This is a genomic window from Clostridium sp. MCC353 (assembly GCF_018785315.1).
Taxonomy (GTDB): domain Bacteria; phylum Bacillota; class Clostridia; order Lachnospirales; family Lachnospiraceae; genus CHH4-2.
On record NZ_WQPN01000066.1, the window covers coordinates 1 to 171,129 of the forward strand.

Annotated in this window: 149 protein-coding genes, 2 pseudogenes and 1 riboswitch; of the genes and pseudogenes, 31 read left to right on the forward strand and 120 right to left on the reverse strand. The window is 46.2% G+C overall.

Going from position 1 to position 171,129, the window contains the following annotated elements:
• The first annotated feature begins 229 nt into the window (after nt 1-229).
• Entirely contained in the window at nt 230-1,012 is a 783-nt protein-coding gene (locus GPL15_RS12740) for a transposase (protein WP_215699058.1), read from the forward strand.
• A gap of 85 nt (nt 1,013-1,097) precedes the next feature.
• Here GPL15_RS12740 and GPL15_RS12745 read toward each other — a convergent pair whose 3' ends face one another.
• Together GPL15_RS12745 and GPL15_RS28010 are read right to left on the reverse strand one after the other, a co-directional pair.
• Nucleotides 1,098-3,215, reverse strand: coding sequence for a glutamine synthetase III (locus tag GPL15_RS12745; RefSeq protein WP_215699059.1), 2,118 nt, complete (start codon nt 3,213-3,215; stop codon nt 1,098-1,100).
• Entirely contained in the window at nt 3,212-3,361 is a 150-nt protein-coding gene (locus GPL15_RS28010; protein WP_346344972.1) for a DUF6783 domain-containing protein, read from the reverse strand. The genes GPL15_RS12745 and GPL15_RS28010 overlap by 4 nt, the downstream gene beginning before the upstream one ends.
• Here GPL15_RS28010 and GPL15_RS28015 point away from each other — a divergent pair.
• A pseudogene (locus GPL15_RS28015) lies at nt 3,326-3,433 on the forward strand (DUF6783 domain-containing protein); the annotation flags it as partial. The gene GPL15_RS28010 and the pseudogene GPL15_RS28015 sit on opposite strands and share 36 nt — an antisense overlap.
• A gap of 132 nt (nt 3,434-3,565) precedes the next feature.
• Here GPL15_RS28015 and fba read toward each other — a convergent pair.
• On the reverse strand, nt 3,566-4,429 hold the full coding sequence (fba, locus tag GPL15_RS12750) for a class II fructose-1,6-bisphosphate aldolase (protein WP_215699060.1): 864 nt from the start codon (nt 4,427-4,429) through the stop codon (nt 3,566-3,568).
• Nucleotides 4,430-4,669: 240 nt separating this feature from the next.
• On the reverse strand, nt 4,670-6,157 hold the full coding sequence (gene thrC / locus GPL15_RS12755) for a threonine synthase (protein WP_215699061.1): 1,488 nt from the start codon (nt 6,155-6,157) through the stop codon (nt 4,670-4,672).
• Nucleotides 6,158-6,395: 238 nt separating this feature from the next.
• On the opposite strand from thrC, the gene GPL15_RS12760 reads away from it, so the two are divergent.
• Both GPL15_RS12760 and GPL15_RS12765 read left to right on the forward strand, forming a co-directional pair.
• Complete coding sequence (locus GPL15_RS12760; protein WP_215699062.1) at nt 6,396-6,650, forward strand: FeoA family protein; 255 nt, start codon at nt 6,396-6,398, stop codon at nt 6,648-6,650.
• A gap of 171 nt (nt 6,651-6,821) precedes the next feature.
• Nucleotides 6,822-6,953: a FeoB small GTPase domain-containing protein gene (locus GPL15_RS12765; protein WP_252198376.1), complete on the forward strand. Its 132-nt coding sequence runs from the start codon at nt 6,822-6,824 to the stop codon at nt 6,951-6,953.
• Here the strand turns inward: GPL15_RS12765 and GPL15_RS12770 are convergent.
• Together GPL15_RS12770 and GPL15_RS12775 are read right to left on the reverse strand one after the other, a co-directional pair.
• Nucleotides 6,943-7,140, reverse strand: coding sequence for a helix-turn-helix transcriptional regulator (locus tag GPL15_RS12770; protein WP_215699063.1), 198 nt, complete (start codon nt 7,138-7,140; stop codon nt 6,943-6,945). The two genes, GPL15_RS12765 and GPL15_RS12770, sit on opposite strands and share 11 nt — an antisense overlap.
• 165 nt (nt 7,141-7,305) lie before the next feature.
• The gene (locus GPL15_RS12775) at nt 7,306-7,446 is read right to left on the reverse strand and encodes a hypothetical protein (protein WP_215699064.1); all 141 of its coding nucleotides are present in this window, start codon (nt 7,444-7,446) and stop codon (nt 7,306-7,308) included.
• A 245-nt stretch (nt 7,447-7,691) separates the two neighbouring features.
• Here GPL15_RS12775 and GPL15_RS12780 point away from each other — a divergent pair, with 245 nt between their 5' ends.
• From GPL15_RS12780 to GPL15_RS12790, 4 genes and pseudogenes are all read left to right on the forward strand, one after another.
• The gene (locus GPL15_RS12780; protein ID WP_215699065.1) at nt 7,692-9,083 is read left to right on the forward strand and encodes a recombinase family protein; all 1,392 of its coding nucleotides are present in this window, start codon (nt 7,692-7,694) and stop codon (nt 9,081-9,083) included.
• Between the two features lie 32 nt (nt 9,084-9,115).
• Nucleotides 9,116-9,502: pseudogene (locus tag GPL15_RS27475) on the forward strand (FeoB small GTPase domain-containing protein); the annotation flags it as partial.
• Nucleotides 9,503-9,871: 369 nt separating this feature from the next.
• Nucleotides 9,872-10,852 (forward strand): nucleoside recognition domain-containing protein, encoded by a 981-nt coding sequence (locus tag GPL15_RS27480; protein ID WP_346344973.1) that lies wholly within the window; start codon nt 9,872-9,874, stop codon nt 10,850-10,852.
• A gap of 199 nt (nt 10,853-11,051) precedes the next feature.
• On the forward strand, nt 11,052-11,585 hold the full coding sequence (locus GPL15_RS12790; protein ID WP_215699066.1) for a hypothetical protein: 534 nt from the start codon (nt 11,052-11,054) through the stop codon (nt 11,583-11,585).
• A 4-nt stretch (nt 11,586-11,589) separates the two neighbouring features.
• On the opposite strand, the gene GPL15_RS12795 is transcribed toward GPL15_RS12790, so the two are convergent.
• The 7 genes from GPL15_RS12795 to GPL15_RS12825 form a co-directional block, all read right to left on the reverse strand.
• Complete coding sequence (locus GPL15_RS12795; RefSeq protein ID WP_215699067.1) at nt 11,590-12,081, reverse strand: PTS glucose transporter subunit IIA; 492 nt, start codon at nt 12,079-12,081, stop codon at nt 11,590-11,592.
• 73 nt (nt 12,082-12,154) lie between these two features.
• On the reverse strand, nt 12,155-12,640 hold the full coding sequence (locus GPL15_RS12800; RefSeq protein ID WP_215699068.1) for a DNA-deoxyinosine glycosylase: 486 nt from the start codon (nt 12,638-12,640) through the stop codon (nt 12,155-12,157).
• A gap of 242 nt (nt 12,641-12,882) precedes the next feature.
• Nucleotides 12,883-13,266 (reverse strand): hypothetical protein, encoded by a 384-nt coding sequence (locus tag GPL15_RS12805; protein ID WP_215699069.1) that lies wholly within the window; start codon nt 13,264-13,266, stop codon nt 12,883-12,885.
• A 210-nt stretch (nt 13,267-13,476) separates the two neighbouring features.
• Entirely contained in the window at nt 13,477-14,421 is a 945-nt protein-coding gene (locus GPL15_RS12810) for a hypothetical protein (RefSeq protein WP_215699070.1), read from the reverse strand.
• Entirely contained in the window at nt 14,418-22,730 is an 8,313-nt protein-coding gene (locus GPL15_RS12815) for a SpaA isopeptide-forming pilin-related protein (protein WP_215699071.1), read from the reverse strand. The genes GPL15_RS12810 and GPL15_RS12815 overlap by 4 nt, the downstream gene beginning before the upstream one ends.
• 1,054 nt (nt 22,731-23,784) lie before the next feature.
• A complete protein-coding gene (locus tag GPL15_RS12820; protein ID WP_215699072.1) occupies nt 23,785-24,795 on the reverse strand; it encodes a transglutaminase domain-containing protein in 1,011 nt (336 codons plus the stop codon).
• A gap of 1,257 nt (nt 24,796-26,052) precedes the next feature.
• On the reverse strand, nt 26,053-26,493 hold the full coding sequence (locus GPL15_RS12825; protein ID WP_215699073.1) for a hypothetical protein: 441 nt from the start codon (nt 26,491-26,493) through the stop codon (nt 26,053-26,055).
• A 911-nt stretch (nt 26,494-27,404) separates the two neighbouring features.
• Between GPL15_RS12825 and GPL15_RS12830 the strand changes: the two genes are divergently transcribed.
• Nucleotides 27,405-28,241 carry an RNA-guided endonuclease TnpB family protein gene (locus GPL15_RS12830; protein ID WP_215699074.1) on the forward strand — a complete coding sequence of 279 codons (837 nt, stop codon included), beginning with the start codon at nt 27,405-27,407 and terminating at the stop codon, nt 28,239-28,241.
• A 758-nt stretch (nt 28,242-28,999) separates the two neighbouring features.
• Here the strand turns inward: GPL15_RS12830 and GPL15_RS12835 are convergent.
• Together GPL15_RS12835 and GPL15_RS12840 are read right to left on the reverse strand one after the other, a co-directional pair.
• Nucleotides 29,000-30,181 carry a polysaccharide deacetylase family protein gene (locus GPL15_RS12835; protein WP_215699075.1) on the reverse strand — a complete coding sequence of 394 codons (1,182 nt, stop codon included), beginning with the start codon at nt 30,179-30,181 and terminating at the stop codon, nt 29,000-29,002.
• 12 nt (nt 30,182-30,193) lie between these two features.
• On the reverse strand, nt 30,194-30,745 hold the full coding sequence (locus GPL15_RS12840; RefSeq protein ID WP_215699076.1) for an HD domain-containing protein: 552 nt from the start codon (nt 30,743-30,745) through the stop codon (nt 30,194-30,196).
• Nucleotides 30,746-30,891: 146 nt separating this feature from the next.
• Between GPL15_RS12840 and GPL15_RS12845 the strand changes: the two genes are divergently transcribed.
• Entirely contained in the window at nt 30,892-31,617 is a 726-nt protein-coding gene (locus GPL15_RS12845) for a hypothetical protein (protein ID WP_215699077.1), read from the forward strand.
• A gap of 133 nt (nt 31,618-31,750) precedes the next feature.
• On the opposite strand, the gene GPL15_RS12850 is transcribed toward GPL15_RS12845, so the two are convergent.
• The 8 genes from GPL15_RS12850 to GPL15_RS12885 all read right to left on the reverse strand — a co-directional run bounded on the left by GPL15_RS12850 (nt 31,751) and on the right by GPL15_RS12885 (nt 40,889).
• A complete protein-coding gene (locus GPL15_RS12850; RefSeq protein WP_252198377.1) occupies nt 31,751-32,020 on the reverse strand; it encodes a DUF4176 domain-containing protein in 270 nt (89 codons plus the stop codon).
• A gap of 47 nt (nt 32,021-32,067) precedes the next feature.
• The gene (locus tag GPL15_RS12855) at nt 32,068-33,225 is read right to left on the reverse strand and encodes a hypothetical protein (protein ID WP_215699078.1); all 1,158 of its coding nucleotides are present in this window, start codon (nt 33,223-33,225) and stop codon (nt 32,068-32,070) included.
• Nucleotides 33,226-33,285: 60 nt separating this feature from the next.
• Entirely contained in the window at nt 33,286-34,041 is a 756-nt protein-coding gene (locus GPL15_RS12860) for a 5-oxoprolinase subunit PxpA (protein ID WP_215699079.1), read from the reverse strand.
• Between the two features lie 147 nt (nt 34,042-34,188).
• Nucleotides 34,189-35,154, reverse strand: coding sequence for a biotin-dependent carboxyltransferase family protein (locus GPL15_RS12865; protein ID WP_215699080.1), 966 nt, complete (start codon nt 35,152-35,154; stop codon nt 34,189-34,191).
• Entirely contained in the window at nt 35,154-35,900 is a 747-nt protein-coding gene (pxpB, locus tag GPL15_RS12870; protein WP_215699081.1) for a 5-oxoprolinase subunit PxpB, read from the reverse strand. The genes GPL15_RS12865 and pxpB overlap by 1 nt, the downstream gene beginning before the upstream one ends.
• Before the next feature lie 131 nt (nt 35,901-36,031).
• On the reverse strand, nt 36,032-36,958 hold the full coding sequence (locus GPL15_RS12875; RefSeq protein WP_215699082.1) for a mechanosensitive ion channel domain-containing protein: 927 nt from the start codon (nt 36,956-36,958) through the stop codon (nt 36,032-36,034).
• Nucleotides 36,955-39,255, reverse strand: a complete 2,301-nt coding sequence (glgB, locus tag GPL15_RS12880) for a 1,4-alpha-glucan branching protein GlgB (protein WP_215699083.1) — start codon at nt 39,253-39,255, stop codon at nt 36,955-36,957. Before glgB ends, GPL15_RS12875 begins: the two co-directional genes overlap by 4 nt.
• Nucleotides 39,256-39,812: 557 nt before the next feature.
• Nucleotides 39,813-40,889: a DUF3810 domain-containing protein gene (locus GPL15_RS12885; protein WP_215699084.1), complete on the reverse strand. Its 1,077-nt coding sequence runs from the start codon at nt 40,887-40,889 to the stop codon at nt 39,813-39,815.
• A 179-nt stretch (nt 40,890-41,068) separates the two neighbouring features.
• Between GPL15_RS12885 and lepB the strand changes: the two genes are divergently transcribed.
• Nucleotides 41,069-41,641 carry a signal peptidase I gene (gene lepB, locus GPL15_RS12890; protein ID WP_215699085.1) on the forward strand — a complete coding sequence of 191 codons (573 nt, stop codon included), beginning with the start codon at nt 41,069-41,071 and terminating at the stop codon, nt 41,639-41,641.
• 27 nt (nt 41,642-41,668) lie between these two features.
• On the opposite strand, the gene GPL15_RS12895 is transcribed toward lepB, so the two are convergent.
• From GPL15_RS12895 to GPL15_RS12960, 14 genes are all read right to left on the reverse strand, one after another.
• Nucleotides 41,669-43,072 (reverse strand): M56 family metallopeptidase, encoded by a 1,404-nt coding sequence (locus tag GPL15_RS12895; RefSeq protein ID WP_215699086.1) that lies wholly within the window; start codon nt 43,070-43,072, stop codon nt 41,669-41,671.
• Nucleotides 43,069-43,452 carry a BlaI/MecI/CopY family transcriptional regulator gene (locus tag GPL15_RS12900; protein WP_252198379.1) on the reverse strand — a complete coding sequence of 128 codons (384 nt, stop codon included), beginning with the start codon at nt 43,450-43,452 and terminating at the stop codon, nt 43,069-43,071. Before GPL15_RS12900 ends, GPL15_RS12895 begins: the two co-directional genes overlap by 4 nt.
• A 167-nt stretch (nt 43,453-43,619) precedes the next feature.
• Nucleotides 43,620-44,732 carry a UxaA family hydrolase gene (locus GPL15_RS12905; protein ID WP_215699087.1) on the reverse strand — a complete coding sequence of 371 codons (1,113 nt, stop codon included), beginning with the start codon at nt 44,730-44,732 and terminating at the stop codon, nt 43,620-43,622.
• Nucleotides 44,716-45,894 (reverse strand): UxaA family hydrolase, encoded by a 1,179-nt coding sequence (locus GPL15_RS12910; RefSeq protein WP_215699088.1) that lies wholly within the window; start codon nt 45,892-45,894, stop codon nt 44,716-44,718. The genes GPL15_RS12905 and GPL15_RS12910 overlap by 17 nt, the downstream gene beginning before the upstream one ends.
• Before the next feature lie 89 nt (nt 45,895-45,983).
• Complete coding sequence (locus tag GPL15_RS12915; RefSeq protein ID WP_215699089.1) at nt 45,984-46,319, reverse strand: UxaA family hydrolase; 336 nt, start codon at nt 46,317-46,319, stop codon at nt 45,984-45,986.
• A 56-nt stretch (nt 46,320-46,375) separates the two neighbouring features.
• Nucleotides 46,376-47,113: an SDR family oxidoreductase gene (locus tag GPL15_RS12920; protein ID WP_215699090.1), complete on the reverse strand. Its 738-nt coding sequence runs from the start codon at nt 47,111-47,113 to the stop codon at nt 46,376-46,378.
• 12 nt (nt 47,114-47,125) lie between these two features.
• Nucleotides 47,126-48,334, reverse strand: a complete 1,209-nt coding sequence (locus tag GPL15_RS12925) for a uroporphyrinogen decarboxylase family protein (protein WP_215699091.1) — start codon at nt 48,332-48,334, stop codon at nt 47,126-47,128.
• The gene (locus GPL15_RS12930) at nt 48,331-49,533 is read right to left on the reverse strand and encodes a GntR family transcriptional regulator (RefSeq protein WP_215699092.1); all 1,203 of its coding nucleotides are present in this window, start codon (nt 49,531-49,533) and stop codon (nt 48,331-48,333) included. The genes GPL15_RS12925 and GPL15_RS12930 overlap by 4 nt, the downstream gene beginning before the upstream one ends.
• A 52-nt stretch (nt 49,534-49,585) precedes the next feature.
• The gene (locus tag GPL15_RS12935; protein ID WP_215699093.1) at nt 49,586-50,884 is read right to left on the reverse strand and encodes a lactate racemase domain-containing protein; all 1,299 of its coding nucleotides are present in this window, start codon (nt 50,882-50,884) and stop codon (nt 49,586-49,588) included.
• Nucleotides 50,875-51,327 carry an HIT family protein gene (locus tag GPL15_RS12940; RefSeq protein WP_215699094.1) on the reverse strand — a complete coding sequence of 151 codons (453 nt, stop codon included), beginning with the start codon at nt 51,325-51,327 and terminating at the stop codon, nt 50,875-50,877. The genes GPL15_RS12935 and GPL15_RS12940 overlap by 10 nt, the downstream gene beginning before the upstream one ends.
• Nucleotides 51,328-51,410: 83 nt before the next feature.
• Complete coding sequence (locus GPL15_RS12945) at nt 51,411-52,583, reverse strand: sugar ABC transporter substrate-binding protein (RefSeq protein WP_215699095.1); 1,173 nt, start codon at nt 52,581-52,583, stop codon at nt 51,411-51,413.
• A 75-nt stretch (nt 52,584-52,658) separates the two neighbouring features.
• Nucleotides 52,659-53,639, reverse strand: a complete 981-nt coding sequence (locus GPL15_RS12950) for an ABC transporter permease (RefSeq protein WP_215699096.1) — start codon at nt 53,637-53,639, stop codon at nt 52,659-52,661.
• A complete protein-coding gene (locus GPL15_RS12955; RefSeq protein ID WP_215699097.1) occupies nt 53,636-54,649 on the reverse strand; it encodes an ABC transporter permease in 1,014 nt (337 codons plus the stop codon). Before GPL15_RS12955 ends, GPL15_RS12950 begins: the two co-directional genes overlap by 4 nt.
• Complete coding sequence (locus GPL15_RS12960) at nt 54,630-56,147, reverse strand: sugar ABC transporter ATP-binding protein (protein WP_215699098.1); 1,518 nt, start codon at nt 56,145-56,147, stop codon at nt 54,630-54,632. Before GPL15_RS12960 ends, GPL15_RS12955 begins: the two co-directional genes overlap by 20 nt.
• A 430-nt stretch (nt 56,148-56,577) precedes the next feature.
• Between GPL15_RS12960 and GPL15_RS12965 the strand changes: the two genes are divergently transcribed.
• From GPL15_RS12965 to GPL15_RS12975, 3 genes are read left to right on the forward strand one after another with little or no spacing between them, the layout of a single operon-like run.
• Complete coding sequence (locus tag GPL15_RS12965) at nt 56,578-58,164, forward strand: altronate dehydratase family protein (RefSeq protein ID WP_215699099.1); 1,587 nt, start codon at nt 56,578-56,580, stop codon at nt 58,162-58,164.
• A gap of 11 nt (nt 58,165-58,175) precedes the next feature.
• Complete coding sequence (locus GPL15_RS12970) at nt 58,176-59,126, forward strand: sugar kinase (protein WP_215699100.1); 951 nt, start codon at nt 58,176-58,178, stop codon at nt 59,124-59,126.
• A 12-nt stretch (nt 59,127-59,138) separates the two neighbouring features.
• Nucleotides 59,139-59,783: a bifunctional 4-hydroxy-2-oxoglutarate aldolase/2-dehydro-3-deoxy-phosphogluconate aldolase gene (locus tag GPL15_RS12975; RefSeq protein WP_252198381.1), complete on the forward strand. Its 645-nt coding sequence runs from the start codon at nt 59,139-59,141 to the stop codon at nt 59,781-59,783.
• Nucleotides 59,784-60,377: 594 nt separating this feature from the next.
• On the opposite strand, the gene GPL15_RS12980 is transcribed toward GPL15_RS12975, so the two are convergent.
• From GPL15_RS12980 to GPL15_RS13065, 18 genes are all read right to left on the reverse strand, one after another.
• Nucleotides 60,378-62,051 carry an ATP-binding protein gene (locus tag GPL15_RS12980; RefSeq protein WP_215699101.1) on the reverse strand — a complete coding sequence of 558 codons (1,674 nt, stop codon included), beginning with the start codon at nt 62,049-62,051 and terminating at the stop codon, nt 60,378-60,380.
• Entirely contained in the window at nt 62,051-62,722 is a 672-nt protein-coding gene (locus GPL15_RS12985) for a response regulator transcription factor (protein ID WP_215699102.1), read from the reverse strand. Before GPL15_RS12985 ends, GPL15_RS12980 begins: the two co-directional genes overlap by 1 nt.
• Nucleotides 62,723-62,725: 3 nt before the next feature.
• Nucleotides 62,726-63,370, reverse strand: coding sequence for a phosphate signaling complex protein PhoU (gene phoU, locus GPL15_RS12990; RefSeq protein ID WP_215699103.1), 645 nt, complete (start codon nt 63,368-63,370; stop codon nt 62,726-62,728).
• 1 nt (nt 63,371) lies between these two features.
• Nucleotides 63,372-64,121, reverse strand: a complete 750-nt coding sequence (gene pstB, locus GPL15_RS12995; protein ID WP_215699104.1) for a phosphate ABC transporter ATP-binding protein PstB — start codon at nt 64,119-64,121, stop codon at nt 63,372-63,374.
• An 11-nt stretch (nt 64,122-64,132) separates the two neighbouring features.
• Nucleotides 64,133-64,999 carry a phosphate ABC transporter permease PstA gene (pstA, locus tag GPL15_RS13000; protein WP_215699200.1) on the reverse strand — a complete coding sequence of 289 codons (867 nt, stop codon included), beginning with the start codon at nt 64,997-64,999 and terminating at the stop codon, nt 64,133-64,135.
• Complete coding sequence (gene pstC / locus GPL15_RS13005; protein WP_215699105.1) at nt 64,999-65,847, reverse strand: phosphate ABC transporter permease subunit PstC; 849 nt, start codon at nt 65,845-65,847, stop codon at nt 64,999-65,001. The genes pstA and pstC overlap by 1 nt, the downstream gene beginning before the upstream one ends.
• 131 nt (nt 65,848-65,978) lie before the next feature.
• Nucleotides 65,979-66,959: a substrate-binding domain-containing protein gene (locus tag GPL15_RS13010; RefSeq protein ID WP_215699106.1), complete on the reverse strand. Its 981-nt coding sequence runs from the start codon at nt 66,957-66,959 to the stop codon at nt 65,979-65,981.
• A gap of 332 nt (nt 66,960-67,291) precedes the next feature.
• Nucleotides 67,292-67,603 carry a thioredoxin gene (gene trxA, locus GPL15_RS13015; protein WP_215699107.1) on the reverse strand — a complete coding sequence of 104 codons (312 nt, stop codon included), beginning with the start codon at nt 67,601-67,603 and terminating at the stop codon, nt 67,292-67,294.
• Between the two features lie 3 nt (nt 67,604-67,606).
• Entirely contained in the window at nt 67,607-68,044 is a 438-nt protein-coding gene (locus tag GPL15_RS13020; protein ID WP_215699108.1) for an Rrf2 family transcriptional regulator, read from the reverse strand.
• 219 nt (nt 68,045-68,263) lie between these two features.
• The gene (locus GPL15_RS13025) at nt 68,264-69,634 is read right to left on the reverse strand and encodes a cytochrome c biogenesis protein CcdA (RefSeq protein WP_215699109.1); all 1,371 of its coding nucleotides are present in this window, start codon (nt 69,632-69,634) and stop codon (nt 68,264-68,266) included.
• An 18-nt stretch (nt 69,635-69,652) separates the two neighbouring features.
• Complete coding sequence (locus GPL15_RS13030) at nt 69,653-71,026, reverse strand: FAD-dependent oxidoreductase (RefSeq protein WP_215699110.1); 1,374 nt, start codon at nt 71,024-71,026, stop codon at nt 69,653-69,655.
• A gap of 194 nt (nt 71,027-71,220) precedes the next feature.
• A complete protein-coding gene (locus tag GPL15_RS13035; RefSeq protein ID WP_346344974.1) occupies nt 71,221-72,120 on the reverse strand; it encodes an NAD(P)-dependent oxidoreductase in 900 nt (299 codons plus the stop codon).
• A gap of 22 nt (nt 72,121-72,142) precedes the next feature.
• Entirely contained in the window at nt 72,143-73,108 is a 966-nt protein-coding gene (locus tag GPL15_RS13040) for a D-2-hydroxyacid dehydrogenase (protein WP_215699112.1), read from the reverse strand.
• The gene (gene rpiB / locus GPL15_RS13045) at nt 73,105-73,545 is read right to left on the reverse strand and encodes a ribose 5-phosphate isomerase B (RefSeq protein ID WP_215699113.1); all 441 of its coding nucleotides are present in this window, start codon (nt 73,543-73,545) and stop codon (nt 73,105-73,107) included. The genes GPL15_RS13040 and rpiB overlap by 4 nt, the downstream gene beginning before the upstream one ends.
• A 123-nt stretch (nt 73,546-73,668) precedes the next feature.
• Nucleotides 73,669-74,478 carry a MerR family transcriptional regulator gene (locus GPL15_RS13050; RefSeq protein ID WP_215699114.1) on the reverse strand — a complete coding sequence of 270 codons (810 nt, stop codon included), beginning with the start codon at nt 74,476-74,478 and terminating at the stop codon, nt 73,669-73,671.
• A 30-nt stretch (nt 74,479-74,508) separates the two neighbouring features.
• Entirely contained in the window at nt 74,509-75,834 is a 1,326-nt protein-coding gene (locus GPL15_RS13055) for an MATE family efflux transporter (RefSeq protein WP_215699115.1), read from the reverse strand.
• Nucleotides 75,835-75,858: 24 nt separating this feature from the next.
• Nucleotides 75,859-77,298 carry a cell wall-binding protein gene (locus GPL15_RS13060; protein WP_215699116.1) on the reverse strand — a complete coding sequence of 480 codons (1,440 nt, stop codon included), beginning with the start codon at nt 77,296-77,298 and terminating at the stop codon, nt 75,859-75,861.
• Nucleotides 77,299-77,656: 358 nt separating this feature from the next.
• A complete protein-coding gene (locus GPL15_RS13065) occupies nt 77,657-78,181 on the reverse strand; it encodes an AAA family ATPase (protein ID WP_215699117.1) in 525 nt (174 codons plus the stop codon).
• Nucleotides 78,182-78,373: 192 nt separating this feature from the next.
• Between GPL15_RS13065 and GPL15_RS13070 the strand changes: the two genes are divergently transcribed.
• Nucleotides 78,374-79,387, forward strand: a complete 1,014-nt coding sequence (locus tag GPL15_RS13070; protein WP_215699118.1) for a nucleoid-associated protein — start codon at nt 78,374-78,376, stop codon at nt 79,385-79,387.
• A 74-nt stretch (nt 79,388-79,461) separates the two neighbouring features.
• Here the strand turns inward: GPL15_RS13070 and GPL15_RS13075 are convergent, their stop codons facing one another.
• The 7 genes from GPL15_RS13075 to GPL15_RS13105 all read right to left on the reverse strand — a co-directional run bounded on the left by GPL15_RS13075 (nt 79,462) and on the right by GPL15_RS13105 (nt 87,379).
• A complete protein-coding gene (locus GPL15_RS13075) occupies nt 79,462-80,802 on the reverse strand; it encodes a sugar ABC transporter substrate-binding protein (protein ID WP_215699119.1) in 1,341 nt (446 codons plus the stop codon).
• 35 nt (nt 80,803-80,837) lie between these two features.
• Complete coding sequence (locus GPL15_RS13080) at nt 80,838-81,674, reverse strand: carbohydrate ABC transporter permease (protein WP_215699120.1); 837 nt, start codon at nt 81,672-81,674, stop codon at nt 80,838-80,840.
• Entirely contained in the window at nt 81,658-82,554 is an 897-nt protein-coding gene (locus GPL15_RS13085; RefSeq protein WP_215699121.1) for a sugar ABC transporter permease, read from the reverse strand. The genes GPL15_RS13080 and GPL15_RS13085 overlap by 17 nt, the downstream gene beginning before the upstream one ends.
• A 12-nt stretch (nt 82,555-82,566) precedes the next feature.
• Nucleotides 82,567-83,871, reverse strand: coding sequence for an FAD-dependent oxidoreductase (locus GPL15_RS13090; RefSeq protein ID WP_215699122.1), 1,305 nt, complete (start codon nt 83,869-83,871; stop codon nt 82,567-82,569).
• A gap of 69 nt (nt 83,872-83,940) precedes the next feature.
• Nucleotides 83,941-84,972 (reverse strand): LacI family DNA-binding transcriptional regulator, encoded by a 1,032-nt coding sequence (locus GPL15_RS13095; RefSeq protein ID WP_215699123.1) that lies wholly within the window; start codon nt 84,970-84,972, stop codon nt 83,941-83,943.
• 259 nt (nt 84,973-85,231) lie between these two features.
• Nucleotides 85,232-86,311, reverse strand: coding sequence for a chorismate synthase (gene aroC, locus GPL15_RS13100; protein WP_215699124.1), 1,080 nt, complete (start codon nt 86,309-86,311; stop codon nt 85,232-85,234).
• 3 nt (nt 86,312-86,314) lie between these two features.
• Nucleotides 86,315-87,379 (reverse strand): beta-propeller fold lactonase family protein, encoded by a 1,065-nt coding sequence (locus GPL15_RS13105; protein WP_215699125.1) that lies wholly within the window; start codon nt 87,377-87,379, stop codon nt 86,315-86,317.
• 177 nt (nt 87,380-87,556) lie between these two features.
• On the opposite strand from GPL15_RS13105, the gene GPL15_RS13110 reads away from it, so the two are divergent.
• The 6 genes from GPL15_RS13110 to GPL15_RS13135 are packed head-to-tail and all read left to right on the forward strand — an operon-like array spanning nt 87,557 to nt 92,982.
• Nucleotides 87,557-88,090, forward strand: a complete 534-nt coding sequence (locus GPL15_RS13110) for a cupin domain-containing protein (protein ID WP_215699126.1) — start codon at nt 87,557-87,559, stop codon at nt 88,088-88,090.
• Nucleotides 88,091-88,114: 24 nt separating this feature from the next.
• Complete coding sequence (locus tag GPL15_RS13115; protein ID WP_215699127.1) at nt 88,115-89,191, forward strand: ABC transporter ATP-binding protein; 1,077 nt, start codon at nt 88,115-88,117, stop codon at nt 89,189-89,191.
• Nucleotides 89,184-89,996, forward strand: coding sequence for an ABC transporter permease (locus GPL15_RS13120; protein WP_215699128.1), 813 nt, complete (start codon nt 89,184-89,186; stop codon nt 89,994-89,996). The genes GPL15_RS13115 and GPL15_RS13120 overlap by 8 nt, the downstream gene beginning before the upstream one ends.
• Nucleotides 89,996-90,796, forward strand: coding sequence for an ABC transporter permease (locus GPL15_RS13125; RefSeq protein ID WP_215699129.1), 801 nt, complete (start codon nt 89,996-89,998; stop codon nt 90,794-90,796). Before GPL15_RS13120 ends, GPL15_RS13125 begins: the two co-directional genes overlap by 1 nt.
• A gap of 28 nt (nt 90,797-90,824) precedes the next feature.
• Nucleotides 90,825-91,838, forward strand: a complete 1,014-nt coding sequence (locus GPL15_RS13130) for a hypothetical protein (RefSeq protein WP_215699130.1) — start codon at nt 90,825-90,827, stop codon at nt 91,836-91,838.
• A 31-nt stretch (nt 91,839-91,869) separates the two neighbouring features.
• A complete protein-coding gene (locus GPL15_RS13135) occupies nt 91,870-92,982 on the forward strand; it encodes an ABC transporter substrate-binding protein (RefSeq protein WP_215699131.1) in 1,113 nt (370 codons plus the stop codon).
• A gap of 44 nt (nt 92,983-93,026) precedes the next feature.
• Here GPL15_RS13135 and GPL15_RS13140 read toward each other — a convergent pair whose 3' ends face one another.
• The 12 genes from GPL15_RS13140 to GPL15_RS13190 all read right to left on the reverse strand — a co-directional run bounded on the left by GPL15_RS13140 (nt 93,027) and on the right by GPL15_RS13190 (nt 103,591).
• Nucleotides 93,027-93,722: a LytTR family DNA-binding domain-containing protein gene (locus tag GPL15_RS13140; RefSeq protein ID WP_215699132.1), complete on the reverse strand. Its 696-nt coding sequence runs from the start codon at nt 93,720-93,722 to the stop codon at nt 93,027-93,029.
• Nucleotides 93,723-94,222: 500 nt separating this feature from the next.
• Nucleotides 94,223-94,714 carry a tRNA (cytidine(34)-2'-O)-methyltransferase gene (locus GPL15_RS13145; RefSeq protein WP_215699133.1) on the reverse strand — a complete coding sequence of 164 codons (492 nt, stop codon included), beginning with the start codon at nt 94,712-94,714 and terminating at the stop codon, nt 94,223-94,225.
• A 15-nt stretch (nt 94,715-94,729) separates the two neighbouring features.
• Nucleotides 94,730-95,899, reverse strand: a complete 1,170-nt coding sequence (locus tag GPL15_RS13150) for an aminotransferase class I/II-fold pyridoxal phosphate-dependent enzyme (RefSeq protein ID WP_215699134.1) — start codon at nt 95,897-95,899, stop codon at nt 94,730-94,732.
• Nucleotides 95,896-96,378, reverse strand: a complete 483-nt coding sequence (locus GPL15_RS13155) for an Lrp/AsnC family transcriptional regulator (protein WP_215699135.1) — start codon at nt 96,376-96,378, stop codon at nt 95,896-95,898. The genes GPL15_RS13150 and GPL15_RS13155 overlap by 4 nt, the downstream gene beginning before the upstream one ends.
• A gap of 15 nt (nt 96,379-96,393) precedes the next feature.
• Nucleotides 96,394-96,966, reverse strand: coding sequence for an AIR synthase-related protein (locus GPL15_RS13160; RefSeq protein WP_215699136.1), 573 nt, complete (start codon nt 96,964-96,966; stop codon nt 96,394-96,396).
• Nucleotides 96,963-98,471 (reverse strand): VanW family protein, encoded by a 1,509-nt coding sequence (locus tag GPL15_RS13165; RefSeq protein WP_215699137.1) that lies wholly within the window; start codon nt 98,469-98,471, stop codon nt 96,963-96,965. Before GPL15_RS13165 ends, GPL15_RS13160 begins: the two co-directional genes overlap by 4 nt.
• Nucleotides 98,472-98,493: 22 nt before the next feature.
• On the reverse strand, nt 98,494-98,607 hold the full coding sequence (locus GPL15_RS28020; RefSeq protein ID WP_346344965.1) for a synaptobrevin-B: 114 nt from the start codon (nt 98,605-98,607) through the stop codon (nt 98,494-98,496).
• Complete coding sequence (locus GPL15_RS13170) at nt 98,600-99,328, reverse strand: 3'-5' exonuclease (RefSeq protein WP_215699138.1); 729 nt, start codon at nt 99,326-99,328, stop codon at nt 98,600-98,602. The genes GPL15_RS28020 and GPL15_RS13170 overlap by 8 nt, the downstream gene beginning before the upstream one ends.
• A 1-nt stretch (nt 99,329) precedes the next feature.
• On the reverse strand, nt 99,330-99,995 hold the full coding sequence (gene nth / locus GPL15_RS13175; protein ID WP_215699139.1) for an endonuclease III: 666 nt from the start codon (nt 99,993-99,995) through the stop codon (nt 99,330-99,332).
• A 10-nt stretch (nt 99,996-100,005) separates the two neighbouring features.
• Entirely contained in the window at nt 100,006-101,760 is a 1,755-nt protein-coding gene (locus GPL15_RS13180) for a B12-binding domain-containing radical SAM protein (protein WP_252198384.1), read from the reverse strand.
• Nucleotides 101,750-102,244, reverse strand: coding sequence for a dCMP deaminase family protein (locus tag GPL15_RS13185; RefSeq protein ID WP_215699140.1), 495 nt, complete (start codon nt 102,242-102,244; stop codon nt 101,750-101,752). Before GPL15_RS13185 ends, GPL15_RS13180 begins: the two co-directional genes overlap by 11 nt.
• 288 nt (nt 102,245-102,532) lie before the next feature.
• Nucleotides 102,533-103,591 carry an L-threonylcarbamoyladenylate synthase gene (locus tag GPL15_RS13190; RefSeq protein WP_215699141.1) on the reverse strand — a complete coding sequence of 353 codons (1,059 nt, stop codon included), beginning with the start codon at nt 103,589-103,591 and terminating at the stop codon, nt 102,533-102,535.
• A 373-nt stretch (nt 103,592-103,964) separates the two neighbouring features.
• On the opposite strand from GPL15_RS13190, the gene asnA reads away from it, so the two are divergent.
• Nucleotides 103,965-104,972: an aspartate--ammonia ligase gene (asnA, locus tag GPL15_RS13195; RefSeq protein ID WP_215699142.1), complete on the forward strand. Its 1,008-nt coding sequence runs from the start codon at nt 103,965-103,967 to the stop codon at nt 104,970-104,972.
• A gap of 72 nt (nt 104,973-105,044) precedes the next feature.
• Here asnA and GPL15_RS13200 read toward each other — a convergent pair whose 3' ends face one another.
• Together GPL15_RS13200 and GPL15_RS13205 are read right to left on the reverse strand one after the other, a co-directional pair.
• Nucleotides 105,045-105,692 carry an ECF transporter S component gene (locus tag GPL15_RS13200; protein ID WP_215699143.1) on the reverse strand — a complete coding sequence of 216 codons (648 nt, stop codon included), beginning with the start codon at nt 105,690-105,692 and terminating at the stop codon, nt 105,045-105,047.
• A gap of 165 nt (nt 105,693-105,857) precedes the next feature.
• A riboswitch (FMN riboswitch) is annotated at nt 105,858-105,977 on the reverse strand.
• Between the two features lie 139 nt (nt 105,978-106,116).
• Nucleotides 106,117-106,443: a hypothetical protein gene (locus tag GPL15_RS13205; RefSeq protein WP_215699144.1), complete on the reverse strand. Its 327-nt coding sequence runs from the start codon at nt 106,441-106,443 to the stop codon at nt 106,117-106,119.
• 238 nt (nt 106,444-106,681) lie between these two features.
• Here GPL15_RS13205 and GPL15_RS13210 point away from each other — a divergent pair, with 238 nt between their 5' ends.
• Nucleotides 106,682-107,083, forward strand: coding sequence for a DUF554 family protein (locus tag GPL15_RS13210; RefSeq protein WP_215699145.1), 402 nt, complete (start codon nt 106,682-106,684; stop codon nt 107,081-107,083).
• A gap of 579 nt (nt 107,084-107,662) precedes the next feature.
• Here GPL15_RS13210 and GPL15_RS13220 read toward each other — a convergent pair.
• The 10 genes from GPL15_RS13220 to GPL15_RS13265 all read right to left on the reverse strand — a co-directional run bounded on the left by GPL15_RS13220 (nt 107,663) and on the right by GPL15_RS13265 (nt 120,114).
• On the reverse strand, nt 107,663-108,187 hold the full coding sequence (locus GPL15_RS13220) for a hypothetical protein (RefSeq protein ID WP_215699146.1): 525 nt from the start codon (nt 108,185-108,187) through the stop codon (nt 107,663-107,665).
• 535 nt (nt 108,188-108,722) lie between these two features.
• Complete coding sequence (locus GPL15_RS13225; protein WP_215699147.1) at nt 108,723-110,399, reverse strand: extracellular solute-binding protein; 1,677 nt, start codon at nt 110,397-110,399, stop codon at nt 108,723-108,725.
• Nucleotides 110,400-110,496: 97 nt separating this feature from the next.
• Nucleotides 110,497-112,776: a helix-turn-helix domain-containing protein gene (locus tag GPL15_RS13230; protein WP_215699148.1), complete on the reverse strand. Its 2,280-nt coding sequence runs from the start codon at nt 112,774-112,776 to the stop codon at nt 110,497-110,499.
• A 121-nt stretch (nt 112,777-112,897) separates the two neighbouring features.
• On the reverse strand, nt 112,898-114,277 hold the full coding sequence (locus GPL15_RS13235; RefSeq protein WP_215699149.1) for a sulfatase-like hydrolase/transferase: 1,380 nt from the start codon (nt 114,275-114,277) through the stop codon (nt 112,898-112,900).
• Nucleotides 114,278-114,323: 46 nt separating this feature from the next.
• On the reverse strand, nt 114,324-116,042 hold the full coding sequence (locus tag GPL15_RS13240; protein WP_215699150.1) for a glycoside hydrolase family 3 protein: 1,719 nt from the start codon (nt 116,040-116,042) through the stop codon (nt 114,324-114,326).
• 14 nt (nt 116,043-116,056) lie between these two features.
• Nucleotides 116,057-117,523: a sulfatase gene (locus GPL15_RS13245; protein ID WP_215699151.1), complete on the reverse strand. Its 1,467-nt coding sequence runs from the start codon at nt 117,521-117,523 to the stop codon at nt 116,057-116,059.
• Nucleotides 117,524-117,534: 11 nt separating this feature from the next.
• Nucleotides 117,535-118,416 carry a carbohydrate ABC transporter permease gene (locus tag GPL15_RS13250; protein ID WP_215699152.1) on the reverse strand — a complete coding sequence of 294 codons (882 nt, stop codon included), beginning with the start codon at nt 118,414-118,416 and terminating at the stop codon, nt 117,535-117,537.
• Nucleotides 118,417-118,429: 13 nt separating this feature from the next.
• A complete protein-coding gene (locus tag GPL15_RS13255) occupies nt 118,430-119,347 on the reverse strand; it encodes an ABC transporter permease subunit (RefSeq protein ID WP_215699153.1) in 918 nt (305 codons plus the stop codon).
• 337 nt (nt 119,348-119,684) lie between these two features.
• Nucleotides 119,685-119,987 carry a diguanylate cyclase gene (locus tag GPL15_RS27485; protein ID WP_215699203.1) on the reverse strand — a complete coding sequence of 101 codons (303 nt, stop codon included), beginning with the start codon at nt 119,985-119,987 and terminating at the stop codon, nt 119,685-119,687.
• Nucleotides 119,926-120,114, reverse strand: coding sequence for a hypothetical protein (locus GPL15_RS13265; protein WP_215699154.1), 189 nt, complete (start codon nt 120,112-120,114; stop codon nt 119,926-119,928). Before GPL15_RS13265 ends, GPL15_RS27485 begins: the two co-directional genes overlap by 62 nt.
• 204 nt (nt 120,115-120,318) lie before the next feature.
• Here GPL15_RS13265 and GPL15_RS13270 point away from each other — a divergent pair, with 204 nt between their 5' ends.
• Nucleotides 120,319-120,579 carry a hypothetical protein gene (locus GPL15_RS13270; protein ID WP_215699155.1) on the forward strand — a complete coding sequence of 87 codons (261 nt, stop codon included), beginning with the start codon at nt 120,319-120,321 and terminating at the stop codon, nt 120,577-120,579.
• Nucleotides 120,580-120,685: 106 nt separating this feature from the next.
• On the opposite strand, the gene GPL15_RS13275 is transcribed toward GPL15_RS13270, so the two are convergent.
• The 4 genes from GPL15_RS13275 to GPL15_RS13290 all read right to left on the reverse strand — a co-directional run bounded on the left by GPL15_RS13275 (nt 120,686) and on the right by GPL15_RS13290 (nt 125,524).
• Nucleotides 120,686-121,555 carry a carbohydrate ABC transporter permease gene (locus GPL15_RS13275; protein ID WP_215699156.1) on the reverse strand — a complete coding sequence of 290 codons (870 nt, stop codon included), beginning with the start codon at nt 121,553-121,555 and terminating at the stop codon, nt 120,686-120,688.
• 10 nt (nt 121,556-121,565) lie between these two features.
• Nucleotides 121,566-122,543 carry a sugar ABC transporter permease gene (locus tag GPL15_RS13280; protein ID WP_215699157.1) on the reverse strand — a complete coding sequence of 326 codons (978 nt, stop codon included), beginning with the start codon at nt 122,541-122,543 and terminating at the stop codon, nt 121,566-121,568.
• A gap of 20 nt (nt 122,544-122,563) precedes the next feature.
• On the reverse strand, nt 122,564-123,916 hold the full coding sequence (locus GPL15_RS13285; RefSeq protein ID WP_215699158.1) for an FAD-dependent oxidoreductase: 1,353 nt from the start codon (nt 123,914-123,916) through the stop codon (nt 122,564-122,566).
• 183 nt (nt 123,917-124,099) lie between these two features.
• Nucleotides 124,100-125,524, reverse strand: a complete 1,425-nt coding sequence (locus tag GPL15_RS13290; protein WP_215699159.1) for an extracellular solute-binding protein — start codon at nt 125,522-125,524, stop codon at nt 124,100-124,102.
• A 195-nt stretch (nt 125,525-125,719) separates the two neighbouring features.
• Here GPL15_RS13290 and GPL15_RS13295 point away from each other — a divergent pair, with 195 nt between their 5' ends.
• On the forward strand, nt 125,720-127,273 hold the full coding sequence (locus GPL15_RS13295; protein ID WP_215699160.1) for an ATP-binding protein: 1,554 nt from the start codon (nt 125,720-125,722) through the stop codon (nt 127,271-127,273).
• Nucleotides 127,274-127,286: 13 nt separating this feature from the next.
• On the forward strand, nt 127,287-127,982 hold the full coding sequence (locus GPL15_RS13300; RefSeq protein ID WP_215699161.1) for a response regulator transcription factor: 696 nt from the start codon (nt 127,287-127,289) through the stop codon (nt 127,980-127,982).
• Between the two features lie 175 nt (nt 127,983-128,157).
• On the opposite strand, the gene GPL15_RS13305 is transcribed toward GPL15_RS13300, so the two are convergent.
• The 22 genes from GPL15_RS13305 to GPL15_RS13410 all read right to left on the reverse strand — a co-directional run bounded on the left by GPL15_RS13305 (nt 128,158) and on the right by GPL15_RS13410 (nt 155,811).
• Complete coding sequence (locus GPL15_RS13305) at nt 128,158-129,105, reverse strand: NAD(P)-dependent oxidoreductase (RefSeq protein WP_215699162.1); 948 nt, start codon at nt 129,103-129,105, stop codon at nt 128,158-128,160.
• Nucleotides 129,106-129,216: 111 nt separating this feature from the next.
• Nucleotides 129,217-130,761 (reverse strand): DUF5605 domain-containing protein, encoded by a 1,545-nt coding sequence (locus tag GPL15_RS13310; RefSeq protein WP_215699163.1) that lies wholly within the window; start codon nt 130,759-130,761, stop codon nt 129,217-129,219.
• A 29-nt stretch (nt 130,762-130,790) separates the two neighbouring features.
• Nucleotides 130,791-131,630 (reverse strand): carbohydrate ABC transporter permease, encoded by an 840-nt coding sequence (locus tag GPL15_RS13315; protein ID WP_215699164.1) that lies wholly within the window; start codon nt 131,628-131,630, stop codon nt 130,791-130,793.
• Between the two features lie 21 nt (nt 131,631-131,651).
• Nucleotides 131,652-132,533: a sugar ABC transporter permease gene (locus tag GPL15_RS13320; RefSeq protein WP_215699165.1), complete on the reverse strand. Its 882-nt coding sequence runs from the start codon at nt 132,531-132,533 to the stop codon at nt 131,652-131,654.
• Nucleotides 132,534-132,601: 68 nt separating this feature from the next.
• Nucleotides 132,602-133,954 (reverse strand): extracellular solute-binding protein, encoded by a 1,353-nt coding sequence (locus GPL15_RS13325; protein WP_215699166.1) that lies wholly within the window; start codon nt 133,952-133,954, stop codon nt 132,602-132,604.
• Nucleotides 133,955-134,098: 144 nt separating this feature from the next.
• The gene (locus GPL15_RS13330; RefSeq protein WP_215699167.1) at nt 134,099-135,580 is read right to left on the reverse strand and encodes a glycerol kinase; all 1,482 of its coding nucleotides are present in this window, start codon (nt 135,578-135,580) and stop codon (nt 134,099-134,101) included.
• The gene (locus GPL15_RS13335; protein ID WP_215699168.1) at nt 135,562-136,503 is read right to left on the reverse strand and encodes a transketolase C-terminal domain-containing protein; all 942 of its coding nucleotides are present in this window, start codon (nt 136,501-136,503) and stop codon (nt 135,562-135,564) included. The genes GPL15_RS13330 and GPL15_RS13335 overlap by 19 nt, the downstream gene beginning before the upstream one ends.
• On the reverse strand, nt 136,503-137,327 hold the full coding sequence (locus GPL15_RS13340) for a transketolase (RefSeq protein WP_215699169.1): 825 nt from the start codon (nt 137,325-137,327) through the stop codon (nt 136,503-136,505). Before GPL15_RS13340 ends, GPL15_RS13335 begins: the two co-directional genes overlap by 1 nt.
• Nucleotides 137,328-137,358: 31 nt before the next feature.
• Entirely contained in the window at nt 137,359-138,759 is a 1,401-nt protein-coding gene (locus GPL15_RS13345) for an L-fucose/L-arabinose isomerase family protein (RefSeq protein ID WP_215699170.1), read from the reverse strand.
• Nucleotides 138,760-139,020: 261 nt separating this feature from the next.
• Nucleotides 139,021-140,025 (reverse strand): LacI family DNA-binding transcriptional regulator, encoded by a 1,005-nt coding sequence (locus tag GPL15_RS13350; RefSeq protein ID WP_215699171.1) that lies wholly within the window; start codon nt 140,023-140,025, stop codon nt 139,021-139,023.
• Between the two features lie 412 nt (nt 140,026-140,437).
• Nucleotides 140,438-141,439, reverse strand: a complete 1,002-nt coding sequence (locus tag GPL15_RS13355; protein WP_215699172.1) for a LacI family DNA-binding transcriptional regulator — start codon at nt 141,437-141,439, stop codon at nt 140,438-140,440.
• A 203-nt stretch (nt 141,440-141,642) separates the two neighbouring features.
• Entirely contained in the window at nt 141,643-142,365 is a 723-nt protein-coding gene (locus GPL15_RS13360; protein WP_215699173.1) for a hypothetical protein, read from the reverse strand.
• A gap of 392 nt (nt 142,366-142,757) precedes the next feature.
• The gene (locus tag GPL15_RS13365; protein WP_215699174.1) at nt 142,758-143,606 is read right to left on the reverse strand and encodes a 3-isopropylmalate dehydrogenase; all 849 of its coding nucleotides are present in this window, start codon (nt 143,604-143,606) and stop codon (nt 142,758-142,760) included.
• A 378-nt stretch (nt 143,607-143,984) separates the two neighbouring features.
• Nucleotides 143,985-145,367 (reverse strand): AbgT family transporter, encoded by a 1,383-nt coding sequence (locus GPL15_RS13370; RefSeq protein ID WP_215699175.1) that lies wholly within the window; start codon nt 145,365-145,367, stop codon nt 143,985-143,987.
• Between the two features lie 35 nt (nt 145,368-145,402).
• On the reverse strand, nt 145,403-146,665 hold the full coding sequence (locus GPL15_RS13375; protein ID WP_215699176.1) for an MFS transporter: 1,263 nt from the start codon (nt 146,663-146,665) through the stop codon (nt 145,403-145,405).
• 2 nt (nt 146,666-146,667) lie between these two features.
• Nucleotides 146,668-147,978 carry a hypothetical protein gene (locus GPL15_RS13380; protein WP_215699177.1) on the reverse strand — a complete coding sequence of 437 codons (1,311 nt, stop codon included), beginning with the start codon at nt 147,976-147,978 and terminating at the stop codon, nt 146,668-146,670.
• 536 nt (nt 147,979-148,514) lie between these two features.
• Nucleotides 148,515-149,405, reverse strand: coding sequence for a LysR family transcriptional regulator (locus GPL15_RS13385; protein ID WP_215699178.1), 891 nt, complete (start codon nt 149,403-149,405; stop codon nt 148,515-148,517).
• A gap of 106 nt (nt 149,406-149,511) precedes the next feature.
• Entirely contained in the window at nt 149,512-150,375 is an 864-nt protein-coding gene (locus GPL15_RS13390) for a 3-isopropylmalate dehydrogenase (RefSeq protein WP_215699179.1), read from the reverse strand.
• 437 nt (nt 150,376-150,812) lie between these two features.
• Complete coding sequence (locus tag GPL15_RS13395; protein WP_215699180.1) at nt 150,813-152,093, reverse strand: SLC13 family permease; 1,281 nt, start codon at nt 152,091-152,093, stop codon at nt 150,813-150,815.
• Nucleotides 152,094-152,150: 57 nt separating this feature from the next.
• Entirely contained in the window at nt 152,151-153,710 is a 1,560-nt protein-coding gene (locus tag GPL15_RS13400; protein ID WP_215699181.1) for a serine hydrolase, read from the reverse strand.
• 38 nt (nt 153,711-153,748) lie between these two features.
• Nucleotides 153,749-154,561, reverse strand: a complete 813-nt coding sequence (locus GPL15_RS13405; RefSeq protein ID WP_215699182.1) for an MBL fold metallo-hydrolase — start codon at nt 154,559-154,561, stop codon at nt 153,749-153,751.
• Nucleotides 154,562-154,578: 17 nt separating this feature from the next.
• Entirely contained in the window at nt 154,579-155,811 is a 1,233-nt protein-coding gene (locus tag GPL15_RS13410) for an MFS transporter (protein WP_215699183.1), read from the reverse strand.
• 334 nt (nt 155,812-156,145) lie between these two features.
• On the opposite strand from GPL15_RS13410, the gene GPL15_RS13415 reads away from it, so the two are divergent.
• From GPL15_RS13415 to GPL15_RS13430, 4 genes are all read left to right on the forward strand, one after another.
• Nucleotides 156,146-156,853: a GntR family transcriptional regulator gene (locus tag GPL15_RS13415; protein ID WP_215699184.1), complete on the forward strand. Its 708-nt coding sequence runs from the start codon at nt 156,146-156,148 to the stop codon at nt 156,851-156,853.
• A 157-nt stretch (nt 156,854-157,010) separates the two neighbouring features.
• On the forward strand, nt 157,011-158,168 hold the full coding sequence (locus tag GPL15_RS13420; RefSeq protein ID WP_215699185.1) for a zinc-ribbon domain-containing protein: 1,158 nt from the start codon (nt 157,011-157,013) through the stop codon (nt 158,166-158,168).
• 15 nt (nt 158,169-158,183) lie between these two features.
• Nucleotides 158,184-158,420: a zinc ribbon domain-containing protein gene (locus tag GPL15_RS13425; protein WP_215699186.1), complete on the forward strand. Its 237-nt coding sequence runs from the start codon at nt 158,184-158,186 to the stop codon at nt 158,418-158,420.
• A 27-nt stretch (nt 158,421-158,447) separates the two neighbouring features.
• Entirely contained in the window at nt 158,448-158,948 is a 501-nt protein-coding gene (locus GPL15_RS13430) for a hypothetical protein (protein ID WP_215699187.1), read from the forward strand.
• A 155-nt stretch (nt 158,949-159,103) separates the two neighbouring features.
• Here the strand turns inward: GPL15_RS13430 and GPL15_RS13435 are convergent, their stop codons facing one another.
• The 8 genes from GPL15_RS13435 to GPL15_RS13470 form a co-directional block, all read right to left on the reverse strand.
• The gene (locus GPL15_RS13435; protein ID WP_252198386.1) at nt 159,104-160,540 is read right to left on the reverse strand and encodes a sulfatase-like hydrolase/transferase; all 1,437 of its coding nucleotides are present in this window, start codon (nt 160,538-160,540) and stop codon (nt 159,104-159,106) included.
• Nucleotides 160,541-160,549: 9 nt separating this feature from the next.
• Nucleotides 160,550-161,824 (reverse strand): glycoside hydrolase family 28 protein, encoded by a 1,275-nt coding sequence (locus GPL15_RS13440; protein ID WP_215699189.1) that lies wholly within the window; start codon nt 161,822-161,824, stop codon nt 160,550-160,552.
• Nucleotides 161,825-162,015: 191 nt separating this feature from the next.
• Nucleotides 162,016-163,500, reverse strand: a complete 1,485-nt coding sequence (locus GPL15_RS13445; protein ID WP_215699190.1) for an extracellular solute-binding protein — start codon at nt 163,498-163,500, stop codon at nt 162,016-162,018.
• 14 nt (nt 163,501-163,514) lie between these two features.
• Entirely contained in the window at nt 163,515-164,396 is an 882-nt protein-coding gene (locus GPL15_RS13450) for a carbohydrate ABC transporter permease (RefSeq protein ID WP_215699191.1), read from the reverse strand.
• Nucleotides 164,393-165,325 carry an ABC transporter permease subunit gene (locus GPL15_RS13455; RefSeq protein WP_215699192.1) on the reverse strand — a complete coding sequence of 311 codons (933 nt, stop codon included), beginning with the start codon at nt 165,323-165,325 and terminating at the stop codon, nt 164,393-164,395. The genes GPL15_RS13450 and GPL15_RS13455 overlap by 4 nt, the downstream gene beginning before the upstream one ends.
• Nucleotides 165,326-165,492: 167 nt before the next feature.
• Nucleotides 165,493-167,712: an AraC family transcriptional regulator gene (locus tag GPL15_RS28025; RefSeq protein ID WP_215699193.1), complete on the reverse strand. Its 2,220-nt coding sequence runs from the start codon at nt 167,710-167,712 to the stop codon at nt 165,493-165,495.
• Between the two features lie 45 nt (nt 167,713-167,757).
• Nucleotides 167,758-168,519, reverse strand: coding sequence for an MBL fold metallo-hydrolase (locus GPL15_RS13465; protein WP_215699194.1), 762 nt, complete (start codon nt 168,517-168,519; stop codon nt 167,758-167,760).
• A 24-nt stretch (nt 168,520-168,543) separates the two neighbouring features.
• On the reverse strand, nt 168,544-169,095 hold the full coding sequence (locus GPL15_RS13470; RefSeq protein ID WP_215699195.1) for a hypothetical protein: 552 nt from the start codon (nt 169,093-169,095) through the stop codon (nt 168,544-168,546).
• 240 nt (nt 169,096-169,335) lie between these two features.
• On the opposite strand from GPL15_RS13470, the gene GPL15_RS13475 reads away from it, so the two are divergent.
• A complete protein-coding gene (locus tag GPL15_RS13475; RefSeq protein ID WP_215699196.1) occupies nt 169,336-171,003 on the forward strand; it encodes a hypothetical protein in 1,668 nt (555 codons plus the stop codon).
• The last annotated feature ends 126 nt before the right edge of the window (nt 171,004-171,129 follow it).

Consider the following 171,129-nt stretch of genomic DNA (forward strand, 5'->3'; position numbering starts at 1 on the left):
ATTAATTATACCAAAAAATCGCTGAAGTCGTAAGACTTCAGCGATTTTTCTTTAGGACTGTTTTTTTACAGCCCCTTTTTTGAAAATCCCTTGACATTTCATGTAAAATTTACTATATTCAAAGAGATGAAATTACATCTTTCAGTTATTTTGCTTTATGGCTGTTTCATCTGTAATTTTTCACATCTAGTCATTCAAATCTAATATCCTATCACAAGGAGGTTCTCTCATGAACGGAGGCAAACGCATCGAGTCTCAATTTCAAATCTATCACATTTTCAATCGCGGTATCGACCAACGTTCCATATTCGAAGATTCCCAAAACAAGTACTTCTTTTTAAAGTGTATCAGGAAAAGTCTGTCCATTTATGCGGTAGATATTTATGCTTATTGTCTGATGGACAACCATTTCCACCTTCTGATACACGGTGAGCTTTCAGAAATCGCACATTTTATGAGGCATATTGAAGGACGGTTCGGTGCCGCTTACAATTCTCATCATCAGCGGTTAGGAAGGGTTTTTCAAAGTGCTTATAAAAGCCGGGCGGTTAACAGCAAGCGCTATTTATTAGGCGTGCTCCGTTATATACATAAAAATCCTGAAAATGCCGGTATGAATATTTCCATCTATTCCTCTCCCTTTGTAAGTCTCCATGAATACCTGAATCCTCAATCTAAAAATCTTATTATCAGCAAAAATGCTTTTGAATTATTTTCAAAGGATTTTACATCCCCGGAGGAATTTATCAAATTTCATAAATTCCAGGATGTTATTCTATACGATGATATCGAGGAGGACTGCTGTTCCCAAATATCTGCCGTGGAACAGATTGCCTTGTCATCAATTCAAAAACAGTTTTCGATTAACAGCTGGGATGAAGCAAAAATGAATGTATTATTCAGAAAGCCTATGATTTTATTGCTCTTTCATGAATTTAATTTCACACAGAGCCATATTTCACGGCTTTTAGGGGTTAGTTTCTATCAGATCAGACAGGTTTTACACGAGTGACCTGGTCATTAACAGTAAAGGGTGAAGCCATTTCGAGAAATGGCTTCACCCTTTACTGTTAATGACCAGGTCACCCTATAAAAATCTAAACCTCAAAAATCAAATCACCATAGCTTGGGAACGGCCAGAGTTCTTTATCAACGATCATTTCCAGCCGGTCCGCCGGAGCGCGGAGCGCTTCCATGGCGGGCACCACCTGGTCGTGATAAGCGCGGGCCTGTTCTTCGTTATTCTCGATCACACCGCATTTCTCATTGACATCGATCAGGGCTGCCAATGCTAATTTCATATCGGAAAGCAGTGCGGATGTCTCGATCAGCAGTTCTGTCTGCACGCTTGCATCCGCTTCCGGACATGCGGTTTTCACTGCATTTAAGGAACCTGCCAGCTGTGTCGTATACTTGATGACAGCCGGAATAATCTGCTTGCTGGCCATATCGATCATAGTTCTCGCCTCGATGTTGATCGCCTTGGAATATGCTTCATATTCAACTTCTGCCCGTGATTCCAGCTCCGCCTTTGTAAATACGCCGAATGTTTCAAACAGTTTTACAGCTTTGTCGGTGGTCAGGGCCGGGATCGCATCAACCATTGATTTGATGTTTGGAAGGCCGCGTCGTTCGGCTTCTTCCACCCAGGCGTCTGAATAGCCGTTTCCATTAAAGATCACTCTTCTGTGATCTGCCAGAAGCTGCTTGATTAAATCATGAACCGCAGTATCAAAGTCATCGGCCTGATCCAGAATATCGGCTGCTTCCTTGAAGGTTTCCGCTACAATTGTGTTGAGAACGACATTGGGGGAGGCAACGGAATCAGAGGAGCCTACCATACGGAATTCAAATTTATTGCCGGTAAATGCAAATGGTGATGTTCTGTTTCTGTCAGTCGCATCTTTATCCAGATCCGGAAGTGTGGCAACGCCGGTCATCAATTTTCCACCTTTTTTGGAGTGGGTTGCTTCGCCTGTGCTGCAGAGCTGATCGATCACGTCTTCCAACTGTTCGCCCAGGAATACGGAAATAATTGCGGGCGGCGCTTCATTTGCGCCCAAACGGTGGTCATTGCCCACATCTGCAGCCGATTCGCGGAGCAGATCCGCATGTCTGTCCACAGCCTTTAAGATACATCCGAGCACAAGAAGGAACTGGATGTTCTCATGCGGGGTTTCGCCCGGATTCAGAAGATTGATGCCGTCGTCTGACGTCAGGGACCAGTTGTTATGTTTACCGGAACCATTGACGCCGGCAAATGGCTTTTCGTGGAGAAGGCAGGTTAATCCATGGCGTCCTGCCACCTTTTTCAGTGTCTCCATCACCATCTGGTTATGATCTACAGCCAGGTTTCCCTGATCGTAAATCGGCGCCAGTTCATGCTGGGCCGGTGCCACTTCATTATGCTGGGTTTTAGCGGTTACACCCAATTTCCACAGTTCCTGGTTCACTTCGTTCATATAAGAACCGATGCGCTCTCGGATAGCTCCGAAATAGTGATCTTCCAGTTCCTGGCCTTTAGGAGGCATTGCGCCGAACAATGTGCGTCCCGCATAGATCAAGTCTTTTCTCTGTAAATATTTTTCTCTGTCTACGATGAAGTATTCCTGTTCCGGTCCGACGGACGGGACTACTCTTTTAGCTGTGGTATTACCAAATAATCTTAAAATTCTGAGCGCCTGCTGGTCGATGGCCTGCATGGAACGGAGTAATGGGGTCTTCTGATCCAGGGCCTCTCCTGTATAGGAACAAAATGCGGTAGGAATGCAAAGAGTTACGCCAATGGCGTCTTCTCTCAAAAATGCAGGTGATGTACAATCCCATGCTGTATATCCTCTTGCTTCAAATGTTGCGCGAAGGCCGCCTGATGGAAATGAGGAAGCATCCGGCTCGCCTTTAATCAATTCTTTTCCGGAAAACTCCATAATGACTTTTCCATCCGGGCTGGGAGCGGAAATAAAGGAATCGTGCTTTTCGGCGGTTACTCCGGTCAACGGCTGGAACCAATGTGTATAATGGGTTGCCCCTCTCTCAATGGCCCAGTCTTTCATCGCATGAGCAACAACATCTGCTATGGACGGATCCAGCTCTGCTCCATCTTCAATGGTCTTTTTCAGCTTTTTAAATACACTTTTAGGCAGCCGTTCCCTCATAACGGTTTCATTGAACACATTTTTGCCGAATACTTCGGCTACATTCACAAGCTCACTCATAAATTTTTCCTTCCTCTCATTCGCATTCCATATTCCTGGATGTGTCTGTAAATTGCTTCCGCCAGCTGTGCGTCACACTTTGTGGAAGATTTGGTCCCGATGAGGGAAGCGCAGCGGGCTGCGTTGACCGAATTGGTACCAAATATGCCGGGAAGCGGGACGTGCAGATGGCGGGAACGAATTCTCAAACGCACCCTGGCTTAAAAACGAAAGCTTAACTGTCATATAATAGAAATGGCGTTCTCCCTGTTTTAGGAAGAACGCCTTCGTTCTTTATTAAAATAAACCATTTCATGCAAAAATGCAAGCGGTTTTTTCATTTTTTTTATTTTTGTATATAGTATACAAAATTATGCTTTTCCAACAGAACCGAATAATTCCATTTTTTCTTTTACAGTTGCTTTAATCGCTTCTGTACCAGGGGCTAACAGCTTACGTGGATCGAAACCTTTTCCCTGCTGGTCTTTGCCTGCTTCGATATACTCGCGGGTTGCTGCCGCGAATGAAAGCTGGCATTCCGTGTTAACATTGATTTTTGCAACGCCCAGGCTGATTGCTTTTTTAATCATATCGGCAGGGATACCAGTACCGCCGTGAAGAACTAAAGGCATGTCCCCAACTTTTTCCTTAACCGCCGCTAATGTCTCAAAGCTTAAACCTGCCCAGTTTTCCGGATATTTTCCGTGGATATTGCCGATGCCTGCCGCCAGGAAGTCAATGCCAAGATCCGCAATAGCCTTACATTCATCAGGATCCGCACATTCTCCGGCTCCGACTACGCCGTCCTCTTCTCCGCCGATAGAACCAACTTCCGCTTCCAAGGAAAGTCCTTTTTCCTTACAGATTTTAACCAGTTCTGTGGTTTTTGCGACATTTTCCTCGATGGGATAATGAGAACCATCGAACATTACGGAGGAGAAACCTGCATCAATGCATTTTAAACAGCCGTCAAAGCTGCCGTGGTCTAAATGAAGAGCTACGGGAACGGTTATTTTCATCTCTTCCATCATTCCGTTTACCATACCTACAACAGTCTTATAGCCTGTCATATATTTTCCCGCGCCTTCAGAAACCCCTAAGATAACAGGGGAATTTAATTCCTGCGCTGTTGCTAAAACTGCTTTTGTCCATTCAAGATTGTTGATGTTAAACTGGCCTACCGCATATTTGCCATCCCTTGCTTTCTCAAGCATATCCTTTGCCGAAACTAACATTTCACAAACCTCCATTTTCTTGAAATTTACTTTCACTTCTTAATTATATACCAATTTGGCTCTTTTGTGAATCTTTTTTATATTAACCTTTTTTTACATCAAGTGTGAAGGCATTTTCAAAAATGCCTTCACACTTGATGTAACACACTTGATGTAACACGCTTGATGTATCATGCTTAATGTAACACACTAGATGTAAAAAAGGCTCATATACGCCGTCATATGTGAAGTCCCCCAACACTACAGCCCAAGAATCCCCGCCACAGTATCTTCCATCTGGTCAACATCACATTCTTTTGTATGTAAAACCTTGGCATTGCGAATCTCTTCCACAGCTTTGGGAATCGGCACACCGGATGCCCTGCTGAGTTCATCAATTAAAGAGAACTCATCCTGCCCGCTCTGGTCGCCGAATATTGCATCCATCACGCTGCGTGAAAACTTGTATGGGCTCGCCGTGGAGGCGATCACAGTTTTAGCCCGGTCCGCTGTCTCTTTACGGTATTTGTCATAAACGGCCGCCGCTACGCCTGTATGGGTATCGATCATATAATCGGTGTCATTATACAGCTTTTTAATGGTCGAAGCATTCTCCTGCTGTGTGGCATAGTTGCCCCAGAAGTCCGTCAGCTTCTCTTTCATGGATTCTGTGATCGTATAGCTTCCGGTTGAGCTGAGTTCTCCCATCAATTCCGCCGTTTTGGCTCCGTCACAGCCGGTGCTTAAATAAATCAGGCGCTCTAAGTTGCTGGAAATCAGAATATCCATGGACGGTGAATTGGTGAGTATGAATTCCCGCTTTTTATCGTAGGTTCCGGTCGTAAAGAAGTCATACAATACTTTATTGTCATTAGAAGCGCAGATCAGAGTCTTCACCGGAATCCCCATCTGCTTTGCAAAATACGCGGCCAGAATGTTGCCGAAGTTGCCGGTAGGAACCACAATGTTAATCCTCTCGCCATTTTTAATCTCCGCATTGGCAACCATCTGCGCATATGCATATACATAATAAACGATCTGGGGCACCAGTCTTCCTATGTTGATCGAATTGGCGGAAGAAAGCTGAAAGCCCTTTGCCGCTAATTTCTCCCCAAATGCCTGATCGCCAAAAATCTTTTTAACGCCTGTCTGGGCATCGTCAAAATTGCCGTGAATGGCCACAACGCTGGTGTTTACGCCCTTCTGGGTTACCATCTGAAGTTCCTGTACCCTGCTGACTCCGTCTTTCGGGTAAAATACAATGATTCTGGTTCCTTCTACATCTGCGAATCCTGCCATAGCCGCTTTACCGGTATCACCTGAAGTAGCCGTCAGAATAACGATTTCATTATCCACATGATTCTTTTTTGCCGCTGTTGTCATCAAGTATGGCAGAATTGAAAGAGCCATATCCTTAAATGCAATCGTGCTTCCATGGAATAATTCCAGGAAATACGCGCCGTCCGCTTTCACCAGCGGAGCGATTGCTTCCGTATCAAATTTACTGTCATAGGCATGTGTAATGCAGTATTTCAGCTCTTCTTCCGTAAAATCAGTCAGAAAAAGCTTCATCACTTCATAAGCTACTTCCTGGTATGTCATTCCAGCAAGTTTATTAACCGGTACATCCAGCTGCGGGATTGATTCCGGCATATATAAGCCCCCATCTCTGGCCAGGCCATTTAAAATTGCCTGGGATGCCGTTACGTTATTTTCACCCCCGCGAGTGCTCTTATATAACAGGTTCATATTGTAGGTTCCTTTCTTTTGAAATCATTGTTTAATGGGAAAATTGTAGCACACTTTGGATTCCGGCGCAACCGTTGAAAATGCTTACAGATCATATTGTAATCCAAAATTTGTCTGAATTACGGCTAAAAAATTGTGGATTTTCTCAAAAATACCCGGATTGCCAACGCACATGATGCACCATCGCGGTGCTGACGCATATAGTATAATAAAGCTGAACTTATTGATGTGAACAAGAATGGTTATCCCATTAACTCAGATAGATGTAGGTGAACATGCCCGTGTTGTCTGGATTGCCAGCGAAGACAGTATGGCGACGCGGTTAAATGATCTCGGTTTTATTCCCGAAGGGGAAATTGAATGCGTCCTGAAAGGCGGTTCCAAAGGAATGCGGGCTTATCTGGTCCGCAACGCCGTTATCGGACTGCGCCTGGAAAATATTCAGGAAATATTTGTTAAAAGATTGGAATGCGGGGAATGTTCCCCGATTTGACTTATTTTTGATTGAGCAAAGCCGCTGACCGGTTCTTAGATGACCGGCAGCGGCTTTATGCGTCCGCGCCATGCTGCTTTTCACATTTATCCCGGGATTTTACGGTCTGGCAGGCACTACTGGCGTCTTCCTTTCATATGTAACTATTAGGTTATAAATTGGAGGAATTATATGGAAGACAATCGCGTGGTAATAGCCTTGGCTGGAAACCCTAATGTGGGGAAAAGCACCATATTTAATGGTTTAACCGGGTTGAGACAGCATACGGGAAGGTGTTATTTAGAGGGAAAACTCATTCAATAATCTCAAAAATATCATCCACCTGGCAGTCCAGAATGGCGCACAGCTTATCAACCGTGCGGGTAGAAATATGTTCGCCATGCTTTATTCTGGATAGTTGTCCCGGGCTGAAATTATAGTAACGGATTAAACGGTACTGATTGATACCTTTTTCTTCAAGAGTACGCCATAAAGGTTCATAGGATACCAAACGATCACCTCCATCATTTGTAGAAATCTTTTGTAATAATCCTTTGTAAAATTGTTTACAGGATGCTGCTTAGTTACATTATAGTATAATGATCGTAATTTTACAAATTATTTTGTTATAAGGCCGGGAGCCGCTCCAGGATTGCCGAGGTCCCCGCCCTCCCCCTCAATCGCTGTCATCTGCCTCTTTCTTCTTTATTTCCCTTACCGCTATATCCACATTTTCCCTCTCTCCAATTATCACCGCTATTGTCTGAAAAACTTTTTCTATATCCAATGTGCCGTGTATGGTAATTTTATCATTCATACATCTGGTCCCTTTTTGATAAATTGTATGCGGAAGGGGTTGTACCTGTTGTTTTCTTTTTTATCCGTATTTTTTATATCCGCATCTACATACAATCAAAGAGGAGAGGATCGTGTAATAAATAATCCTGACGGCTTATTTTTACACCCAAATTTATGCCGGAGCCACAAATTTGAATCGCAGCTGAGAATCTGAAATTCTCAGCGCGTGCCTACGAAAAAAGCGCTCCGGCATGGAGGATTAGAATGCCCAAAAAAGAAAATTCAAAACTCATCCGGGTAGCCGCCTACAGCCGGGTGTCTTCAGACGAGCAGGCAAAACACGGGGATTCCATGCGGGATCAGGGGGAACGGACCCTGGAATACATAAACAGCCACTCCAATATGATCCTGGCGGGAGTTTTTACTGATGACGGAATTTCAGGCCAAAAATTGGACCGGGATGATTTTCAGCGCCTCATGGACGCAGTGAAAGCGGATGAAATCGATCTGATCATCTTTACCAAACTGGAGCGGTGGTTCCGCAGCCTGAGGCATTATCTGAATACCCAGGCCATTTTAGAGGAACACAATGTGTGCTGGACTGCCATAGACCAGCCTTATTTCGACACCAGCACCCCCCACGGCCGCGCCTTTGTGGCCCAATCCATGATGTGGGCGGAGCTGGAAGCCCAAAACGACGGCATCCGCATCACAGACGTATTTAAAAACAAAGTGAAGTACGGGGAGGTGATTACCGGTAAAGTGCCGCGTGGCTACCGGATCGAAAATAAGCACCTGGTCTTTTCTGAAGAGGCGCCTGCCATTTATGACAGCATCTTATATTTTTTGAAAACCCAGTCCCTGAGCGGTACAATCAAATATATGCGCAGCCAGTACGGCATAACCATGACCCTCGCCAACTTCAAGGAAAGCATTCTGCGCAATCCCAAATACACAGGGCGGTACAGGGACAATGAATCCTACTGTCCGCGCCTGATCTCCGATGATATTTGGGATGAAATCCAGAAAATTCTAAATGCCAACAGAAACATCAAGAGGAACCAGAGGTATCCGTACATTTTTTCAGGGCTTCTCGTCTGCGGTGAATGCGGCTGTAAAATGAGCGGCTGTAAAATTAACGTATGCATAAAACGGAATAGCGGAAAAGAATACCGTTATAAATATCCGGCCTACGAATGCAAGCAATACCGCACTTGCAGGGAATGCCCCAACGGAGGGGAAATAAGGGAAAAAGCAATTGAAGCGTATTTATTGGAATATATGGGGGCACAAATGGAGACTTTCACCGCGGCCTATACGAACCGGAGCAAAAATACCTTAGACAACCGGGGAAGGAAAGCCGCCATCCGCAAAAAGATGGACCGTTTAAAAGATCTTTATATTGACGGATTAATTTCTTTAGAGGAATACAAATATGACCGGGAAACCTATTCGGCGGAGCTGGAAGGCCTTCCCGATTTTGTAGAATCTCCTGTCGACTTCACAAAGATCAGCAGTCTTTTAAACAGTTGTTTCGAGACCATTTATGCTTCTTTTGACAACGAAGAAAAACGCCGTTTCTGGCGGTCTGTTGTGAAGGAAGTCAGCATTTCCAAAAGTAATAACAGGCAGAGAGAATATAAGATATTCTTATGATTTTGTTTTTCCTCTAATTACGGCAGCATACGGGAAACTGGCCGGGTAAAACGGTAGCCTCCGCAAGGGGCACATTTGATTATGAGGGCCAAAGTTTTCTTCTGGTAGATCTGCCAGGTACTTATTCGTTGTCAGCACATTCAGAGGAAGAAGAAATCACCAGAGATTATTTGAGTTCAGGGGATGCGGACATGACGGTAGTCGTTTGCGACGCCACTTGTCTGGAACGGGGGCTTCACCTGCTGAAACAGATTATTTCACTGGATGAGTTGAAAGATACGGGCAAGCCGGTGATTTTATGTGTGAATCTTTGTGATGAAGCGGGTAAAAAGGGGATCGAAATAGATTTTGACCTGCTGCGGGACGTAATACAAATCCCTGTGGTTTCCTGCTGCGCCCGCTGTCAAAATTCATTGGTGGGATTGAAACAAGCGCTGGTAGACGCGGAGGAGCAGACCTTTCATTATGAATGTCTGGATTTTTCGCCCAAACGGCTGGCAGAAGAAGTGGTGGAATATACAAAAGCCGATTACCGCCGGAGGGAGGAACTCTTAGACCGGATCGTGACGGGTAAAGTCAGCGGATTAATTCTCATGGTGGCTCTGCTTTTGGGCGTATTCTGGCTGACCATGACCGGGGCCAATTATCCCGGGGAGGTTCTGTGGAGCTGTCTGTTCTATGTGGAAGCCCGTTTAGCAGAATGGATGATCTCTATCCACGCTCCCGGCTGGATGATCGGGGCGCTGGTGTATGGAGTTTACAGGGTCCTGGCCTGGGTAGTTGCGGTAATGCTGCCGCCTATGGCTATCTTCTTCCCGCTGTTCACACTGCTGGAAGATCTGGGATATCTGCCAAGGGTGGCATTTAACATGGATCATGCGTTTCAAAAATGCAAGGCCTGCGGAAAACAGTGCCTGACTATGGCCATGGGGCTGGGCTGCAATGCTGCCGGAGTTGTGGGCTGCCGCATCATCGATTCGCCCAGAGAGCGTTTAATCGCGATTCTGACCAACGCCATGGTTCCCTGCAACGGGAGATTTCCGACAATTTTTACCCTGATTACGCTGTTCTTTGTGGCGGGAATCCATGACTCTTTTGCCGCGTCACTGGGATCCGCGGCCATTTTAACACTGGCGATCGTAGGCGGAGTTATGGCCACTCTCGGCTGTTCCTGGCTTCTGTCGCACACGCTTTTAAAGGGCGTTCCTTCCTCATTTACATTGGAACTGCCCCCTTACCGGAGACCGCAGATCGGAAAAGTAATTGTGCGCTCCATTTTTGACAGGACGCTGTTCGTTCTGGGCAGAGCTGTGGCTGTGGCGGCCCCTGCCGGGCTGGTCATATGGATTCTGGCCAATACGTATGTGGATGGGCAGAGCCTGCTGATCATTTTGACGGGATTTTTCGATCCTCTCGCCAGGCTCATGGGCTTGGACGGCGTTATTCTGGCCGCCTTTATCCTGGGATTTCCGGCAAATGAAATCGTCCTGCCGATCATTCTGATGGCCTACTTACAAACCGGAACACTGGTGGAAATGACGGACATTGCCGCCCTGAAAGACCTGCTGGTCAGCCACGGATGGACCTGGGTCACTGCCGTCTGCATGCTCATATTCTGCCTGTTCCACTGGCCTTGTTCCACAACCTGCCTGACCATCCGCAAAGAAACCGGCTCCTGGAAATGGACCGCAGCAGCCGTATTGCTCCCAACTCTTTTAGGATTCGTACTCTGCGTGATCGTCGCTTCGGTTGCCCGGCTTTTCAACTAGGTGTATAATAGATAGGAAACTGTTCAGACAGGTCTGCGCCTCTACTGCGCAGACTATACGAAAACATAGCGCCTGCAGGCATCCGGCTCCCCGCCCCAGGCGAATTCAATGTGCCGTTCTGTACAGTTACAACAGATACAAAAATACCACAGAGGAACAATGCCCTCTGAATATCTATCAATTGGAGGCTGCGATACCAATGATCAGTCAGATTACAAAGTTAAAATGCATGAATTTTACAGAGCAGGTGCTTCATGTCCCGGGAAATTATTCCGGAGGCATTTTAGAAATGGCAATCGTCTTTGACAGTTCTTTAGACCGCCAGACCGTAACTGCTTTGACCGGCGATTTGATAAAGGCCTTAAAAGCACACAGTCCTGTCTTTAGAAATGTGCGGTTAAATACCATCATATGGAAAAGCGGAAATGAATTGATTAAAGAAGTAACTCCAATGCCGGTTTTACAGTTGGGACGTTTCTTTGACAATTGGGAAACAGCGGGTCAGACAAAATCATTTGACGAACTGGCCCGCCAGCTCCGGCTGTTTTATGCCCGCTCGAAACTGATTTTTGTGTTGACCACTGGGGATTTTTATATGGAAGATGTGGATCAGACAATTTCATATATGAAACCGTTTTTGGAAAAAAAGCTGATTTTCCTTACAACAGACAGGGATGAAACAGCTCTGAAGCTTACACGGCGGACCATATTGGTTCGGAATCATGTGGAGTGAGGGGTTACCTTTCGCTCCACTCCCCAATCACCGTCTGTCCTGCAGCCGCATCCATCCCTGTCATATACACGGGCGGTTCCATTCCTTTCAAATCTGTTATAACAAAAATCACAAGGTCGGAATACCCTCTCTCCTCAATCATTTTCCGGTCAAATTTGAGCAAAATATCTCCGCATTTCACCTTAGTCCCGGTTTTGACACAAAGCGTAAACCCTTCGCCATTCAACGCAACCGTATCTAAACCAACATGAATTAAAACTTCCATGCCATTCGACAGCGTCAGTCCTATAACATGTTTGGAATCCTCCATTACCACGCTGACCACTCCGTCTGCCGGCGCTGTAATCTGTCCCTCGGACGGATAAACTGCGACTCCGTCACCCAGCCTCTTAGAGGAAAACACCGGATCAGGCACTTCCTCCATTGGAATTACTTTCCCGGACACAAATGCGGTCAAATGACCGGGCCGGCTCTTTTTCTTCATGAATCCAAGCATCGCTTCTTCTCCTTTTCTCAGAACACACAATGGTTTTCAGTAATAATACGTCCATACTCCTGTTCTAATGATTTCAAATAATGATACATCCATACTCCTGTTTTAGCTGCTCATAGGGCATCCTGCAATTGGCTGGACTGGTGGAAGGCAGCATGACGGATGGAATTCCGGTTTTGGGGTAGCAGTACTTCTTATATAAGGCAGTCGCTTTGCTGCCGGTAGTATAGATCTTTTCTATACTGGCCTGTTTCAGTATAATATTCATGTCATTGGGAACCGGATTTTTAATACTGGCATCATCCGCTCCCCGGATTTCGCAGCTTGCAAGGACATCCCACAGCGCTATATGGTGTTTTTTTACTAAAATAATCTTTTCTTCTATTGTTTGGGGCATCTGCTCATTCAAAATATCTGACAGAACTTTCCAAAAACGGTTTCTGGGATGGCCGTAGTAAAATCCCTGTTCTCTTGACTTTGGCGACGGGATTGTTCCCAATATTAAAATTTTCGATTCGGTGTCATAGATTGGCGAAAATTGATGATGTACGATTTCTGACATATTATCCCTCCATGCCGAAGCGTTTTTCATGTTAACCTCTATTTTGTTAAAAGCTGTTGTTATCATTATATTTCATAGATCTGCAAGTCCACTATTTTCTCTATCATACCTCAAATCCCGGATTTTTACATCACTTGCCCAGAATAAAGTTACGAAAAGTGAAAAAAGCAGCCTCAGGCACTTTTTAATCTGTGCCTTTAGCTGCCTTTTCCTTATGTAAGCCATTGAAGGCCGTTTCTCAATTACTGAGCTGCGCTTGTGCTCTCTGCTTCTTCTGTTGTTTCTTCTACAGCTTCTGCATCAGCTTCTTCTGCCTTCTCTGATTCTGCAGCTTCTGCATCAGCTTCTTCTAAAGATTCTGCTTCAGTTGATTCAGCATCGCTTGAATCTTCTGCGCTTGCGTCTTCTGCGTTGGATTCTGCTGCGCTTGAATCTTCTGCGCTTGTCTCGTCTGCAACAGTTGTTTCTTCTGTTGTAACTTCTTCCGCAGTTGTTTCAACGGTTGTCTCAACTGTTGTCTCTGCATTTGTGGATTCTGCTTTTTCACCGCCGCAAGCTGTCACGGATACAGCCAGCATACCAGCTAAAGCTACTGCACATACACCTTTTTTTAATGTTTTTTTCATAATTTTTTCTCCCTTTTGCCGCCTTATTATAGTTGCTCCAGCGACGTAATGAATTATAGCAAATTGTAGCGGAAAAGCAATTATATTCATAAAATAGTAAGATTTTTTCTTTTTTTCTTAATTCTTTTAATTATGTTTTCATACTTTTCGAGGTTTTGTACCAATATATTACATTTATTTTGAAACTCCTTCCAGCCGTTTTTCCACATCTTACCTCCTCTTATCATGAGTAATATTGTGTTTCTTTTTCTCTTTTAAAAGCCGGACCAGATAGATTAAACATGCTGCTAAAATCAGCAATACTCCTATTGAAACGGTAATGATCACCGTTGTCCTTATCCAGTTTTTCCAATTGGCCGGGGGGATCATTTCTTTTGTTTCCATTGTCTCCGGCTCCGTTTGAACAATTGATTCTTCAAATGTTTCCGCAGGCTGGTCAAGGGTACGGTATACAGCCTCCCACTGGATTCCTCCCTGCTTTGTCAAAACTGCTTTCCCCCCATATCTGACCTGATAATCACATAAGCGTTTTTCTCCTGATGCAGCCGCATCACGGCACCATTGGCCCGATTCGTCCTGATAGGGTTCTCCTCTCCATTCAATTCCGGTTAAATGGTAATCACTTTCCGGCAGTTCCGCCATAGCCAGCAGTACGCCTTCATACCCCTCTAATTTGGGCCTGTCTTCATCCGGCATGATAAGATAATCTCCCAAATAATAGGCATCTGAATGGTAATCGTGGTAAGTTATGGGGAGTTCCATGCCTGTTTCCCAGCGTTCCGCCAAACAAATCACTTCCTGGACCGGATAATCGGAAGTTATCTTCTCTCTGTTATATTCATTATAAATGGTGATCTCGGAAGTCGGTGGAATACGGTCTGTGTATTCCATCCCCTCATAAATCACCTCATTTTCTACGATCTTCTCAGCCTTTTTATCCGGCAGTTCTATCGTTCGCCAGGAATCCAGGCTGTAGACTACTCCATTTTCATCCACATATTGCTGATCTGGCGGATTGAATTCCGGATTTTCCGAAGAAAATATCTCGCTGGTTATTGTTATTTCTTCTGCCTGAGGCCCTTGTGCGGATACTTCAAAATGATAACAGCTCGTAAACAGGAGGGCAGAGAATATTAAATATAATAACTTCTTCATCTTTTTCTCCTTCTACATAAATATGCGATCACGATTAACGAAAAAAATACTAAAAACAGCCTGCCGGCTATTCCTGCTGCCTCATCGCCAAGTTTAGGCAGGCGCAACAGCGGTTCTGTCAGCCAGCTCCCAAAATGAGGTCTGCTGGATGGAGCGTATTTGACAGTTATTAAGCCTATTTTCCAGGGATCCGGCATGTCCGGTTTTTTAATATCGGGAAAATGTTCATTTCCACCTGACCGGATTTTGAAATTTCTGTATTGGAAATTTTGAACTTCAAAAGCTGAGGTAATGTGTATCTTTAATGGAGATCCCTTTTTATATCCGGAAGGGGCCTCCAGTTCACTAATCATATAGTCCCCTTCTTCAAGCCCATAGATCATATGGGGAATATCGGAAGTTATCCATTGGTCAATTACAGTACCATCTGTTTTTGACAAGCTCAACCTGGCTCCGGCAAGGGTAAGACCGGACGTTCCGTCTATTTTTTCTACAGAGACCTTAGTCGGCTCATCATACATGGTCAGATATTGGATTTCAGTCATATTGTGTTCCACCGTAAACTCGATTGTTTCTGCCAATGCATACCCTGTCCCCGGTGATCTGATCTCTATTAGAAAATATGTACCCTCTCCAATTCCGTTAATATAATGTGGCTGTTCGGCACTGATCCAATGATCTGCAATATTTTTTGTATATTTCCCCACTACCAGTAATTCCGCGCCCGGCAGTTCTTCCTGCGTTGTCAGATTCTTTTTGCTGATCCGGACCTGGTTTTTATCATCTGAAACCATGTACTGATAATAGACAGTTGGAGTCCTCTCATCAACGTATAGGAATTGAAATTCGTGGGGAACCGGGTTCAGCATATAGTCCATCGGGGCGTCCACTTCTTGAATTTCATAGGTGAAAGGTTCGAATTTTCCCTGTTCATTCATGCGGCCGATTGGCACCGCATTGGATGCGGTGGCGCAGCCCGTCTCGTCTGTAATCAGCGTTTCCACAACTTCACCGGTGTCCTTATTAGTTAAGGTAAATACAGCCCCTGCCAGACGCTCGTCCGGGGCTTCGGAATCAGTCTTTTCGATGACTAAAATCCCTTTCGGAATTTCATCAATCATCTCCGTATACTGGATTTCTCCGGTGTCCATTACGGTAAAGGGGATATTTACAGATTGCAGAAACCCGTATGGAGTTGTGGTTTCAATCAGAACATAGTCCCCTGCAGGCAGGTATTCAATCCGATGAGGCTTTAAATCTCCTGTTTCAAATCCAGCCGGGATCAGGCCTGCTTCTCTGTCGGCTTCACTATATCTGCCATCCCGGCCCGAAATCCAGGTATCAAACGGCTGTGTTTCCATGATTCCATATTCATCTGTCTGGTGTATTTCAAGCCATGCGCCGTTTACTTCTTTACCGCCAGTCATATGAACCTTACTAAAATCCATAGTCAGAGGCTGGTCTTCCATAACAAATTCCTGTATCGTTTCGGCATGACCAATATCTTCCACAGTAATGAGCAAAGGATCAGCGGTTGCATAGCCTTCCGGAGTAGATTCTTCTAATAAGACATAGAAGCCGACCGGAAGGTATTCAAACCGTGTACTGCCGTTTTCCGTTATGTAGTACCGGGCCTGGCGGATGTCCTCGCTCATATCCGTGTAATGGATTTCGTAATCGTATACCGTCCGGGTTACTCCGTATTCATCTGTGACCTCTCTGCCGGTATCTAAAACTGCCTGTCCATCACTGGTTTCCCAGGTGGCAGCCAGGCCATTTTCCTCCCATAAAGGAATCTGCCGGCCCGGGTTCATTTTGGTAGTCTTGATGACCGGCCGGCCGGATTCGTCCAGGCGTGCGCGATATAGGGAAAGGGTGGCTTTGTGCTCTTCATCCAGTGGCTCCCCGGTTTTCGAATCCGTCTTTTTGATCTCAAGAGCGGTGTAATCGTCTTCCATAACAAAGGTCTGCACATCTCCTGTTTCTTTTACCAGGATTTCCACCGGCGGGCTTTGCACATAGCCCCATTCGTAGGGAACCAGGGTTTCTTCCAGAATGTAGTAACCTGCCGGAATGTGGTCAATCCAGTGGGGAGTAGAGGCGGCCGCCATTTCGCCCGGACGGACAAACCGGGGATTTCCGTTGTCATCATACTGGTAGCCGGAGATCCATTCGGCATAAACTTCACCTTTCACCAGATGGTATCCCTTTTCACCATCTTCCTTTTTGATGGCATAATCTTCACTGGAATTCTCTTTACTGACGTTCTCTTTACTGACATTCTCTTTACTGGCGTTCTCTTTACTGACACTTTCTTTACTGACACTCTTTTTGGTAATATTTCCTTCATCGTCATACTCTTGGATAGCCTTTTCTTCATCGGCATTCTCTACTCTCTCCGCCCGGTACAGGGTCAGTTTGGCATCCTGAATCTCTGACTTGGTATCAATATCCAGTTTGGCAATATTCACTTTAGTAAATTTATTCTGTAGGAAAAAATCCTGGATTTCCTTACTCTCCCGGAAAATGATGCCCAGGTATTCGGACTGTACATAGCCCTGCTCGAACGGGACGTCGGTTTCTTCCAGGATATAAGCCCCAAATGGAAGCCGGGTGATGGTATGGGTTCCGTCTTCCGAAGTAGTCCAGACTTCGTCCTGCCAGGTGACATGTCCATCTTTGTAATAGATCGGAAGGCCGTTTTCATCCTCTAAGGCATCCAGGTCTGTATAAATGGTTTCCGAATATCCATCAGAATGAATCTGGATGGACTGGACTAACTGCTTTTGGCCTTCTTCATCTACCGGGTATACAATTAGTTTTCCATAATCATCATATACATAAGCCATACCGGTAATGGAATCGGCATAACAAATCCGGTTTCCCCGGTCATCTAAAACATACAATTCCCCGGTTAGTGGATCCGGCTCCGTCTTAGTTGTTTCCAGGTCATAGAAATACACATCAACCGACTGATTCTTAATCTCTTCCGTATCCCAGATATCCAGATGGGCCGGGCCGGAATCTTTTTCGTTGGTGGTAATATCTAAGTGGTTTCCGGTTTCCGCGGCAGTAACCCGGATGATTTTTCCGGTTTCTTCATCCGTTTTGGCGGAAACGCCCAGGTATTGGTTTTTGCCGGTTCTCTTCACTTCCAGGCCCTTATACAAGGCCAGGCCAGCCCCTTCTACCGGGATACGGAACAGGATCCCTTTTCCGGAAAAGCTGCCGTCCAGCTCATAAAGAACCTTTACATCGGGCCGGGCCAGCAGTTCGGCTTCTGTTCCGCTTATGATCACCTCAGACCATTCCTGGAAGGTCTTTGTTACGGTTCCGTAATACTCCTTGGCATCCGGATCCCAGGTGATGGTTTCTACATCCCCTCTGGCTTCCAGGTACTCCTTTCGGCCCCGTACCTGGTATGTGAGAAGATCCCCTTTGTCATTGACACCAGAAAGATCATCCAGGGCATTGGTATCCCCGACCTTAGAATCGCCATCCTCCACCTTATGGATGACCATTTGAGACGGATAATCTTTTACTTTGATCTGGTTTACATCGTAGGTATGGTATTTATTCTCTTCTCCCATGACCGGGATTGCATACTGGTATTTTTCCGCAGTTACGGACTGATTGGGATTTCCTTCTTCGTAGTAATCCACCTTGTCGCTGTAAACCTCAAAGGCAATCGGTTTACTTTTTAAATAACCTTCCGGAGCTTGGACTTCCACCAGGACGTAGACACCAGCTCCAAGAGGCTGGTAGGTTTCGATATAGCCCACCGGGATCTTTTCGATTTTTCCGCTTTCCGTTACCACCTCTTTGATGGTGGAATACGCCTTAAAGATCCCCACCTCATTGCCTTCCGTGTCCTGCATGAGGATCTGTTCGGATTCATCATAGTCCGGCATTGTTACGGTTCCTTCGTAGGTGCTGCCGTTCCAGTGGATGCCGTCTGCATCCCCTCTGGATTCCAGCTCTGCCCTGGTGCCGGTTATGGTAAATGTTTTATAAAGGACTTTTCCTGTTCCGGTCACTCCGGTAGCTCCTACTCCGGTGAGATCACGTTTGGCTGCATAGATCTTAAATAAGGCACCGTCATGAATGATGTTTTCCCCGGTCACAGAATCCAATTTCTCAATCCGGATTTTGGAACTGTAGAAGCGGTTCTCCATATCCGCAGACGCATGGGCAACATAGTTGAAGTTTCCTGTTTCATCCAGGCCAGGTTCCCGGTTTCCGATATCCCCGTTGTCATTGATGATCCCTCCGGTGACCGGGTTCTGGATCGACCATGGAACCAGTGCAGGAGCGAACTTCCGGTCCACCATGGTGGTGATTCCGGTCATGGTTTTTACACCGTCCTGGGTGATTCCGTAATCGGTGATGTGGCCGTTCCGGTCATAGTAGGTTTCATAGTAAACGCCGTCCTGGGCACCAGCATTTTCACTTTGTCCGTAATGATAGTAAGACTGGACGGTTTCATTGCCGCAGTCCTGCCAGGAATCCGGTTCCAGGCCATATTTAAAGATCTTAAAGTCTCCGTCATTGTTATGGGCTTCAATCACATGGGTTTCTTCGTGAAAACGAATGAAGTATTTTTCCCGCATCTTTTCCGGCGTCATTTCGCTGTCATACAGATAGTCGCTGGAATCCACGCCCTCATGTACCGTACCGTCCGGGTCAATTTCCGGAACACGGGGAAGGGTAATCTCCTGGGGTTTATCGATCTCATAATGTTTATTTGGGATCGTGGTTGGCTGCTGTTCGACCAGGACATAGGTGCCATATGGCAGCATGGCCGAGGCAGCGTAATAGTCATCCACTCCGCTTCCCTTGTCGGCATGGATCGTGGTCAGGTCATGATCCTTATCCTGGTCCGGAAGATCCCATTCAACGGCCAGGTCTTTGATGTATTCCGGGTGTTCCTTGAAAAAGAGTTCATAGTCGTATTCCAGATCCCCTTTGTCAAGCGGCACCAGCTGGCCGGTATCCACCAAATCCTGTTTCCGGTATAAACGGAAGTAAAAGTCCTTTAGGGTCTTTGTTCCCTTTTTGCCGTTGTAGCCTCCAAACAGGACGGTGAATGGATCACGATGGATTTTATAGGTATTCACATTGTCATAGGAGGTCTGGGCAATGTCTTTTGTTACCTTAATGGCCTGTTTGATTACTCTCTGAAGGACAATCACCGGAACCTTTCGGGTGTTGCCGTCCTGATAGATCACGGTCTGTCCCGGATAGGCCAGGTTCTGAAACTTGATGTAGCTGCCCTGATCCAGGGCATTTTTGATGGTAAAGGCGCTGACACCGGCACCCTTGATCTGAGCCAGGTAGTCTGAGTAAAACCATTCTTCCCCGTCTATAACAATCTCTTTTTCCTTTGTTACGGCCCGGTAGGTAACGGTCTGGGGATCTGTCTCAGTGTCCCAATTGACGGTATTGGGGACATGGATGGTATAGCTTCCGCTGGCGGCGTCATAGGATGCGGTAACCGGAACCAGGCTGTAATCTACGGTAGTCTGGTCAAGGTTGTCGTAAATAAACTGTGTCTCATAAATTGGGATACGGTTCCCGTTTAAGTCCAGGCGGTAATCACCGGCACAATACGTTTCATAAAGCGGCTGGTACTGTTCCTGTAAAAACGGTTCCTGATCTTCTAAGAACGGAATCTCTCCGGTAATGGTTTTGGACGGAAAGACGGATACATAAAACCCGTTCCTGGTAAAGTTTCCGGCTGGATAGGATAAGAATAAATGACTGTCTGCGGCTCCACCGGTTACGGTAAGGTCTTTCCGGATGTAAACCGCCTGGGACAGAGGATCATACACAGCCTTCCATTTGGCCGCTTTGTAGTCATAAAAGACTTCTGCTTTGTAAATTTCCTCTTCCTCAAAGATCCGATGAACCGCAGCACTGTCCCAGAAGGAATTGGACGCATACCAGTCCAGGATTTCTTCCCCGATTTCCCGGTTGGTCTGGCCTTCCAGTTCCAGGATTGTCCAGGGTGCGCCGCCGCCGTCTGTATCATCCAGGACTTTGTATCCGGTCTGATGCAGCATGTCATTGAGCTCATCTTTTAAGTAATCCGGATCCACGTCTGTTTCATCCAGCCACTTTTCCCCATCGGAAGGGCTGGCGGTTCCGGATGGATAGGTGCTGACCCGGTTATAAAGGTAATAAGATTCTGCAACGGGCTTATCCGTGTCATAGACCGGCTGGCCGGAAGCGTCCAGGACCGGGATATAGTTCCCGGTGGAATCCAGCTTCTTTTCGCCATCTTCCGCTTTTTCATATTCGCCGGTTGCTACCTGTTTGGTTCCGATGACCACCTGTTCTTTTTTGGTGGTGGGGATGCGTTCAGACTGGTAGAAGGTAGTGCCTTTGGGGTAACCGCTTACGATAATGTCGTACCCATTGGTTGTTTTATAGCTGGTAACATCAAATTCATTCCAGGAGCCGTCATGTTCATCAATCGGATGGTAAAGCCTTCCAGATGAGACGGATCCGGCTTCGGTAATGGTCGTGGTGCCGGTTGCATTCCGGTTGGAATCGGTCAGGTTGATGCCGTAAACCGATAGTTCATAGCCTTCGGAGCGGGATATCTCCCGGATGTAATAGCTGCCTAAGATCAGGGGGTGGCCGATCCAGCGGTGGTCATTGTTGAAAACCGATTTGGAAGTATCGCTCTCTTCCGTATAGGCCAGGAAGGAGGCATCTCCGTTGATATCTGTAGTGGCCATGGCAACCAGGTCATTGGCCTTATAGACAGTTCCGGTTTTGCCGTCCGGGTGAACGATGTTTTCCGCTGCATATAATCCGTAAACCGCGCCTTCTAATGTGGCGTCGCCCTGTACCTGGCCGTAGCTTTTCTCTTTGTCCTTGTTGTACAGTTCCAGATCCCGTTTGTTGATATGGATCTCCCCTTCGGTACGGCGGTCGTAAACTTTAAAGAGGTAAGCGGACCGGTCCGGGGTTCCAGACGGGGTAATGTCGGAAACGTGGTCACTTATCGGGGATGGAAGGGAAACGCCGGTGTCAAAATCACCCCATCCGCCGTCTTCCTCATCATCAAAGGAAAGTGATATGGCTAAGTTTTTAGCTGGCTGAATGGCTTCAAACCTCCGATCTATAAGGGTGTAGAGGTAGGGAGCTTCCCCGGGTGAATCCTCTGCTGTTTCTTCCGATTCAGCCAGGTCATTAATTAACTCTGTATCCAGATCAAGAAGATCTTCTTCCTCAGCATCGGAAGGGCTGGCTGTTGGATCCGCATTGGATGCGGTTGATATTGGCAGCGTTGCTTCGGCATCGGAGGAAGTCGCAATTGTTTCTTCCAAGTTTAAGGCCGGTATTTTTAGTTCGGCTTCTGTTTCCGTAATGAACCGGAACTCTTCTAAGGAGGCTGGGGCCGTATAGGGAAGCGGTAGGCTCCGGGTTCCCGGGTTCCATTCCAGACGGGATTTTGTTATAGTGCCAAAATCGGTCTTTTCTCCTATGGATCGGATTCCTTCGGGCTGGTTCCACGCAGTTACCTGGCAGTCGGATCCGGCCTCAGAAGAATTGATCCGAATGGAGGGAATACTTTCATCATCGTTGTGTTTACCATGGAGGATGTAGCCGTACCGGGCATTGATTTCCCGGATGGTGTAGCCATATTCCAGGTGGATGAAGGTATCGTAGGTTCGCTCCCGGTCTTCAAGCATTTCTTCCAGGGCATCCCCGGAATCCATGCCGTGATAGTGGGTTCCGTCTTCTGCTTTCTCTTCACAGAGAGCGATCAGTTCTTCCCATTGTGCTTCCAGTAGGGCGTTCAGTTCTTCGGCTGCTTCAATTTCATCTTCATTTGTGACCTCTCCGGTTAATTCATCCTCTTCTGGTTCGGGGACTTCCACATACTCCGGCTCCGGGTGGCCGTCACAGTAGGTACGTTCATATTCGTAGCGCCGGGTATCGGTGTGGTTTGCAGTCCCGTCCGGACCAGTGCGGATGCTGCCGCAGACCCGCCAGTCGTCCCAGGTGACAGGAGATGGCCACATGGAACTCTTTGAAACCGATCCATACAGGCCGTTGCCCAGTTGGGAGCCGTCAAAGGATTCCAGGACTTCAAAGGTGGAACCTTCCAGGCCCTTGCTGGTTTCAGCACAGTATTTGGAAAGGTCGAATAAGTAGTGGGACAGGAAGGTTTCTTTGTGGCGGTAGATATCTACGTGGGGCGGCTCTGGTTCGTCAAATGTGGGGGTGTCAGGGACGGTCACGCCGCCGATGTTGATGTAGATATTATTATCAATTTGTAAACCAGCACCAATCATAGCCTGGTCTCTCGAGCGTTCTGGTATGTATATAGTTAACGTTTGACTATTTTTTAAAATGGTTTGTAAAGAAGCAGGTAAATTTCCTTTAATCATTGTTGTAGGCATGTTTGAGCCATCGTAAGTAAATGTTAAAGTTGTACCAGAGATAGATTTTGACCATCCATCTGATAATTCCCAGTTAACTTTGGCTAAATCGGGGGTTGATGAAAAATCTAGGTTTAGTTTATAAACTCCATTTTCCAAAGACATTACTTGTGCTGGGGCATTCTCTTTGGAAGTAGAACACCAATCTGGTAAGACTTCAGCTCCTTGATATGTCGTATCAATCCAATTTTGCAAATCAGACCAAGCAGAGGATGTACCAGAGACGTGACTATTTACTTTTGAAATATAATCATCTGCTTCATCCCAATTACCAGTTACAACAGCCCATATGGCAGCTTGAGCAGCGGCATAACGACCGTTAGAGGACATGATAGACCCCTTTTTGTCATACCAATCACAGATTAATGCCAGCAGTTTAAAATCTTCTTCACTGGAAATGTATGGGATATCATCATCCGTGATTTTATAATGAACTCCCATAGCCCGTACATCCGATCCCATATGGTTTCCCGGATCAATACAAAATGCATTCTGATGACTGTCATCCCATCGAAATAAATAATGACGTTCCTGGCCAAACATGATTTCAGAAGAACCAAACCAAATATCAGTTCCAGAGAATTTCATAGAAGTGTCTGCATAAACCATGAGTGGGGAACATAGTTGAATAAAAAGCGTTACCCATATAAGAAATATGGATAAAAAGCGTTTCACTAGTTGTTTCATAATAATTTTCCTCGTTTTCTAAAGTCATGGTTTTAACAATGCTGATCTCCCTGTGAAATATTATTTAGATACATGTATATTCTTTTTTTTAAAACAGTTTGTTTGGCTGTAGTAGTGAAATTCATTTGAAACATAAAATCTCCTTTCTCATAATTTTTAAATAAAAAGACTATGAAACATATTTCTATGTCCATAGTCTTTTTTATCTCTATTTAGTTATTTAAAATAACGGTTCGGATAGAATATTTGGATCAAACTGAAGGGATGTTCCATTTAAACTCCAAATATTTTGATCTGCATCATCCGCTAGGGTAGTCAAATATTTTGTCAATTCTGAGTTGAAAGTTACATCATTATCATCATAGTAATGGTAGGATTGTACAAGATCAGATGTATCTATTACAAAATAAACATCATTGGTTTTTATATAATTCCAGGCATGATTAAGTGTACTTACGTAAAAACTTCTAACTCCTACCGCTCTAGTTAACAAATGAAAACTTTGAGCAAAACCATCACAGGCAGACACCCCTTTTACCAAACAAGAGTATGAAGAATTATAAAGAAGTGCATCATCATCAATAATATCATAGTGGCTCCGCTCTGCGATAAAACGAACAGCCTGTTCTGCTTTTTCATAGTCTGTAGCATTCTGCCAGTCAAAACTATTTAAGAACTCCATTACCTTTTCGACAACAGCCTGTTCATATTCTGTAAGTTCATTATTATATAACCCTGCAAGATAAAGCAAAACATTGGCATCCCTCATTCGAATCTCACGATTGGATTTAAAGATGTTGCTTTGTGCATATTCAAGGTTATTTGTAAAAAGAACGGGTGAACCATCAATTGAAAGCGAATAAGGAATCTTTCCTAATAATGGATATTGTGAAACATCCTTGCTAGAAAGATCAGGTGCAGTAACAGATGCAAAAGCAGCATTTCTGGCTTCATACTCAGCTCGCATACTTTCTTTAACCCATACACCATCAGCACCAATCCAAGTACCGTCTGGTGTATAGCCATTCGTAAGCATATAACCTTCGGAATCTAAGTAGTAACAAGTACCGTCATCATCACCTACCCAGCCGTCTGTACGCCAGCTTCCATCCTCTAATTGATACTTCCACCCTCTTTCATCTTGCACCCAGCCCTCCGCTGCATAAGCAGTAATTGGCATAAGAGCCATAATACCGGAAAGTGCTGCAATTAATAGTCTTCTTTTTTTCATAACTCATTCCCCTTTCTACGAGTGAAATGTGCTACTGGTAGCACATTTTTATGTTGATGCTGCTTCTTCTCCTATAAGTGGAATGTGCTACCAGTAGCACATTTATATAATTTGACATTTTTTTACGAAAATGCTATAGTAAAAGTACAAAAAGGAATAACCGCCACACAAAGGTGGTTGGCCTCATGCTGAATAGAAAATCCACCCAGGACTCGCCAAAGTACACAGGGTGGTTTTTCTATTCCTAACAACAAGGAACAAAAACTAATGATTTATTACTTACAGATATATAACTATAAAGATAAGTAATGCTAGAATGAACATTCCAAACGCCATAAGGTCTTTAAAATCGAACATTCACATCACCTCCCATCTTATGTAAAGGGAGGCCAATCACCCTGTATCACGGTTATTCCATAGCAATTAGTATAACATATATTTCGCAAAAATGCGACGATGATTTAAAATTGTTACCAAATTCTCATTTCATCGGTTCGCTAATTTATTCTTAAAATATTTGAAAATTTACCAGTGCATTCTTGTGATTTTAATCGCAAGTTAACCGGCAAGGTTTGTTCCTGACTCGCTTTTACAGCGTGTAAATCTGTTCCTCTGGAGCTGGCATAAGCCCCATTAATAGAAAGGCAATCGGCACTGAGACAGAAAGCTCATGTATTTATATATTGAGCAAGTTCACAATATAGCAGAATGAGAGGATCATTGTCGTTGTATAGAGGAAAGTAGGGCTGCTGCTTTTAGCCGGATAGTCCAAACCTTGCTTAAAACGAAGAAAAAATTATATCGCTTTCAGTAAACAATTAATGCAGAATATGTAATGATCCTGCATATCTTTTTTAATTTTCCATATCTTAAAAACTTCCTGTTATATATCGGAAAGAACTGCAATTGAAGGCCCCCATTCATCATTATTGTTCGAAAATTTACTACCAGCAGCACATTTTATATAATCCTACATCTTTTATAAAAATACATAGTATTAATTACATACAGGAGTAACCGCCGCACACCAAAACAATCACGAATGGTCCAATAGCCATAAGGTCTATAAATTCATATAACATTATCTCTCACCTTATGTATGGAAATCCAATCACCTTACATTACATCTATTCCATAACATTTAGTATAACCACCATCCTAAAAGTTCGATAAAATATTTAAGCTCCATATATTTTTATTTACAAAAAATACAACTGCAATCATCGAAAATCTTAATACCTTTCAGTTAATATTCCTTTACCTTTCTGTGTGTTCTCCTCCTCCCCTTAACGAAAAACAGTCTCCATAATACGGCTTATCTTCCGGACGTATCGTTCCGTCCCCTTTTTCTCCCACCAGCAGGCAGTATCCAAACTTAAATCTTTGAAGCTTATCCCCGGTTTTCAGGTACAGGGCATTGTAGTTTCCACAGTTTTTGCAGCATTTTTCAACGGATTCCGGCTTTTGCTTACACAGCCTGTAAATTGCAAACCTTAACCCCCTCTTTGCGAAAGGCTGAAGCTTGCCCAAAATCTCCGGAAGAAAGTACATACTTTCCGGGGTTGAATTTTCTTCATTGCTGATAAACACATCCTCATATTTCCAATCATCATACCACCAAATATTAAACAATTCATTTGCAGTCAAATGTTCCTTATATAATAAATAATCTTCTCCCGCAGATTCACTTTGCACCATAATAAAACCTCCTATTTTTAATGAACCGATAAGCGTATTGATCCGCTCCTCCGTCGGTTCTTACATTCATCCGTACTTTCATTAAAATTATTCTATATTCCAAATCCCCGTTATAAATACAAACGTTCAATTATCTAATTCACCATTTTAACCAATCTCCGCAAGCTGCATTGACCTCAAACCAGCAGGAATAATACCAGTTGCTATAATAAACTTATTTAACTCCTCCATTGCAAAAAGCCGAAAAATACCCGACTATTTTTTCATTTTCTGCCTGCATAAAAATAAAATCATTTCTATTCAATAGCTATATTTTTAACTATGGATTTTCCATATTCAATTTTCAATGTGCAATTCTTTTCCTTTTTTGGGGAAATACATGGTTAAGAACTAACCAAGTTTCTAACGATTATTTAATCGTAAAAATAAGATTATGAAGTCATTATACACAAAAACCTTCTCCTTAGCAAGGACTTTTAATAGTTTTCTGCAACATTTAAGATTCTGGTAGATTCTGATTTTGAAACCGGTAAAATTGAAAAAACTGCTGGTGCATTCTCGTGACTTCAGTCGTGAGTTAACCAGCAAGATTTGTTTACAGAATAGCTGTATGTGCCTATCGGCACTGCATTTTTAATAGTTTTGTCAGTTCCCTTACTGTAAAATAATTTAGTTTTTCATTCTAGTGGGTAAAGAATCATGCCTATTTCTATGTCAAAAATTAGAACACATGTTCGAAAAAATATTGCGTGATTCGTATTTGTATGATATAATTAAACTCTGAAAAAGCAGTTACGGGGAGAGCAACTTTGGAACCCGCCATACTGTGCAGTGGCCGTCAATGACCGGAGCTATGAACAGGTGAAGCATTACATGAACTCTCGAAAGGAAACATAATGAGGAGGCAGAGGATGAACAAGGCTTATAAGTACCGGATCTATCCCACCGTCGAACAGGAAAAACAACTGGCTGATACGTTTGGAAGCTGCCGGTTTGTTTATAACCATTATCTTGCCCTGCAGTCCGGAAACCATGAGCAGGGGAAAAAGCACCTGGGCAGGACCGCCTGTAATAACGACTGCAACCGGAACCTGAAACAGGAGTATCCCTGGCTCAGGCAGGTGGATAAGTTTGCGCTGACCAATGCGATCTATGCGTTGGAAGCCGCGTATCAGAGATTTTACAGGAAACAGGGCGGATATCCCAAGTTCAAGGGCAGGCGCCGAAGCCGTATGTCCTACACTACGAATTTTACGAATGGAAACATTGCAGTGCTGGATGGAGAGGTGAAACTGCCAAAACTTGGAAAAGTCAAGGCAGTCATCCACAGAGCCATGCCGGAAGGCTGGAATCTGAAACAGGCCACGGTATTAAAAGAACGTGATGGAAGTTATTATGTTTCGGTTCTGTATGAGTATCAGACAGAGATTACGCCGCAGGAAGTCCGCCCTGAGCGGATTATCGGCCTGGATTATAAATCAGATGGATTATATATGGATTCATCCGGCGTATGCTGCAATATGCCGCACTTTTTTAGAAAGAGCCAGAAAAAACTGGCGAAGGCCCAGAGAAAGCTGAAACAGAAACAGCTGCATTCGGCGAATTACCGGAAACAGCAGAAAAAGATTGCCAGGACAGCAAGTAAGACGGCAGACCAGAGAAAGGACTTCCTGCATAAAAAGTCGGTTGAGATAGCCAATCAGTACGACCTGGTATGTGTGGAAGACCTGGATATGAGATATATCTAAACGCAGTATAGCTGCAGGAATCAACTGTAGGGCCGGGACGGTCCGAACAGTATAATCTACGCCTGTGGAGCTGGCATAAGACCTGCTAACAGAGAGGCAATCGGCATTGAGACAGGAAGCTCGTGACTTTAGTCGTGAGAGCAAGTTCACCCGTTCGTACCAACTGTTTATTTAGAAGATGGCGATCCATTAAAGGAATACGGAATCGATGCGTCTGTCATCCGTTTATACGGCCATACAAAAGGGTCTATCGTTATTGATGTGGCAGAACACAGCATTATTGCCGGCGACGCCTTGATGAATATGTTTTATCCGGCCGTTTCCATGCTCTATAATGATAAAAATGCCTTGTTAAGAGCGCCCGAAAAGTCAGCGCGCTGGGAGAATGGAAAATTTATTTTGGCCACGGCAAACCCGCAGACAACCGAAAATGGATAAAGCTCAACTCCTCTGTTACTCAATTCCCGGTTCTTTCTCATAGAAGGGTATGTAAAATGATCAAGCTATAAAAAGACATCCGTAAAACCTTAAAATATAAGACTTTCCAGATGTCTTTTTATAGCTGTGATGTGTTGATACCCTACTATAAGAAAGAACCCAATTCTCCCCCTTTACTGCATAAAAATAGGGCTGCTGCAAAAGCAGATATTATCCAATCTACTTTTGCAGCACCCCCAATTCCGCTCTCAAAATAGGCGTCCCTGGCATCCGTCTTCGCCACTCTGCCACATGCACCTGTCTCCCGCTTCCGCCTTCGACTATCTCCTAAAACTGTTATAAACATGCCCCGGCGCCATACCGCCCCTATAAGCGGCCAGTTCACTAACCGTCACAAGCTGATATCCCCGGGCCGTCAATTCCGGAATAATGATTTCCGCCGCATCGGCAGTTGCTGTATACAGATCATGCATCAGCACAATATCCCCGTCTCTCACATTGTTGAGGACCGCGTTGATTGTGCTCTGGGCATTTCTCGTTTTCCAGTCTCTTGTGTCGATCGACCACATAATGGCCGGTATTCCCATATTTCCCAGCGTATTCAGAGACGCCGCATTATAATATCCGCCGCAGGGGCGCATGAGCACAGGCGTTACGCCGGATGCATTGGCGATTACCTGATTGGTTGAGCCCACTTGGGAAATAATTCCGTCCGCGCTTAAACTGGTCAGATATTTATGGTCATATGTATGGTTCGCGACTTCACAGCCCTGTGCCGCCATCTGCTGGACATATGCAGCATGTCCCGGGACACGGCTGCCTACCATGAAGAAGGTTGCACGCCCTCCGTTAGCCGATAAGGAAGCCAGAATCCTGTTTGTCACTCCGTTCTGGGGTCCATCGTCAAATGTCAGCGCTACCATTGGGCGGTTAGGGTCAATCGCTCCGAATAAACTCTCTTCCGGCTCTCCCCCGCCCTTAACTACCGCGGAAATGCGGATGCCGTCTATCTTCAGGCCCACTCCACTGGCTCCGGCCTCGGCCCCGTTCATGGCCCACTCCGTCCATGCCCCATTCTGCAGAACTTTATAATAAATATCATAGTTTTCTTCCAACTGCCCTGTCAGTTTCACGCTGATAGCTTCCAGCGGCATATCGGTATCCGTCTGGTTGCTGTCCGCTGTGTTTTCCACCCAGTCCAGCCAGCCTGAACCGCTTAAATTCACCTTATAGGCGATGGTTCCCGACATCCCCTCAGGCTGATTTTCCAATGAAGCTCTCATGCCGATGATGTAGGTGCCGGCAGCAGGAAGACAGGGCATATTGTCCCTCACATAAGGGTTCCATCCCTGTCCAAATTGATAAGTGCTGTAGACCGCTTTCAGCGGTTCCGGCGCTGCAGTCTCGTCCGCCATGGCAGTGACCGGACTGCTTCCGGCGCATATTCCCAAACAGGCCATGCCCGCCAAGAATTTTACCATTAATTTCTTAATCTTAATCATTTTAAAAGTCTCCTAATCTATAGTTTCATCCATATCTCCGAATACCAATCTGCAAAGATTTAAATATTCCTTATAACAGGGGTAAACAGCCAGATCGCTCAGTTCCCTGGCTACATTTTCATAATACCACTTGTGGTGCGGCTTGCGCTTTTCATTAAAACGGTTCCATATGGCATCGCCAATGGCCAGATAATCCCTTGCCGTACATCTCATGTTGCTCAGCTTGTCCCCTAATGTGACAATCTTTACATCCAGGCTGGCATGGTGAAGGTGGTCAATCGTCGCCGCTTTCCTTTCATGCCAGGATTTCGTCTTGTCCTCGGTTTCTTCCCAAACCAGCGAAGCAACCCTGTAACCAAATTCCTTTTCCAGCATTTCCCAGGTGACTCCCGCGTCTTCCATCACGTCATGAAGCAGTGCGGCAGCTATGATCTCCTCATCGCTCGTTATCATGGACACGATGACGGCCGCCTCCAAAGGATGGGTGATATATGGTATAAGAGTTCCCTTTCTGACAGCACCACTATGTGCTTTCGTTGCGAAAGCTACAGCTTTTTGTATCATGAGATTCCCTTTCTGTAAACATTATGGCATTTCTTACATCATAACACAGAAACTTACAATTTAGAAGATAAACTTGTAAGAGAAGCTATTTTCTGATATGCTATTGTAGCAGGCATTATTATACCAAACAGGAGGTTTCTTTTTACATGAGAGATTACACATACAGCAATACGCACAGGCGCAATCACGCGGGAAGATCGGGGCACTCTGTTTCCTCCGGGCAGGAATGGCTACATAACCTGCTGTTTTATATTCTTCCCTTTATCGTTATCAACGGCTTGATTTTTTTCCTTGTAACCACAAAACCCAAGTGTGAACTGGTAATTGGAGAAGACCACGATTATCTGAGCACTGAAATTAAATTGGATATTAAATCATTTCTTCCGACCAAAGACCTGACCGTAACCCTGGATTCCGAACCCCTGGAACTGGAACAGGTTAAGAAGAACAGCTATAAAGCCGTCATTACAAAAAATGGGGCTCTCGACATCTCCGTCAAGAGCGCGAACGGAATGACAGCTTCCATTTACGAGTATGTGGGCATTCTGGACGACAACCCTCCGTCGCTGAATAATTCCGTGGTGGAAGACGGTATCCTGACCTTTACCATAGAGGACAGCCAGTCCGGAGTTAATTTCGACGCCATTTATGCAACGGACTCCATGGGAATTACCATTTATCCCACATCCATTGACAAGGCGACGGGAACCATTACATTCCCTATCGATTCAGACGGCCTGACCATATATACCAGCGATCTTTCCGGCAACCAGGGACAGACCACAGTGACGCCGCAGTCCGCGTCCGACGGCAGTTCGGAGAATTCCGGCGGTTCTGATTCCGGTTCTGAAACAACGCTTCAAACCAACTAATATGAAAAGAGATTTTAAGCCTTTGCAGAATGGCCCCGGCCTTCTTCATAAGCGTTAAAATCTCTTTTTATTTTACATCCAGCTTTGCTGTTAACAGCGTTCCCCATTTTGGGCCATACTATACGGCATCTCTCTATTCGTTGTATGCCTTGGCTATTTCCCGGATAAATGTTTCCCGTTCCTCTGTCTGATATCCCTCAAAATACACCTTCTCAATATCTTCATGGTTAAATAAAAACTGATAATCCGGCCCCATATTGCCCTCGGGATAAAATACTCCGATATAATCATACTCCACTTCCGGATTCTTGCTGTCCAACTGTTTAATTCCATATATCATCAGTTTTTTCTTCGCATTTTTAAGCAAAATAACCGAACCAATCGGCAATAAATCTTTGATCATTCCCATCTCTCCTCTATCCTTTCCTACAGCGCGTAAAATAAACCCGGTCAGCCAAAGGACCATTTCCACTTAGGCAGTATATTCCCTATGCTTCTGACCGCTCCTGTAAATGTATCCTTTACCGCATTTCCGATGCCGGACACCACTTTTTGGGCGCCGCTAACCACGGCTTCTCCCACATCCAAAATGGTATCTGAGACAAGTTCCGTCACCCCTTTTCCGGTAAACTGTTTGCAGGCGAAATCCAGAACCGCAGATGCCGCTACCGCAACTCCGCCCACCACAACGGCCGGAGCCGCAATACCCAGGGCCGCCGCCCCGGCTGCCACACCGGCGGCCAGCAGCGCGCCTTTTCCTATATCAATTCCCGTTTCCAGCACAGTCTCTGCAACTGCCCGCTCTCCGGTTATTTCCCCTTTTGAAAACTCTTCATAATTGCTGAACCCATTGGCCACCAAGGCCAGCGTCCATCCGGCTATCTTAGTCCCCTTAATAACATTGCCGGCGGCATCCCCTGTGACTTCGTAATTCAAAGCGCTCTCAAATGTATCCTTTGCCGACTGCAGCCTGCCCATCCAGCCGGCGGTCTGGCTGATAGAGACCGCTTTATAACCGTTCAGCCCCAGCGCCTCGATCCAGTCCCACGGCTCACCCGCCAATTCAGAAGCGCCCATAATGGTCTTCCCCAGACTTTTAATGACTGCGCCTGCGTCTTTATAGGTAAAACCGTCATGATCCATCAGAATTTTAATTATGGAATTGATAACAGCCGTGGAGCCGCCCAGATCGCCGGCTTCTTCAATGACATCCAGGATCAGATTTACCGTTTCCCTGGGAAGGTCCGCATACCACGGCTGATCTCCGCCTCCCCCGCCAGTTCTGCCTGTTCCGGGAGACGGGGCTTCCATCCCTCCTATGGCCGTGCCCTGGGCTCTGCCGGTGATGCTGTTTTCACAATCTATGTACTGTTTACTGATGCTCTGCAGGGAAACATACATGGTTCCCATCTTCCGCTTTTCTTCTTCCAAATCCTCTGCCAGAGACTTGATTCTCTGCTGGATGGAAGAGTAGGAAGATGTGCTGATCCCCTTTGCGTTCCTCACGCTGCCGACTTCTGACTTAAACTCCTCCAACCGGCCGGAATACCCGTTTAACTCTTCCGCCAAAGCCGATACCTTATCCGGTTTAATATGAAAACCTGACACTCATCTGCCCCCTTTATCTGCATAAAACCGTAATTTTTTCAAATTATAACAATCTGCTTATTAAAACGCAGCCACTTCCACCCCTGCGGCCTCCAACGCTTTTCTTATCCTGACCACAAAATCCAATGCTTTAAGGCTGTCGCCATGAACGCAGACCGAATCCGGCTTTATGGATATCTCTTTTCCCGTATAAGCCTCGGTCTTGCCTTCCTTAACCATGCGGATCACCCGCCTTACCGCCAGTTCCTCATCCTCAATTACAGCGCCCGGCTTTCTTCTGTCGGCCAGAGAACCGTCCTCCTCATAAGCCCGGTCGGCAAATACCTCCTGGGCGCAGAAAAGGCCCGTATCCCAAGCTGCCTTAACCATCTGGCTGCCTGCCAGCGCCAACAGCTTTAATTCAGGATCAAACGCATAAACCGCCTCACAGACAGCCTTTGCCAGCCGGTAATCCCGGCCCGCCATATTATAAAGCGCTCCATGGGGCTTTACATGAACCATGGGCGCTCCTGCAGAACGGCAGAATCCGTACAGCGCCCCCAATTGGTAGGTCATATAAGCCTTTACTTCCTCCGGAGTAACGTCCATTTCCCTTCTCCCAAATCCCATCAGATCCGGAAATCCCGGATGGGCCCCAATGCCTGCGCCGTACTTTTTAGCCAGTTTCACCGTCCGCTCCATGACCTGGGGATCAGACGCATGGAATCCACAGGCGATATTGACAGAAGATACAAAAGGAATCACCTCTTCGTCCAACCCGAGGCTGTATCTTCCAAAGCTCTCCCCCAGATCGCAGTTTAAATCTATCTTGTTCATGATATTCCTCCATGCCGGAGCGTTTTTTGCGAAAGCATGCGCTGAGAATTTCAGATTCTCAGCTGTGATTCAAATTTGTGGCTCCGGCACAAATTTGAGTGTGACAAATAAGCCATCAGGATTATTTGTCACGCTATCTCCATGGCCTTACCCAAACCGTTCGTTCTTAATCCGCTCAAATTCCTCCTGCCGCGCCCGATACAGCCTCTGCGCCACCTCCACTGAACACGCGGTGAATCTCACCTTTTCATTGGTGCGAAGCTGCACCAACCTGGGGATGTCCACGGATATCACATTTGCTATTTTGGCATATCCTCCCGTAGTCTGCCTGTCGGCCAGCATAATGATGGGCATGCCATCCGGCGTGATCTGCACAGCTCCAAATGCGATTCCATCGGAGATAATATCCACGCCCTGTACCGCCTCTACCGGTTCCCCCTCCAAACGGTAACCCATGCGGTCAGAATCCACATGAATTTTATACTCCGTATTCAAAAATGTCTTGATTCCCTCTTTTGTATAATAATCCTCCTGGGGACCCATGATCACCCGCAGCAGTTCCGAAGACGGCTTCACCGGTTCTTCCTTATAAATATCCTTCCAATCGGATAAATCCCTTTTATTCATTCTCCGCAATCGTTTCCTGGGATTTCTCAATCGGATCAGCGCCCCCGCTTCCAGCCTTCCTCCCCGGAATCCTCCCAAAAGGGATTTCGTATGGGTGGAACGGCTTCCCATCACGGGCTGGACATCAAGCCCTCCCGCAAATGCGATATAAGCATATCTTCCCGACTTAGGATAACCGAATTTCAAAACATCCCCGCGCTTTACCTGTAACGCCCGGTTCATGGATACCGGCCTGTCATTGATCTGCGGTTCCACAGGCGCGCCGGTAACAGCAATCACCTCATCTTCCCCAAATTCAATGGACGGCCCCAGCATCATGATCTCTAAAACCGCCTCATCCGCTTCATTGTCCACAAGCAGATTGGCTGCGCGGTAGGAACTGGTATCCATGACTCCGGCCTGGGAAAACCCTGAACTCTGATAGCCTCTCCGTCCTGCATCCTGAACCGTTGTAAACATGCCTGGTGTCAATATTTTTATTCCCATCAAAGCACCTCCACTTCCGATATTCTGCATTTATACATCCCGATGGACAAATCCCTCTTTATCTGCTCATATTCGCCCCTGCTCACCGGAATAAAGCGGATATAATCGCCGGTTTGGTAAAGAAGGGGACTTTTTCTTCTGAGACGGAACGGGCGGACCGGGGTTTTTCCGATGAGACGCCATCCTCCCGGAGAATCCAAAGGGTAAATTCCCGTCTGCTTTCCGCCGATGCCGACGCTGCCCGATGGGATTTTCGGCCTCGGCGACGAGAGCCTGGGAACCTCCAGCCTGGGGTCCAGCCCCCCTAAATAAGCGAATCCCGGTAAGAATCCCATCATATAGATCAGATAATCCCTGCCCGAATGAAGTTTTATCACTTCTTCCTCCGTAATCCCCGCATATTCCGCAACGTCTTTTAAATCCGGACCCAGTTCTCCGCCGTAACATACGGGAATTTCAACCAGACGCCTGGTTCCCCCGGCAATGACGGACAAATCCCGGTCCAAAAGACTGCGAAGGCAGGCCTCCAGTTCTTCATACCAGATCACTTCCGGGTCATAACAGATCATCAGGGAGCAAAACGCAGGAATCGTCTCCACAATGCCCTTCAGGCGTCCGGCATTCACCTCCTCCCCGATTATTTTCTGAAAACCGCTTACTTTGTTATTCACCTCAACACTGATCTCATTGCCAAACTCCACACACACTGCCGAATCTCCATTCAATAAAATTCGGGGATAGCCCATACCAGATCACCTCACTTTTTTTAAAATCAAGGCGCAATATCACAAGATATTACGCCTTTGCCCTGCAGTTCCAAATATTCACAACAGTTCAGACGGCTCATCCCCCGCCATCCCAACTGTTATATATAGTTTCACTTCATATGAACGTCCAGCTGGTTAAATGGAATCTCAATTCCCTGCTCATCAAAAGTCAGCTTCACCTGCTCCAGGATATCCCATTTGACCGTCCAGTAGTCTTCTGTGGCCGCCCAGCCCCTGCCGCCTATCACAACGGAACTTTCCGCCAGTTCGTCCACAAACACAACCACATCCTCGTCTTTTAAAACCAGCGGATGGTTCTCATAAATGCTCTCTATAATCTTCTTCGCCTTTTTTAAATCCGATGAATATCCGATTCCAACCCTGATATCCACCCGGCGTTTTTCCTGCGCCGTCACATTGGTTAAAGAATCGTCGGAAAGCGTGCCGTTTGGTATCACGATCAGCTTGTTATCCACGGTCTTTAATGTGGTATACACAAGCCCGATCACGGAAACCGTGCCTTCGCCTTCTTTGCTGATGATATAATCGCCAACCTTAAACGGCCGCATCAGAAGAATCAATACCCCTCCGGCAAAATTAGCTAAACTTCCCTGAAGGGCAAGGCCGAGAGCGATACCAGCAGAACCTAAGATTGCCACAATTGAAGCGGAATTAAAACCGATTTTTTCAATAGCCATAAACACCAGAATGGCGTACAAACTGGCATTAATCAAAGACAGGAGAAATTTCCTTAAACTGATCTCCATCTCCATTCTCTGAAATGACCGGTCCATAATCCGGCGGATCAACCGGATAATCCTGCTCCCGACTGCAAAAATCAGTACAGCGATCAGCAGCTTATATCCGAATGCCAACAGGCCGGGAAGCCATCCCCTGATCGTTTCCAGCATCACATTAGGCTTTAGCTGGGCTAAATCAGACTGAACTTCTTCCGCAATCGGCAGTGTTTCTGCCACAGTCTCCGCCAATGTTTCCGCCGCAGTTCCGGCCAGCGTTTCTACCGTGTTCCAAATCATGATTTACGTCTCCTGGCTGCTGTTTTTTTCTTGGGAGCCGCTGCTGGAGCCGGCTTTTCCTGTCCCGGCGTACAACTGAATACATGAATGCCGAGAGGCGCAAGCTGAATGGTGATAGAATCTTCCCTGGCATCGCATTCATCCTTTTTGGAAGACTTCGCACGGCTGTTTATCACGCCGCTTCCGCCAAATTCTGCCGAATCGCTGCAGAAAATCTCCTTATATTTCCCTGCAAACGGCACTCCCACCTTAAATTTCTTGTGAACGACCGGGGCAAAATTGCAGACAAAGAGCAGTGTTTCCTCTTTTTTCCTGGTCTTCCTTAAAAATACTACGATATTGTCCTCAGCCGCAGTGCTGTTGATCCATTCGAATCCCTCCGGATGATAATCCATCTCCGATAACGCAGGATATGCGGCATATAATTGATTCAAACCCTTTACGTATTCCTTCATCTGCTGATGGATCGGATACTCCAGAAGATTCCACTCCAGGCTCTCATTCTCATTCCACTCGGCAATCTGGCCAAAATCCTGTCCCATGAACAACAGTTTCTTTCCCGGATGCCCCATCATAAAACCATAAGCGGCGCGGAGATTGGCGAACTTGTCCTCCATGGTATTTCCCGGCATCTTTCCGACCATGGACCCTTTTCCGTGCACCACTTCATCATGGGAAAATACCAGTATGAAGTCTTCGCTATAGGCATACAGAAGGCTGAAGGTCAATTCTCCATAGTGATGGCAGCGGAAAAATGGATCATAATGCATATATCCGGTAAAATCATTCATCCAGCCCATATTCCATTTATAATCAAAGCCCAGCGCGCCGTCCTTTACATTGCCTGTAATCTGAGGCCATGCTGTGGATTCCTCCGCGATCAGGACCGCGCCGTCTTTTCTCTTCTTAAAAACAGAATTCAAATGTTTTAAAAATTCCACAGCCTCCAGGTTCTCATGTCCGCCATAGATATTCGGAATCCATTCACCCGGATTCTTGCCGTAATCCAGATAAAGCATGGATGCCACCGCGTCCATACGGATACCGTCCGCATGGTACTTGTCCGCCCAGAACAAGGCGTTGGCAATCAGGAAATTGCTGACCTGGGGCCGGCCGTAATTGTAGATCAGGGTACCCCAGTGCGGGTGGCTTCCCTGTCTCGGATCTTTATGCTCATAAACACAGGTGCCGTCAAAACAGGCCAGTCCATGCAGATCCCTCGGAAAATGAGCCGGAACCCAGTCTAACAGCACACCGATTCCCTGCCCATGCATATAATCCATGAAATACATGAAATCATCCGGCGTACCATAACGGCTGGTAGGCGCATAATACCCTGTCACCTGATATCCCCAGGACGCATCCAGAGGATGTTCCATAACCGGCATGATTTCCACATGGGTATATCCCATCTCCTTAACATACGCGGCCAGTTTTTCCGCGATCTCCCTGTAATTATAGAATTCAGAGCCAATGATCTCATTGCCCTCTTCATCCGTTTCCACTTCTTTTCTCATCCAGGAACCGAGATGCACTTCATAAATGGACATGGGCTTGTCTTTCGTGTCATTTTTCGCCCTGCGCTCCATCCACCCTTCATCATTCCACTGATATCCGCCGATATCCCACACCACAGACGCGGTATTGGGGCGCAGTTCACAGTAATTTCCATATGGATCCGCCTTTAAAACAGGATCTCCGTTAGGGCACTTCACTTCATACTTATAAATGGTTCCGGTTTCCAATCCCGGAATAAATAATTCAAAAATTCCCGAATCGCCCAGCTTCTCCATCTGATGACGGCGGCCGTCCCATAGGTTGAAATCACCCACAACGCTGACTCTCATGGCGCAGGGGGCCCAGACAGCGAACAAAACTCCGGTCACATCACCGATCTTCCACGGATGAGCGCCCATCTTCTCATAAACCTTATAATAAACACCTGCTTCAAACTGCCTCTGTTCCTTCTCAGTGATCACCGGACCATATGCATACGGATCGCAGATCTCTTCCTGGGTTCCATTATCATAAGTTACCATAAGAGTATATTCAGCCACACTCTTTCTGGGTATCAGCGCCGCAAAGAATCCGGCTTCATCCGCCAGCTCCATCTCATATGTTTTACCTGTGGTTTTCAGCTTCACCGAAATATCAACTGCAGTTGGAATAAATGCCTGGATCAGCAGGCCATCTTTCGTGACATGAGGTCCAAGCAGCCCGCGGGGATTGCCGGCTTCTGAATACACCAATTCTTCAATACCAGCCCAGTCCATCAAATCGTATAAAATCTTGTCCATAATAATCCTCCATGCCGGAGCGTTTTTTTTTTGCGTAAATATTGTGCTGCGTAAGTATTGCGCTGTGTAAATATTGCGTTGTGTAAATATTGCGTTGTGCAGACATTGTGTTACACAGATATTGTGTTACACAAGCATTGTATTGCGCAGACATTGTGCTACACAGACATTACATTGCGCAGATATTGTGTAACACAGGCATTGCGTTACACAGATATTGCGTTACACAGACATTTCGTCGCATAGACATTGCGTTACACAGATATTGCGTTGCACAGATATTGCGTTGCACAGATATTGCGTTGCACAGATAATGAGTTACGCATTCAATAAGTTACGCATATAATGAGTTACACATATAATGCGTTATGCAGGCACGCGCTGGGAATTCCATATTCTTAGCCGCGAATCAAATTTGTGGCTCCGGCACAAATTTGAGTGTAAAAATAAGCCGTCAAGATCATTTTTCACACTGCCTGCTCCATCCGCATGTTTTAATATTTCTATTTTAGCATTCTATATTTGTTTTTACAACGAAATTGTAACACAACTTATCTTCATTTTTCTTCCATTTTCTCCTCCCGGTAATATGCCAGCATCAAATCCACCACCCGGCCATAGCTCTGAACGCCGTCTGCCTGGCTGTTGGCCTTTAAGTAGGTATCGTTCACTTTGGTGGCCGTTTCCGCCACTTTTCCCTCATACCGGTCCCAAAACAGGTTATTCGCATTTAAATCGGCAAGCACCTGAGGATCCAGGCTTCCGACCAGTTCCCGGTAAGTCCCCATGTCCGTTCGGGCCAGCGCATTTCCCGCGTAAATCCACCCGGCCAGATAACCGCTGTAGCGGAATTCCTTCATTTCCGAGTTAATACAGGCCAGATATCCGATGAAATTCGCTTCGTCCTCCCTCATATATCCCCGCAAATGAGACAATTCATGGCAGATCGTATGGGGAATATTATAGGCTGTCATATCCTTATTATAATTCGCTTCAATGGTAAACGGCGCATAAATGCCGCTCAACTGCTGGTAAGACAAAATCTGTGAAAACAAAAGACCTTTGGGCTTTGGATAAAACCCCGCCAGCCCGGGATAAATATCCCCCAGCGCCTTCATGGATCTGACTCCTTCCTTATTAAGGACAGACGCTTCCGGGAAACTGCTCTGACCCGCGTCCGCTTCCCCCTGGGGAACCGCATCCGGAATATTTTCATTGACACGTTCCGTCAGATACCGGCACAATTCGATCAATTCCTCCTTTGTGGAAGGCTGCATTTTAAAATCCAGGGACGCTGAAAACGGCTGCCGGTAATAATTAATACCACAATTAATTGTATAGGAAAAAAATAAAGCCCCTGTCAGTAAAAATGTCCCGCCAAGCAGTTTCTTAGGTTTCCTTATATTCCGACCCCCATAAAATATGCAGAAAATAACCAGTGCGTAAAGCCCCAGCTCCACCACGGAAAACGGAAACAAGCCGGTCAGCCGCCCCAGGCTTCCCGTCAGCAGCGGATAAACCGTCACCGCATACCACTGGCCGAATCCCCCGATTTTGCGGGCCGTCAATTGCAGGATTAACGCTGCGCCAAAGAGGATTCCCCCAGTTACCAATACCTTCTTCTCTCTCGTCATATGATCCTCTCACCCCAATAAAATGATATAGTATTATTGTAAATGACTAATATGAAGTTTTTATTACCATTTTGTGAAAACCCTTGCGGAAAGTAAAATTCTCATATAAACTCTTCTATAGCAATCGTGGATGTAAAAGCGATTAAAAATATTAGAAAATTCAAGAAGGTAAATCAGATATGAATCAGGAAGATAAAAATAGAGAACTTCATTCAGAAGAAAAACAGCCCTTCGACTGGAAACAGGAGGCCTGGGACTGGATTAAGATCATCATTACCGCAGCCATCATCGCATTTGTGCTCAACAAATTCATCATCGCAAACAGCCGGGTTCCCAGCGGTTCCATGGAAAATACCATCATGACTGGCGACAGGGTGATCGGCTCACGTCTTTCCTATAAATTCCAGGACCCGGAGCGGGGCGACATCGTGATCTTCCGCTGGCCGGATGACGAATCCATCTATTTCGTAAAGAGAATTATCGGCCTTCCCGGCGATATTGTGGATATTAAGAACGGGAAAGTCTATATCAATAATTCGGAGACGCCTCTGGACGAGCCTTACATCCGGGAGGAAATGGACTTAGAGCCCCCTCTCCACTTTGAAGTGCCGGAAGACTGCTATTTTATGATGGGAGATAACCGGAATGATTCTCTGGACGCACGGGGATGGAAAAACACCTATGTTCATGAGGATAAAATTATCGCTAAGGTGCTGTTCCGGTATTTTCCACGGATCAGTAAGATTGAATAGGCGGGGAATTTTGGTTTAATTCCCCGGTTAATCCAAATTCGTCTTTTCAGGCTGCGCAAAAGATAAGGTGCCCACAATAGAAATTTCCCCGCTGTCAAAAAAGCCTGTGCAGTTATAAGCCCATCTGCCCTCTGATAAATGGACAGTCTTCGTCTCGTCACTGCCGCCAAATGTGATGCGCTGCTCCTCATTGGACGGAGAGAATAAAAACAAATCCACAGCGCCTTTGATGGAAGATGTAATTTCCAGGGTCAGAATCTGGCCGGATTCTGCCTCAAAACTTGAGGACTGCGTGATACTCGTCCGCCCATTGCTGCTCAAATCGATTACCACAGTACCTTTCACATCCGAAGCTGCGTGGGTTTCGGATGTTGCGTAGGTTCCAGAAGCTGCGTAAGTATCCGAAGCCGCGTAAGCGCCCATAAATGTGGCTCCAAAACTTAACACAACTGCCAGAACAAACGAAACTGCCGCCGTGAAACGGCTGGTCTTCTTAAATTTCATTATAGCGTCTAACCTCTCTTTCAATCGTTCTTTACTTTCACTCAGTGTCACAGAAGCGAGAGAAGCCTTATAACTTCCTCCGGCTCCCAATGCATTTAACAATGTGTCCCCATAGGCCCGCCGCTCTTCCGGATTTAACGGCTTTATGACGTTCTCATCGCAGGAGAGCTCACAAGCCCGGCTGATTTCCCGGCTCATCAGGTAAACCAGCGGATTAAACCAATGGGCGCATACGGCTGACTGTACCAGCCATTTATAAAACATATCCCCTCGTTTAAAATGCGTCAGTTCATGCAGGACCGTATATTCAAAATCAGCAGAAGACAAGTCGGCAGACGGAAGCACGATGCAGGGATGGAAGAATCCGAGGAGCAGGGGCGAGGAGATGAGGCTGTTCGTATAAAGTTCCACACCAGCTTTCACCTTACTTTTCTCCACCAGTTTTCCAAACTGTTCCAACAGGCTAATATCCCCCACTTCCATACTTCCTGCCCGAATATAGGTCACAAAATCCTGGTAAACCGTGATTTTCCGAATGAACAGGAGGAACATCGTCACGAACCAGACCAGCCACAAATTTCCCCATATCGTCACTAATGCGGTTCGAGCCCTGACGGAGGCTTTCACAGGCTCCATCCGTTCGTTTTCCGCTCTGTTCTGCCCATATATTGGGCTGCCTATGAACGGGATATCATCACTGTCGTTCTGCTGCCCTGACATCACAGTGAATTTCTCCTGCAATGTGCCGATTAAACTTGGTTCCGAAGTAAAAGGCAGCATCAGACGGGCGATGACTATCAGCCAAATATAGTATTGCCACTGCCTGCTCAGCCTCTCTTTCAACACCGGCCGGAGCAGAAAAAGAATAATCATCAGCAGGGAGCCGGAAAAAGAAAGCGACAAGATGACTTTTAATATCTCATTCATTTGCCATCCCCACCGCCCTTCCAGTACGTTTTTAAATCTTCTATATCTTCAGAAGAAAGCAAGTCCTTTTCAATCAACGCGGACACAAGTCCTTTTGCGTTGCCCTCATAGACTTTTTCTAAAAAAGTCTCAGCCTGCGCCGTCTGGTATGCGGCTTCGGAGATGATGGCGATATACTCATTCCGATGGCCAATCTTATCCGCTTTCAGGAATCCTTTGTTTATCAGGCGAGAGGATAGCGTGATTATCGTATTTTTCGTCCAGGGCGTCCCCTTCTCCTCCAGAGCCTTCGCAATATCCGCATATAGGGCCCTGCCGCCGTTTGCCCACACAATTTTCATTAATTCCAATTCGTATTCCGAGATTTGCTGCAAGATCATTCACCTCCTCACCTAAGATTACAAATTGTAATCTATGCTCATGATAACATCCTGTACTTTATATGTCAAGCCCTGGCTTTTTTTGTTTAATCATAATACGGCCGTGTCTCACCACATTCTGGTAAGGCGCGGCCGCAAATTTATTTGGCAGATTAGTTAAACTTTTTTTACATTTCCTGCGCATTCTGAAACAACAGGGCTCCAAACTGCCCATTCTGTTCCGATGCGGTCAGTGAACCATTCATCGTCCGGCAGATCCGCTCTAATATTTTCGCCTGCATCTCCTGCTCAGGATCTATCAGAATATCCACATCTCCCCCCATTTTTTCCTGGGTATCCCTATTTGCCGTTATAATGAGAGCAGGCGTCACCGCACATCCTGCGGGCGTTCCCTTTCCAGTGACCATCAGGTTTAAAACTGCGCCGTTTCCTGCATACTGCATCAGTTCGCCTATGATTCCGCCGTTCATCGGGCCTCTCATGGTTCCGTAATCCTGGAGAGAATCGGAAAACCATATGCCGGGAGCATTTGGAACCTGGGACAGTTTCACACAGCCGGCGGCATGTTTTTGGATATAAGCCTTTAAAAGTGTTCTTTTTTCTTCCGATACATCTAATTTATCCCATAAGCGGCGGCAGCGCTCTGCTTTTTTTCGCAGATTTTCCAATTCCGGCATTTTTATGACAGAATTACCTGATATATCATCAGGATATAAGGCATACAAATAGCGCTCTGCCAGAACAACGGCTGCTCCATGGTCTATTAAATATGAAAGAACACCTTCCATGGAAGACAGGCAGAGGGAAACGGTATCATCCCAGGCCGGTACAGACAGACCGATCACCATGCCGGACAGGCTGCATTCTTCTGCCTGAGTTTTTCCAAATCCGCGGTATAAATTCAGCCCTGTTTCCACTCCTTTTTCAATGGCGGTCCGGGTTCCAAGCTGCTGGCCGAATAGGGTTTTGGCGGCCCGGTCATGGCTTTTGGCAAAGTTGGCTAGTTTTTCCGCCTGAATGAATTCACAGCCGTGGCCGATTATTAAAACAGCTCCCACATTAGGATGTATGGAAAGGCGGAGGAGCTGGTTCACCATGGTCTGATTGTCATAGCAGCTTTCATTTCCAGCCACATCTACATCCAGCCCGGCAAGGCGCAGACGTTCCCCGATTGACCGGGCAATAAATGCGCTGCAGTTTACCGTATACAGAATCAGCAGTTTATTCCTTATTCCAAAGCTCCCGCTGCCCCTTGGATATCCTTTAATACTGTACTTCATAATTCAATCCCCCTTCTCCATGTCCATTCATTTCCCCTCTGCATCTCTTTCCCCCCGCCGTATCAAAAACCAGTTCCAAAAACTCATCGAAAACTTCCGTCCTGCTTTTTTCACCAGTCAATAACACCCCTGCGTTAAAGTCAATATCTTCCTGCAGACGCCCGTATGTATCGGGATTTCCTGTCAGTTTTATTACCGGCCCTATGGGATTGCTGACCACATGGCCGCGTCCTGTGGTCAAAATGGTTAAATGGGCTCCGCTGAGCAAAAACAACAAGGTGCTGGAGGCATCGTTGGATACGGAAAAGCCGCAGCCTTCTTCCGTATCCGTCATGCAGTCCAGATACCATAGGCCTGGATGGGGAGGCCGCTGGGTTATTTTTAAAACGCCTTCGATGCTGGCAGTTCCGGTTTTCGCAACAGCGCCCATGCTCTTTTCCTCGATGGTGGTCAATCCGCCCCGGATATTGCCAGGAGAAATGGAAAACTGGCCCGATTCCACAGCATGACGGAAATATTTATCATAGGTCCCGGAAATCTGCTGTCTGGCATTTGAGGAACCGCATCTGCTCATCAGAAGTTCTTTCAAGCCGATGGCTTCATACATCTCTTCAAAAAGCACAGTTCCACCCAGTCCGGTGACATAATCCGTAAATTTTCCCACCAATGGATTGGCCGCCAATCCGCTGGTGAAGTCGGAACCCCCGCATTCTATGCCGAAAACCAGCTCAGACAGGCAGACCCGGCCTGTGGGCGTATGCTCCAGTTCCTGTAAAAAACGGCTCACCATCGATTGACCCAGCATTTTTGCCCTTCCGGTTCCCAATTCCTGGATCAGAATACTTTCAGCCGGCCGGCCGCTCTCTTTTGCCGCTTTTATGATCTTAGCCCCATCCAGTTCCTCACATCCATTCTGCACCACCAGAACGGCTCCTACATTGGGATGTAAGGCAAATGTTTTCATTTTCTCCGCCATCAGCTCATTCGTTCGGCAGCCCTCGCTTCCAATTACGTCGATTTCTTCCTGGCGTTCAAAACAGGAGCGTATTGCATAGGCAGTGGGGGCGGCGCAGCTGACCGTGTACAGGATCAGAACTTTATTTCTGATTCCTTTTCTGCCGTCATTTCTTAAATATCCGGTGATTTCGTAATTATTTTTCATATTTATTTACCTTTAAAGTGAAACGTGAAGGCATTTTCAAAAATGCCTTCACGCTCGATGTCACACGCTCGATGTAATAACGCTCGATGTCACTTCAAACAATATTCCATATCTTCAGGCACCCCGCTCTTTACATCAAATCCGCCGCTCCTGAAGTCATACAGGCTGGCCAGGTTATGGCTGTGCACCAGCGTCCCCTTTTGTATCCCGCATTTAGCGTTTCCGATACAGACGCCGTATTTGTAAATCTTCCCGCCCTCTTCGATGTCCTGCAAAGCAATTTTATAGCCGCACCGTATCATTTCTTTCACCATAATTTCCATGGAACACGCCCCGAACACCGTACCGGTTCCGCATTCCATGTCCCCGAGGGCAGTTGCCGTATTATCGTTTTTATCCACTGTGTAAAACCCGTTTTTAATCATGGAATTTACTCTTTCTTCTATAATTAATATACCAATCCCCGCCATCTGAACGGTTTCTATTTAATAATATTCCACCCAATATTGGTAGGGGAAATGTTGATTTCATGGATTGAGATATTAGACGCGGATTCAGCCACATATAAAGCGGCGTCTGCGATATCCTGGGCCTGAATCCATTCAGGGTGCTGCCCCACCGCATCCGGCCGGAATTTTGTATCCGTATTGCCCGGATTCAGCAGTGTCACCCGGATATCATAATCCATCAGTTCAAATGCCATACAGCGGTGAAGGCCCATAAGCGCCCATTTCGATGCAAAATATAACGCGCTGTTGTTGGCTGCATCCTTTACTGCTGCCATGGAACCGATGCTGATGATCTGCCCCTGCCGCTGTTCTTTCATCTTGACTGCCGCTTTCTGTGTCATCAGAAATAATGCCCTGATATTTAAATCCATGGTGGTATTGTATTCCTCCACGGAATATTCCCCGAAGGGACGGAAAATGCCAAGGCCCGCACAGTTCACCAAAATATCAATTCTGTCAAAGGCTGCAAACGCAAAACCGGCCGCCGCCTCTATCTCTTCCGGATTAATCAGGTCAGCCGCATAGTAAACCGCTTTTACGCCTTCCTGTTCCAGCTCTCTGCAAAGTTCTTTCAGCCGGTCTTCACTTCTGGCTATCAGACACAGATCAGCCCCTTCTTTTGCGTAAGTCCTGGCGATGGCTTCTCCCATCCCGCTGCTCGCCCCGGTAATCACCACTTTTTTATTTAATAATTTACCCGTTTCATTCATGTTTTTGTTCCTCTATCTTTTATATTTTTTTGCGGTTTCATAGATTGCAATCACTTTTTCCGGCGGCACGTCATATTGGATGTTGTGGATCTGAGTGAATACAAAGCCTCCGCCCTGGAAAAATATTTGGATCAGACTGTCCACATGTTCCCGCACCGCATCCAGATCATCGGTTTTCTGCACAAAATCCTGCATATCCGCGCCGCCGCCCCAGAATATCATCCTGTCTCCATATGTATTTTTCAGTTTCTGCAGTTCCATTCCTGCTGCGCTTATCTGTACCGGATTTAGAATATCCACCCCGGCCTCTATCAGAGAGGGGATCAGATCAAATATTCCGCCACAGCAGTGGAGAAGCACCTTCACCCCGGGGCATGTTTTATGGATATAAGCGTACATTTTCTTATGATACGGCATGATCATTTCCCGGTAGGTGTCTATGGAAATCTGAAGGCCGGTTTGGGCGCCCAAATCGTCAAAAAACTGGACCGCCTGGATTTTGTCCCCGATGGCAGGAAGGAGACGCTGTAAATTTTCCAGATACGCATCCGTCAGCCTTCTGAAATATTCATGCATCAATTCTTTATTGATCAGCAGGTTACAGTAGAAATTCTCATAATTGAAATCCCTCTGCCCCTGCTCAAACACGCTTCCTCCAAGACGGAACACAATGGCTTTATCCGTATTTTCATAGAGCTCGTCCACCTCTGTTTGAATAAACTCTATTTCATCCTCTTCCATCACCGGAAGGGGAAATCCGTCCAGATCGGAAAGGTCCTCCGCATCTTCCAGCAGATGGGCGGTTTGGTCGAAATAAAGGCCCTTGGCCGGCATACAGGCATAGGGCATGCCGTTTACAAGGATAAATTGATTTCCCTTTTCATCCGTCACCGGATTCAGCTCCGACGGCACAAGGCAGGGGGTGCCATCAGTCATGGTCCATTCCTTCCACTGTTTTGAACTGATGCCAAAACGCAGGCGCATGGGCAGGGCCTGGACAAAATCACCTCCCAGCGCCTCGATCACATCCAAATCCGGCTGGGCGGTCTGCTGGAAAATGTCATTGATCTTTATCATCCGCTTGGGAAGGCCCAGGGCTTCAACCAGCTTCGCATAGGCAACGGCGCTGATTCCGCTGGACGACATTCCGCCAAAATCAATCGCTATACCGTCTGTCTTCTCCCGGTTAAACAGTCTCCTCACCTTTTCTCTTGAATTCATTCCATCCTCCGTTCTGTTTTTTCCGGCTCTTCCTTTTTTTGTTCCAGCTGTTTTACCGTACCCCGGATCACCAATTTCACGGGCATTACGATTTTCACTCCCATGTGGTTTTGTACCAGGGCATTTTTATAGGCCAGCTCTGTGATCACCTTAGCAAAATGAGAGGTGTTTCCATCGATTGTGGTCAAATCCGGTTCTAAAAACTGAAGCTGTTCCATGTTGTTCATTCCAATAACGCTCACATCCCCGGGAATGGAGAATCCCAGATCCCGCAGCGCGTGAATCGCTCCAATGGCCATCACGTCGTTACAGGCAAAAACTGCGGTGGGCAGCTTGGGACAGCTTGTAAACAGCTCTTTTATCCTGTTATAGCCGCTCTGCATGGTCCAGTCGCCTTCCACGATCCAGTCCCTGTACATCTTGAGTTTGAGGCGGATGATGGAATCATAGATTCCTGCCAGTTCGTCCCTGGTTGCCAGGTATCCGTCCGGCCCCCTCAGAACAGCGATCCTGCGGTGGCCGTTTTCATAGAGATACTGCATGGCTGTGGTGGCGCAGGAGAAATAATCATGCTGGATGGTGGAGAAATTTTCATAGAGTTCATTTACCAGAAGAACCGGTATCCTGCAGGCGGCGGCCCGGCGGATCATATTCTTGGGGACCTTGGTGACAAAAACAGCGGTCAGGAAATTATTTCTTCTGATAATATCCTCAATATTGGTGTGTTCGTGAATGGGGTAAGAAACCAGCTGCAGCCCTCTTTCATAGCATTCCTGAGCCAGATAATAAAACAGGTCGGAATAATATGGTTCCGTAAGCCGCTTGTCGCTTCCACTTTTTTCCACCATGAAAATGCCGATGGAGTCCCCGCCTGTGCTGACGATTCTGGCCTCCTCCTGATTCTTGCTGTAAATGACCTTGCTGCCCATTCCCGGATACTTCTCAACCATCCTGTCCTTTACCAGAAAATCCAGGGCCCTTCTGACCGTCGTCCGCTCCACGGCAAACCTCTGGCACAATTCCCGTTCCGTAGGCAGAAAACAGCCTGATTCATAAGTTCCGCTCATTATTTCCTGTTTTAAACTGTTGTAAATATTCTGATACAAATACTTATATTCCATATTGCCTCTCGGTTCTGCTATTTTATTCACGCCCCATCTGATTTCAATCACATATGCACGGCAAATCACATTTTTCACTCACATACGCCACCCCAGATTCTGTCTTTTAAACACCTGCGTAACCACATGTTTAAATCAGGTTTCCATCCGGGTCAAATTCCATTTCATAGGGACCGCGGATCAATTGGATATCTTCTCTGCCTTCAATGGAATAGAACAATTCTTCAGATACTTCAATCTCATGAAGCCGGGAGGTGTTTTTGATGCGGGCCATCCGCACCCTGGAAAAATCAATGCCGTTGCAGCATCTTATGGCCAGCAGCACTGCCTCCCTGTCGCTGTTGGCGTACATGGGCATTTTACAGCCCTGAATCTCTGTGGAAGTGATCAGATTGGTCCATACCTGGGCCCAGTCGATCCCTCTCATACAGCGCAGGGTTGTGACATCTGCCTCTGCAATGCCGGAACCGTTGTGGCGGCTCTCTTCGGTCACTCCCAAAATCACCATTTTTTTCAAATCCAGAATGTGTTTAAAGGATTCGTCCGATCCGTTGGCTCTTCCTGTCACATTGGGGTCCTGGCCGTAGCCGCTGATATTTTTACCGATTTCATCGATGACAAGCACATCCAGACTGTTGAATTTAAAGACTGCCAGCCGGTCTTTTGCCAATTTAAGCAGCTTTTTGTCCATTTCCATGATGTCTTCCGGTTTGGCGGCTTCAATGGCGCAGATCTGGTCATAAGCGTTTTGTACCAGGCCGATTCCAAACGCTACGGGAGCTTTCTTTAAGAACAGTTCCGCCGCCTCCGGAACCCTTTTGGAAAACTCAGGAAATCCCTGCATGTGAAACGCTGAAGCGCCGATATGCTTTGCCAGGCCGATTGCGATCATCTTAGCCAGACCGCTTTCATGATCTCCCCTGAAATCCGTATGGGGTTTTACTTTATTCAGGATCACGATGCCGTCGGATTCAAAGGCGGCTTTATCGCAGTATAGCGGGGTTCCATTGGACAATTCCCCGTATTTCACCACTTCCATGGATGACGTGACCGGCACGCCCATGGCGGATTCGGTGATGCCGTATCCAGCCAGAATCTCCGTCTGGCCTTGGGCGGTTCCCCCTCCATGGCTTCCCATGGCGGGGATCAGAAACGGCTTGGCCCCCCACTCCTTTAAACGGCTGCAAATGGTTTTGACAATCACGTCCAGGTGTGGAATTCCTCTGCTTCCCACCGCAACGCAGATCCGTCTTCCTGCAAACTGGCTGTGGTCTTTCAACTCCTGCTCCATGATCCTGACAATGTGTCCCGGTATGTCTTCTATCTCGGATTTATCATAATTCTGGCGGATTGTGACCATCCTGGGAATCCTGATCTGATCCATTCCCTCAACGATTACGCCGCTCACCTTAGGAAACTCTATAAACACCTGCTGTCACCTCGGATCTTTCCGGCTTTTTCCTGCTTCTCTGCTTCATTTTTAATCATTCGGATCATGTCTTCATATTCCTCACCGGAGAGCAGCTCCGGGGGCTGGGGATCCATTATAAAAATCCCGCCCCAGTCAGGCCCGTCCGGATATTTGGGCGTGATGTGGCAGTGCAGATGGCTCATTTTATCCGCATACATGCCGATGTTCACCTGGCCCGGATGAAATACTTCCGTCAGAATGGAGGCTGTTTGATAAACCGCATGAAAGAACTTCCCGGATTTTTCCTCATCCATATCGGCGATCTTTCCTATGTGTCCGTCACAGGCCAGCACCACACGTCCCCGGTAAGTCTGGTTTTTCATGAGATAGAGGGGGAATCCCTCTATCTCACAGACCGGCAGCATAACGCTATTTAGCTGTTCTCCTTTATCACAGTACATACAGTTTTTATCCATTTCATTCCATGGGATTTCGCATCAAATCCCTGTCCTTTCTCAAATTTAGCGCCTGCATTTCATGTGGTCTAATAGGCCGGCGGATAGTCGTTAGCGTTGTCGATGGTGATCACCGGCAGTTCCATGGATATGCTCTTTTCTGACGGCACGATGTTATTGACCACAATGTCGTTAACAATTTTCATGGCTCCGCCCGATTCCAGAATCGGAGACTGGTAAATGGTTCCCAGATAATTTTTCCCTTCTTTGATGGCATTTAAATTGGCTTCCTGGCCTCCCACTGATACGATCTGGACCTTTTCGTTCTCACCGGATAAATCTTCCTGCACTGCCTGAAGGGCGCCATAGCCTACGGCGTCGTCAATCGCCCAAACCGCGTCGATCTCCCCGGAAAACTTGGTTAAAAATGCGGCCATATAGGTTTTCCCATTTTCAGCGGACCAGTTGCAGGACGGGGAAACTCCCAGACATTCAAAATTATAACCTTTCTCTTTCGCCTGATCCTCAAATCCCGCCAGGCGCAGACGCCCCACCTCATCGGAGGTATCCTGTCCTAAGTGAACATATTTGCATCCGTCAGGATATTTTTCATGAAGCAGGTCCGCGGCAAGCTGGCCTTCTAAGTAACAATCCGGCCCAAAGTAAGTAGTATAATAGGGTTCTCCCTCTTCCGTCAGCTTTTTATTACAGATCACCAGAGGAATCCCGGCTTCCGATATCTTCTTAGCGGCTGCAATCAGCGCAGTTCCGTCAATGGGCTGCATCATAATGCAGGACGCGCCCATCGCTATGGCCTCTTCTGCCTGCTGGGCCTGGAGCGTGGGATCATTCTGGGCGTCAAAAGCGATCCAGTCCACATCAGGATACTCCGCAGACTTTTCCTTAAAGTTGGAAAAATAAGCCCCGCTGTACGCGGAGGTAGTTTTGCTCATCAGCAGACATACCACCGGGCGCTCGGAAGACGCCGCCTGAGCCGGTTCCCCCACTTTTGCGGCGCTGTCCGCCGCCTTGCTGTCTGCGGTTTGGGCGTCCGCCGCCTTCTTATCCCCTTCTTCCGCTGCTTTCTCCGCCGCTTCTCCCCCTGGCTTCTCCGCCGCTTTTTCCCCGTCTTTTCCCGTGGCTGCCGTTGTCGCAGCAGCCGATGCCGCCGTCGTCCCGGCCTGGCCTCCATTTCCTCCGCAGCCCGTCAAAGCTGCCGCCAAACACCCTGCCAAAAACAAAGCCATAAATCTTTTTCTCATTCTTTCTCCTCTTTTCTGCGCTGCTGTCATTTATCCTCAGGTCTATGGTGCAGCGCGGCCATAAACCGGGAAATGTTATGAATCTTTATTCTTCTCAATGGACGCCTTATTAAAAAGAAGGAACATCACCAGTATGATGCCGATAATTCCGATCTGAAGGTTTGCCAGGGACGCATCCACCTGATACAGAACTTTTTGGATCAACTGCATCGCGCATACTCCCAGAAATGCCCGGAACGCATTGCCGTATCCGCCCGTCATTGCCAGGCCGCCCAGCACGCAGGCTGCCACGGTCTGAAGGGAATACCTCTCGCCAACCGCACCATTTCCCGCTGAATTGAGTGCTATGATGAACAGGGAGGTGATAGCGCCGCACAATCCCGAAATGATGTAACAGATCACCGTAACCCTGGTGGTGTCGATGCCCGACAGGGCCGCTGCCTCCTTATTGCCGCCCACCACATATACGCTCTGGCCGAACTTGGTGTATTTCAGCAGAATACTGGCTGCCGTCAGGACGATGATTAAGGCAGCAAATGGCAGGGTGATGGTCATAAACCCCAGATTCAGAAGTTCCATATCATAAAGGCCTGCCAGGGTCTTATTATAGCTGAATACCGGCTGGCCGCCGCTGACCACCAGCCCCACCCCTTTAAACACCATCTGGCTGCCCAACGTGGCGATAAATGGATTCATGCCCAGCTTTCCCACAATGATTCCGTTGAACACTCCCGCCAGAACGCCGCCTGTCAGGATAAAAGCCACCGCGGGCACCAGCCCGATCTGATTGGATGTGATCACCCCCACCACAGTCAGCATGGAAACGATCATTCCTATGGAAAGATCGTTACAGCCCAAAAGCATGACAAAGGACACTCCTATGGCCATAAGCCCCCAAACGGAAACATTTTTGCTCAACGTGGTGAGAGACGCAGGGGACAGATAAGTTTTGGAAAAAAAGCTGGGTATGACCAGCAGCAGAATGCAGATGATATAAACGCAGTTCCGCATTAAAAAATTGCCCGAATCTTTTAAGGAGAGTTTCTTTTGTTTCATGATTTCTTCCCTCCCTGCTTTTTATCGATCAGCCCATTCATCAGGATCACGCCCAGCATCAGCGCGCCGCGGATCACCCACTGGACGTTGATGTTCACGTTAAACTGAACATAGAACAGGGCCAGGACTCCGAGAAACAAAGAACCCAAAACAGTTCCGATCATGCCTCCCGCGCCTCCGGTCAGCAGCGCGCCTCCCAGCACAACCGCCACAATCGCGTCAAATTCTTTGCCCACGCCCATCAGCATATCTCCTGATTCCGTGTAGGATGCAATGAACACTCCCGCGATTCCCGACATCATGCCGGAAATCATATAGACGAACACGATCATCCGTTTGGAATCAATTCCGGAAAAACGGGCCGCCGTGGGGTTTCCGCCCACCGCATACACCTTTCTTCCGATGGTGGTTTTATGCAGGATGAAACCCAGTATCAAAAATACCAGCGTGATGAACACGATGGGGAATGGTATGATCCCTCCGATTCTGCCTTTGCCGATAAACCGGAACATGGCCAGGCTTTTGGGATAGACCGTCCCTCCGCCGTTATAGAGCACATGGATGGACTGGATGATATAAGCCATTCCAAGGGTGCACACAAAGGCATTCAGTCCGCATACACCGACTAAAATCCCATTTACCATGCCCAAAACCATGCATACCGCTACCGGCGTAAGGATGGATATGAGAGAAACCGTATTTTCACCAAAGCGGTCAAAATACTTACTGCCCACCACGCAGGCGATGGAAGCCGCAAACTGCATCATGCATCCGGTGGACAAGTCATTATTTCCGCTGATAATTACAAATGTAACTCCGCTGGCAATCAGGGCCGTACTTCCTACCGCCAGAATTATTTTTATGAAATAATTATAGGCGGACGCCCCGCTCTTTAAGATGGCCGGGCTGTGGATGCACTGGGCCGCCAAAAGGATCACAATCCCTCCCAGCAGTACAATTAAGCGGATGTGTTTTGCCCAATCAATTTTTTCAAGTCCTTTCCCGTTCATTTTTTCTACCTCCCAGCGCCGCTTCCATTACTGTCTGACTGCTGCATTTTTCAATATCCAAATCTCCGGTCATGCGCCCTTCGGACATGGTAATAATCCTGTCGCTTAATCCCAGGACCTCCGGAAGCTCGGAAGAAATGACGATCACAGCCACTCCTTTTGCTGCCAGTTCGTTGATCAGACGGTAGATTTCCGTCTTCGCCCCCACGTCAATTCCCCTTGTGGGCTCGTCCAGAATCAGGATTTTAGGGCTCATCATCAGCCATTTAGCGATCACGACTTTCTGCTGGTTCCCCCCTGATAAGTCTCCCGCCGTTTTTCCCAGGCTGGGGGTTTTTATATCCAGATATTCTTTAAATTCATTGGCGATCCGGTTTTCTTCCCGGTCCCTGGTAATTCCGAATCTGGCTGTCTCATTCATCTTAACAATCATCGCATTAAACTTGACGCTGAGGCGCAGGATCAGCCCCTGCTGTCTTCTGTCCTCGGGCACAAAACCGATGCCCGCGCTGATGGCTTCTGCCGGGGAATTTAACTTCCGCTTCTTTCCGTCGATATAAATTTCTCCCGCATCCAGCTTCTCAATCCCCATGAGCGCGGTCATGACCTCCGAACGCCCCGCGCCCACCAGGCCGAAAAATCCTAATACTTCCCCTCTTCTCACCTGAAAGCTGATGTCCTCAAATACACCTTTTCTTGTCAGCCCCCTGGCTTCCAGGGCAATGCCGCCTTTTTCCACCTTCTGCTTGTTATAGTAATTTTCAATTTTTCTGCCTATCATATGGCCGATTATCATATCCTGGCTTACACTCCGGTCATTGGCAAAGGTGATGATCTTTTTTCCGTCGCGGAATACGGATATCCGGTCGGATATCTGCGTGATCTCTTCTAATTTGTGGGAAATATAGAAAATTCCGATCCCCTTTTCTTTTAAAGAACGAATCACCCGGAACAGGATTGCCGTCTCATTATCCGTAAGGGAAGACGTGGGCTCATCCATAATAATGACCTTTGCTTTCCTGGAAACCGCCCGCCCTATTTCAATCATCTGATGCTGGGCCACAGAAAGGTCTTTGGCAATTGTCTTTGGCGATAAATCCATTCCCAAAAGGCTTAACACTTCCTGAGCGTCCTGATACAGCTTTTTATAGTCCACCAGACCATACCGGTTGACCGGCAGATTGCCCAAAAACAAATTTCTTGCCACATCCAGCATAGGTACGATGGTCAGTTCCTGATAAATGCAGCTGATTCCCATCTCAATGGACTGATGGATGTTATGGAACACAGCCGGTTTTCCTTCAAAATAATACTCCCCCTCATCCCGCTTGTAGACTCCTGTGAGCACTTTCATGAGAGTGGACTTTCCCGCTCCATTTTCACCTACAATTGAATGGACTTCCCCCTTTTTTATATCCAGATCAACGCCTCCTAACGCCTGGACTCCGGGAAAATATTTGCTGATGCCTTTGACCTCTAAAATCACATTCTGGTCCAAAAAGAATACTCCTTTCTACTGCTGAAAATAAATCCATTTTTAACTGACTACCTATATGCAACATGTATCTTATCCCTGTCCTTATGATAAGTTAGGGGTTTTTAGAAATCAATATTTTTTGAAATATTTGTCAAAATCCAGTCTTTATTTCGCCTTATATTGTACATATTGCACAATCTCATGGACAAAATCAGGTCCTTTGGTTCTTTTTGGTTTTTTCAGAACAAACCGGATTTTTCTATTTTTTACATCTATTTTTTAGGGGGTTGTAGTTTTGAGAAAACCGTGATACAGTATAGGCAAATCCATTTTAAATCTGATAATGTCTTATTCCATTTCCCTGACTGATTAAAACTTATATGCATAGTTATCCCTTTCTGTTTTATATGTCAATTTTGTATGTCAATAAAAAAAGAAAGGACTGTGATCAATGCGCTCTGAAATAACTATAAGCTCCGAAACCTTATTGAAAATAGGGCCAAAAGATAATGTGGCCGTAGCTTTGGTCGATCTGTATCCAAACCACAGGTATAAAACCGCCGGACGGGAAATCTGCGTGTCCTCTGCAATACCGAAAGCCCACAAGGTGGCTCTTGTCCGGATAGAAAAAGGGGAAAACGCAGTGAAATACGGCGCGCCCATCGGCGTCGCCACGGAAACCATAGCGCCGGGAGATCATGTACATTCCCATAATCTGCGCACAGGTTTAGACGGCATTCTGGAATACCGTTATACTCCTGATGCCGCGTTACGGGAACTGCTGACAGAAACGTCCGGACCTGCCGGCATTTGCAATCTCTCCGGCCAATTTGGGATCGCCGATCAATCCCACACTTCCGGCATTCCCGATACCTTCGACGGATATCTTCGGCCGGACGGCCGGGCGGGAACGCGCAATGAAGTGTGGATTATTCCCACCGTGGGCTGTGTAAACCGGACAGTACGTATTCTGGAGGAACGTGCCCGCAAACTGTATGGGAACCGTATAGACGGCATCTTTTCATTTCCCCATAATTCCGGCTGCAGCCAGCTTGGAGAGGACCATTTGACCACCCAGAAACTGCTTCGCGGTTTAATCCGGCATCCCAATGCGGGAGCTGTCTTGGTGGTCAGTCTGGGCTGCGAGAATAATAATCTGGAAAATTTTCTGCCTGTATTGGGAAATTTTAACCCGGAACGGGTGAAATTCTTAGTCACTCAGAACTGTGACGATGAATATGAAGAAGGTTTAAAACTTTTAGATCAACTGACTGGTTTTGCATCCCGAACCGGACGGACGCCCCTGCCTCTGAGCAAACTCCAACTGGGATTTAAATGCGGCAGTTCAGATGCATTTTCCGGCGTCTCCGCCAATCCTCTGTGCGGCCAAATCGCGGATCTGGTCATTCAGAAGGGGGGAACCTGCATTTTAACAGAGGTTCCTGAGATGTTCGGAGCGGAACAGGAACTGATGAACCGGGCCGTTTCCGAAGAAGTTTTCCATAAGATTGTATCCCTGGTCAACGGGTTTAAATCCTACTTTAAGCGATACAACCAGCCCATTTATGAAAACCCGTGCCCTGGCAATAAAAAGGGCGGTATCACCACCCTGGAGGAAAAATCCCTGGGCTGTATCCAAAAAGGCGGCTGTTCTCCGGTGACGGATGTGCTCTCCTATGGCGATTATCCCCTATGCGCCGGATTAAACCTCTTAAACGGTCCCGGAAATGATGCGGTTTCCTGCACTAATCTGACGGCCAGCGGCTGTAACATCATTTTATTTACTACGGGCGGCGGCAATCCTTTCGGCGCTCCGGCTCCTACGGTGAAAATTTCTTCCAACTCCGCACTGGCAGACCATAAACAGGGCTGGATCGATTTTAACGCGGGCCCCCTGTTAGAAGGTTCCTCCTTTGAGCAGGAAAGGGAACTGCTTTTCAGGCAGCTTATAAAAACCGCTTCCGGGCAGATCCAAACCAAAAGCGAGTTATATGGCTACCGGGACATTTCCATCTTCAAAGATGGAATTCTGATGTAGGAGGTGCTGTTATGGCTGAAATCGTGACACTTGGGGAAACCATGGCCTCTTTTTCCCCTTCCTCCCCAGGCCCTCTCCGCTACATGCGCAGTTTTGAAAGCAGGACTGCGGGTGCGGAAAGCAACCTGGCTGTGGGCGTATCCAAGCTGGGGCATTCCGCCTCCTGGATCAGCGCCTTAGGCGAAGATGAATTCGGACATTTTATAGAAAATTCCATCCGGTCGGAAGGCGTGGATACCAGTCTTGTCCGTTACGACCCGGAGCACAAAACAGGCCTCATGTTTAAACAGGTGAAAGCCGCCGGAGAAACTTCCGTTTTCTACTACAGGGAAAACTCCGCGGCCAGCCATATGCCAAAAGACATAGCGCCCGTTTCCGCAATCCAATCCGCATCCATTTTCCACACCACAGGAATCACCCCCATATTGGGGGAAAGCTGCCGGGAAGCCGTATACGCCTGTGTTTTCGCTGCCCAAAAACACGGCACACTGTTCAGTTTTGACCCCAATATCAGAAAAAAACTGTGGAAAAACAGGGATTACACCCACCTGATCACAGATCTCATTTTCCAGGCTGACATCGTACTGCTCGGGCTTTCCGAAGCAAAAATGCTGTTTTCCTCCACCGAAATCCCCCGTCTGGCAGACAATCTGTTCACCAACGGAAAAGCCAAATATATAGCCGTAAAAGATGGTAAAAATGGAGCCATTGTGATGGATCAAAACCAGATCATCCCCATTTCCCCCCATCCATGCTGCTGCATAGACCCCATAGGCGCCGGAGACGCATTCAATTCCGCTTTCCTCTGCGGCATCCTGGAGAGCAGAACCCTTTCAGAATGCGGCCTCATGGGCGCGGCCGCAGGCGCCCTGGCCACAGAAACCTATGGCGATACCGAAGGTTATCCCACCTGCGCCGTAATGAATTCCATACTGAATAACAAATCCGATATTTTTCGATGAAAGGATAAAAATATGAATATGACAGATATGATAAAGAAATACCCGGCCTGTGCGATTTTAAGAAATATTCCCGACGACATCCTGGAAGACTATGCCGGAGCCGCCTATCAGGGCGGAATCCGCCTATTCGAAGTGGCCATGAACACAGAACATGCCCCCCGCCAGATAAATTTCCTCCGAACCGCCCTCCCGGAAGACGCCATAATCGGAGCCGGAACCGTCCTCACCCTCAAAGACTGCCATGAGGCCTGCACAGCCGGCGCCAGCTTCTTCCTGACCCCATCCGTTTCCGAAGAAACCCTCAATTACTGCCGCCAGCTCTCCATCCCCATAATCCCCGGCGTCATGACCCCCTCCGACGCAGCCCTTTCCCTAAAATACGGCTGCCGCCTCCTAAAACTCTTCCCCGCCTCATGCATGCCCCCAAACTACATAAAAAGCTTAAAAGGCCCCTTCCCCGACACTGACTACATCGCCGTAGGCGGCGTCAGCCCCGCCAACCTCCACGACTTTCTCCGCCAAGGCTACATCGGCGCAGGAATCGGCAGCAGCCTCTTCCCCCAAACCTACCTCACCACCAAAAACTGGCCAGCCGCCGCCGAATACCTGACCCACTTCCTCTCCCCACTCCAATCAATACAAAAAACTCCCTCATAACGAACTACAACCACCTGCCAATTAACCACTAACAGAGGAATTAACAGAGAAATTAACAAAAACCTTACCTACACCTTAACCAACGCGTCTTGCTCCCACAAACTATCCTACAACTCCCTACCTCCCAGCTCCATCCAGCCCCCCAGCTCGAACGAGGCGGAGGTACGCCCGCATGAGGCGCCGGAGCCGGGGAGGTTTGGGAAGGGGCGGCCGGGAGCGGCCTGTCCTCCGTCATGGAACCGGGGCCGGGGGCGCTTTTCGCAGTTTCAGCGATTTGTTTCGGCCGTCGGCATCTCTTGGACAGAAAGGAAGGAAAATGGAGGGGAAATCGCTGACCTCAAAGTCAGCGATTTAGAGAGCCTGAATTGAGAATTTCTTCAGAAATTCTCAATGAATGCTCTCGGTACCCTCTATTTTCCTTCCTTTCTGTCCTAGAGATGCCCCGGCCGAAACCATGAGCTGAAACTGCGAAAAGCGCCCCCGGCCCCGGTTCCATGGCGGAGGACAGGCCGCTCCCGGCCGCCCCTTCCCAAACCTCCCCGGCTCCCAGCGCCTCATGCGGGCGTACCTCCGCCTCGTTCGAGCGTACCCCCTCTAAAACACAATCCTCACCGTTGTCCCCACCGAAACCTTACTCTCCAGTTCCACCCTGGCCTCATGGTAAATGGCTCCATGTTTCACAATGGAAAGACCGAGCCCGGTCCCCCCAATCTGCTTGGAGTGGCTTTTGTCCACCCGGTAAAAGCGTTCAAAGATCCTGTCTTTATCCGCTTCCGGCACGCCGATCCCGGTATCAGCAACAGTGACGACCTTGTTCATTCCATCATTTTTCACCGTTACTGTGACTTTGCCATTTGGTTTGTTGTATTTTACCGCATTATCGCAGAGATTGAAGATCATTTCATCCAGAATCTGTCTGGCTCCGAAGATCACCGCAGGTTCGCCCTGAAGGCTCAGGCTTACTTTCTGCATGGCCGCATTGGCCTGAAGGCGCTTCACCACATCGGAAGAGACTTCGTACAGATCCACCGCGCTCTTTTCCACTTCCACAGCATTTTCATCCAACTGGGAAAGTTTGATGATGTCGCCCACCAATGTGATCAGGCGCTGGGCCTCGGTATAGATGTTTTCCGCAAACCGGGCCATGTCTTCCGGTTTGACCAGACCATTTTTCATGATCTCCGCATATCCTGAAATGGAGGTCAGAGGCGTTTTCAGTTCGTGGGATACGTTGGCGGAAAATTCCCGGCGCAGGTCTTCCCTGCCCTTTTTCTCCGTAATATCCAATATCACAATGATTGCGCCTTTATTCCGCCCTTCGTCCAGTACAGGGTTGGCGATCATCTGGTAACAATGGCCGTTTAAGTCCAGATTATGTTCCGCATGACGTCCCGCCAGGGCATGATCCACCGCCTCACGGAACTCCGCACTTCTGTTAAAATTCAATATATTGACCCGGGAATCGGGAACCATCTGCTTTTCCACGCCCAATATCTTCATGGCGCTGCTGTTATAGGAGACAACTTCTGCTTTGCTGTCCACCACAATAAATCCTTCGCTCATATTTTCCGTAATGGCGGAAAATTCCATCTGCTTCTCCCTCAATGTGTCCATCTGCCTGTGGATTGTCCGGTTCTGCTTCTCGATTCTGCCGATCAGCGGGGACAGTTCGTCATAGACCGACGCCTCGTCCGGATTATCCAGATTCAGGCCGTTAATAGGGCCTACGATCTTCTTCGTCTGGATTTCAGCCAATACCATGGTGATGCAGAAGATCACAATGGTCAGCACCACCACCCAGGGAATCATCTGCATGAAGGACGCCCAGCCGCTCCTGGTGGTGCTGGCCACCCGGACAACCGTACCGTCGCTGAGCCGCACCGCATAATAATAAGTCTGTTCCGCCAGAGTTTCCGACGGCCTCGTGATGGATCCCACGCCCTTTTCCAGAGCGTCCTTGATCTCCGGGCGGTCTAAGTGGTTTTCCAGGCTTTCGCTGTTTTTATAGCTGTCATACAGAACCGTACCGTCCTGGTCCACCCAGGTGATCCGGTTGATGCTGTTGCCGTCGCCCCGGATGGACAGATAGTCCAGATAATCGCTTCCTCCCATTTCCATGGCGGACTGGATGTAGCGGACTTCCGTTGCCACTTCCTTTTCCATCTGCGTCTGAAGGTCCCTGTAAAACAGCCCTGTGGTCACCAAAGTGGCCAGAATCAGGGAAAATAAGGCTACCAGACACATGTTCCAATATATTTTTCGTCTCATCATATCTCCTCAATCTTATAGCCCACGCCGCGGATCGTCTCTATATAATTTCCGCCGGTTCCCAGCTTCTGACGCAGAGTCCGGATGTGGACATCCACGGTTCTCGTCTCTCCGTCAAAATCATAACCCCAGATTTTCGACAGTAGCTGGTCACGGCTCAGAACAATGCCTTCATTTTCCATCAAATAGCAGAGAAGTTCGAATTCTTTGTAGGTGAGATTTACAGCTTCCCCGCTCACATGGACGGTGTGGCGGATGACGTCGACCTTTATGGGCCCCAGTTCGTAGAGCCTGGTCTTCTGCTCCGGTTCGGTACGGCGGAGCACTGCTTTTACCCGGGATACCAGTTCCATCATCCCAAACGGCTTGGGGATATAGTCGTCCGCGCCGCTGTCCAGGCCGATCACTTTGTCGTATTCCGTACCCTTGGCGGTCAGCATAATTACCGGTATCCTGGATGTATCGGAGGCATTTCTGATCTTCTTCAATATGGTCAGCCCGTCTTCATCCGGCAGCATAATATCCAAAAGGATGAGAGACGGCACCTCTTTTCTCATGCCCTCCCAGAACTCCTTTCCGCAGGAAAATCCGGCCGCTTGAAACCCGGTGCTCTGCAGTGTATAAATCACCAGTTCCCGGATACTGTTGTCATCTTCCACAAGATAAATCATCGTTTAATTTCCCTCCACGTGAACTCCGGTAATTGAAAATTCCACCCATTCCGCAATATTGGTTGCGTGGTCACCGATTCGTTCAAAATACTTGGCGATCATGAGAAGATCTATGCAGAATTCCCCGTCGCTGTTATCCTCTTTTATCAGGCTGATCAGTTCTTCCTTCACCTTTGCAAACAGATCATCCACCACATCGTCATACTTAATCACGCTCTGCGCGATCTCAAGATCCTTTTTTACAAATGAATCCACGCTTTCCGTGACCATCTTAATGGTCGCTTCCGCCATTTCCCTGATGTGGATGCTGCTCTGTACTTTTCTGTCTTTAATAAATCCGGCAATTTCCGCGATATCCGAGGCCTGATCGCCGATCCGCTCCATGTCCGATATCATTTTCAAAGCGGATGAGATCAGGCGCAGATCCTTTGCCACCGGCTGCTGCTGGAGCAGAAGCCTCATGCACAGGCTCTCGATATCCCGCTCCTTCTGGTCGATCTCTTTATCTGTTTTATATACCTGATCGGCCAGATTGTTCTCACCCATCAGGGTTCTGGACGCATAGGAAATGGCATCTTCACACAATGCCCCCATGCGGATCAGTTCCACATTCAAATATTCAAGCTGTTCATCAAAACGATTGCGCATATCAGCCAAACCTCCCCGTAATATAATCCTCTGTCTTCTGGTTCCTGGGCATGGAGAAAATCTGCTCCGTCTCCCCGAATTCAATCACCTCTCCCAGCAGGAAAAATGCGGTTTTATCCGAGATTCTGGCTGCCTGCTGCATGTTGTGGGTAACCATGACAATAGTATAATCTTTTTTCAGTTCCACAGCAAGGTCTTCTATCTTGGATGTGGAAATGGGGTCGAGGGCGGAAGTGGGCTCATCCATCAAAAGCACTTCCGGCTGCACTGCCAAAGCTCTGGCAATACAGAGCCTCTGCTGCTGTCCTCCGGAAAGCCCCAGGGCGCTTTTTTTCAGACGGTCCTTTAATTCATCCCAGATGGCCGCGTCTCTCAGAGATTTTTCCACAATATCGTCCAGCCTGACCTTTGAGCGGATCCCGTGGGTTCTGGGCCCGAACGCGATATTGTCATATACGCTCATGGGGAATGGATTTGGTTTCTGGAACACCATTCCCACCCGCTTTCTCAGCAGGTTGATGTCCATATTTCCATAGATATCCTGGTCATCCAGCAGGATTTCGCCTGTTATCCTGCATCCCTCCACCAGATCGTTCATCCGGTTCAATGATTTTAAAAGGGTGGATTTCCCGCAGCCCGAGGGGCCGATAAAAGCGGTGATCTCATTGGAAGGGATCTTCAAATTGATGCCTTTCAGGGCTTTAAAATCACCATAGTATAACTCCATTTTATTAATTGTCAGCTTATCCATAATCTATCGTTCTATCCTTTCGCGATTCTCTTGGCAATCAGCCCGGAAACCCCGTTGATTCCCACCACGATGACCAAAAGCACTACAGCGGTTGCATATGACTGGTTGGTGTACAAGCCCTCGTTGGTCAGCACGTACATATGCACAGCCAGGGTACGGCCGGAGGACATCAGGTTATCCGGCACTCCGGCAACGGTCCCCGCCGTATACATCAGGGCGGCTGTCTCTCCCACGATTCTCCCCACCGCCAGTATGATACCCGCTAAAATCCCGGGCACTGCCGAAGGGAGCACAATTTTAAATACCGTTCTCAAACGCCCTGCGCCCAGCCCGAAACTGCCTTCCCGGTAAGAATCAGGAACTGATTTGAGGGCTTCTTCCGTGGTTCTGATGATGAGGGGGAGTATCATCATTGCCAGGGTGAGAGCGCCGCCCATAATGGTATATGACCAGCCAAATGTGACTGCAAACAAAAGGAAACCAAATAAACCGTAAACAATCGAGGGGATTCCGGACAGGGTTTCCGCCGTCACCCGGATCACGGCCACCAGTTTATTGCCCCGTTTGGCATATTCCACCAGATAAATCGCCGCGAAAATTCCCAATGGCCCTGCGATCAGCAGTGAAAGAAATGTCATGATAACGGTGTTGATCAGCGCCGGCATGAGGGAAACATTTTCACTGTTGTATTCCCAGGCAAACAGGCTGGGCGTCAGATAGGGAACCCCTTTTATGAGGATGTAAGCGATCAAAAATAAAAGGATCAGCACCGTAACGGCCGCGGATACGGTGACTAACAGCATCAGAATGAGAGAAAGAGGGCTCCTTTTATAGGCTTTCATCTTCTGGGAAAATGTCTGTTTATTAATCGGGTCCATCATTCAGACCTCCTTCTCAGCATGGAAAATGATAAATTGATAATGAGGATGAACACGAACAGCACAACAGCGGTGGCGATCAGCGCTTCCCTGTGAAGATCCGTGGCATATCCCATTTCCAGTACAATGTTGGCCGTCAGGGTCCGTACTCCAGCAAACAGCCCTTTGGGCATTCTGGGCTGGTTTCCAGCCACCATAATCACCGCCATGGTTTCTCCAATGGCCCGGCCCACGCCCAGGATCACCCCGGCCATGATTCCCGACTTAGCGGCGGGAAGAGTGGCAAAAAACACGCTTCTCTCATGGCTGGCGCCCAGAGCCAGGGCTCCTTCATAATAGGAGGCCGGAACTGCATTGATAGCTGATTCCGCCACACCGATGATGGTGGGGAGAATCATAATCCCCAGCAAAACGGATGCGGCAGCCATGCTCTTTCCGCTGCCGCCGAATAACTGGGACATGACCGGCACGATGACCACCATGCCGAAGAACCCGTATACAACGGATGGTATTCCGGCCAGCAGGTCGATGGCCGGTTTAATGATCCGGTACAGACGTTTTGGACAGAACTTGGATAAATAGATGGCCGTCAAAATCCCAATGGGAACTCCCACCGCAATGGCTCCCGCCGTCACATAGATACTTCCCATTATCATCGGAAGGATTCCGTAGATATCATTTCCCGGTTTCCATTTCTCTCCCAGCAGGAAATCCAGCACTCCTATTTTTCCGATTGCCGGAACACCGTTGGCAAACAGAAAAATACAGATCATGGCTACCGCCAGGATGGAAACGCAGGCAGATGTTAAAAATACCAGTTCCATCCCCTTTTCTTTCACTTTTCTCATTCAAATGCTCCTTTATATTTGCCTCTGGGTAATTCTGCTGTAAAAATCCCTGCTGTAATCCTCAGATTGGGGGAATCTGTGAATCACAGCAGGACAGGCGATTCCGTCAGAAAAACCGCCTGTCCCTTTTTTTACTGAAGATCTTCCCATTCGGTAACTTCACCGGTAAAGATTGCTTTTACATTGTCACTAGTCAGCTCTTCCACAGGGCTTTCGTTGTTTACGATCACCGCGATGCCGTCCATAGCGATCACCACAGGGGTCAGGCCTGCTTCTGTCTCACTTTCTTTCAACTCTCTGGATGCCATTCCGATATCGCAGACGCCTTCCAGCGCGGAGGTCATGCCTGTGGTGGAATCGCTCTGCTGCACTTCAATGGTCACATCCGGGTTCAGGGCTGTGTAAGCTTCTTTCAGCTTCTCCATAACAGGTGTTACGGAAGAAGATCCGGCAACTACCACTTTTCCCGACGCGCTGCCTGCGGTATAAGCGCCTTCATTGCCCTGGCTGATATAGCCGTTGTCTTCCACTACCTTCTGGCCTTCTTCGCTCATAATGAATTTGATGAAATCCTGAGCCGTCTCGCTGACACCCTCTTTGGTGGCGATGTTAAACGGACGGGCGATTTTATAGGAACCTGATTTGATGTTATCCACGGACGCTTCTGCTCCGTCAATTTTCACCGCTTTTACGGTATCATTTAAGGAACCTAATGAGATATAGCCAATGGCTTCTTTATTACCGGAAATGGTAGTCATCATAACGGAAGTGCTGTTGGTAATTTCCGCTTCTTCTGTAGTATTATCCACCTTTTCTCCTGCGTCATTCTTCTCCTCAATACCGAATAATTCGATAAATGCACCTCTTGTGCCGGAACCGTCTTCACGGGATACCACGGTAATGGGGCCTTCTGCCGATGGGGATTTTGCTTCTACCGTCTCTGCCTTCGCATCGGTCGTTGCTGCTGTAGAATCTGCTGTGGCCGCTTCTGTTGCAGCCGCTTTTGTTGTGGCCGCCGGTGATGTGGATTCTGTTGTCTGGCTTCCTCCGCAGGCGGTTAAACCTGCTGCCGCGATGCCTAATGCTAATACCATTGCCAATGTTTTTTTCATAATTTCCTCTCCTTTTGCCCTTTGGGGCATTCTATAAAGTTTTGTTATTTTTTGCTTTCTGTTTGTTCTTACAGTTCGTATTGTAAAATTTATATGTAAAATCCAAAAGGAGAGTTTTGTTAAATCTACGTAAAATACCTGGGTGAACAGGACTTTATATCCGTCACCCAGGTATTGTTTTGTAAAATCGCAACAGTTCAGACCTATCTGAACTGTTACGTAAAATCTCTATTCTGTTATGCCGTTTCCGCGGCGCTGCCAGCGCAGCAGCCCACTCCATCCAGCCCACTCCATCCGGCCTGTCAGCCGGCTGAAATTGATCTGTTTATAATCTACTGGCGGATAAACTCCAGGACTTTTCCCTTGGACTGCACTCCCACCAATTTATCAACGGCCTCTCCATTTTTAAAGAGAACCAGGCTGGGCACTGTCATAATTCTGAACCTCTCAGCCAGTTCAATCTCTTCGTCAATGTCCAGTTCGCCGATTTTAACGTCCGTCACTTCATTTGACAAAGCTTCCACTACCGGGTGAAGCATCTTGCAGGGGCCGCACCAGGTTGCAAAAAAATCTACCATAACCGGTTTATCGGAATTCATAACTTCGCTGTCAAAATTTTCCTTTGTGATCTTTAAAATTGCCATAATTCATTTCTCCTTTTTTTCTTTATTCTTGTCTTTAAAAATTTTTTTATCCAAATCTGCCACTGTAACATGAGTTAAACGGTCCCGGCACATCTGATCCAGGTTACCGTACAGCTCATCCAGCACTCCGGCCATTCCTGACGCCACCATGCAGTCCTTATTGGGATCACCGCTTTTCCAGGATGCAGAAACAAATTCCGTTTCGAGAGCGTCCGCCACCATACACAGGCTGACATCCGCCGCCTTCTTATCGAACAGATATCCGCCTTCCAATCCTTCTTTGGTGGCCAGAAGACCGGCTTTTTTAAGTTTCGCCATGATTTTGCGTACCCGGGCAGGATTGGTGCAGATATTATCCGCCAAAACTTCACTGGATACTGTTTCCGCCTTATGATTTAAAAATACTAATGCATGAACTGCTACGCCAAATTCACTTGTCATCTCATTCTCTCTCCGATTTCTGTTTCTATTCATCCGGCCCAGGGATCTGCTGTTTCCATCGGAACGGTCTTCCCAGGTCTGTCCTCATGGTTATTTTAACACCTTCCGCCTGGCCAGGCAATCCTGCAATTGATTGGAACCCAAATAGCAGCTTTTCCAGGTTATTGTACGGCCAGCGCAGTAAATGCCCAGTCCTGGTGAATCATAACGTAATTTTCTCTATCTGCGTTTCCCTTCCATGGTCTGCTCAATAATGCTCTTCATGGTGTCCTCGTTCAACTGTCCGGACGCGTATCCGAACACATTGCCGTCCCGGTCAATCATAAATGTGGTAGGCAGAGAGTAAACTCCGTAATTCGCAAACTGTTCTCCTGTGGTATCCATCAGCACCGGATACGTGTAACCATTATCCTCTAAGAACTTCTTAATCTCTTCTTCTGACTTTTCACTTCCCTGGTCAGGTCCTGCCACTCCCAGCACGATCAGAGCCTCATCGCCTTCTGTACTGTAAGTTTCATAAATTTTCTGAATATCCGGCATCTCCGCCCGGCATGGCGGACACCAGGTGGCCCAGAAGTTAAGAAATACCGTCTTTCCTTTATAATCCGACAATGTATGGGTGTTGCCAAACTGGTCTGTCAGCGTAAAATCGATAGCCGGGAGCGTCTCCGGCTCCGCGGTGGTTGTCTCCTCGATCTCAGCTTCTGTTTCTCCGTTCACAGCTTTGGAAGCGTCTGTAGTTTCCTCTGAAGACGCATTCTCCGATGATTGTTCTTTCGATTCCTCTTTTGTTTCTTCTTCCGTATCCGCCGCTATGGCCCCAGACGGCTCTTTTCCGCCGTTATCCTGGCCCTGAACCGTGTATTGGGACAGGTATCCGGTCACTGCGTTCATCTTGCCGGTAAACATCAAAAGTCCCATGATGATCATCAGCACGCCGCCGATTTTAACCGTATACTTCACAAATTGTCCATGTTTCTTGAAGAAATCCAGCAGCGTTGTTGTGAATATCCCAACTATTAAAAACGGAAGGATGAATCCCAGGGTATATACGCCGATCAGCGCATATCCGGTTGCTTTTGTCGCCGCCGACGCCGCCATAATCAGCACGGTTGCCAAAGCGGGGCCTACGCACGGCGTCCAGGCAAAGCTGAAGGTAAATCCCATCACCAGAGCGGTAACCGGTGACATTGCCATCTTATCCAGCCTGAACGGCAGCCGGTGTTCCCTTCCAAGGACGGTTGAAGTGCCCAAGAATCCCAATTGGTAAAGTCCGAACAGGATCACGATGATTCCGCCTATTCTGGCAAACATCAACTGGCTCCGGTTGAAGAAATGTCCCAGTGCAGAGACGCCAAAACCCAGAAGGAAAAATGCAAAGCTGACACCTACTACGAAGAAAATGGTATTCACCATAACCTTGCTGCGTTTATAATAAGTCCTGCCGTCCTCGCCCACACTCCTGGTTCCGCCTGATAAATAGCCGATATACAAAGGTAAAAGCGGCAGCACGCACGGCGAGAAAAAGCTCACCAGTCCCTGTAAAAATACGGTAAGCGCCGGAACACTTACATCTAATGAAAATCCCACTCAATCGTCCTCCTTTATCTATACTGTCAATAACACGTTAAATACTTCGCTCATGGTTGGATGGGTATAAATGGAATCTCTGAGCACCGTATAAGGAAGCTTGGCATCCATAGCCATCTTAGCCAGGTTAATCATCTCATGAGATTCCGCGCAGAACAGATGCATTCCTAAAATCTGCCCTGTCTTCGCATCGATCACAGCCTTTAACAGGCCGTCTGTCTGTCCTAACACCTTGGCCTTGGGAATGGCCGAAGCCAGAAGTTTTGCCGTTTTCACTTCATATCCCGCTTCCCTGGCATCCTTTTCCGTCATGCCCACTCTTGAAAATGGGGGATCAATGAAGGTACTGTAAGGAACCGCTCCCCTCTTATCCAGGGTATAGCTTCCGTCGCCCAGCACTTTGGAACGGACAATCCGGTAATCATCCAGGGAAATATAGGTGAACTGAAGCCCGCCTGCCACATCTCCCATGGCATAGATCTCAGGCGCTGTGGTCATCCGGTGTTCATCGGTGATGATTCCGCCTCTGGCATTGGTACTCACTCCCGCCGCTTCCAGATTCAGATCATCCACAGCAGGCCTTCTGCCGGTAGCAACCAGTACGGCGTCTGCGGGAAGTTCCCGCTGGCCGTCTTTCCCCGTGATGATCACTTTCGCCCGGCCCTCTTCCTGTTCCACCGCTTCTACTTTCACGCCGGTCATGATCCGGATTCCCTGCTTCTCCATCTGGGCCTTAACCGCCGCAGCCATCTCTTCATCTTCCCTTGCCAGGAACTGCTCTCCGTCCTGGAGAACCGTCACTTCCGAACCAAACTTTCTGTATATGGAAGAAAATTCAATCCCAATATAACCGCCGCCGATGATTACCAGGTGTTTCGGAAGTTCCTTGAGTTCAAGCATGGTATCGCTGATATAGACATAAGGATTATCCTTCAGGCCTTTAATGGGCGGAATCACCGGAACAGCTCCCGTATTGATGAAAAACTGCGGGGCTTCCACGGTAAATGTCTCGCCGCCGTTTTTAATCTCCACCTCATGATTCGACAGGAATCTGGCTGTCCCGTCTATTACCGTAATATTCTCATTATCCGCCAGATTATGATAATTTGCCGTATTTAATTTATCAATCAGACCGTCCTTCTGCAACATGATCTTCCGGTAAGCCTCTGCTCTTTCTTCAAAACTGCCGTTCATGTCTGATACTTTCTGGGCATTATATACCAGATATTTGGTGGGGATACATGCCACATTGATGCAGGCGCCGCCGTACATCTTAGGCGATTTCTCTATCATCGCCACTTTTTTCCCCGCTGCCGCCAGCGCAGATGACAAGGTCTTTCCGCCTTTTCCGAAACCGATTATAACCGCATCGTACTGTCTCCTTTGCTCCATTCTATTTTCCTCCTGAACTGTATTTTTATTTGTTACTGTAACTTTACAATATACAGTTAGATTTGTCAAGTACTTTTTTTAATTTCTTCCAGGCGGCGTTACAATAAAAAGCAGCCCGGACAATCCCGTTCCGCAACAGCGGAATAAAACTGTCTAAGCTGCTTTTCCATTCTCATGCCCCGTCTATGATACCGTTACCATTTGTAATATTTCACCAAAGCCTGGGTTCCCAAATCCCCCATGCCTTCCGCTTCCAGATTCTGATACATGGAAAGTATGTATTCCAGAACGCCCAGCTCTATGCCGGCTCCTCTGGCCTCTTCCTCCGCCAGTCTCATATCTTTAATAAAATGCTTGATAAAGAAACCAGGATTGTAATCATTCTCCAGAACGCGGGGAGCCACATTGCTCATCTGGGCGCTGCCCGCCGCGCCTGTGGAAATGGAATCCAGCATGGTCTGTACGTCCAGACCCACATTTTTCGCATAAACCATGGCTTCGCAGGCCCCGCTGAGGGCCCCCGCCAGAGCGATCTGGTTGCACATCTTGGTATGCTGGCCATTTCCCGCCTTGCCTTCATAATTAATATTCCGGCCCATGGCTTCAAATACCGGCAGACAGGCGTCAAATGCCTCCCTGTCTCCGCCAGCCAGTATGGTCAGCGTCCCGGCCTTTGCCCCGCTGTCTCCGCCCGTAACCGGCGCGTCCAGAGCGGACATACCATTTTTTCGGGCTTCTTCATAGATTCTTACAGCCAGTTTCGGGCTGCTGGTGGTCATGTCGATCAGGTATGCTCCTTTTTTCGCATTGGCTATGATTCCCTGTTCACCAAAATAAACCTCTTCCACGTCCTTGGGATACCCAACGATGGTGATCACCACATCCCGGTCCGCGGCGCATTCAGCCGCCGTACCGCACCAGAGCGCGCCTTCACCGATCACATCTTCCACCTTAGATTTGGTTCTTGTATAGATGGAAACCTCAAATCCGGCTTTCATAAGATTCCGGACCATGGATTTTCCCATAATCCCAACACCGATAAATCCAATTTTTTTCATCTTAATCCTCCATGCAGATACGTTTTTCGCGCAAATACGCGCCGGGAAGTCCAGCTTCTCAGCTCTGTCTTTCCCTATATCCCGTTTCAAAATTCACCAGATTATCAAGTCTGTCTCCATTTAAAAACTTCTCCAGGTTACTGCCCGCGATCCGGATAATCCGTTCCAGGGTTTCCTGCAAATGATACTGTCCGGAAATATGAGGGGTTATCACCGCATTTTTGGCATCCCACAGCGGATGGCCTGGCGGCAGCGGCTCAGGATCGGTAACATCCAGGGCGCAGCCGCCCAGATGGCCTTCATTCAGCACCTTTACGAGAGCATCCGTATCAATGGCGGTTCCCCGGCCCACATTGATGAGAAATGCGCCCTTTTTCATGCTGCGGAGCCGTTTTTCATCTATAATATGATAAGTTTCAGGCGTGTTGGGAAGAGAGAGGGAGATAAAATCCGCTCTCGGAATCACCTCGTCCAACTGCTCATTGGTATACAGTTCATCCAAATATTCCGGTTTGGCTCCTGATTTCCTTCTTATACCGATGGTATGGCTGCCCAGCACCTTCATGCGGGTGGCAAACTCTCCTCCGATATCCCCTAAACCGATAACAAGGGTTGTGGAACCCCATATAGAAGTAACGCTTCCTTCGTCATTCCAATGGTGGTTTCTCTGGTTTTCATAATAAAGGTTCAGCTTTTTTTGAAGCATCAGGGCCGTTCCCACCATATATTCTGAAATCGCAAGGCCGTATGCGCCGGTCGCATTGGTGAGAAGGGTTCCCGGCTTTAACACTCCGGGCTTACAGTATGAATCCGCGCCTGCGGAATTGAGCTGGAGCCATTCCAGGTTCCCGGCGGATTCCAGCATGTTTTCCGGCACATTTCCAATTATGATGGAAACGTCCTGAAGCTGGGCTTCAGTAACTTCAGAAGACTGCACATATTCAAATACACAGTCCTTTCCAATGTTTTCAAAATACGCTTTATGACGTGCCTCCACAGGGAGGGTTACTAATATTTTTTTCATCTGTTCTCTATCTCCATCACCATATCAACCCGTCTCTGGTGTCTTCCGCCTTCATATTCCGCGTTCAGCCATTCGTCTGTTATCATCTTGGCCATCTCCACGCCGATCACCCGGGCTCCGAATGCCAAAACATTGGAATTGTTATGCATTCTGGAGAGTTTCGCCGTATACGGTTCACTGCACACACAGGCCCGGATGCCCTTAACCTTATTGGCTGCCAGGGAAATCCCCACGCCGGTGCCGCAGATCGCAATGCCCAGATCCGCCTCTCCCGACACTACCGCCCGTCCCACCTTTTCTCCATACACAGGGTAGTCGCAGCTCTCATGGGCATTGGTTCCCAAATCCAGGACTTCAATTCCCTTAGACAGTAAATGTTCTTTGATTTCTTCTTTCATTTCAATTGCAGTATGGTCGTTTCCTATCGCTATTTTCATATGCTCCTCCAGTTTACTGATGCCAACGCTCTTTTTATTCTTTTTTAACATATCATAATTGACATGTTTTATCAAGCCAGCCTTTTAAGGAAGCCGCTGAAACATTAAAATATTCGTAATAGTTCACACTTCATCCACAATCGGAAGATAGATTTCTATATAGTAAACCGTCCTGCCGTCCACATTGCAGTTGACCGTATATTGGGAGTATGCCTTCCCCACCAGCTTAAACCGGTGCTCCTTCGCCCAGTCAACCGCCCTGGCAATGGATTCCTTTTTAGGGGAACGGCTGTCGGATTCGGCCACGGTAAATATACAGCGCTTGTAATCCAGGTATGGAACCGCTCCCTCCAGCTTCTTGTCCATTCTCATCTTCCTCGCCGTAAATCCCCTGAGGGTGAGATAAAAATAGACCGGCATATCATAATCCGAATCCAGATCATATTCCTCCAGAATATTGGATACCTCATAAAGGCTTTTTTCCTGGATCATCTGGAACCAGTCGTCCCTGGCCGTCTCTTTATCCTTTCTTTTGGGCGACATGATGTAAAAACGCTGAAATGGGAGGACGGAGCAGACGTTCAAATAATCCTTTACATTTTTACAGCTAAAATAGCTGGTTTCCAGCTTGGTCAGATAATATTTGTGCTCTTTTATGCTCTTTTTCTCTTCCTCTATTTTTTCGCTGATCAGCCTCTCCATGGCGTCGCAGCTATTGTGATAGAGAATATTTTTCACATCATTTACGCTGAAATTGACTTTCCGGTAGTAAATAGCGTCCAGAAGAAGCCATACGTCATCCGCCGTATAGCACCGGTAGCCGTTTTCCGTCTTATACGGCTTGATAATATCTTTTTCCTCATAAAATCTCAGCGTATCCTGAGTGACGCCCAAAAGCCTGGCCACTTCGCCAATCCGGTATTCTCTCTCCATATCCTGCTCCTTTCTGCATTTCTTTTATCTTCATCCGGCCAGAGCGCCGGTTTGTAAATTCTCTGCCCTGTCTTCCTTTTTCCTGAGCCAGACTGCCACAGCCGCGATCGTGAACTGGGCCGCCGGCACCGCCAGCCATATGCCGGGAACTCCCATCATTTGAGGCAGGATGAGCAGCCATGCAGCCACTCCAAGGGGTTCTCCATAGGCCAGGATATAAGCCTGGCGGTTCTGCCTGGTCGCATAGAAATAAGATGCCGTAACCCGGATAAAACTATAGGGAACCAGTCCGGCGCAAAATACCAGAATGACCCGGCTGTACGTTTCCATCACTTCCCGGGACGCTCCGAACATCAACGGAACCTCTCTCCGGAACAAGTACAGCCCGGCGATTCCCGCCGCTCCGATCACCGCCGCAAAAGAATAAGCCATGGAGCGGTATTTCCTGCAGGACTTCACATCCCCCATGCCCAGGCTCAGGCTGAACAGGGGCTGGCTGCCGTCCCCTACTCCCTGCAAAAGAAGCTGGACCACAACCACCACGTAGCTGATCACCGCATATACGGCGACCTCATGGTCATCGGCATAGGATGTAAGGCTTTTATTCATCACCAAAAGGATCAGGTTGGGAGACAAGGTCAACCCAAATGGAGACAGGCCGATTAACAGCATCCGCTTGATCCTATCCCATTGGATGAATCTGCCCGGAACCCTTATGGGTCCGTCCTTTAACATGCTCTTCTTCAGCAGATACAAAAGGCCCGACACCGCCGTCACCCCCTGTCCTGCCGCTGTAGCAAGAGCCGCGCCGAACATTCCAAGAGGAACCGCTTCGATCAAAATATAATCCAAAACCATGTTGACAAAAAAACCGGACATCATAAAAACCATAGCCATAAATGCCCGGTCCATATTGCGGAGCACTGGAATCAGCCCAGTTCCCAAAAGCTGGAATACCGCGCCCGAAAGGATGATCCCAAGATACACCTGCCCCAGTTCATAGATTTCACCCCGGGCTCCCAGAAGATGCAGAACCGGGTTTTTTACGGCCAACCCGACAGCCGTCATAACCGCAGCCGTAAAAAGCAGGAGCAGAAGTATTCTCTTCTGATCCTGCCTGATTTCTGATTCGCTGCCGGTTCCCTCCGACACCATGAGCACCGAACCGCCCACACCGATTCCGGTGCCCAAAGCCTGTAAGAGCGCCGTAACCGGATAGGCGATATTAATTGCCGCCAGGCCGGGATCTCCCAGATTTCTTCCTATAAAAAAACCATCCACGATTGCATAAACGCCCGAACATGCAAATGCGAGCATAGACGGCAGAACGCATCTCCAGAAATTTCCCTTTCTCATACGGCAGCTTAAATCCTCAACTTTCTATTTTTCCTTTTCGAATTTCTCTGTCCCCTGATAGGTAACCACGCCTTCTTTATCGGTACAATAGTAATTCTCGTCTGCATCTTTCACATTTTTCTTATTCTTGGCAATGGTTCCCGAAGAATTCACCAGGTATTCTTTATCATTATACTCCACAACTTTTAATTTGTCTTCTTTATCCGCTTTTAACTTCCGTCCCTTGATGTAAATGGAATTTTTATGGATGCCGTTATATCCCGCTCCCTTTTTGCTGCCCGAATCCTGGAAACTGTAAGAATACTCTTCTCCGTCCACTTCCAAAGTGGTATTTCCCATTTCAGCGGCTCCCACCGGAGAGTTGCCAAAGTAAAATACTTCACAGGTGTCAAATTCATCCGGCAGTTCTTCCTCTGTTTCAATCTCTGTACAGGAAGCGATCTTTGTGGAACTCTTCTCTTCAAATTCTATTTTGTAAAGCCCTTCCAGCATCTCGCCTTTCTCGTTAAATGCATACTTCTTGCCGTTAATGGTCTTCATCTGGCTCTTTACCAGGTCTCCGTCTTTTTCCGCATAGAACCAATAGGCTTCATCATCATTATACGCTTCCTGATCCACATCCTCGTCCGGGACTACATGGAACCAGCCGTCCGCTCTCCAGCACTGCTCCGGCGTGTTGAAATACTGGTAATCCCCGGAAGATGTGGCATTCTGTTTGGTAGCGACCTGATACCATTCATACTGGGCCGCGCCGTATTCGTTAAATGTATAACGTTTTCCGTTGATTCTCTTTGTTTCGTCATCAACCTTCTTGCCCGTTGAATTGAAATAAAACCAATAGTCCTGATCCGTATCATCTTCATTTTCATCGTCTTCTACATGGATTCTGGCCCATGATCCGGCCACCTGTGCCCCGTCATCCTCTTCACCGCAGTAGTAAACGCCCTCTTTCCAGGCATCGTCACCAGTCAGACGGGTTGAATCCTCATTTACCCAGCCGTATAACATGCGGCCGTCGTCATCAAAGGCATATTTCCGGTTAGTACCGTCGGCCTTTCTGATGGAACGGAAGGTGGTGCGGTCAGATGACGCCCGATAGGCCTTCCCATTGTTCTGGAAATAATACCAATATGAGTAAGGCTCATCATCGTCGCCTGCGTCCTCATTTTCCACCTGCCGCCATTCGTTGGTGACCATGGTTCCGGCAGAATTCACATAAAAAATATCATCGTCGGATTCTATCAGGGAACTTGTGGCCATGATACCGTCATCATCCAGATAAAACCAATGGCTGCCGGATTTCTTCCACTCGCTGGACGCCCTGCTGCCGTCTTTTTCATAGTATACCCAATTTTCACCTTCCTGTTTCCAGCCTTTCGTTGCTGCCGAAGATGATAATGCCATCCCTAAGGAACATGCGGTCATCACACAAACTGCCGCTAATATCTGCACATTTTTCTTCATTTCTTCCTCACATTCTGCTGTTAAAAACAGCCTGACTTTCTTTCTGCCACCGCAGTTTTATCTATGCGCGCATATCCTGAATCCATATCGGTTTCAAGACTTTTCCAGAATAAACCATGGTCAAAGTCCAAGGTCAACGGACGGGAAGAATATGTCAGAAAATAGTAAATATATTTACATTTTCTTACATTTTTAAAATAATTTGGAATACCCGGAAACAGAAATGTCCCAGTGAGAATGAACAGCCCCAAGGATCGGACAACAAAAAAATACCCGGTGAAAGGCGAAGAGTGCGGCCGCCATTTCCCCGGGCAGTGATGTCCTGTGAATGATATTACACCCTGGAGTTAGTCCAAAGTCAACTACTTTTTATCCATTGCCGGATAAATGCTTCGGCATTCTCTTGCGCCGGTTTCGTTCCGTCAATGTAAATAACAGGACATTTTAATCCATTCAGCCACGCTTCTGTTTTTTCCATCGTGCGGGAAGCTGCCAGCTCATAAAACTTCTGCTCCCGTTCATACATATCCCCGCCCTCAAACACGCGTTTTCCGAACTTCTCTATACTTCTTTTCTTTATCCGGTCAAGCCTTATCTCAAGCGGGGCTTCTATGTAGATCACACAGCCGTACCTGGCGTTTATTTCATCCCCGAAATCACAGTTCACCGCGGTTACGATAAACTGTCCGTACTTTTTCATGTCCGCCGTCAAAAGTTTAAGCGCCTCTTCCCTCGTCCGGGCATCTGTATATGGAACTGCCGGTTCTTTGAAAAAATAATCTTCCGCATCCATATGTTTATATCCCAGCATACCGGCAAGAAGTCTGCCTAACGTTGTTTTTCCGCTGCCGTTTGCACCTGAAACGGCGATTCCCTGGCACACTTTGCCCTCCCCCTTTATATCCAATTCTATAAATGCCTTTTACCGTGTTATTGCTCCATTATACTATCTGCCCGCAGTTTTTCCAATACCCCAGCCATACAATCCCCATTGCCTAAAAATGAATCTTGGTTTAAAATAGTTTGGTAATCACCGCTTTGACTGCCGCCGCCCGGCGGCGAAATGGAGGAAATAATGTTAAAAGACGATATGATAATGAAAACCGGTATTATACATATTCTGGATTCGACCATGGGAGTGCCGGTGCTCTCAGATTATGAATTTGATTTAGGTTCTGATCTGTGTGATTTTTTGAAAGCCCACATAGAAAAATTTACAGAGAGCGACGATGTAAAGCACTGCCAGTTTTCCGATGAATCCGAAGTCTGCGCCGCCATCCGCGAATGCACGCCGGAAAACTTCATTGAAACCAGCAAAGTGATCGCGCAGAAATTATACGGAATCATGAATTCCAATATCGCCATACCGCCCGCAGATATGGCAATGGTGGTATTCAGCTGCAAAGGAAATGACTATCTGGGCGTATTAAAGCTCAACTATAAAACTTCCTACACCCACATCACCCAGCCCTCCGAAGACGGCAGCAATAACAACGACATCATACTCCAACGCGCCATCCTGCCCTCCGAAGGCCAGAAATTATCCGAGGCATTTGTGGTGAACTTACAGGACGGAGAACTATTGCTGACCGAGAAGAAATACGAGGTGAACGGCGAAAAAAGGCTGTATTTCTCCGAACTCTTCCTGGAATGCCACGCCCCTCTTTCCCAAAAAAGCAAGCTGGACATCGTGACAAAAGCCGTGGAGCAGGTCAACAAGAAATACTACGGCGACGACGACACCGAACGCAAAATGGAGACAAAAAGCGTAATATATCAGGAATTGGAAGAAGAAGGCTGCATCCACATCGAAGCCATCAAAGAAAAAGTCTTCAAGGACAGCCCTGTAATGCAGGAAGAATTTGTGGAGAAGATGGAAAAATACAACATGGTTACAGAAGTTGTGGAACCCAAGAACGAACAGACCGTAAAAAAATTCCAGACCCAGTACCTGACCACCGATACGGGAATCGAAATCAAGATCCCAATGGAGGAATACGGAAACACCGATCATGTGGAGTTCATCACCAATGTGGACGGGACCATTTCCATGCTGATTAAGAATATTGGGAAACTGACTACCCGATAACTCATAGCCCCTATACGAAAAACTCCCCTATGGAAATAATACGTTATTCCATAAGGGAGTTTTTACTATTTTGATCATTTCACCATGTATTCTTCCATTCCGTCCGCCATGGCGTCTACCGCCTCTTTAGGATCAGAAACCCCGGAATACATCTCTTCCAGATGTTCCAAAATAACCTGGCTGATGTTGTTGTATTGAGGATGAGGCGATTTAACCCGGACTTTATCAATGGTGTCAGTTATGCAGAAGGTAAAGCTCTCTTCCGACGGCCTCATAATTTCTCCCTGATTTCCCGTCCTGTAATCTTCCGATTCCAAAACAGAACTTCTGGTAGGAACAAAATAATGCATCAGCTCCTCAATTGTCTCCTTACTGGTGATAAAACGAACGAATTTTCTTGACAAATCAAGATTCTTCCCTTCTGAATAGGCAGCATATCCCGCTGAACCGGACCATCCTGTAGATTTCCCATCTTCGTTAAAAGGCATTGGCACCACATCCCACTCAAAATCCAGATCCACCATCTTTTTCACATTGGAAAATAAATCCGGGAACAGAGCAAGCTGCCCCGCCTTAAAATCAATGGTAGTTCCAGGTGCGGGATGGGCTTTATCAACAGTTATCAAATCATAAAATGTCTGAACTCCCTGTAATGACTTCTCACTGTTTATCCCAATGGTCTTATAGTCTTCACTCCACGGTTCGCCTCCATACAGCTTGAGCACAGGCGTCATGCACACATCCCAAATGGCCCAATCACCGCCCCGTGAAAAATCAATGCCATATGTGTTATTGGACGCGTCCGTAAGCTTTTTAGCATAACCAATCATCGCGTCCACGGTCCATTCTCCCTTTTTATACAACTCTGTGGGAGTTTCTAAACCGGCTTTTTCCATCAGACTTTTATTATAGAAACACACCAACGGTGCGCCGGAAAACGGTGCGCCAACCAGTTTGCCATCATACAAATAATGGTTCTGCTGGGCCTCGGTAAAATCCGAAAAATCGTATTCCTCATCATTTAACAGTTCCGTTAAATCAGCCATAAGGCCGTCCTGATAATACTGAGGCACCGCATACTCTGCCACCCAGAATGCATCAGGGGCAGTACCTCCTGCAATCATAGTTGTAAGTTTTTGGTCGTAATCAGCCAGAGAAGAGAGTATAATATCCACGGTGCAGTTGTTCTCTTCCTCAAAAGGTTTTATCACTTCTTTTAACTTTTCCTGCTGCTCAGCAGAACCATACATCAGCATGGTCAGCTTAGTTCCGTCTGTGCTTTTTGCACCGCTTTCCCCGCTTGTCTCCGCCGATGCAGGAGCCTTACCGGCTGTTCCCTGTGTGCCTTTGCCTCCCCCGCATCCAGCCAAAACCACTGCCATCATCACTGATAAAAATAATGCTTTTTTCCTCATAAGAAACCCTCCTCAAATAGTTTGTTTACAAAAGTTCAGCCCTTTACACCGCTCAGAGCCACGCTCTCGATGAATTGTTTTTGAGCAATAAAAAATGCTATAATTAACGGCAGAGTAGAAATAACACATGCCGCCATCATCTGTCCCCATATTGTTCCGCTCATATCTGTAAACAACCCAAGTCCCAGAGATATGGTGTATTTATCGGTGGAATTCAGATAGATCAGGGGATCTAAAAAATCATTCCACGCATTCATAAAATTAAAAATTGCTAAAGTAGCCAATGTGGACTGGGAAATAGGCAGCATAATCCGGAAATAAATTCCGAAAGGAGTACACCCGTCCACTTTAGCCGCCTCACAGAGCTCTGACGGCACAGAAAGATAAAACTGCCGGAATAAGAATACGCCGAACATCCCTCCAACTCCAATTACATTGGGCATGATCAGTGGCAGGTGGGTATTGATAAAGCCTAATTTGCTCCATACCTTAAAAAGCGGTATGATTATAATTTCATTTGGAACCATCATGGCGCACAGCGGCAGCAGGAACAGAAGGCCGCTCCCCCTGAATTTCAGCTTTGCATAGGCAAAACCTGCCATTGAAGCCACCAGGCTGCCCAATATCACTACCGTCACAGTGATATAGAAACTGTTCCACATCCAGTCCAACACTGGTGACGAAATGAACATGTCCACGTAATTCTTAACGGTTATGACAGAGGGAATCAACTCCGGCGGAACTTTAAAGATCTGTGATTCCGGCTTAAATGATGCGGAAAGCAGCCATGCATATGGAAAAATACAGATTATTCCAATGAATGCTAAAATCAGATACAGAAATATTTTGCTTTTCCTATTCTTCCTCCGCATATACCATCCTCCTTCTCAGTGACCACTGTATCAAAGTTAACACTAAAATAATTAAAAACATGATCACAGCCATTGCCGCCGCATACCCCATCTTATATTCCTTAAATGCTTTCAGATAGATATAATAGACCAAAAGCTGTGTCGTTTTGGCCGGCCCCCCGCCGGTCAGGTTATAAACATTGCTGAATATCTTCAGCGCGCCTATGGTAGTTGTAATCAGCACCATGAAAATGGACGGCGAAAGCATAGGGATTGTGATGGATTTAAAAATCTGGAAACTGTTGGCTCCATCCAGCCTGGATGCCTCGTAATAAACCGCAGGAATCGCTTTTAATGCGGATAAAAAGATTACCATGTTCAATCCCACACCCTTCATCATCGTGTTTACGATTAAAACAGGCATAGTCAGCTTCACATCATACAGCCACGCAGGCCCCGTAATGCCAATCGTTTTTAGCAGACTATTTAAAATCCCCACATCCGTTGCCAGAATATATTTCCAAACGATCGCCCACACAACAATGGGCGTTATATTGGGCATGAATACAAGTGTACGCATAATCCCGGTTCCTTTGATTTTCTGATTCAGCAATACTGCCAGAATAATGGCAATACTCACATTGAGCGGAACCAGGCAGACCGTAAAGAACAAAGAGTTTTCCATTGCATTTAAGAAATCACCGTCTTTTAAAAATAATGTCTTATAGTTTTCCAGTCCCACCACATTGATGCTGCCAATCAGCTTTGCGTCCGTCATGCTCAAATACAGTTCATAAATCAAAGGAACGTACAGAAAAAATATAGAACCCAACACTACCGGAGCGATCATACAGTAAGCGTATTTACTGTCGGTCCTAAGCACCCCTGATTGTTTCTTCATAAATACCTCCCGTCAATCAAACAGTTCCACACCTGCCTTCATCAGCCTTTTTTGGATTTCTCCCACATCCGCCTTTCTCGGGCTTTTTCCCACCTCTGCACAGTATGCCGCCGCAATCCCTGCTGCCTGTCCCATTGCCATGCAGATGGACATCACCCGGTAGGATGCATGAGCCCGGTGGGAACCGGAAATGCACCGGCCAGCCACTAACAGGTTATCCGCTTTCAGCGGCACAAAACACCGATAGGGGATATCATATGGTTTCACATACTGGATCTCCTCCTCAGCCTGCCCGGAACCCGCCGGATTATGTATGTCCACAATAAACTCCGCATTATGAACTATCACATCCGGGAACTTGGCGCCGTCTATAAGATCCTGAACTTTGAGCTTATATTCTCCCATCACCCTGCGGCTCTCTCTCACCCCCAGCGTTGTCCCACTTGAAATTAATTTACAGTCCTCATATCCCGGCAAATAATGATGGAAAAAATCCATTAAAAGTGACATCTGTTTTCTCAGCTCCCGGTCCGCCGGATATATCTGATCCATGCAGGTGGAGTCCACCCCGTTCATCTGGGTGGTGTTCACCTGCCGTTCTCCCGGCTTTGTGGTCCTGTGAAGTCTTACGGCAGCAAGATTTTCAGGCAGGATTCCCTGTTCACTGCATCTCTTTGTAAAATCCAGAAAACGCTCTCCACCCAATTCAACATCATCAACATCACCTATGCAGACAACCCCTCTCTCTTCATCCACCTGATCTATGGTAAACTCCAGAGTTACCGGCTGCGTCAGTCCGTCTTCCCTCCTCCCCTTTTCAATCGGCGCCCCCGCCAGATAAGAAACATCACCGTCTCCCGTTGCATCAATGATCACCTTCCCACTTAGAACCCCCGGCCCCTCTTTGCCAGAAATGAGAAGACCGGTGAGCGTTTCCCCCTCAGTTATCACATCAGTTACCGCAGTCTGCAGAAATACGGTTAATTTTTCATGATCCACAAATTCTGCTAAAACTCTCTTCGCTCTTTCTATATCGTGGGCCACACCCACTTCCCCGATCATATCGTTATCCGGGACCCCCAGCAATTTCATCACCTCATCCCTCATGGTTCCCGGACCTACCATGCCCAGAATAGGCCCTACATGCCCTACTGTCAGACAGCCCCCCACAATGCCATATCGTTCCACCAAAGCAACTTTCGCCCCTTCTCTGGCAGCCGCTACCGCAGCACAGATGCCGGCCGGACCTGCGCCTGCTACCACCACGTCATAACTGCCTTTTACTGCTATTTCTTTACTATATTTTATATAATTCATGTTTTCTCCCTTATCTGGAACGTTCCAAAGAATATTTTTAATAATTGCGGTATCTTTTTAATACCGCAATTAATTTCTTCTGATTACAGAATCCCGTTCTACTAATCTCACCGGCAGCACAACCGATACTTTTTTTCTGTCAGGGTTTTCAATCCGGTCCAAGAGAAGACGGCAGGCTTCCATACCCATACGCCTTTTTCCTATGTCAACGGTTGACAATGCCGGTGATGCATATCCCGAAAGAATCGAATCTTCATAGCTCACCACCGATACATCTTCAGGAACTCTGATTTTATTCTCATAGAAATACCGCAAAATGCCCAGCGCAATGCCGTCATTTGCTGCCAGAACCCCATCCGGCCGTTCCCCGGATTCCCACACCTTCTTCATAGCCTCATATCCGCCGATGCCGGAATTGTGCTCAGCATTCACATCCATATAATGTACCAGTGAGCCCCCTTCTTCCTCAACAGCCTGATAAAATCCGGTCTTTCTGAGCCTGTTCGTGCTAAACATCACCGGACAGTTGATGTAACAAAGCTTTTTATGCCCTGTCTGTATCAAATGGAGCGCGGCGGTTTTTGCCCCCTGCTTCACATCAGCAGTTACCGAATCAAAGCAGTCATGCTCTCTTCCCAGGACCACAGTAGGAATCCCTGTTTTTCTGATTAAGTCAGAGAATTCTTTTTCAATCAAACTTCCAACAATAAACAGTCCGTCTACCCTGTGCGTCTTTATCAATTGAGGAAGCTTCTGCTCCGAATCAAAAATGCAGAATTGTTCATTGAGCAGACCATAATCCGTATTGAGAAGGATCTCCGGTATTCCGGATATCACATCATAAGAAAACAGATCTGTTTCAATATCAAAATCGTACGATTCCTTCTTCACATTCTCCGTGAGCATCAAAACTCCAAGATTATTCGTTTTTTTGCTGATCAGGCTCCTGGCTGATATGTTGGGCGTATAACCCAATTCCCGGATTGATTCCAACACCTTCTGCCTCGTCTCTTCCCGAACCAAAGGGCTGTCATTGACAACTAACGAGACCGTGCTTTTTGAAACTTGAGCATGTTTTGCTACATCCAAAATGGTTACCAAATAATCCCCCCTCCATGCCTTTTTTCTCTTTTGGAACGTTCCTAAACTATGTTTTTATGATATCATCATTTAATTTAAATGTCAATGGGCTGAACATCTATTTATGTTCGGTTCGTTAATATCACAAAAAATGTTTCATATGATAAAAAATACCGATTTCCCCGAACCGGACTCTTTTACACAAAGTCCTCTTTACTCGTGAAATCGGTATTTTACTATATAGTACATTTTAATTTTCCAAAATGAATTTAACAAATCATCACGAAATCCGGCTGCTTTGTCCCTGCAGCAGAAGATCCGCCACCGTAAACGCCGCCATGGCCTCGACCACCACGACCGCCCTTGGCACCACAATGGGGTCATGTCTGCCTTTTATCTCGATCTTCACGTCCTGCCCGTCCCGGTTCACGGTTTCCTGCTCTAAAGCGATGGAAGGCGTAGGTTTGAAGGCAGCCCGGAATATAATATCGCTTCCGTCGCTCATCCCTCCCAGGATTCCGCCTGAGTGGTTGGTCTTTTTGCATACACGGCCATCGGGTCCCATATAAAATGCGTCGTTATTGACTGATCCGGTGGATCTGGCCGCGGCAAATCCGTCGCCTACTTCAAATCCTTTCACGGCCCCTATGGACATCACCGCCATAGCCAGGCTGGCATCCAGTTTGTCAAATACCGGTTCGCCCACGCCTGCCGGGACGCCTGTAATCACACATTCCACAATGCCGCCTGCCGAATCCTTTTTCGCCATCAGATCTTCCAGATAGGCCTCGGCTTCTAAAGCGGCCTCCGAATCCGGCATATACAGCCGGTTTTTCTCCGCTTCTTCCAGAGAAAAACGCTCCGCCCTGATCTCCACAGGCCCAATAGATTTGGTATATGCAGTCACCTGTATCCCAAAATGTTCAAGCAGCTTACAGGCCACCGCCCCGGCAGCCACCCGGCCTATGGTTTCCCGGCCGGAAGAGCGTCCGCCGCCCCGGTAATCACGGAAACCATATTTAGCATCAAAACCATAGTCCGCATGGCCCGGACGGTATACATTCATGATATTGCTGTAATCATGGGAACGCTGATCCTGGTTTCTTATCATCATGGAAATAGGCGTTCCCGTTGTCTTTCCCTCAAATACGCCGGAAAGGATCTCCACCCGGTCGCCTTCCTGGCGCATGGTGGTGAATTTACTCTGTCCCGGTTTTCTCCTGTCCAGATACTTCTGAATATCCTCTTCGCAAAGAGCAAGTCCTGCCGGACAGCCGTCAACCACAACTCCCACGCCCTTCCCATGGGATTCTCCCCAGGTAGTCATGGTCAGATGATTTCCAAATATTGATCCCGCCATGGTCTAATCTCCTACCTTGACGATCACGCAGCTGTTCGGTTCATTCACCCGGATCGGATTGGCGCTCATGACCAGCAGCCCTCTCTCATAATCCACGCGGAAGAATGTAATGCTGCCGCTCTCATGATTGATAGCCGCAATATGCTGGTCATCCGGGAATACCGCGATATCCTTAGGATAATCACCGCTGATCGGCAGACAGCAGAGCAGGGTGAGAAGGCCGGTTTCCTTATCTCTCTTGTATACGCTGACCGTATTGTCTCCTGCATTGCCGCAGTACATATAGCTCTGATCCGGATCATTGGAAAACCGCAGGGAACAGGCCGCCGTCAATTCACTGTAATTTTTTTCGCCTACCGTGGAAATCGTCTGGATCTTTTCGATCACCGGCGTCCTTTCCCCGGTTTCATATGTGAATACTTCTATTACATTCTTCAATTCATACAGCAGATAGAAAAACTTTCCGTCGTCGCTGAAACGGAAGCATCTGGGAGCAGATTCCAGCTCGCAGCGGACCGCATCCACCTGTAACATCCGTCTCTCCTTCTGGTTGAACCGGTAAATCTTCACCTGGTCGATTCCCAGATCCGCCACCATCACATATTTGCCGTCCGGCGTCATGCGGGTGCAGCTCACGTGGGGGCGGAAATTACGTTCGGCAACACTGCCCAACCCTTTGTGGAAGACGCCTGTAACAATGCCCCCCACAGAACCGTCCCTGTTCAGGTCCAGAATCGTGGCCTTGCCGTCATGATAGCCGGATACGAAGATATACTTGTCATCCTTGTCCGTAGACAGGTGGCAGCCTCTCATGCCTTTAATATTAGCGCTGTTTAAACGGGTAATGCTTCCATTTTCATGTATCTTAAATGAGACGACACCCTCGTCTGCAATCGAATATAATGTTTTGCCGTCGCTGGACGGAATCACATAAGAGGAGTTGTCCACCTCCATCTCACACCGTGGAATAAAAACTCCTTTTTCAACATCCACATCGTACACTGTAATTCCCTTTGCCTTTCCTGTGTAGGAATAGGAGCCCACATAGGCCATGTATTTACCTTTCATACTGAAATGTCCTCCTCAAAATACCGTGATTTTTAAGTTAAAGATATCATATCACACAATCATTGAAAAATCTATTGACAGTACAGGATTTTTCAGTATAATGAATCTTGTCGCTTGTTTATTATTACTAAACTTTAAGTTAAATATATCCTATAACGGGTGAAGGGGGAGGTATGCATGGATATCGGGGCAAAGGTGAAAGAACTTCGAACTCTCAAAGGTCTGACCCAGGAAGAACTGGCGGACCGTGCCGAATTATCAAAAGGATTTATCTCACAGTTGGAAAGGGATCTGACATCGCCGTCCATCGCCACCCTGATGGACATTTTACAGTGTCTCGGCACCACCCTGGGAGAATTTTTCAACGAAACAGCCGAAGAACAGATCGTCTTTGGCAAACAGGATTATTTTGAAAAATACGATGCTGAATTAAAAAATGAAATCAAGTGGATTATACCCAACGCACAGAAAAATATGATGGAGCCCATTATGCTGACACTGGAACCCGGCGGCTCCACCTATCCCGATAACCCTCATGAAGGGGAAGAATTCGGTTATGTCCTTCAGGGAAGCATATCTATCCACATCGGAAGCAAAATATATAAAGCGAAGCGAGGAGAATCCTTCTATTTTACTCCCGACAAAAAGCATTATCTCACCAGCAAAACCGGCGCTTCGCTGATTTGGGTCAGCTCACCGCCCAGCTTTTAACATCATACTTCAGGAGGATAAACCATGGGTCAGCCATTGATTGATTTAGTAAATATTACGAAGAGCTTCGACGGTACGGTCGTGTTGGACGATCTCAATCTGTCCGTTACGGAGAATACATTTGTCACCTTATTGGGCCCCAGCGGATGCGGAAAGACCACTACCCTCAGGATCATCGGCGGTTTCGAAACAGCCGACACCGGAAAAGTGATCTTTGACGGCCAGGATATCAGCAAAGTGCCGCCTAACAAACGCCAGTTAAACACCGTATTCCAGAAATACGCCCTCTTCACCCATATGAACATCGCCGAAAATATCGCTTTCGGCCTTAAAATAAAGAATAAACCTAAAACCTACATCCAGGATAAGATAAAATACGCGTTAAAACTGGTGAATTTAGACGGATTTGAAAACAGGAGCGTGGATTCCCTGAGCGGCGGCCAGCAGCAGCGTATAGCCATCGCCCGGGCCATCGTCAATGAACCCAGAGTTCTTCTTTTGGATGAACCCTTAGGAGCCCTGGACTTAAAACTGCGCCAGGATATGCAGTATGAACTGATCCGTTTGAAAAATGAACTGGGAATCACCTTCATTTACGTCACCCATGACCAGGAAGAAGCCTTAACCATGTCCGACACCATCGTCGTCATGAACCAGGGCTATATCCAGCAGATGGGCTCCCCCGAGCAGATCTACAATGAGCCGGAAAATGCCTTCGTAGCCGATTTCATCGGAGAGAGCAACATCGTTCCCGGCATCATGATCCACGACGAACTGGTAGAGATTTTCGGAGCAAAATTCGCCTGCGTGGACAAAGGGTTCGGCAACCATAAGCCGGTGGACGTGGTGATCCGCCCCGAGGACATCGATCTGGTGGAACCGGAAGCGGGCACATTAAAAGGCGTCTGCACCCATTTAATCTTCAAAGGCGTTCATTACGAGATGGAAGTCACCACCCCGGACGGCTTTGAGTGGCTCGTACACAGCACAGACATGTGCCCGGTTGGAAAAGAAGTCGGCATTCATGTGGATCCCTTTGATATCCAGATCATGAATAAGCCTGCTTCCGAAGATGAAGAGGCGGTGGGTGTAAATGAGTAAAAAATTGTTAGCAGGGCCCTACCTTCTGTGGATGACCGCATTCACCCTGATTCCTCTGGCCCTGATCGTATATTACGGCATGACCGACAAGACGGGGGCATTTACCCTGTCCAATATCATCGCCATCACAACCGCGGAACACGCCAAAGCGCTGTGGCTGTCCCTGGGGTTATCCCTGTTCAGCACCATCGTCTGCCTGATCATGGCCTATCCGCTGGCCATGATCCTGAGAAACCGGGGCGTGGGCCAGGGCAGCTTCGTGGTTTTCATATTCATTCTTCCCATGTGGATGAATTTTCTGCTCCGCACACTGGCGTGGCAGACATTATTGGAGAAAAATGGAGTGATCAACGGAATCTTATCCACACTCCATCTCCCAACCCAGTCACTTATCAACACTCCGGGAGCCATAATTCTGGGCATGGTGTATAACTTCCTTCCTTTTATGGTCCTTCCTATTTATAATGTGCTCTGCAAAATTGACGATAACACCATCAACGCGGCCAAAGACCTTGGGGCCAATTCCGTACAGACATTTTTCCGCATCTGGCTGCCGTTAAGCGTGCCGGGAATCATCAGCGGAATCACCATGGTTTTCGTGCCCGCCCTGACCACTTTCGTTATTTCCAATTTGCTGGGCGGCAGCAAGATCCTCTTAATCGGCAATGTGATCGAGCAGGAATTTACCAAAGGAAGCAACTGGCATCTCGGTTCCGGCCTTTCCTTAGTGCTCATGGTATTTATCTTAATCAGCATGGCGCTCATTGCCAAATATGATAAAAACGGGGAGGGGACATCGTTCTAATGACAAAGTTAAGAAGAAACTTACAGAAAATATGGCAGGATTTCTATCTGGCCCTGATTTTGATCTTCCTGTATGCCCCCATCGCCACCATGATGGTATTGTCCTTTAATAAGTCGAAATCCAGAACCCAGTGGGGCGGCTTCACCCTTCAGTGGTATACCCAGATGTTTGAAAGCCGCAATATCATGGATGCGCTTACCAACACCCTGGTGATCGCGCTCCTCTCCGCCCTGATCGCCACCATCATCGGCACCGTAGCCGCTATCGCGATCAACAGCATGACCCGGACGCCCCGCAGCATCATCATGGGCATCACCAATATTCCCATGCTGAACGCGGAAATCGTGACCGGCATATCGCTGATGCTGACTTTTATTGCGTTTGGAATATCACTTGGCTTCAAAACCATTTTGATTTCCCATATAACGTTTAACATTCCATATGTGATTCTCAATGTCATGCCAAAGTTAAAGCAGACCGACCGCTATACCTACGAAGCCGCCCTGGATCTGGGGGCAGCTCCTATTCCTGCATTTTTTAAGGTGGTATTTCCGGATATTCTGCCCGGCGTGCTGTCCGGGTTTTTGATGGCATTTACCATGTCTCTGGATGACTTTATCATCACACATTTTACCAGAGGCGCGGGAATCAATACCCTGTCCACATTGATTTACAGTGAAGTGCGGCGCGGCATCAAACCGTCCATGTATTCCTTGTCAACTGTAATCTTTGCAACGGTGCTGGTACTATTGCTGATTGTGAACTTTAAACCCAACAACAAAAACCGCCATACTGCATAGGCCGGTTTTCCAAGGAATGTGGATTATTATGAAAAAAAAGACAAAACTTATCATATGCCTGTCAGCGGTTCTGCTCGGCATCCTCTGCGCCTGTCTGATTTTATTTTTTACCAGCCCGAAACAGCGGCTGGGCAGACAGATGACATTGGGCGCTAAATATTTGACAGAGAATAATTATGAAGAGGCGGTTATCGCCTTCACCGCAGCCATTGAAATAGAACCAAGGCTGGCAGAGGCTTATCTGGGACGTGCAGAGGCCTTTCTTGGCTTGGCCGCTGCCCCCGGGAGCAGTTCTGAAGAGGAACAGGCACAATGGTTCACGGATGCGGAAAATGACTATCTGATGGTTCTCTCAATTGATACAACGATAGAAGAGGCCTACCTCAAACTGGCCGGGTTATACACAGACCAGAACCGTCTGGACGACCTTATCCACATTTTAAGGGATGGTTATGCAGCTACAGGCAGTGAGGATTTCCAGGCTCAACTGGATGAACTGGATAAACCGGCCGGGGATGATATGGTCCAGTGGAGCGATCCGGCTATGGAAAAACTGGTACGGGAAGCCGTCAATATAGAGAGCGGCCCTGTATATGTAAGAGATTTGGACGATATACAGACCTTGGAAATTCTCGGGGATCAGTACATTTTTATAAAAAGAACGCCAGGCAGTAATACCACCGATAGTGATACTGACTACGACTGGAGTTACCGCTTCCTGACCCGGTTGTCAAATGAAAATAACAGCGGCTGGAAACTGGATGCATATTATTCCCCTTACGAAGATGCTGAACGGGTCATGGTAAGAGGGAATATCAAAGATGTGGAATCCCTCTGGTATTTCCGCAATCTGAAGACCGTTCAAATAATAGCCAACCACATTTCCGATGTTTCGATACTGAAACGCATGGATTTGGACAGCGCCAATTTCTGGGCCAATGAGATTTCAGATACCAGTTTCCTGGAACAATATGGCGTTTTCGAACACACCTCCGAACAGTTTGTGGAGATCGGAGATATTTTATCTAACCCTGAAACCTAAAGTCTCACACCACACGAAAGGAAATCTGACTATGAAAAAGAGAGTATCAGCACTGGCAGCTTTGACCGTTTTAGCTGCCGTAACTGCCTTAAACGGCTGCCAGAAAGGCGGTTCTTCCAGCAGCGGAAATGCCAATGAAAAAACCGACAGCAGCAAGTTATACGTATATAACTGGGGAGAATATATCGATGAAGCGGTAATCGACATGTTTGAAGAGGAAACCGGAATTGAAGTGGTATACGACATGTTTGAAACCAATGAAGACATGTACCCGGTTATCGAAGCGGGCGCCGTTACCTATGACGTGGTGTGCCCCTCCGACTACATGATCCAGAAGATGATAGAAAATGACCTGCTGGCCGAGATCAACATGGACAATGTGCCTAACGTCAAGGAAATCGATCCCCAGTATATGGAAGATTCCAAAAGCTTTGACCCGGAAAACAAGTATTCCGTGCCTTACTGCTGGGGAACCGTAGGAATCCTCTACAACACCTCAAAAGTAGCACCTGAAGACGTTCCCACCAAATGGTCCGATTTATGGAATGACAAATTCAGCGGCGAAATCCTGATGCAGGACAGCGTGAGGGACGCATTCATGGTGGCATTGAAATCAAAAGGCTATTCCATGAACAGCACAAATGAAGCAGAACTGCAGGAGGCCAAAGACCTTCTGATCCAGCAGAAACCTCTGGTTCAGGCATATGTTATCGATCAGGTGCGGGATAAGATGATCGGCGGAGAAGCCGCCATCGGCGTTATCTATTCCGGCGAAATGCTGTTCATCCAGGAACAGGTTGCTGAACTGGGCCTTGACTATGACTTAAATTATGTGATCCCCGAAGAAGGAACTAATGTATGGATCGATTCCTGGGTAATTCCTAAGAACGCCAAGAATAAAGAAAATGCGGAAAAATGGATTGATTTCCTCTGCCGCCCGGAAATCGCCAAGATGAATTTTGAATACATCACCTACCCCACTCCAAACAAAGGGGCCTTTGATCTCCTGGATCCGGAGCTTCAGAACAACAAAGCCATTTTCCCGGATAAAAGCGACCTGAACAACTGCGAAGTGTTCAAGTATCTGGGCGATGAAGTGGATACTGTCTATAATGAACTTTGGAAAGAAGTTAAATCTAATTAATTTTCCCCGTAACTCCGGGAACCAAAAAAGTGATGAAGGGTTTATCAGAATCCCTTCATCACTTTTTTTACCTCGTCTCTATAATATCTTCCCACCGGCAGTTTTGTCTCGTCTTCCAAAACCACCTGCCCCAAGCGGTAATCTCTCATATACTTACCATTTACCAGATATCCCCGGTGTATGCGCACAAAGCCTTCCCGCTTCAATTCCTCTTCCAGTTCCATGAGCGAAGCGTAAAACCGGTAAACCTCATCCCTGACATGGGCGTACACAACCCGGTTCTTCACCGAAAGATACCGGATTTCACTGATAGGAAGTTTTTCCGGCATTTTTCTGATGGTCACGTTCAGACTGGTCTGACGTTTCTCCTCATATTCACTCCATGCCCTTAATAACACACCGTCAAACTCCTCTTCTGCAAATGGGCTTTTCAGATAATACACGCCTTTCTCCATGGCTTTTGCGTCATGAAAGCCCTTTCCATATATCACAAAAACTGCCCTGCTCCCCAATTCTTTCGCCGCCTTAACAATTTCCGGGCAGTTAAAATTCCGGCCGTCAACCGTAATAAAAATCAGATCCGCCTGATGGGGATTCTTTTCAATATGTTTCAGCATAGCATTCCTGTATGTAAATGTTATGATCTTCGCCTCCATCTGAAACTTTTCCACAGCCCTGTAAAGCCGTTCCTTATAGGCATTCCTGGCCGGCGTATCATCATACAAATAAATTGTAACCATTGCTCTTCTCCCACCACGTATAAATACTATTTCTTATGCCTCTATTATACACGGTTTTTCGCCCTATAGTTACATTTATTTCTTTTTTATTAATATTTTTTTAATTTTGTAACTTTTTCACATTTCTTTCAAGTATTTACTGGGGAATTTAGCTCTTCTTACACCAATACCTTCCCAGGAATTGCAGTATCTCCGTCCAACTGCCAAGGCGGAGCCGGGACGCTTCTCACGGATTCAGCGATTTGTTCCGGCTGCCGGCAGTTCTTAGGCCGGAAGGGAACAAAATGGAGGGGAACCCTCTGACCTCAAAGTCAGAGGGTTAGGGAGCCTGAATTGAGAATTTCTTCAGAAATTCTCAATGAATACTCCCGGTACCCTCCATTTTGTTTCCTTCCGGCCTTAGAACTGCCGATAGCCGGAACCATGAGCTGAATCCGTGAGAAGCGTCCCGGCCCCGCCTTGGCAGTTGGACGGAGATACGGCAATTCCCACCACTCTCACTATTTCCACTCGTATTTTGTCAAATGCCCCTCTAAAGTCATCTTCTCAAACCCGTTCTGCCTCAGCGCCTCATATAACACAATCGCTACCGAGTTCGAAAGGTTTAATGAGCGGATGTCTCCCCACATGGGAATCCTTACACAGGTTTCCTGATTCTCAAGCAGAATCTCTTCCGGTATTCCTGCGCTCTCCTTGCCGAACATGATGTAACAGTCAGGTTCGTAACTGACATCAGAATAGACCTGAGGCGCCTTTGTGGTGGCCATATAAATCTTAGCCCCCGGATTCCTGTTTAAAAAGTCCTGATAGTCACAATAAACCGTCACATCCAGTTTATCCCAATAATCCAGGCCCGCCCGCTTTAAAGCTTTTTCATTGATCTTAAAACCCAGGGGTTCAATCAGATGAAGCTTGGTCCCTGTTGCCACACAGGTTCTTCCTATATTTCCCGTATTGGCCGGCATTTCCGGCTCAAATAATACTACATTCATCGCTGTTTCCTTCTCTTATACATTTCCATCCAGCCTGCGGATAAAGCGGTCCATTCTTCCCAGCGCCTCTTTCAAATTCTTTAAGGAGTATGCATAGGAAATGCGCAGATACCCTTCACCACAGTCGCCGAAGGCGGTTCCCGGCACCACAGCCACCTTTTCTTCCTGTAAAAGCCTGGTGGCGAATTCATCGGAGGTCATGCCGAACCGTTTGATGCTGGGGAATGTGTAAAACGCTCCATGGGGTTCGAAGCACTCCAGCCCCATCTCCTTAAAGGTATGCATCAAATAGCGCCTTCTCTGGTTATAGGATTCCCGCATGTTCACCACGTCCTCATCCCCATTGCGGAGCGCAGACACGGCTGCATACTGGCTGGTTGTGGGAGCGCACATGATGGCAAACTGGTGGATTTTAAGCATCTGCTGGAGAATCTCTGCCGGTGCCGCCGCATAACCCAGCCTCCATCCGGTCATGGCATAGGATTTGGAAAATCCGTTGATTAACACAGTCCGTTCTTTCATGCCAGGTTCTGCCGCAATGGTGGCGTGCTTGTCTTTATAGGTGAGTTCCGAATAGATTTCATCGGAAATGACGAACAAGTCCTTTTCAATCACGATCTTTGCGATGGCTTCCACATCGCTTTTTTCCATAATCGCGCCGGTTGGGTTGTTTGGAAACGGCATGATCAGGATCTTGGTTTTATCCGTAATCTTTTCCAGCAGTTTTTCCGGGGTCAGCTTAAACTGGTCTTTTTCCTCCAGTTCAATGATCACAGGCACTCCGTCCGCAAGCACCGTACAGGGCACATAGGACACGTAGCTGGGCTGAGGGATCAAAACCTCATCTCCAGGATTTAACATGGCTCTCAGGGCGATATCGATGGCCTCAGAACCTCCTACCGTCACCATAACCTCGTGATCCGGGTCATATGTAACTTTGCATTTCCTGTTCAGATAATTGCTGATCTCCACTTTCAGTTCTTTTAAACCGGCGTTGGAGGTATAAAACGTGCGGCCCTTCTCTAAGGAATAGATTCCCTCTTCCCGGATATGCCATGGGGTGTCAAAATCAGGTTCGCCCACGCCCAGGGAAATTGCGTCCTTCATCTCACTTACAATATCAAAAAATTTACGGATTCCTGAAGGCGGAATCACTGTTACTTTATCAGCTAATGGATTTCTCATGGGGTTATTAACATCCTTTCGTCCTGGACCTCGTTAACGAGAACCGTACCGTGATCCTTATATTTTTTCAATACAAAATGGGTTGCGGTGCTGAGCACTGATTCCATCGGCGATAATTTCTCCGATACAAACTGGGCCACCTGTCTCATGGTCCTGCCTTCAATGAAAACAGTGAAATCAAATGCGCCGGACATCAGATATACGGAGTTCACCTCACTGTACTGATAAATACGTTCTGCAATTTTGTCAAATCCCATGCCTCTTTGAGGAGTTACCTTAACTTCAATTAATGCTACAACTTTCTCGTCGCTGGTATTATCCCAGTTAATCAGGGTATGGTAACCACAGATAATATTCTCTTTTTCCATGTCGGCAATCTCATTGGCGACCGCGACTTCACTTTCTCCTAATAGAACCGCCAGGTCTTTGATGTCGATTCTGCTGTTCTTTTCAATAACCGCCAAAATTTTCTCTCTCATAAAATTGCCTCCTGATTAAATGATTTTTAATACTTTATATATTTCATCCCTCTGGGGGCGGTCCAGAAAACCTCTGCCTTCCCCATTGTAGATTTCACGTTTTAATCCCCGGTTTACGGTTCCGATCACCGCAGCCGGGATACCCGCGTCTTTTAACCGGGTCATGGTATGATAGCCGTTGTCACAGACCAGGATCACACAGCCGGAAGACAGCAGGCGGTAGGGATTCAGGTCATAGAACTCACAAATCTCTATGGTCTTTTGGCGAACAGGAATCTGACGCAGCCAAAATTCGATGCCCACTTCATACGCGCCGGAGAGGTTCCATAACGCGGCCATGATGCCGCCTTCCCCCACCGGTTCACATTCCGTTGCGCCGAACTGTTCCCACTGCTCCAGATTCCCGCCTGTCATGTTCCTATTTTCTTCTGCCTGATCTAAAAAGCCCGGGGAAAATCGGTTCAGCAGTTCCGGCCTTTTCTCGGAAATGATCCTGGCCGTCCCCGCTTCTCCGATATATCCCGTTACCACCAGATCCTGCCCCGGGTTCATGGCCCCAAGACGTTCTCTGTTTGATTTTCCTCTCATGACGGCCCCGCTCCCGGCCCGCCTCCCGGGCCCGGCTGTTCTCCGCCGCTTGGCTGCGCAGGAGCTCCGGAAACTCCGGGTCCGCCTGCCGGCCCTTCAATTACCTGAGGTGCCGTTGTTTCTTCCGTCACTGGCGGCGCCTCCACCGGTGCCGCTGCTGGAGGAGCTGCCGGTCCAACTTTCACAATAGCTTTAGAAGCATTGTAAGTGTCCGTATGGAGAAGAGTTTTCTCCTTTTCCACGCCGTCAATATAGACATATTTCCACAGTCTGGACTTCATGCCCCTGTGGGCCGACTGAACCTGTTTTCTGGTTCCCGGCGCCATGGTGGGATCAACCTGCTCCGTCGGCGCTCCCGGATCTGTAACGCTCAGGGTTTCCGATACGTATTTGATGGTCCTGTTGGCCGGTCTGGTTTCCTTTCCATAGATGGAAAAGGTTAAGGTCTTTCCTGAAGTATAGCCTTCCACATATACCGGGGTATCATATGGATTGGTAATTTTAATATCCTTAAATGTTCCCGCAATCGCCGCATCCATGGACGGCTTCACATAAGTGACGATCATGGAGTGGTTCTGCCTCTGGGTGATCTCCATCTCAGCCAGCAGCGATGTGTTATAAAGAGTGGTCGCGATCTGGCATACGCCGCCGCCCACGCTGTCCACCACCTGCCCATTCTCATAAGCAGCAGCCGTCGCGTAACCGTTGGCTGTGGTGAAGGGCTGCATGCACTCATATCCTGATAATGTCTCTCCCGGCATCAGCACATGACCGTTGATCTTGCCTGCGCCAACCCTCAGATTGGTGGATCTGGACGCTCCGCTGCTGCTGAAATCCGTTGTGTAGGTTCCAAGCAGATCCTGGATCGTCTCCAAATCTTCCGTTTTCCTGGCTGGTTCCTGCTTAGCCACCACTGCGGCGGCTGTTACAGGCTGTTCCAGACCGGCGGCTATGGCCTCGTTAAGCGCCCCTGTGGTTGCCTGCGAATCGATTACAAGTCCTGTTACGGACGGAGTTACGATAAATTGTCCGTTTTCCCTGGTAATCGACGCATCCTGGGGCTCCGCAACCAGACCGGAACATTCTGTCTCCACAAATTCCGCAACCTTTGCCTCATCCACTTTGGCGTCCAGAGCCAGTTTCACCGGCTCCGCCTCCAGATCAGAGATCGCGAAAAAACGCTGTATAATATTGCCGTTCTGATATACGGCTGCTGTCTCTTTCACTACATCCTTATTCGTCCAGTTAAATCCCAATGCCTGTGCTGTCGTATCCACCGGTGTTCCGTCCACATCCAGGGTTATCTTTTGATTTGAGAGTCCATTCACATAATCTTCAACTATCTTCTCAGCTTCTTCGATTGTCTTTCCCCCAAGGTCCTGTTCCCCTACGTAAATACCGCGCGGAAGCGCCTCTTCCGCTCTCGCAGATACCGGCGTGATAAAGCTTATGCCAGCTCCTAAGAGAATCGCCGACATACCAGTAAGCCACGTATTCTTTTTCATAATATACTCCTCACTCCATCTGTTACATCATTGAAAATGCCCCGGCCAGCGTCGGTATAATCATGGCCAGAACCAATAAAATTATGATAACAGAAGATACAATCTTCTTCGTTCTTTTATTACTGAAATTAAACATTATCTTTCACCTCTTTTATCCTTCCATACTGAGAAATAATCTTATCCGTCATTCTGGAAACTTCATTGCGTGACATGTACTCTATCTGCACAGTTACACATATTTTATGATATTTTATCAAATCACGCAATAGTTGTTTTTGCCTTTTTGTCGCAGGTTGTTCTTTTTTCACTTTATAAACCAGATCTTGAGGCAAAAATGCTTTTAACTGCTCCTTTTGCCATCTTTTTTTAAGTTCCTGGTAGAGCTTATGGGCTGCAATGGCGTCGGAAAGGGCCCGGTGGGCATTTTCATTTTCAATATTAAAGTAGCGGCAGGCTGCGGACAGGTTTTTCTTTTCCTCTTTCGGCATAAATCTCCTGCACAGGGCTAAGGTATCAATCCCCTGACATTCAAACTTCAGGTTATGGTTTACGGCAGCCCGCTTCAAAAAACTGTAATCGAAAATTACATGATGCCCCAGAAGCGGCAGATCCCCGCAGAAATCCACCACACTGCCGATCACCTCTTCGATTCCCGGCGCATCCTTTAACATGTCATCATCAATTCCGGTTATTTCCCTGATCCGCTCTTCCAGTTCCCTTCTGGGATTAACCAGGGTGTGAAACCGGTCCGTCACCTGGCCTTCTTCCACTTTAACCGCCCCGATTTCAGTAATTTTATCCTTTTTGGGGTCCAGACCCGTGGTTTCCAGATCAATGGAAACATAAGAACCACACATGTTATTTCCCCTTCTTTCCATCGGCCGACGGACAGTATTCCCTCAAAAAACACTCCCCGCATTTGGGGCTTCTGGCCGTGCAGATGGTGCGGCCCAGGGTGATGATGTGGATATTCCACAAAATCCAGTGGTCTTTTGGAAGCACGTCCATCAGTTCATATTCAATTTTCTCCGGATCTTCCGCCTGGGCCAGTCCCAGCTTTCTGGATATCCGCTTCACATGGGTGTCCACCACAATGCTGGGCTGGTTGTAAATGTTCCCCCGGATCACATTGGCCGTCTTTCGTCCCACACCCGCTAAGGAAATCAGATCCTCCATCTCACTGGGAACCTGGCCTTTATACTCATATAATAGCCGTTTACAGCATTCTATAATATTTTTCGCTTTTGTATGGTAAAAGCCCGTGGGCCTGATATCCTGTTCCAACTCTTCCAAATCGGCTTTGGCGAATTTCTCAATGGAGTCGTATTTTTTAAATAAATCCGCGGTCACAATATTGACCCTGGCGTCCGTACACTGAGCGCTCATGATGACAGCGATTAAAAGCTGCCATGGGGTTTCATGGTTCAGATAACATCGGTATTCCGTGCCATATTCCTTATCCAGCAGATCCAATATGATCTGCACCCGCTTCGCGCGCTGTGCTTTTGTCTCTTTCTTTCCCATTCCTGTCCTCTCATGCTTTTGTATCCGGCGTCAGCAAAAATGTCCTGGCATTATAGGTCAGTGGATCTCTGTTTTTGTAATCGAACAGGATCATTGTTCCATCCCTCATGCCCTCGATGTGGGCCATCTTGCTGATCTGCCGTGAATCATAACCTTCATATTCCTTCAGATACTTAAACTCCCGGGCTTCCTGTATGAAAAAGTCCCGGATCTTTGTTTTAATCCCGTCCTGATCCCGGGCAAATGACGGGCGGCTCTTAACATTTTCACGGAGATAGAGGTCATAGACCAGACGGTCCCGGAACTCTTCGGCCAATTCTTCAAATCCGTCTCTGACCGCCTCTTCACCAATGAACTCATAGAGAATTTCATAGCGCGCAATCCGGTTAACGCTGACCTCCGACAAACCTCTTTCTTCATAATATAATGCGATCTTTTCATACATATGATAAGCGCCGTCCATTTTTTGTTCCAAAAGTTCCAGAGTATGCCTAAACTGGCCGCTGTTATAGTAAACTTCCACCATCTCTTCCACGGCCTTCAGCCTGAGCACATCGTTATAGCCCAGCCACTTGGTTGACAACACCTCATAGGGCGGTTCACCCTTATACAAAAGACCGTATTCTGAAACCATCTCCTGCATATGGGATCCTTTCAGCACCTTTAAAAAACCCAGCTGAAGCTGCTCCGGCCTCATGGAATAGACATGGTCAAACGACTGCTTAAACCGCTCCATGCCTTCATAAGGCAGACCTGCGATCAAATCCAGGTGCTGGTGGATGTTGTGACAGCCATTGATCCGGCCCACCACTTCCCCAAGCCGTTTCAGGTCCATCTTTCTGCGTATTTCCGCAATGGTGTCTGGGTTGGTGCTCTGAACCCCGATCTCAAGCTGGATCAGCCCCGGCCGCATCCTGCCCAGCAGATTAAGCTCCTCTTCTCCCAGAAGATCCGCCGATATTTCAAAATGAAAGTTGGTGATACCATTATCATGCTCAAGAATGTGCTTCCATATAGCTGTGGCATGACTTTTTTTGCAGTTAAAGGTGCGGTCCACAAATTTCACCTGTTTTACCTGGTTCCTGAGGAAAAAATCCAATTCCTGCTTCACCAGTCTAACGTCCCGAAACCGCACCGATTTATCGATGGAGGACAGACAGTAACTGCAGGAAAATGGACAGCCCCGGCTGCTTTCATAATAGATAATCCTGTTTTCAAAATCATTTAAATCATGATAAACAAAGGGAATTTCATTCATATCCATCAGCGGGCGGTTTTTCCCTTCCACAACTGCCCCGGATTCATCCCGGGCCGCAATTCCGGCCATTCCGGCAAATGACCGCTGACCGCGGCTATAGGCCAGAACCAGGTCGGCAAATGTCTCTTCGCCCTCGCCCATCATGATTCCCAAAACATCCGGTTCCTGACTGAGGATCCGGCCCGCATCATAGGAAACTTCCGGGCCGCCCAGCCAGATATCCGTATCCGGAAGGACTTTGTGAAGATCCCTGACGAGTTCCAGCACATAGCTGATATTCCATATATAACAGGAAAATCCCACCACATCGGGTCTTCTTTGATAAATATCCTTTAAAATCGATTCCATCCGGTGGTTAATGGTGTATTCCCCTATTTCTATCAGGATTTCAGGCTGTCCTGCGGTCTTTTTCTTCGCATATTCCATCAGGCTGTAGATCCCCAGATTGGAATGGATATACTTGGCGTTGACCGCTGCCAATAAAAACTTCTTCAATTTAAACTTCAACCTCAATCTTTCTTCCCGTAGGCTGGTACTGGTAATATCTGACGCCCGCAGCGTTCAGCATCCGTTTGGACGCCCGCACTGCAGGAGTGTCGGCATATTTGTCGCAGCCGAAAATGATGGTCTTAATGCCTGCCTGAATGATCGCCTTGGCGCACTCATTGCAGGGGAACAGGGTTACATAAAGCTTGCTTCCTTCCAGGCTCCCTCCCCGGTAATTTAAAATCGCGTTCAGTTCGCTGTGGGTGGAGTAATAATATTTGGAATTATAGGGATCGTCGTCCTCATGATCTTTTCCCCATGGAAATTCATCATCAGAACAGCCTTTGGGAAATCCATTGTAACCCATGGACAGGATCTTGTTGTCCTGGCTCACAATACAGGCCCCCACCTGTGTGCTGGGGTCTTTGGAGCGTTTTCCCGAAAGCAGGGCAACTCCCATAAAATATTCATCCCATGTTATATAGTCGGATCGTTTCTGTGTCATCTCGCTTCTCCCTTCTGTATTTTGTATCATAAAATATGGTTATTATTTATTTCATGTTCGGCAGAATCAGCCTCCAGGCCGTCAATCAATATCTGTCAAAATAATGCTGCTGTTGTTCCGCTGCTGTAATAGTTCAGATAGGTCTGCGCATTTACTGCGCGGACCGTACGAAAACATAGTGGCCGCAGGCATCCAGCCCTTCGCCGCAGGCGGCTTTAATGGGCTGGATGCGCAACAGTTCAGACCTGTCTGAACTGTTAACCGCTGCTATTCCTATGCTGTTCTTCATTATTCGGCCTTTATTATATGATATCCCGCCGCTTTGGTGAGCCGGTTCATAATCGCCTGGCCCAGGCTGGCGTATGAAAAACTTTCCGAATAAATGTAATCCACCTGCAAATCATCGAATTCCCTCAAAACCGCAAACAGGTTATGGGCAATGGTCTCTTCCCTGGACCTCATTCCCAGGCTGCGCAGCTCTCCGGACGGATAGCTTGATTTTGTTTCATCCGTACAGATCACGCCCACCTTAAAGCCCTGATCCAGTTTCTCCTTAACCCTGCGGTTAATCTCTGAAACCACAGCCTCCCGGGTTCCTTCCACCAGGGTCAGATTGGCTTTAGGTGCATAGTGGCGGTATTTCATGCCCGGCGCTTTGGGTTTGACGTCTTCTTTCATGGGGCCTGAAATCGCCGGATCCATCTTAACGTCTCCCAGCACCTCTTTTAACATCTCCAGCGTGACCGCACCTGGCCTGAGAACCGTTGGAACAGGCCCCGTCACATCCACAATCGTGGATTCCAGGCCGATTCCCACCGGGCCTCCGTCCAGAATCATCTCGATCTTGCCTTCCATGTCCTGCCATACATGCTGGGCGGTTGTGGGGCTGGGACGACCGGAGGTATTGGCGCTGGGAGCCGCAATGGGAACGCCGGACAGCCGGATCAGCGCCCGGGCCACGGGATCGCTTGGCATCCGCACCGCTACGGTGTCCAGGCCCCCGGTAGTTCCATAAGGCACCAGCCCGCTTTTTGGAAATATCATGGTCATCGGACCGGGCCAGAAGGCATCCATCAGTTTTTTTGCATTTTCCGGAATCTCTTTTACCAAGGGTTCCAGTTCCTGTGAGGAGGAAACGTGGGCGATCAGCGGATTGTCGGAAGGGCGGCCCTTGGCTTCATAAATCTTCCTGGCCGCATGTTCATCCAGGGCATTGGCCCCAAGGCCGTAAACCGTTTCTGTGGGAAATGCCACCAGCCCTCCATTCCGGATGATCTGCGCCGCCTCCTCCAGTTCTTCTTCCTTTATATGATCAGTATCTTCAATTTTTATTAATTTAGTTCTCATCACAGCCTCGATTCCACCGCCCAAGCGGCATATAGTTACAGAAAAAGGCCAAATTGCGCCATTTTTCGCGTTTGCATATAGATTTTATCATAGCACAACAGTTATTCCGGTGCAATGCTCTTGAAACATTTTCCTATTGATGATAACATAAACTGGTAACAGTTCAGATAGGTCTGAACTGTTACGCTTCCTAACCGGCTATTTCGGTCAGGAAGATCAGCCGTTTGAACCGTTACCAAAAAACAGATTGTAGTTTCCGGTTGGCGCTAACGATGGTACAATGGAGTGCCACGGAGTGTAACGCCTGCCTGACGGAACGCAGATTTCAGGCATACCCCGGACCGGAACTTAATTTAAATAGGAGGAAACCACCATGTCAATCATCATACCCAAAAACTATGACCCCCATCTGACCATCCGCCAGACCCAGGAAGCCATCAAATATATCAGGGATACCTTTCAGAAAGAATTTGGCCGGGAAATGAACCTGGAACGAATTTCAGCCCCTCTGTTCGTGGAGAAAAGCAGCGGCTTAAATGACAACTTAAACGGCGTCGAACGGCCGGTAGCTTTCGATATCGCAGGCATTCCCGGTGAGGAAGTGGAAGTTGTCCACTCTTTAGCCAAATGGAAACGTATGGCTCTTAAAAAATATGATTTCGGAGTTGGGGAAGGCCTTTACACCAATATGAACGCCATCCGCCGGGACGAGGAACTGGATAACCTCCATTCCTGCTATGTGGATCAGTGGGACTGGGAGAAAGTCATCGCCAAAGAGGACCGCACCATGGAAACGCTGATGGAGACGGTAAAACATATTTTTAAGATCATCAAACATATGCAGCACGAGGTCTGGTACAAATACCCTCAGGCAGTGAAGCATCTTCCAAAGGACATTTATTTCATCACCGCTCAGGAGCTGGAAGACAAATACCCGGATAAGACGCCGAAGGAGCGGGAAAACCTGATCACCCATGAACATGGCTGCGTCTTTTTGATGCAGATCGGCGATAAGCTGGCCAGCGGGGAACCTCATGACGGCCGGGCGCCGGACTATGATGACTGGAGTTTGAACGGAGACATTTTATTCTGGTTTGATAATCTGGACTGCGCGCTGGAGATTTCCAGCATGGGAATCCGCGTGGACGAGAAGGCGCTGGATGAACAGCTGAAAAAAGCAGGCTGCGAAGACCGCCGCAGCCTGCCATACCATAAAATGCTTTTAGAAGGCCAGCTTCCATATACAATCGGAGGCGGTATCGGCCAATCCAGGCTCTGTATGCTGCTTCTGGACCGCGCCCACGTGGGTGAAGTCCAGGCCAGCATCTGGCCTGAGGAGATGCGCAGGGAATGCGCAGAGCACAAGATCTTTTTACTTTAGAGCAGGCTATGCAGCCTGAATCCGGGGCAAAAATACCATAAAACGGGGCGTGCAGATAGCGGAAATGAATTTTTATACACGCTCTGGTCCGGTTTTCACTGATTTCACGGCACGTTTTGACGACGTGCTGTGAATGATGATGCTGACTCTCTTGTAAACCAGGGCGGTAATCAGAGATACCACCGCGGCCTTTACAATATTGAAGGGGCCTACCGCCAGCACAGCAAATGTCCATACATTGGAGATGGCCGGATTAATGGCCGCGCCTGCGGCGATGATCGTATCCAGCGGCATGAAATTGGAGTAGAATGGAAGCATGATAAGGGCATTTAAGATTACGGCCACAACGGTCATGACCACAGTGCCTGCTGCCAAGCCGATGACCGCACCTTTTTTCGTCTTTTTAATTTTGTAGATAATCCCCGCCGGAAGCACGAGAGCACATCCAACGCAGAAATTCGCAAATTCTCCCACAAATCCTGTGCTGGTTGGTTTTAAAACCAATTTCACCAGAATTTTCACAAGCTCTATCACAACGCCAGCTACAGGGCCTAACGCAAAGGTTCCCACCAAAACCGGCACTTCGCTGATATCCAGTCCGTAAAAAGACGGCGCTATAAACGGCAGCGGAACCTCGAATAACATGAGCACCGCGGCTAAGGCGCCGAACATGGCCATAAGGGTTACATTTTTGATGTTGAGCAATTGATTCTGTTTCATTTTTCTTTCCTCCTACATGGTTGTAAGTTCATCTTGTCTGAGGAATTGCAATTACGGGATGGGGGATTGGCTTTTTTGCTCTTCTGCTTTAAATCTGAAAACAAAAAAATCCCCGGACATCAAAAATATCCGGGGCCTGTTATCTACCGCACTTTACCACTCTTGCAATTTCTTCTCTCATCCAGACTATACTGTCGGTTCCGGAATTTCACCAGATCAGCCACAAAATGTGGGTCGCGGACTATGACCGCCGGTAGGGAATCACACCCTGCCCCGAAGAACTTATATTTTATTTTATAGTTGCATAATAGCATATATATGGGGGGAATACAAGTATTTTAACGTATTTTTGCATTATCATTTTGACTACATTTATTGCGTAACTATCCTTTTCTATATCATGACATGTCTCAAAACTCCAACACTAACCAGCAGCCCCCATCTGAGTTACCTTACGATATGGCTCTACTCGGTTTCGGCGAAACTTACATAACTCCTCTACTGGGATTTCCATCTCTTTTTCAGTCCGTTCTATCACGTTGACGTTCTGGTTTTGATTGTTTTTCTCCCAAAACTCTATAAATTGTTTTTGGGCAGCATCGAAATTATCTGTTATTAATGTAACTGGGCAGCTTACAGTCAACGTTGTTTCACTTACCGGCTTCTGACTTCCACTGCATCCGGACAATGACGCAATAGCAATAACGATAGTAATCATGGCGACATTGTCTCTAAAATTTCTTTGTATCATGTGTAATCCTCCCATTCGTTTAATTTTTTCCAGTATAAAATAAAACTATATACCTGACAAATTGCAGTTTGCAATAATTATATAGTTTTTGTCTATAATTTCAGATTTTATTGTTTATTTCCACCATGATTACTTTATTTATAGTCTTCATCACTATATCTATCCCAAATAACAATTTCTCTGTTCCTATATTTTATTTTAAACTTGTATTCAAATAAAACAATGGAGGGATACGCAAATGCCAACAGGTATTATTATCAACTGTTTTTCTGTCCTTACGGGCGCACTCTCCGGATGTGCCCTGGGGAGATTTTTCTCAAATAAATTCAAAGATACTATAACCATCATTCTGGGACTCAGTGCTTTTTCTATCGGTATTAACAACTTAATCAAAGCGCTTCATATGCCGCCTATTATTCTCTCCATTGTTTTTGGAACTGCGATTGGGCAGTTCTTACATATTGAAGAAAACATCATTTATTTTTTTGAATGGCTCCTCAGCAAACTTTCACATGAAAAACATGGTGTTGATACCCATTCTTTTGTTACAGTAGTTGTACTTTTTTCGCCAGTGGGTTTGGTATTTTTGGTGTTTTTGGTGTTTTTACAGAAGGGCTCAGCGGCGATTCCTCCATACTGATCTCAAAATCAGTTCTGGACTTCTGCACCGCATTTATTTTTGCCAGTACACTTGGAATAACCGTAAGCTTTATCGTGATTCCGCAGATATTTATATTTCTTGCACTTTTTTTCCTGTCACACATTATTGAACCAATGATCACCTCCTCTGTTTTAATGGATTTTATGGCTTGTGGCGGAATATTAACTATAGCCGCCGGACTGCGAATTGCCAAAATCAAAGCCATTCCGATTGCCGACATGATACCTGCACTGATATTAATTATCCCACTTTCTTTTTTATGGAAGTAGATTGGTACGATGGCATCATATTTCATCAATGAAATCTACGGAGTGCGTACATTCAGATCCTTCCTTGACCTAAAAATATGGTGTAACCCCTATCCTTGAGGGCCTCAGGAGATGTAAATGTAATCTTTTGGAGCAAAACCTGTATCTTTTTGATTATTATGATGAGATTCTTCAGGACATAAAAAATCTTCTTGGGATTGATTTCAGCAAGAAGTACCGCATTCTGAGCGAGATAAAAAGGGTGTAAAGCCCTTAAACTCCATAGACTTTACACCTTATAACTGTGATGTTATTTAATTCTTTTCAATTCTGCAGTGTTTTGAATCGTTTGATTTTTGAAAATCTCAACTACTGTACACAAACGTTCAATCCTTTCATCAATTTCCGTATTCTTTTCCATCTGCTTTTCGTAAAATTCTAAGGTTAAGTCACGATGGGATTCCACAGTTGCTTGTAGATTATCTACCTTGGTTTCTAGATTATCTACCTTGGTTTCCAGATTATCTACCTTGGTTTCCAGATTATCTACCTTGGTTTCCAGATTATCCACCTTGGTTTCTAGATTATCCACCTTGGTTTCTAGATTATCTACCTTGGTTTCCAGATTATCCACCTTGGTTTCTAGATTATCTACCTTGGTTTCCAGATTATCCACCTTGGTTTCCAGATTATCTACCTTGGTTTCCAGATTATCCACCTTGGTTTCCAGATTATCCATCTTGGTTTCTAGATTACCCAGCCTATCATTAACGGGATTTAATGATTCTTCCATTAAATTCTTGATAGCCTGTAAATCCTCATTTGTCAGCGCCATATTATCACCTGCCTATGTTTTGGTTTCGTATTTTAATGATATAAGTATATCATAGGTGATGATGAAAAGTCTAATTGAACCTATCAATGGTACAGTACTGTTTCATAAAGATTTTTTATTGCTTGTTATGACTGTTTTATTTGCTGAGATGCGGCAGATGGCTTGTAAAATTAATTTCTCATTTTCACTGTCACTTTTTCCTACTAAAGCAATTTGTTTTCCTGATACTATATCTAATGATAAATTATTAATAACATATTTTTTATCTTCATAAGCATAACATATATAAAATAAAGGAGGACAAAGCCTTAATATATCTTAGACTTTCCCCCTTTATACTCGATAATTATTATAGATATCCCCACGGTTTCCGGCATCAACAACGCAAATAATATACTAGATAATCCGATAATTTCCAACACGTGAACGGTAAAACCAAGCGGCGATACCGTTCAAGAAATCTCCCTGACTAATGTTTCCATGCATCGTGTAGTACTACTCAATAGCAATTACCACAGCAGAAGCATCATCCCCCTCATCGTTCATTATACCGCTTCAACGCCGTATTCTGAATTTCTATGGCCCGGTCAATCCCCAGCTTTTTAATATTTTCCACATAATTATCGAACGTATCAAGGCTTTCCTGTCCCATGATGTATTTGATTGTCATCTCATCACGGTAAGTTTGGACCTGATTCATGATTGTGGCAAATTCTTTACTCTCGTCGCTGTTTGGCGTAATAGGCGGAAGGAGATGTTTTCTGGCGTCCGTATCCGGCCAAATCTTATATCTTGCTTCTAACTGTTCCGGCAGTTCCATGGTCTGCTCTGGCACTCTGGCATCTGCAATGTGAGGCCCTCCTTGAACGTTCATTGTATAAGCGCCTAATGCGCTTTTTACAGTCCAGCCTTCCTGGTTCTTCATAATTGTATCCGTAAATTTGGGATATGAGTCAACAATATCATAGGTAAGGCCTTCGGTTCCAAAATTAGTAAACATGTGGCCTTCTTCGCCATACATATAGTCCATCAGCCGGGCCGCCCTCTCAACATCTTCGCAGGAGGTGGTAATTGCCACTGAGCTGATTCCGGAATACCGGTTTTCACAACACCCGCTTTGAGGCCTCTGCCCCTCTTCCAATGTAGGCCATGGAACGGCTACTAATGAAAAATCAGGGTTATCCTTTCTTCCTGCCACAATCCATGCTCCCATATTTCCCTCAGTCAGTCCTACAGACGCTCCTGCCTGTCCGGACGTAACTTTTGCAGCCACCTGATCCTTTTTTAAGCTGACCAGATCGATATCCACCAAACCTTCCTGATACCATGCAGAAAAAGTTTCCAGGTAGTTTTTGTATCCTTCTTCAATGCTTCCGTAATGTACATTTCCGTCATCTCCCAGATAGAAATCAACGGATATTACGTTTGCCAGGGCTATCGGATTAGCTGCTCCGATTCTTCTGTCCGTATAAGCATAGGACAGGGGCGCACTGGCGCCTTTCTTCTCCTTAAATGTCTTTAAAACCGTATGCCATTCTTCCACTGTGGACGGCACTTCCAGATTCAGTTCTTCCAACCAGTCACCGCGCATCATCGGGCCGATCAATATGGTCTCAGCTTCCCCCCGGATCATAGGAAATGCGTAGTACTGACCCTCGTCTGTCTTTATCATCCGGTCGATATCAGGATTTTCCTGCAGATAGACTTTTAAGTTTGGGCAGTACTGGTCGATGATATCGTTCAGAGGCTGAACCACGCCGTCTGATATGGCCTTTTGAGGGCCTCCCGGATAGCTGACCAGCCAATTATACTCCATGAGATCCGGCAGATCGCCATCTGCCAGCACCAGTCCGAACTGCTCCGTTTCCTGCCCTGTGGGTGGGTGAAGGAATTCGATCTCCACTCCCGTCCGTTCCGTCATTTCTTTGACAAACGGCGTATCCTCCAGTGTGGTAAAATGAAGAGAAATATTATTGTTCAGTACTTTCCACCAGGTAAGTTTATCTCCCGTTTCCATAGGGTAACTGAATTCGCCGTTTTTTGTACCTTCTGTCTCAAGGGCGCTCTCTTCCTGTGACACACTCTCTGTCTTAGGCGCTCCTTTTTCCTGTGATGTGCCTTCAGCGGTTTTAGCCGTATTTTGCCCTGCGCACCCTCCCATAAGGGCCGCCGCGCCTATAGCCATACACAGTTTCATTATTCTTCGTTTCATCGTTAACTCCCCTCTCTGTCATATTAGATGTCCCCATTATAAACACAAAATCCCTTATTTTTATATCGGAAAAATCTAAAAAACATCAGACAATCTTTCATTTTTGCTTTTTTTGCCCAGGTGTAATGCCCTTTTTCTTTTTATAAATGCGAATCAGATAGGTGCTGTCCCTAAATCCGGCCCGTTTGGCAACTTCCACAACGCTCATTCCCTGTTCCAGAAGCCGTTCCGCCTCTAATAAGCGCACATTATTTATGTATTCCAGCAGACTGCTGCCGGTTTGTTTTTTATAAATAGCCGATAAATAGGATGGGGTCATATTAAAATGCAGGCCGGTCTGAGATACATTGAGGTCCGGATTTTTGAAATTTTCTAAGATAAATTCCTGAATCTTTCTGCTCAACTCCTTATCTTTCCCCGTGTCCGACTGCAGTTCACGGATTTTACCGCAGATATTTTCAATTAGCGACAGGAATAAAGGTTCCAGTTGATTTAAGGGCAGTTTAGCTGATATCTTTTCCATCACATTGCTGTCCTCCAATGCGCTGTGATACCCTCCTGCATCCGCCGCCTTTAGAATCGTGCCCAATAAATCAAACATCAGACATTGGTATACGGTAAGCGAAATTTCTCCTGAAAGGTTTTGCTCTAACATTCTTTTCAACTGATTTTGGGCTATTTCCTGGTTTCCAGCTTCCACGGCATTAAACAGCTTCTGGTCAAGCTGCGCATTATAGCGGTATTTCTGATCCCAGCCGCACACATCTTCATAACAGATCAGGTTGTCCTCCAAAAGTGAAATATAACCCTCTATCTCACACGTGTCCGCATAGGATTTAAATATTTCATTTTTCCTGCTGTAAGTCCCTCCCAGAAGTGCGGTTACAACATAGCCGAATTTGTCTTCGATCAGATCCAGAGTACAATGCACCAATTCCCGGATCTGTTCCAGCCTGCCCATTTCACTGAAATTGACAATTCCTACCTTCCGTTCGCCCACATGAACCATATAGATTTGAAAACCCTCTGCTTCTTCTATTAATTCTGTAAATATATTTTCAAGTATGAACTGAACAAGAACCTGTTCTTCCGCATTTTTATTATTTATAAAAATAAACTGAACCACCGCATAATACGGATATTCAAAAAATATCTGGTTTTTCTTTAAATTATCATTTAAACCGGCTGTATAGGTATTCTCCAGAAGCTGAAGAAGGTAATACTGTTTTAACTCTCTCCGGTTCTGTTTTAATATTTTCATCGCATTTACACGTTCTTTAAAAAACTGTTCCATCTGCTCCTGGAGCCATTGGTAATTATCTTCATTTTTTTGAGGGGCTCTCGTCTCATTATGGGTTTTAAACTGCGCAATGAGATCCCACAATATCTTCACCGGATGGTAATGCTTTTTGGTAAGGATTCCGGCCACGATAAATCCGATAATAATACACCCAAACAGGGTAATAAAATAATATCTCTGCATTTGATCCGCATTGGCTTCAATCAGTTTCTTCGGCATCAGCATATAATACTTCCAGCCACTGTCTGCTGATTGTTTAACCATAGCGGCATATTTATCATTCTTAAATTCCGTCTCAATATAGTTATCCCTGGTGTCTTCCATATCAACAATCCCCTGGAGGTAATCTTCATATTGGATATTATCGGTTCCGCACAGTATCTGGCCGCCCCGGTCTTCTATCAAGACCGTAGCCTGATCCATCCACCGGATTGACTCCACCAGTGTTTTTAAAGCCTCATTTTTAAACACTACTACTACCGTATAATTGGGATCCCCAATTCTTGCAGCGCCCGGTTCGCTTATTAAACACAGGGTATTCCCCGCCCCATTTAGAACGGGCAGGCTCAGACACTCTTTATAATGAAAGGCGCCTAATTGCTCCTGCAGCTCACCAACAGGCATCCCCTTCCCAAAATAAACATCGCAGTAAAAGTCAAAATCCATAACCCCCTGTCTTCCCGCAATCCGATTACTATCATTAAAATATACAAAAATATCTTCAATACGCTGTTCAAAGCCATAGGATCTTTGCAGATTCTGAGACAATTGATATAATTCATAGGAAACAGAGGCCTCATCTTCATTCTGTGCATTCAGAACCCTTTGGATGGACTCCATCTGAGTTGTGCCCAAAGCCATCTGCCAAATATTCCCCATATAGGAATCCACTTGGTCGCTAATGCTTACAAGCATCTGCTTGGTCATAGTCTCAGACTGTTGTGTTACCAGCTTTTTGTTATAAATATGAAGAAATGCTCCAAAAATAAGGGGAATCACTAAAATAACCAGATATGACAGCAGAATCATATAATACTTCTCTTTTTTAGCCCCATTTTTCTTTAAACAGATTCTCATACCATCCCCCTTTTCCTTTCTCCCCTTCCCCCATGCCGAAGCTCTTTCTGCCCAGGCACGCGCTGATATCTGAATTATATCAGCACACCCACTTCCGGGGAAGGAAAAACTTAAAATTCCATCATGCCTCTCCCCTTGCTCTCTCAGCGTTAATATGGGCCAGCAATTTTTCCCTCAACATCAGAACGGTTCCGGCATACTCCTCCCGGTCTGCCACGTTAAACTGCTCCGCAGGATCTTTCCTTAAATCCGCCAGGAACATATCCTCATCTTCTCCGCCCGCTTGTTCCCCGTCGATCCGTATATTCATATCAAACCTGTAATCCAAACTGCGGATACAGGATCTCATAGGCCATCCCCTGCCTTCTGTATACAAACCGCATTTTTTATTCGGAAATGTAAAGCTCCCTTTGTCTCCATATCCGATTGTGGCATACACATATTCCGCAGTTTCTTCCGAAAACAGATCCCTGCCGCGAAACTGCCCGGGGGCCTGTATACCAGCTAAAGAGAACAGGGTTTTGCCCAAATCCAGGTTTTCACAGATATCTTTTCTTCTTACGCCGGAAGCTAGTTTTTTTCCATAGCTGATAATCAAAGGCACCCGATGGGACCAGCATGCAAAATTCTGTTTGGCATAACGGTGGTTTTCTCCCAGCATAACCCCATGATCTGCCCCAAATAGAAGGATTGTATCATCCAAAAGGCCCTGTTCCTCCAGCGCAGAAATAATCATGCCCACCTGGTCATCCACCCAGCGCACCAGACCATAGTAGCAGGCTTTTGCCCGCCTGGCCTCGTTTTCACTCAATCCGTCATTTACATTTTCTATGTATTTCTGCTCAAAGCGGCTTAACCTGGCATTCTGCATATCACAGACAGGAAAATCCAGCCAATCATACAGGAAGGCATAATGAGGGAGAGGGACTACCGGCGTATGGGGCTGAAGCCACGAAATCCGTACCATATAAGGGGCATCCTGTTCTTTCATCCACTGGATGGCATTATGGGTAACTGCATTGGGAGGATAGGGTATCTCAGGGGGAAATATCCCTCCAATCGGTGACTTGATCCCTTTTGTAGCGATGATATCCGTGCACAGGCCAAGACCGGGCTCTTTGATCTTACTCCCTTCTGGGTTGTGTACTCCAAACGGCTCCACCCCTTTTGGCAGATGCTGTTTTCCAAAATTGGCCGTCTGATATCCCTGGGCTTTAAAAACCTGAGGAATCGTTAAAAATCTTTTCTTTTTTGCATAGTTCTCTTTTGCGGCCTCATTATGATATACCCCTGTCGTTTCCGGATAAAGTCCTGTAAGCAGCGAATACCGGGAAGGAACACAGACAGGGGAGTTGCAGAAGCAGTTCTCGAACAGGGTCCCGGTTTGCGCCAGCCTGTCCAGATTCGGGGTCTGAATGCCTTTTGGTGCTCCGGGATAACAGCTCAAAGCATCACAGCGCAGTTCATCGCAGAACATATACACAATATTAGGTTTCCTCATGTGATCTCTCCTTCTATAAAAGGGATCATCTGCAGCCCCCCTCCTTTTACCTGGCATAATTGCTGACCGGCATCTCTCCCCGGGGGTCTATTTCCCCAAACAGGGCGCCGGCTGCCACCTCTATATTGCGCACAGTTGTGGTGAATGTTACTATTACGGTATCCGCATTGTTCGGAATCGTCAGCTCATACGGAGTGTTGGTAATTAAAATAATATTTTTTCCTTGTATGGCGGCCAGCTCCCGGATCTTTTCCGTATTTGATTTTCTTCCCCTGGTAAAGTAGTTTGTTACAATCACAGTATCAAAATCTGCCAGCTTCTTATTAATCCGTTCCAAATCTTCCTGGTCAAACGTATAGTCCGTCTCCAGATAAGTGATATTCCGGTTGTATTTTGTACAGTTGTTAAAAAGAATTCCCGGATAACAGGAGAGATTTACAAACCTGCTCAGATCCGCCTGTTCGATCAACAGGATTTTCTCTTCCTTAGAAAGCGGAAGTAACTGTTTACGGTTTCTAGCCACCAAAACGGACTTGAGCGCCGCTTCCTTTGAGAGCTTCACTATCTGCGGGTCTTTTAAAACCTGGTCCGGTTCCTCATAATCCTGCTTAGAGGGATAGAACAGGCCGTACCTGTATTTTAAATCCAATACACGATAGACTTTACGATCCAGTTCCTCCATGGTAATCCGCCCTTCCCGTACAAAGTCCGTAATGGCCGAAATCGTCTCTTCAACCAGGCTGCCCTGGGATTTCATGAGCACCAGATCCGCTCCTGCCTCAAGCGCCATAGCGCAGGCCTGTGCAACTCCGTACCGCGATGCAATTCCGCCCATGGTCATGCTGTCTGTAGTGATTACACCGTTAAACCCCATCTCCTCCCTCAGAAGCCCGGTCAAAATCTTCTTGGACACAGTGGCTATACAGTCAGGATCCAAAGCCGGATAAATACTATGGGCAATCATAATACAGGGAATCAAATCTTCTTCAATTAACCGCCGGTAAGGCAGCAGTTCCCGGTTCCATAAGGTCTCTTTATCTGCTGTGATGACAGGGACTTCAAAATGTGCATCCACCGGTGAATCGCCCCGTCCCGGAAAATGCTTCGCCGTTGCAATCATTCCCGCATCCTTAAACCCTCTGCACGCCTGTACGGCATATTCCGCTGCCACCTCAGGGTCATCGGAATAGGATCTTGCATTGATTTCCGGGTTCATGGGATCCGTATTAACATCCACATTGGGGGAATGCAGACAGGTAAATCCTACTGCCCTGCACTGCAGCCCCACCGCCCTGGATACTTCATATGCAAATCCGCTGTCTCCAGACGCGCGCACTCCCATGGAACGCGGGAACAACTGTACCTCAGGAAAGCCGCAATTGGCGCTCTCTCCTCCCTCCTGATCGGAAGAAAAATGAAGCGGGATGCCCAAAGGCCGTTTTCTGGCGGCATCCTGAAGGGATTCCAGGACTTTTTTATATTCCCCTGCGGTACACTGTGGCGCTGGGACACCTTTTTTATATCCATTATCATGATTAATTTTCACCACTGTTTTTCCGGTTCTTGGATCCACATAATTAGCGGAAGCCGAACGGCCGTGGGGTGTTAAACGAAATCCCCCGCAATGGTATTTTTCTATCAGTTCAAATATCCGGGCTGTGGCTACCGTACCGGAAAAACCCAGTGTCAAAAGAGCTCCAACCTTTTGCTCAAGAGTCATTTTTTCAATCAAATGGATCACATATTTATTTGTTTTCTGCATCATACTCCTCCGTCTCCTCAGATTCTATCTAATCCGGTTCTTTCAAATTGGCAGTCCGGGGCACCATATCGTCTTAACAGCTCCGCCATCTTTTTCATCAATCCATGCTCCAGCTCCGGATCATGGACCGGCCTGGCCTGGCCCGGATCATTTTGTATATCATAGATCAAATGGCAGTCGGGCGCATTTTTATGCCTGTGGGATACTGCTTGAATCCGCATCTGGGAAATGCCATGGCTGTGTTCCAGGAATTGTCCAAACTCCGCTTTGGCAAGAATTTCCCTCTCCAGAAAATCCTTTGTATTTCTCGGCATCAGGGTATGATGATATACGATGGAGCCCTCCGCAGGCTGGCGGCAATAGCTGTATCTGCCGTCGAACAGATTAATATCCTTTCCGAAATACCCATACAGTACCGCATCGTGAAGCTGATCCGTCTGTCCTGATATAAGCGGCACCAAAGAGGTTCCATGCACTCCGTCCGGTATTTCACCTCCATGCAGATCCATAATTGTGGGCATCAAATCCATAGCAGCGGTTAAGGCCGATATCCTTTTATGGCAGAACCCAGTTTCCGGAGTACACATAATGAGCGGAATATGAACCAGCTCCTGGTAATCAAACATATAGTTTTTAGCCCAATAACCGTGTTCTCCCAAAAGATGCCCATGGTCAGTGGTTAAAATCAGAACCGTATCCTTCCACAAATCCAGTTCATCCATTTTGTCCAGGAATTTTCCAAGCCAGAAATCCGCCATAGTCAAAACCCCCGCATAGCTCTTGCGTATATGCTCAACGGCCTCGGCCCCTTCCTTTACTTCCCGGTAAGGCGGCCAGTCAAAATGATATGGTTCTTCCCATGTGTCCTGATATAAATCCCTGTATTTCTTTGGACAGACAAATGGTTCATGAGGGTCAAATACTTCCAGATGAAGATGCCAGTTATCTTCCCGGAAGTTATTATCTAAAAACTCCATTCCCCTCATAAAACATCTGGGTGTTGGGTATTCCTCCTCATCTTCCAAATCCGTAAATTTCCTGTTCACCCAGTACGGCCTCCGGTTCTTGCCTATAAATTCCGGCAGCTCCGGTTCTTTGACCAGTGGATGCCACTGGTCTCCTTCCTGTCCCCGTTCAAACTCCCAGGAATCAAATAATGTGTGGTATGCTTCTCCGCCGCTGTGAAAATAATGATAATGATCAGTCACCATATGGCTGTACACGCCTTTCTGCCTGCGCAGTTCCACAGGCAGGCAGTCATCCCAGGGCTCAATTGGCCCCCAAGGCGCTTCCAGAAAACAAAGCCGCCCTGTCATCATCTCCCTGCGGGCCGGCATACAGGGAAGGGAACCGGCATAGTGATTATCAAACACCACTCCTCTCTCCGCCAGCCTGTCCAGGTTAGGTGTATTTACTTTTGGAAATCCATAAGAGTTTAAATAATGTCTGTTCAGTGAATCCATAACAATGAAGATGGTTTTCATCTAAATTCCTCCTATTCTTTGACTGCCCCCACCATGGTTCCCTTGGTGAAATGCCTTTGCAGGAACGGATATACGCATAAAATGGGAACCGTTGCAACCACAATTGTCGCGTAGCGTATGCTCTGGGAGATCGCATCCTGGCTTCCCGTATCCCCTCCGATGGCCATGGTAGACATATCGTTTTGAAGCAGTATTTCACGCAGAATGACCTGAAGAGGATACAAAGACCGGTCCCTTATGATCGCAGAAGCCCAGAACCAACTGTTCCAAATATGTACCCCATAATAGAGTACAATCACTGCAAGCATGGCCTTTGAAAGAGGCAGTATAATCTTGGTAAGAACCGTGATATGCCCCGCCCCGTCAATTCGTGCGGCTTCAACCAGACTTTCCGGTATGCTGGAAAACGAGGTTCTCAGAATGATCATATTTCTTGTCTGAATCATAAATGGAATGATCAGCCCCCACAGGCTGTTGGTCAGATGAAGATCCTTTAAATTTAAATAAAACGGAATAATTCCTCCTTCAAAGAACATAGTGAATACAATGAACATCATAATCGGCTTCTTAAACAGCACATTTTTTCTGGATAAGAAATATGCGCCTAAAGAAGTCATTATCATATCAAAAATCAGCCCCACCACCAGTATAAATAACGTATTTGCGTAACCCTTTATGATCATTGGGTTATTAAACACCTTTTTATATGCATTTACCGTAAAATCCAGCGGGCGCAGCAGTAATCCCGAATGTTTCATTAATGAATTGCTGTCACTGACCGATGCCATCACAACATACCATATCGGATAAATACATATAATAATCAGCAGGGATAATATCATATAGTTAAACACCTGGAACCCCCGTTCCCCTTTAGATACTTTAATTTTCATGCCGGCTGCTCCTTTACCATAAACTCGTTTCTGTTAATTTTTTCGATACTCTATTGGCAAAAATAATCAAGATCAGATTAATTGCTGAATTAAATAACCCGATGGCTGTAGAATAACTCCAGTCCTGCTCCAAAAGCCCGACCCGGTAGACATAGGAAGAGATGATGTCGGCCGTTTCGTAGGTTGAAGGATTATAGAGCAATATGGTTTTCTCATGCCCCATGCTCATCATCTGGCCGATTTTCATAATTAACATGATAACAATGGTAGGCGTTATGCCCGGTAGCGTGACATTTAAAAGCTGTTTCCATTTACCGGCTCCGTCAATGGCCGCCGCCTCATATAACTGGCTGTCCACACCGGATAAAGCGGACAGGTAAATAATGGATCCCCATCCCACCTGCTGCCAGATCGCTGACGCAATGTAAATGGTCCGGTAGTATTTAGGATTCTGCATCAAAGGAGTGGCTTGACCCCCAAAAAACACTATGATGTCGTTAATTACCCCCGTTGTCATGCAGAAATTTGTAATCATACCGGCCACAACGATCATTGAGATAAAATGCGGTAAATAGGTTATTGTCTGCGTCAGGCTTTTGAACTTTTTATTTTTCACTTCATTCAGCATCAGCGCTAAAATGATGGGCGCCGGGAAACCAAACAACAGATTATAAAAGCTTAGCAGAACTGTATTCTTAAACAACCTCCCAAAATAAATCCCGTCAAAAAACCTCTTAAAATTATCAAGCCCCACCCATGGACTTTCCGAAAACCCCAGCGCAGGGGTAAAATCTTTAAATGCAATCAGCGCCCCATACATGGGCTTGTATGCAAAGAGTATGTAAAATAAAACTACCGGTACAACCAGAAGGTACAAAGACTTGTTCTGCATCCAGTCCTTTTTTATCCTCCGGCCTAATTTGTTCATCATGTTTGCTCCCTTCTCCTTCCGCCGAATTTTACTCGGCTTTATTTTGTAATATTTATTATAGGAGATGGCAAAGAGCATTTATATCGGAAAAAATGTAAAAGCATCGGATTATTAGTAAAATGTGGTACCGATCTTATTTTCTCAGATGGAAAACTGTACTATAAGGCAGGGCGGAACCGATTTATCAACAGAATCCCTTACCGCCGCATTATATGCGATACGCAGTGCGATCCTGCCCGAAGGGCTTTTTATTCAATAGGAGCACTTTCCTTTTGAATAAAAAAACGGATCAATATGCACAATAGCTACATATTGATCCGAGCTTTTATCTGATATCTCAAAATACATTAATGCTCAAACTTCTTTTGCCTTCTCTTATCCTCATACATCCTATAATCTGCCCGGTTAACGCCCGGTCACCAGCACTGTGCCCCAGTTTGTCATTGATCTGTTTTAAATTATTTAAGTCAAACATCATGCAGGCGATTCTTGGAGTGCTTCCGGTTTCACGTTTCTGTCGTTCTAAGCGGTTTACCAGCAGCTCCGGATATGCTGCAAAAAAACGAGGCCAAAGTAAATCAGAATCGTGGCCCCCCCATCTCCGTCCGGTCTGACTGCGCCACTTCCACCAAATCGTGATACTTCATGAAATAATCTTTTCCTATCAATAAGATTATAGAAAACACGCCAATGGTTACAGCCACGGAAACAATTTCCGCTTTCTGGGAGGTAAGCATTCCAATATACCTTCCAATTGAAGTTACCATGCTTATTAGTCCTTAAAATGCAAAATATAAAAAATGTGCTATGATCTCTATAACAGTGATACCTATAAAAAAGTTAGTGCTCAATAGGATCAGCCATAGATGAGAGAAATCCACTGCATCACACATAGCTAATAAACCGGAGAGTAAAAAGAATAAGTGTGAAGAACTAATTTCCGGAAGAGTTGAATATGGAGAGGTGATCCCATGACAGACAATGAATTACTATTAGCAATTTCGTGTCTTATGGATAAGAAACTAGCTCCTATCGAAAGAGAATTAAAACAACTTAACATCACTCTGGAAAATGACATTTTGCCTCGTTTACAAAACATTGAATCATGCCATACATCAACCTATAACCGCTATCAAAGCAACTCAGACAGAATGGAAGCCGCATTTACAGACATAGAACTCATGAAAAAAGTCCTTGCTGAACACAGTGAGAAACTGCAAAAAATCTCATAACTACAAAAAAGTGTAAAACCCACCGTTTCCTCCGGGTCTTACACTTTTTTCTATATCCCCCCAGCCATCCTCAGCCGGGGTGATCCATAATAATCTCATTCCACGTCTACCCTTTCACCGCCCCCGATGTCAGTCCATCGATAAACAGCCGGTTAAAGAATATATAAACAAGTATAATCGGTATCAGCGAAATGGTAGTACCCGCCAGCATCAATGTCCAGGAAGATGCCGCCTCCTCGGTGGCCTTCAGGCCCATAATTCCTACAACCAAAGGCATTCTGGCTTTATTGGACATGGTAAACACCATGGGAAGCAGGTAATCGTTCCATGCGAAACGGAATTCCAGAATTCCCAGCGTAGCGATCAGCGGTTTACAGAGGGGGAAGATAATTCTTGTAAATATGCTGAAAAAGGAACATCCGTCGATTTTGGCCGCATCGTCGATTTCCGTTGAAATGGATCTCATATAGCTCTTAGCCACATATAAATTCGTTACATTGATGCCCAGAACGCGGATGATAATAACGCCCCACAGGGATTTGTTAATACCAAAGCCTTTAGCAATCCTGAACAGCGGGTACAAGGTCAAACTTCCCAGGGAAATGAACATGGATGATGTGATGAGCACAAACAAAAATTTCTTTCCCGGAAAATGGCCTCTCTCAAACACATAGGCCGATACGGTTATGGAAATGATCGTTCCGATTACGATCGGAACCGCCATAGCGATACTGTTCCATGTATACTGGGCGAAATTCGCATTTTCCCAGGCATTTACGTAGTTGGATATCTGAAATTCCTCCGGTATTACTTTATGGGCATTGGTGAGCAGCTCCGCATTGGACTTAAATGAACCGAAAAATGTGTAGATCAATGGGAACATGGTAAAAACCATAATAAACGCTATGACAAGATAGATAATAATTTTACCGATTACGGCTCTCGTACTTTTTGAACGCAGTTTCGTATCCTTCATTTGAAACCTCCTATATGTCTACTTCGAACCTGTTGCTGAACTTCATGTATACAATCGCAAAGATCGCCAGTATGATTCCCGTAATCACGGACATCGCCGAAGCATAGCCGACTTCCTGCACCCTGGCGGAATATCCGAAGAAGTATTTGAATACATACGTCATGACCACCTCGGTCTTTCCTGCCGGCGCTCCGTTGGTTGATGCCAGGATCAAGTCATTCATCTTCATACTTCCTACAATCGCCAGCATGATTACCACACGTACGGTGGAGCCGATCATAGGCAGCGTAATCCGGAAGAATTTTGTCACGCTGGAGGCTCCGTCCAGATCCGCACATTCGTATAATTCCTTGGGCACGCTTTGGAGAGCCATTAAAAAGAATGTCATGGTAATACCGTAATTGTTCCATATGGACGCCAGGCCGATTACGAAAAGGGCGGTCCATTTATTTCCCATCCAGTTGATGGGGTTTGCTATGATCCCGCTGTGCATCAGCATTCCGTTGATAATTCCTTTAAAGTTCTGGAACATCAGGGAGAAGATCAAACCTGTAATCGCAGTACTGATAATGGCCGGAAGGAAGAACATAACACGGAATAAACCGGTGCATTTCAGGCCTTTGTTTAAAAACAGGGCCAGGAGCATGGCAAATGGAATCTGAACCAGGAGTTTTCCAAAGGTCAGAATCATCGTGGTCCCTATGGATTCCCAGAAAGCTTTATCCTTAAATGCCCGGGTGAAGTTCTCTATGCCCAGCCAGATGGGTTCCCCGTAACCGGAATAGTCGTACAACGCATACCTGATAATATAAACAATAGGCACATATGTAAATATAAAAAACCCAACCATCACCGGCGCCAGCATCAGCATGGCCTGAATCGATGATTTGTTATATTTCTGTTTCCCTATCATAAAATTCATATTTTCCACCTTTCTTTCACTGCAGGATTTGCCGCAGGATTCCCGTATAACCGTCCCGGAATCCATGACGGCATCTCCTGAAGAATTTACTGAGGAATCCGGATACCCTGGCTTCTCAAATTATCCTGAAGCTCTCTGATATCGATCTCATCCGTATTAACTCCTTTGGCAGACGCCATGGCTGCCGCCGTTCCTGCCGCCTGGCCCGTCATCATGCAGGCTGAAATGGCCCTGATCCCGCTTTCCGCCACATGATCCGCTGAAATGCACCTGCCCGCTGTCAGCATATTTTTAATATTAACAGGAATTAAAGCTCTGTAAGGGATCTGGAAACTGTCGTCTCCCTCGATCGGATGGAAAATATGGCCTTTGTAGCCCCTTCCTTCCAGGCTGCCGTCTCCGTCCATCTCCGCGTCAGGGGCCAGCATATCATAAAATCCGGGATAAACAGCGATCACATCCTCATAGGTTTTGCCGGAACGCATATCCTCAATGCTCATCTTGTAATGCCCTTCAATTCTCCTGCTGTCCCGGAATCCGATTTCCGGCCCTATGGAAGCGATTTCTATATTTCTCAATTCCTCGTAATTCTCTTTTAAATAACGGTAAATATCCATGATATACTGCCTGCACTCCATCTCGCCTCTCGATACATCAGCAAGATCCGTGGGGTCGATATGATAAGCGCATGCATAGTTTACATAAGAAATCTGTCCGCCTTTTGAAAGCCGTCCAAACGGCAGATCCTGGCGTTTGCACTTGAGACCGGTCAATCCCGCTCTGTATTTCTGTTTGAAGTCCCGGCCAATTTCTCTCAGCCGGTCTTCTCCCTCAACATTCAGCTTTTCCACATCCGCTCCGGCAAACCTGAGGCCCACCGTGCCCGGCTGGCAGAGGCCGTCTAAATCCCTGCCCTGCTCAAACGGTACTCCGGCGCTGAACGCCACGTCGCCGTCACCGGTGGAATCCACGACCACATCGGCTTTCACCGCCACCGGACCATTTTTCGTCTGAATGATAACCGCTGTAATTCTGCCGTCTTCCACAATGGTTTCATTGACAAACGCATGAAAGTAGATTTCCACACCCAGTTCCGTCAGGAATTCATCCAGATATACCTTTAAATACTCGCTGTTAAAAGCATTTTTATTATATTCCCTGATGTTGTCGCTTCCATATTTCTCTTTGCATCCTTTTTCTATCTCAGCGTAAATGCCTTCCGACTGAAACGGGGTTCCCGCCAGAAAATAATTGGCATTTTCCACATAGCAGGCGGTGATATTTCCGCCCAGAAACCCTCTCTTTTCCAGAAGGATTACAGAGCGTCCCTGTCTGGCCGCCGCCGCGGCGGCGCCGATGCCTGCCGGGCCGCCCCCGACTACCAGCACATCCGTTGTCTTCAGAATCTTGATCTCTTCCTGTTTTCTGATAATATTCATATTCACACTCTCTTTACATTCAGATTTGCATAATTGTTACATTTTTCCATCATGGTATCCGCGCTTTTGCTTCGCGTCCACCGTTCCCTATAACTGCCGCATTCCGGCATAGCAGGCGCAATTTTACATAGAAAGTGCACGGATAAAGATTTACATCCTGTGTCCGTGCACTTTATCATCTCTTTATTTCTTTATGGTTTCATCACTGGATAAATAAAGTGCTAATTCATCCGGGCTGATCTCTTTCAAAGCCTCATTATATCTGCCGTCCAATTCTCCCAGTATTTCGTTGATATCTCCGCCGACAGTCAGATAATTAGCCATAACTTCCCGGTATGTAAGGCCTTTTACCTTAACGATGGTATCCGGGCTCATTGCCAGAAGGAATGTATTGTCAATGCCCTCTGCGAATTCTGCGAATCCCTTGCCTGCCGGTTCCTTTTTAGCCAGCTCGATTGCTTCTTTACGAACAGGAATTAAAACCGCTTCTTCATAGAATTCTGCCGCGCATTCGTCGGAATAGAAATATTCCATAACTTTCATGACGTTCTCATAATGGCTCAGTGCGTTAGTTCCAACACATAAAAGGTCTGCGGGCTGTACGAAATCTTTGTAGTCATTTTCTCCCGTAACAGTGGGTACATCGATTACCGCCCAGTCACATTCGGCCGGGAACTGTACATTGTACAGGGCACAGTCAAAACTTGCCGCGGGCATCATGCCGATTACGCCGGCTGAGAACTGAGCGCGCAAGCTGTCTGCGTCCATGCTCTCATATCCAGGAAGCACGCTTCCGTCCTGTGTCATACCGTAAAGTTCTTCCAGCATAGGAGCGTATGCGCTGTATTCAAACTGCTGATCCGCATAATCATAGCCGTAATGTCCGGTCCATTTTCCTGCAGGTGTTGTGAAATAGCTGCTGAGTGTCCATAATGTTCCAAGTCCCAGACCAAAACCGTAAGCGTCTCCGTTGCAGGCTGCTGTGATCTTAGCCGCACATTCTCTTACCTCAGCCCAGGTCTTAGGATAATCCGCTTCCGTCAGCCCTGCTTTTGCCCAAAGATCTTTGTTAATTAAGAATTTATAGGTGGTAAGGCTGTATGGAAGTGTATAGTGTTTTCCATTCATCGTATGTCTCTGAGGAATGCAGTATGGATCAAACATTTCAATCAGGTTACGGCTGGATTCACAGTCCATATCCTCTAAGGCAACCACATATCCGGCTTTCACAAAGTCTGTCAGCCATTTGGAATCACTTCTGAACAGATCCGGCGCATCCCCGTTGCCGGCCGCCAGCTTGATGGTATCCATGTAATCCGTGCCATATACGGTAAATTCAATTTTAATCCCCAGCTCTTTTCCAATTCCTTCGTTAAATGCGGCAACCTGTTCGTCCCTGATGGGTTTCTGTGAAATGTTATCCGACCACACGGTTACCGTGTCCACCTCTTTTGGCGCGCCGCCCCCTTCTGTACCGCTTGTACTGGCAGCGCCGCCTCCGCTGGTTCCCTGTGATGATGCTTCTGTTTTTCCTCCGCATCCGGCAAGTCCGGTTACCGCCACCGCCGCTGCAAGTGATAGTGCCATAATACGCTTAGAAATTTTCATACCGAAATCCTCCTTAAATCGTTTGTTTTTGTCCCCCCGTACTGGATTGACCTCATTATATACTGGCCTTCCGGCTTTGAACAGGTTGAAAAAATTTACAACCAGTCAGGCCGGTCTTTCATGTTGCCAATTCCAAACCCCTATGTTATATTGTCTATATCCACTAAAATACATAAGTGGTCAGGGGGGATTTTCATGGAATTGACTATAATGTTATTGTTTATTTTCGCCATTGTGCTTTTAATAAGCGATATCAGAAATCTTTATCATATCCTATTTTCCGTCATGCTCTTCAGCATGGCCATCGTTCTGACAGCAACCCTGATGTTTGCCACAAAGAAGGCAAATTACGATGTTAATTTCGGCCCTTTTCTTTCCATACTGGCTCATCAAATCTACCTGATGCTGTTGAATATTCTGAAGTATCTGCCGCTCTCCAAACTGCTGCTGCTTCGGAATGTCTTCATATCCATTTATTTTGGCACCATCATTTTATTTGTTAACATTTTCTGCAAGAATCTGTTAACCGGACAGGAGAAGAACCGGAAAATGCCTTTGATGTCCCTCGTCTACTCCATTCTGACGATTTACATCATCAGCTTTTTCATCTTTTACCACTCGAAAACGGCATGGAAACTCTATATTTTATATCATACCGCAGAATCACCCGAAGGGAAAAACCTGATCCGGTCTGTTGTAATTTCATTGGATCACATCATATCATGCCTTGGAACCATATGCCTGGTCTATCCTATCGCTTTTTTGCTCTACAATGGCATAAAAAACAGGATCACGTTCTTTTTTGACCAGCTTCTGGGCCTGAGTATCAGCATCGGGCTGTTAAACTCCCTGTTTTATTTCACCATTTTTATCAGCGACCTGCGGCTTTCCGCTTCCAGCCTGTTTTACACCGGCCTGTGGACCATTGCCCCTGAAACCCGGATATCCAGGTTTTACGACATAAAATTTCCTGTTATTGTTTTTATCCTGCTGGTCGTCGTCACTTATTTTATCATCTGGACCGGAATCGACAGCATGTTCCTCCAGATCCGGGCCAGATCCATAAAAAAGCAGCTCAACACCCTTTACGCCAACCTCAGGGACGTCTTTCATTCCAACAAAAACCTGATGTTTACATTCAAGATGCTCTCGGAAACAGCCATGCAGAACTACGGTTCCCCGGAAGGCGAGGCCGCGCTGAATAAGATCCATGATTTGAGCACCCACCAGTTAACCGTTTTAACAAATAACCTGAACAACATACGGAATCTGAATACCAAAACATCCTTTAACGATTTTATCAGCATTCTGGACAAATGCATATCGGAGACCGTGTTTCCTTCCTCCATCACTGTGGAAAAGGATTATACAGGTGAAAAACTGATGGGATTATTTGATCCATATCAGTTAGAGCAGCTCTTTTCAAATATTTTTCATAATTCCATCGATGCTCTCATGAAAAAAAAGGAGGGGCAGGACGGGCACAAAATCAAAATCTCGGTTGTCCGAAGCAAAAACTGGATCTATTGTTCTGTTTGGGATAATGGCTGCGGAATCGCAAAAAAGAATTTAAGAAAAATTTTTTCCCTGAATTTTTCCACAAGTATCGGGTCTCATAATTTTGGCATGGGAATGCCCTATGTTATGAAAATCGTAGAATCGCACGGCGGACACATCCGCATCAAAAGCAAAGAGCAGCAGTACACCAAAGTCGAAATCCTGCTGCCGGGCTGCATAGCCGAATCATAAGGAGATGATAACTATGAACACAGAAGGAACTGAAAAAATCAATATCATGGTCGTTGACGACATGCCGGAAATCGTGAACTATTTCAAGGAAAATCTAAACCGGGAGCCGGATTTAAATGTGGTCGGCACCGCCAATTCGGGCATGGAAGCGGTTTCTGTGGCCGAGGCCTGCCGCCCGGACGTGATTTTAATGGATATTCAGATGGAAACAAATAATTCCGGCATTCTGGCATCAGAAAAAATCCATAAACTTCTCCCCAACACAAAGATCATCATCGTCACCATACACGAAGACGATGAATTGTTATTCTATGCCTATTCCGTGGGAGTTATGGATTATATCATAAAAACCGATTCCATTGACCGGGTGTTAACTTCCGTAAGAAATGTCTATTCCAACGACCTCATGCTCAGGCCGGAAATCGCCAACAAAATACGGGAAGAATTCAATTCCCTGCGGATGCAGAACCAGTCCCTTTTGTTCGCATTCCACATTCTGAGCGAACTGACCAACAGTGAATTCGATGTGCTCAAGGCCGTTTACGAAGGATATTCCTATAAACAGATATCCCAGATGAGATACGTGTCCCAGGCTACTATAAAAAGCCAGGTGAACAGCATATTGAAAAAATTCTCTAAAAAGAGAATGAGCGACGTTATCTCCATGCTTCATCTGGTGTCGTTCGATAATATAATCAAAAACTTATAATTGTTTTCATAAGGGGGAGATGTCCGGGCAGACTTCCCCCTTGTGAAAAAATGATGTACTGGTTCAGATGGCGTATACTGGTTCAGATGGCGGAAACTTGGTTCAGAAAGCCGCTTACAAGAGAGCCTGACGCCATTTTTAACCAAGTTTCCCACCGTCCGGGCTGTTAACAACGTTATTTTACCACATTTACAGGTGAACCGTTCATCCAGGCTTCCAGGTTATCCATAATGATCTGGGCGCGGAGCTGCATGGATTCGTCGGACGCAAATGCGATATGAGGCGTTAAAATGGTATTCTTCGCATTTAAAAGAGGTTCGGAAGCGTCCAGCGGCGGTTCTTTGTCAAATACGTCAATGGCGGCTCCTGCGATCACATCCTGATTCAGCGCATCCGCAAGTTCCTTCGCCACCACTACCGGCCCTCTCGCCAGGTTGATCAGATACGCGCTCTTTTTCATCTTTTCAAGCTGGGCTTTTCCGATCATTCCCCGTGTGGAATCATTTAACGGACAGTGCAGAACCACGATATCGGATTCTTCCAGTAACTGATCCATGGTAACCTGAGTGATATATTCCGGATAATCGTTGTGAACCGATCTGCTGCATGCCAGAATTTCCGCGCCGAATGCGTGGAACAGTTCAGCGGAACGTTTGCCGATGTTTCCAAGGCCGATGATGCCGATCTTTCTTCCCTTGATCTCACCGCCCACCAAACCGGCCTTTGTCTCTCCGTTTCTGCAACGGGTTTCCGTCTGAGGAATCTTTCTCATCAGCCCAACAGCCAGTCCTATAGCCAATTCAGCCACCGCTTCATTGGAATATCCTGTGGCATTGCTCACATCGATCTTTTTAGCTCTGGCCGCATCCATAGCCACATGATCCACTCCGGTAAACGCGATATCGATAAATTTCAGATTATCACAGGCATTGATCACCTCCGCAGGCATGGGCATATTCGCCAGAATCATGGCGTCGGCATCTTTGGCCTGTTCGATTAAAACGGCTGTATCCGTTGTTCTTTGATAGTCAAAAAACTGGCACCCCTTCGCTTCCAAAGGCTTTTTCAGTTCGTCTAACGCCTGCTTTGACACTCCTAAATCTTCCATTATTACAACCTTCATTTTGACTTTACCTCCATATGTACAGCTATATTATTATATAGGTTTAGTATAAAGGATTCTTGTCAGAATGCAAGGTTGAAAAATTTTACACCCCTTTTGAACAGCAGGTTATTAGGATTGTTTTTTTCTCAATCTGATGGCCATATATTGTTTTGCCGGCAGATTAATTATAAATTTACCAGAAAATGTTCCTGCTTTTTCTATGGTCATATCCCAGGTATCAATCACCTCAGCTTCATATTCCGTTTCATCATCGAAGTAAAACTGTCTGAAAGACGGCCTCATAAAGCTATAATAGAAGAGATAGTATTCATTCGGCGTTTTATCTCCAAAACGCTTCTCCGGCACTGCACAAACTTCATCCGTATTGCAGCCGTCGCAGTACATAAGATATCCCGAACCCGGTGTCTCTTTCATGATGTCCAGCAGAAAACCAAAGCGCTTATGGCTCTCACCATGCAAAACCCCTCCATGGGACCACCAGAGGATATCATCATCACTCAGATAAGTCTCACCATGCTGTGGATAGCCTCCACGGCAGGCGCCTTCCCAAAATCTCCTGAGCATTTCCTCGCCTGTTATGTTTCCCCAACCTCTCTGTATATTTCCTTCATATACAATTTCATCCAGCACAACCGGCTTTTCATAACGTTTACGCCACTCATTTGTCAGTTCCGAACTTCGATACAACTCCACCCGCTGAATACTGCAGTGAGTGATCCATGGGCGGGTATAATCATAGAAGATTTTGCAGTTATGGATGGAGCGAAGATGATTGTACGGATCCTTTTCACAGATAATTGACGCATAACGTTCCCAATCCGCCAGGGTTTTGTGCTTCATAAGATCATACTCATTGGCAAGTGACCACCAGACATTCTTGTATGCCGCAAACCTGGCAATTACATAACTCCAGTACAGGTCATCCGCTTCTTTCGGCATCTGCGCAAACCCCCATCTGTCATAGGGATGCATGACAATGATATCCGCTTCGATGCCCAGATCCATCAAGGCGCAGATACATTTTTCAATATGGCGGAAATGTTCCGGATTAAATCTGGTAAAATCCCAGTTGTTCCCTTCTGTTTTATCCGTATAGTCTGAGAAATTATCTTTGGTAAGCACGCTGGAATCCATAGGGGTCCCTTCATAGGGGTATGATCTCGGTTCTCCCAGGTTAAAGAGATAGTGTTTCGGCATAATGCAGAAACGAATTTTATTAAATGCGCTGCTTTTTAATGTTTCCAACGTCTTCTGAATCAATTCGTCCGACTGAAGATTCCATACATAACAGGTGGTTCCCATAGGATAATACGGGGTAGTATCTTCATAGGCAAAATGATACTTATCGGCAACACGGACCGGTCCATGGTTTTCCGGCCCTGGAGAGGTTACGGAAAATTCACCTTCCACCCTTTCTTCCGAAAAACTGCTTTCAATGCTGAATCTGTACGCCCCTTCAAAAGACGGCATAAAGCGGACTTTATAGATCCCCTCCCCATCGTAAAATCCATCCGTCACTACGTTTTCATTTTTGCCGGTAAAGGTTCCTCTGATCTGATGATCGGTAAAAGGATTACCGCTTTCCGGCCCCTTGCAGGATATCTCCATCATTCCCCAGCGTTCCATCGACTTCTGATAACTTAACAGTTCCATATCCATACCTCTCTTCTTTTTTCTTTTTATTAACCTTTTACTGCGCCCCCGATTCCTTCTACAAAATATCTCTGGAAGAACAGATAAACAAGCAGCACCGGTACGACTGAGATCAGCACACCCGCACATAAATATCCATAATCGGTTCCATGTTCCCCTACAAAAGTCATTATTCCGGTAGGAACCGTCTTTTTTGTATTGTCATTAATGATGACACTGGCCAGCAGGTATTCATTCCAGGTGGAAAGAAAATCCATGATCACCAATGTAGCCACTGCCGGCTTGGAGACAGGCAGAATAACTCTTGTAAACAACTGCCATTTATTGCAGCCGTCAATATAGGCCGCCTCATCTAATTCTTTTGGTATTCCAATAAAAAAACCTCTTAAAATTAAAATTCCAAACGATATACCGAATCCCACATAGACATAAAACAATCCGAAATAAGTATTTAACAGCTTCAGCTTGCTGAAAATCACATTGATAGGTACAAGCGCCGTCTGCATCGGAAGCATCATACCAATAAGAAAGAAAACAAAAATCCCTGTTCGGTGTTTGATATTCAGCCGGGTGAGGGCAAAGGCAGCGAGGGCCTCTATAAAAATCCCCAGCGGAACCTTCATACATGATATCACCAGGTCATTTTTCATATACATAAACAGCCGTCCCTGGCTGACCGCCTTGGAAAAGTTGCTCCAGCAAATCTTTTCAGGAACGCTGAACAGGCTTGCTCCTCCGTAAAACTCCGCCCTGCTCTTGATCGCAGTGGCTGTCAGTGTAAAAATCGGCACAATCCAGATAATGGCCAAAATGCCCAACACCGCATACAGCGTTATTTTTTTCGAATATTTTTGAACCTTTTCTGTCATTTCCGCATCCACCCCTTCTGTCTAATTTTCTTTCGCCGTAAAGGATACATACGGAACGATTACAAACAGCATCATAAGCAGCATTGTGCAGGCCACCGCAGTTCCGTATCCCACATTATTATACTGGAAAACCTGAGAGTACATATAGGTGGACATCATCTGAGTGGCATTGTTCGGTCCTCCTCCAGTCAGTCCCTGCACAACGTCATAGACTTTCATTGCCGCCACTGTCAGAGTGGCTATCACAACAACAAATGTATTTTTTAACAGAGGCAGCGTTATATAGAAGAATTTCTTAACACTCCCGGCCCCGTCAATTGTGGCCGCTTCCAGTATCTCAGAAGGGATCCCCTGCAGGCCTGCCAAAAACAAAATCATGGGCTGCCCCACCGCCTGCCAAAGAGATGCTGCGAAAACAGCATACAAGCTCACCTTGGGATTTGAAATCCAGCTTTGGGAAAAGGAAATGTCAAGCGCTTTAAAGAACTGATTAATAAACCCGATATTCGGATTATAAATCCATCTCCAGATCAATGCTACAGCAATAGGTGAAACAACACATGGAAAATAAAATAATCCCCTGAAGAAGGTGCGTCCCCTAAAACTCTGATTCAGCAAGAGGGCAAACATAAGCGCTGCCGTCATAGTAATAACCAGGGTCATCACAATCCAGGTCAGGTTATTAATGATTGAAATTTTAAAAATCTGATCTTTGGCAAACAGGTTAATATAATTATGTAGACCGACAAATGTTTTTTCGCCGATTCCGTTCCACTTAAATAGACTGATAAAAAAAGAATATATTACAGGAATTACAATGACCGACAAATAAATAACCATAGCCGGTACCAGGAATAAATAGGCGCTTATGTCATTTTTGACAAGTTTGTTCTTTCTCTTCACGGCTCCACCTCTGTCTTTGAATCAATTCTCATGTTTCAAAAGGCGGGCCGGACTGCCCGCCTAATCAATTATTTATTTTTATAATTTTCAATTGCTTCCTGTAAGTTTTTCGCCGCATCCTGAGGTGTCATCTGTCCGTTCGCAATCGCATCCTGTGCATTAAACAATACATCGGCAACTTCTGTTGGGAAAGCCTGGTCAGTAATCAGGAACACACCGTTTTCCTTCGATGTATCCATTAAAACAGGCACATTAGGCTGGCTGTCCACCAGTTTGGCATCCAAAAGGGCAAGCGGCAGGCTGAAGCCTTCAGAATATTTTTCAACATTTTCCTGAGAATGGAAGAAATCCATGAATTCGATACAGGCTTCCAGTTCTTCTTCGGTATTATCTACATTAAACTGGGTCATTTCCACAAACGCGGACATACGGTTTGTTCCGCCGCTCGGGAAGGCGAATACTCCGTAATCTGCCGGATTCTGTTCATTTCTGATAATCTGCGCATCATACCAAGGACCCTGGACATCCATTGCACACTGTCCTGTTGCGAGGGCAATCAAAGTATCATTAGGATCCTGTGTCATAAACCCTTCAGGGAAATACCCTTTTTCGCAGAATTCCTGATATTTCTCAAACGCTTTTACAACTGCTTCATTGTCCACACTTTCTTCAAAGGTGTTCATCTTATCATGAAGTTCTGCGCCTGCATAATGTTCAAACAGAAGTTCCACAAAACGCATGGTATGCCATCCGTTTAAGCCGCCCGTGGATATTGGTGTTATGCCATTTTCCTTCAACGCTGCACAAACCTGCTCAAATTCTTCAAACGTAGACGGAACTTCCAAACCCAGTTTCTCAAAAATATCCTTCTTATAATAGATGCCGACTACTTTATAACTATTGGGATATCCGCAGAGCTGGCCTCCCAAAGTAGTCAGTTTTAATGAGTTTTCAGAAAACTTTTCACTCCAGTTATTCTTCTCGGCATACTCGGTCAGATCATATGTCAGGCCGTTTTCAGCATAAAATCCGCCCAGGCTGCCGCCCCAGTTAAACCACATATTGGGCAGCGTCTTTGAAGAAGCGGCTACCTTACATGCATCTTTCATACCATCGGTGCTGTAGATAGAAAGGACGATTTTCACATCATCATGCGTATTATTCCACTCTTCAACAATTGGCTCTGCCGCCGCTTTTCTGCTTTCCAACGTCCAGTATGTAAGCTCCATGGCCTTGCCGCCGGATTTTGCAGCACTGGTCTCTGACGCCGCTGCCGCCTGGGTACTTCCTGCTGCAGCTCCGCTGCTTCCCGCTGCCGCTGCGCTTTCTTTTGTCTCTGTCTTACCGCCGCATCCTGCTAACGCCATTGCCGCGGTCATCATACATGCCATTGTCATCGCTGCTGCTCTTTTTAATCTCATAATCTGTTCCTCCTGTTTTTTATACTCTTTCCTTACATTATCATGATCCCCAATCCATCTTCTGCTAAATGCCCGCCAAGGAGCAATGCCCATCTCCCCCTTTCCGCACGTTTTGGGAATTTTGCTTTTTCCATTCCGAAACCATTACATATGAAGAACTGCATTCACTGCCTTGTTCCATCCTTCCTGTTTTTCCCTTCTCTTGGACAATTCCATGGATGGTTCATATGTTTTTCTTCCTATTTTACCGAACACTTCCTTTGTATAAATCTCAAGGGCCAGTCCGGCTGCATATGCTGCCCCAATTCCCGAAAGTTCTTCCGTCTCAGGAGCCAGCACCAAAGCATCCGTAATATCCGCCTGAAACTGCATCAGATATCCATTTCTGGTAGGACCTCCATCAGCCCGCAGCTCCCGTATTTTGATTTCCGTATCATATTCCATAGCCTGAACCACATCGTTAATCTGATAAGCGATGCACTCAACCCCAGCCCTGACAATCTCTTCTCTCCGGGTTGTTCTGCTGATTCCCATCAGCGCACCTTTTGCCCGGCTGTTCCAATAAGGCGCTCCCAGACCTGTAAATGCAGGAACCAGAAACAATCCGTCATCTTGCCAGGCCATTCTGCACATATCTTCCGTATCCGACGGGGACTGAAACAGTTTCACATCATCTTTCAGCCAGGTTACTACGGCGCCTGTATAATTAATATTCCCTTCCAGCACATAATCCACTGTTCCATTCATGCTCCAGGCCAGAGAAGTGACCAGCCCATGTCCGCTCAAAACAGGCTTTTTTCCGATATTCATCATGACCGACGATCCCGTCCCGTAGGTCGCCTTAGCCATACCGGCCTCCAGACACCCCTGTCCAAAAAGAGCGCTGTGGGAATCTCCCAGCACGCAGTGGATGGGAACCGGTTTATTAAAAAATCCTTCTGCATCCGTCTCTCCAAAACAACTGTCAGAATCACAAACCTCAGCCAGGCAGGACGGATCGATCCCAAAAATACCACATATTTCTGTATCCCATTTTAGTTCATATAGATTAAACAACTGGGTTCGGGACGCATTGGAGTAATCGGTCTTAAAAACTTTTCCCCCGGTCAACTTGTAAACCAGCCAGCTATCGATCGTGCCGCAGCAAAGCCGGCCTTGCTGTGCTTTTTCTTTTGCCCCTTTTACTTGTTCAAGAATCCACGCCATTTTAGCCGCCGGGAAATACGGAGACAGGTTGATACCAGTGCGGCAGCGTATCATCTCTTGATACCCCTTTTCCTCAATTCTTTGGCAGATCCCCTCCGCCCTGCTGCATTGCCAGACAATGGCATCAGTTACGGGAATCCCCGTCTCCCGGTCCCAGGCAGCCGTAGTTTCTCTTTGATTGCTGATCCCAATACCGGCCACATGATCCTTTGAAATTCCGGCTTCTTCAACCAGATTTCTTACTGCTTTTATGGTATTTCCGTAGATTTCCGCCGGATCATGGGAAACCCACCCTCTGTGATCGACCTTCTGGCAGTGTTTAATGTCCACCCGTTTTAACAAGGATCCCTTGCGGTCGAACAGGAGGGCCTTCGTTCCCTGTGTGCTCTGGTCAATACTGATTATATAATTTTCAGGCATACTTCCTTTACCGCCTCCATTATTCCCTCTGCGTCCAAGTTATAGTAATGATCCACTTCCGCTGATGTTCCGGCCACCACCGGCTCATCCGGCAAAGACAGATTAATCACAGTGCGCGGACAATGTTTCCCAACCGTTTGGGAAACTCTGGCGCCTAAGCCTCCGAAGGGGGCGTGTTCTTCAACAGTCACCACAACCGGAGCACGTGCCGCAGCCCGGATAACCGTTTCTTCGTCAAATGGTTTCAGACAATACATGTCAATGACGGCCACGTGGATCCCGTCATTTTCCAACAGCTTAGCTGCATCCAACGACGGTTTTACCATTTCCCCGCAGGCGATGATAACAGCGTCGGAACCATCACGGATACAAACGGCCCGGTCCAATTCAAAAGGAACGTTATTTTCTTCATAAACCGGATCAACAGCATTTCTTCCAACCCTGATATATGCCGGTTTTTCATCCTTTAAAAGCGCTTCCATGAGCTGTTTTGTCTGGAAATGGTCACTTGGAAGATATACTCTCATATTAGGGACGGCGCTCATCGCTGCAATGTCCTGAGCTGAATGATGACTCATCCCAAGGGCGCCATAGCTGATTCCTCCGCTGATCCCGATCAATTTCACATTTGTATCGGAGTACGCCACATCGATTTTACACTGTTCATAACTTCTCGCAGCCAAAAAACAAGCCGGTGAAACCGCATATGCTTTTTTTCCACATTTCGCCATGCCCGCTGCAATGCTCACAAGGTTCTGTTCCGCAATTCCCGTCTCAACAAACTGATGCGGATAAGACTCGGCAAACGGCGTCATAGATCCACTTCCCCTGGAGTCGCTGCATAGTACAACAATATCTTCATCATTTTCTGCCGCTTCCATCAGCACACGGCAAATCATCTGCTTATTCGCCAACTTCTCCATTAACCAAGGGCCTCCTTTGCTGCTTCCAGATCATCCATAATCTGAAGGTATTCTTCATCATTTGGTACTTTATGATGCCAGCCTGCCTTGTTTTCCATGACGGCAGACCCTTTTCCTTTAATGGTATTGGCAATCAGCACGGTCGGCGCTCCTTTTGTAAGTTTTGCTTCTTCAAAAGCCAAATCCAACTGATCAATATCATTTCCGTCTATTACTTCTATTACATGCCAGCCAAAACTGCCAAACCGCCGGATCAGGCTGTCCTGAGCCATTACTTTTTCAGTCTCTCCTGATATCTGCAGCCTGTTCCGGTCAACAACAGCGCACAGATTATCAAGCTTATAATGGCCGGCTGCCATAGCGCCCTCCCATACGGAGCCTTCCGCCAGTTCCCCATCTCCCATCACGGTATATACACGGTAATCTTTATGGTCCATCTTGCCTGCCAGGGCCATTCCTACGCAGACAGGCAGTCCGTGGCCCAATGAACCGGAGTTCATCTCGATTCCGGGAAGTTTATTATTAGGATGTCCTATAAAAAGGGAACCAAACCGGTTATATTCCGAAAGAAGCTGTTCCTTTGTAAAGAATCCTTTTTCTGCCAATACGCTGTAATACGCTTCTACAGAATGCCCTTTGCTCAAAATGAACAGGTCACGGTTGTCATTCTCCATATTTTCCGGGCTTATATTCATCTGTTTAAAATATAATTCGACCAGGATTTCCATCACACTCATATCCCCGCCTATATGGCCGGCTTTTCCAGCCCGTATCAGTTCAACGGTATCCTGTCTAAGTTGATATGCCAATACTTTTAAATTCATCCTCTGCTCCTTTCACATAACCGGTTTACAATCATTCGCCTCTCAAATAAGCTCTGACCTCTTCTTCCACCGGATCATATAAATCGGGAGCGATCCCCATATACTTACACGCCTCATAGAGCACCGGAACAACATCTTTATGGATCCCCACACAATGATGAATGTAAGGCCCTTCTACAATCTTTGCTTCCAGACGCTTAATATTCTCTACTTCTACCCAAAGATAAGTCCCCATACAAACAGGACCTTCCACACCTTTTGCATTGCCAAGGAGCAACGAGTAGTTTCCGTTGTCGCCATCAAAACGGCATAATGTGACGCCGCCATGTTTTGCTTCGGCAGTCAGGCTTCCTGGATGTTCAAATGCCAGCGGATACGTGAGCGCCGCTTTTTCTTTGGCAATGGATACTGGCCACGGACCACAGTGCTGGAGCAGTTCCCCATTGGAAATGTCAGGATGGCGTATGGTCCAATCAGCAAAAAAACTTCTTGTTTCGCCCATGCCTGCCGCTTCAACCAAAAGTGATGTGACCGCTCCGTGGATATCCGTTTCACAAGCCACAGGAATCCCTTCTTCATTCAGAATGGCATTAGCCGCACAGGGCATGATTCCCAGTTCCGTCTGAAGCGCATTCCAACATTGGATGGCTGCCGCGTTACAGCCATAACGCTGAACCAAATTTTCCATGGCCGCCGCCAAAGCCGCTACATTCCTCGTTTCGTCCTCTTTTATCCGTACTTCCATATTCTGATGAATATATGTAATCAGCTCCTCAACCCTGCTGTTTTCTTCCTTGACTTTTTTTATTTCCTCAGTCAATTCAGTCATGGGAATCGGGGCCAACTGGATATTAAACCTTTCCAGTAGTTCTCCTTCGTTGCACATGGTGGTCCAAAAATCAAAAGGTCTTGGCGCTATCTGAAGAATTCTGATATTCCGAAATGTTTTTACCACATTGCATACGGCAATGAAATCCCTGATGCCCCTTTCGAATACAGGATCGTTCAAGCGGCAGTTGGTTACATAGGTAAAAGGAATCTGAAATCTCCGCAACACCTTTCCGGTTGCAAATAAACCGCACTGTGTATCCCTGAGCCTTACACCGTCAGGCTCAGGCCTCTCATCCAAAGGTCCCCACAAAAGGACAGGAATGTTCATTTTCTTAGCTAGTCTGGCGCAAACATATTCTGTACCGAAATTACAGTGGGGAAACATGATCCCGTCAACTCCGGCCGCTTTAAACTTTTCTGCAATCCGCTCCACATCCCGGTCGTCATACAGCAGCCCCTCTTCATTGACATCTTTGATGTCTACAAAGTCAACTCCCATTTCTCTTAAACGTTCTGCTGTTAAATCCCGATACTTAATTGCATCCGGCGCGCTGAAAATGCTTCTTCTAGTAGGCGCGAATCCGATTTTAACTGTTTTCATCCTGCCTCCTCCATTTCAATTCTTTCTCTCTTCCCGTTAATAAATGTTTAAATTTTTAATCTACGTTAATTATAAACATTTATATAAATATTTTCAATTGTTTTTTAGGATTTTTGCAGGATTTTTCTCATTTTTGTGTAATTTATACAGGTATTTGCAATATTTTTTATGCAAATTAACAATATTATTTAAATAAATTTCTGACACTGCTTTACTTTTTAGTTATATTTTAAAAAAATATTTATAAAAATATTTTTCATATTATTTTATATCTGCCACACTTCCCCTCTCAATGAGTTTTGTTTCCACCTGGACCTTCAGGCCTGCCACAAAACCGCCTTCCCTGTTTTTTTCCAGTACGCGCCGGACAGCCATCTTCGCCAGTTCTTTTTGAAATACGCGAATAGTCGTCAGGCCCGGCTGGGATACCGCACTGAATTTCAGATCATCAAAACCAATGACCGACACTTGGGACGGCACATTTATGCCCTTCTCTGTCAAAGCGCGCATAGCTCCCAGGGCGATGATATCGTTATCCGCAAAAAAAGCATCAGGAAGGGCCGTATGAGTGTCAAGATAATTTTTCATCCCTTCATAGGCACTGTCAAGCCTGGTTCCCAGCGTTATAATAAATTCCCGGTCAACCTCTGCTTTCTTCTCTTCTAACGCTCTGTAAAAACCGTATTCTCTGTATTGGAAGGCTTTTATTCTGTATTCCCCTCTCAAATACCCAATCTTTTTATGGCCTTTTTCCCACAAATAACGCACGGCATTCCAAGCCGCATCCGTATTGTTAATGAGCACCGCATCAAAGTCCCCCCTGTCGCTCCAACTATCCAGAAGTATCATGCTGTCTCTCTTTTCCCTGAATCTGTCAAGGTCCTCTTCCTGCATTTCCGTCCCCAAAACAATCAGCAGAGAATCCCTGTCCTCCAGCACTTCGTTAACCTGGTCATCCGAATCTTTTTCACGGCAGTCAATATATGTGAAAACAATCTCACAGCCACACTCTCCTGCCTGAGCTCCCACTCCCTGCAATACTTCTGAAAAAAAGGGATTTTCATCTATAATCAGTCCATTTTTCCGGTAAATGACAAAACGAATTTTGGGCATCCTGGCATGAATCCGGTATCCAATATCTTCAGCAATTTCCCAGATTTTTTTATAAGTTTTTAAATTCACACTTCTTTTATTATTCAGCGCATTGGATACTGTTGCCGGAGAAAATCCGCTTATTTCGCTGATCCGTTTAATATTCGCCTTCATACCATTTCCTCTAAAGTTTTGTTAACAGCTTATAGTTTTTATTATAAACGTTTATATAAATATTTCAATATTTTTTCATATCTCTTTTAATTTCTATGAAGAGGACGGGCGACGGCATCATTCCTTTCCGTCGTAATATAATCCCGTCCGGTGGGTTATGATTCGGAACAAAAAAGAATCCCGCTCGCGGGAATCTCCGCCTATGGCGGGTCGCTTCAGCGACATGAATCCTTACCGCCGCATTATATGCGATACGCAGTGCGCCCCCATAGCCAGCAAAGCTGGCATAGGAAGTTTTTTTATTCAATAGGAAAGTGCTCCTATTGAATAAAAAAAAGGCCGATGCTCCATCGATGTCATATCATCCATAGAACAACAGCCCATACGGCGTCTTTCGTTTATTTTCTTCCGCTTATTTCATTGTTTTTACGCTACCACGCTCAACAAATTCCGTGCAGACCTGAATCTTGCACTTCATTTTATTTTTATTGTTCATTGCCTCTGCCAATTCCCTTACCGCAATCTCCCCCATCTCCCTTTTATATACATGAACAGTGGTTAACGGAGGATTCGATACCAAACCAAAGTTGAGATCATCAAAACCTACAATCGATATATCCTCAGGTATCTTATACCCTTTTTCCTGCAAAGCCCGCATGACTCCGATGGCTATTGTATCATTGTCCACAAAAAAAGCTGTGGGCATCTCTCTATCCCGGCTCAGATAGTCTTTCATTTTTTCATAAGCCGTATCAATCTTCGTGCCCACCAGAATGCGGTACTTATTTTCAATCGGCAGACTATACTTTTCCATCATTCTGCGGTATCCAATCTCCCTGTACTTAAAAGCCTGAATCCGGAAATCACCGCCAATATACCCTATTTTTTCATGTCCCTTTTGTATCAGGTATTCCACCGCTCGACAAGCTGCATCTGTGTTGCTGATTAAAACGGCATCAAAAAAATACGTATCACTCCAGCCGTCTAAAAGTATGATATGGCATTTGGCATTTTCAAAAAGCTGAAAATCCTCCTCCATCATCTCCGTCCCCAGCAGGACTACGGCAGCACTGGAATCCTGTACGATGTTTTTGATCTGGAAATAGCTCTCCGGATCATTGATATCCACATAAGTGAATACAGTTTCATACCCCATCTCTTTAGCTTGTTTTTCCACGCCCTCTATCACAGCAGGATGAAACGCGCTGTCGTCTATAATAAGGCCGTTACGCCTGAAAATCAAAAATCTGATTTTAGTAATCTTTTCATTTAAATTATAGCCTAATTGTTCCGCAACCTCAAAAATCTTTTCTGCGGTCTTCCGGTTAACGCCCTTTTTTCCGTTTAACGCATTAGATACTGTAGCTGGAGAAAAACCTGTCAATTCGCTTATTTTACGAATACTCACTTTCATATATCCCACCCTGTTCAAATAAATGTTAACGCCGGTCTTTACCCTTCATCCAAGCCAATCCGGTCTATTCTAAACATTTTTTGTAAATTTTTATATCTTACATTTCAATTATACATAAAATGCCCAGATACAACAAGGAAAACTTTTCCAAGCCAAAATTTATCCGCTTCCCCAACGTCCCAACACATATCTTTTAAAAAAAATCACCCAGCAGCCCCCACACACCATCCAACACATACATAACCATTCTCATCAAATTCAATTCTCCATATCTGCATGGAATCACAATTTTCTCCGGATGTTGACCACTCCCATGCATCAAATGACCTGATATCTCCGGCAGTCTCCAGCTTCACGTCTTTGCGTACATAAAGGTCAATCTCTCCCAAAGTCTCATTCCAAGTAAACTCGTCATTTGTTTTAATCAATGACCTGAGGTCCGCATCATAAAAAACATAGCAGTCTCCCATATCTTCTGCCTGGTTCCCTCCCGTTAAACTTAAACCGATATATGTGTCCACTCCATTCACCAGATCTGCCAATTTTTCTTTATTCGGCACCGGAGGCAAATCCGTTTCCTTAATAATCCATGCCCCGTTTTTATCCACCTTTTCTCCGTCAGGTGTTATCGTATCAGTCATCATATAACCATCTTCACCCATATAACAAAATTGTTCATCCCGTTCCAGCCATCTGTTTGAAATGTAATTTTCTCCCATGCGATATTTCCATCCGTATTCATCCTGTTCCCATTCGGACCAGGGAACGCTTTTCATGTCTTGTATTTCCGTGCCATCCGTTTCTGCTGCCATATCCTCAACTTTCGTCGTTTCAACAGCGCCTCCTGGCGAACCTTCAAAGCCGATCGGCAAACCAACGCTTAAATATACTCCTAAGCTAATTAATAATAGTGTGAATATTCTCATAAGACGCCTCCTTATCGGAGCACTTTTTAGCGCAATGTCCGAACTGATACTGTGTTGCGCAAGCATGAGCTGAGAATTTTAAATTCACAGCTATGCTTTAAATTTGTGGCTCCAGCACAAATTTGTGTGTAAAATAAGTCATCAGGATTATTAGACACACCACTTAGTTCCTTATCATATGTAACCGTTCTTTATGCTCTCTTTATGTTCTCTAATAAAGATATCAGATAAATTTCATTATAACTCATTAATCTGATATATGACATGATTAATGGTTCAGACGGCAGAAAACACGCAGTAGGCAGTGCTTTTACCGCAGCAGTATAAAAGGTGTAAAGCCTTATTAGTGTGTGTTGCACAGACTTTACACCTTTCGTATTTCCATTATCAGATTAAACAGCCGTGTATTTATCGATATATTCACTCGCCTTTTCCAGTGGTATGTTAAATCTTCTATGTAGTTTTTCACAGATACGATCTGCTGCCACTCCCTCTTCCAAATTATCCAGAATCATGGCCTGTATCCATTCTTCTTTCGCCTGTCTTATCCCTTCTTCCAATTCATCCGCAAACAATTCCCTCAATGCATCACACATATTCTTTCCCTCCTCGTACAGATTTTTATTGGCCCGGATGATCATATCCATCACCGCCGCATACAAGGGATTTTTTTGTTTTCCTTCATATGCCCTTGCCAATGGTTCAATATCCTCTTCCATATTTAAATCATTTCTCAAACGGCTTAACCAGATATGTTCTTCCCTTGACAGCTTCTTGGTAACAACTATCTGGATTGGAAACAGAAGACCTTCCATATAATAAATGCCGGGAAACGCCTTGGTTACCGCTATACCATGGTTTTTGGTCAAATAACGGATCGTTTTGTCTGGGTAGTGATTGCTTATCAGCGTAACGGTCAACTCATCCGGCCGTATCTCCATCACTTTCTCTGTATTCGACTGATAAAAACAGGCATATCCCATCACCTTATAAAAATCATTGACGCTTAAATAGTCTAAAGGGCTTTTATATTCTACCACATTATACTGCCTGAATATCCGTCCCAGGCTCTTTTTAATCTTCCTTCCCGGTTCCAGTTTAATGATCAGAGTATCGATCTGAAGCGGCTTCTCGCTTAAATTATACTCCTTTAAAAACTGCAAATACTCCCGGTCTTCCATCAATTCAATCTGCAGGGCCGCCTGAAATGCCACATGCCACTGCAATGGTTTTTCATCCATATGGTATTCTCCTTTTATTATAATCAAAAACAGAGATGACTTCAATCGTGAAATTCCATCCCAAAAGCTTGAACACAAAAAACTGCTTGTTTTTTTAACTTGGATTTATTGGCTGAAACGGCCAAATGACTGCGGTACATTCCCACAGATTTAGAATAAAGATAACTTGTTTTGATAGTATATCATTAATAAAAAAACTTCTCAACCATTTTTTAATTTTCCCGATGTCTGTTCTTTTTAATGGTTCTTTTTAATATTCCCGAGGTCTGTCTGACCAACGTCTGAACTGTTGCAAATATGATTTATATCAAACAAAATAGCGCCAAACAAAATTAAAGCTGCTGCACCAATGAATCCATCCGTACAGCAGCCTCCTTTTTAATGCGGCCCCAGCTCCATCCACTGGGCCGCCGTTGTCAGAATACAGCTTAAAACCACCCATACACCAAAAATCTTACCCATAAATTTCATCCAGCTCCCATAAGGAACATTGGCAGCTCCCAAAACGCCCATCAAAGCGCTGGATGTTGGCAGCACATAATTGGAAAACCCATCCCCAAAGTTATAGGCCAGCACACAGGTCTGCCTCGTGATACCCATCATATCTGATAATGGAACAAATATGGGCATTACCACCGCAGCCTGAGCGGTGCCCGACGTGATAAACACATTGATCACCGTGTTGGCCAGATACAAAAATGCCCCTTTCAGCGCTTCCGGCACCCATGTCACGCAGTCCGACAGCCCACGCACTATGCTGTCAATGATACCCGCTTCCTTAAAAATCACGCTGATGGAAGTCCCCATTCCGGTCAATATCACTGCAGGAAGCATGTCGGCGGCTCCCTGTACAAATTCTCGGCAGATATCATTTAGCGGCATTCTCCAGACCAGCCCCACAACAATGGCCATCCATATAAAGACACCCGCTATATCAGAGATATCCCATTCCAACAGAATACTTCCTGCCACCATAAGTCCCATAAATCCGCCCAGCACCAGAAGCACCTGAATCTGACGCATAGTAAATTGTACCGATTCGGTTTTCATTTTCCATTTTCTGCTGCGGTCCGCCTCATACATGGGGCTGCTGACCGGATCTGCCGACACCTTTCTGGCATAGAGGCAGAGCATGGGGCAGGTGACAGCCAAAAAGCATATCATGCAGAATATCCGGTATATTAAGCCCGAGTAGGGCGGCAGCTGGGCAATATTCTGGGCCACCAGAGTGGTTGTGGTGCGCAGAGTTCCTGTAGAAAAACCGATGCCGCCGCCTAAAATCAGCATTCCAATCCCCGTAATGGAATCAAATCCCAAGGCAATCGCCGCCATCACCAGCACAGGCGCAAATGGGATAAAAATCTGGATGGCCTGATTGGAGCATATCACTGCAAATGAAACCGTCAGGATGACCAGCAGCAGATACCTTCTGTTTTTCAGCTTCTGGGCCATGAGCTGCAAAAGCGCCTCCAAAGCCCCTGTCTTTTCCACCAGCCTGAATGCTCCCCCTGAAAAAAGGAGCACCAGCACCAGGGATACATTATTTGTAAAACCGGTCACGATATAAGACGGAATTTTCAGCAGTCCAGCAGGTTTTCTTGCAATTCTTAAATAGCTGCCTGGCTGTATCATCACGATCCCATTTTCATTTTCACTCCGCACATATTCACCTGCCGGGATCACCCAGGTCAGAACAACTGCCAGTATGATCATGATGAAGACAATTACAAATGAATGCGGCACTGTTTTCTTTCGTTTCATTCTTTCCCCTCACCCCTTCAACCGTCATACCTGATTTACTGTCTCTCCTCTTCCTCTATGGCCGCCGCAATAGCTGCCTCCACTTTCGCCGTCCGCTCTTTGATAAATCCTCTGAGCATGGTATATACCACGATTCCCACAGCCGGGAATACTACCATTCCCCGGAATGTGCCCGCATATCCCCATGCATTAGCCATGAAACCGATCACAACTCCGGTGACAATGCTGCATACATCCGGCACCAGCAGATTTGTCGCCGCCGCGATTCCACGTTTGTCAGGCATAACCGACTTCTGGGCCGCCGCCGAACATGCCGGGTTGGACATCCCATAGGTAAATCCGAATAAAATACCGGCCGCCATGCAGCAAAAGTCAGAACTTCCGAAACCAATCATTAAAGTAGCCCCGCCCGCTCCAAGCAGCATGGGATACATGATATAATCGATTCCCTTCTTATCATACAAAGGCCCGCCGATGAGACCGCCCCACATGGATGAAAGCGAATACATGGTAAAATAAATGGCCGCATTGGCAAATCCCACTTCTTTTCCATAAATTACAAGATAAGTCTTTGTCAGCACAAACATAAAACTGGAGAAAAAACGTACACCGCAGACAGCCAAAGCATCAAACGCAATATAATTATGGATGCTGAATCCCTTTTTCCCTGCTGCCTTCTTCTTACCCATGAAGATATCTCCGGTATCCAAAAGCATAGCGATTACAACACATACACCCATCAATGCAATCGTACCGATAAACACGCTTTTCGGTCCGAACCTGGCATCCAGCCATACGCTGATCATGGGAGCCACGCTTCTTACCAATTTGGGAACAAATGCAAACACACCCAAAGCGGTGCCAAGGGCTTTTCTTCCCGCAACCGCCGCAACCACCGCTGAAATCGCAACCGTTGTAAATACATTTACAAATCCATACAGGGTTTTGGAAATAGCAAACATCACCACATTATCAGTGATCATATACAGCCCATGAACCGCTGCAAACGCCCCAATCGAGACCACCAGACAGGCCCTGGGCTTGGTAAAAGCGTCTACAAAACGCCCTGCCACCGGCCTTCCAATAAATTTCATGACCGACATAACACTGGCCAGAACACCAAGAAGCATAGCGCCTGCCCCCAAAGAATCTCCGAATGAATTGACTATCGTTTCGGATAAATCGATGGCTACGGAAAATACGGCCCGCAAAATCATCATCAAAAGGAAATTCCGGGTGGTACATATCTTCTTTATGGCCGCTAAATAACCGTTTTCATTTGCCGCTGCCTTTTCCATACTCATTTCCCCCTTGTCTTATGGTTGAAAAAATCCATCATCACATCAATGCTTCCCGGTTTCACCCAGGCATTGGAATGATTGCCCCCTCCTATAATTACCTTTTGATAGCGGATTCCCAGTTCTTCCAGCTTCTCGTGCCCTCTCAGCAAAAAATCAAATCCATGGTCGTCTTCTGTCCCCACAATATGCATCATATAATCATCCCCGTGAAGAGCTTTAAATTTCTCCAGATCGTAGAAATTATAGTTGATAAATCCGCCGGTAGGACAGATTCCGTTAAACAGTTCCGGCTCATTTAACGCAAAATGCATACATGCAACAGATCCGGCCGAATTGCCGGTGGCAAACAGGTTATCCTTGTCCAAATTTACCTTTTTAAATATTTCCTCCATCTCCTCATGGATACATTCCAGGGACAACTGGCGGAGGCGCACCGTCTCCTCGGGCCACCCTTCCGGATTATCGTAATCCACCTGCTCCGGATCAATGGCGTCCAAAGTCTGTATAATGGGCACCAGACTGCCATAGAAAGAACTCCTGATATATCCATTGGTCCCCACCAGCACAAATCCATGGCGCTGGGCGGCTTCCTGGGCATAGTCCATGGTCCGCTCAAACATGGCGTCCTCATTGCCTCCGCCGCCGTGGAAATAAAAGATCGCTTTATGCGGCTGATCTGGCCGGTAAGAAGTCGGGATATACAGGCGGTATGGAATCAGGCGCCTTCCTGCTTCAAACCAAAAACATCCGTAAACATCCCCGTATACCTTATTTCTGAGGACCATATTGTAATACCGGAATAAACGTGTGCTGGAACTGTCAAAGGTAAACCCGTCTTCAAAGCTGACCGCCGTCATTTTTCCCCTGTAGCTGTAAGCAGAAGCTCCCATGGCCTTCATCAGGCTGATATAGGGCAGGTAAATGACGCCGTCCATCTCTTCCGGTTCTGCCAGAAGTTCCGTTTTTCGTCCGTCCACCACCGCTTCTCTGCTTCCGACTTTTAATTCGCAATGATGTTTGGGCCCCTGTACAAAATACCATTGGCGGGAGATCTGTTCCTGAGGCGTTTGATTCGTATACACGGTAAAATCAACGGTTGCAATGTCTCCGTCACAAATGATTTCAATGTCAGGGGAATGCATTTTTTTAAGGGCTCCTACGCCGATCAAAAATTCTTCCCCTCTCGGAATTGTCGGCGTCTCTGTCTCATAAGGCACCTTATCCATGAAAACGCCCTTATAATCCTTTCTTAAATAAACCGCAGTAAATTCTTTTGCAAATTTAACTCTGTGTCCGCTTAAACTGCTCATTTTCTCCTCCATTCCACTGCCCGCGGCAGCATTTTTTCCGGCTGAATGTGTAGGCACAGTAAATGCACAGACCTGTCTGAATTGTTGCTATGCACACTCACTTTTTCACCCTTTTTATAAAATAAGCATAGCAAACGGAGTTTTAATTGTAAAATACTGATATTTCATCAAGTTAATAATCTATTTTTATTAACTTTTCTATATTTTTTCCAAATTAAAGCGACATTTCCGATAAGTTAATAAATTTAATCAATTATCTTTTCATAACGAATAAACTCACCAGAGGGATTATCCGGCTGGAGGCTGGCCGCCTCCTTGGCAAAATCTCCTAATGCTGGCCTTATCCGTATTTAAGCGATCCCATAATTAGCAATACCTGTATAAAAAGGCATGTTTATTCCATTGGAAAAGCTTCCTCCGTAGAATAAAAATACAGCGGCCGCTGTATATGACGCATTGAGACAATTTGATAAAACTGTCTTTCTCCGTAATATACAGCAGCCGCTGCATTCCCCATCTTATCCTTTTTCCCATTTTTAATTGCTAAACAGATACATCATCCGCTCCTTATTTTTATCCACATAATCTAAAAAGCGGTCCACTACATAGAGCTTGGATGGCGGCGGTTCCTTTTTTACCACCACTGCCACATTAGCCGAGATATTGTCTTCCAATTCTAAAATGGCGCTTCCCGGTATAGCCTGGGCCAGCTCCCGAAGAAGAATCGCGCCTCCCTTCTGCTGCCTCACCATTACACCAATATTCCTCAAATCGTGGGTATTCACGATCAGTTTGGCCTGGATTCCCATAGACATAATAGCATTAGCCGCTTGTGTCGTGTGGCCATACAGCGGGTAAGACGCTATATCCGCATAACTGACTGTCTTTCTGCCCGCCAAAGGATGATTCTGGCTCACCACATAGACTACCTTGGTCTTCTTTAAATTGATGATCCTAAAAAGCCCTTCATCGGGATAATTTTTCGTAGAATTAAATACAACCACCGCCGCATCCATCTTCCCACTGTTCACTGATTCGATCAAATTATGCCTTTTATTATAGGCATTGCTCATCAATACGGTAATTTCCGGATAATCCGCAGAAAAGTCACTGAGAAAATCGAGCATAAAATAGGAGAGACTGGGATGAATTCCAAGAAGCAGCTGGGCATCCTTCTGCCTGTGCATCAGTTCCGGAAGTTCATCCACCTGCCTCAAAATATCCTTAACTCTTCCCAAAAAATAATTCCCGTCCGCTGTGAGTTCGATTCTCTGCTTAATGCGCTTAAAAAGCAGCACCCCCAGTTCCTCTTCCAGGTCACGAACCGCCTTCGACAGCGCAGGCTGGGACACATGCAGTTTTTCCGCTGCCCTGGTCATATTGCCGCCGCTATCACATATTTCCACAAAATATTTCAACTGTGTCAAACGCATTTTCTCCTCCCGTATGTGCTGATATCTGGTTCTTAAATAATAGCACATGTGAAGGAAAGGCAGCGGCATTTTCAGGTATTAAACTATAATAAATTTTATATTAAACTTCCGCCCCGCATTTACTCATATATTCTCTGGCCTTTTCCGGGGATATCTTAAATCTTCTTTGAAGCTTTTCACTGATGCGCTCTGCCGCCACTCCTTCTTTCATATTATCCAGAATCGTGGCCTGTATTGCTTCCGCTGTTGCTTCTTCCCTCGCCCGTTTTATCCCTTCTTCCAATTCATCCGCAAACAATTCCCTCAATGCATCACACATATTCTTTCCCTCCTCGTACAGATTTCTATTGGCCCGGATAATCATATCCATTACCGCCGCATACAAAGGATTCTTTTGTTTTCCTTCATATGCTCTTGCCAACGGTTCAATATCCTCTTCCATATTTAAATCATTTCTCAAACGGCTTAACCAGATATGTTCTTCTCTTGATAACTTCTTAGTTACGACTATCTGGATCGGAAACAGAAGACCTTCCATATAATAAATGCCGGGATACTCCTTGGTTATCGTTATACCATGGTTTTCGGTCAGAAAACGGATCGTTTTGTCTGGAAAGTGATTGCTTATCAGCGTAACGGTTAACTCATCCGGCCGTATCTCCATCACTTTCTCCGTATTCGACTGATAAAAACAGGCATATCCCATCACCTTATAAAAATCATTGACGCTTAAATAGTCTCCAGGGCTTTTATATTCTACCACATTATACTGCCTGAATATCCGTCCCAAACTCTTTTTAATCTTCCTTCCCGGCTCCAGTTTAATGATCAGAGTATCGATCTGAAGCGGTTTCTCGCTTAAATTATACTCCTTTAAAAACTGCAAAAACTCCCGGTCTTCCATCAATTCAATCTGCAGGGCCGCCTGAAATGCCGCATGCCACTGCAATGGTTTTTCATCCATATGGTATTCTCCTTTTATTATAATCAAAAACAGAGATGACTTCAATCGTGAAATTTCATCCCAAAAAACTTACGCATCGCAAAACCACTAATTTTTCAACTTGGATTTTATTGGCTGAAACGGCCAAATGACTGCAGTATCTTCCCGCAGATTTAGAATAAAGATAACTTGTTTTGATAGTATATCACCTATACAGAAACTTCTCAACTACTATTTTATTTAATAATTGTTGCATCTGCTATTTTCTATATTAATTGTTGCATTTGTTATATTGCTATATTCTCGCTGCATATGTCTATTAAAATTAATCTATAAATCCGTATAAACTAAAAGTGCAGCGCCCCATAAGTTAAAAAGCGCCACACTCAATATACTGCTATTTTTAATTACTCCTTCATCAGCTCAATCGTCCCTGATTTTCCTCCCCTTCCCATCCCTTATAAATAAAGCGGATAAAACACCGGAACCAGCGAAATAATGAGAATCCCCGCCACAATATCAAAGGGCAGCGAATACCTGACAAAATCCTTAAACCCATATCCATAACCAGTAACCATAGTCAGAGGAGTGCAGGACAGAGGTGTTGCCAGAGCCACCGAACTTCCCAATGTAATTCCCATGGCAAACGCATAGATATTGAGACCCAAACCGGGACAAACGCTGATGGCCATAGGAAGCACAATCAGCAGCGCCGTACTGTTGGTTAAAAATTCACTCAAAGCGATCACTAAAACCACCATTGACGCAAAAAGAAGGTATGGCGGAACATCTTTTCCTATCAGGTTAAAAAACAGGTCCCCGATCAACTGGCCGCCGCCGCTTTTATTTACCGCCTGCATGATTCCCAGACAGCCCGCCAGCTTTCCCACCGAACTCCAGCAGACACCTGACAATGCCTTTTTCTGTGAAATACAGCCTGTAATGATACAGGCTAACGCTGCCGACGCGCCCACAACCGCAATGGGAAATGGTTCTAAAAAGAACAGAATACCCATGATAATAAAGATGGTGAACACAATGCCCATCTTCCTTTTATCCACGAAAACAGCCGGCCCGTCACATCCGGCCCCTCCTTCCATATCTTCATTCTCCTGCCGGGACCAAATCCTCTTTCCCATGGGATAGCCAATTATCATCACATAAAGGACGAGAGCCAGAACCAGAATGGCGCCCATGGGGGCGTAGTCAAAAAAATCAAATCCTCTGCCCGCCGTTTCTTCTAAAACCCCCTGCGCCGTGATCTGGGGGGCGCTGCCGATCAACGTGCAAGCGCCTCCCACAACGCTGGCCATGGCGATGGGCATCATCAGGTTTCTCCGGTCTATTTTCCCCTCTTTAGCGGAAAGGTTATTGAGAACCGATATAAAAATTGCCAGCGTCGCAACATTGCTCATAAATGCACTGACAAGAGCACAGAGAACCAAAGATACCAGCAAAATCCTACGTTCACTGCCGCCTGACAGCCGCATAATGCAGCCGCCTATCAACTGGGCAGCTCCGGTTTCAAACATGGCCTGTCCCACAATCATCATGCTGATCACTAAAATAACAGAACTCGAAGCAAACTGGCCGAATACAGCCTCAAATGGCGCAATTCCAAACAGCACCATCAGCACACAGCCCAGAATAGCAGTTGTGGCCATAGGCAGCCGCTCTGTTACAAACAGTAAAATACAAATACCAAAAATTATCAGGCTGCATTGAGCTATGGAAAACAAGATTATTTCCCTCCTTCCCACCGGGCCTACCGCGTTTTTCCCACACCTTCGCCTTCATCACGTTGCTTTACAGCCTGCCAGTTCAATCACGCACTGATCCTTCGGCGCGATGGGCAGGTGGTAAAGATAAGGGATGATCGTAAGCCCTTCTGTTGAAAATGTACACGTATAGCGGATTGTAGACATCCTGGCGGCACTTCTCTGACAGAATACAAAGACATTTTCACCCGTCCAGGCTCCGCTCATCTTCACTGGATTTAATGGGTGTCCGTCAATCACATCCGGTCTGTAACCCCGAATCCGTTTGTGCAGGGAATCTTCAGGGCCGCTGATGATATACCCATTCCGGCTTTCCAGCCACTGTCCCTTTAATCCGATCTCTGCTGTCTGAGTTCTCTCCGGTCCGGATACTGACAGCGCCGCCCTGTCCTTTTTAAATGTAAATGCCACAGACTGAATACCGAAAGCATTTTCCTTCATCTGATATACAGTATTGGAAACCGCCCCGGCGGTCAGGCTTTCACTGCTTCCGGCAGGAGCCAGGTTAAAACTTACCAGTTCATGTTCAAGGCGCTTAACCCCCTCTTCCATCCGGGGATACTCCCGGTTGTAACAGTGAAGGTAGATAGTATTTTTAAAAATATCCATGATTTTGGCGGTTCTCGTATCATTGCACATCAACGCCACGGCCATGTTTTCCTCCGGGAAATACATGCCCTGATTGGTCCGTCCCCCGCTGAACCGCTTGCCTCCGAAATAATTTGGCGTCCCGTATAAACCGAACCCAAAACGTTTCAGATCGTGATCCTGTTTGATATCTTCTCCCGGTTTCAGCTGGTCTGCGGGCTTCTTAAAGTCCGCAGTGGGCACATTTCTCTTCCCCACCATGCGCACCAGTTCCCTATCCAAAAGCTGGCGGCCCTCCCAGGCCCCTTCCTGCAGATAAAAAAGGGAAAAGCGCAGCAAGCCTTCCGTCGTTAAGCACATCGTTGTCGGCTCAAGCTGCCCCAGCCATTGATAATCACATAAAATCTCAATCCCCAGCGGCTCCAGAAGGCGGGGCTTTAGAAATTCAGGTACATCCATTCCATAAACCTTTTTAATCACTTGGGCAATGATATGGGGAGCCCCATTATTATATACATACACTGTGCCCGGCTCATAGGTCAGCGGAATACGGAAAAAGCCCTGGATCCAGTTATCCGTTTCCCTCATTTCATAGAAAATATTGCGGTCATGGCCGGTTGCCATGTTCATCAGATCGTATAATGTCACTTTATCCATGCCGGGGGCCACATCCTCTGGCACTTCATCCGCAAAGATATCCACCAGCCTGTCGTCAAGCGTAATCTTTCCTTCCTGCACCGCAAACAAAATGGCAGTGGTCAAAATACCTTTGGCTGCGGAAAGGATTCTGTGATAATTATCCGCCTCATATGGTTTGGCGGCTTCTTTCAGCACACAATAACCATTTCTCACAATCTCCAGAGCGTGCACTTCCAGCCCCTCTTCTCTGACCTGTTTGAAAAAATCAGCTATGGCGCCGCTTGGAATTCCCTGTTGTTCCGGTGTGCTCACCGGAAACTGTCCATTGATTAACTTAGCAGTCTTATACATTAAAGCTTTCTCCTCTCTGTTGCTCTTTTTCATGATTTTTACAGGATTTCATATCCTATTTGATACCACCGGTAAGGTTCGGGGTTCAGCAGAACGGAGGCAGGATTTATTTTCCTGAGAGCCTGACCGGCCTGGTCCATATATTCGCTCAACACCCATCCGCCTTTTCGTTCCAGGTTTTCGTGATGGAACGGAAGCGTCACTGCCGCATGGTACTTGGAAAGCATTTGACCGTATTCCTCCGGCGGCTGTTGATTCGCAGTCTGGCGCAGCAGGATGTTCGGCGCCTTCTCCTTTGCTGTCTGAAATCCGTTTAACAGCGCGGATATGCCCGATGCCATCATGATCCGTGTGTTGTCTGAACAGGTGATCATAAAATCCAGACTTTCTATGTAGCCATACGCCTGTATCTCATCAAACCCATCCACCCCATAGATCCGCTTGGACGCTCCGCACAAATCCGAAGCCGGAAGTTCCGGTTTATTTAACAGGTTGTGTCTGGCTCTGCTGACCTCCAGCCGGAATTCCGGAAATATCAGTGTCTCCCCTGCGTTTACCGGATACATGCTGTCAAAAGGAAGATCAAATACCCGTATTAATTCCCTCATGGCAATGGAGCCGCCCACGATTTTTGAATGAAATCTTAATGTAAGCTCTTTTAAGTCAGAAATATGATCATAATGTGTATGTGTCAGAAGTATGTAATCGGCTCCTTCCATCTGATCCAAACAAAACTCCCCGGCTGGCACCTTTGGGGTTATAAAAGGATCCGTAACAATCGTAATTCCATTGGGAAGCTTTATTTCATAACATGCCGCATAAATCCACCGTATCTTTATTCCCCGATTCATAATCCACCTCGTTCCTGTTAATTTTCCCCTCTTGCCGCCTGTTCCTCTTCAGAACGGGCCAGCGCCTTCTTAATCACATGCTGTCCGTAAGTCAGATAATATACCAGCCCTGCCGCCACGCAGACGCCCGAAAATGCAAAACAAGCCGCATAGCTGATATGGTCACAGATCAGGCCCAGAATAGGAGAACAAACAAATCCGGTTAAATCCATGCACATAAACCAGGTGGCGGAGGCGGCCCCGCGCTCACTGGACGGCACTGAATTAAACACCTGGCTCTGCAGCGCAGGAAGGTACATGCCGATCCCCAGTGCCCACAACACACAGGAAACCACACAGACGGAAAAGCTGTTGCAGCCGATCAGCAGAAATTCCGCAACGGCGCACATTGCAAAAGACGGAGCCACAACCCATTTCGCCCCAAAACGGTCGGCAATAAATCCTCCCAGCAGACGGGTGATCGTGCTCAGCATTCCTGCTATGGCGATGGCAGTCGCAATATCGATTCCACGTTCTTCCATAAACACAACACGGTATATATTGTTGGCGTAATAACCGATCATGATGAAAAAGCTCAATACGCAAAGCGGCATGGCTTTTAATGAAATTCCGGAAAAAATGTTAATGGATTTTTTCTTTTTAATCTTAATTTCCTTGCCTTCATCAAATTTTACAAATAATGTGAGCAGAATAGGGATCAGCAGGACAAGCACCACCGACAAGTAAGCAGTTCTGAAACTGTATGTGGAGTATAACGTCATAGAAATCTTGGCTCCCCAAGAACTGACAAATTTAGGGAATGCTAAAAAAATTCCAAGGGCCATACCCATGCTCTTTTTATCCACTGCCGCCGTAATGGCCGCCGGCAAAGCCGTTCCCAACAATGCGAACGTAAATCCATGGATTCCTCTGCACAAAGCATACATATATACATTCCCGGTGAACGCATACATAACAGATACAATCATCTTCAGCACAAATGCGCCGATAATCACTGTCTTTTTATTCAGCTTATCCATTCCATAACCGGCAAACGGCCGTGCCAGAATCGTGGTGCCCGTATACAGCGACGCGCATATTCCAATGACAAATGCGCTGATGCCAAGTGATTTTGCCAATGGACTGACCGGGATTTTAATCATCTCACTGGTCAGTCCGTGGGCGGTCTGAATTAAAATAATTAAAATAAAATTCCGGTTCATCATGGGCAGAAGCCAATCTTTTAAAGACCATTTTTTAGTTTCCGTCATACGTTTGTCCCTCCTGTTTTCGCACTCCTCTTTTGTGCTGGTTTAAATATTGGATTTTGGTTATTGGATTTTGGATCCAAGTTAGCTTATATCTGTATGATAATCTATTTTGCACAAAATATCAAGTGAATTATTTTATTTTTTATATATTTTTATGTATTCAGCCAAATAATGTATCACTCATCTCTAAAATTGCAGTGGAATTTAGGATCCAAAATCCATATTTAAATTGATTTTTAATGGGAAATGGACTATGATAGACACAAGAATTTCAATTATTCGATGAATTAAAATTGAATGAAATATGAGAGAGAACGGAAAGCGAGGTAACTTTATGCCAACATTTGAAGAAAATCCTATGGTCAATGCCATTCAGGTTAAGCCCGTCCGGGAACAGATTATAGATTTGCTGCGGACTTTGATTTATAAAGGAGTTTATAAACCAGGCCAGGAACTGCGGCAGGAACTGCTGGCCCAGCAGCTGGGCGTTTCCCGGATGCCGGTCAGAGAGGCTCTTTTAGCTTTAGAAGCAGAAAACCTGGTGGAACTCCGTCCACACAGAGGCGCGGTTGTCATGGCCATTGATGAATCATTTATCACGGATTATTATGATATGAGAATCATGCTGGAAGGAGAGGCTGCTTACCTGGCCTGCCCTAACCTGACTGAGGAAGATGACCATTATCTGAACCGCCATCTGGAACAGGAAACCCAGGCTTTCGCAACACTGGATCATACCTCCCTGCGCAAATTCAACGCCGATTTACACCGTTTTATCTGGGAACACAGTCGGAACCAGCGGCTGATCAAAACAATGACCCAGTATTATAACATGTCCCCGTCTACCGTTTACAAACCGGTTATGAACCAGAATACCTATGCCCAAAATGTATTCAGTCAGCATAATGAGATCATCACCGAACTGCTCCGCCGGGACGCTGATGCCGCCCGGGACGCAATGCGCCATCATATAGATGCCTCAAAGCAGCGTACACTGGCTCTTTACCGGGTGCGGAAAGAGGAGGAGAAGGGCGGAGAATGACCGCTCATCCGCTCTGAAGTGTGTCTGAAAATTCATTACCACCAGGATATCAGGAGTATCACGCGCAGACTGTAATCTGAGTATATCGTTTTTCGAAAAAATATGATACAATCATTAAATAGAGTGCAAAAAAAGTTAATACCAGGGAGTAAGCATAATGATATGTCAGAAATGTAAAAAGGAGATACCAGACGGCAGCAGATTCTGTCCATATTGCGGAAAAACAATTGAACTGGAAGTTAATAATAATCCAACAAACTATAGCCAGTCGGCCAAAGCCAGGAAAAAAGCCAAGAAAATCACAATTATGGTGATATCCAGCCTAATAGTCATCACATCAGCAGCGTCTATATTTTATTATTTCAAAGTGTATGAAGGAGACTTTAAAGTTGAACAAGCCCAGGACACATTTGAAGTAGGGAGAAATCAGGAACTGCTCAAGACATTAAAATATGACACTAAAAGTATAAAGGATATCACCATAGCTGACGACGGAGGTTTTACGACTGGCCAAACCGGCGACTATACAGCAGTTTTTGATGTGATCAACAACAGAAGAAATCACCGCGACATCAGCTTTACTTACCATGTAGTCGATACGACAGCGCCTATCATCGACATTTCCAAAAATGAATTATTCATTGCCAAGGGTTCTTCCTTTGACTTAGAACAATATGCGACGGCCCAGGATGCCGGCGGCTCATGCACGATCAGTTATTCCGGAGATTTTGACCCTGACCGGGCCGGTATATATAACATTAGCGTATTTGCGTCAGACCCCAGCGGAAATGTGTCTGATAAAAAGAATATGACAATTACCGTTGAGGATCGCGATAACTGTGATATCCGCAATGCAAATTTTGGTGAATCCAGGGAGATAGTAAAACGGTATGAAACAAGTGAACTGGTTGCGGATGAGGATGAAATTCTTTTTTATAAAACAAGGTTTAACGATGTAGAAGCAAAGCTGATCTATTGGTTTAACAGTCAAGACCAGCTCTATGCAGTTGGATACCTGATGGGGGACGCCTTGTTAAACCATGAATTATTCATAAGCAGTTACGATGATTTGACAGCGCAGCTTGAAGAAAAATATGGTGCGCCAGACGAACATCAAAAAATTAATAACAGCGTGGCTATTAGCGAGGGCAGTGCGCTTTGGCTAGGATATTATGGAAGGCAGGATGAGTGGTATCTCGACAACATGAGTATCAGAACTTTATTAATGTCCAGTGAGACAAATAAGATTACATTTAATTGTATCTTTTTCTCGAAAGTCTATCAGGCTGATGAAAAGCCGGCAGCGGATTATTAGGGAGGTTGGGGAAACATGATTTGTCCGAATTGCGGTACAGAATTATCGAACGATATGAGATTTTGCAATCAATGCGGAAGCCCGATCCGCCCAAATGCGAAAAAGAAAAAAGGAAAGTATATATTTCTGCTTGTTCTATGTCTGGTGACAGCCGGTGCAGGGGCTTTTGGGTATTATACCCGGTATGTAAAGCCGGTTCAGAAGTCACAGGAATCTTTTGATCAGGCACATATGTACGAAATTCAATGCTAATACACTGAGGCATTCCACTACTATTCCATGGTAATACCGGAAGATGATGAAAATTATATAAACGCCCAGAAAAAAATTGCCGAATTAAATACCCTTTTTGATGCAAATAAAATGGCCGCCACCGGTTTTATAGTCTTAGAACAAGCGGGCTACGTCCGTGAACCTTCAGAACTGACAGATATTAAGGTCAATGTGGAGATGAGGAAAATGACCTGCCGCATTGACGGTATTGGCTTTGTGATATCCCGGGAAAACCTCAATGATGTTAACTATCACCCATCCAAAAAATCGGATACAGATGATTATTATATTACAGAATATAAAGCCCCCTTTGTAGAAAATGGTTTTCTTACCGCAGATATGAATTTTATTCTACAGGATACAAGTGAGGCGTATTTTAATCTTGAAGAATTGTATACCAATGGAGAACTCGTGAAAGATGCGCTGTTGGCGGATTTTATTGACCTTTATAAAGAAACAGGGAATTTACCATCGTTTTCCGGTAGTGATTCTAAAGAGATAAAATAGACAGCCCGCAGAATCCGTCCTTTGAAGCTCTCAGAGAGCACTGTTAATACTGCAGAACGAATGCTGTAATATCTCCAAAAATTGACCTTTAGCCGATAGAACCGGAAATTATAATATCCGGTTCTATCGGCCAAAAGCCACACATTTAAAGTCTGTCAGCCCACAGGCGGCGGCCAGTGATACCCCCTCTGGTTATAAAGTCCATAATCCGGCCTCTTTCTTTCCTCCCGGATCTCCATGCCCACCAGCTGGCCATCTTTGATCCAATTCAAATCCTCTCCATAAAGTTCCTTTATTAAAATAGACTTCAATTTATCCAGTACCTCTCTATACTCCGGATTCTCCGACAAATCACACTGCTCTTTCCTGTCATTTTTCAGATCAAAGAGCTGAGTCACATTCCCATAAGAATAATAGATCAGCTTATATTGCCCATCCACGATCATTCTTGTGGCTTTGACTCCTTCGCTGACTTCGCCGTAAAGGTATTCCCTCTCTATACCGGACATCAGAGAACGCCCGTCCATACCTTTAGGCTCAGGAATCCGGCAGATATCCAAAAGAGTGGGCATTAAATCGGCCTGGCCGCCTAATTTCGTTATCACTCTGCCCACATCCTTGTATCGGTCCTGAACCGGCCGGCCGGATATGACGAGAGGTACGCAGGAGGAATTTTCATACATGCACCGTTTCGCCACCAAATGATGGTCAAACAGCATGTCCCCATGATCGCTTGTAAACACAATAATTGTATTTTCCAGCAGTCCGCACTCCCTCAGCGTCCCGATCAGCAGTCGGATCTGGAAATCAATATGGGTGCACTGGGCATAGAACGCCCGTCTCGCTCGGATCATCTCTTTTCTGGAATACGCCTGTTCCGGTTCGGACAGGATTTTGCAGATTTCTTCTTTCTCCTCCCAGTTTCCATAACAAGGTTCATCAATTTCATTCTCATCATACATATCCAAATAGACCTGCAGGGGAACCAGAGGCGGATGAGGAAACTGGTAAGAGAGATAGAAAAATGCCGGGCGGGTGGGATCTTTTCTTTTAATCAGCTTCATCATCTCTTTTGTGGCCCAATTGGTAGGATGGGCTTCTTCCGTCAGATGCCAGGGCCTTGTGTAGTAATTATTATTGCCCATGCCGTGCAGAAATTCCTGGCCGGCAAAACCATTTTCTCCAAGCCAGATCTGGTAATCATCCACCGCCCCGATTTCATACCGCCCCTCTTCCTGTAAAATGACATCGTCAAAGCCGATTCGGTTCCTTTGAGGATAAACATGCAGTTTTCCCACCCCATAGGCCTGATAACCGGCATTCCGGAACGCCTGGGCCAGAGTGGTGCAGTCCGGCATCTCCATATGGTCTGAATACACCCGGTCGCCGTGGCTTTTCGGGCACAGGCCCGTCATCATGGTTCTTCTGGCCGGAATACAGACCGGACACTCGCTGTAATAATTCGTAAACCGCAGTCCATTTTCCGCCAGATAATCCAAAGTCGGCGTCATAAGGACTTTATGCCCTGCACATCCCATAAAGGAAGAAGCCCAGTGGTCTGTGCATATCATCAATACATTCGTTTTCTCCATCATTTCTCCTTAACTCAGCTCATATTCAGCCGTATTATCTCCGTCAACAGGCCGCCCACTACAGTTTTTTACAGTTACCCGGTGCAGTTTTACTCCTTTTACATTTCTCAGGAAAAATCCTTTTCCCTTCATCGGTTCCATACTGGTCATCATCGCGGGCATTCCTGCGGTTCCTTCTTTGTCCATACTGACGGTGCAGTCGGAAAGTGTGATGTTTTCAGCCGCTTTTTCGCTGAGGCCGTAGAAGAAGCCCGCCGCGGCCGCGGCCCGGTATACGGACACATGGCTGATTGAAATATCCCTGATTTCCGGTGTCGAATTGTCGACCGGATAGGGCGATTTATCCCAGACATATTTTTCCTTTCCTTTTTCACCGCAGCAGTAATAGAAATTAATGATAAATGGGCAGACCACGCGGTCCATAATGATATTTTGGACTCTGACCTGTTCGATCACACCTCCCCTTTTTCTCCGGGTTTTCAGGCGGATTCCCCGGTCTGTGTCCTGAAATACACAGTCCGACACCACCACATTGCGCACGTCTCCGCTCATCTCGCTTCCGATCACGATTCCGCCGTGTCCGTGAACCATATGGCAGCTGCTGATTATGATATTTTCACAGGGCATGGGATTTTCGGAATCTTCCGTTCCCGATTTTATGGCAATGCAGTCGTCCCCCACGTCTATGACGCAGTTTACGATTCTCACATTTTTGCTGCTGTTTGGGTTGATTCCGTCCGTATTGGGAGAATCATAGGGGTTTTTGATATTTACGCCCTGAATCAGGACATTTTCACAGGCAAAGGGATGGATCGTCCAGGCCGGGGAGTTGATCAGGGTGACATGTTCAACCCGGACATTGCGGCATCGGTTAAAACATATGGTATGAGGCCGCCGGAGCGAATTTGCCCTCAGTTCATTTTTTAACATCCACCATGTTTCTCCATGTCCGTTGATGGTCCCTGAACCTGTAACAGCCACATTCTCCGCATTTTCCGCATAGATCAAAGGGGTAAACATCTTCATGGGTTTTCCAATATAGGGAATCAGGATTGTATCATATTTTTCCCGGTCATCATAATAATGAAGGACCGCTCCCGCCTCCAAATGCAGGGTAATATTGCTCTTTAAGACGATGGAACAGGTTTGATACTCTCCCGCGGGTACATAGAGGGTTCCGCCGCCGTTCTCTTCCAGCTTCTCCACCGCATTTTCAAATGCTTTCGTCCAACCTTTTTCCTCATTCACATACTGTTCGAATTCTTTAATGCTGCAAAAAGCCATTTCATTTCTCCTGTCTGTTTGATTTTTCTTTCCGCCTGCAGGTTTTGTTTCATTGCTGTACACGGATTATTTAATATTATAAAGGTAGCATTTTACAAAGAAACTGTAAATTGACAGTATCTATTTCTTGTGTCATTTTTTTACTAGTTCTGCATTTACCCGGGAATCCTAGCAGAAAACTGTTCGTTTTCTCACCCTGCATTCATCTCCTCTTCCACTTTCTCCACATTCAGGCGGGCGGAATCCTCTTTATATTTCTGGAGGCCCTCCTCCACGGTCAATTCTCCTAACATCACTTTGGCGACGATTTCCTGTTTCAGCATGGTAAGTTCTGCACTTACTTTGGTGTAAGTTTCCGAGACGGGATAGAGAGGATTCTGCCTGCAGTATGTATCCCCGATTTTCAGGGAGGAATCAATCATATCATTCTCAGGATTTTTCTTATCCGCAAGAGCCAGAGGAGAAATCGGCCTTCTGGGATCGATCCAGCACTTTTTCAGGTCTTCCTTGGGGTTTGACAGGTTGGGCAGCGGCTTTACATATTCCCCGTCCTGTTCCCAATGAACGCCCTCCACTCCGCTTTGGAACAGAATCTGGCCTTCCTGTCCGTCATGCATATAGGCGATGAAATAATTAAATACAGCTTCAATCTCTTCCGGGCTTAATTTAGAAGAAATGCAGTACAGCTTCATTCCCATATACTGGTATTCAGCTCCTTCAATTGGAGGAATCGCTATTACCTCTGCCTCCGGAACATTCATCTTTACCCTTTCTTCAAGCTGCTGCCCCCATCTTCCGCCCTGATAGTTAAAAACACCCACAGAGCCAACATACCATTGGTCACGGCAGTTTGCCGTAGTATTGGTGATCACTTCACTGTCCAGAAGCCCTTCTGCATAAACCTCTCTTAAATTCGTAAGGGCGGCTTCCATATTGGGCTCCCCCATTCCATCCACCCATTTTCCATCTTTTTTAACAAAGTTAGGGTTGGCTCCCTGGCAGAATTCAGGGAAGAACTTGGCTAACTCCGTTGAAATTCCTGTCATGGGAACGGTGCATTCCGGTATTTCATTTTTAAATCTACGGAGCATTTCCACAAATTCCTCATAGGTGTCCGGAACCTCCATTTCCAGACGGTCCAGCCAGTCTTTCCTCACATATGTGACCGATGGAGTGGGCTTTTCTGCCGGAACGCCGTAGATTCTTCCATTTAAACGGATAGAGTCCCAGATAGCCGGATCTGTTTTATCATAAAAATCTGATTTTTCCACCAGTTCGGTGATATCCGCCACCGCATTTTGCTTTGCATAGACCGCCACCTTGTCAGTGGAAAGGTCAAAAACATCCGGCACCGTATTAGATGCAAACGCCAGTTCCAGAATCTGGGAGTACTCATTATTAGCCACCCGGTCCAAGGTCATCTCAATGCCCGTTTTCTTTTCAAACTCCTCCACCCATTGGGTGGTTCCCTCTTCTTCCAAAAGCCCGTCGTGTACCATCCAGCGGATGCTTTCAGGCTTTTTAACTTCTGCCATCTCATCCTGCCGGCTGCTTTCAGTTTTTTCATTGGCTTTATTCTTTGTTTCACCGGTATTTTTTCCGGACGAACCGCACCCCGCCAGCAAAACAGCAGACAAAAGTACCGATACCCAAACCATAATCCTGTTTTTCTTCATACGAAAACTCCTCCTTATCCTTTCACAGCTCCCACCGTCACCCCTTTTGTGAAATACTTCTGTACAAACGGATAGATCAGTAAAAATGGGAACACCACAACGATTACAACTGCTGATTTTAACATTTCCTGGGACATGGACAGCGTGGACGTGGCCCCGGAAATTCCGTCATTTAAAATTAAATCCCTGATTTTAACCTGGAAATTCTTCCATTTCGGATCAGTGATATAGAGAATGAAATGCATGTATTCATTCCACAGTTTTACTGCGATGAAAAGTCCTATGGACGCCAGCGCCGGTTTTGATAAGGGCAGCACAATTTTTGTGAATATATTCATAGGGGAACAGCCGTCCAATTCAGCCGCTTCAAACAGCGATTGTGGGATGGTTGCAAAAAAACTTTTCATCAATATGATATTGTAGGCGTTCAGGCTGCATGGAATGATCACAGCCAACAGGTTATTCATCAGCCCTAAGTTCCTGACCGTCAAATAAGTGGGAATCAGCCCCCCATTAAACAGCATGGTGAACAGAATCAGGCTGGTCATCATCCTTCTTCCTGGCATATTTTTTTGAATGATCACATAGGCGCCCAGGGTAGTCAGAATCAGTCCCGTTCCGCATCCTATTATTGTAGTAAACACCGAAACGAAAAAAGGCCGGTATAAAGTCGATTTGGTTAAAATCATATGGTATGCGGAAAAACTCCATTGTTTGGGCCACAGCCGTATTCCTGCACTGCTTGGATCTACGGAATCCACAAATACTTTCAGCAGAGGGAGCAGCATGGCCGCCATAAATGCGGTCAAAAAACAGCCGTTAAAAATAACAAACAGCGTTCTGGCCCTGTGTTCCTTTTTTAAAGATAGTTTTTCACCTGTTTTTGCCGCCGTCATAAAATCCCCTCTCCATTAATTTTTTTGCTGGCCCGGTCAGCCACGGTCACCAAAATGACCGAAACCACCGATTTAAAAAGACCGGCCGCTGTGGACAGGCCGTAATCCGCGCTGGTAATTCCCATACGGTATACATAGGTTCCGATTACATCGGAAACATTGATCACCATGGGATTCTGAAGTACCCAGACCGAATCAAACAAGTTCATTACCTTAGCCAGGTTTAATATGAAAACAACCAGAATGGTGCCTGCTATGGCTGGGAGCGTAATATAGAAGATCCGCTGTATTCTGGAAGCTCCGTCAATTTCAGCCGCCTCATGCATCTCCTGGTCCACACCGGCCAGGGCTGCGATGAAGATAATGGTTCCCCATCCGGTTTCCTTCCACCGGTTTACAATGTAGAAGATAGGCCGCCACCATGTTTCACTGGCTAAAAAATACACCGGTTTTCCGCCGAAACTCTCGATAATCTGATTTACAATTCCCGTTTTCGGCGATAAAAACATCACAAAAATTGACGCCACCACAACCCATGACATGAAATGGGGAATATAAACAACCGCTTGGACAACCATTCTGAACCTTGTGGACTTCACTTCATCGATCAACAGGGCCAGACCGACGCTGAACACCAGGCTCAGAACCAGATTGACCAGACTTATTTCCAGCGTATTGCGAAACGCCGTCCAAAAGGCGGGGCTTCCAAATAATATCCGGAAATTTTCAAACCCTACAAACACCGGACTGCTAAAGGGTGTATATTCGGTAAAAGAATAGCAGATACCGGCCATTGGAATATAATTAAAAATAAAGAATGAAATCATCACCGGCAAAAACATAATATAAAACCATCGGAACCGGTAAATCTGTATCCACAGTTCCTTCTGTTTTCCCGGCGGTCCTTTCTTCCGTTTTACCTGAAACATCCGAATCCTCCGTCCCTCAAATGAGCCTTTATTTTGGCGCGCCTTTTCATTTGATGAAACCAGCTTACCACATCCTTTTTTCACAAATAAGCGGCAAATCTTCATTCTGAAAAAATGTATCCCAAAAAAGGAACCATTTTAAAGAATTCTTCAAAATGGTTCCTTTCTTAATTCCTAGCCTCTTTCGGGCTCATGTTTTTCACCCGTTTAAATGCACGTCTGAATGACTGTACGCTGTTATATCCAACCTTCTGTGCAATTTCATTGATCGTCATTTTCTCATTTTTCAAAAGCTCACAGGCCTGGTCGATGCGGATTTTTTCCAGATAATCAGCAAAATTCGTTCCCGTCTGCTCCTTAAATACGGAAGAGAGATAGCCTTCGGAAATCCTGAATACCGCGCCAATTTTCGCAAGTCCCATGCCGGAATCCATATAGTTTTCATGGAGGTACAGGATGATGTTGTCGATCATATTTTTCCTCTGCCGGTTCTTTTTCTCCGCCATGCCAGCGCCTGTCTGGTGGCATATTTTTCTGAGGCGATTAAAATATTCAGCCACATTTCCTTCCGACGTGATCACAGCCTCATTCAGCCAAAGGACCCAGTCATTGGCATTATCATTTTCCCCGGAAAATTCCGACATCAGTTCCAGTACTTTTCTGTTGAATTTAATGAGTACCGGCCGGTTCCACCTTCTTTTTTCAAAATTCTCCTTTTCAAGAAACCTGATAATTTCATCGATCTCCACAAGATTTCCGGTTTTTATACAAGTCAAAAGCCTGTCTGAAATGATATCCGGAAAATAAAGCTGATTTTTGTTCTCCAGATCGATGCTGTATTCCAGAATACAGTTTTCTCCGTCCGTATGTTTCAGCGCAGTCCTGGATTCTTCCGCCGCTTTCCAAAGATAGAATAAATGATCGCAGACAGAACTGATTCCCCAGTTGGTTTCCACTCGGTATTCCCGCAGAATATTTTCCCTGATCCGTCCTATCTCCGCCCGCTCTTCTTCCGCCGTCTTCAGAGTTGCCAAAATTGCCACCATATCCCGGTAATCCCATTTGTAAAACCAGATTTTGTCCCCATATCTGGAGACTAACTGTTTCTGTATCAAATGGGAGATGATTCTCACTTCATTCAGCGTCTGCTCGTCTGTCTGACTGAAATCATCATTTTGGAATATCCCAAAAGAGATGACAAGATAAGCAGTCCCCTCTGCCAGCAGCCCCTCTCGTTGAGCCTTTGCCAGTATCTGCTGTTCGCTGGCAAATTCCGCTTTGATTAAATCGTGAAAAAATGCCTTTTTCACCGATTCTTTGTCCTGTTCCGCCTCTTCCATCAGATCCTGGTGATCCTTCAGTATGCCGGTAACCACCTCTCCCAGAGCCGAATATTTTTCCGGTCCTTTGCCGAAGGCGGACATGATCTTTATAGTTTCATTGATGGGCTTACCTTTTCTAAAAGCCAGATACAGAGATATCAAAATTCCAACCGCCAAGGTAATTCCAGCCAGCAGAAATTCAAAGTTCTTGAGTTCCGACAGCTTTATCAGCGCCTGTTTTTCAGGAACCGCCAAACTATAATTCCAACCCGATTTTGGAGAAGATATCTGGATAATGCTGGTTCCGTTATGTTTCAGATAGCCGCCATTAATGGCAGTCTCATTCAAATCTTCATATTGTATGGCATCTCCGAAGGACCATATGAGGTCATTATTCCTGTCACAGATGATGATAGAATAGTTGTCCGCATTATAAATCCGGGAAAAATCCAGAATCTTCTTTAATTCAGCGGATTTCAGCCTGAAAACCAGAACCCCCTGATTCTCCCCTGTAAGGGACTGGGAAAACGGCATCACATATTCTATGGTGTCATGGCTTTTTTGAAAGCCGGGAATCCGCCTTACAGGATCTACGGTTTTGCTCTTCCAACCATCCAGGGAACTCCCCCAGGCGTTCAGATATTTTTCAAAGATTTCCGGCCTGTACAAGGTGCTCTGGTATAAAATCAAATCCTTACCCTGAAAATACAGATAATGATCGCCTAAAAGGTCAATGCTTTGATAGTGCATCATGTTATAATATTCATCAATCACCTTTAGAGCCGGCATAACATACTGTTTATCTTCTTTTTGAAATTGAGCGAATTCCTGAATCCGGGCATTCTGCGACATCTGCAGCGCCAGACTTTGGATCTCTTCCAACTGGCTTTCTATTATGTTAACACTGTTCTGCAGGACGCTGATATGGGAATTTTCTATATCTTTTTCCACAATTTCAAAAGCTCTTTGAAAGCCATAGCTCAATATGAGCAAGGGAATGGTCAATATTAATATATAGGAGATCAAAAACTGTATGATGAAATTTTTCTTATAAGATGTTTTCACGTTTTTTTCCCCCGTTAGGCAGTTTATCCGGCTTCTAGCAGCAACCTACAGCCACACCGCCCAGTCCCCATAATCAAAAGTTCCGCTCCCATGGCACAGTTTTCCTTCCCTGTCCAGTTCCCGGAATGCATCCCGCATCCGCCCGAGAATCTCCGGCTGGATATCCAGGGTATGGTGTGCGGGAAACACTCTTTTAACCGGCAGTGCGGATACCTTTTCCAGCGAGCTGAGATAAGCCTGGGGATCTGTAGAAGGATAGTAAGCGAACAGCGTATCCTTATAAACCAGATCCCCAGTGAACAAATATCCCCTCTCCTGTTCCCAAAAGCACATATGGCCCGGTGAATGCCCCGGCGTATGCAGAACTTGTACGCTGCGGCCTCCAAGCTCAATCACGTCTCCGTCCTTCAAAATCCCGGAAGGCATCCCCTGAAAAAATTGATAGGTATTTACATCATATCCTTCAGGCAGATCACAGCGGTCCACCACCATGCTTTTGATGGTTTCCATGGACAGAGGAAATTCCCCGTTCAGCCAATTCAATTCCTGCTCATGAGCGTAAAAATCAGGAAAATACTGATGGCCCCCGATATGATCCCAATGGATATGGGTTGCCGCGGCTGCAATCGGCTGATCCGTCAGCCTGGAGACCTCTTCATAAATATTGCAGATTCCAAGGCCTGTATCAATGAGCAGGCTGCGCTCGGAGCCGTTTAACAGGTAACAATGGGTTTCCTCCCAGTGGCGGTATTCGCTGATTATATAAGTATTCGGATCTATCTGATCTAAGGTAAACCAGTCATTCATCCTTTAATCTCCTCATCTATTTTTTTATTCCCCAGTAAACGTTTCATTAAATGCATCTTCATAGTCAGTAACCGACTGTATAAAACCGGAAAAATCCTGATTATAAGTTTTTGTCAAATACATCCTGATTGGATTTCTAACCACTTCAGATTTTCCGTTCTTATAGACAACCACACAGTCCAATACACCGCTGTCCATATAATAAGGCGCGGTCCTCAAATGATTGGAAAACAGAACAAACTCAACGATATAGTCCACATTTTTAAATTCTTCTGTAGTTGTATTGGCTTTAATCTTAACGAGCCTTGTATTCTTAATCTCCACATACCGGTCCTCGGTTTCTTCATAGGCATATTTATCGTAATTTTCTTTCCAGGCTTTTTTTATCTCTTTAACGGCTGACCGGACTTTTGACAGTTCCTTTTTATCCGGTTTTCTCTTTATATTCTCATACCGGCCGTTCTCGGCATATGACGTCACCATAAAATGCCGGGATAAAACTGCCGGCATATGGGTTCCTGCAAAGAAAAATAAAACGGCAAAAACAAGTGCAGTATACTTCAAATATTTTTTCATGTTCATCCTCCGTCCCCCATCCATTCTTTATTATTGTACCGCTTATGAGACCTTTTGGCAAAGCTAACATTTTTACCCGGTAAATCATTGTAAAACAATTTCATTTCTCCTCGCAGAAACAATTTCATTTCCCTTCTCCGCCGCTGGACAATCCATATCCTAACGTCTATAATAAAGTTCAAATAAAAGGAAAGAAGTCCCCATCACAGGACCGGCCACATCACCAGAACAGGAGAATCTATGCAGTCAAAACTATTTTTGCTTTTTGCCGCCTTTTTTATCATTTTCACCCTCATTTCAAGCAAACGAAGCAGTTCCCAAAAGAGAAAAGAGCGCAGGGAAGCGGTAATCCAATCTTTTGGCCTTAAACCGGAAAACCAGTCTTTCGAGAGGGATTTGATCGAAAAGGACTGGGAGTTTGCATCGTCAAAAATTGCATCCGGCAGTCAAATCGACGATATCACATGGGATGATCTGGAAATGGACCAAATTTACTGCCAGCTCAATAACTGCAAATCCTTTGCAGGCGACCAGATTTTGTACTCCACTTTACATAGAATTGGCGTTCAGGGAGATTCTTTCCGGTCATTTCAGCAGAAAATTGATTTTTTTCATTCCCATCCGGACGAAAGAAATTCCATATGGTGCATTATTTCGGATTTAGGCAGGAATAATGACAGTTATTTTATTCCTGCCTATCTCAATAATTTAGAAACTTTTAAGATTCCTCACATTGAATATTACCGCTTTATGAGGCTTCTGCTGTTTTTATCCGTTCTCCCGGCAATTGTAAAATTGAATTACATTTACCTGGGCTTTACCTGCTTTGTGGCCCTGATCAATATGGTCATCTACTCATTGCAGAAGAACCGATATGAAATGTATCTGAATATGCTGGGCAGCGTTCTCGGAATCATGAAAACCGCCCGGCAGATTGCAGATACAGACACATTGGACTACGAGAATGAGTTTCACGATATAAAAGATAGTTTATCCGTTTTCCGCAAGTTACTGCTGAAAATCGGCAAGCTTCAGCTCAGAGCGTCTTCCAATTTGTCGGGCGACCTGTTAACAATGGTGGAATCCTCTACGTTCGGTGTGACCTTATGGGATTTCATCCAATATGATAAGGTGATGAACTATCTCATCGGACATCAGACAGAATTGATGGGGCTGTATCAGAGAATCGGAGAAATCGATGCGGCAATTTCTGCTGCCTCTTTCCGCGCCTCCCTTCCGTTCTGGTGTACGCCGGAATTTTGTGAGAATAATACAATCACGGCCAAAGATATTTATCATCCTCTGGTCAGTGATCCCGTGTGCAATTCGGCCGTTATAGAAAATGGATGTATCATTACCGGCTCCAACGCTTCCGGCAAATCCACATTTATCAAAGCTCTGGCAATCAATGCCCTGCTGGCTCAAAGCATTCATACCTGTATGGCCAAACGCTTCATCCTGCCCCGCTCTACGGTCATCACCTCTATGGCGGTCAGGGATAATGTGGCTTCCGGAGACAGCTATTATATACGGGAAATCAAGTATCTCAAAAGAATCATCCAGGCGCTGAATGACGAAAAACCGGTTTTATGCATCATTGATGAAATATTGAGGGGCACCAACACTCAGGAACGACTGGCCGCATCAGCCGCGATTATGAAATACCTGCATAAAAGAAACTGCATTGCCATAGTCGCAACACATGATATAGAATTGACCGAAATGTTAAAAAGCTATTATGATAACTACCATTTTACAGAACATATAGAGGATCATGAAATCTCATTTGAATATAAAATCCATTCCGGCCCCGCTGTTTCCAAAAATGCTCTGAAGCTGTTAGCCTATATGGATTTCCCGGCAGAGATTCTGGAGGAGGCGGAGCAGATGACTTTGTTAAATTCATAAATCCAGGCAGTATGCAAAAAAAATATGCATTTCGGGGAAATCTTTGTTTAACGAGTTGGCAGGAGTGACGCCATGAAGACGGGGAATCTGGGGCAGGCGGCCGTGGATGAGAGGAATTGGGGGTCG

Bases quoted from the DNA above. Each gene is read 5' to 3' on its own strand.
- GPL15_RS12740 (WP_215699058.1), top strand. From the start codon at position 230: ATGAACGGAGGCAAACGCATCGAGTCTCAATTTCAAATCTATCACATT.
- GPL15_RS12745 (WP_215699059.1), bottom strand. From the start codon at position 3,215: ATGAGTGAGCTTGTGAATGTAGCCGAAGTATTCGGCAAAAATGTGTTC.
- fba (WP_215699060.1), bottom strand. From the start codon at position 4,429: ATGTTAGTTTCGGCAAAGGATATGCTTGAGAAAGCAAGGGATGGCAAA.
- thrC (WP_215699061.1), bottom strand. From the start codon at position 6,157: ATGAACCTGTTATATAAGAGCACTCGCGGGGGTGAAAATAACGTAACG.
- GPL15_RS12760 (WP_215699062.1), top strand. From the start codon at position 6,396: ATGGTTATCCCATTAACTCAGATAGATGTAGGTGAACATGCCCGTGTT.
- GPL15_RS12765 (WP_252198376.1), top strand. From the start codon at position 6,822: ATGGAAGACAATCGCGTGGTAATAGCCTTGGCTGGAAACCCTAATGTG.
- GPL15_RS12775 (WP_215699064.1), bottom strand. From the start codon at position 7,446: ATGAATGATAAAATTACCATACACGGCACATTGGATATAGAAAAAGTT.
- GPL15_RS12780 (WP_215699065.1), top strand. From the start codon at position 7,692: ATGCCCAAAAAAGAAAATTCAAAACTCATCCGGGTAGCCGCCTACAGC.
- GPL15_RS27480 (WP_346344973.1), top strand. From the start codon at position 9,872: ATGCTGCCGCCTATGGCTATCTTCTTCCCGCTGTTCACACTGCTGGAA.
- GPL15_RS12790 (WP_215699066.1), top strand. From the start codon at position 11,052: ATGATCAGTCAGATTACAAAGTTAAAATGCATGAATTTTACAGAGCAG.
- GPL15_RS12795 (WP_215699067.1), bottom strand. From the start codon at position 12,081: ATGCTTGGATTCATGAAGAAAAAGAGCCGGCCCGGTCATTTGACCGCA.
- GPL15_RS12800 (WP_215699068.1), bottom strand. From the start codon at position 12,640: ATGTCAGAAATCGTACATCATCAATTTTCGCCAATCTATGACACCGAA.
- GPL15_RS12805 (WP_215699069.1), bottom strand. From the start codon at position 13,266: ATGAAAAAAACATTAAAAAAAGGTGTATGTGCAGTAGCTTTAGCTGGT.
- GPL15_RS12810 (WP_215699070.1), bottom strand. From the start codon at position 14,421: ATGAAGAAGTTATTATATTTAATATTCTCTGCCCTCCTGTTTACGAGC.
- GPL15_RS12815 (WP_215699071.1), bottom strand. From the start codon at position 22,730: ATGATTGGTGCTGGTTTACAAATTGATAATAATATCTACATCAACATC.
- GPL15_RS12820 (WP_215699072.1), bottom strand. From the start codon at position 24,795: ATGAAAAAAAGAAGACTATTAATTGCAGCACTTTCCGGTATTATGGCT.
- GPL15_RS12825 (WP_215699073.1), bottom strand. From the start codon at position 26,493: ATGGTGCAAAGTGAATCTGCGGGAGAAGATTATTTATTATATAAGGAA.
- GPL15_RS12830 (WP_215699074.1), top strand. From the start codon at position 27,405: ATGAACAAGGCTTATAAGTACCGGATCTATCCCACCGTCGAACAGGAA.
- GPL15_RS12835 (WP_215699075.1), bottom strand. From the start codon at position 30,181: ATGATTAAGATTAAGAAATTAATGGTAAAATTCTTGGCGGGCATGGCC.
- GPL15_RS12840 (WP_215699076.1), bottom strand. From the start codon at position 30,745: ATGATACAAAAAGCTGTAGCTTTCGCAACGAAAGCACATAGTGGTGCT.
- GPL15_RS12845 (WP_215699077.1), top strand. From the start codon at position 30,892: ATGAGAGATTACACATACAGCAATACGCACAGGCGCAATCACGCGGGA.
- GPL15_RS12850 (WP_252198377.1), bottom strand. From the start codon at position 32,020: ATGATCAAAGATTTATTGCCGATTGGTTCGGTTATTTTGCTTAAAAAT.
- GPL15_RS12860 (WP_215699079.1), bottom strand. From the start codon at position 34,041: ATGAACAAGATAGATTTAAACTGCGATCTGGGGGAGAGCTTTGGAAGA.
- GPL15_RS12865 (WP_215699080.1), bottom strand. From the start codon at position 35,154: ATGGGAATAAAAATATTGACACCAGGCATGTTTACAACGGTTCAGGAT.
- pxpB (WP_215699081.1), bottom strand. From the start codon at position 35,900: ATGGGCTATCCCCGAATTTTATTGAATGGAGATTCGGCAGTGTGTGTG.
- GPL15_RS12875 (WP_215699082.1), bottom strand. From the start codon at position 36,958: ATGATTTGGAACACGGTAGAAACGCTGGCCGGAACTGCGGCGGAAACA.
- glgB (WP_215699083.1), bottom strand. From the start codon at position 39,255: ATGGACAAGATTTTATACGATTTGATGGACTGGGCTGGTATTGAAGAA.
- GPL15_RS12885 (WP_215699084.1), bottom strand. From the start codon at position 40,889: ATGACGAGAGAGAAGAAGGTATTGGTAACTGGGGGAATCCTCTTTGGC.
- lepB (WP_215699085.1), top strand. From the start codon at position 41,069: ATGAATCAGGAAGATAAAAATAGAGAACTTCATTCAGAAGAAAAACAG.
- GPL15_RS12895 (WP_215699086.1), bottom strand. From the start codon at position 43,072: ATGAATGAGATATTAAAAGTCATCTTGTCGCTTTCTTTTTCCGGCTCC.
- GPL15_RS12900 (WP_252198379.1), bottom strand. From the start codon at position 43,452: ATGATCTTGCAGCAAATCTCGGAATACGAATTGGAATTAATGAAAATT.
- GPL15_RS12905 (WP_215699087.1), bottom strand. From the start codon at position 44,732: ATGAAGTACAGTATTAAAGGATATCCAAGGGGCAGCGGGAGCTTTGGA.
- GPL15_RS12910 (WP_215699088.1), bottom strand. From the start codon at position 45,894: ATGAAAAATAATTACGAAATCACCGGATATTTAAGAAATGACGGCAGA.
- GPL15_RS12915 (WP_215699089.1), bottom strand. From the start codon at position 46,319: ATGATTAAAAACGGGTTTTACACAGTGGATAAAAACGATAATACGGCA.
- GPL15_RS12920 (WP_215699090.1), bottom strand. From the start codon at position 47,113: ATGAATGAAACGGGTAAATTATTAAATAAAAAAGTGGTGATTACCGGG.
- GPL15_RS12925 (WP_215699091.1), bottom strand. From the start codon at position 48,334: ATGAATTCAAGAGAAAAGGTGAGGAGACTGTTTAACCGGGAGAAGACA.
- GPL15_RS12940 (WP_215699094.1), bottom strand. From the start codon at position 51,327: ATGTACTGTGATAAAGGAGAACAGCTAAATAGCGTTATGCTGCCGGTC.
- GPL15_RS12945 (WP_215699095.1), bottom strand. From the start codon at position 52,583: ATGAGAAAAAGATTTATGGCTTTGTTTTTGGCAGGGTGTTTGGCGGCA.
- GPL15_RS12950 (WP_215699096.1), bottom strand. From the start codon at position 53,639: ATGAAACAAAAGAAACTCTCCTTAAAAGATTCGGGCAATTTTTTAATG.
- GPL15_RS12955 (WP_215699097.1), bottom strand. From the start codon at position 54,649: ATGAACGGGAAAGGACTTGAAAAAATTGATTGGGCAAAACACATCCGC.
- GPL15_RS12965 (WP_215699099.1), top strand. From the start codon at position 56,578: ATGCGCTCTGAAATAACTATAAGCTCCGAAACCTTATTGAAAATAGGG.
- GPL15_RS12970 (WP_215699100.1), top strand. From the start codon at position 58,176: ATGGCTGAAATCGTGACACTTGGGGAAACCATGGCCTCTTTTTCCCCT.
- GPL15_RS12975 (WP_252198381.1), top strand. From the start codon at position 59,139: ATGAATATGACAGATATGATAAAGAAATACCCGGCCTGTGCGATTTTA.
- GPL15_RS12980 (WP_215699101.1), bottom strand. From the start codon at position 62,051: ATGAGACGAAAAATATATTGGAACATGTGTCTGGTAGCCTTATTTTCC.
- GPL15_RS12985 (WP_215699102.1), bottom strand. From the start codon at position 62,722: ATGATTTATCTTGTGGAAGATGACAACAGTATCCGGGAACTGGTGATT.
- phoU (WP_215699103.1), bottom strand. From the start codon at position 63,370: ATGCGCAATCGTTTTGATGAACAGCTTGAATATTTGAATGTGGAACTG.
- pstB (WP_215699104.1), bottom strand. From the start codon at position 64,121: ATGGATAAGCTGACAATTAATAAAATGGAGTTATACTATGGTGATTTT.
- pstA (WP_215699200.1), bottom strand. From the start codon at position 64,999: ATGGACCCGATTAATAAACAGACATTTTCCCAGAAGATGAAAGCCTAT.
- pstC (WP_215699105.1), bottom strand. From the start codon at position 65,847: ATGAGAAAAGTGAAAGAAAAGGGGATGGAACTGGTATTTTTAACATCT.
- GPL15_RS13010 (WP_215699106.1), bottom strand. From the start codon at position 66,959: ATGAAAAAAACATTGGCAATGGTATTAGCATTAGGCATCGCGGCAGCA.
- trxA (WP_215699107.1), bottom strand. From the start codon at position 67,603: ATGGCAATTTTAAAGATCACAAAGGAAAATTTTGACAGCGAAGTTATG.
- GPL15_RS13020 (WP_215699108.1), bottom strand. From the start codon at position 68,044: ATGACAAGTGAATTTGGCGTAGCAGTTCATGCATTAGTATTTTTAAAT.
- GPL15_RS13030 (WP_215699110.1), bottom strand. From the start codon at position 71,026: ATGGAGCAAAGGAGACAGTACGATGCGGTTATAATCGGTTTCGGAAAA.
- GPL15_RS13040 (WP_215699112.1), bottom strand. From the start codon at position 73,108: ATGAAAAAAATATTAGTAACCCTCCCTGTGGAGGCACGTCATAAAGCG.
- rpiB (WP_215699113.1), bottom strand. From the start codon at position 73,545: ATGAAAATAGCGATAGGAAACGACCATACTGCAATTGAAATGAAAGAA.
- GPL15_RS13050 (WP_215699114.1), bottom strand. From the start codon at position 74,478: ATGGAGAGAGAATACCGGATTGGCGAAGTGGCCAGGCTTTTGGGCGTC.
- GPL15_RS13055 (WP_215699115.1), bottom strand. From the start codon at position 75,834: ATGAGAAAGGGAAATTTCTGGAGATGCGTTCTGCCGTCTATGCTCGCA.
- GPL15_RS13060 (WP_215699116.1), bottom strand. From the start codon at position 77,298: ATGAAGAAAAATGTGCAGATATTAGCGGCAGTTTGTGTGATGACCGCA.
- GPL15_RS13070 (WP_215699118.1), top strand. From the start codon at position 78,374: ATGTTAAAAGACGATATGATAATGAAAACCGGTATTATACATATTCTG.
- GPL15_RS13075 (WP_215699119.1), bottom strand. From the start codon at position 80,802: ATGAGGAAAAAAGCATTATTTTTATCAGTGATGATGGCAGTGGTTTTG.
- GPL15_RS13080 (WP_215699120.1), bottom strand. From the start codon at position 81,674: ATGCGGAGGAAGAATAGGAAAAGCAAAATATTTCTGTATCTGATTTTA.
- GPL15_RS13085 (WP_215699121.1), bottom strand. From the start codon at position 82,554: ATGAAGAAACAATCAGGGGTGCTTAGGACCGACAGTAAATACGCTTAC.
- GPL15_RS13090 (WP_215699122.1), bottom strand. From the start codon at position 83,871: ATGAATTATATAAAATATAGTAAAGAAATAGCAGTAAAAGGCAGTTAT.
- aroC (WP_215699124.1), bottom strand. From the start codon at position 86,311: ATGGCGGGATCAATATTTGGAAATCATCTGACCATGACTACCTGGGGA.
- GPL15_RS13105 (WP_215699125.1), bottom strand. From the start codon at position 87,379: ATGAAAGGTAAATACATGGCCTATGTGGGCTCCTATTCCTACACAGGA.
- GPL15_RS13110 (WP_215699126.1), top strand. From the start codon at position 87,557: ATGGATATCGGGGCAAAGGTGAAAGAACTTCGAACTCTCAAAGGTCTG.
- GPL15_RS13115 (WP_215699127.1), top strand. From the start codon at position 88,115: ATGGGTCAGCCATTGATTGATTTAGTAAATATTACGAAGAGCTTCGAC.
- GPL15_RS13120 (WP_215699128.1), top strand. From the start codon at position 89,184: ATGAGTAAAAAATTGTTAGCAGGGCCCTACCTTCTGTGGATGACCGCA.
- GPL15_RS13125 (WP_215699129.1), top strand. From the start codon at position 89,996: ATGACAAAGTTAAGAAGAAACTTACAGAAAATATGGCAGGATTTCTAT.
- GPL15_RS13130 (WP_215699130.1), top strand. From the start codon at position 90,825: ATGAAAAAAAAGACAAAACTTATCATATGCCTGTCAGCGGTTCTGCTC.
- GPL15_RS13135 (WP_215699131.1), top strand. From the start codon at position 91,870: ATGAAAAAGAGAGTATCAGCACTGGCAGCTTTGACCGTTTTAGCTGCC.
- GPL15_RS13140 (WP_215699132.1), bottom strand. From the start codon at position 93,722: ATGGTTACAATTTATTTGTATGATGATACGCCGGCCAGGAATGCCTAT.
- GPL15_RS13145 (WP_215699133.1), bottom strand. From the start codon at position 94,714: ATGAATGTAGTATTATTTGAGCCGGAAATGCCGGCCAATACGGGAAAT.
- GPL15_RS13150 (WP_215699134.1), bottom strand. From the start codon at position 95,899: ATGAGAAATCCATTAGCTGATAAAGTAACAGTGATTCCGCCTTCAGGA.
- GPL15_RS13155 (WP_215699135.1), bottom strand. From the start codon at position 96,378: ATGAGAGAGAAAATTTTGGCGGTTATTGAAAAGAACAGCAGAATCGAC.
- GPL15_RS13160 (WP_215699136.1), bottom strand. From the start codon at position 96,966: ATGAGAGGAAAATCAAACAGAGAACGTCTTGGGGCCATGAACCCGGGG.
- GPL15_RS13165 (WP_215699137.1), bottom strand. From the start codon at position 98,471: ATGAAAAAGAATACGTGGCTTACTGGTATGTCGGCGATTCTCTTAGGA.
- GPL15_RS28020 (WP_346344965.1), bottom strand. From the start codon at position 98,607: ATGTTTAATTTCAGTAATAAAAGAACGAAGAAGATTGTATCTTCTGTT.
- GPL15_RS13170 (WP_215699138.1), bottom strand. From the start codon at position 99,328: ATGTGTGGTTCTTATGTTTCCATTGATCTGGAAACCACGGGTCTGGAC.
- nth (WP_215699139.1), bottom strand. From the start codon at position 99,995: ATGGGAAAGAAAGAGACAAAAGCACAGCGCGCGAAGCGGGTGCAGATC.
- GPL15_RS13185 (WP_215699140.1), bottom strand. From the start codon at position 102,244: ATGACACAGAAACGATCCGACTATATAACATGGGATGAATATTTTATG.
- GPL15_RS13190 (WP_215699141.1), bottom strand. From the start codon at position 103,591: ATGAGAACTAAATTAATAAAAATTGAAGATACTGATCATATAAAGGAA.
- asnA (WP_215699142.1), top strand. From the start codon at position 103,965: ATGTCAATCATCATACCCAAAAACTATGACCCCCATCTGACCATCCGC.
- GPL15_RS13200 (WP_215699143.1), bottom strand. From the start codon at position 105,692: ATGAAACAGAATCAATTGCTCAACATCAAAAATGTAACCCTTATGGCC.
- GPL15_RS13205 (WP_215699144.1), bottom strand. From the start codon at position 106,443: ATGATACAAAGAAATTTTAGAGACAATGTCGCCATGATTACTATCGTT.
- GPL15_RS13210 (WP_215699145.1), top strand. From the start codon at position 106,682: ATGCCAACAGGTATTATTATCAACTGTTTTTCTGTCCTTACGGGCGCA.
- GPL15_RS13220 (WP_215699146.1), bottom strand. From the start codon at position 108,187: ATGGCGCTGACAAATGAGGATTTACAGGCTATCAAGAATTTAATGGAA.
- GPL15_RS13225 (WP_215699147.1), bottom strand. From the start codon at position 110,399: ATGAAACGAAGAATAATGAAACTGTGTATGGCTATAGGCGCGGCGGCC.
- GPL15_RS13230 (WP_215699148.1), bottom strand. From the start codon at position 112,776: ATGAGAATCTGTTTAAAGAAAAATGGGGCTAAAAAAGAGAAGTATTAT.
- GPL15_RS13235 (WP_215699149.1), bottom strand. From the start codon at position 114,277: ATGAGGAAACCTAATATTGTGTATATGTTCTGCGATGAACTGCGCTGT.
- GPL15_RS13240 (WP_215699150.1), bottom strand. From the start codon at position 116,042: ATGATGCAGAAAACAAATAAATATGTGATCCATTTGATTGAAAAAATG.
- GPL15_RS13245 (WP_215699151.1), bottom strand. From the start codon at position 117,523: ATGAAAACCATCTTCATTGTTATGGATTCACTGAACAGACATTATTTA.
- GPL15_RS13250 (WP_215699152.1), bottom strand. From the start codon at position 118,416: ATGAAAATTAAAGTATCTAAAGGGGAACGGGGGTTCCAGGTGTTTAAC.
- GPL15_RS13255 (WP_215699153.1), bottom strand. From the start codon at position 119,347: ATGATGAACAAATTAGGCCGGAGGATAAAAAAGGACTGGATGCAGAAC.
- GPL15_RS13265 (WP_215699154.1), bottom strand. From the start codon at position 120,114: ATGGTAACTTCAATTGGAAGGTATATTGGAATGCTTACCTCCCAGAAA.
- GPL15_RS13270 (WP_215699155.1), top strand. From the start codon at position 120,319: ATGACAGACAATGAATTACTATTAGCAATTTCGTGTCTTATGGATAAG.
- GPL15_RS13275 (WP_215699156.1), bottom strand. From the start codon at position 121,555: ATGAAGGATACGAAACTGCGTTCAAAAAGTACGAGAGCCGTAATCGGT.
- GPL15_RS13280 (WP_215699157.1), bottom strand. From the start codon at position 122,543: ATGGATTCCGGGACGGTTATACGGGAATCCTGCGGCAAATCCTGCAGT.
- GPL15_RS13285 (WP_215699158.1), bottom strand. From the start codon at position 123,916: ATGAATATTATCAGAAAACAGGAAGAGATCAAGATTCTGAAGACAACG.
- GPL15_RS13290 (WP_215699159.1), bottom strand. From the start codon at position 125,524: ATGAAAATTTCTAAGCGTATTATGGCACTATCACTTGCAGCGGCGGTG.
- GPL15_RS13295 (WP_215699160.1), top strand. From the start codon at position 125,720: ATGGAATTGACTATAATGTTATTGTTTATTTTCGCCATTGTGCTTTTA.
- GPL15_RS13300 (WP_215699161.1), top strand. From the start codon at position 127,287: ATGAACACAGAAGGAACTGAAAAAATCAATATCATGGTCGTTGACGAC.
- GPL15_RS13305 (WP_215699162.1), bottom strand. From the start codon at position 129,105: ATGAAGGTTGTAATAATGGAAGATTTAGGAGTGTCAAAGCAGGCGTTA.
- GPL15_RS13310 (WP_215699163.1), bottom strand. From the start codon at position 130,761: ATGGAACTGTTAAGTTATCAGAAGTCGATGGAACGCTGGGGAATGATG.
- GPL15_RS13315 (WP_215699164.1), bottom strand. From the start codon at position 131,630: ATGACAGAAAAGGTTCAAAAATATTCGAAAAAAATAACGCTGTATGCG.
- GPL15_RS13325 (WP_215699166.1), bottom strand. From the start codon at position 133,954: ATGAGATTAAAAAGAGCAGCAGCGATGACAATGGCATGTATGATGACC.
- GPL15_RS13330 (WP_215699167.1), bottom strand. From the start codon at position 135,580: ATGCCTGAAAATTATATAATCAGTATTGACCAGAGCACACAGGGAACG.
- GPL15_RS13335 (WP_215699168.1), bottom strand. From the start codon at position 136,503: ATGGAGAAGTTGGCGAATAAGCAGATGATTTGCCGTGTGCTGATGGAA.
- GPL15_RS13340 (WP_215699169.1), bottom strand. From the start codon at position 137,327: ATGAATTTAAAAGTATTGGCATATCAACTTAGACAGGATACCGTTGAA.
- GPL15_RS13345 (WP_215699170.1), bottom strand. From the start codon at position 138,759: ATGAAAACAGTTAAAATCGGATTCGCGCCTACTAGAAGAAGCATTTTC.
- GPL15_RS13350 (WP_215699171.1), bottom strand. From the start codon at position 140,025: ATGAAGGCGAATATTAAACGGATCAGCGAAATAAGCGGATTTTCTCCG.
- GPL15_RS13355 (WP_215699172.1), bottom strand. From the start codon at position 141,439: ATGAAAGTGAGTATTCGTAAAATAAGCGAATTGACAGGTTTTTCTCCA.
- GPL15_RS13360 (WP_215699173.1), bottom strand. From the start codon at position 142,365: ATGAGAATATTCACACTATTATTAATTAGCTTAGGAGTATATTTAAGC.
- GPL15_RS13365 (WP_215699174.1), bottom strand. From the start codon at position 143,606: ATGGATGAAAAACCATTGCAGTGGCATGTGGCATTTCAGGCGGCCCTG.
- GPL15_RS13370 (WP_215699175.1), bottom strand. From the start codon at position 145,367: ATGAAACGAAAGAAAACAGTGCCGCATTCATTTGTAATTGTCTTCATC.
- GPL15_RS13375 (WP_215699176.1), bottom strand. From the start codon at position 146,665: ATGGAAAAGGCAGCGGCAAATGAAAACGGTTATTTAGCGGCCATAAAG.
- GPL15_RS13380 (WP_215699177.1), bottom strand. From the start codon at position 147,978: ATGAGCAGTTTAAGCGGACACAGAGTTAAATTTGCAAAAGAATTTACT.
- GPL15_RS13390 (WP_215699179.1), bottom strand. From the start codon at position 150,375: ATGGATGAAAAACCATTGCAGTGGCATGCGGCATTTCAGGCGGCCCTG.
- GPL15_RS13400 (WP_215699181.1), bottom strand. From the start codon at position 153,710: ATGTATAAGACTGCTAAGTTAATCAATGGACAGTTTCCGGTGAGCACA.
- GPL15_RS13405 (WP_215699182.1), bottom strand. From the start codon at position 154,561: ATGAATCGGGGAATAAAGATACGGTGGATTTATGCGGCATGTTATGAA.
- GPL15_RS13410 (WP_215699183.1), bottom strand. From the start codon at position 155,811: ATGACGGAAACTAAAAAATGGTCTTTAAAAGATTGGCTTCTGCCCATG.
- GPL15_RS13415 (WP_215699184.1), top strand. From the start codon at position 156,146: ATGCCAACATTTGAAGAAAATCCTATGGTCAATGCCATTCAGGTTAAG.
- GPL15_RS13420 (WP_215699185.1), top strand. From the start codon at position 157,011: ATGATATGTCAGAAATGTAAAAAGGAGATACCAGACGGCAGCAGATTC.
- GPL15_RS13425 (WP_215699186.1), top strand. From the start codon at position 158,184: ATGATTTGTCCGAATTGCGGTACAGAATTATCGAACGATATGAGATTT.
- GPL15_RS13430 (WP_215699187.1), top strand. From the start codon at position 158,448: ATGGTAATACCGGAAGATGATGAAAATTATATAAACGCCCAGAAAAAA.
- GPL15_RS13435 (WP_252198386.1), bottom strand. From the start codon at position 160,540: ATGGAGAAAACGAATGTATTGATGATATGCACAGACCACTGGGCTTCT.
- GPL15_RS13440 (WP_215699189.1), bottom strand. From the start codon at position 161,824: ATGGCTTTTTGCAGCATTAAAGAATTCGAACAGTATGTGAATGAGGAA.
- GPL15_RS13445 (WP_215699190.1), bottom strand. From the start codon at position 163,500: ATGAAGAAAAACAGGATTATGGTTTGGGTATCGGTACTTTTGTCTGCT.
- GPL15_RS13450 (WP_215699191.1), bottom strand. From the start codon at position 164,396: ATGACGGCGGCAAAAACAGGTGAAAAACTATCTTTAAAAAAGGAACAC.
- GPL15_RS13455 (WP_215699192.1), bottom strand. From the start codon at position 165,325: ATGTTTCAGGTAAAACGGAAGAAAGGACCGCCGGGAAAACAGAAGGAA.
- GPL15_RS13465 (WP_215699194.1), bottom strand. From the start codon at position 168,519: ATGAATGACTGGTTTACCTTAGATCAGATAGATCCGAATACTTATATA.
- GPL15_RS13470 (WP_215699195.1), bottom strand. From the start codon at position 169,095: ATGAAAAAATATTTGAAGTATACTGCACTTGTTTTTGCCGTTTTATTT.
- GPL15_RS13475 (WP_215699196.1), top strand. From the start codon at position 169,336: ATGCAGTCAAAACTATTTTTGCTTTTTGCCGCCTTTTTTATCATTTTC.